Annotated in this window: 167 protein-coding genes, 2 pseudogenes and 3 riboswitches (1 of these 172 cut by a window edge); of the genes and pseudogenes, 100 read left to right on the top strand and 69 right to left on the bottom strand. The window is 50.8% G+C overall.

Annotation, left to right across the window (positions count from 1 at the left end):
• From BLQ88_RS21090 to BLQ88_RS21070, 5 genes are all read right to left on the bottom strand, one after another.
• Nucleotides 1–710: the 5' portion of a cbb3-type cytochrome c oxidase N-terminal domain-containing protein gene (locus BLQ88_RS21090; RefSeq protein ID WP_090154152.1), read on the bottom strand. Its footprint begins 313 nt before the window's first position; the window shows 710 of its 1,023 coding nt (coding positions 1–710); the start codon lies at nucleotides 708–710; its stop codon lies beyond the left edge, outside the window.
• 6 nt (nucleotides 711–716) lie between these two features.
• Nucleotides 717–2,861 carry a cytochrome-c oxidase, cbb3-type subunit I gene (gene ccoN / locus BLQ88_RS21085; RefSeq protein ID WP_090154150.1) on the bottom strand — a complete coding sequence of 715 codons (2,145 nt, stop codon included), beginning with the start codon at nucleotides 2,859–2,861 and terminating at the stop codon, nucleotides 717–719.
• Between the two features lie 45 nt (nucleotides 2,862–2,906).
• On the bottom strand, nucleotides 2,907–3,065 hold the full coding sequence (gene ccoS / locus BLQ88_RS21080) for a cbb3-type cytochrome oxidase assembly protein CcoS (protein ID WP_090154148.1): 159 nt from the start codon (nucleotides 3,063–3,065) through the stop codon (nucleotides 2,907–2,909).
• 71 nt (nucleotides 3,066–3,136) lie between these two features.
• Nucleotides 3,137–5,605, bottom strand: coding sequence for a heavy metal translocating P-type ATPase (locus BLQ88_RS21075; RefSeq protein WP_229212784.1), 2,469 nt, complete (start codon nucleotides 5,603–5,605; stop codon nucleotides 3,137–3,139).
• A gap of 214 nt (nucleotides 5,606–5,819) precedes the next feature.
• Complete coding sequence (locus tag BLQ88_RS21070) at nucleotides 5,820–6,413, bottom strand: OmpH/Skp family outer membrane protein (protein ID WP_090154144.1); 594 nt, start codon at nucleotides 6,411–6,413, stop codon at nucleotides 5,820–5,822.
• 142 nt (nucleotides 6,414–6,555) lie between these two features.
• On the opposite strand from BLQ88_RS21070, the gene BLQ88_RS21065 reads away from it, so the two are divergent.
• From BLQ88_RS21065 to BLQ88_RS21030, 8 genes are all read left to right on the top strand, one after another.
• Complete coding sequence (locus BLQ88_RS21065; RefSeq protein WP_090154142.1) at nucleotides 6,556–7,179, top strand: RNA polymerase sigma-70 factor; 624 nt, start codon at nucleotides 6,556–6,558, stop codon at nucleotides 7,177–7,179.
• Between the two features lie 74 nt (nucleotides 7,180–7,253).
• Nucleotides 7,254–8,222 carry a FecR family protein gene (locus tag BLQ88_RS21060; RefSeq protein ID WP_176885052.1) on the top strand — a complete coding sequence of 323 codons (969 nt, stop codon included), beginning with the start codon at nucleotides 7,254–7,256 and terminating at the stop codon, nucleotides 8,220–8,222.
• A gap of 410 nt (nucleotides 8,223–8,632) precedes the next feature.
• Nucleotides 8,633–12,244 (top strand): SusC/RagA family TonB-linked outer membrane protein, encoded by a 3,612-nt coding sequence (locus BLQ88_RS21055; RefSeq protein ID WP_090154138.1) that lies wholly within the window; start codon nucleotides 8,633–8,635, stop codon nucleotides 12,242–12,244.
• 10 nt (nucleotides 12,245–12,254) lie between these two features.
• The gene (locus tag BLQ88_RS21050) at nucleotides 12,255–13,859 is read left to right on the top strand and encodes a RagB/SusD family nutrient uptake outer membrane protein (protein ID WP_229212783.1); all 1,605 of its coding nucleotides are present in this window, start codon (nucleotides 12,255–12,257) and stop codon (nucleotides 13,857–13,859) included.
• 241 nt (nucleotides 13,860–14,100) lie between these two features.
• On the top strand, nucleotides 14,101–16,737 hold the full coding sequence (locus tag BLQ88_RS21045) for a PQQ-dependent sugar dehydrogenase (protein ID WP_229212782.1): 2,637 nt from the start codon (nucleotides 14,101–14,103) through the stop codon (nucleotides 16,735–16,737).
• Nucleotides 16,738–16,782: 45 nt separating this feature from the next.
• Nucleotides 16,783–18,030 carry an AGE family epimerase/isomerase gene (locus BLQ88_RS21040; protein WP_090154135.1) on the top strand — a complete coding sequence of 416 codons (1,248 nt, stop codon included), beginning with the start codon at nucleotides 16,783–16,785 and terminating at the stop codon, nucleotides 18,028–18,030.
• Nucleotides 18,031–18,032: 2 nt separating this feature from the next.
• Nucleotides 18,033–19,271, top strand: coding sequence for a sugar MFS transporter (locus BLQ88_RS21035; RefSeq protein ID WP_090154133.1), 1,239 nt, complete (start codon nucleotides 18,033–18,035; stop codon nucleotides 19,269–19,271).
• Complete coding sequence (locus BLQ88_RS21030; protein WP_090154131.1) at nucleotides 19,268–20,473, top strand: ROK family transcriptional regulator; 1,206 nt, start codon at nucleotides 19,268–19,270, stop codon at nucleotides 20,471–20,473. Before BLQ88_RS21035 ends, BLQ88_RS21030 begins: the two co-directional genes overlap by 4 nt.
• 137 nt (nucleotides 20,474–20,610) lie before the next feature.
• On the opposite strand, the gene BLQ88_RS21025 is transcribed toward BLQ88_RS21030, so the two are convergent.
• The gene (locus BLQ88_RS21025) at nucleotides 20,611–22,980 is read right to left on the bottom strand and encodes a hypothetical protein (protein WP_090154129.1); all 2,370 of its coding nucleotides are present in this window, start codon (nucleotides 22,978–22,980) and stop codon (nucleotides 20,611–20,613) included.
• A gap of 250 nt (nucleotides 22,981–23,230) precedes the next feature.
• On the opposite strand from BLQ88_RS21025, the gene BLQ88_RS21020 reads away from it, so the two are divergent.
• Nucleotides 23,231–24,037: a hypothetical protein gene (locus BLQ88_RS21020; protein ID WP_090154127.1), complete on the top strand. Its 807-nt coding sequence runs from the start codon at nucleotides 23,231–23,233 to the stop codon at nucleotides 24,035–24,037.
• Nucleotides 24,038–24,049: 12 nt separating this feature from the next.
• Nucleotides 24,050–25,579, top strand: coding sequence for an alkaline phosphatase family protein (locus BLQ88_RS21015; protein ID WP_090154125.1), 1,530 nt, complete (start codon nucleotides 24,050–24,052; stop codon nucleotides 25,577–25,579).
• Nucleotides 25,580–25,611: 32 nt separating this feature from the next.
• Here BLQ88_RS21015 and BLQ88_RS21010 read toward each other — a convergent pair whose 3' ends face one another.
• The 4 genes from BLQ88_RS21010 to BLQ88_RS20995 form a co-directional block, all read right to left on the bottom strand.
• Nucleotides 25,612–26,124 carry a molybdopterin-dependent oxidoreductase gene (locus BLQ88_RS21010; protein ID WP_090154123.1) on the bottom strand — a complete coding sequence of 171 codons (513 nt, stop codon included), beginning with the start codon at nucleotides 26,122–26,124 and terminating at the stop codon, nucleotides 25,612–25,614.
• Between the two features lies 1 nt (nucleotide 26,125).
• Nucleotides 26,126–27,259, bottom strand: a complete 1,134-nt coding sequence (locus BLQ88_RS21005; RefSeq protein WP_090154121.1) for a cytochrome-c peroxidase — start codon at nucleotides 27,257–27,259, stop codon at nucleotides 26,126–26,128.
• Nucleotides 27,260–27,262: 3 nt separating this feature from the next.
• Complete coding sequence (locus BLQ88_RS21000; RefSeq protein ID WP_090154119.1) at nucleotides 27,263–29,236, bottom strand: TonB-dependent receptor plug domain-containing protein; 1,974 nt, start codon at nucleotides 29,234–29,236, stop codon at nucleotides 27,263–27,265.
• 81 nt (nucleotides 29,237–29,317) lie between these two features.
• Nucleotides 29,318–29,662, bottom strand: a complete 345-nt coding sequence (locus tag BLQ88_RS20995; RefSeq protein ID WP_090154117.1) for a winged helix-turn-helix domain-containing protein — start codon at nucleotides 29,660–29,662, stop codon at nucleotides 29,318–29,320.
• Nucleotides 29,663–29,753: 91 nt separating this feature from the next.
• Nucleotides 29,754–30,021, top strand: a riboswitch (cobalamin riboswitch).
• A gap of 21 nt (nucleotides 30,022–30,042) precedes the next feature.
• Between BLQ88_RS20995 and BLQ88_RS20990 the strand changes: the two genes are divergently transcribed.
• Entirely contained in the window at nucleotides 30,043–32,214 is a 2,172-nt protein-coding gene (locus BLQ88_RS20990; protein WP_090154115.1) for a TonB-dependent receptor, read from the top strand.
• A gap of 144 nt (nucleotides 32,215–32,358) precedes the next feature.
• On the top strand, nucleotides 32,359–33,828 hold the full coding sequence (locus BLQ88_RS20985) for a PepSY domain-containing protein (RefSeq protein WP_090154114.1): 1,470 nt from the start codon (nucleotides 32,359–32,361) through the stop codon (nucleotides 33,826–33,828).
• Between the two features lie 172 nt (nucleotides 33,829–34,000).
• Here the strand turns inward: BLQ88_RS20985 and BLQ88_RS20980 are convergent, their stop codons facing one another.
• The 4 genes from BLQ88_RS20980 to BLQ88_RS20965 are packed head-to-tail and all read right to left on the bottom strand — an operon-like array spanning nucleotide 34,001 to nucleotide 39,017.
• Nucleotides 34,001–34,174, bottom strand: a complete 174-nt coding sequence (locus BLQ88_RS20980; RefSeq protein WP_218132937.1) for a hypothetical protein — start codon at nucleotides 34,172–34,174, stop codon at nucleotides 34,001–34,003.
• Between the two features lie 30 nt (nucleotides 34,175–34,204).
• On the bottom strand, nucleotides 34,205–35,380 hold the full coding sequence (locus BLQ88_RS20975; RefSeq protein WP_090154110.1) for a PepSY-associated TM helix domain-containing protein: 1,176 nt from the start codon (nucleotides 35,378–35,380) through the stop codon (nucleotides 34,205–34,207).
• A gap of 21 nt (nucleotides 35,381–35,401) precedes the next feature.
• Nucleotides 35,402–36,604, bottom strand: a complete 1,203-nt coding sequence (locus BLQ88_RS20970) for a DUF4374 domain-containing protein (protein ID WP_090154108.1) — start codon at nucleotides 36,602–36,604, stop codon at nucleotides 35,402–35,404.
• Between the two features lie 25 nt (nucleotides 36,605–36,629).
• Nucleotides 36,630–39,017, bottom strand: coding sequence for a TonB-dependent receptor (locus BLQ88_RS20965; protein WP_090154106.1), 2,388 nt, complete (start codon nucleotides 39,015–39,017; stop codon nucleotides 36,630–36,632).
• 116 nt (nucleotides 39,018–39,133) lie between these two features.
• Here BLQ88_RS20965 and BLQ88_RS20960 point away from each other — a divergent pair, with 116 nt between their 5' ends.
• Together BLQ88_RS20960 and BLQ88_RS20955 are read left to right on the top strand one after the other, a co-directional pair.
• A complete protein-coding gene (locus BLQ88_RS20960; RefSeq protein ID WP_090154104.1) occupies nucleotides 39,134–40,132 on the top strand; it encodes a helix-turn-helix transcriptional regulator in 999 nt (332 codons plus the stop codon).
• A gap of 328 nt (nucleotides 40,133–40,460) precedes the next feature.
• Nucleotides 40,461–41,684, top strand: a complete 1,224-nt coding sequence (locus BLQ88_RS20955) for a T9SS type A sorting domain-containing protein (protein WP_090154102.1) — start codon at nucleotides 40,461–40,463, stop codon at nucleotides 41,682–41,684.
• A 2-nt stretch (nucleotides 41,685–41,686) separates the two neighbouring features.
• On the opposite strand, the gene BLQ88_RS20950 is transcribed toward BLQ88_RS20955, so the two are convergent.
• Both BLQ88_RS20950 and BLQ88_RS20945 read right to left on the bottom strand, forming a co-directional pair.
• Complete coding sequence (locus BLQ88_RS20950; RefSeq protein ID WP_090154100.1) at nucleotides 41,687–44,455, bottom strand: TonB-dependent receptor; 2,769 nt, start codon at nucleotides 44,453–44,455, stop codon at nucleotides 41,687–41,689.
• Nucleotides 44,442–45,215, bottom strand: coding sequence for a GLPGLI family protein (locus BLQ88_RS20945; RefSeq protein WP_090154098.1), 774 nt, complete (start codon nucleotides 45,213–45,215; stop codon nucleotides 44,442–44,444). Before BLQ88_RS20945 ends, BLQ88_RS20950 begins: the two co-directional genes overlap by 14 nt.
• Before the next feature lie 231 nt (nucleotides 45,216–45,446).
• On the opposite strand from BLQ88_RS20945, the gene BLQ88_RS20940 reads away from it, so the two are divergent.
• The 5 genes from BLQ88_RS20940 (at nucleotide 45,447) to BLQ88_RS20915 (ending at nucleotide 51,472) form a co-directional block, all read left to right on the top strand.
• A complete protein-coding gene (locus tag BLQ88_RS20940) occupies nucleotides 45,447–47,090 on the top strand; it encodes a hypothetical protein (protein WP_229212781.1) in 1,644 nt (547 codons plus the stop codon).
• Nucleotides 47,091–47,174: 84 nt separating this feature from the next.
• Nucleotides 47,175–48,641, top strand: a complete 1,467-nt coding sequence (locus BLQ88_RS20935) for a sensor histidine kinase (protein WP_090154096.1) — start codon at nucleotides 47,175–47,177, stop codon at nucleotides 48,639–48,641.
• Between the two features lie 3 nt (nucleotides 48,642–48,644).
• Nucleotides 48,645–49,319 carry a response regulator transcription factor gene (locus tag BLQ88_RS20930; protein ID WP_090154094.1) on the top strand — a complete coding sequence of 225 codons (675 nt, stop codon included), beginning with the start codon at nucleotides 48,645–48,647 and terminating at the stop codon, nucleotides 49,317–49,319.
• A 39-nt stretch (nucleotides 49,320–49,358) separates the two neighbouring features.
• Nucleotides 49,359–49,562: a hypothetical protein gene (locus BLQ88_RS20925; protein ID WP_090154092.1), complete on the top strand. Its 204-nt coding sequence runs from the start codon at nucleotides 49,359–49,361 to the stop codon at nucleotides 49,560–49,562.
• Nucleotides 49,563–49,945: 383 nt separating this feature from the next.
• Entirely contained in the window at nucleotides 49,946–51,472 is a 1,527-nt protein-coding gene (locus BLQ88_RS20915; RefSeq protein WP_090154088.1) for a carbohydrate-binding domain-containing protein, read from the top strand.
• Between the two features lie 2 nt (nucleotides 51,473–51,474).
• Here the strand turns inward: BLQ88_RS20915 and BLQ88_RS20910 are convergent, their stop codons facing one another.
• The 3 genes from BLQ88_RS20910 to BLQ88_RS20900 all read right to left on the bottom strand — a co-directional run bounded on the left by BLQ88_RS20910 (nucleotide 51,475) and on the right by BLQ88_RS20900 (nucleotide 55,168).
• Complete coding sequence (locus BLQ88_RS20910) at nucleotides 51,475–53,184, bottom strand: arylsulfatase (RefSeq protein WP_090154086.1); 1,710 nt, start codon at nucleotides 53,182–53,184, stop codon at nucleotides 51,475–51,477.
• Between the two features lie 110 nt (nucleotides 53,185–53,294).
• On the bottom strand, nucleotides 53,295–54,047 hold the full coding sequence (locus tag BLQ88_RS20905; RefSeq protein WP_090154084.1) for a T9SS type A sorting domain-containing protein: 753 nt from the start codon (nucleotides 54,045–54,047) through the stop codon (nucleotides 53,295–53,297).
• 23 nt (nucleotides 54,048–54,070) lie between these two features.
• Nucleotides 54,071–55,168: a phage tail-like protein gene (locus tag BLQ88_RS20900; protein ID WP_090154083.1), complete on the bottom strand. Its 1,098-nt coding sequence runs from the start codon at nucleotides 55,166–55,168 to the stop codon at nucleotides 54,071–54,073.
• A gap of 165 nt (nucleotides 55,169–55,333) precedes the next feature.
• Here BLQ88_RS20900 and BLQ88_RS20895 point away from each other — a divergent pair, with 165 nt between their 5' ends.
• Nucleotides 55,334–55,705, top strand: a complete 372-nt coding sequence (locus BLQ88_RS20895) for an iron chaperone (RefSeq protein ID WP_090154081.1) — start codon at nucleotides 55,334–55,336, stop codon at nucleotides 55,703–55,705.
• 3 nt (nucleotides 55,706–55,708) lie between these two features.
• On the opposite strand, the gene BLQ88_RS20890 is transcribed toward BLQ88_RS20895, so the two are convergent.
• Complete coding sequence (locus tag BLQ88_RS20890; protein WP_090154079.1) at nucleotides 55,709–56,191, bottom strand: RES family NAD+ phosphorylase; 483 nt, start codon at nucleotides 56,189–56,191, stop codon at nucleotides 55,709–55,711.
• Between the two features lie 2 nt (nucleotides 56,192–56,193).
• Nucleotides 56,194–56,625, bottom strand: coding sequence for an Xre family toxin-antitoxin system antitoxin (locus tag BLQ88_RS20885; RefSeq protein WP_090154077.1), 432 nt, complete (start codon nucleotides 56,623–56,625; stop codon nucleotides 56,194–56,196).
• Between the two features lie 138 nt (nucleotides 56,626–56,763).
• Between BLQ88_RS20885 and BLQ88_RS20880 the strand changes: the two genes are divergently transcribed.
• Together BLQ88_RS20880 and BLQ88_RS20875 are read left to right on the top strand one after the other, a co-directional pair.
• Nucleotides 56,764–59,628 (top strand): PVC-type heme-binding CxxCH protein, encoded by a 2,865-nt coding sequence (locus tag BLQ88_RS20880; RefSeq protein WP_090154075.1) that lies wholly within the window; start codon nucleotides 56,764–56,766, stop codon nucleotides 59,626–59,628.
• Between the two features lie 174 nt (nucleotides 59,629–59,802).
• The gene (locus tag BLQ88_RS20875; protein ID WP_090154073.1) at nucleotides 59,803–60,978 is read left to right on the top strand and encodes an FG-GAP repeat domain-containing protein; all 1,176 of its coding nucleotides are present in this window, start codon (nucleotides 59,803–59,805) and stop codon (nucleotides 60,976–60,978) included.
• A 4-nt stretch (nucleotides 60,979–60,982) separates the two neighbouring features.
• On the opposite strand, the gene BLQ88_RS20870 is transcribed toward BLQ88_RS20875, so the two are convergent.
• The gene (locus tag BLQ88_RS20870) at nucleotides 60,983–62,155 is read right to left on the bottom strand and encodes a DUF748 domain-containing protein (RefSeq protein ID WP_090154071.1); all 1,173 of its coding nucleotides are present in this window, start codon (nucleotides 62,153–62,155) and stop codon (nucleotides 60,983–60,985) included.
• Nucleotides 62,156–62,337: 182 nt separating this feature from the next.
• On the opposite strand from BLQ88_RS20870, the gene BLQ88_RS20865 reads away from it, so the two are divergent.
• The 13 genes from BLQ88_RS20865 (at nucleotide 62,338) to BLQ88_RS20805 (ending at nucleotide 82,929) form a co-directional block, all read left to right on the top strand.
• A complete protein-coding gene (locus BLQ88_RS20865) occupies nucleotides 62,338–62,679 on the top strand; it encodes a YciI family protein (RefSeq protein ID WP_090154070.1) in 342 nt (113 codons plus the stop codon).
• A gap of 60 nt (nucleotides 62,680–62,739) precedes the next feature.
• Entirely contained in the window at nucleotides 62,740–63,969 is a 1,230-nt protein-coding gene (locus tag BLQ88_RS20860; protein WP_090154068.1) for an RNA polymerase sigma factor, read from the top strand.
• A gap of 158 nt (nucleotides 63,970–64,127) precedes the next feature.
• The gene (locus BLQ88_RS20855; RefSeq protein WP_090154066.1) at nucleotides 64,128–64,640 is read left to right on the top strand and encodes an ImmA/IrrE family metallo-endopeptidase; all 513 of its coding nucleotides are present in this window, start codon (nucleotides 64,128–64,130) and stop codon (nucleotides 64,638–64,640) included.
• Nucleotides 64,630–65,013, top strand: coding sequence for a hypothetical protein (locus tag BLQ88_RS20850; protein WP_143016896.1), 384 nt, complete (start codon nucleotides 64,630–64,632; stop codon nucleotides 65,011–65,013). The genes BLQ88_RS20855 and BLQ88_RS20850 overlap by 11 nt, the downstream gene beginning before the upstream one ends.
• Nucleotides 65,014–65,278: 265 nt before the next feature.
• On the top strand, nucleotides 65,279–67,801 hold the full coding sequence (locus BLQ88_RS20845) for a glycoside hydrolase family 95 protein (RefSeq protein ID WP_090154063.1): 2,523 nt from the start codon (nucleotides 65,279–65,281) through the stop codon (nucleotides 67,799–67,801).
• Between the two features lie 24 nt (nucleotides 67,802–67,825).
• The gene (locus BLQ88_RS20840; RefSeq protein WP_090154061.1) at nucleotides 67,826–70,057 is read left to right on the top strand and encodes a DUF7133 domain-containing protein; all 2,232 of its coding nucleotides are present in this window, start codon (nucleotides 67,826–67,828) and stop codon (nucleotides 70,055–70,057) included.
• A 30-nt stretch (nucleotides 70,058–70,087) separates the two neighbouring features.
• Complete coding sequence (locus BLQ88_RS20835; RefSeq protein WP_090154058.1) at nucleotides 70,088–72,322, top strand: outer membrane protein assembly factor BamB family protein; 2,235 nt, start codon at nucleotides 70,088–70,090, stop codon at nucleotides 72,320–72,322.
• Nucleotides 72,323–72,339: 17 nt separating this feature from the next.
• The gene (locus tag BLQ88_RS20830; protein WP_090154056.1) at nucleotides 72,340–73,704 is read left to right on the top strand and encodes an enolase C-terminal domain-like protein; all 1,365 of its coding nucleotides are present in this window, start codon (nucleotides 72,340–72,342) and stop codon (nucleotides 73,702–73,704) included.
• Between the two features lie 155 nt (nucleotides 73,705–73,859).
• On the top strand, nucleotides 73,860–74,444 hold the full coding sequence (locus BLQ88_RS20825; protein WP_090154054.1) for an RNA polymerase sigma factor: 585 nt from the start codon (nucleotides 73,860–73,862) through the stop codon (nucleotides 74,442–74,444).
• A 372-nt stretch (nucleotides 74,445–74,816) separates the two neighbouring features.
• The gene (locus tag BLQ88_RS20820) at nucleotides 74,817–75,827 is read left to right on the top strand and encodes a FecR family protein (RefSeq protein ID WP_176885051.1); all 1,011 of its coding nucleotides are present in this window, start codon (nucleotides 74,817–74,819) and stop codon (nucleotides 75,825–75,827) included.
• Nucleotides 75,828–75,863: 36 nt separating this feature from the next.
• Entirely contained in the window at nucleotides 75,864–79,277 is a 3,414-nt protein-coding gene (locus tag BLQ88_RS20815; protein ID WP_176885050.1) for a SusC/RagA family TonB-linked outer membrane protein, read from the top strand.
• A 28-nt stretch (nucleotides 79,278–79,305) separates the two neighbouring features.
• On the top strand, nucleotides 79,306–80,838 hold the full coding sequence (locus tag BLQ88_RS20810; RefSeq protein ID WP_176885049.1) for a RagB/SusD family nutrient uptake outer membrane protein: 1,533 nt from the start codon (nucleotides 79,306–79,308) through the stop codon (nucleotides 80,836–80,838).
• A gap of 111 nt (nucleotides 80,839–80,949) precedes the next feature.
• Nucleotides 80,950–82,929: an SGNH/GDSL hydrolase family protein gene (locus BLQ88_RS20805; protein WP_090154047.1), complete on the top strand. Its 1,980-nt coding sequence runs from the start codon at nucleotides 80,950–80,952 to the stop codon at nucleotides 82,927–82,929.
• Nucleotide 82,930: 1 nt separating this feature from the next.
• Here BLQ88_RS20805 and BLQ88_RS20800 read toward each other — a convergent pair whose 3' ends face one another.
• The 7 genes from BLQ88_RS20800 to BLQ88_RS20775 form a co-directional block, all read right to left on the bottom strand.
• On the bottom strand, nucleotides 82,931–85,390 hold the full coding sequence (locus tag BLQ88_RS20800) for an ABC transporter permease (protein ID WP_090154045.1): 2,460 nt from the start codon (nucleotides 85,388–85,390) through the stop codon (nucleotides 82,931–82,933).
• 145 nt (nucleotides 85,391–85,535) lie between these two features.
• Nucleotides 85,536–86,000 (bottom strand): DUF6169 family protein, encoded by a 465-nt coding sequence (locus tag BLQ88_RS37580; protein ID WP_090154043.1) that lies wholly within the window; start codon nucleotides 85,998–86,000, stop codon nucleotides 85,536–85,538.
• A complete protein-coding gene (locus BLQ88_RS36780; protein WP_176885048.1) occupies nucleotides 85,993–86,133 on the bottom strand; it encodes a hypothetical protein in 141 nt (46 codons plus the stop codon). Before BLQ88_RS36780 ends, BLQ88_RS37580 begins: the two co-directional genes overlap by 8 nt.
• A gap of 98 nt (nucleotides 86,134–86,231) precedes the next feature.
• Nucleotides 86,232–86,939, bottom strand: a complete 708-nt coding sequence (locus BLQ88_RS20790) for a LytR/AlgR family response regulator transcription factor (protein WP_090154041.1) — start codon at nucleotides 86,937–86,939, stop codon at nucleotides 86,232–86,234.
• Nucleotides 86,940–86,976: 37 nt separating this feature from the next.
• On the bottom strand, nucleotides 86,977–87,477 hold the full coding sequence (locus tag BLQ88_RS20785) for a hypothetical protein (RefSeq protein WP_090154038.1): 501 nt from the start codon (nucleotides 87,475–87,477) through the stop codon (nucleotides 86,977–86,979).
• 15 nt (nucleotides 87,478–87,492) lie between these two features.
• Nucleotides 87,493–87,984 carry a copper resistance protein NlpE N-terminal domain-containing protein gene (locus tag BLQ88_RS20780; protein ID WP_090154036.1) on the bottom strand — a complete coding sequence of 164 codons (492 nt, stop codon included), beginning with the start codon at nucleotides 87,982–87,984 and terminating at the stop codon, nucleotides 87,493–87,495.
• A 12-nt stretch (nucleotides 87,985–87,996) separates the two neighbouring features.
• Entirely contained in the window at nucleotides 87,997–89,073 is a 1,077-nt protein-coding gene (locus tag BLQ88_RS20775; protein ID WP_090154035.1) for a sensor histidine kinase, read from the bottom strand.
• Between the two features lie 218 nt (nucleotides 89,074–89,291).
• Here BLQ88_RS20775 and BLQ88_RS20770 point away from each other — a divergent pair, with 218 nt between their 5' ends.
• From BLQ88_RS20770 to BLQ88_RS20755, 4 genes are all read left to right on the top strand, one after another.
• Nucleotides 89,292–90,140 (top strand): CHRD domain-containing protein, encoded by an 849-nt coding sequence (locus BLQ88_RS20770; RefSeq protein ID WP_090154033.1) that lies wholly within the window; start codon nucleotides 89,292–89,294, stop codon nucleotides 90,138–90,140.
• A complete protein-coding gene (locus BLQ88_RS20765; RefSeq protein ID WP_090154031.1) occupies nucleotides 90,140–91,066 on the top strand; it encodes a nuclear transport factor 2 family protein in 927 nt (308 codons plus the stop codon). The genes BLQ88_RS20770 and BLQ88_RS20765 overlap by 1 nt, the downstream gene beginning before the upstream one ends.
• A gap of 90 nt (nucleotides 91,067–91,156) precedes the next feature.
• On the top strand, nucleotides 91,157–91,633 hold the full coding sequence (locus tag BLQ88_RS20760) for a hypothetical protein (protein WP_090154029.1): 477 nt from the start codon (nucleotides 91,157–91,159) through the stop codon (nucleotides 91,631–91,633).
• A gap of 17 nt (nucleotides 91,634–91,650) precedes the next feature.
• A complete protein-coding gene (locus BLQ88_RS20755) occupies nucleotides 91,651–91,848 on the top strand; it encodes a hypothetical protein (protein ID WP_090154027.1) in 198 nt (65 codons plus the stop codon).
• Between the two features lie 3 nt (nucleotides 91,849–91,851).
• Here BLQ88_RS20755 and BLQ88_RS20750 read toward each other — a convergent pair whose 3' ends face one another.
• Together BLQ88_RS20750 and BLQ88_RS20745 are read right to left on the bottom strand one after the other, a co-directional pair.
• The gene (locus BLQ88_RS20750; RefSeq protein WP_090154026.1) at nucleotides 91,852–94,056 is read right to left on the bottom strand and encodes a TonB-dependent receptor plug domain-containing protein; all 2,205 of its coding nucleotides are present in this window, start codon (nucleotides 94,054–94,056) and stop codon (nucleotides 91,852–91,854) included.
• 2 nt (nucleotides 94,057–94,058) lie between these two features.
• On the bottom strand, nucleotides 94,059–94,724 hold the full coding sequence (locus BLQ88_RS20745) for a HupE/UreJ family protein (RefSeq protein ID WP_090154322.1): 666 nt from the start codon (nucleotides 94,722–94,724) through the stop codon (nucleotides 94,059–94,061).
• A 103-nt stretch (nucleotides 94,725–94,827) separates the two neighbouring features.
• Nucleotides 94,828–95,120: riboswitch (cobalamin riboswitch) on the bottom strand.
• 305 nt (nucleotides 95,121–95,425) lie between these two features.
• Here BLQ88_RS20745 and BLQ88_RS20740 point away from each other — a divergent pair.
• The 6 genes from BLQ88_RS20740 to cbiB are packed head-to-tail and all read left to right on the top strand — an operon-like array spanning nucleotide 95,426 to nucleotide 106,609.
• Nucleotides 95,426–97,006 carry a cobyrinic acid a,c-diamide synthase CobB gene (locus BLQ88_RS20740; protein WP_229212779.1) on the top strand — a complete coding sequence of 527 codons (1,581 nt, stop codon included), beginning with the start codon at nucleotides 95,426–95,428 and terminating at the stop codon, nucleotides 97,004–97,006.
• Complete coding sequence (gene cobN / locus BLQ88_RS20735; protein ID WP_090154022.1) at nucleotides 97,003–101,283, top strand: cobaltochelatase subunit CobN; 4,281 nt, start codon at nucleotides 97,003–97,005, stop codon at nucleotides 101,281–101,283. The genes BLQ88_RS20740 and cobN overlap by 4 nt, the downstream gene beginning before the upstream one ends.
• Before the next feature lie 45 nt (nucleotides 101,284–101,328).
• Nucleotides 101,329–103,173, top strand: coding sequence for a magnesium chelatase subunit D family protein (locus BLQ88_RS20730; RefSeq protein WP_090154320.1), 1,845 nt, complete (start codon nucleotides 101,329–101,331; stop codon nucleotides 103,171–103,173).
• Between the two features lie 5 nt (nucleotides 103,174–103,178).
• On the top strand, nucleotides 103,179–104,654 hold the full coding sequence (locus BLQ88_RS20725) for a cobyric acid synthase (protein ID WP_090154020.1): 1,476 nt from the start codon (nucleotides 103,179–103,181) through the stop codon (nucleotides 104,652–104,654).
• Nucleotides 104,655–104,657: 3 nt separating this feature from the next.
• On the top strand, nucleotides 104,658–105,680 hold the full coding sequence (locus BLQ88_RS20720) for a pyridoxal phosphate-dependent aminotransferase (protein WP_090154018.1): 1,023 nt from the start codon (nucleotides 104,658–104,660) through the stop codon (nucleotides 105,678–105,680).
• Nucleotides 105,659–106,609 (top strand): adenosylcobinamide-phosphate synthase CbiB, encoded by a 951-nt coding sequence (cbiB, locus tag BLQ88_RS20715; RefSeq protein ID WP_090154016.1) that lies wholly within the window; start codon nucleotides 105,659–105,661, stop codon nucleotides 106,607–106,609. The genes BLQ88_RS20720 and cbiB overlap by 22 nt, the downstream gene beginning before the upstream one ends.
• Here cbiB and BLQ88_RS20710 read toward each other — a convergent pair.
• Nucleotides 106,566–107,279 carry an RpnC/YadD family protein gene (locus BLQ88_RS20710; RefSeq protein WP_090154014.1) on the bottom strand — a complete coding sequence of 238 codons (714 nt, stop codon included), beginning with the start codon at nucleotides 107,277–107,279 and terminating at the stop codon, nucleotides 106,566–106,568. The two genes, cbiB and BLQ88_RS20710, sit on opposite strands and share 44 nt — an antisense overlap.
• Before the next feature lie 50 nt (nucleotides 107,280–107,329).
• Nucleotides 107,330–107,612: riboswitch (cobalamin riboswitch) on the top strand.
• On the opposite strand from BLQ88_RS20710, the gene BLQ88_RS20705 reads away from it, so the two are divergent.
• The 7 genes from BLQ88_RS20705 (at nucleotide 107,612) to BLQ88_RS20675 (ending at nucleotide 112,856) form a co-directional block, all read left to right on the top strand.
• Nucleotides 107,612–108,814, top strand: a complete 1,203-nt coding sequence (locus BLQ88_RS20705; protein WP_229212778.1) for an ABC transporter substrate-binding protein — start codon at nucleotides 107,612–107,614, stop codon at nucleotides 108,812–108,814. (Overlaps the previous riboswitch by 1 nt.)
• Entirely contained in the window at nucleotides 108,815–109,399 is a 585-nt protein-coding gene (locus tag BLQ88_RS20700) for a cob(I)yrinic acid a,c-diamide adenosyltransferase (protein ID WP_090154012.1), read from the top strand.
• Nucleotides 109,396–109,905, top strand: coding sequence for a bifunctional adenosylcobinamide kinase/adenosylcobinamide-phosphate guanylyltransferase (locus BLQ88_RS20695; protein WP_090154010.1), 510 nt, complete (start codon nucleotides 109,396–109,398; stop codon nucleotides 109,903–109,905). Before BLQ88_RS20700 ends, BLQ88_RS20695 begins: the two co-directional genes overlap by 4 nt.
• 4 nt (nucleotides 109,906–109,909) lie before the next feature.
• The gene (cobT, locus tag BLQ88_RS20690; protein WP_090154008.1) at nucleotides 109,910–110,938 is read left to right on the top strand and encodes a nicotinate-nucleotide--dimethylbenzimidazole phosphoribosyltransferase; all 1,029 of its coding nucleotides are present in this window, start codon (nucleotides 109,910–109,912) and stop codon (nucleotides 110,936–110,938) included.
• Between the two features lie 17 nt (nucleotides 110,939–110,955).
• Nucleotides 110,956–111,741, top strand: a complete 786-nt coding sequence (locus BLQ88_RS20685) for an adenosylcobinamide-GDP ribazoletransferase (RefSeq protein ID WP_090154007.1) — start codon at nucleotides 110,956–110,958, stop codon at nucleotides 111,739–111,741.
• Complete coding sequence (gene cobC, locus BLQ88_RS20680; protein ID WP_090154005.1) at nucleotides 111,726–112,253, top strand: alpha-ribazole phosphatase; 528 nt, start codon at nucleotides 111,726–111,728, stop codon at nucleotides 112,251–112,253. The genes BLQ88_RS20685 and cobC overlap by 16 nt, the downstream gene beginning before the upstream one ends.
• 39 nt (nucleotides 112,254–112,292) lie before the next feature.
• Nucleotides 112,293–112,856 (top strand): DUF1572 domain-containing protein, encoded by a 564-nt coding sequence (locus BLQ88_RS20675; protein ID WP_090154004.1) that lies wholly within the window; start codon nucleotides 112,293–112,295, stop codon nucleotides 112,854–112,856.
• Between the two features lie 12 nt (nucleotides 112,857–112,868).
• Here the strand turns inward: BLQ88_RS20675 and BLQ88_RS20670 are convergent, their stop codons facing one another.
• Nucleotides 112,869–113,213, bottom strand: a complete 345-nt coding sequence (locus tag BLQ88_RS20670) for a hypothetical protein (protein ID WP_090154002.1) — start codon at nucleotides 113,211–113,213, stop codon at nucleotides 112,869–112,871.
• A 23-nt stretch (nucleotides 113,214–113,236) separates the two neighbouring features.
• On the bottom strand, nucleotides 113,237–113,539 hold the full coding sequence (locus BLQ88_RS20665; protein WP_090154000.1) for an RNA polymerase sigma factor: 303 nt from the start codon (nucleotides 113,537–113,539) through the stop codon (nucleotides 113,237–113,239).
• A gap of 245 nt (nucleotides 113,540–113,784) precedes the next feature.
• Between BLQ88_RS20665 and BLQ88_RS20660 the strand changes: the two genes are divergently transcribed.
• Nucleotides 113,785–114,189 (top strand): DoxX family protein, encoded by a 405-nt coding sequence (locus tag BLQ88_RS20660; protein ID WP_090153998.1) that lies wholly within the window; start codon nucleotides 113,785–113,787, stop codon nucleotides 114,187–114,189.
• A gap of 301 nt (nucleotides 114,190–114,490) precedes the next feature.
• On the opposite strand, the gene BLQ88_RS20650 is transcribed toward BLQ88_RS20660, so the two are convergent.
• Nucleotides 114,491–116,998: a phosphocholine-specific phospholipase C gene (locus BLQ88_RS20650; RefSeq protein ID WP_090153995.1), complete on the bottom strand. Its 2,508-nt coding sequence runs from the start codon at nucleotides 116,996–116,998 to the stop codon at nucleotides 114,491–114,493.
• 152 nt (nucleotides 116,999–117,150) lie between these two features.
• The gene (locus tag BLQ88_RS20645) at nucleotides 117,151–118,119 is read right to left on the bottom strand and encodes a 3-keto-disaccharide hydrolase (protein WP_090153993.1); all 969 of its coding nucleotides are present in this window, start codon (nucleotides 118,117–118,119) and stop codon (nucleotides 117,151–117,153) included.
• Nucleotides 118,120–118,269: 150 nt separating this feature from the next.
• Here BLQ88_RS20645 and BLQ88_RS20640 point away from each other — a divergent pair, with 150 nt between their 5' ends.
• From BLQ88_RS20640 to BLQ88_RS20615, 6 genes and pseudogenes are all read left to right on the top strand, one after another.
• Nucleotides 118,270–118,593 carry a PadR family transcriptional regulator gene (locus tag BLQ88_RS20640; RefSeq protein WP_090153991.1) on the top strand — a complete coding sequence of 108 codons (324 nt, stop codon included), beginning with the start codon at nucleotides 118,270–118,272 and terminating at the stop codon, nucleotides 118,591–118,593.
• Between the two features lies 1 nt (nucleotide 118,594).
• The gene (locus BLQ88_RS20635; protein ID WP_090153989.1) at nucleotides 118,595–119,680 is read left to right on the top strand and encodes a permease prefix domain 2-containing transporter; all 1,086 of its coding nucleotides are present in this window, start codon (nucleotides 118,595–118,597) and stop codon (nucleotides 119,678–119,680) included.
• 94 nt (nucleotides 119,681–119,774) lie between these two features.
• The gene (locus tag BLQ88_RS20630) at nucleotides 119,775–120,509 is read left to right on the top strand and encodes a metallophosphoesterase family protein (protein ID WP_090153988.1); all 735 of its coding nucleotides are present in this window, start codon (nucleotides 119,775–119,777) and stop codon (nucleotides 120,507–120,509) included.
• Between the two features lie 136 nt (nucleotides 120,510–120,645).
• Nucleotides 120,646–120,843: a hypothetical protein gene (locus BLQ88_RS20625; RefSeq protein WP_090153986.1), complete on the top strand. Its 198-nt coding sequence runs from the start codon at nucleotides 120,646–120,648 to the stop codon at nucleotides 120,841–120,843.
• 24 nt (nucleotides 120,844–120,867) lie between these two features.
• A pseudogene (locus BLQ88_RS20620) lies at nucleotides 120,868–121,095 on the top strand (type II toxin-antitoxin system RelE family toxin); the annotation flags it as partial.
• A gap of 185 nt (nucleotides 121,096–121,280) precedes the next feature.
• Nucleotides 121,281–121,895 (top strand): c-type cytochrome, encoded by a 615-nt coding sequence (locus BLQ88_RS20615; RefSeq protein ID WP_090153982.1) that lies wholly within the window; start codon nucleotides 121,281–121,283, stop codon nucleotides 121,893–121,895.
• 6 nt (nucleotides 121,896–121,901) lie between these two features.
• Here BLQ88_RS20615 and BLQ88_RS20610 read toward each other — a convergent pair whose 3' ends face one another.
• Nucleotides 121,902–122,195, bottom strand: a complete 294-nt coding sequence (locus BLQ88_RS20610) for a DUF1330 domain-containing protein (protein WP_090153980.1) — start codon at nucleotides 122,193–122,195, stop codon at nucleotides 121,902–121,904.
• A gap of 175 nt (nucleotides 122,196–122,370) precedes the next feature.
• Here BLQ88_RS20610 and BLQ88_RS20605 point away from each other — a divergent pair, with 175 nt between their 5' ends.
• The 4 genes from BLQ88_RS20605 (at nucleotide 122,371) to BLQ88_RS20590 (ending at nucleotide 125,738) form a co-directional block, all read left to right on the top strand.
• Nucleotides 122,371–123,030, top strand: coding sequence for a T9SS type A sorting domain-containing protein (locus BLQ88_RS20605; protein ID WP_090153978.1), 660 nt, complete (start codon nucleotides 122,371–122,373; stop codon nucleotides 123,028–123,030).
• Between the two features lie 143 nt (nucleotides 123,031–123,173).
• Complete coding sequence (locus BLQ88_RS20600) at nucleotides 123,174–124,601, top strand: B12-binding domain-containing radical SAM protein (protein ID WP_229212777.1); 1,428 nt, start codon at nucleotides 123,174–123,176, stop codon at nucleotides 124,599–124,601.
• A 1-nt stretch (nucleotide 124,602) separates the two neighbouring features.
• A complete protein-coding gene (locus BLQ88_RS20595) occupies nucleotides 124,603–124,977 on the top strand; it encodes a ribosomal maturation YjgA family protein (RefSeq protein ID WP_090153976.1) in 375 nt (124 codons plus the stop codon).
• Nucleotides 124,974–125,738 carry an oxygenase MpaB family protein gene (locus BLQ88_RS20590; protein ID WP_090153974.1) on the top strand — a complete coding sequence of 255 codons (765 nt, stop codon included), beginning with the start codon at nucleotides 124,974–124,976 and terminating at the stop codon, nucleotides 125,736–125,738. Before BLQ88_RS20595 ends, BLQ88_RS20590 begins: the two co-directional genes overlap by 4 nt.
• Here BLQ88_RS20590 and BLQ88_RS20585 read toward each other — a convergent pair whose 3' ends face one another.
• Both BLQ88_RS20585 and BLQ88_RS20580 read right to left on the bottom strand, forming a co-directional pair.
• Nucleotides 125,739–128,963, bottom strand: a complete 3,225-nt coding sequence (locus BLQ88_RS20585) for an error-prone DNA polymerase (protein WP_090154316.1) — start codon at nucleotides 128,961–128,963, stop codon at nucleotides 125,739–125,741.
• Nucleotides 128,964–128,995: 32 nt separating this feature from the next.
• Complete coding sequence (locus BLQ88_RS20580; RefSeq protein WP_090153972.1) at nucleotides 128,996–130,507, bottom strand: Y-family DNA polymerase; 1,512 nt, start codon at nucleotides 130,505–130,507, stop codon at nucleotides 128,996–128,998.
• 147 nt (nucleotides 130,508–130,654) lie between these two features.
• On the opposite strand from BLQ88_RS20580, the gene BLQ88_RS20575 reads away from it, so the two are divergent.
• The 7 genes from BLQ88_RS20575 (at nucleotide 130,655) to BLQ88_RS20545 (ending at nucleotide 134,658) form a co-directional block, all read left to right on the top strand.
• A complete protein-coding gene (locus BLQ88_RS20575; protein ID WP_090153970.1) occupies nucleotides 130,655–130,918 on the top strand; it encodes a BRO family protein in 264 nt (87 codons plus the stop codon).
• Between the two features lie 44 nt (nucleotides 130,919–130,962).
• Entirely contained in the window at nucleotides 130,963–131,304 is a 342-nt protein-coding gene (locus tag BLQ88_RS20570) for an ArsR/SmtB family transcription factor (protein ID WP_090153968.1), read from the top strand.
• Nucleotide 131,305: 1 nt separating this feature from the next.
• Entirely contained in the window at nucleotides 131,306–131,815 is a 510-nt protein-coding gene (locus tag BLQ88_RS20565; protein ID WP_090153966.1) for an SRPBCC family protein, read from the top strand.
• Between the two features lie 171 nt (nucleotides 131,816–131,986).
• Entirely contained in the window at nucleotides 131,987–132,598 is a 612-nt protein-coding gene (locus BLQ88_RS20560) for an HI_0983 family protein (RefSeq protein ID WP_229212776.1), read from the top strand.
• A 15-nt stretch (nucleotides 132,599–132,613) separates the two neighbouring features.
• Complete coding sequence (locus tag BLQ88_RS20555) at nucleotides 132,614–133,216, top strand: hypothetical protein (RefSeq protein ID WP_090153965.1); 603 nt, start codon at nucleotides 132,614–132,616, stop codon at nucleotides 133,214–133,216.
• Nucleotides 133,217–133,294: 78 nt separating this feature from the next.
• Complete coding sequence (locus tag BLQ88_RS20550) at nucleotides 133,295–133,687, top strand: VOC family protein (RefSeq protein WP_090153963.1); 393 nt, start codon at nucleotides 133,295–133,297, stop codon at nucleotides 133,685–133,687.
• Nucleotides 133,688–133,785: 98 nt separating this feature from the next.
• Nucleotides 133,786–134,658 (top strand): CE1 family esterase, encoded by an 873-nt coding sequence (locus tag BLQ88_RS20545; protein ID WP_090153961.1) that lies wholly within the window; start codon nucleotides 133,786–133,788, stop codon nucleotides 134,656–134,658.
• A gap of 7 nt (nucleotides 134,659–134,665) precedes the next feature.
• Here BLQ88_RS20545 and BLQ88_RS20540 read toward each other — a convergent pair whose 3' ends face one another.
• Nucleotides 134,666–136,393, bottom strand: a complete 1,728-nt coding sequence (locus BLQ88_RS20540) for a serine hydrolase domain-containing protein (protein ID WP_090153960.1) — start codon at nucleotides 136,391–136,393, stop codon at nucleotides 134,666–134,668.
• A gap of 169 nt (nucleotides 136,394–136,562) precedes the next feature.
• Nucleotides 136,563–137,327: an ImuA family protein gene (locus BLQ88_RS20535; RefSeq protein ID WP_229212775.1), complete on the bottom strand. Its 765-nt coding sequence runs from the start codon at nucleotides 137,325–137,327 to the stop codon at nucleotides 136,563–136,565.
• Nucleotides 137,328–137,529: 202 nt separating this feature from the next.
• On the opposite strand from BLQ88_RS20535, the gene BLQ88_RS20530 reads away from it, so the two are divergent.
• A complete protein-coding gene (locus BLQ88_RS20530; protein ID WP_090153958.1) occupies nucleotides 137,530–137,943 on the top strand; it encodes a hypothetical protein in 414 nt (137 codons plus the stop codon).
• A 48-nt stretch (nucleotides 137,944–137,991) separates the two neighbouring features.
• Here BLQ88_RS20530 and BLQ88_RS20525 read toward each other — a convergent pair whose 3' ends face one another.
• Complete coding sequence (locus BLQ88_RS20525; RefSeq protein WP_090153956.1) at nucleotides 137,992–138,402, bottom strand: VOC family protein; 411 nt, start codon at nucleotides 138,400–138,402, stop codon at nucleotides 137,992–137,994.
• A 120-nt stretch (nucleotides 138,403–138,522) separates the two neighbouring features.
• The gene (locus BLQ88_RS20520; protein ID WP_090154312.1) at nucleotides 138,523–139,245 is read right to left on the bottom strand and encodes a 3-keto-disaccharide hydrolase; all 723 of its coding nucleotides are present in this window, start codon (nucleotides 139,243–139,245) and stop codon (nucleotides 138,523–138,525) included.
• 103 nt (nucleotides 139,246–139,348) lie between these two features.
• Between BLQ88_RS20520 and BLQ88_RS20515 the strand changes: the two genes are divergently transcribed.
• The 5 genes from BLQ88_RS20515 (at nucleotide 139,349) to BLQ88_RS20495 (ending at nucleotide 145,673) form a co-directional block, all read left to right on the top strand.
• Nucleotides 139,349–140,437, top strand: a complete 1,089-nt coding sequence (locus tag BLQ88_RS20515) for a sensor histidine kinase (protein WP_090153954.1) — start codon at nucleotides 139,349–139,351, stop codon at nucleotides 140,435–140,437.
• Nucleotides 140,434–141,180: a LytR/AlgR family response regulator transcription factor gene (locus BLQ88_RS20510; RefSeq protein WP_090153952.1), complete on the top strand. Its 747-nt coding sequence runs from the start codon at nucleotides 140,434–140,436 to the stop codon at nucleotides 141,178–141,180. The genes BLQ88_RS20515 and BLQ88_RS20510 overlap by 4 nt, the downstream gene beginning before the upstream one ends.
• Nucleotides 141,181–141,305: 125 nt before the next feature.
• Entirely contained in the window at nucleotides 141,306–142,115 is an 810-nt protein-coding gene (locus BLQ88_RS20505; RefSeq protein ID WP_090154310.1) for a hypothetical protein, read from the top strand.
• Between the two features lie 105 nt (nucleotides 142,116–142,220).
• Entirely contained in the window at nucleotides 142,221–142,754 is a 534-nt protein-coding gene (locus BLQ88_RS20500; RefSeq protein WP_090153950.1) for a hypothetical protein, read from the top strand.
• Nucleotides 142,755–142,859: 105 nt separating this feature from the next.
• Entirely contained in the window at nucleotides 142,860–145,673 is a 2,814-nt protein-coding gene (locus BLQ88_RS20495; protein WP_090153948.1) for a vWA domain-containing protein, read from the top strand.
• 6 nt (nucleotides 145,674–145,679) lie between these two features.
• On the opposite strand, the gene BLQ88_RS20490 is transcribed toward BLQ88_RS20495, so the two are convergent.
• Complete coding sequence (locus BLQ88_RS20490) at nucleotides 145,680–146,768, bottom strand: TlpA family protein disulfide reductase (protein ID WP_176885047.1); 1,089 nt, start codon at nucleotides 146,766–146,768, stop codon at nucleotides 145,680–145,682.
• 556 nt (nucleotides 146,769–147,324) lie between these two features.
• Between BLQ88_RS20490 and BLQ88_RS20485 the strand changes: the two genes are divergently transcribed.
• Nucleotides 147,325–148,737, top strand: coding sequence for a carboxylesterase family protein (locus BLQ88_RS20485; protein ID WP_090153945.1), 1,413 nt, complete (start codon nucleotides 147,325–147,327; stop codon nucleotides 148,735–148,737).
• A gap of 80 nt (nucleotides 148,738–148,817) precedes the next feature.
• Here BLQ88_RS20485 and BLQ88_RS20480 read toward each other — a convergent pair whose 3' ends face one another.
• Both BLQ88_RS20480 and BLQ88_RS20475 read right to left on the bottom strand, forming a co-directional pair.
• Nucleotides 148,818–149,246, bottom strand: a complete 429-nt coding sequence (locus BLQ88_RS20480; RefSeq protein WP_090153943.1) for a VOC family protein — start codon at nucleotides 149,244–149,246, stop codon at nucleotides 148,818–148,820.
• 170 nt (nucleotides 149,247–149,416) lie between these two features.
• Nucleotides 149,417–150,322, bottom strand: a complete 906-nt coding sequence (locus BLQ88_RS20475) for an NmrA family NAD(P)-binding protein (RefSeq protein WP_090153941.1) — start codon at nucleotides 150,320–150,322, stop codon at nucleotides 149,417–149,419.
• Between the two features lie 226 nt (nucleotides 150,323–150,548).
• Between BLQ88_RS20475 and BLQ88_RS20470 the strand changes: the two genes are divergently transcribed.
• Entirely contained in the window at nucleotides 150,549–151,310 is a 762-nt protein-coding gene (locus BLQ88_RS20470; protein ID WP_229212774.1) for a carboxypeptidase-like regulatory domain-containing protein, read from the top strand.
• Here the strand turns inward: BLQ88_RS20470 and BLQ88_RS20465 are convergent, their stop codons facing one another.
• Complete coding sequence (locus BLQ88_RS20465; protein WP_090153937.1) at nucleotides 151,311–151,805, bottom strand: GNAT family N-acetyltransferase; 495 nt, start codon at nucleotides 151,803–151,805, stop codon at nucleotides 151,311–151,313.
• A gap of 294 nt (nucleotides 151,806–152,099) precedes the next feature.
• Here BLQ88_RS20465 and BLQ88_RS20460 point away from each other — a divergent pair, with 294 nt between their 5' ends.
• Nucleotides 152,100–152,981 carry a pirin family protein gene (locus BLQ88_RS20460; RefSeq protein WP_090154309.1) on the top strand — a complete coding sequence of 294 codons (882 nt, stop codon included), beginning with the start codon at nucleotides 152,100–152,102 and terminating at the stop codon, nucleotides 152,979–152,981.
• Between the two features lie 70 nt (nucleotides 152,982–153,051).
• On the top strand, nucleotides 153,052–154,092 hold the full coding sequence (locus BLQ88_RS20455; protein WP_090153935.1) for an alpha/beta hydrolase: 1,041 nt from the start codon (nucleotides 153,052–153,054) through the stop codon (nucleotides 154,090–154,092).
• Between the two features lie 24 nt (nucleotides 154,093–154,116).
• On the opposite strand, the gene BLQ88_RS20450 is transcribed toward BLQ88_RS20455, so the two are convergent.
• The 4 genes from BLQ88_RS20450 to BLQ88_RS20435 form a co-directional block, all read right to left on the bottom strand.
• Nucleotides 154,117–154,578, bottom strand: coding sequence for a PH domain-containing protein (locus BLQ88_RS20450; protein ID WP_176885046.1), 462 nt, complete (start codon nucleotides 154,576–154,578; stop codon nucleotides 154,117–154,119).
• A 137-nt stretch (nucleotides 154,579–154,715) separates the two neighbouring features.
• Entirely contained in the window at nucleotides 154,716–155,207 is a 492-nt protein-coding gene (locus BLQ88_RS20445; RefSeq protein WP_090153931.1) for a T9SS type A sorting domain-containing protein, read from the bottom strand.
• A gap of 25 nt (nucleotides 155,208–155,232) precedes the next feature.
• A complete protein-coding gene (locus tag BLQ88_RS20440) occupies nucleotides 155,233–158,415 on the bottom strand; it encodes a M4 family metallopeptidase (RefSeq protein WP_090153929.1) in 3,183 nt (1,060 codons plus the stop codon).
• A 25-nt stretch (nucleotides 158,416–158,440) separates the two neighbouring features.
• Entirely contained in the window at nucleotides 158,441–161,632 is a 3,192-nt protein-coding gene (locus BLQ88_RS20435) for a M4 family metallopeptidase (protein WP_090153927.1), read from the bottom strand.
• A gap of 236 nt (nucleotides 161,633–161,868) precedes the next feature.
• Between BLQ88_RS20435 and BLQ88_RS20430 the strand changes: the two genes are divergently transcribed.
• Complete coding sequence (locus BLQ88_RS20430) at nucleotides 161,869–162,198, top strand: helix-turn-helix domain-containing protein (protein ID WP_090153925.1); 330 nt, start codon at nucleotides 161,869–161,871, stop codon at nucleotides 162,196–162,198.
• Between the two features lie 14 nt (nucleotides 162,199–162,212).
• On the opposite strand, the gene BLQ88_RS20425 is transcribed toward BLQ88_RS20430, so the two are convergent.
• Together BLQ88_RS20425 and BLQ88_RS20420 are read right to left on the bottom strand one after the other, a co-directional pair.
• Complete coding sequence (locus tag BLQ88_RS20425; RefSeq protein ID WP_090153923.1) at nucleotides 162,213–164,567, bottom strand: ABC transporter permease; 2,355 nt, start codon at nucleotides 164,565–164,567, stop codon at nucleotides 162,213–162,215.
• Between the two features lie 161 nt (nucleotides 164,568–164,728).
• Entirely contained in the window at nucleotides 164,729–167,245 is a 2,517-nt protein-coding gene (locus BLQ88_RS20420) for an alpha-L-fucosidase (RefSeq protein WP_143016895.1), read from the bottom strand.
• A gap of 221 nt (nucleotides 167,246–167,466) precedes the next feature.
• Here BLQ88_RS20420 and BLQ88_RS20415 point away from each other — a divergent pair, with 221 nt between their 5' ends.
• The 11 genes from BLQ88_RS20415 to BLQ88_RS20365 all read left to right on the top strand — a co-directional run bounded on the left by BLQ88_RS20415 (nucleotide 167,467) and on the right by BLQ88_RS20365 (nucleotide 188,742).
• The gene (locus BLQ88_RS20415; RefSeq protein ID WP_090153919.1) at nucleotides 167,467–168,687 is read left to right on the top strand and encodes a DUF5005 domain-containing protein; all 1,221 of its coding nucleotides are present in this window, start codon (nucleotides 167,467–167,469) and stop codon (nucleotides 168,685–168,687) included.
• Between the two features lies 1 nt (nucleotide 168,688).
• Complete coding sequence (locus BLQ88_RS20410; protein WP_090153917.1) at nucleotides 168,689–170,443, top strand: class I mannose-6-phosphate isomerase; 1,755 nt, start codon at nucleotides 168,689–168,691, stop codon at nucleotides 170,441–170,443.
• Between the two features lie 119 nt (nucleotides 170,444–170,562).
• A complete protein-coding gene (locus BLQ88_RS20405; RefSeq protein ID WP_090153915.1) occupies nucleotides 170,563–171,294 on the top strand; it encodes a GntR family transcriptional regulator in 732 nt (243 codons plus the stop codon).
• Between the two features lie 424 nt (nucleotides 171,295–171,718).
• On the top strand, nucleotides 171,719–174,913 hold the full coding sequence (locus tag BLQ88_RS20400; RefSeq protein WP_090153913.1) for a SusC/RagA family TonB-linked outer membrane protein: 3,195 nt from the start codon (nucleotides 171,719–171,721) through the stop codon (nucleotides 174,911–174,913).
• 11 nt (nucleotides 174,914–174,924) lie between these two features.
• Complete coding sequence (locus BLQ88_RS20395; protein ID WP_090153911.1) at nucleotides 174,925–176,793, top strand: RagB/SusD family nutrient uptake outer membrane protein; 1,869 nt, start codon at nucleotides 174,925–174,927, stop codon at nucleotides 176,791–176,793.
• A gap of 821 nt (nucleotides 176,794–177,614) precedes the next feature.
• Nucleotides 177,615–178,535, top strand: a complete 921-nt coding sequence (locus tag BLQ88_RS20390) for an ROK family protein (RefSeq protein ID WP_090153909.1) — start codon at nucleotides 177,615–177,617, stop codon at nucleotides 178,533–178,535.
• 52 nt (nucleotides 178,536–178,587) lie between these two features.
• Complete coding sequence (locus BLQ88_RS20385; protein ID WP_090154307.1) at nucleotides 178,588–179,997, top strand: sugar porter family MFS transporter; 1,410 nt, start codon at nucleotides 178,588–178,590, stop codon at nucleotides 179,995–179,997.
• An 18-nt stretch (nucleotides 179,998–180,015) separates the two neighbouring features.
• The gene (locus tag BLQ88_RS20380) at nucleotides 180,016–182,337 is read left to right on the top strand and encodes a PSD1 and planctomycete cytochrome C domain-containing protein (protein ID WP_090153908.1); all 2,322 of its coding nucleotides are present in this window, start codon (nucleotides 180,016–180,018) and stop codon (nucleotides 182,335–182,337) included.
• 140 nt (nucleotides 182,338–182,477) lie between these two features.
• On the top strand, nucleotides 182,478–183,938 hold the full coding sequence (locus tag BLQ88_RS20375; protein ID WP_090153906.1) for a DUF1501 domain-containing protein: 1,461 nt from the start codon (nucleotides 182,478–182,480) through the stop codon (nucleotides 183,936–183,938).
• A 19-nt stretch (nucleotides 183,939–183,957) separates the two neighbouring features.
• Nucleotides 183,958–186,120: an FN3 associated domain-containing protein gene (locus tag BLQ88_RS20370; protein ID WP_143016894.1), complete on the top strand. Its 2,163-nt coding sequence runs from the start codon at nucleotides 183,958–183,960 to the stop codon at nucleotides 186,118–186,120.
• Between the two features lie 312 nt (nucleotides 186,121–186,432).
• Nucleotides 186,433–188,742 carry a T9SS type A sorting domain-containing protein gene (locus tag BLQ88_RS20365; protein ID WP_090153903.1) on the top strand — a complete coding sequence of 770 codons (2,310 nt, stop codon included), beginning with the start codon at nucleotides 186,433–186,435 and terminating at the stop codon, nucleotides 188,740–188,742.
• Between the two features lie 104 nt (nucleotides 188,743–188,846).
• Here the strand turns inward: BLQ88_RS20365 and BLQ88_RS20360 are convergent, their stop codons facing one another.
• A complete protein-coding gene (locus tag BLQ88_RS20360; RefSeq protein ID WP_229212773.1) occupies nucleotides 188,847–189,470 on the bottom strand; it encodes an ABC transporter permease in 624 nt (207 codons plus the stop codon).
• Between the two features lie 681 nt (nucleotides 189,471–190,151).
• Between BLQ88_RS20360 and BLQ88_RS20355 the strand changes: the two genes are divergently transcribed.
• Nucleotides 190,152–191,153 carry a hypothetical protein gene (locus BLQ88_RS20355; protein WP_143016893.1) on the top strand — a complete coding sequence of 334 codons (1,002 nt, stop codon included), beginning with the start codon at nucleotides 190,152–190,154 and terminating at the stop codon, nucleotides 191,151–191,153.
• A gap of 32 nt (nucleotides 191,154–191,185) precedes the next feature.
• Here BLQ88_RS20355 and BLQ88_RS20350 read toward each other — a convergent pair whose 3' ends face one another.
• Nucleotides 191,186–191,827: a hypothetical protein gene (locus tag BLQ88_RS20350; protein ID WP_090153899.1), complete on the bottom strand. Its 642-nt coding sequence runs from the start codon at nucleotides 191,825–191,827 to the stop codon at nucleotides 191,186–191,188.
• 101 nt (nucleotides 191,828–191,928) lie between these two features.
• Between BLQ88_RS20350 and BLQ88_RS20345 the strand changes: the two genes are divergently transcribed.
• A complete protein-coding gene (locus BLQ88_RS20345) occupies nucleotides 191,929–192,576 on the top strand; it encodes a DUF4369 domain-containing protein (protein WP_090153896.1) in 648 nt (215 codons plus the stop codon).
• Nucleotides 192,577–192,851: 275 nt separating this feature from the next.
• Here BLQ88_RS20345 and BLQ88_RS20340 read toward each other — a convergent pair whose 3' ends face one another.
• From BLQ88_RS20340 to BLQ88_RS20315, 6 genes are all read right to left on the bottom strand, one after another.
• The gene (locus BLQ88_RS20340; protein ID WP_176885043.1) at nucleotides 192,852–194,189 is read right to left on the bottom strand and encodes an amidohydrolase family protein; all 1,338 of its coding nucleotides are present in this window, start codon (nucleotides 194,187–194,189) and stop codon (nucleotides 192,852–192,854) included.
• Between the two features lie 142 nt (nucleotides 194,190–194,331).
• The gene (locus tag BLQ88_RS20335; protein WP_090153892.1) at nucleotides 194,332–197,604 is read right to left on the bottom strand and encodes a T9SS type A sorting domain-containing protein; all 3,273 of its coding nucleotides are present in this window, start codon (nucleotides 197,602–197,604) and stop codon (nucleotides 194,332–194,334) included.
• A gap of 440 nt (nucleotides 197,605–198,044) precedes the next feature.
• A complete protein-coding gene (locus BLQ88_RS20330; protein ID WP_090153890.1) occupies nucleotides 198,045–199,547 on the bottom strand; it encodes a RagB/SusD family nutrient uptake outer membrane protein in 1,503 nt (500 codons plus the stop codon).
• 13 nt (nucleotides 199,548–199,560) lie between these two features.
• Nucleotides 199,561–202,578, bottom strand: coding sequence for a SusC/RagA family TonB-linked outer membrane protein (locus BLQ88_RS20325; RefSeq protein WP_229212772.1), 3,018 nt, complete (start codon nucleotides 202,576–202,578; stop codon nucleotides 199,561–199,563).
• A 324-nt stretch (nucleotides 202,579–202,902) separates the two neighbouring features.
• Nucleotides 202,903–203,382 (bottom strand): hypothetical protein, encoded by a 480-nt coding sequence (locus tag BLQ88_RS20320; RefSeq protein WP_090153886.1) that lies wholly within the window; start codon nucleotides 203,380–203,382, stop codon nucleotides 202,903–202,905.
• Between the two features lie 102 nt (nucleotides 203,383–203,484).
• Complete coding sequence (locus tag BLQ88_RS20315) at nucleotides 203,485–206,469, bottom strand: sensor histidine kinase (protein ID WP_218132936.1); 2,985 nt, start codon at nucleotides 206,467–206,469, stop codon at nucleotides 203,485–203,487.
• 417 nt (nucleotides 206,470–206,886) lie between these two features.
• On the opposite strand from BLQ88_RS20315, the gene BLQ88_RS20310 reads away from it, so the two are divergent.
• Complete coding sequence (locus tag BLQ88_RS20310; RefSeq protein ID WP_090153882.1) at nucleotides 206,887–207,873, top strand: ScyD/ScyE family protein; 987 nt, start codon at nucleotides 206,887–206,889, stop codon at nucleotides 207,871–207,873.
• Between the two features lie 80 nt (nucleotides 207,874–207,953).
• On the opposite strand, the gene BLQ88_RS20305 is transcribed toward BLQ88_RS20310, so the two are convergent.
• On the bottom strand, nucleotides 207,954–208,595 hold the full coding sequence (locus tag BLQ88_RS20305) for a response regulator (protein ID WP_090153880.1): 642 nt from the start codon (nucleotides 208,593–208,595) through the stop codon (nucleotides 207,954–207,956).
• 214 nt (nucleotides 208,596–208,809) lie between these two features.
• On the opposite strand from BLQ88_RS20305, the gene BLQ88_RS20300 reads away from it, so the two are divergent.
• On the top strand, nucleotides 208,810–209,775 hold the full coding sequence (locus BLQ88_RS20300; protein ID WP_090153878.1) for a c-type cytochrome: 966 nt from the start codon (nucleotides 208,810–208,812) through the stop codon (nucleotides 209,773–209,775).
• A 64-nt stretch (nucleotides 209,776–209,839) separates the two neighbouring features.
• On the opposite strand, the gene BLQ88_RS20295 is transcribed toward BLQ88_RS20300, so the two are convergent.
• Both BLQ88_RS20295 and BLQ88_RS20290 read right to left on the bottom strand, forming a co-directional pair.
• Nucleotides 209,840–212,323, bottom strand: a complete 2,484-nt coding sequence (locus BLQ88_RS20295) for an ABC transporter permease (protein WP_090153876.1) — start codon at nucleotides 212,321–212,323, stop codon at nucleotides 209,840–209,842.
• Between the two features lie 513 nt (nucleotides 212,324–212,836).
• Entirely contained in the window at nucleotides 212,837–215,656 is a 2,820-nt protein-coding gene (locus BLQ88_RS20290) for a GEVED domain-containing protein (RefSeq protein WP_090153874.1), read from the bottom strand.
• Between the two features lie 734 nt (nucleotides 215,657–216,390).
• On the opposite strand from BLQ88_RS20290, the pseudogene BLQ88_RS37575 reads away from it, so the two are divergent.
• Nucleotides 216,391–216,558 (top strand): annotated as a pseudogene (locus tag BLQ88_RS37575) (two-component regulator propeller domain-containing protein); the annotation flags it as partial.
• Between the two features lie 990 nt (nucleotides 216,559–217,548).
• Nucleotides 217,549–219,525, top strand: a complete 1,977-nt coding sequence (locus BLQ88_RS37570) for a sensor histidine kinase (protein WP_374754766.1) — start codon at nucleotides 217,549–217,551, stop codon at nucleotides 219,523–219,525.
• 15 nt (nucleotides 219,526–219,540) lie between these two features.
• Here the strand turns inward: BLQ88_RS37570 and BLQ88_RS20280 are convergent, their stop codons facing one another.
• Nucleotides 219,541–220,245, bottom strand: coding sequence for a response regulator (locus tag BLQ88_RS20280; protein ID WP_090153870.1), 705 nt, complete (start codon nucleotides 220,243–220,245; stop codon nucleotides 219,541–219,543).
• 503 nt (nucleotides 220,246–220,748) lie between these two features.
• Here BLQ88_RS20280 and BLQ88_RS20275 point away from each other — a divergent pair.
• A complete protein-coding gene (locus BLQ88_RS20275; RefSeq protein WP_090153868.1) occupies nucleotides 220,749–226,724 on the top strand; it encodes an Ig-like domain-containing protein in 5,976 nt (1,991 codons plus the stop codon).
• Nucleotides 226,725–226,930: 206 nt separating this feature from the next.
• Entirely contained in the window at nucleotides 226,931–227,590 is a 660-nt protein-coding gene (locus BLQ88_RS20270; protein WP_090153867.1) for a response regulator transcription factor, read from the top strand.
• Here BLQ88_RS20270 and BLQ88_RS20265 read toward each other — a convergent pair.
• From BLQ88_RS20265 to BLQ88_RS37245, 4 genes are all read right to left on the bottom strand, one after another.
• Nucleotides 227,587–228,807 (bottom strand): sensor histidine kinase, encoded by a 1,221-nt coding sequence (locus tag BLQ88_RS20265; protein ID WP_090153865.1) that lies wholly within the window; start codon nucleotides 228,805–228,807, stop codon nucleotides 227,587–227,589. The two genes, BLQ88_RS20270 and BLQ88_RS20265, sit on opposite strands and share 4 nt — an antisense overlap.
• 278 nt (nucleotides 228,808–229,085) lie before the next feature.
• Entirely contained in the window at nucleotides 229,086–229,331 is a 246-nt protein-coding gene (locus tag BLQ88_RS20260) for a transmembrane-type terpene cyclase (protein WP_090153863.1), read from the bottom strand.
• Nucleotides 229,328–229,504 (bottom strand): hypothetical protein, encoded by a 177-nt coding sequence (locus tag BLQ88_RS36775; RefSeq protein WP_176885042.1) that lies wholly within the window; start codon nucleotides 229,502–229,504, stop codon nucleotides 229,328–229,330. Before BLQ88_RS36775 ends, BLQ88_RS20260 begins: the two co-directional genes overlap by 4 nt.
• A gap of 510 nt (nucleotides 229,505–230,014) precedes the next feature.
• Nucleotides 230,015–230,686, bottom strand: a 672-nt coding sequence (locus BLQ88_RS37245) for a transposase (protein ID WP_229212771.1), incomplete at its 5' end; no start/stop codon positions are given.

Raw genomic sequence — 230,686 nt, 5'->3', positions numbered from 1 at the left:
TTGTCTGTGAGGAGCGTTACGGAATTTTCGTCCATGCTGGCGCCCACTTTTTCCATGTAAGCCTTCTTATCTGCCTCGGCAGTGGCGATTTCCTTTTCGAGCTCCGCGATCTGCAAATCGCCCAGGCCGCTGAAATAGTAGGCCGAATAAACTACGGCGATGAAAATGGTGGTGTAAAACAGGAATTGCAGCCAGGGCGGCATCCGGTTGTCGAGCTCCTGGATGCCGTCGTAATCGTGACCATCGATCAGGATGTCTTTTTCGTTATGCACGGCCACGCTGATGCCCCTGAACTTGCGCCACCAATGCGTACTGAAAATGTGGTTAGGCTCCTCGTGGGAAGCATGGGCGGTTTTGTTGAGGATATTCATTGCCGACACCAGCAAAATGGCCAGCTGTATCATGATGAATACCAATGCACCAAGCAGTACGTAAAGGATCAGGTCCAGCTCGGTGATGGCGCGTACTTTTTCGGTCGTTTCCTGCGCCGATGCGGGCAATGCAACACATCCGAGCAGCAGAAGTGATAGCAGGGTCTTTTTTGCAACGCCGTCGTTGAGCGGAATGCTGCGCATTTTGTCGAGCTTCCTTTTATCCAGCCCCCACACATAAAAGAGCAGGCCGACGAAGAAAGCGAAGAATATCAGCAGGGATATGAGCGGGTAAATGCCCACACCGGCTATGGTTTCGAGGTAATTGCGGAATTTCATGAGGGGTCATTTTTTAATATCAGTTCCCATTCGTTGCATGTAAGCGATCAGTGCGATGATCTCTTTATTCGCCGCCGTTTTGATGCCGCTTTGTTTCAGGCGTTCCTGAATTTCCTTTTCCTGCTTCAAGAGATCGGCGTTGGCCTGGTGTTCGTAGCCTTTTTCGTAGGGCACGCCCAGCGTTTGCATGGCTTTGATTTTGGCCACCGTGGTGGTGGTATCGAGATCGTTTTCGAGCAGCCAACCGTAACGCGGCATGATGGAGCCGGGTGACATGCTGGTCGGATCTTCCATGTGGTTGTAATGCCAGGAATCGGGGTACTTGCCGCCTATGCGATGCAAATCCGGTCCTGTGCGTTTGGAGCCCCATTGGTGCGGGTGGTCGTATACGAATTCCCCCGATTTGGAATACTCCCCGAACCGCTCGATCTCGGAACGGAACGGACGGATCATCTGCGTGTGGCATACGTAGCAGCCTTCGCGGACGTAAATGTCGCGGCCCTGCAATTCCAGCGGCGTATAAGGCTTCACGCTCGCAATGGTTGGTACATTGGATTCGACCAGGAACGTCGGGATCATTTCGATCATCCCGCCGATCGCGACGGCTACCAGGGAGAAGATGGTTAATGCCAGGGGCTTGCGTTCCATGAGCCTGCGGTGCCAGTATTCGCTCTTCTCCGCATGCCAGATCGCATTCAGCGGCATGGCTTTGGCGGTTTCGGTGGCTACGAGCTTGCCTTTCAGCGCGGTCATCCACAGGTTATAGATCATCACCACAAAACCAACGAGGTACAACGAGCCGCCTACACCGCGGAGAAAATACAGTGGTTTGAGCGCCGTTACGGTTTCCAGGAAATTGGGGTATTTCAAAAGTCCTTCCTGTGTAAATTCCTTCCACATCGAGCTCTGTACCCAGCCGGCCCAATACATCGGGATGGTATAGAAGATAATGCCCAGCGTGCCGATCCAGAAATGGAAATTGGCGGCTTTGGGAGAATACAACGGCCGGTTATAGAGGCGCGGGAAAAGCCAGTACAGGATACCGAATGTGAGGAAGCCGTTCCACCCGAGTGCCCCCACGTGTACGTGTGCCACGATCCAGTCGGTGTAGTGGGCGATGGCGTTTACGTTTTTGAGCGAAAGCATCGGCCCTTCGAAAGTGGCCATGCCGTAAGCGGTAATGGCTACCACCATGAATTTCAGTACCACATCTTCACGTACTTTGTCCCAGGCACCGCGCAGGGTCATCAATCCGTTCATCATCCCGCCCCAGGACGGCGCAAGGAGCATGACGGAAAATACGGTGCCGAGCGTCTGCGCCCATTCGGGCAAAGCGGTGTAGAGCAAGTGGTGCGGCCCGGCCCAGATATACAGGAATATCAGCGCCCAGAAATGCACGATCGAAAGCCGGTAGGAGTAAATGGGCCGGTTAGCAGCTTTGGGCAGAAAGTAGTACATCAGCCCCAGGTAGGGCGTCGTAAGGAAAAATGCGACTGCGTTGTGCCCGTACCACCATTGCACGAGCGCGTCCTGCACGCCCGCATACACGGAGTAGCTTTTCATGAACGAGATCGGCAGCGCAATGCTGTTCACCACGTGCAGCATCGCTACTGTCACAAAAGAGGCGATGTAGAACCATACCGCGGCATAAATGTGCTCCACGCGACGGTTGATTGTCGTCATAATGATGTTGACCAATGCAGAAACCCAAACCACGGCTATGGCGATGTCCAGAGGCCATTCCAGCTCCGCATATTCTTTGGAAGTAGTAAAACCCATAGGCAGCGAAATGGCCGCGCCGAGGATAATGGCCTGCCAGGCCCAGAAATGGAAGCGGCTCAATGCCGGACTCCAGATGGGCGTCCGCAGTACGCGCGGAACGGAGTAGTAAAGTCCTGTGAAAAAGCCGTTTCCGACAAATGCGAAGATCACCGCATTGGTATGCAGTGGACGTATGCGGCTGAATGTAAGGAAAGGCAGGTCGAAATTCAGGTTCGGGAAAACCAGCTGCAAGGCGGCCAGTAAGCCCACGAGCATGCCTATAAGCCCGAACAGGATCGTGGCGATGGCGAAGTCCCGGACAATGCGGTTGTCGTATTGAAATTCATCCAACTCGACGGAGGCAAGACCGGGATGGGGAACGTTTGACATAATTCGGTGAGGATAAATGGTAAAATTCAGTTCAGATGAATGGCGTCAGTTAGTACTGCTTTTTTCGGTGTCGTCGAGCAGGATGCGTACGGAAGGCGTGTAGTCGTCGTCGTAATGCCCCTTCCGCACCGACCAGATGAATGCGCCGAGGAATCCCAGTGCCACCAGCAGACTGGCGAGAATCAGCAGATACAATGCGCTCATGATGAGGATCGGTTAGGTGAGTTTGATAATCCAAAACTACCGGCGGCACGACGGACAAAGCATGACAACCGCTACGCCCGTTTTATGACATTGGTCAGTTTTTTAAGGTGCCGCCGCGCAGCCGCATTGCTGGCGAGGGTTGTGAAAGCCACGATCGTAATGGAGCTGACGGGCATCAGTATCGCCGCAATCACGGGCGAAAGATGGCCTGTGACGGCAAACGAAAGTCCCAGTATGTTGTAGATCAATGAAATAGCAAAGCTCTGGCGGATAATGCGCTGGCCGCTGCGGGCTAATGCAATGTAGCCGGGGAGCAGGCTTAGCTGGTTTCCTTCCACAATCGCGTCGCAGGAAGGGGAGAAGTTGTTGATATCGTCCGACACCGCCAGCCCGACGTCGCTTTGGCGCAATGCACCGGCATCGTTCAGCCCATCGCCGACCATGAGTACGTGACGGCCTTCGCTTTGCAGCCCGCGTACGAAATCCAGTTTTTGCCCGGGTTTTTGGTCAAAGAGCAGCAATGCATGCTGCCCGAAAAGCGGTGCGAGTAAGTCGCGGTCGGTAGGGCGGTCGCCGGAGAGCAGGTATGTGCGGATGCCTGCCTGGTGTAATGCGGCCAGCGTTTCCGGCAGCTCCGGGCGGTATTTGCTCCGGATTGTGAAATAGCCTTTAACCACATCATCGACAGCCACATACACCCGGCTCGATTGCTGGTGACCTGCATTGTCGCGGGCCGCACCTACCCAGCCGGGAGAGCCGATTTTGACCATTCTCGCGCCCCATTGCGCAGCCATTCCCTTACCGCTGGTTTCGGAAAACCCCGTCAGCACGCGTCGGCTGGCAGGAATATCGGTCAAATGCTTCGCGATGAGCCGGCTCAGCGGGTGGGACGATTGCCCGACCAGCGTTTTGATCATCATCAGCTCTTCCCGCGTCAGGGACTCGCCGGTAAAATCGATTTCGGCGTCGTCGGGCAAGGTAATGGTACCTGTTTTGTCAAAAACGACGGCGTCGATCTGTGCCAGCCGTTCGATACTGTGGGCGTTTTTGGGATAAAAGCGGTTGCGGCTGAAAACGCTCAGCAGGTTGCCGTTCGTGAACGTAGAGGAAAGCAGCAATGCGCACGGGCAAGCGACCAGAAGGGTGGTAGTGAATGCGAGAAATGCGGTCTCAGGGTTTTTATTGACCCAAAACCATATTGCAAAAGTGATTACCGCAATGCCCAGTACTGTCAGTGAAAAGTAGCGGTTAATGCGCGAAGCCAGCGACTTGTTCGCATCGTCTTTCTCGCGTGTAAATGCTTCATTATTCCAGAGTTGCGTCAGGTAGCTTTGCGAAACCTCGCGCAGTACTTCCAGCTCGATAGCCGCCCCTTTTTGCTTGCCCCCGGCATAAATCGTATCGCCTTTGCGCCTCTCGACGGCCTGCGACTCGCCCGACACAAAACTGTAATCGATCATCGCAACGGCGCTTTGCAATACCGCATCGGCAGGGATCAGCTCTTCATTCCTGACCAGCATCCGGTCGTTTTTTCGGAGCTCGGTAATGGGTTTACGGGTTTCAGCGCCGTCGTTCAAAACGGAAATGGCGATCGGAAAGTAGGATTTATAATCGCGGTCGAATGAGACGCCGGCGTAGGTTTTGTCCTGAAAATACCTGCCCACGAGCATGAAGAACACCGCTCCGGCAAACGAATCGAGGTAGCCGGGGCCGGTTTGTGTAGCGAGCTGGTAAATGCTGATCAGGAAAACACAGCTCAATGCGAGGGCAATGGGCGCATCAATGTTCAGGTAACGCCCTTTCAGCGCCGACCAGGCCGATTTGTAAAAATCCCCAGCGCAGTACAGCAGTACCGGCATGCTCAATGCGAGGTTCAGGACACCGAAAAGCGTGCGGAGATTCTGGTCGGAAGTATTTTGTCCCAAATGGAAATACTCGGGAAAGCTCAGCATCATGATGTTCCCGAATGCAAAGCCCGCGATCCCGATTTTGTAAAGCCGCGTCCGGTTCCATTTGCCCGCTTTTTTGCCCGAAAGATCGTCCATGCTCAGGTAGGGCTCGTACCCGATGCGCGTGAGGAGCGCCGCGAGGTCGCTCAGCCGCAGCGCCCCCGCGTTGAACGTAATTCTCGCCTTTTTCTCCGGAAAGTTCACCACCGAGCTCCGTACCGCCGGGTTAAGGCGATAGAGATGTTCGAGCAGCCAGATGCACGAGCTGCAATGCATTTTCGGCAGGTACCAGTATACGGTAGTGAGGCGCCCATCCGTGAACTCGATCATTTTCCCGGAAACATCGGGTTGGTCGAGGTGATCGTACTTGCCCTTGTAGAATGTCGGGTCCGGCGAAATGCCCTGGGCGGCTTCGATGGCGTAATACTGACAAAGATCACTTTCTTTCAGCAGGCTGTAAACGGTCACGCAGCCGTCGCAGCAGAAATCATGGTCGTCGGCATGCAGTACCTCATCGCGGCAATCCTCGCCGCAATGGTAACAAACATGCTTTGTATCGGGAATGGCCTCCGGGGCCGTCAATATGCTCATGGTCATGGTCTGGATTAAACCTTGTCCAAAATTGGCGCATACGACGGCTGGAACGGCTGACGGAAAGGAGTGGGGAAAACTGACTTTGGTCAGGAATTGAGTAGCCGAGTCAATACTACTAGTGTACTCTCCGTCAGTTAAAACTGACGGTATCAGATAATAGCTGCAAATCCTTTACCGTCGGTTTCAACCGACGGTAAAGGAAATAGTTTTTCTACTTTTTTAGGAGTTGCGGCAGCCCCACTTTCCTGGTCGAAGCCGCCGCGGCATTGATGCCAAGGTTCTTCATAATGTCGGACGTGAGGTTCGAGGTGGTGTCGCGGGCGTAGAGGACCACGGGCCAGAGGTCACCGCCGTTGGGGTTGAGATCCATGCGGAGGAGGAATGCGTAGCCTTTCTGGCGGCCGGCGAAGATGATGGCCTCATTGACTTTTTGTTTGATGGGATCAAACTTTTTGGAATAATAGTCACGGAGCTGCGCCATGGAATTGGTCTCGAAATCTTCGTAGGATTTTTTCAGGTTTTCTAGCTCGATGGCTTTATCGCGCAAAATGGCCTGATCGGCCTTGCTGGCAACGAGTTTGTCGAAAGCGTCCGATTTCAGTTTGAACTCTTCGTATTTCCCTTTCAGAATTTTGTCGTACTGATCGCTTTTAATGACGATTTCCTCATTCAGCTTCTTGAATTCGGGCATGTTTTCCAGGATATGTTGCTGGTCGACGTAGCCGATCTTCTGGTCGGGGGATTGCGCAAAACTGGCCGAGGTGCAGCACAGTACCATCAGAAAAAGTACAGATAATGTTCTCATTTTGAAAGGTTTGTTTAAGATGCATAATGTCTCAACAACGGTTACATAAGAAATCTGTTGTCTTAAAAATTGTTAAAAAATGAGATCGCTTAAAACAACTCCCCAAAACTTACCGTCGGTTTTAACCGACGGATAACCGAACTTGCGGGCCTCTAAACCCGATCCGATCATCGTTCCCGAAAACCCAGATAGCGCCGACGCCACTTTACTCGCCCATATGCGAACGGGCGACAGCGACGCTTTTGCCGCATTGTACCGCAAATACTGGCGCCGGCTCTTCGACGCCGCATACCGCCGGCTCCTGTTACGGGAGGAATGTGAGGAGATTATCCAGGAGATTTTCACCGATCTCTGGACCAAACGCGAGACGTTGCTGATATCGGTTTCGCTGGAAGCCTACCTGTTCGGCGCGTCGCGGTATAGCATCTATAACCACATTCGTTCCCGCAAAATCAGGGAAGCTTACCTCGAACATTGGCTGAAAACACCCGGTGAAGAAGGTAATTACATCGAAGACCGCCTGCATTACGAGGAGCTCGCCAGTGCATTGGAAAAGAGCATTGAAAACCTGCCCGAAAAATTGCGGAAAGTATATGTGCTGAGCAGGAAGGAGCATCTTACTTATAAGGAAATCGCCGAGCAGGAGCAAATTCCGGTGGATACCGTCGAAAAGCAAATGGGAAGGGCGCTCAAAATCCTGCGCGACAACCTGAAAGAATTTGCCTGGGCGTGGCTTGTGCTGGCATTGTGGGATTTATATCGGTAGTAAAAAAACGCCTGAGAATGGCGGTAACCGCGCCGGAATGTTACTCTATTAAAAGCGAAGAAGCATATAGACGAATGGACAAAGATCGCTTGCAGTACTTATTGGAACAAGACAAAAACGGGCAGAACTCGCCCGAAGAGGCCGCTGAGCTTGAAGCGTGGTACCTTTCGGCCGAATCTCGGCCTGCTTTTACGGAAAGCCTTTCGGCCGACGGACTGTCTGCATTGGAGGGTAAAATCTTCGCGCGCATCGAAGCAGCGCAGCCGGTGCCGCAGGAATGGAATGTGCCGTCTGTCAATAGGTCTGGCTGGTTCAATTGGCGTGGCATCGCGGCGGCGGTGTTGCTGCTGGTCGTTGCCGGCATTGGGATGTATATGTTTCAGCGGCAAAATGGTCGCATTGTTGAAAGGACCGCTTTCGGCGAAACGCGTGTGCTGACATTGCCCGACGGCTCGGAAGTGACGCTCAACGGCAACTCGGTGCTTTCCTATGATAGGGAATGGCCGGAGTTGCGCGAGGTCAAGCTGGAAGGTGAGGGGTATTTCAAAGTGGTTCATACCAAAGATCACCGGAAGTTCCGTGTGCGCACGGGCGACGATTTCAGTCTGGATGTACTTGGTACTCAATTTAATATAAGCAAACGCGAAAGCGGAACGCGGATCGTCCTTGACGAGGGGAAGGTACGGTGTAACCTGGGCGATTCAGAAAGGGATACATTGGTGCTCAAACCGGGGGAAATGATTCGCTTCACTAAAAAACCTACCGACTACCAGCGCGAACGTGTTGAAACAGGGCGCTATTCCGCCTGGAAGGAGCATAAGCTGGTTTTCAAAAATACTTCACTCAGGGAGGTCGCGGCGATATTGCAGGACACTTATGGCCTGGAAACAGAAGCCGGTAACCCCGAATTGCTCGATCGCCAGATATCCGGCTCCGTACCGACAGACAATGTGGAGCTGCTCCTGGAAGGCATCGCCGAGGCATCGGCCGTCACCATTTCCCGGGATGGCAATCAAATCGTGATTGCGCCGAGAGCGGAATAGGACGGGAGTTGGGAGTTCAGAGTTTAGAGTTTAGAGTTGAAAGTTTGGAGTTCAGGGTTCAAAGTCCAGAGTTTAAAGTCCAGAGTTTAGGGTTGAAAGTTTGGAGGTCAGGGTTCAAAGTACGGCATTGATGAGTCGGTAAGTTGATTCTGGAAGCATTTCATAGCGTATGTTTAGTTTATAATTTAATTTATTAACTAACTAATAAATTAAATTTTATATATTAATAAATAGCAAATGAATAACGCCTGATCTCTTGAATAAGACTGTTTAAAGAATTTTAAAAAAAAGTTACGCCTTACATGGCGGTAGGCCGAATGAAACGGTACTCTATGTTCAGAATCGCGAAATAATGTGGTACGCGTTCGCATTTTGGCCATTTAAACTAAACCTGTTAAACGTTTTCGCCTATGAAACGACTGATCACTACCCTTAACCTGATCGCATTATGCTGCTGCGCCGTCCCGATCACGCAGGCGCAGACCGTCGCGTTGTCGAGCGCGGATGGAAGCACCCGCAATGGCCCGTCCCCGGGTCGGGTCACGCCGGATGGCATCGCTCCTGAGAAGGCCGCACCCGGCAGCCATGCAAACCCGCGCCAGGCGGTGACCCTGGAATCCAGGCTGCGTGAGCTGGAAAAACAGTTCAATGTTTCTTTTTTGTACAACTCCGGCTATGTCAATGGCAAAACCGTGAAGGAGTCCGGGAAGCTGGGCGCGCGTCAAACGGGTTCGTTGGAAAATTCGTTGCGTAAAATTCTGGAACCGAACAATCTGGCTTTCAAGAAACTACGGGACAATTTCTATGTGATCTATATTAAGGACGAAACGACCGAAAAAGAGAGCGAACGATCGGATGCGGAGCAGAAAACATCATCGCAACAGCAACCGACCGGCCAATTACAGTCGACTCAGCCGGTGAGCACGCTCGCTTCGCTATTGAAAGGGGTGTCGGAAAGGAAGGTAACCCAGGTAGCACTTACGGTTTCGGGCGTGGTGGCGGATGCTGTATCCGGCGAGCCGTTGCCCGGTGCGAGCGTGATTGTAAAAGGTTCTGGCACAGGCACTACTGCCAATGGTGAAGGGCGTTACGAGCTCCCGAATGTGCCCGAGAATGCCACGCTGGTCTTTTCGTTTATCGGCTACCTTTCGGCCGAAACGCTTGTCGAGAACCGCTCGGTGGTCGATATGAAGCTTTCGACGGATTCTAAATCGCTTTCGGAGGTGGTGGTGGTCGGGTATGGTACCGTCAATAAAAAGGATGTGACCGGCTCGGTAGCGTCGATCGGAGGTGACGAGATCCGGAATATGCCCGTACGCTCGGCGGCGGATGCATTGCAGGGTAAAGCCGCGGGCGTAATGGTGACACAGTCGAGCGGGAGCCCGGGTTCCGCGGGCGTTGTACGTATACGGGGCATCGGTTCGATCAACAACTCCAATGAGCCGCTTTACATCGTCGACGGCTTGCCGCAAACCGGCATCGGGTGGCTGAATCCGAACGATATTGAGACGATGGACATTCACAAAGATGCCTCTGCCGCAGCCATTTACGGTTCGCGGGCATCGAATGGCCTGGTGATCATCACCACTAAAAAAGGCTCCAAGTCGGAATCGATGAGCGTTTCATTCGATAGCTACTATGGCTTGCAGTCGCCCTGGAAGCGGTCGCATATGCTTAATGCAGAGGAATTTATCGATTACAAGAACCGCGCGGCGGAAGCGGTAGGCGTCACCCCGCCGATTTCGCCGGATATGAAAGCGCAGGCGCTCAATTTCGTGCGCACCAACACCGGTCCCGATGGTACGGACTGGTGGAAGCAGATCATCCACGAAAATGCACCCGTGCAGAGCTACAACATCACCGTTTCCGGCGGCAGCAAAAAGGTCGATTTTGCGTCGGCATTGGGTTATGTGGATCAGAAAGGCATTGTGCGCGGTTCGGACTATCGCCGGATTTCGTGGCGCAACAACGTCAATGCGGATATCAACGACCGCGTACGCCTGGGCAGCAATATCGCCGTGGTGTACGAAAGCCGCCGCAATATCGATGAGAACAATCCTTATTCCGGGACGATTTTCAGCGCCATGACCGCCGACCCGATCACGCCCGTTTACCGTGATAACCTGCGTGACATCCCTTCTTTTTACCAAACCATCATGCAGGGCTATGACGCCAGCAACCCGTTTTCGCGCTATGCGGGTGTGTTATATTCCAATAAGCCGAACCCGGTTGGGCAGATCGAGCGCATGCGCCAGAGCATTTGGGAAGGTATCAGTCTGAAAGGCGGTGCGAACCTGGAAGTCAAGATTTTTGAACCACTCAAATTCCGCAGCAACTTTGGTCTGGACGTTCACAGGGGCCTTTCCAAAGGTTTTACACCGCAATATTACCTCAATGGCTATGATTACGCGACCTACAACACGGTCAGCAACTATTCCTATTGGTCCAATTACTTCCTTTGGGAAAATACCCTGGCATTCGACCAGGTATGGGGCCAGCATCGCCTGAATGTGCTCGCGGGCACGTCGGCCGAGCTCACGAAAGGATTGGAGTATGGTGCTTCGAAGCAGGGAATCGTTAATAATGAAGAAGATATGCGCATTATCAACTCCGCTACGATCAATCCGGGCGCATCGGGTTATACTTATTCGAATGCATTGAATTCCTATTTTGGCCGGGTAAGCTACTCGTTCGGAGGGAAATATGTGTTGACGGCCAACGTGCGCCGCGACGGTACTTCGAGGTTTGCGAAGGATTACCGCTGGGGTACCTTCCCGTCGGTTTCGGCAGCCTGGAACTTTACAAACGAGGCGTTTTTCAAAGATTCGGGGCTGAAATGGCTCTCGGAAGGCAAGCTGCGGGCGAGTTATGGGCAAATCGGTAACCAGAATGTCGCGAACGGCGCGTATTTATCGACCTACGCCAATAACAACCGCTACCTTTTCGGCGACAACAAAACCTGGTACATGGGCGCCGGCCGCAATAGCATTGGCAACCCGATCCTGCAATGGGAGACTTCCAACCAGACCGATATCGGCGTAGACCTTGCGTTTTTGAATAACAAACTGACGCTCACTGCCGATTATTTCAAAAAGGCAGTCGACAATATGCTGCTTATCGTGCCGCTGCCGACCACCTTGGGTTATCCCAATTTCCCCTGGTCGAATGCCGGGAAAATGGTGAACAAAGGGTGGGATTTTGCTATCGGTTATGATGATGAAGTGGCTGGTTTTCAGTATGGTATCAAGACTACATTGTCGACATTTACCAATAAAGTAACCACGCTGGGCGGCGGAGAACCGATCTATTCGACTGCGCATTTGGGCGAAACTATCACCAAAACGGAGGAAGGAATGCCCGTGGGCTATTATTTCGGATGGCAAACCGACGGTATTTTCCAGACGGCGGACGAAGTCAACGCAAGCGCGCAGAAAGGCCTTTCGACACCCGGCGATATCCGCTTCAAAAACATCAATGGCGACCAGCTGATCAATGCAGACGACCGGACGAAAATTGGTAACCCATGGCCCGACTTCATTTACGGACTGACTGTCAATGCGGCCTACAAAGGGTTCGATATCAGTGCATTCGTGCAGGGCTCGCAGGGGAATGATGTGATGAATATTCTCCGCTACGACACCGAGGCCGGAACGGGCTGGTACAATGCGCCGAAGGGTTTCCTGGAAAGAGCATGGAACGGGCCGGGCAGTACCAACGAATACTACAAAATTTCGCAAAATGCCGGCCTGAACACCAATGTATCCCAATATTTCGTGGAGGACGGTTCGTACCTGCGTATGAAGAACTTGCAGCTCGGTTACAGCCTGCCAACAGGTTTGCTGCAAAAGGCGAAAATCAAACAGGTAAGGTTCTACGTCGGTGCGCAAAACATGTTCACGATCACCAAATACAGCGGCCTCGATCCGGAAATGGGTTCGACGGACCCGAAGCTGACCGGGATCGATCAGGGATACTTCCCGCAGGCGCGCACATGGATGTTTGGTATCAATGCAAAATTCTAAAATATTCACTATGAAAAAGTTATCGATATTAATGTTGGCGTCGTGCCTGCTGCTGCTCGGAACTTCCTGCTCCGACGATTTCCTCGATCGCACGCCGCCGGGCAACCTTACCGACGAGACATTCTATAAATCGCCCGATGCCGGCTTCAAGTCGCTGGTAACTTGCTATCGTGGTTTTGTGAGTAACTTCTGGGGCTATGAAGCCGCCCGCGCCGAGCTCGGCAATATGGCCACAGACGATGCCGACAAAGGCGGTTCCGACGCCGGAGACCGCCCTTTTGTGACCGACCTGGGTTTCGGCCGCACGATTTCTTCGAACGAAACGCTGGCTGGTTACTGGACAGCCCGGTACAGTGCGATCGGGAATTGTAATGTAGCATTGGAGCGGCTGCCCGAAGCCAGCCTCATCGATGCCGGCGGTGCGCCGCTGGACCCTGTGCAAAAGAGCCGCTACCTTGCTGAAATCCGCTTTCTAAGGGCATTTTTCTACTTCGAACTCGCGGAAGTTTTCGGTGGCGTGCCGCTGGTGACGAAAACGCTGACCGTCGAGGATCGTACCAAACTGAATCGTGCTACTGCGAAGGAAGTCTTCCAATTTATTGAAGCTGAGCTTACTGCGGCAGCCAATGACCCGGCAATGCTTTCGGCGAAGAGTTTGCAGGCCTCGGAAGTTGGTAGGGCTACGCGTGAGGCTACGTGGGCATTGCTGGCCAGGGTTTACCTGTTTTTTGCCAAAGACGATGCCGCGCTTTTTGAGAAGGCACGCGACGCCGCTAAAAAAGTGATCGATTCGGGTGCGTATGCATTACACCCTCAGTTTCAGGAGATTTTCCTAGAAAATGGGTATAAGACCAAAGAGGCGGTGTTTTCCATTATTATGGGCGACGATCCGGCCATTCCGATAGTGGGTAGTACCATTAATGTGTATTGTTCGCCACGTGGAGCAACCGGCGGCTGGGGTTTCGATCTGCCTACGCAAGACCTTGTGAATGAGTTCGAAGAGGGCGATTCACGCCAGCTGTACACGGTTTTGCAATCGGGTGACCAGTTTCCGAAGCTGAATGGAACAAAAGAGGTACTCGACTTTTCTACCTACCCGAATACCGGCTACCACAGCCGCAAAGTGTATTTGCCCGAGTCGCGCCGGGGGCAGGGATGGGGCAACGACGCCTGGACCTATCATCCGATCCGCTACGCCGATGTGCTGCTCATGTACGCGGAGGCATTGGTCGAAAGCGGCGGGGACAAGGCCGAAGCGGCAAACTACATTAACCAGGTGCGCAAACGGGCGTCCGGCTCGTCGAGGAAGGACGTCGAAGCGGCATCGAGGGTTTTGAAAGTAGCTGAAAAACAGCTGCCCGACGTCAAGGCGAGCGACGACCTGAGAAAGGCGGTGCGGCACGAAAGACGCGTGGAGCTGGCAATGGAATACCACCGACTGTTCGATCTGATGCGTTGGAATGCGTTGGTGCCGACGATGAAAGCTTACGCCGCAAAACCCGGCTCGAATGGCAAAGGCGGCAATTTCACAGCAGGAAAAAACGAAGTATTCCCGATCCCGCAAGTAGAGATCGATCGTTCAGGCGGCTCGATTGCGCAGAATGCGAATTATTGAGTTGAAAGTCGATGAGTCGATGAGTTGATGAGTTAATAAGTGAGTGAGTTAAGATCGAAAAATGCACTCTAAACTTTGAACTCATCAACTCATAAACTAATTAGAAAATTAATTTTTACATAACGCTACATTTCCTAAACCATTTTATTAAGTTTATCGAGTGGAAAAATTGAAATCTTTCTTGGGTCTTGTGCTTGCCGGGGGGCTTTGTCTGGCTTCGGTGAGTCGGCATGATAAACCTTTGTTTCGCGATGTCGACCATGCCGGAGCGGTCCGCGTTGGCAGTGTTTCGGATGGGCCGGATTCGAGCCGGTTTACGTATACGAAACTCGTATCAGGACTGGACGAGCCCATGGAAATGGCGATCCTGCCGAACTACGACCTCGTGATCGCCGAGCGGAAGGGGGCGGTGCGGTATTTTAACAACGCTACCAAAGAGCTCTCGACGATCGCGCAGTTCAATGTTTTCAGCGGCATCGAGGACGGCCTGCTCGGCGTGGCGGCTGACCCGGATTTCAAGAATAATAACTGGATTTACTTCTATTATGGTGTCGGCGGCGAGAAGAGCGTCAGTCACCTGGCGCGCTTCGAGCTGAAAGGGCAAAATCTGAATCAGGATTCGAGAAAAGTACTCCTGGAAGTGCCGACCCAACGCAAATATTGCTGCCATTCTGCCGGTTACCTTACATTTTCGGACGGGCTGCTGTACTTATCAATCGGTGATAATACCAATGCGGAGGAAATCGAGGGCCATACGCCCATCGACGAGCGTCCCGGCCGCGAACTTTCGGACGATCAGGCTGCGACGGCCAATAGTAATGATTACCGGGGCAAAATCCTGCGCATCAAGCCGGAAGCGGATGGTACTTACAGCATTCCGGAAGGCAACCTGTTTCCAAAAGACGGGTCGCAAGGCAAGCCGGAAATTTACGCCATGGGCGTGCGAAACCCGTTCCGCATTTCCGTCGATCCTAAAACCAAATATTTGTATTGGGGCGACGTAGGCCCGGATACAGAGGTGCCGGGGAGCGAAGGGAAAATGAGTTACGACGAAATTAACCAGGCCCGCAAACCCGGCTTCTTCGGCTATCCTTACTTTTTGGGTGATAATGAGGTGTTCCCGGATTACGATTTTGCCACTAAAAAAGAAGGTCCGGGAAAAGACCCGCAAAAGCCGGTCAACGACTCGCCGCATAACACGGGCATTCGCGAATTGCCGCCTGCGCAGCCTGCATTCATCTGGTACGGGAAAGGTCCTTCGAAGAAATACCCGCTGGTGGGCAAAGGCGGTGCCAGCGCCATGGCCGGGCCGGTGTATTACAGCGATTTGTACCCGAATGCACCGTACAAACTGCCCGAATATTACAATGGAAAGCTGTTCATTTTTGAATGGATCCGTAAATGGATCATGGCGGTAACGATGGATGCCAACGGCAACTATGTAAGTATGGAGCCATTTCTGCCGCAGCTGAAAGTGGTGGCGCCGATCGGTATGCAGATCGCGCCGGACGGGGCCATTTACCTGCTCGCTTATGGTACCAACTGGTTTGCCCGCAATACCGATTCAGGCATTATCCGCGTCGAATATGCCGAAGGTAACCGCAACCCGATCGCGGCTGTCACGACAGGGAAAACCATCGGCGCGGCGCCATTTACGACAACGCTTTCAGCCAAAGGTTCAAAGGATTACGATGCTTCCGACAAGCTGACTTACGAATGGAAGATCGGTTCAAAAAAGCTGACGGGCGAGGAGATTAAGCATACTTTTACAAAACCCGGCACTTACAATGTGGTACTCACCGTTTCCGATCAGAATGGCGGCAAGGGCACCGCTACCACTGAATTCAAGATCGGCAACACGCCGCCGGATGTGAAGATCGAGACGAAGGCGAACCGCAGCTTTTATTGGGATAATTCCCCATTTGATTACAACATTAAAGTGACCGACAAAGAAGACGGTAAGATCGATCGCGCCAAAATTCACACGGGTTTCAATTACCTGGCATTTGGAAAAGATCTGGCCGGGGCATTGTCGGGCTCGGAAGGAGAGAATGTCCGGTATGCCGCGACAGCCAAATTGTATGCTTCGCTGGACTGCAAGGCTTGCCACACGCTGGAAACCAAATCGATAGGGCCGGCATTGAAGGATATTTCCAAAAAATACACGGATGATGCGGGCGCGCAGGACATGCTCGCGCGCAAGATCATCAGCGGCGGGAGTGGCAACTGGGGCTCTTACCCGATGCCCCCACATGCCGATCTGCCCGAAAAAGATGCGAAGGAAATAGCAGGTTATATACTTTCATTAAGCAAAAATGCGGCGCAAACGCCGCTTTTTGCCCAGCTGAAATTGACGGAGCACATGGGTAAGGGTAATGAAGGTGCGTACGTTTTGCAGGCTTCGTATACCGACAAGGGGGCGAATGGCATTAGTCCGCAAAAGACGGCAAGCCACATCGTGCTGCGTAATCCGCTGGTACAAATGGAGGATTACCAGGAAGGAAATGTAGGCGTGGTGATCGCTACGCAAAACACGGGCTATGTGTCCTACATCGCCAACATTACCAACGGAAAATATACGCGATTCAACCAGATCGACCTTTCGCGTATCAGAAACATTCGGTTGCGTATTCAGGAGCATGGCGCCGGCGGGACGATCGAGTTGCGGCAGGGCGGGAGGGAAGGGCAGTTGCTGGGTAAAGTCGATGTTCCCGGCGGACGGCTGAATGACCTTAAAACCGGTTGGAAGGAAGTATTGTTGCCTGTGAATGGGGACAATGGCGTCCATGACCTCTATCTGGTTTTCAGGAATGAAAAGGTCAAAGCCCCGATGTTCCATATCGACTGGATGTATTTTGAAAATGATTTTAATCCCTGACCTTTTATAAATCAGGACTATTCCTGACCCTTAACCTAACCTTTCATGCAACCCGAAAAGTATATTGACCAGTACCGCCACGCACTGCTGAACGATGTGATCCCATTCTGGATGAAAAATTCGCCCGACCAGGAGTACGGCGGCTTTTTTACCTGCCTCGATCGCGATGGGAAGGTGTTTGATACCGATAAATTCGTGTGGCTTCAATGCCGGCAGGTATGGTGTTTTGCCATGCTGTACAACCAGGTAGAACAGCGGCAGGAATGGCTGGACATGGCGCTTTCCGGGGCGGAGTTTTTGCGGAAATACGGGCGCGAGCAGGTGAGCGGACGAGACGTCCGCGACATGAGCGGGCACGAGCCGGAGGCTCGCGCCAACCGCGCAGGTAACAACTGGTATTTTTCCTTAGATCGATACGGAAATCCGCTCACGCAGCCTCACAGCATTTTTTCGGATTGTTTTGCCACGATGGCGTTCGGGCAATTGTACAAGGCCACGGGCAATGAGGAGTTCAGGGCCATTGCGACGGACACCTTTTTCAATATTTTGAAAAGGCAGGATAATCCCAAAGGCATTTACAGCAAGGCCGTACCCGGTGCGCGGCCGCTGGAAAGTTTTGCGCTGCCGATGATCCTGTGTAACCTGGTGCTGGAAATCGAATCGCTGCTGGAACCTGCATTGGTGAACGAGGTGATCGAACGCGGGATCGATACCGTTATGAACAAGTTTTACAAGCCGGAACTGGGCGTGATCCTGGAAAATATCAGCCCGGATGGCTCCTTTTCGGATTCCTTCGAAGGCCGGCTGGTAAATCCCGGGCACGGATTGGAATCGATGTGGTTTATGATGGACCTTGCCGAGCGGACGTCCGATGAGAGGCTGGCGCAAAGGGCGGTGGACATCGCGATACAACTCATCGAGTATGGCTGGGACAAAGAATATGGCGGGATTTTCTATTTCATGGATATCAAAGGCAACCCGCCCCAGCAGCTCGAATGGGACCAGAAACTCTGGTGGGTGCATATGGAAACGCTTATCACGCTACTCAAAGGCTACCTGCACACGGGTGACGAGCGCTGTGCGCACTGGTTCGAGCGTGTGCATACGTACACATGGAGCCATTTTCCGGACCCGGAATTCGGGGAATGGTTTGGTTACCTCAACCGCCAGGGCGAGCCGCTGCTGACTTTGAAGGGCGGTAAATGGAAGGGCTGCTTCCACGTGCCGCGTGGGCTGTACCAATGCTGGAAAACATTGGAAGCTATTCAGGTAAAAGTATCCTTAAACGTCTGATTATGGCACAGATACCAGTTGCTGCCACCTCGCAAACCGGATTGGCCGAGGGGCAAAGTTACCGGCCTGCCCTTGTCACGCTTGCGGTTTTGTATTTCATGATGGGGCTCATTACCTGCCTCAACGATACGCTTGTGCCGTTTTTCAAAAACAGTTTTCAGCTCACCTACACCCAGTCGGCGCTGGTGCAGTTTTACTTCTTTTTTACTTACGGCGTCATGTCCATTCCCGCTGGGGTTTTAGTCAGTAAATTCGGTTTTAAACAAAGCATGGTGGCCGGTTTTGCGGTTGCGGCGGTGGGGACGTTCCTGTTTTTCCCGGCGTCGCTTATGCACCAGTATTACCTTTTTCTGGCGGCGCTTTTTATCCTCGCCGTTGGCATTGTAATCCTGCAAGTGGCTGCAAATCCATACATTACCCTGCTCGGGCCACCGGAAACGGCTTCTTCGCGGTTCAACCTCATTCAGGCATTGGGTTCGCTGGGAACTACCGTGGCGCCGCTGCTGGGGTTGTGGTACATTCTTTCCGAGACCAGCCACGTAGGGCAATCCAGCGAGGCGGTGCGGCTTCCTTACCTTTGCATTACGGCGCTGGTCATCCTGATTGCGTTCGTGATCAGCCAGTTGAAATTGCCAAACCCGGTTGCGCAGGTGCCGAATGCGGTCGAAGGGCAAGCGGGTATTTTCGCTTTTCGTAATCTCCGGTTCGGGCTGGTGGCGTTGTTTTGCTACGTTGGCGCGGAGGTTTCCATTGGATCTTTTCTGACCAATTACATTGCGGATACGGCGGGTATCGTCGAGAATGAGGCTGTTACTTACGTGGCATTTTACTGGGGCAGTATGCTCGTAGGGCGGTTTATCGGGGCCGGTGTCCTGAAAATCGTGCGGGCGCCATTGGTACTGAGCATTTGCGCGGTGGCTGCCGTCCTGTTGATCGCGGTGTCGGTTACCAGTACCGGAATGCTGGCTGCCTGGACGATGGTGGCGGTAGGTCTGTGCAACTCCATTATGTTCGCTACGATCTTTTCACTGTCCGTCGCGGGGCTCGAAGAACATGCTACAAGGGCGTCAGGCTGGTTGTCCACGGCCATTGTCGGCGGAGCGGTTATTTCCTTTTTGCAAGGCTGGCTGATCGACCATTTCAACTGGCAGGTCGCATTCATGCTGCCGTTGGTATGCTATGTTTTCATCCTGTTTTTTGGGCTAAATGGATATAAAGAGCGTAAATTTGACACCCCATGAGCAGACCACTCCGCGTTACCGCCAACTATAAAACCAAAGATCCCGCCGGCATTATCCTGGGGTATCTGGCCAATCATGGCAACATGACATTACCGGAGCTGGGCAAGCGGCTGAACATCAGTGTTCCGAAGGTGACGGTACTTGTGAATGAATTGCGGAACGAAGGCCTGGTGAGCGACTATGGAAAGGTAGATTCTTCCGGCGGCCGCAAACCGAATTTGTATGGCGTGGCTGCGGATGCCGCCTATTTCGTCGGGGTCGATGTCAAGCAAAGCCATTTGACGATCGGGTTGCTGGATCTGGACAATGCATTGGTGAAGAATTCCGGTAAAATGGACTACGAACTGACGAATACAGTGGAGTCGCGGGATAGGCTTTGCAAGCATATTCTTGATTTTATTAACGGATTGTCCATTCCCAAAGACCGTATCAAAGGTGTTGGAATCAACCTGTCGGGGCGGGTGAATTACCGTACGGGGCACAGTTACAGCTACTTCCATTTCGACGATCGCCCGCTGAGCGAAATTGTGGAGGAGAAAATAGGTTTTCCCGTGTTTCTTGAAAACGATTCACGGGCAATGGCTTACGGTGAATTTTGCCTCGGCGCAGTGGAAAGCGAGAAAGATGTACTTTTCCTGAACCTCGATTACGGCATCGCGGTGGGTATTTTGATGGGCGGGGAATTGTATTACGGCAAATCTGGCTACGCGGGCGAATTCGGGCATATGCCGGTTTTCAATAATGAATACATCTGCCGCTGCGGCAAAAAAGGTTGCCTGGAAACGGAAGCCGCCGGCTGGGCATTGGAAAGAATGTTCCGAGATAAAATCCGCGAAGGCTCGTCCTCGCTCATTACCACGAAAATCCCCGATCCCGAAAGCATCACCATGGACGACATCGTCGAAGCAGCCATTTCCGACGACGTCCTCGCCATCGAACTCATCGCGCAACTGGGCGACAACATCGGCCGCGGCATCGCTTCGCTGATCAATGTTTTCAATCCCGAGCTGGTTATCCTGGGCGGAAGCCTGCTCGCTACCGGTGATTACATTGGTTTACCCATTAAAACAGCCATTAACAAATACTCGCTAAGCCTTGTAAATAATGATACAAGGCTGGTGCATTCCAAGCTGGGCGAAGAAGCAGGACTGCTCGGGGCTTGCCTGCTGGTGCGGAACCGCTTTTTAGGCATTCACGACTAGGCCACAGCGTGGCCCCCTGTTTATAGCAGTGGTCCATTCCAGCGCATTTGCCGACTCCGGCAGGAGTCTCCTAGCGGAGACGAAACGTACGTTGCAACCATTCTTGCTATAAACAGAACGCTCCTCCGGAGCACTATCTAAGGCTGCTTCAACAACCAAACATCTGAAATCTTGGATTGTTTGCGCCAGTTGAGTTGTGATTCTTCGGGGCCGTCGAAGGTGACGGAAATCTTACCGTCCTGCGTAAGGCTCAATGGTACGATCCATTCTTTGAACGTTTCAGATTCTTTGTTGTACACGATAGGCGAGAGCCGGCGCCCGTCCACCCGGAGGAGCGCGTCGCCTTCGCCTGCTACGCGTATGATGTAGCGTGCGCGAGGGTCGAGGTTGTCGTAATCGAGCTCGGGCTCGCGCTGGAACAGCTGGGTGGAAAGGCGCTTGCGGCTTTTGCCATTATCCCACCAGGCGACGTCGGTGGCGTCGTCGGAAATCGTTTTTACCCGTGGGCCTTTGGCTACACTGGAAATATCATCATAATAGCTTCCCGGTCCCGGATTTTCCCAGAATGCAATGGTTTTCAGCCTCGCCAGCTGCTCGTCGGGACTGGTCATTTTTTTGATCTTTTCAAACTCGTCGGCCAGCCACCAGCGGTTGTTAAGGGGATAATCGACGAAATCCATTACCACACCGCGCTCCGGATTCCGGGGCTGGTGTTTTTCGGTGCTGGTTTGCAGGCCGATGGACGTGTATAATGCGTCGCTTAGTTCGGTCAGCTCTCTGCGTAAATCCCGTTGTGTTGGCTCCGTGTCGGCCTTGTTCACCATAACGAGCGCCTTGTCCATCGTCCCAGCCAGGTTAGTTTTGTCGCCGGCTGCGAGGATAGCATTGGCTTGTTTCTCCAATTCCTGTTCACGGATGAGGCGCATACGCGTGTACCGATCATAGAATGCCCTGAAAACCAGCATTTGCCACCGCCAGTTGTTTTCCAGGCGCTCTTCTTCCATTCTTCGATAAAAACTAGTATTCAGGTATGTCATTTCCACACCACCATTTTCGGCCAACGGCCCTTTCCAGTTCTGTTCCAGTCCCTCTATCATACCCGCAGCAGACGAAGCGATGACATGGTTGAAGAAAAAATTACAATACTCTTCCATAATCCCGTGCACATCGGCCTGCGGGTCCCAGCCGCGCATGCTCCACAATACTTTGTTCACGTCGTCATGGCTGCCGTCGGAATAGGAAACAAAACCATCGGTGAACGGCGCATATTTCGCATGGATTTTAGCAAATGCAAATGGCCGGGGATTGACAGACTCCCTGCCGAGCGTCAATGCGAATGCCTGATCGAACTTCTCGACCGGAAATTCGCAGCGTACGGAATGCGTAATGTCTGGGTATTGGCGGTGCTGGTATTGTTTCGGCAGGCGGTAGCGCGTTTCGGCCATCGGCGGACTGCCCGGGCCCGATACCACGCCTTGCAGCCAGGCAGGCTTTTCGGTTTCAAGGTATTTGTAAAAATAATCGATTTGCTCGGTGTCGAAGCCTTGCAGGGAAATCCACATTTTGGCTTTGGGATGATGCTTTACCAGCCTGCTTTGCAGTTCTTGGAGAAACGGCAGCACTTCCGACGGATGATTATCGCCCGGATCGCCACCCGGAAAGAAAATATGATCGAGGCGGGGGACTTCTTTATAAAACTGTTCATGCAAATCCAGTTCGGCCTGACGTTTGGTTTTGTCGGTCAGTTCGAATGTCGCGGGCGTCCATACCCAGTAATCCATGTCGTATTTCTGACATATCTCGCTCATTTTGATCCGCATTTCCCGCGCCGGAATTTTGAAATGCGGGCTTGGCTTATCGTCTTCGTGAAACGGGATACCTTCCACTGCATTGCTACCAAAAATAGCCAGCTCGCGGATGTACTGATCAAACTGCGCAACCGACCACGCATCGTAGGTATTGGCCGTCGAGCGGTAACCGAGCTGATGCCCGCGGATAGGGTAGGCGGGCGACGTGGCTAGGTCTACCGGTCCGTCCAGCTCCAATAATGGCCTTCCCACAAAGGATTTGCTCATTTTTAGATGCCTCAGCAAGTATCCCGTCCCGAATAAAATACCCCTAGTATCGGCGCCAATAATCCAGATGGTTTTATTTCCGCCTGCCGTTTCGGTTACGATCCGATAGCCTTCCGGCTTGAATTCCGGCCCGTTTCCGTCGCCGACGGGCACATTGCGGGATAGCAGTGTCTTGTCCGATGCCAGAACCAATGCGATCACCGGCGCATTACCCTTCGGCCACCCGGTTGCATTCTTCAACGTTATTCCTGTTCTTTTTGCGATCTCCTCGGTCAGCACCGCCGGGGCCGTTTCCTTCATGGGAGAAGGTACATTCGGGGAAATGACCCAGGTAGCAGTTCTCAGGTCGATAGGCTGCGCGGTGCTTGGGAAACAGATGATCAGGACAAGCAGCGTTGCAAGGAGTGGCTTCAAGCGGGTTGGGGAATGCATGATGAATACGAATCGATGTTATAGTTTGTCTACTGTGTTTTGTGTGTTTCGGGCTAATGAGGCGGGATGGTTTGAAGGTGCACCTTCAAACAGGCTATTCGCAGGCCTCTGGCCGGTCTGGTATGCAAGACCGGCCAGAGGCCTGCGAATAGTGCGTCCGAACGTGTACGTTCGAACGATTTGTAACATTGGCTTAAAGTAGAAAACCGAACCTTTCGCTACTTTTAAGATTTGAAACATTTGTAACACTATGGCTCGTCTTAAACCACTGTTATTCTGCACGTTTTTACTATTCCTGATAACACTCCAACCCGCATTCCCGCAAACGCTCACACCCGGCAAAACATTCGACGTGAAGGAAGCCAAGCAGGCCGTCGCCGTCGATGCACAGCATTTTTATGTAATCAATAACAGCACCATTACCAAGCATTTGAAATCCGACGGCAAGCTCGTGGCAAGCTGGGATGGGACGAAGGAGGGGATAGTCCATTTGAATAGCGGGGTCGTAATCAAAGGGAAATTGTATTGTGCCAATTCGAATTACCCCGAAATACCTATGACGAGCTCGGTGGAGATTTTTGACGTGAAATCCCTCACGCACGTGGATACGCACAGCTTCGGCATCGCGCAGCACGGGTCGCTAACCTGGCTCGACCAGCACGACGGCCATTGGTTCATCGGTTTCGCGCACTATGCGGGTAAGGAGGCGAGCGAGGGGCGGGATGTGCGGTGGACGTCGCTCGTGAAGTACGATCTGGAATGGCGGCAGGTGGAGGCGTGGGTATTTCCAAAAAACCTGGTCGATTTGTTTACGCCCAAAAGCAATTCCGGCGGCGCCTGGGGTGCGGACAGCTTGCTGTACTGCACCGGTCATGACCGTGCCGAAGTATATGTGTTAAAACTCCCGAAATCGGGCTACACGTTGCAGCATGTCGGCACATTGGCGGCGCCGATCGAAGGCCAGGGCATTGCCATCGATCGCTCGGTGCCGGGCAAAACTTCGCTGTACGGCATTCAGCGTAGCAAGCACACTGTAACTGTTTCAGAAATCCGATAATCTCCTGCATCAATGAAAGCACTTTTTTACTCACTGCTGTTTGGTATGTCGCTGATTTTGAATGGTATAGTAAATGCGCAACAGGAAAACCCGCGCTTCAAAACCAAGACGCTGATCGTTTTCTTCGACGGCCTGCGTCCCGACTATATCACCGAAGCGCAAATGCCGAACCTGTTTGCATTCAAAAAAACGGCAGCCTGGGGCAAGCACCATCACAGCGTGTTCCCGACGGTAACCCGCGTCAACTCGGCTTCGTATGCCACGGGTTCCTATCCGGGCACGCACGGGTTGCTGGGCAACGCCATTTACATTCCCGAAGTGGCCGCCAACAAGTCGATTGGCACTACTTATGGCGATTTGAATAAAATCCCAGCCGCAACATCCGGGCCATTGCTTACCGCCAAATCGCTCGGCGAGGTGCTCGCGGATGCAGGTCAGAAAATGATGGTTTTCAGCTCCGGAACGACCGGACAAGCCTTTTTGCAAAACCATACTGTGAATGGCGCCATCGTAAATCCTGATTTGATTTTACCCGAAGCATTTAAAAAGCAAGTACTGGATGAAATAGGATTGGTGAGTCAGGGAACCGATGAAGAACACGGCCGTCACAAATGGATTACAGATGCATTGTTAAAATATGGTTTAACTAAAAACGGCCCGCTGGTAAGCGCCATCTGGTTTTCCGACCCTGACGGCGCGGCGCATGAGCACGGTATCGGCTCGGAGCAGGCCGTGGAGGCGATCAAATACGTAGACGGGCAATTTGGCCGCATTATAGAAGCATTACAAGCGAAAGGCGCGGACGAGCGTTACAATGTGATCATTTCCACCGACCACGGCTTTGTAACCCACACCGGCAAGCAGGGACTTACCGATTTTTTGATTAAGGAAGGATTTAAAAAGGATAAGGAATCCGACGACGTCGTGGTAGCCGAGGGCGCGATTTATGTGAAAAACCATGACGAAAAGGTCATTGCCAATATTGTTAGTGCATTGCACAAGCAGGAATGGGTAGGAGCGGTGTTTACAAAAGGAGCTAAAAAGGGCGACGTCCAGGGTCAGGTGAAAGGAACGCTTTCCTTTGATCTGATCCATTATGATCACCCGAAACGCTCGGGCGACATTCTGTTAGCGCCGAACTGGAACGATGCGAAAAATGATAAGGGTTATGCCGGTACCGATTACTCGGGCGGCGTGGCGGGCCATGGTGGTTCGAGTCCTTATGAGATCAATATCGCATTGCTCGCTAACGGGCCGGATTTTCAGCAAGGCGTGACGACGGAGTTGCCGACTTCCAACGTTGATATTGTTCCTACTATCTTGAATATCTATAATTTGCCCAAACCGGTTGCAATGGATGGCAGAGCGGTTGCCGAGCTTCTCAAAAAGTCACCAAAGCAAAATAGCACCTCCAAAAAGCAACTCATCAAAACGGAGGCAAAATATTCCTGGGGAAGCTACCAATTGTCGGCTGAAATGTCTGTCCTGGGCGCTTACCGTTACTTCAATTACGCCAAAACAGAAAGAACGCCGGCCCGGTGACCGGCGTTCTGGAATGTGCATTCAAAAAAGGATCAGTTTTTGGCAAATGCGATTTTAATGCTCCTTACCTCGCGGATCCATCGCGCAGGTTTTTTGTCTTTCGGCGTGATAATGCGGAATGGCCCTTCGCCGGAAGGCAGCGGCTGTCCGTCTTTTTCGGTAGCCAGCAAAATCACCTGATCCGTAAATTCGGGATCGATCTCGGCCAATGCGTAAAGCACTTCGTAGCCGTCCGCAGCGGTGATTAATGCATATTTGGCCAGATTTTCGCCACGTAGTTTGGCACCGGTTGTCACGCCCGCCTTTTCCAGGATTTCAATCAGCGCGACGCCCTTGAATTCGTGCTCCTTGCCGTCGCGGTCTTTCACTTTATGGCTGATCTGCTTCATCGCAGCCAGGTCCTGCGCTTTCAGTTCGAGGGGCGTAGTTACTTCGCCGGAAACGGTAAGTGTGGCTGTGCTTTGCGCGTGTACCTGCGTTACGAGCGCGCAAGCGAGTATTGCGCACAAGAGGATTTTGTTTCTGAATGTCTTGATTCCTTGCATGTTACCGGGCTGTTGGAGTGGAATGCGGATTTGAAAATGCGGGATTGGTAATGAATGTCGAGTCGGTAAGCATGCCGAAGAATGCGATGATGTCCTGTTTTTCCTGCGTTTTGAGACTCAGGGTTTTACCGTTTTCTTCATTGGAAATATCCTGTAAAAAGCTGCTCAGCGTCTCGCTTTGGCGGATATGGTCACTGTAATGGTCGAGCACGGCTTCGATGGTTTTAAAACGGCCGTCGTGCATATACGGGGCGGTGAGGAGGATATTGCGCAGCGTCGGCACGCGAAACCGGCCTTTGTCCAGGGATTGACTTGTGATCTTTTCGCGGCCCAAATCAGTGAATGCGCTGTCGAGGCCGTTGTTGTGGAACAGCTCCTTGAACGTCTTCGGGCTGCCGTGGCAATGCCCGCAGTTGGCGCCGCGGATGCGGCGTTTAGGGTCCGGGCCGTTTTCGAAAAGCTGCATTCCGCGCAGTTCGGCGGCGGTGGGCTGGTATTGGCCGGCCAGGTAGCGGTCGTAGGGCGCGTCGGCGGAAATTAAGGTTCTTTCAAACTGTGCAAGCGCTTTCAGGATGTTTTGTTCCGTAACACCTGTTTCGCCAAATGCGCTGCCGAAAAGGGCGGGGTAGGGAGCCGTCTTACGCAGTTTTTCAGCGGAAACCGCCAGCGATTGCCCCATTTCGTGCGGATCGGTGAGCGGAAATGCGGCTTGTGCTTCCAAACCCTGCGAGCGCCCATCCCAGAAGAAATTCCGTACCCACAGCAGGTTCGAGAGCGACATGGAGCTACGGGGCGTAAAGCTGCCATCAACGCCCAGGCTCACAGGCCGGCCGTCGGTGAATGCCAGTTTTTGCTCGTGGCAGCTTTCGCAGGAAAATTTGTTGTTGGCCGAAAGCTTTTTTTCATAAAACAGCATTCGGCCCAGGTACACGCCCTCGTGCGTGGTCGGATTGTTGGCCGGGATTGTGAACCGCGAGCCGAAATTGGCGGGGTATTTCAGTTCGTAAGGCGCGGGAGTGTGGGACACGACCGATACCAGACTGGCGAAAACGCAGAAAGTGGCCGTCAGGATGGTAACAAACCACCCCGACACGCCCCCCGTGTATTTCGTCCATACCCTACGGTGTTCCGACATTGTTTAAAAATAATTGAAAACCAGGTTCACAAAGAAATTTCTGCCCGCTTCCGGGAAGCCTTCCACGAGGCTGTAATTCTTGTCGAAAATATTGTTGATACCAGCTTCGGCGGAAATGAATTTATACAATTTGACTGACGCCTTCGCATTCACGAGCGTATATGCCCCTGCTTTTGTACCATAGCTGGTGCTGTAACGGCTGCTGTTGTTCTCCACGCTGGCAAGCAGGTTGGCCACTTTCAGGAAAGAGAAGTCGGCATAGGCGAATACCTTATGCTCCGGCACGTTGGTGAAAAGGATTGCGGGGTTGGTTTTGTTTTTCCGTTTGATAAACGAATAGTTCGAGCCGAGTTTCAGACCGTGGATCATCTGGTAATCAAAACCTGCTTCTGCGCCATAGAAACGGGCCTTTCCGGCATTCTGTAACTGGAAGCGATTGGGCTGTACATTATCCACTTGCTGGATGATGTCGTCGATATTGCTTTGGAAAACGCTGGCCTGTAATGCGAGTTTTTCGGCTACTTTGCCGGAATAGCTGAGGTCGTAGTTCAATGCGACTTCGGCGTGCAGGTCGGGGTTGGGAATGGCCTGGCCCATGCGGTAGGAGTAGCGGTCTTTGATAGTCGCGAAACGGGTCTTGCGCGCAACGGTCCCGCGGAGCGAATGGTTGGCGGTAATATCCCAGAAAAGGCCGATTTGCGCATTCACGGCATTGTTCTTACTGTCGGCAAAATCGCTCAGCTCTTTGGTGGTCGCATTGTATTCCTGCGCCTTGCTGGCATTGCGTGCATTGAAACTGACGCCCGGTACAACGGCGAGCGACGGGATGATCTGGTAGGTATTTTCGATTCCGATCGAAATGGTATTGTCGATGTAGGATTGCACCGGCTCGCCCTTGTCGTTCTCGCGGTGGATGTCGCGCTTGTACTGCACATTGAATTTGAAAACATTATTATCCAATGCCCGCGATTCGAACTCCGCATTGCCGCCCAGCGTGTAGTCGTCATAGAAGCTCTGGAATGCGTAACCTTTGGTTTGGGCAGTGTAGGTCGTGTCGTCGTAGCTGAACAGCGAGTTCACGAAAGTATCGTAGTACAGCCGCGTTTTGACCTTATTTTTCTCCCCAACTGCGGTATTCGAAATAAAATACAGGCTCTGCTTGTTCCATTTCGGCCATTTCCAGAAGCGGGTAGTAATTTTGGAATCGTCACCCACGTAAGGAGGCGTACCTTTTTCGCCGTGCTGGTTGATATAACCGATCACATATTCGTCCGTTGCATTCGGGGTGAAACCGGCTTTGACGCTGAATTTCAGGTCGTCACGGTAAGCATTCTCGTGGTCGGAAGTTTGCTGGTATTTCCGGGGTTTGAAATCGTCGGAAAGCGGGTAGGTCTCCTGTTTCAACTGCGACGCGCCGACCTGGTAAAAGAATTTGCCCATTCTGGAACCCGCGTTCAAATTCCAGCGGTAACCATCACCGCTGAAAACCCCGGCCCGGCCATTGATCTCGAATTTGTTCACCGGCTTGCGCGAAACGAGGTTAATGGCCCCACCCATCGTGTTGGCGCCGTACAAAATCGAGGCGAACCCTTTGGAAACATTCACTTCGGCGAGGTCGAATGTCGTGAAGCGGCCCATATCCACATAGCCATCGTAAGGCACATACACGGGCACGCCGTCGATGTACACAGGCACCTGGCGCAGGTCGAATCCACGCACGTACACGACGGACTCGTTCCGCGGCCCCACGTTGGCGATACTTACGCCGGGGAGGATATTCAGTGCATTGGAAAGGTCGTTGCGGTTGAATTGCTCGATGGTCCGGTAGGAGAGGCGGGAGGCAATACTATCGCGGTTGCTGATGCCCGATACCCTCACTTCTCCGAGCTGGAAAGTGCGGTCGGTCGATGAGGGCGTTTCCTGTGCCAGGGCAGCGAATCCGAGATGAGAAAATAGTGCCAGGAGAGATTTTTTCATTAAAAAGCGATATGTATGAATGGATATATCGCAAATATAACGAGTCCCTGGCAATGGAGGGGAAAAAATTGACGAGTCGCGTCAGATGAGTGATAAAAGTTCCGGTTCTTCGGCCAGTGCGGCGTTCAGCTTGTCGTTGAGGCGTTTGTAGGCGGCCATTACATCGCGGGCGGTGTCGGTGAGCACAGTGCCTCCGCCTTTGGTACCGCCTTTTTGCGTGACCACATACGGCCCTTTGCCCAAAGTATTGAGCGCGTCCACCATTGCCCATGCTTTTTTATAGGATAATCCCATCTCCTTGGCGGCCTGTGCGATAGAGCCGGTTTCGGCAATGCGTTCGAGGAGTTCATAGCGCCCGGGACCGAAAAATTTGACCTCGTCCACAAATACCCAATGCCGGAGCCGTATCTCGACATGTCTTTCCATGCGGCAGTTTTTTAAGTGATTAATCTTTTCAATTCAATGCCGCAAACTATGATTAAATCATAACTTTGCGCCCCAAACAAGTTCTTTAATTTATTTTCCAACAGGAAAAGGTTTCACATTCAGTGAATTAATAGGGAATCGTGTGCAAATCACGAGCTGTCGCGCAACTGTAAGTAACGAGATAGTTTATGCCAAGGTGATGTCCACTGGGATTCAATTTTGAATGACCGAATGATTGAATGATTGAATAATACTATTCGGTCATTCAATCATTCAATCATTCAATCATTCAAAATTACCCCGGGAAGGACGGCATAAATGTTACAAGTCAGGAGACCTGCCTTTTTCCGGATCACTACTCACCTTAAACGGTTAAAAGTATGTTCAGTTTTACGACCCGCTGCCCGCGGTATGGCAGAATCGGGGAGGCTTCTCTGTGTGCCCTGCTGGCAGTGGCACTGGTATCTCCTTTGACAAGTGCATTGGCACAAACCGCATCTTCCAGCGCCACTGATTCAGTAGCGCGAACGCATCATTTATCGGAAGTGACCGTCTCGGGCGCTCATCGCAGCGCATTTTCGGGGATCAACAAAATCGATGTTCCATTGCGCGATATGCCGCTGACAACCTCGGCCGTTTCCGCCCGCACCATCGAGCAGCGCGGGATCGACGATTTGCAGGAAGCCATGAAAAACACGACCGGCGTGCGTGCGAACAATACGTACGGCGGCTTTCAGCATTTCACGATCCGTGGTTTTTCCAATTTCGTATTGATGGTCGACGGGGTCCGCGATGAGCGGCATAACATTTCGACCAGCGCGCCTAATACCAACCTCGCCAATGTCGAAAGCGTGGAGGTTTTGAAAGGTCCGGCGTCGGTGCTTTTCGGGCATTCGGCTTTGGGAGGGATCATTAACATTGCCCGTAAAAGGCCTTCCGCGGATTTCAAGGCCGATTTTTCGGCAGCTTATGGCACTTTCAATACGCGCCGCATCCGTGCGGGAGCAGGCGGGCCGATCAACGATAAGCTGCATTACCGCGTCGATTTCGGAATGTCGGACACCGATGGCTACCGGCATTCGGGCTCGAATACCAACAATGGTTACCTCGCATTGGAATACACTCCTACCGAGCGCGACCTGTTTTACCTGACCATCGGCGCGAATAAGGACATTTACGACACCGATACCGGCCTGCCAATGCTCGAAGGCAGCAAACTGGCCCCCGGAATGGACCGTGATACCCGCTACAACGATCCGGCCGATTTCCTGAAACATACGCGTTATGACTATCAGCTCAAATATGTGCACCGTTTCAACTCGGGCCTGACGCTTTCGGACCAGCTTTCGTATTATGACGACAATATCAACTACTTCTCGACCGAAGAGCTGTCGTTCAACGCCACGCTCGACTCGCTGAACAGGTCGTTCCCGTTCTATTTCAACCACCTCACCAAGCCATTGCAAAACCAGCTCGAACTGACTTACGAGTTTGATACAAAAGGCATTTCGCACAAGCTGCTGGCCGGTTACTCGCTCAGCATTCTTGATCGCAAAACTTACAACGGCGACGTTTTCGGACCGGGCAAGAATGCTTCCGTCTCCGTGCGTAATCCCGTTCTGAATCAGGGTTATATCGATTTCAAAGACACCTATTACCGCGCTACGATGGAGAATGTGCACGGTATTTATGTGCAGGACTGGATTAAAATCAGTGAAAAACTGAAAGGTCTGGTCGGCTTGCGTTACGATATTTTCCGCGGAACGTACTTCACAGATCAGGTCGATACGGACCGTCATGTGACGGAGGAAGGGCCGGAGTCTAAAATCTCGAAGTCTGCATTGACGTATCGTGCCGGACTGGTGTATCAGCCATTGGAAGCGCTCTCGGTTTACGGTTCGTATTCGACCTATTTCAAACCCGCCCGCCGTGTTGCGCCGAATGGCGAGACTTTCGACCCCGAAACCGGATACCAGGGCGAAGTGGGTTCGAGGCTGGAAATGAGTGCGAAATGGACGGCTAACCTGGCATTTTATTACATGCGCAAAAACAACCAGCTCGAAGCATTGCCGGGCGGTATCTACAAGCGCATTGGTTCGGCGGAGTCGAAAGGATTCGAGGCCGAGGTGAATGGGAATCTGCTGCCTGGGCTGGATGTCACGGCGGGGTATACTTTCTCAAAAGCCGAATACCTGGCCTTTGATGGACAGGAAATTAATCCGGTGGCTGGCAAGCGCGTAGCTTTTGCGCCTGAAAACATGGTGAACGTGTGGCTGAATTACGAAGCGCAGAATGGTACGCTGAAAGGTGCGAGCATTGGCGCGGGTGTGAATTATATGGACGAGACCTTTACCAACAGCGCCAACACATTCGTAATGCCGGCTTACACCGTGGCTGACCTTGCTTTGGGCTATCGCGTCGGGCGTGTAGGTGTCCGGCTGAATGTGAATAACCTGTTCAACGAGCGCTACTATGCCAATGCGATTTACGCGAACCAGTTCTCGCCGGGTGCTACGCGGAATTTTCTGGTTAGTTTGAGGTATAGTTTATAGGAATGGCACGAAGGTCTTCCTTCGTGCTAACTATTCGCAGGCCTCGGGCCGGTCTATATGGTAACGTCGCTTTTCCGTATCGACCGGCCGGAGGCCTGCGAATAGTGTGTACAAATCAGGAGATTTGCACCATCCCCCCAAACAATGAAAAAGCTCATTAAGCTAACGCTTCTCATTCACCGCTACCTCGGCTTCGCGCTCAGCCTGCTCTTCGTTATCTGGTTTCTCTCCGGCTTCGCGATGATGTACGTCAAATACCCCACGATGCGGTACCACGAACGCCTCCAACGTCTTCCGTTACCCGATTTCAGCCATGCAAATCTCACGATCGCGCAAGCACTCGACAGCGCCGGAATCAAGGATACCTTACGTTCCATCCGGTTAGGAATGCTCCTGAACCGCCCCATTTACCGCATTACCACGATTAAGGGCACCTACCAGGCCATTTTCGCAGATGACGGGACCCTATTCAAAGGCACAGATTCCGCATCAGCCGCTCGATTGGCCATTCAATTCACCAAAGGCGGAAAGATCAAAAGCACCGAGCTCCTGACCGAAATCGACCAGTGGATGGCCGCAGCGCGCTCGCAGGGGTACAGTACGCCCGTGTACCGCATACACATTGACGATCCCGCGCGTACGTATGTGTACGTAGCGGCGCAGACGGGTGAAGTGGTACAAATGGTGAATGCAAAGCAAAGGTTCCTGGCGTGGCTCGGCCCAATTCCGCATTGGATTTACCCAACGGTACTGCTCCGTAATCGTCCGCTTTGGAACGATATCATCGTCTGGTCGTCCACCATCGGCAGTGTGATGTGCATTGCGGGGATCGTGATGGGCTTTGTGCGGTATAAGCGCAACCGCGGCCTGGCATTCAGTCCCTACAAAAAGAAATGGTTCCGTTGGCACCATTACACGGGTTTTGCATTCGGCATATTCGTTTTTACCTGGGTATTCAGCGGATTGCTTTCCATGACGCCCTGGGATTGGGCGCCGTTTACAAGGCTGGAACCGGACGAGTCGGCACAATGGACGGGCGGTGTTTTGGATGTCGGGAAATTTAATGTTTCACCTGACGCCGCCGCCCGGAAGCTGAATCCGGAACCTGGTTTAAAGGAAGTCCAGCTCGTGCAATGGAATGGAAAGCCTTACTATATCGGGTATGCCGACGAGCGGCATTCGCATATGCTGGCTGCCGACCAGGAAGTTGCGCAAGCTGTTACGCAACTGGACCTTGCGCCTTTTGTTTCCAAATTAAAAGAAATGAATCCGGATGTGCCGGTGAAGGAGGCGGTAGTGCTTTCGGAGTATGATGATTACTATTATTCCAAACACCACGAGAAGCGGCTACCGGTATTGCGGGTCAAAATGGCTTCGGAGGATGAGCGGTGGTACTACGTCGACCCTGCAACGGCACAAGTCGTTTTAAAACACCAGGACCTGAGCCGCCTGGAACGCTGGCTTTACCACGGATTGCACAGTTTTGATTTTCGCTTCCTGGTGTACAAGCGGCCTTTGTGGGATATTGTAATGATTGTGCTGATGATCGGCGGGACGTTGGTGAGTGTTACCGGGGTGGTTTTGACCTGGAAGTGGGTTATTAGAAAGATTTAATGTCAAACGGCGCAGATGTATAAGTGTGCGCAATGGCGCGAAGGTCCACCTTCGTGCTAACTATTTGCAGGCCTCCGGCCGGTCAAAACGGAAAATCGACATTGCCGTAATGACCGGCCAGAGGCCTACAAATAGCCAGTGCAAATCAAGAGATTTGCACCAGCGTCTCACATTACGCCCAGCTCTTCCTCAAAAACCAGAAACCAACCACCACCGGAAACCCCAGCGCGAGCCAGGAAACCGCGTCCCAGAGGTCGTCGCCGGTGAGTGCTGAAATGAGGCCGATACCGGACAAGATGCCGATGATAAAGGGCATGCCCCATACTTTCCAGAAATTGCTTTTCATTGTCAGGATATTTTTGAATGATCGTTCCGGTTATGCGTTTTCCTTTTGGGCAATGACGGTCAGAATTTCCGTGTCGCTTTTGCTCAGGCGGTTGATATGCGCCTTCGTGGCCTTGTTTCGGGCAAACCACAGGTAAAGCCCGCTGCCGAGGATCACGATCGTGGCGATGTCGAAGAGTGCCCAAATGATTTTGAGCGGCAGCCCGCCATAATCACCGAAATGCAATGGCTGCGAAACGAAAAGCGTGTTCACATACCACGGCATATCGCGCATATCGGTGAGCGTTCCGGTTTTGGCGTCGATCAGCGCGGGTTTGATGATCCGTTTGGTGAGCGGTGTGTTGCCTTTCATGAATACGGCATAATGGTGCTTGCTAGTGAACGGCGTGCCCGGGTAGGCAATGATGGACGGTTCCATTTCCGGCGCCTTATCACGGGCGATTGCCACGGCCTGGTTGAGCGAGCTAAGCTTTCCGGTGAGCGGTTGCGCATTTTTATAAGGAGCCGTCATTTCCGAAAGCTGCCCTATTTGCCATAAGCCAAGCACGATTTCCGAAGCCGTATTGATCACACCGGTTAGCCCTACCACAGTTCCCCAAACGATTGTGACCACGCCGAGGAGGTTATGCAAATCGAGCCATTTAAGGCGCGTTGACCGCTGCGTGCGGATCATTCCAAAATCGAAACGCTTCATGATCGGCCCGTATAGCATAATGCCCGACACGATCGCCGCCACAAAAAGTAACCCCATGAGCCCCAGGAACAGCTTTCCGCCGATGCCCATAAACATGTCCACGTGCAATTGCAGCATTACATACATGAACCCTTCCTGGTAATTAGGCTCGTCGAGCAGTTCCGCGGTGTGGTCGTCCACGATTACCGTCGTGAAATTATCCGGCGGTGCGTCGATCGAGTCGGAAAGGCTGAATGCGGTCGTATTTGGCTCGTGCTCGTCCCAGTACACATACCGGATCACCTTTTTCGGGTATTTCGCCTGCGCGGTTTCCGCCAGCTTATCGAGCCCGGCGAGCGGCGTGCCGGCCGGTACCTGTTTGGCGAGGTGCGGCTTCCCTTCGAGTTCTTCGATTTCTTCATGGAAGATCAGCGGCAGGCCCGTAATGCAAAGCATCAGCAGGAAGGCCGTACAGATCAGGCTCGTCCATTTGTGGATCAGGAACCAGGTTTTGATTTGCTTGACGGAGCTCATGGGAGTTGAAGTTAAAAAGAATTAATTAGGAAGCTTTACAAAGCCCTGGATCGCGCCGTCCAGCACGACTTTGAATACTTGTGTGGCTTTATTGCCGTCCACGACATAGTAGCTTTCCAGTTTGTCGGTTGAGTTTTTTACCCACAAATACACCTTGCCGTCGATTTCCGTGATAGCCTGCTCATTGGCAAATGCAAACTCATGCTGAGGCATTCCCTCGATCTTGGTGACCTGTTTGGTAGTGAGGTCGTAGGTGTAGTAGTCGAATATGGGGGCGTTCTGAAGGTTTGAAAAGTCAGTCTTTAATGGCACAGACGGAGATTCAAAATAGAGCTTTCCGCCTTTCACAAGCGCGGTTACGATAGAGTTGTTGGCTTGCATGTCGTTGGTGGAGAATGACCAGGTTTTGTCAAAATCCGTCTCGCCTTTCTTAATGCGGATGATCGCCGTTTTGGCTAAGCCAACATTCAGCCCGGTGCTGTACAGGTACAATGCGCCATCGTCGCCGATTGTCCACATTTTATTGCCCGAGGAACCCCAACCGATACCTCTCAAACCATCGTATTTGATCGTCTTCTCATACTTATCCGTAGCGAGGTCGACTACCGCAAATTCAACGGAGTTAAAAACATCACCGCCGTAACCCGCCAGTGCGGTAGTGCTGTAAGTGATCCCTACGAACAATTTTCCTTCTTTGGCGGCGATGGTGTGCATTCCTACCACCTGAAATTCTACGCCTTGTTTCTGAACTACGGATAAATCCACTTCACCGGTACGCAACATGGTAGTCGGGTTGAATTTTTGGAGTTTTAAAAGGCTGCGGGTTCCGTCTAAATAATAGCCTGTCGTTTCATTTACAACCAGGTATTGCGTTGAACCGGCAATAAAACCTTCGTCTTTCAAACTGCCATCCGCATTGAGTGAATACTTTTGAAGACCCGTCTCGCCGGCTGCATTAGTCCGGTTGAAAAACCATTTCCCGAAAGTCCTGAAACCAAAAGCTTCTTTCACTTGCAGCGATTTTGAATTGGTAGCCTGGATCGTCCCCGACGGTAGGCCATCCAAAGCCGTAAAATAACCGGCTCCGAAACGTTCGATGGAGGTCATCAGTACAAATTTGTCCTTCTCGGTAGGTGTTGGTTCACTGCTATCGTCGGACGAGCATCCGAGAAATGCGGTGAATGCGAAGCCTAGCAGGAGTGATTTAAACAAAGGTGTTTTCATGAGTATGATTGTAAAATGGATAATACTATTTGAGGGTGTAGTTGACTTTCAAATGGAAGCTCCGGCCCGCGTTCTGTATCCGGAAGTTGTCGTAAACGTTGGTGTTGAAAATGTTTTTAGCCTGAAAACCGATGGCAAATTGGTCGTTTACAGGATTGTAGGTGAATCCTAATGAATGCAGCGCCTGGCTCGGGATAATGTTGGGTGCTTCGAATTTGGCCTTGCCCCAAAGCCCGAGGAAGCCATCGGGTTCGAGCGATTTGGGAATGTAGTCGAGATAGTATTCGCGGACGAAGGTGAAATAATAATAAAGCTGTAAACGCCCGTTGCCGGCAATACGGTCGAGGTTGGCGTTCAGGCCGAGGTTGGAGAAGAAATAAGGCGTGTTGCGTAGCCGCGCCTTTTCCGTGAGACGGTTGCCGGTGTCAAAAACGCGAAAATCCTGGTAAGTAAAATTCCCGTTCGCACGTAACCAGTGTGCGAAGTTTACACTCAGATCGGTTTCCAACCCAAGCCCTTTTACATTGCTCACATTCTGGTTTTGTGTAAACAGGAAATCGATCGGCATTTTGAGGATCAGATCCCTGGTAATCCGGTAAAATGCATTGACTTCCAAATTGTAAGCATTACGTTTCTCCGTGCGGAAACCCGCATTGATATTCACGCTCTTTTCAGGTTTGAGCAGAAAATTGGAACGGTGAAAATTACCATCGCCGAACATTTCGTCCTGCTCGGGCAGACGCGTAGCCGCCTCGGCTGACACGCGGAAAAAAGTGGCGGGCGTCAACGCGAACTTCAACGCCTCAGCGATCCCGAAACTGCTGTTGGACGCATACCTGTGCTCGCCCAGCGCGGTGCCGTACACATCTACATTGATTGTGGCAGTATTGTAGTAATAGTATTTGACAATGAAGTTGTTGGTCAGTTTTTCATTCCAAAAAACAGATTGCAGGCCTGCCGCGCCTACCAGTTTGTTGTATTTCGCGGGAAGCGACAGGATATCCTGGCCGGTTTCCGGCAGTTTCAATCCCCTCGGGTCGCGGCCATCACGGCCTATGATGGTCGATACGAAATTGATCTCCGCTTTGTGCGCATCGTTGATCTGGTAACCCACATGGGTACGCGAGGTAAAATAGGAAAATGTAATATCCGAAAGGCTTCCATTCGTCGTGATTTCCCCCAGCCGCGACGGGCTTGGAATGAAGTTTCCGTACCAGTCGTAGGTCCCTCGGGCCGTGTCCACTTGTTGCGTATGGATGTCGCTCACGGTCAGGAACTGGTCGAGGCTCAGGCGATTGAATGCCTTGCGGTAGCGGAGCGTCGGAATCACCGAGTACTGCCTGCTCAATGCCGCACCAAACGGCTGGGACATTGACGAGCCGTACTGGTTTTGCCGGTTAATGCGAAACCATGTTACGCCGACGCGCAATTCATCGGCCCAGCGCAGGCCCGTCAACCCGCCGTATGCTTCGGCATAGTAGTTGGTGAATTTGTTGTGAAAAAGCCGGACAGTTGCCTCGCTGCGGGCCGCGGTTTCATGGTCGGTAACCGTCACATCGACTTTGTAATCGTTGTCCGAACGGTTCACAAATGCATCCGCACCGATGAAGAAAAGCCGGGTAGTATCGGTGTAAAGCCCATTCAGCGACCCACGATGCGTGTTGAACGAGGCAATTTCGTAAGACGCTTCGGCATAGCGGTACAGCGATTTCTTCGTAACCAGGTTCACCGCCCCGCCCAGCGCGTCCGCGCCCAGACCCGTAGGCAGCACGCCCTTGTACACCTCCACGCGTTCGAGCATGTTTACAGGCACGAGCCCGATGTTGTAGCCCGCACCCAGGTAATCCATTGGAATACCATCCTTGAAATTTTTGATCGCGCGGTCCTGGAAGCCGTTCATCATCAGCCCTGCACTGGAACCGAGCCCGCCGGTTTGCCGGATACGGATACCCGCCGAGCGGTTCATGAGTTCCACGAGCGTAGAGGGCTGTTCCTGAACGGCTTTGGTATTGATGATCTCCGCTTTAATGGGTTGCAGCTTTGCCTGCTGGGTTTCGGTGCGGCCGGTTACCTGCACTTCCGAAAGCTGGGTCTGATCTTCCTGTAATGTAAAAGTGAGGGGATTGCCAATAATAGCGAAGGAAACCGACTGAGTTACACGCTTGAAACCGATGTGCTGAACGTTCACGGCATACCTGCTTTGGCGCGGCACGGTCAATGTGAATTGTCCTTTTTCATTGGTAATTTCATGAAGGCCCGTTCCGTCTACGCTCACCGATGCGCCGATGAGCGGTTCGCCGCGGTTGTCCTTTACAGTTCCTTGTATTTTGTAATTGTCTTGTGCATAGGTAGTTAATGGCAGTAAAAGCGCCGTGGTAACAAAAAATCGTAACAGGAGGAGGAAAGGTTTCAACGCTGTATTACTTTTACTTAATTAAGACTGTTTAAAAATAACGGCAAATGTACCGATCGTGCCCCGGGTGCGGTTAACGCCAAATGCAGTATTAATGCCGCCAAAAACAGAGTTTGATGAAAATCGTATTCAGATCGGAAGAATTTGCAGAACTCAACTTCGAGCGGGGATACTCCGAAGGCTTCGGCGTTGACGAGCGGTCGGGGATATGGGAGGAGAAATACGAGTATGATCACCTCGGGATCCATTCGCGCATTCACCGGATCTTCTGTCCGGGGATGATATTTTCACTGATCGAAGGGGCGCTGGACCACGACCTCGTGCAGATTATCGAGAGCGACTTCCCTTACCTGCAAATGCATTTCGAGCTTTCGACTACCGGCTGTCTGTACCTTCCGAACGCCCGGGCGGAGATCGACACGGTCATCTACGGCGGGTCGCATTCATTGCTTTTCTACCCTGCGCTGAAAGGGCATTTGCATTATCTAAAAAAGCCGCTGTCCCACAGCGTGGAAATAGAACTTTCGCTGGATTTTCTGCGGAGGCTTTTTCACAACGACCTCGAAGTGCTGCGCGATTTTGGCAGGAATATCGAGCGAAACCACCCCGCGGTAATGGGTAACCGCAGCTTCCCGGTCACGCCCGCCATGAACAGGGTTATCGCCGAAGTCCGTGACTGTCCGTACACCGGCTCGCTGAAAAAGCTTTTTGTGGAAGCAAAAGTTGTGGAGCTTCTTACGCTGCAAATCAGCCAGATCAATGCCAGTGACGCGGGTAAGACAAACCTGAAACAGTCGGATATCGACAAATTGTATGAAGTAAAAGACCTGGTCCTGCGCAACATCGACGATCCGTTTTCCATCGAAGAGCTCGCCCGACTTGCCGGGCTCAACCGCACGAAGTTGCAGGAAGGTTTCAAGGAGCTTTTCGGAACAACTATTTTCGGATACATTACCGACACCCGCCTGGAAGGAGCCCGCCGGCATATTGTCGAGCCAGGCTCGATACTTTCGATCGGCGAGATCGCCGCGCTTTCGGGCTACAAAAATCCCCAGCATTTCACGGCCGCATTCAAGAAAAAGTTTGGCTACCTCCCTCGTGACGCCCGCGGGTAGCGCTTACCTGCTTTTTTGCAAAAAAATAAGCAAGCGAAATATTTGTTATTTACATTATAGAACTAATTTTACGTCATGCGAATCGGGAAAATATTTACTTTCCTGATAGTGAGGATAGTTGTGGAATGGCGGTGCGTCGCAGTACAAATTTTTCACGCCAAGAAAGAATAATAAGCCGATAAACGAACAGTAATGTAGAAGCGTGTCACAGGTTGCTGTGACACGCTTTTTGTCTTTTTTAATGCAGGAAATTATACCGTTCACTCAATCTGTGCAAACCATTTACACGGCATTCGCGACATAATGTTTTCAACCACATTTGTTAGCCATGAAAATGCGATTCTTCATTCTCAGTTTATTTTCCTTTCAATGCGCATTTGCGCAAAGCCCCATTTGGCAAGTCGAAAAGCAGGTGCCGGCCACCGATATTTATGCCATCCGCAAGCTTGGCAGCAGACTCTATGCAGCCGGGGAGAGCCAGGTTTTTATCTCCGACCGTTGGGGAATATCATGGACCGCGTCGTCAAAATTCAACCCGACGCCCGACGGAATCGACGACATGATCAGTTTCAAGGACAAATTGTACGCCACGGGTTACGGCAAGGGCATTTACGAAAGCGCCGACAACGGTAAAACCTGGCACTTCGCTTCCCAGGGACTTTCCGGCATAGCCCCCGTGCGGTTTGCTGCGAGGAATGGTGCATTGTACGTCGCTACCGACGACCAGGGCGTGCAGCAGCTCAATGCGGCCGGTACCGCGTGGGGCGCGTTCAACAAAGGTCTCGATTTCAAAACCAGTTACAGTTTCAATGCAATTATCAACACCGAAAGCGCACTCATTGGCGGCATGGGGGCCAATGGCACGCTCGCCGTTTTGAACGACAGCACAGCCGAGTGGGACATCCGCTATCACGGCGGCCGCATTCTTCCCGGCCTCACGACCTACGATTTTTTGCAGACGGAGAAGCATATCTGGGCATTCACCAATTCCAAAGCCTACGCGAGTGCGGACAGGGGCGCTACCTGGGTGCAGGTGCCTGCAGGTATGCGTCACGGGAGCTTTTCGCGCGCTACGGCTACGCCTACGCACATTTACGCGGCCGTGAATTTCGGGAATAACCATACGATCCTTTACAATCGCCGGGTAGCCGCGCCGCTTTCGGAAGCATGGGCGACGGTGGATACGCTCGCCGGCTACTACACTTACAGCCTCGTTTATGCCAATGGCCGGTTGTACGTAGCCACGCAAAAAGGGTTGCTCAGTACCCCGCTTGTAACGCGGATCGACGTCCCGCGGCAAAGGATTCCGAAGGATTTTTATGTGTATCCCAATCCGTCGTTCGGTCAGGTAACGCTGGCCAATGGACTGGCGGCCGGCAGCGGAGAATTTCAGCTCAGCGACGCCAACGGAAAAGTAGCATTTACGAGCCCGGTAATTTCCGACAGCCAACCGCTCGATATTTCAAAACTCTCGCCCGGTACCTATTACTATACGCTCACCGGCAGCGACGAAGGCGAGATAAAAGGACGGCTCGTCGTCGGGAAGCCATAACCTTACACGCCGAACTTCCTCAGATTATACACCAGGGTGATCAGGAAATAGCGCTTTAAAACCCGGCTACGCACATCCTCAATATAGGCGTCGCCGGTGTTCCGGACGAGGCTGCGGTTCTGGTTGAGCAGATCGAATACCTGTAACCGCACCTCGGCCTGGCGCGTGCGCAGAAATTGTTTTGCAATGGACGCGTTCCAGAGCGTGAAACGCTGGTTGTATCCCTCAGCACGGCCGGTATTGCCATTATAAGTAAGGTCGGAGGTGAATACCAGGTTTCCGGGAAGTTGCCAATGAACATCCGCCGTGGCGTATTGCGACCAATACTGCATATTTTGCTCGGATAAAAGCGAATACCGCGCCTGCTGGTAGGTAATGCGCGCGCTCAGGCCATAATCGATCCGGCCGTTGTAATCGGATTGCAGCCGAATGCCCTGACCAATGGAAGTAGAAGTCGTGACATTGTCCGACCCATTGATCAGGTTCGTATTGCGCGCCAGGCTTCCCTGGGTACTGAGGTTGACGGACAGGTGCAAGGGCTCGATCTTTTTGCCTAATGAAACAAACCCGGTCCCCGACATAAACCCACGTGTGTTGATGGGCGTTGTAACCTGCACGCCCGAATCGTCGGTGCGTGTAGAAATTCCAATGCGGTTGTTGCTCTGATTGAAACTGCTGAAAACAAACAGGTTATCGGTGCCGCCCCGCGATGAAATGCCGAATGTGAGGGTAAGGTTATGGTAATACTCGGGCCGCAAGTCCGGGTTTCCGATGCTGATATTAAGGGGATTGGAATTATCCGCAATGGGTATAAGCTGGGTAATACCTGGTGACACAACGCGCGTCCGGTATTGCAGCCGCAGATTTTTGTTTCCTCTGAATGTGTAGGAAAAAAGTGCATTGGGCATAAAATACGCGTATCGGGAGCTATACCCGGCGTCGGTCGATCGGTCGACGGGCCGCAGCGATGCCAGCTGCGCATCACCGCCCAATGCGATGGTGTAGCGCAGGCGCCGGGTCTGGAAAGTGGCGCCGAGCCGGTTGGTTTCGAAAGTATTGGCAAAATTTCTGCTCAATGCGGTGTTAGGCTGGTCGTACTGATCCGTTTCTTCGCCTTTGTTGGCCACATTTCGCAGCAGCTTCCCGAAACTATTGCTGTATGCATACCTGAATTCCAGCTTTTTGGTGAAAGAGAGCGGTTCCGTAAACGAAACATTCACCGTATTCTGTAATGCAAACTGGTCTTGCGCATTGCGCTGGTCGATCTTTTGCTCCGTCGTTAATGTGTCGAAAAAGGTGTTGGCCGACCGGTAATAGGCCGTGGTGTTGCCGGTTGTCAGGACCGAGTTCAGGTTCGCCGACAGCGAACGGCCTTCTTTTTTGAACTTTCGCATAAACAGCAGATTGTTATAACCATTCCAGCCCGTTCCGTGCAGGTCGTTTTCGGTCAGGCCCTTATTCAGGGAATCCGTAGGGGAGCGGTACGAGAAGCTGCTGTTTTTACCCAACAGATCCTTCGTCTGGAAGCTGATATTAGGCGTAAAACGCAGGCTGGTCAGCGAATCGATCGGAAGGTCGAAGCGGCCGTTAATGCGGTGCGTGAGCATTGTATTTTTAGAATAATTGCTTTGATCGGTCAAAAACGACCGGCCGGGAAGGATGCTCTCGCGATGGCTTTGCTGGTCGGTAGTGGTGACGGCCCGGTTGGCAAAATAGCTGGCCGCCATTTCGGAGCGTTTGCCCCATTTCACGGCCTTGCTTTCGGTCCGGTAATTGGCCCCCAATGCTGCAACTTCCGTAATATTGGACGGTGCGGCAGGTCCGCCATCGCCCTCGCCGCCGGGTTGGCCTAGTAATTGCGGCCCTACGCCTCCCTGGCCTATCGCGAAGTTCTGCTGGTTGAGGTTATTGGCCTGCCCGATCACCGAAAGCTGCCGGTTGGGCCCGCCGTTATGGTTGTTGAAGCGGTTTACATTCAATTTGGCCTCATACCGCGCCGACTGGTCGCCGCCGCTCGGGCCGGCCCCCAATGCATTCTGCCCGAAATAGCCCTTGCCTTTGTCTTTTTTAATAGTAATGTTAATCGTCCGCTCACGATCGCCGTCATCCACACCCGAAAACTGCGACTGGTCCGATGACTGGTCATACATCTGAACCTTGTCCACAATGTCGGCGGGGAGGTTACGGGTCGCCATTTTAGGATCATTGCCAAAAAACGGTTTACCATCCACGAGCACCTTGTTCACGGCCTGGCCATTGGCTTTAATGGAGCCGTCGCGCGCCACCTCCACGCCCGGCAATTTGCGCAGCAGTTCCTCCACCTGCGCATTCGGCTGCGTTTTAAATGAACCCGCATTAAATTCGACGGTATCCTGTTTGATCGTCACCGGTGCAGCTTCCTGCCTGATCACCACCTCATTCAGCTGCGTGCCCTGCTCGGTCATGAGCAATGTGCCGAGGTTGGCGGGAGTATCGCGGGTAACGGTAACCGGTATGGATATGTTTTTGTAACCCATAAATGTAACCAGCAACCGGTAGGAGCCGGGTGTGACTTTTCGGAAATGGAAATCCCCGTCTCCGCCGGTGGTCGTCGCGGTTACGTATGCGGAATCCCGTGCGTGCAGGAGCGAAACGGACGCCATTCGCAGCGGCTTTCGTGTGACCGAGTCGAGCACGGCACCGCTGATTTCGCCCGTTGGGGTCACTTTTTGCGCGAGCAGGGGTGAGAGCGAAAGCAGAAGCAGGCAGCATAACAGTTTAAATACCTCCACCGCCCGGCCCCATTTTTTGGTGAAAATCGGCCATCGCACGCTGACGGATGTCGGTCATTTGTTCTTGGCTGACGCTTTCCGCATGCATATCCGGCATTACCGCTTTATCATCCACTTTACCCGTACTTACCTTCGTCGCTCTGAACTGCTCCCGGCTGCCTTCCACGAGCAGTACCACGCCTTTTTCGGGTGTGAGCGCGGGTACGGGCGAGTAGCGGAAGGGCAATTCGGTCGTAAACCACACGGAATAGGGTTCCTTGTGATAATTGACAATGGCCTTTTGGCAAGAGTAACCGGCGATTTTCTTCGTCTGCTGTGTGAGCTGCCACCCGGAGGTTGCCTCGATCGGCGCTTCGGTTTTGTAAGTGCGCGTTTCCTTGTCTTTGCTTACGGTCACGAAAGTGAGGACTTTCTGGCTGGCAATGTCGATCACCACATATTCCTCGAACGGCCGTCCCGCATTGGTAGTTTGTGGAATACCGCCCGGTTCCTGCCGGACCCTTAGCATCATATTCTCTTCATCGCGGCTTTCGCGCACGAAATTGCCCGCGAACAGGACTTTCTGGCCGATAGTGCGCGTGTCGGGCACGTCGGTAGGAAAATTTGGGTCGCCCTGTTTCACCTCCTCGCCGTTTACCATAAAGCGCAACCGTGACTGGTCGATCTTGCGAACGACTTCGTAGTTGATTTGCCCGGAAGTCTGTGCAAAAATGGGGGCTGCGGCAAACAGCAGCGCGATCATTGAAAGAAGCTTTTTCATAATGTCACCGTGGTTTTGATTGGATGCATCAAAGGTCAGGCGACGGTTTGTAAGGTTCTGCTATTTAATGTTAAGTAGTGTTAAAGGCAATCTCGTCAGAGTTCAATTAAAGCTTCCATGGATGCCAATTTGACTCCGAAAACTAAGAAAAATTACATTTAATGGTGGATTTTAAGGAGACGTGCCCTATATTGGTTTGACTAACTCAACTCAGCAATTCTCTGTATACTAATGGCTTATCATATTTACTTCAAACTCATTCTGTTTGTTGTCTTTCTTCTATCGACTTTGTGGGTTTACAAAGCATATGTCAAAGACCCCAACCGCAGAGTTTCCGTAAAAGACGCAACCATACTGATTACCGCCATGCTACTGCTGGTATGGGCCGTGCGAATGCCGTTTTTACGCCATACCGAATACGATATCGACACAAGTACCTGGCTCAGCGCCGTTATCGCCGTCAACCATTATCCCGACAAGCTCTGGACGTTGCTCAACTACACCGATGCCAGGCCATTAACCGTGCTTCCGTTACTCGCAGGCTCCTGGTTTGGGATGCCGGTCAATTACACCAGCGCGGAAATAATCGGATTGTTGCTATGGACGGGAACGGTGCTGCTGCTGTATCAGATATGTAAGTTGTTTGCCGGGAAAAACCTCAGTTTGGTAGTCACTTGGAGTCTTGCGCTTTTCCTGGGAACCATATGCCATATCTTCGCCGCCTATAATTCCGAGCATGGGAGCATTTTCATGATCACGGCGGGCATCACATTGTTCTTTTTGTACGTCTACGGCCGGTGGTCGAGCCCGGTTATTGCGGCGATTACCGGCATCCTGCTGGGCAGCGTCGTTTATGCCAAATTCCAGAATGCTCCCATGGGATTGCTCACGGGGGTATTTTTATTGCTCGCGATGGCACAGCGGAAAGACTGGCGCAACATAGCGGCGTTGATGATTGGTTGCCTATTTCCTACCATTTTGATCAATGTATTTTATGGTGCGAGGGGTAAGGTGGATGTTTTCTGGAACAACTACTTCTGGAACTACTTCTATTATTCGTTCACGACGCAGTTCTCGTCCATGCCCATGGTCGAGCGGTTCAGTCCGGTGCGTGTGATCCGCTTCATTTTCTATGCGACGAGTTCCGGGGTATATGTCCTCACACTCACTGCATTGGCCGTGACATTACCGGTTTTGTCTTTCAAAAAATGGCGTTCAGAGTTCAGGGTCAACTGGATACCTGTCGTTTTTACGTCCTTGCTTTTACTGCTGAGTGTTTATGCCGTGTTGCAGTCGGGTAACAATTTTGAGCATTACAAACTCTTCCTTTTTGTACCGCTGCTGATTTTCAATGCATTGTTTCTGTCGTTCAGCCAGCCGGTGGTTCGCAACTATGCAATCGGTTTTTTGCTGCTCGGGGGAGTCCTGCAAACGGCCGTAAGTCTCAAATACCTCGACGGCGAAGTGGCTTACGATAAAAGGTCCGATATTGACAGGAAAGTCGTGGGGCACATTGTCACGCACACAAGTTCGTCCGACCCGGTGGTCGTCTGGGGCTGGCGCGATGGGCTGCTGGTGAGCGCGCAGCGGCCTATGGGCTACCGCGACGTGCATACCTTCCATTTTTCAATGAAATCGCCGCTTATTCCCCACTGGACGCGTGATTTTGTGGAGGATATGGAGGAAAATAAACCTAAAATTTTCGTCGAGGCCATGATCCCGGAATACTCCGAGCGGGGCCACCTGTTCCTGCCGCACGATAAAGTGCCCGTCGTACGCGAGTATGTGCAGCGGCATTACCGGCTGGTCAAGGAGTTGGACGGCGTTAGAATCTTCCATCGCAGAGACGCACCGGAGATTTCGTTCCTGCGTTAGAATGGCCTATTAATCAATGCTATTTTGTGTTAAATAGTGTTAAGGTTCCGGAAATGATCCGGGCGGAAAGCTTAGCTTTGCGGTATGACGAACCGCCGCATCCGCTCCATTTTCTGGCTCATGAGCGTCTGCATTGTTGCCATCAATGCATTCCAGGCGTATTGGCTCCTCACGACTTACCGGCTCAACCGGGAGCAGTTCGGTAATACGGTTCAGGATGCATTGTTCCAGGTAATCGAAGGACATCAGGTTGATCATGCGCGCCAGCTTTTCGGAGGCGAGCCGTCCCGCGACGTGCCCGGCACACCTCCCGGCGGCACACCCGATACGCCCGGTGGTAGTATACCCAAAGCGCCCGGCGGTAATATTCCCAGGGAATCGCGTGTGGTGGTCCGGCGCCTGGGCAGCAGCAGCGGAGGATCACGGTTTTACTACAAATTCAACAACGACAGCGCGATTATCGCCCCCGCCGACACGCTCGCACGCCGCATTTCCAGGTTCGTGGTGCAGGAATGGGCGGAGGATGGCCGCATCGACATGCGGAAAGTCTATTCCGCTTACCGGGACGAACTGATGCGGAGAGGCATCGATGCAGCCTTCAAATTAGATACCCTAACCATTCTCCCGAATCCGGGGTCGAGCAATGTGATCATATTCAATGGGCTGGGTTTGAGAGTAGAAGAAGATGGCAGTTTCAAAACCTTCCCGTTGCCCGTCAACCCCGTGCGCCATACTTTCGTGCAAGCCACTTTCGATATGCCCGTTCCGTATCTGCTGAAACGGATGGGTTGGCTGCTGGGCGGCTCGGCGCTGCTTTTGCTGCTTACCACCGGCTGTTTCGTATTTATGCTGCGGACCATCCTGCGCCAGAAAAAGCTGTCGGATATCAAGAACGATTTTATCAATAACATGACCCACGAACTGAAAACGCCCATCGCGACCGTTACTGCGGCCGTCGATGCGTTGCTGCATTTCGGGGCGCTGAACGATCCCCGCAAAACGGAGGAATACCTTAATATTTCGCAAAACAACCTGCAAAGGCTGTCTGATCTCGTGGAAAAAGTATTGAACCTGGCCGTGGAGGAGAAGCAGGATTTCGAATTTCATACGGAGCCGGTCAGCCTGGCGGAAATCCTCTGCGAGCTGGCGGCCAGTCACCGGATTAAAGCCGCCAAAACGGTGGTATTCAATATGCATATCCCCTTCGGCACGATGGTGCAGGTGGACCGGATGCATTTTGGTAATGTGATCAACAACCTCATCGACAATGCAATCAAATACTCCTACGAGCGCGTGACCATTTCGTTCAACTACGAGCAGGAGCCGCACGGCTGGCAGCTTACCGTTTCCGACAATGGCATCGGCATTCCGAAAGCCTACCAGACGTCTGTTTTCGACCGTTTCTTCCGGGTACCGACGGGCGACCTGCACCAGGTGAAAGGTTTCGGTCTCGGATTGGCGTACGTCCGGCAGGTGGTGGAAAAGCATGGCGGCAGCATTAGTCTGGCGAGCGAACCGGGGAAGGGGAGTGCATTTGTTTTAAAATTCTGAAAAATGGCTACGGTACTATTCATCGAGGACGAGCCCGCGCTGGGGATGATTGTGAAGGATAGCCTTGCATACCGGGGTTTCAATGTGCTTTACGCCGCCAACGGGGCGGAAGGGCTCGAACAGTTCCGCCTGCACCAGCCCGATATCGTCGTTGCAGACATTATGATGCCCGATATGGACGGTTTCACCATGGCTGAGCACATCCGTCGCGACGACCCGCACACGCCCATTATGTTCCTGACGGCACGTTCGCAAACCGCCGACGTCGTGCGTGGTTTTGAATTGGGCGGTAATGATTATCTCAAAAAACCATTTAGTCTCGATGAGCTCGTCGCGCGCATCAATGCGCTCCTGCGCGTGGGAGCGGCACGTCCGCATGCGGGCGGGACGCTTAAAATCGGCCGCTACACCTTCGACCCTGCCAAGCAAAAGCTCTCCGTCGACGACCGTGAGGTGACATTATCGCACCGTGAAGCCGAATTGCTCCGTCGGCTTTATCAGCAACGCAACGAAGTCCTCGGCCGCAGCGAAGTCCTCACCGAACTCTGGGGCGACGATTCCTTCTTCAACGGCCGCAGCCTCGACGTTTTCATCACCAAACTCCGCCGCTACCTGCGCGAAGACCCCAAGATTCAGATTATCAATATCCGGGGGAGAGGGTATAAGCTGGTGCTTTGAGAATTCGGGTATTTTGTATTTTTGTAAAAATCGAAAAACATGGAAGGGGATATTCAATTTAAAATAGGACGCCGCACAAACGATCCGCGTTCAATCACACCTGAGGAACGTTCGAAATGGCAGAAGCAACTCGCAGTAAATGCGCGTGACTACCTTTTTTCGATTGGCCAGCCATTGGTTTATAAGCGTGACGGCCACATCATCGCCGAGCACAAAGACGGTCGGTTGCAAGTGATCCGATGACAATTCATCTGGTCGCAGGGCCTCCGGGTATCGGCAAAAGTACACACAGCCAATCATTCGTTCCAGCCGGGCTACCTATTATCGACCAGGATCTGGCGGCATATCAATACAAAAAGGTCGGTTTTGCTAACTATCAGGACATTGCATCCTTGACCAGCAATCAGCGAATCCGTGACTTTCTTTTCTCGTTGACGTCACTTATGATTCCGTTACGGAGTTAACAGAAGCCCACTATCCGTTGCCAGCCTGGATTGAGCGCAACAACCTTCACCACTACCTGTTGGCCAGGTAAATCATAAAAGTCATCGGACCGTGCGTCATCGATAACCGCACCGGCGTACTGAGCCGTAGTTGACAAATCTACGCACCAATTATCACTCAGTATGAACCTCCGATTTTCACAATTTACACGGGCCGCGTTTGCGGCACTGCTGGCGGCGGCTTGCCTGGCCTGCTCCAATGATGACGACACCACGGTAGATCCGGGCAATACCAATGGCTCGATTAATATCGATAGCGTCAGTTTTGTATCCGCTTCGCCCGAGGGCGACACCGGTACCGCGGCTAACGAGGATGATCTTTTGGCTAACTCTACCTTTTCAACGGTCGTTTCAATTCATTTTGGAAGTGTTGTAAGCATCGATAATCCGCTGGCGGGCAATGGGGTGACGGTGACCGAATCGAATGGGGACATTACCATCAATGCGACCGTCGCGGAAGTGGAATATGTTTTATCAGGAACTACCGCAAACGGGTCTGTCAAGATTTACAGCGACAAGAAGTTCAAGCTTACCCTGGACGGCGTCAGCATTACCAATGCCGACGGCCCGGCAATCAATATCCAGTCGGAGAAGCGTGCATTTATTGTTTTAAACGACAATACCACCAATTCGCTGACCGACGGGACGAGCTATACGGCTAGCGGTGAAGAGGATATGAAGGCGACGCTTTTCAGCGAAGGCCAGATGATTTTTAGTGGGACGGGCACGCTGAACCTCAAAAGCAATTACAAGCACGCCATTTGCAGCGATGATTACGTCCGCATTATCAACGGAAACATTACGGTTACAAGCGCGGTATCCGACGGCATTCATACCAACGACGCGTTTATAGCCGACGGTGGCACCATAAATATCACCGCGGCCGGCGACGGTATCCAGTGCGAAGAAGGATACATTGTGATTAACAATGGGAATTTCACTGTGAATGTGGCCGATAAAGCCATTACTGCCAGCTACGACACCGACACAAACATTGATCCGTTTGTAACGATCAACGGCGGAACGTTCAATATCAGGTCCTCCGCAGGGGAAGGCATTGAAAGCAAAAGCAAACTGACGATCAACAACGGCGATTTTAACATCCAGACTACCGACGACGGGCTGAATGCAGGAAGTTTCATTTATATCAATGGCGGGAACATCTACGTGTACAGCACTTCCAACGACGGTATCGACTCCAATGGCCCGATGACGATCACCGGCGGAAGGATTATTTCCATCGCGGCGGGCGGTCCCGAGGAAGGATTCGATTGCGACCGGAACACATTCAAAATAACCGGCGGCATACTCATTGGTACCGGCGGCGCAACCAGTTCGCCCACAGCGAATGTAAGCACGCAACCTTCGGTGATCCTCGGTTCGGGATCGGCAAACCAGCTGATGCATATCCGCTCGTCAGACGGCGAAGTAATGACGTTCACGATCCCCCGGGCGTACAGCACCATGCTGTTTTCGAGCCCGAAGTTGAAGCAAGGTACTACTTACCAGGTCTACACCGGCGGTACTACGGCAGCAACGACAGATTTTTACGGATTATATACGTCCGGCACTTACACGGCCGGGACCGCCGGCATTACTTTTACTACCAGTTCGATGGTAACCAATGCCGGCGGGAGCCAGGGACGCTGATCTTACTTTGCCGCCTTGCCCGGTTTCGGAAATACCTGGTGGGTATTGGCCCATTCTTGCCAAAGGCCTGCCAGGTGTTTTACTTTTTCAGGATGCGTGGCGGCGAGGTTTTGCGTTTCCGAACGGTCGGTTGAAAGGTCGAACAGTTGCCAGGTGGAGTCGGCGGCGGTCGAAACGAGCTTCCAATTACCTTGTCTTGCATAACGAGCCCCGAAATGCTCGTTGAACAGCTCGGAATTCCCTTTTGAGGATTTGCCGGAAAACGAGCCGACCAGGCTGGTGCCCGTAGTCGGTTTGATGTCGTTGTTTTTGAATTGTTTGGGGTATTTAGCGCCCGATAGCTCACAGAATGTCGCCATCAAATCCATCACATGGCCCGTATGATCGCTGAAACTGCCTTTTTTAGCCGTAATACCCTTGGGCCAGAACGCGATCATCGGCGAGTTCAGGCCACCTTCGAACGACTCAGCCTTCGCGTACCGGTAAGGCGTGTTGGCTACGCTCGCCCAGCGCGGGCCGATCGACGCATAACTTGTCTGAGGGCCGGGCATTACCTGTTTTTCGGTGGCGTAGACGATCTTTCGTCCATCGCGCGTCTCGCTCGGGCGGTCGAAACCGGGACCGTACTTCGCGCAGTTTTCCGGACTGGCGCCATTGTCGGTCAGAAATAGGATCAGTGTATTATCCAGCTCGCCGGTTTGTTTCAATGCATTCACGATCCGGCCGATACCCTGATCCATCCGGTCGATCATCGCCGCGTGCACAGCCATTGCCATCGCGTCCCATTCGCGGTCGGGGTTTTCCTCCCATTTCATCGCGCCGGCAGGTGTTTCGGGCAATTTAGTCACTTTCGGGTTAATCAGACCCATTTTGACCATTCTTTCATAACGTGCTTTGCGGATTGCCTCCCAGCCGACTTTGTACGTATCCTTGTATTTTTCGATGTCCTCGGGCTTGGCTTGTAAGGGCCAATGCGGCGCATTTTGGGCTACATAAAGGAAGAATGGCTTATCGGATTTCGCGAAGCCCTGAATGTAAGCGACGGTCGTATCGTTGATAGCGTCGGTGTGATAATAATCCTTTGGAACGCTCGTAACCGGCTCCTTTCCATTGACCAGACTGAACGGATCGAAGAAATCGATCACACCCCAGATCGTCCCGAAAAACTTGTCGAAGCCGCGGCTGGTCGGGTATTGTTCGATGGGGGAAAAGGGACCGGCATCTTTCTGATGGTTCAGCCAGGCAAGCTGTTCCTGAGGGTTCTTTTGTGTAAATGTGTTGGAAACGTGCCACTTACCGGTCATGCCCGTCTGGTAGCCTGCCGTTTTGAGTACTTCGGCGAGCGTCACTGTGTTTTCGGTGATGTGTCCCTGATAACCCGGCTGGTTTTCAGCTTCGGTCATCTTGCCGATCCCCGCCTGCTGGTTGTACAAGCCCGTGAGCAGCGACGCGCGCGTAGGACAGCAGCGTGAAGTGTTGTAAAATTGCCGGTAACGCAGGCCGTTTTGAGCAAGGAAATCGAGGTTCGGCGTATGCACCTCGCCGCCATAGCAACCCATATCCGAATAGCCCATATCATCCGCGAGGATCACGATTATGTTGGGATGTTTGTCGGCGGAAGGCGCTTCGGGCGTGTTTTTGGTTTTAAGGGCAACGAGGCCCAGGCCCGTTAGAAGTGCCAGGGAAATTAGGGATAGTTTGGTTTTAGTCATGAAAATTGGGGATTCCGGCCCCGGAGGGCATTTTTCCCCAAAGTAGAGATTTTTTCGCTTTTGGCCGATAAGGTTCGCAGAAGTGTCAACCGTTCGATAACCAAAATTCATTAAAGCTTGACAAACCTCGACGACCACAAAGGCACTGCGCCCGGCCCCGACACCTGAACAGCATAAGACCCCGGAGGCAGCGGCTTGATGTTTACACCGATATGATCCCCCGCATCGCATTTTTGCCGTAGTACAACATCTCCACTGGCCTTGAAAACAGCAATATGCAGCGGTCCCACATTTTGTTTGACCGATAAATAAAGCATATCAGCCGCCGGATTGGGATACAGTGCAAAACCGGAATGATCAGCCTGCCGAATGAAAATAATAGAAGAGAAGCTAAATGTTCCATCGTAATCGACTTGTTTAAGGCGGTAATAAGTGCGTGCGTAGGGTGTGTAGTCAATAACCTGATATGTTTTTTGCACATAAATAGTGCCCGATCCGGGAACACTCTCCATAAGTTGAAAATGAATGCCGTCGGGCGATTTTTGCATTTCAAAATGGCTGTTGTTGGTTTCTTCCGAAGTTGCCCAGTGCAGTTCATTGTTGCTATCGGTGGTTTTCCCATTAAAATAGATCAGCTTCACAGGAAAGGCATAGGCGGGGTCGGGCTGTAAAAAGCCTTGTGAAAGCAGATTCGGCCCCGACTGCAATGTAGCGATAGCCGGTTCCCCGATACTCCATTCCAGGTAAACTTCTCCGGCATTTCCTGCTCCATAGCCGTTCGCAACAACCGATGATCCGATACTTTGTGCTTCGGACAAGCGGCGGCACAGCAACATACTTGCAAGCAATAGCAGTTTTTTCATGATGTAGGTCAACTAAAGAACTGCTAGTAAACAAGTACACTGGTGTAACCCCATTCCCCGTTGACCCAGTGCGGACTGCTGGTAACCGCGGCCATTCCAAAGTTATACGTGCCGGCAGGAAGGTCTTTGAACACACCATGGACCGAAAATATGATCCTGGTATTTGCGGGTGTTTGAAGGCCAAACATTCCTAATGCGAGCGTTTGGACCGGGCTTCCGGGCACTACACTCTGGCATGCCGGATAAATGCCGAGTTCGTTCGCCGCTGTGTAGCCGCCTAGCGCTCTCGAAGACGTCAAAAATACTGTTTGACCTTCCTGAATCGTCACTTCAAGCGGTTTGGTAACGAGCGCAAGTGTGCTGGAAGGAAAAGGCGCAGTTCCCGCGTTATAGTAACTCTGAACAATCCCGGAAGGCCCCTGCTGGCCCTGTGGCCCTTGCGGACCGATGCCCCCCAGTAACAGCCAGTCAGGTGCGGCAGGTGTACCTTTATTATAGTAAAATCCTTCGGGTGATTCCGTTTGATAAACCAAAAGGCCCGTTGCAGGCTGGGAAAGCGCTGTACGCTGGCTGGCCGACATTCGGGGTAGTAGCAGTCCGCGCGAGTCGCTTTTCAGATCGAGTAGGGCACTGGGGTCGGGATTGCTAGTGCCGATCCCGACATTGCTGCTATTTTTATTGCTTATCCCCGAGCCATTTACCTGCCATTGATTATCCGCACTGCTCAATGCGAAGGGCACGCTTACCAATTGTGTGGAACCCAAATCCACAAGTCCGCTGCTGCCATCGGGGTCCATTTCTACTTTCAGGAATTTGGTGCCGTCGTGCCAGGGTACGGCGGTCATGGACCCGATTACATCCACCGCCCCTGGGGAGCCCACCGCCAGGCTGAACAGGCCAAGCGAATTGGTTGTGACTGTGCGCGTTTCGCTGTAATGGACGTTTCCGTCGGGGGCATCCTGCCGAATGCTGAGCCGCAGCCTGACCGATTTGTTTTTAAGCGGGATACCGGATGCGTCGCGTGCGGCACCTTGATAGTTGATCTCATGAGGTACCTGCGCATTCACAACGACCGCCGAAAGCCAGGCGATCATGGCCGAGAGTAGTAAAATCCATTTCATGGCATATAGATTGGTAAAATGATGTCCAAAACTATCGCCGGAAATGCATTCTTATTCAGATGATTGAGTAGTATGCAGGTTTATTGTGTGACTGACAGCAGGAGGGAGGTGTTAGAGAAAAATCCTAATTTTTACTAACTTATCAATTCACTAATTACGAAAACCATGGCTGCCACAAAACCCAGCTCGATTGACGAATACATTGCCAGCTTCCCGGAAGATGTGCAGCAGATATTGCAGGAAATTCGTGCTGTAATCAGGGATGCGGCCCCGGATGCCACCGAAACGATTTCATATGACATGCCCACATTCAATCTGAACGGCACATACCTGATCTATTTCGCCGGTTGGAAGAAGCATGTGGCGCTATACCCGGTTTCGGGGAGCATTGCCGAGGCGCTTTCGACAGAGCTTTCGGGCTATAAGGGTACCAAAGGCTCCGTGCATTTTCCTTTGAACAAACCTATGCCGCTGGATCTCATCAGGAAGATCACAAAATTACGGATCGCCGAAAATGAGGCAGCCGCTCGAAAATAGGTCCTAAGCGCCCGTTGTAAAGTTGTATTTCTTTAAAATATCATCAATACGGCTGTCTGGCACCAGATCGGTAACCTCCACCAGCTTCACACGCGCGTAGTCCGGGTGAAGGGTATTGATTACAAAATTGAATGCAAGCGGCATGACAGCCGAAGGTACCTTCAATGCCAGGGCTTTACCCGCATTGAACCATCCGTCGCCCAGCGGCTGGCATTGCGAATAGTCGTTCGGATCGCGCCATCCCGCTTCCAGTTCGCTCTCGGCGACGGCTTCGATCGCCGCGTCGTCGGGTATTTCGATGAACATCACCTTGAAATCTGCATTGAACCCGACGCCCTGCCTTCTTACCATGTTTTCAAGCAATGCCAGGGGAATTGTTTCGTATGCGTAAATCACTTTATTGCCTTCGCTGTTCCAGCGCCCTCTCATTTCGGAAGCAAATAACGTATTGGCGTATAGTTTGTGTACGATTCGGAATACTAGCATGTTTAACCTGGATAACCTTCTGCCATTTTATTAAGCTCTTCGCTCAGAAAATCCACACCACCGCCGGTAGTCAGCCAGTCAGAGGGCTTTTCCGTCGAATTCCAGAACGGCTTTTGCAGCCAGTAGTTAAACTCGTCGATGGTGCCAAAGAGCTCCTCGCCCTTTTCAAACAGGGAGATTAATTTCAAAAGGTGTTCGCCATAAAGCGGCTCCAACGTCTTTTGGGCCTCTTTATAGTTGCTGATCGTGCGTGCCGAGACATTCATGATCGCGGCCAATCTCCGTTCGGGCATTTTGATAGCCTCTGCAAAATCGTAGAAAACTTTCGTGTGCAAGCCTTTCCGGGCCGAAAGCACAATTGAAAAATTGCTGTCCATGTCAATGTGGTTGAATTTGGATTTCAAATTGGAACCGGGTTGAGCAACGGTTTTCATAACAAAGGAGATTGAGTTCCTAAATATACGAATTTTTTCAAAATTAGAAATGAATTTTTTCAATTTTGACCCAATAAGTATAAACATAGTGTCGCCTTCCTTTATTCCTCAACTTTCGAAACCGAAATTCCTAAACAAATGCAGATGATCAGGTTAACACACATGCTCGTCCCGCTGGCATTGGCCATGGTGGCAGTCCCGGCGCAGGATACGTTCGCGCAGCAAACAAAGACCACACAAACTACCGAGAAGTTCGACCGCGACTATGCGCTCGAAGCGACCATGCTAGGCTTTTTTGCCAAGGATGGCTCCCGGAACCCCACATTAAAGGCCAATAAAGGCGACCGTGTGAGAATCACCATTACCAATGGCGAGCTCATGACGCACGACATTGCCCTCGAAAAACTCGGTATCAAGAGTAAAGTGATCATCGAAAAAGGCACCAGCACGAGCATTACTTTCAAAGCCGAACAAAGCGATACCTATTTCTGCTCCGTGCCCGGGCACCGCGCGGCGGGTATGGTGGGAAGTTTCGAGGTGGTGGAAGGTGTTATCTCCAATGAAACCGTCGCCGGGCAACTGCCGGTGAAAGACGGACAGCCGTTGAACATGGGTTTCGAAACGGGCGACCTGAAAAACTGGACGGCCACAGGCGATGCATTTGCCAACGCACTTTTCAGCTCCGATCCTTCGCCGGTCCACGAAAAGGAAATGAATATTGGCTACGAAGGAAAATACTTCCTCAGCAGCGGCGGTACGCTCAACCACAAGCAGACCGGCACGCTGACTTCCGTGCCCTTCCAGGTTACGCAGCCATTCGCGGCATTCCGGGTCTCGGGCGGCGCGTTGCAGGACACGCGTGTGGAAATCGTGACGGCAGCCGATAATAAGGTTGTTTACCATATTACCGGCCAGGGCCGGGCAACTTTGCAGCCTGCGGTGGTGGACCTGCAACCTTACCTGAACAAGGAGATTTTCATTCGCATCGTCGATAATGAAACAGGTATCTCGCAAATCCCTTACATTCCGAACGACAAATGGGCCCATATCAATTTCGATGATTTTCGGTTCTACCCATCCCGGCCAGACTTCCCCAATGAGCTGAAACAGAAGGATATCATTATCCTGCCGCCTCTGGACCCTGTTTTGAATGCAGGTTTGTCGGGAACGGAAGCGGCCAAGGCTATGACGCCTCCGGCGGGCTTCAAAGTCACACTTGCCGCCGCTGAGCCGGACATTATCAGGCCTATCAGCTTCACCGTGGATTACCGGGGCAGGCTTTGGGTCGTAGAAGGCCATACTTACCCGATTCGTGCCGCGGAAGGCCAGGGTAGGGATAAAATCCTGATTTTTGAAGATACGAATGGCGACGGCACGCTCGATAAGCGTAAAGTTTTTGCTGAAAACCTCAACCTCATCTCCGGTATCGAAGTCGGAATGGGCGGGGTATGGCTCGGATCGGCGCCGCATTTGCTGTTTATTCCTGCCGATTTCAAAAATGACAAACCCGCCGGTCCGCCGCAAATATTGCTCGATGGCTGGGGACTGGAAGACACCCACGAAGTACTCAATAACCTGCGCTGGGGGCCCGACGGCTGGCTTTACGGTACCCACGGCGTATTTACGCATTCCAATGTAGGCAAGCCCGGCGCGCCGGATTCGGAACGGACGAAGATCAATGCGGGCGTGTGGCGCTATCATCCCACTACGCACAAGTTCGAGGTGTTCGCGGAGGGTTCAAGCAATCCCTGGGGCATCGATTTCAATGATTACGGGCACCCGTTCATCACCGTGTGCGTGATCCCGCATATGTACCACATTATCCAGGGCGCGCGCTACCAGCGGCAGGCGGGCAAGCATTTCAATCCGTATACTTACGACGATATCAAAACCATCGCCGACCACGTGCATTGGGTGGGCGAACGCGGGCCGCACGCAGGCAACTTCCGCTCGGCGTCCGCGGGTGGCGGGCACGCGCATGCGGGGGCGATGATTTACCTCGGCAACAGCTGGCCGAAGGAGTACCGCAACGATATTTTCATGAACAATATCAACGGCGCACGCCTCAACACGGACCATCTGACCCGCTCGGGCTCCGGCTATGAGGCAACGCACAAAAACGATTTCATGGCGATGAACGATTCCTGGTCGCAATGGCTGAATTTCAAATACGACGCCAGCGGCTCCGTTTGGGCAATCGACTGGTACGACAAAAACCAATGCCACAGTCCCAACCCGGATGTTCACAACAAAACCATGGGACGGATTTTCAAGATCACCCACGACAATGATAAATGGGTGCAGGTAGATTTGTCCAAAGCGTCGGACATGGAGCTGGTCAACTACCAATTGAATCCCAATGAATGGTATGTTCGCCAGGCACGCACCATTTTACAGGAGCGCAGGCCTAACAAAAAGGTACACAAAGCATTGAAAGAGATCCTCGCGAAAAACCCGGACGAAACCCGGAAGCTCCGTGCACTATGGACGCTCCACGTGACCAAAGGGCTTACCGAGAAAGAACTCGCCGACTTGCTTTCGAACGAAAGCGAATACATTCGCAGCTGGTCTGTTCAGCTTTTGACCGAAAACAAATCCGTTTCACCCGAAACCTTGAAAAAGTTTGCAGAAATGGCGCAAAAGGACAATTCCAAGCTGGTAAGGCTGTACCTCACCTCCGGAATGCTCCGGCTCGACCCTTCACAGCGCTGGGAGGTGCTCGACGCATTGGTGCAGAAGGCCGAAGACAAGGACGATCACAACCTGCCGCTGATGGAATGGTATGCCGCCGAGCCATTGGCGCCACTCGATGCGAAACGCGCATTGCAACTGGCTGAGAAGTCCAAATTCCCCAAAATGCTTCCTTACATGATCCAGCGGGTAGAGGCGATCGGGACGGAGGAGTCGAAAAAAGTATTGAAAGACTATAACAAGGTAGGTAAGGCAGATAACCTGCATGAACATCACGGGGAGCACGCAACCGGAACGGCGATGAATCACTAAGGAAAAAGGGCTTCATGTAGAAGCCCTTTTTAATAACGTTGAGTATAACTTTGAAATAGTACTACAAATATACGCGAAGTATTTTATTTCAAAACATGACGAATGTCATATTTGTTGTTTTTAAGTTAATTCGTGCGAAATGGTCATTTGTTTTTATCTAACTAACAGATAATCATGTGTATAAAAGGGTTTCAAGTTTGGGTAACACTGGTTTTTGTGCTTGGTGCCGCACCGATTTACGCACAACCTGATGGCAGTTTCAAGAAAACAAAGCTCACCGGCGACTTCATTTCGGAAGGTGTTGCCGTGGCAGACTTGAACAAGGATGGTAAAACGGATATCGTTGCCGGCTATTATTGGTTTGAAGCACCGGCCTGGACGAAGCATGAGCTCGCGCCGTCCCGCGTGTTCGATCCGCGGAAAGAATACAGCAATTCATTCCTGAATCTCGGCATGGACGTTAACCTGGATGGCTGGGATGATGTCGTGATCGTCGATTTCCCCGGTAAAGCGGCATTCTGGTTCGAAAATCCGCATAACAAACCCGGAGCCTGGCAAAAGCATTACATCGCCGATTCGGTGGGTGTTTCGAATGAGTCGCCGGGTTTCATTGATATGGACGGCGACGGGCGCCTCGACATTCTTTGCGGTGACCCGGCCAAAAAGCAGGTTATCTGGCTCAAGGCACCAGTTAAAAAGGGCGAAACGCAGTGGCAGCGCTTCCCGTTGAGCAAGGAGAATGTGGCGGGTACGGAGAATTTCTCCCACGGCATTGGGTATGGTGATGTAGATAAAGACGGGATCGGTGATGTGGTGGTGAGGGAAGGCTGGTTTAAAGGTAAAAAGGATAATAAATCGGGCAACTGGGACTTTTACCCGGCTAATCTCGGCGAACCGTGTTCGCATATGCAGGTGCTTGACATCAATGGAGATGGTAGAAATGACGTCGTGAGCGCGTCGGCGCACGCATTAGGCATCTGGTGGCATGAGCAGCTTAAAACATCGGACGGCAAGATCGATTTCAAGACGCATTTGATCAGCAACACCACCGCGCAGACGCATTCGTCCATCATGGCCGACCTTAATGGCGACGGCAAAAAGGAATACATTACCGGCAAGCGCTTCCTCGCGCATCACGGCCGCGACCCGGGCGACAGCGACCCGGCCATTTTACTTTATTTCGAAATTACACCGGGAAAAGAGCCGTACTTCAAGGAGCATATGATCGACAACGATTCAGGTGCGGGATTGAACATTACCGTTCATGATATGAATGGCGACCGCTGGCCGGACATCGTCATAGCGAACAAAAACGGGGTGTTTTTGTTTGAAAACCAGTTGAAAAAATAGCTTCTCAGTCCTTCTTCTTTTCTTTTTTACCCTTCTTTCCTTTGTCATCATCCTTGGAGAAGATCTTCTGAAAAAAGGTCTTCTTCTCTTTTTTGTCCTCTTTCACCGACGCGATGCTGATCTCATTATCGATTGAGGGCTGAATGGCGTGGATGAACGCATTTTGCAGAATATTCGTGATGGCCACCCATACATTCGTTTTAGGATCGTCGAGCCGGCCCTGGAACGGTACTTTGGTCGCAACCTGGTCTTTATTTTTGTTCTCAAACAACTTACCTGCACCGCCTGCAACGGCCTCCCAAAGTTTACGCAGCAGGTTGTCGTCCCGGTCTTCTTTTCCCAAAACATCCAGATCTTTGATCACGGGTTTCACGTACCCCTTAAATTCTTCATCCTTCGCCGCCACTTCCGTGTAAAGCCCGAAACGGCCTTTGTTGACGTCCACTTTGGCATACGCCTGGAAAAAGTCGTTCAACTTTACGAGATTGGTGTTGGTCAGTTCCGCGCTCATATCGAAAGTAGGGGCATCGGCCAGCGGATTGAGCTTGGCATCGAAGCGAAGCTTGCCCTCATACACCTCAGCGGTGGCATGTATGTTGGCAGGAAGCACGGCGGCCGAATCGTAACTGTTGCGCAGGTTTTGGGCAAGGAGGTTCAGGTTGGTCAGGGCAATGTCGACGTTCGGTTTGGTGCTGAAATCCTTGTACTGGATCGCTCCGCCCCGCAGTTCGCAGCGGTTGATGCTCAGTGGCATGAATTTATCGAGAATCTTGCGGAAATCGGCGGAGTCCTTCACCACCTCTTTTGGCTCGACTTTGTCCTTGGTAAAAAGCAGGTAAGGCCGCTGGAAAACCAGTTCGCCCACGATCGAGCCTTTGAACAATGCCTTCCATTCCACGGAAAGGTCGATTTCCTTCGAGGCAAAAAACGGCGTTTGCTTTTGGGTAACACTGTCCTCCTTATTAATGTAAATGCTGTCGATTTTGTAGGCCCCGCGGATTATGGCTAGGTCGATGTCGTCGATATGGCCGTAGTAGCCATTCATATTCGCCAGGCTTTTGTTGGCAAGATGAAGGACAACGTAAGGCAGTACCAGCCTGATCACCACGATGGCGATCAATATCCCGATGAGGATTTTTAAGGTACGTCTTTTCCTAGGATGCGTGCGTGTGGCCATTTCAGCGCTGTTTTGCAATGTTATCTGATTAAAATTTCAAAGCCGCTCTTTTAAACAATCGTACCAATGCAAATGCAGGCTTCGACAGGAAATGTAATTTTTCCGAAAAAAAATCTAAACTTTTGTCCAGACCGCCGCCGGCTGTTCGTCAACAGGCTTTAAAACTTAAACCTTATATCAAAATGAAAGACTTCATGTTTGTTTTCAGAAACGATCCTTCCACGCTGACCGACCGCTCACCTGAGGAAATGCAGGCGAGTATGCAAAAATGGATGGATTGGATCGGGGGAATCGCCGCACAAGGCAAGCTGGTCGAGCGCGGTAACAGGCTGAACCCCGCCGGGAAAGTGGTAAAACCTTCGCAGGTCGTCACCGACGGACCGTATATCGAAACGAAAGAATCGGTAGGCGGCTACACGATGGTGCGGGCCGAATCGCTGGACGAAGCAACCGAAATGGCGAAGGGGTGCCCGATCCTGCTATTTGGCGGAAATGTAGAAGTGAGAGAAATCGACCGGATGTAACTGGCAATCCGGATGTTACCAAGCCTTTGTAACCAGCAAAGGCTTTTTTAATTTGAGGCCATGAAAAACCAGGAATTGATACCCCATTTGTTCAGGACCGAATACCGGAAAATCACGGCGGTATTGGGCAAGACGTTTGGTTTGGAACACATAGAAATAGCCCAGGACATTGCCAGCGACACTTTTTTGCTTGCATCCGAAATGTGGGCAATGAAGGGTGCGCCCGACAATCCTGTTGCTTGGCTATACACCGTGGCGCGCAACAAAACACTCGACTACCTGCGCCGCGACAAGCTGTTCAAGGAAAAAATCAGCGGTAAGGTGGTCAGAGACAGCCAGATGAGCGATGAAATCGATATTGATTTGTCCACGCAAAACATTACCGACAGCCAGCTGCAAATGATGTTCGCCATTTGTCATCCGTCGCTGCCCGTGGAGTCGCAGATCGGCCTGGCGTTGAACGTGCTATGTGGCTTCGGGATCGGCGAGATCGCGAGCGCATTCCTGACCAACAAGGAAACTATCAACAAACGACTTTACCGGGCCCGTGAAAAACTGCGTACCGAGCAGGTGAAAATGGAGTTTCCCGCCGAAAGCGACATTGAAGCCAGGCTGGACGCGGTGTTAAAAACCTTGTACCTGCTCTTCAACGAAGGCTTCTACTCGGCCGGAAAGGATGTAACGCTGCGAAAGGACGTCTGCATCGAAGCCATGTGGCTTACCAAAATGCTCCTCGAAAACCCCTGCACCGACAGGCCGCCCGCCAATGCATTGCTTGCGCTAATGTGTTTCCACGCCTCCCGCTTCGAGGCACGGACCAACCCCGAGGGCGAAACCGTGCTCTACCAGGACCAGGACGATAGCCTCTGGGACGCAGCGCTCATCAGCCGCGGCGAATATTACCTTAACCGGGCCTCCGTGGGGCGGCAGCTTTCCCGCTACCACCTCGAAGCCGCGATCGGCTACTGGCATACCATCAAAGCCGACACACCGGAAAAATGGGAGCACATTCTCCAATACTATAATGAATTGCTCATCCTCGAATATTCCCCGATCGCCGCCCTGAACCGCACCTACGCCCTCGCCAAAGCCCGCTCAAAACCCGAAGCCATCCGCGAAGCCGAGAAGCTTAACCTGGCCGATAACCATTTATACCATTCGCTGCTGGGGGAGTTGTATCTGGGGATTGACGATGTGAAGGCATTGGAATGTTTCAATACGGCACTTGCGCTCGCCAGGTCGCGGGCGGACAGGCGGTTGTTGGCGGAGAAGATTGGGCGGTTGGGGTGAGGAGCGCAGAAAAAAATGTTACCTGATAATTCAAATCCGCGGATGGGAGGAAAAGGCCTACCGTTTGAAAATTGGTGGCTTTTTGACTGTAAAATCCCGGATCAAATGTGATAACTTAGGTGTGGATAAGGCAATTTAGGTACTAATTATTTATAACCATGGTTAGTTCAATCTGTAATATTTCGTCGAGGCCTGACTACTTTAAAGCCAAAGGAGAAGCTGCCCGAATTCTGAATGAGTTTGGACTGTTGGAGCCACCGGTCAATCCGGCGGATATCGCGCAGCAACTCGGGGTAAGAGTCATGTTTGTGGGATTTACCCCGGAGTATGACTCGATTTCCGGTTTCTATGATTTCGATGATGAAACGATTTACGTGAACAAGAATGAGTTTCCTCTCAGGCAGACATTCACAATTGCTCACGAGCTCGGGCATAAGTTGTTACACACCGAATGGGCGAAATCTTCCGATTACCAGGTGCTGCTGCGGGGAGATAACAATGGCGACGATCCCATTGAAATGGAGGCTAACTCTTTTGCTGCTAACTTGCTGGTGCCCCGCTTCATGCTTGACAAATATTGGAAGGAGCTCTCGCCCGAACACCTTTCGGCGCTTTTTGCCGTCTCCGTTCCTGTAATCCGGTACCGCATATCGTTTGAGTATGGCGCTTGATCGACGCAGGGCGAAGCGGGAAGGGATTGTCGAAATAGAGATGGACGACCCTGATTTTGACGATACATTAAAAAGCGCCCACAATCTGCAACTCGAACTCACGCGGGAGCGGTACCACCATGAGCAGGTGATGAAAGAGAAGGACATGGGAACGCTCGGCAAATTCTTCGGCGATGGGCGGAATACCCAAACATTCATCGCACTTCTATCCGTACTATTAGGTTTGGGCATATACGTGGCTTGCCTCATTACAGCGAAAGCAAATCCCGATGCTGTGCATTTCTTGTCAGAAAGCGGCTCGAAAGCACTCGCTTTCGCAGGTACTGCGCTCGGTTACATTTTTGGCAGAGCGACCAGCAGTTCGAAAAGATAGCTGTTGCAGTTTCCAGATTAGGGTCGATTTTTTATCTTCCAAAGATCCTTTTTCACAATTCCCCACCCCGTTAAGCTTTTATTAATACCCCTGTTAATCCCAACCGCCTAATTTGCCCATCCGTTAGCCTGACGACCAGTAGCGGTGCAAGCCAAAGCCGTGTTTGTGCAGCGGTCATTTCCCGGTTAACCAAACTTTAATAACCCAAAGCATTAAAAATCCCGGTTTGTGTCCTCTTAACGCAAAGGACAACAACACATTTTTCATGAAACGCCTATTCCTAAGCCTGACCCTCTTTGTTTTTACCAATCAATCTTTTGCACAGACGCCGGGCATCGCTACGCCGGGCGTCGCTACGCCGGGCGTCTCCACGCGGGGCGCATTAAAGCTCTGGTACCAAAAGCCAGCCGGAAATACCTGGACCGACGCATTGCCTGTCGGGAATGGCCGGTTGGGTGCAATGGTGTATGGTAATCCCGAAAGAGAGGTTCTCAAACTCAACGAATCGACCGTGTGGGCTGGTGGCCCCAACCGGAACGATAACCCCAATGCCCTCGCCGCATTGCCCGAGGTGCGCAAGCTCATCTTCGAAGGTAAGCACAACGAAGCCGCTAAACTCGCCGCCGAAAAAATCGAGTCGAAAACGACAAACGGGATGATGTACCAGCCCGTCGGTAATCTGAATATCGACTTCCCGGGCCATGAGAAATTCACGGACTATTATCGTGAACTGGATATAGAGAGGGCTGTAATTACAACCTCATACACGGTTGATGGTGTAAAATATACCCGGCAGGTGATTGCTTCGGTACCTGATGAGGTCATCGCAATACGACTGACGGCCGATAAGCCTGGGAAATTGACATTTACCTCTTTTTTGAACAGCCCTCAGAAGGGAGAAAGGACGATGGAGAAAGGAGGGAAGTTGGTTTTCGCGGGTGTGACCGGGGATAAGGAGGGTATCAAAGGGCAGGTTGCGTTTCGAGCGCATGTGCTGGTGGCGCCCGAGGGCGGGCAGTTGAGCGCGGGTGACACCTCGCTGACGGTAAGTAAGGCCAATGCGGCGACGATCTACATTTCCATCGCTACCAACTTTGTGGATTATAAAACGCTGACGGCCGACGCGCGTGCCAAAGCGGACCAATATCTGAGTAAAGCGGCGGCGAAGCCATTTGCCACCATTCTCAAGAGCCACATTGTTGCTTATCAACATTATTTCAATCGCGTAAAACTCGATTTAGGGACGTCGGAGGCTGCAAAATGGCCTACCGACGAGCGGATTGTAAAGTTTGCTTCGGGTGATGACCCCCAACTGGTGGCATTGTATTTCCAGTTCGGAAGGTATTTGCTGATATCTTCTTCGCAGCCGGGCGGTAACGGAATGCCCGTCGGGCAACCAGCCAACTTGCAGGGCATCTGGAACCAGGAAATGAACCCGCCCTGGGGTAGCAAGTATACGATCAACATTAATACCGAAATGAATTACTGGCCGGCAGAAGTCACTAATCTGACGGAGCTGCATGAGCCATTGGTACAAATGGTGAAGGAATTGTCGGTGACCGGGCAGGAAACGGCGCGGGTAATGTACGGGGCAAAAGGCTGGCTGGCACATCATAATACCGATTTGTGGCGCATTACCGGCCCGGTAGACCCGATTTTCTACGCCATGTGGCCGATGGGCGGCGCCTGGCTGAGCACGCATTTGTGGGAGAAATATTCCTACTCGGGTGACAAGGAGTATCTCAAATCGGTGTACCCGGCTTTGAAAGGTTCGGCGCAGTTTTTTGTCGATTTCCTCGTGCCGGAGCCGACGCACAAATGGCTGGTAGTCGTGCCCGGCATGTCGCCGGAAAATGCACCGGCAATTCGTTCGAAAACGACGATCGGAGCGGGGAACACGATGGATAACCAGATCGTGTACGATATTTTTACAGCTACGATCCGTGCCGCGGAAACTCTCGGAACGGATGCGGATTTTGTAAAAACATTGAAAACCAAGCGCGCGCAGCTGCCTCCGATGCAGGTAGGGAAGTTCGGGCAGTTGCAGGAATGGCTCGAAGACCTCGACAGTCCCGAGGACAAGCACCGTCACATTTCGCATTTGTATGGGTTGTATCCTTCACATCAGCTTTCTGCCTACCGCACGCCGGAATTGTTTAGTGCTGCAAGAACCTCGCTCGAACACCGCGGCGATGTTTCTACCGGCTGGTCGATGGGCTGGAAAGTGAACTGGTGGGCGCGCCTGCTCGACGGAAATCGCGCATATAAACTCATTACCGACCAACTATCACCCGTCAATGCACCTGATAAAAAAGGCGGCGGCGGAACATACACCAACCTTTTCGACGCGCACCCGCCATTCCAGATCGACGGTAACTTCGGCTGCACCGCGGGCATTGCCGAAATGCTCATGCAAAGCCACGACGGTGCCATTCATCTCCTCCCGGCCCTTCCCGACAGTTGGAAAAACGGCTCGATCAGCGGCTTGCGGGCACGCGGAGGATTTGAAATAGTGACATTGGAATGGAAAGAAGGGGAAGTTTCCAAATTGGTGATCAAATCAAATCTGGGTGGAAATTGCCGGTTGCGACTCCCTAATGCCTTGAAAGGTAATGCATTAGCGCTCGCCGCCGATGGTAGCCAGAACAGCAATCCATTCTACCAAATGCTCGATATTCCCAAACCGATCGTTTCTCCGGCCGCAAAAATGGCCCCTTCGAAATTGCCAGAAACAGCATTGTACGATTTCAAAACCGAGCAGGGAAAGACGTATACATTTACCCGCTAATCCTAACCCTTTAAACCTATCACCATGAACAAGAAAATATGGATCGCCGGGATACTGGCCGCTACGCTGGTTACCTGCCAGGTATCGAGGCAGAACGGTTCCAAAAGCGACATGCTGCGCACCACCGACGCATCAGTGAGCGCTATTCCCGCATTCACCGACAATCCGTCGCCCACGCACCTTACGCCGGAGCAGAGCATTAAAACTTTCAAATTGCCCAAAGGTTACCACCTCGAACTGGTCGCCAGCGAGCCGATGATCCACGAACCGGTGGCCATCGCCTGGGACGGTAACGCGCGCATGTACGTAGCCGAGCTCAACACGTACATGCAGGACGTGGAGGGTACGGACGAGCACGCGCCTACAAGCCGGGTAATGCTGCTCGAAGACACCAACAACGACGGCAAAATGGATAAGAGCTCGGTGTTTATCGATAAAATGCTCCTACCCAGAATGTTGCTGTGTGTCGGCAATGAATTGCTTGTCAATGAGACGGATACCTACAATGTTTACAGCTACAAGGACAACAACAAAGACGGTGTAGCCGATGAAAAACGCCCGGTTTACACACCGGACAAAAAGGCACCCGGAAACCTGGAACACCAGCGCAGCGGCCTCGATTGGAACGTCGATAACTGGATTTATATGGCCGTAGACGCCGTGCGTTTCCGGTATACCAATGGTGTTTTGAAACCCGACTCCATTCCAAGCGGTTCGAGCGGGCAGTGGGGGCTTACCCATGATAATTACGGGCGCTTGTACTTTTCTTCGGCGGGTGGTGAAACGCCTGCATTAGGCTTCCAGATTAACCCGATTTATGGTCGAATGGAGTTTGCAGACCAGTACAAAGAGGAGTTCAATGAAGTTTGGCCGATTATCAAGACGCCGGATGTGGAAGGTGGCCTGAAACGTCTGCGCCCCGACACCACGCTGAACCATTTCACTGCCAGCTGCGGGCAGGTAGTATTCCGTGGGGATAAACTTCCGGTGGATCTGCAAGGCGATCTGCTCATCAGCGAGCCGGTTGGACGGCTTATTCGCCGTGCGAAAGTGACCAACAAGAATGGCAAGATTACCCTCGAAAACGCTTATCAAAAGGAAGAGTTCATCGCGTCTACGGATATGAATTTCCGGGCGGTGAATATGTACACCGGGCCGGATGGCTGCCTTTACATTGTCGATATGAACCGCGGGATCATTCAGGAAGGCAACTGGACAGGTCCAAAAAGCTACCTGCGCCCGCAGATCAAGCGATTGGGTTTGGATAAAAACATTCAGCACGGCCGCATTTACCGCCTTGTACACGACGGTATGGCGCCGGGGCCAAAGCCCAAAATGCTGGACGAGAGTTCGCAACGGTTGGTAGCATACCTGGGCCATCCGAATGGCTGGTGGCGGGATAATGCGCAGAAAGAACTGGTAGTCCGCAATGATCAATCGGTAGTACCGTTACTGAAAGCGATCGCGACGGGTGAAAGTAACGAGGCGATCAAATCGCCGTCGGCACTCGCACGGCTGCACGCATTATGGACGCTCGAAGGGTTGAATGCATTGGACCAAAGTACCATTGCTCGTGCATTGAAAGACAGCGATTTTGAGATACGTAAAGCGGCCGTTCGCATGACGGAGCCTTATCTGAAAAAGAACGATGCGATGATCGAAACACTGGCGGCATTGAAAGCCGATCCGGTAGCCGATGTGCGGATGCAGCTGATATTCTCGTTGGGCACAAGCGAATCGCCGAAAGCGAGGGCATTGGCAGGTGATATTGTAAAACATGCAAACGGTGCGGAAGTGCTCGCCCGCGCGCAACGGAGCGTGGAAAAGAATGAGGATGCCAAGAAATTCGGGATGAAGCTAGGGCGGCTCGACGGGCCGGATCGTACATTGGTCATGAATGGCTCGGTGATCTACAAATCGCTTTGCGCTACCTGCCACGGCGCGGATGGGAAAGGCCTGACGAGCAAGACCGCGCCACCGCTCAACGGTTCGCGCAGGTTGAACCGGAATAACACGCAGGCGTCGGTGCGCATTCTGCTGCATGGTTTGTCGGGGCCGATTGAAGGTAACAGTTATCCAACGGAAATGCCTTCGATGAAGGACAACGACGATGAATGGATCGCTTCGGTGCTTAGCTACGTGCGGCACGAATTCACTAATTCACCGCCGGTTCGCCCCGCTGACGTGAAGACGATCCGCGAACAAACGGCGTCGCGCGACAAGGCATATACCCTGGATGAACTGTCGATTCAGTAACTGAAACCTTAAACCGAAACTCTGAGATTAATGGGAAGTGAGCAGTTTTTGCGGTCGGCGCTTTGGAAAAAGGGCATTGGCTTGTCGGTGGGTACATTGTGCGTGGCGATAATGTTGGGCAGCGGTTTGGGGCCCGGCAAAGCAGGGCAGATACCGTCTGGCCCAGGAGCTGCGGCCGGAGCAGACTGGCCTAACTATGGTGGTAACAAAGCCGGAAACCGATATTCGCCGCTGGATCAGGTGAATACAGGTAATGTACAAAACTTGCAGGTAGCCTGGATGTACGACGCTTCCGAAAAGCCGGACCCGGCCAATCCCGGCCGACAACGCAACCGGGCCATTCAATGTCAGCCGATTGTGGTAAACGGCGTGCTCTACGGCACGACGCCGGAGCTGAAACTCTTCGCATTGAAAGCCGGAACCGGCGAGCAGATCTGGAAATTCGAGCCATTCAAGGACGATCGCCTTAATTCGAACCGGGGCGTTGTGTACTGGGAGAACGGGGATGATAAACGTATACTGTATACGGTCGGGTCGAGTTTGTATGCCGTGAATGCGGTTACGGGAGAGATTGTGAAGCGCTTTGGCAAAGAGGGTAGGGTGGATATTCATGCGGGCTTGCAGACAGGCTTGGATCACGACGTGAGCAAACTTTCCGTGAATGCGACGAGTCCGGGCATTGTTTTTAAAAATACATTCATACTGGGCTCGGCGGTTTCGGAATCCGGAGACGCCGCGCCTGGGCATATCCGCGCATTCGACGTCGTTACCGGTGATTTGAAATGGGTTTTTCACACCATACCACAGCCCGGAGAATATGGGTACGACACCTGGCCGAAGGATGCGTACAAGAAGATCGGCGCTACCAACAATTGGAGCGGCATGAGTCTCGATGAAAAACGGGGCATCGTGTATTTTGGGACAGGATCGCCGGCCTCCGATTTCTACGGCGGCGCGCGGAAAGGGAGTAATCTCTTCGCCAACTGCATTATGGCGCTCGACGCCGAAACCGGCAAGCGGAAGTGGCATTACCAGACGATCCACCACGATCTCTGGGACCGCGACCACCCTAGTCCGCCGAACCTGACGACCATTACCCGCAACGGGAAACGTGTCGACGTTGTCGTTCAAAGTACCAAGGACGGCCTCGTTTACGTGCTCGACCGCGACAATGGAACGTCCATTTTCCCGGTTGAAGAAAGGAAAGTGCCGGTTAATGGTCTCCCGGGCGAGCATCCTTATCCGACCCAGAAGTTTCCATTGAAACCCGCGCCGCTCTCGAGGCAGGTTTTTACGGAAGCGGACATTACAGACATTTCTCCCGAGGCGCACGCTTACGTGCAGGAGCGTTTTCTCAAAATTAAAACAGACCACAAATTCGCGCCGCCTAGCACGACGGGTACATTGCTGTTCGGTTACAGCGGCGGAGCCGAATGGGGCGGTAATGCGGTCGATCCGGAAGGGGTTTTCTATCAGAATGTGAATGAGGAACCCTGGGAGCTGATAATGGTGGACGCTGCACAGAAGAAATCGGAGGCGCCGCGGACACTGGGTAACTCGCTTTACCTGGCAAACTGCGCGGCTTGCCACGGCCAGGATCGTAAAGGAAGTGGCCCGGAACTGCCTGCATTGGTGGATATCGGCAAGAAATTAAGTCCGGTTCAGATCAAGGGCATTCTTAAAACCGGCAGCGGTCGTATGCCATCGTTCGGGCACCTGTCGGACAAGGAGCATGATGCATTGATTGATTTTCTTTTAAACCGGGAAAAACAAGGCGCGGCGAATGTGCAAACCGCTAATGCAGCCGCTAAACCGGCCTCCAAAGACGGCTTCCCGTATATGCCTGCGTACGTGAGTAAAACCTGGCAGCGCTTCACCGATCAGAATGGCTATCCGGGTGTGAAGCCACCGTGGGGTACATTAAATGCGATAGATTTGAATACCGGCGAATACCTCTGGCGCGTGCCGCTCGGCGAGTATCCCGAACTGACCAAAAAAGGCATCCCGATCACCGGTACCGACAGTTATGGCGGTCCGCTCGTGACGGCGGGAGGGTTAGTTTTCATAGCTGGTACCAAAGACGAGAAGATCCGTGCATTCGATAAGAAAACGGGCAAAACCGTTTGGGAATACCAATTGCCGGCCGGCGGCTTCGCTACGCCGATCAGCTACGAGGTCGACGGCAAGCAGTACATTGTCATCGCAGCCGGTGGCGGTCGCGGGCAGAAAATCGGCGGGAATTACATTGCATTTGCATTGAAGTAACACTAAACCTGTACATAATGAACAAAAAAGAAAACCCCACGGAAACCAGCCGCCGGAACGCGATGAAGCTGCTCGCGGCAGGCTCCACAGCCGGACTGCTATCGCTCTTCGAGAGCCCCAAGGCACGCGCCGAACGCTACGAAACGCCACAATATGCCAAGGGTATGGCGCCTGTGACCATTACCAAAGTGAGCGCTATCACCACGGCGCCCGGTGGTTCCAACCTGGTGATCGTGAAGGTAGAAACGTCCGAACCGGGACTGTACGGACTGGGCTGCGCCACATTCACGCAACGTGCCATGGTGGTGATTCCGGCCGTGAATATTTATCTGAACGAGTTTTGCGTCGGGAAGGATGTCGACAATATCGAGGATATGTGGCAGTCGGCGTACGTGAGTTCGTACTGGCGCAATGGTCCCGTGCTGAACAATGCATTGTCGGGCCTCGATCAGGCACTTTGGGATATCAAGGGTAAGCGTGCCAAAATGCCGGTGTATCAGCTGTTGGGCGGCAAGGCGCGCATCGCGGTGGATACCTACACGCACGCAAGCGGCCCCACGCCCGAGGCCATCGCCGACAAGGTACAGCAATATATGTCGGAAGGTTTTCGTCACATCCGCATTCAGCAGGGCGGCTACGGCGGGGTAGGGGCTATGGACGAGGTGAAGCCGGATTTCAAAACGGCAGGTTTCGGCAGGGCTTCCGACGACTTCTCCGACCAGCGCACCTACCTGAAACGGGTTCCGAAGATGTTCGAAGCCGTGCGGAAACGGTGTGGTGAAGACATTGAACTGCTGCACGATATGCACGAGCTCGTGGAGCCGATGGACGCCATCAACATGATCAAAGGCCTGGAAGAATACCGTCCGTATTTCATCGAAGATCCATTCTCGCCCGAGAACATGGGCTGGTTCAAACAGCTGCGCCAGAGCACCACGGTACCGATCGCGATGGGTGAGCTTTTTAATAATATCAACGAATTCCGCGACCCGATGGCGCACCAGCTATTCGACTATATCCGTTGCCACATTTCGCAACTCGGCGGCATTACCCCGGCTATGAAAGTGGCGCGACTGGGCGAGTGGTTCAATGTAAAAACTGCCTGGCACGGACCGGGTGATACCTCGCCGGTAGGGCACGCCGCCAACAACAATATAGATATCGCGGTATGGAACTTCGGTATCCAGGAGTCGCAGCGGTTCAGCGAGAAGGTGCAGGAAGTTTTTCCGGGCTGCCCGACGATTAAGAACGGCTATTATTATGTGAACGAAACGCCGGGCCTAGGTATCGACATTAATGAGAAGGAAGCGGCTAAATATCCGATTGGTTCGAAGTCTCGGTGGACGGTGCGAAAGAGCGATGGTACGCTTTTAAAGCCTTGATAGTCAGTAGTAAAAAGGCTATTGAACAATTTTTTATTGAAATTGTTTAAAAAATTGGCTTGAAACGGGGCTTGTTAATGCTTTGTTAAGCTTTTTTTAAGGGTAGGATTTTAGGTTTGCCGGACTTACAGACCATTTTTCCGGCACCATTTCCTATGAATGACTCAGACTTGTGGAGAAGTTTCCGAAGCGGGGATGAAACGGCCTTTTCAATGCTTTACAAATCCCATATCGACATGCTTTACCGGTATGGCCATAAACTTACCGTGGACACGCAGCTTGTCGAAGACTCGATCCAAGACATGTTCATCGAACTCTGGAACAGCCGCAAAAGGCTTTCGGACACCGATAGCATCAAATATTATCTTTTCCGGGTGTTGCGCCGCAAGATCACGCAGCATCCGTTAAACCGAAACGCAGCCGGTGCCGGGGCGGAGCTTTCCGCTTTCGAGCACCGGTTTTTCTCCGTCTCCACCGAAAGCGAGCTCATCGACACCGAGAAAGAGCAGGGCCGCTCCCGCGCGCTCGGCCGCGCACTCACGCAACTGCCCCCGCGCCAGCAGGAGGTGGTGAACCTGCGCTACTTTCACGAGTTCAACCACCAGCAAATCGCCGAAATCATGAACATCTCGCTGCAATCGGTGCACAACACCCTGCAAAAATCCATGAAAGGGCTGAGAGAGCTGTTATCAGGCTATTCTGAGATTATCCTATCTCTATTGATCATCCTAACTCTTTAACCGTCATTTAAAAATGACGGCATTGGATTTGCTGTTGCATTGATTTGAAAGAGCTTTATTGGATTTTCTGTTGCATTGATTTGAAAACAGTAACAAAAGATCAATCCATTGCCGTCATTTTAAATGACGGAAGGAAGTATGGCATTGGATTTTCTGTTGCATTGATTTGAAAACAGTAACAAAAAGATCAATCCATTGCCGTCATTTTTAAATGACGGAAGGAAGTATCAGAAGCTTTGTTTCAAGCTTTTCAGCTGTTTGAAAGCTCTGTTCTCAGCTATTTAAAATTTTTGTAAAAAAAACCCCATTCTCTGGGGTAATCTGCACTGCAATCCTCCATTTGTTTTTTGGAGGATGAAACCAGACTTTCCAATGTACTATTTGTCATTTGAGCCGGAGGATTTTGCAACCGATGCATTTTTTTGCAGCTGGGTGCTTCATCCTACGCCCGAAGCGGAGCACTTCTGGCTCGATTGGCTGAAAAACAATCCCACCAAAGCCCGCGACATCGAACTGGCACGCCAAATGGTGTTGCTCGCCGCTTCTGATGAAGTTCCGGCACCGGGCTCGGAGACCGTCGACCGCATTTGGCAGGGCATTGAAGAAGGGAAAAATCGGAAAGTAATCAATTTCAGAAACCGGGTGATTTGGCTGAAAGCCGCTGCGGCGGTGGTGTTGCTCCTCGTCGCATTCGGCGGGTATTTTTACCGGACGGGCCAGAAGCATACCTACCACACCGCATTCGGCGAATCGCGGCGGGTATTGCTGCCCGATGGTACCTTGGTGACGCTGAATGCGAATTCCAGCATGCGTGTGGCCGATCGCTGGGGCAGGCGTACCGAGCGTGAGGTGTGGCTGGAAGGCGAGGCGTTTTTTAGTGTAAGTAAACTGAAAAAAGCGGGGCACGCGGTGAAATTTACCGTTCACACACACGACTTGAATGTGGAGGTGCGCGGGACGGAATTCAATGTCAATACCCGGCAGGATCAGACGCAGGTAGTACTGAGCGAAGGCCTGGTGCATTTGCAGCTGCATGACCGGTCCGAAAAGGAGATCCGGATGAAGCCCGGCGACCTGGTCGATTTCTCCCGTAGTAAACAGCGCCTGCACGTACGCCACCTGCCCGACGCAAGCCCGATGTATTCCTGGAAAAATAACCGTTGGACGTTGAACGATGCGTCGCTGGCCGAAATCGCCGTGCTTATTCAGGAAACGTATGGAGTGACCGTTACCATCGAAAATGATTCATTGAAAAGGCAAATTGTGAATGGCATCGTCCCGACCGACAACATGGGCGATCTGCTCAGCGCACTTGAAAGCATCCTTCCCATAACCATTACACACGAGGAGCACCGGGTGACGATCCGGGGCCGACCTGACTAGCAGCTAAAATTTTATCGAAACCTTCAACCAATGCTCATGAAAAAGATCGACTTACTCATGATGGGATTGCTATGCGTAGGCGGTTCTGTGGCGAATGCCCAGACGTTCGCCCGCGGGCAGGTCCCGCAACCCCAACGCAGCGAGCAGCCATCCTACCGAAGCCTCGACCAGGTCCTGCGCGACCTCGAAAAGCGGCATTCCGTATATTTTATGTACCACAATGACAAAATCAAGTCGTTGCAGGTGCAGTACCAGAGCCGTAACGGAGAAGCGATAGAGGAAACACTTGACCGTGTCCTGAAAGCGAACGGTTTGGAATACAAAAAGCATGGCAAGATCTACGCCATCTTTCCCAAAGACGCCGACGCGGGCTCGGTACGCGAACTGAAACAAAGCCTGCGCCAAACTCAGCTGCCACCGGCCCAAACAGTGCCGGCCGGTGCAGAGTCATCGCTGGATAACCAGCCCGGTGCAAGCACTGTCAGCCCGGATGCGGCTCCGAAAGTGATCAATATCCGCGGTAAGGTCACCGATGAGAAGAACGACGCATTACCCGGCGTGAGCATTGTACTCAAAGGCACCCAGCGCGGTACTACCACCGATGCGGAAGGCCAGTATGAGCTCGAAATCCCGGACGAATCGGCATCCGGTGCGGTGCTGGTGTATAGTTTCGTGGGGTATGCGAGCCAGGAAGTGGTCGTAGGCGGGCGCACGAGCATTGACGTGAGCATGCAGGTAAGCGAGCGCGGGCTGGACGAAATCGTGGTTGTAGGCTACGGCGAGCAGCGCAAGAGCGACGTCACCGGTGCTTCCAGCAGTGTTTCGGCACGTGAAATCGCCAAACGTCCGCTGGTGCGCGTGGAGCAGGCATTGCAGGGAACCACCTCGGGCGTCACCGTTTCGAGTTCGAGCGGGCAGCCCGGGCGTGGATTGAACGTCCGCATTCGCGGGGCGAACTCCATTACCGGTAACAACGAGCCGTTGTATGTGATCGACGGTTTTGTGGGCGGTAATATCGAGTCCATTAATCCCAATGATATCGAGTCGCTCGAAATCCTGAAAGATGCTTCCTCGGCAGCTATTTACGGTTCGCGAGGTTCGAACGGGGTGGTTTTGATCACTACCAAAACGGGCAAGGAGGGTAAGGCAAGGGTTAATTTCAGCACCTGGTTCAGCAAGGCGAGCATTCCGCGTAAGCTGGATCTGATGAATGCATATGATTTTGCCAGAACCGTGAATGCGCAGTTTGCTTCAACCGGAAATGCGCCTGCATTCTCCGACCAGCGGCTCGCCGAACTGAAAGCCAATGGCGGTACCGACTGGCAGGACGAGCTGCACCAGGAGCCGTGGATACAGAATTACCAGCTCGATGTGTCGGGCGGTTCTTCCAATATCCGCTATCTGTTTTCAGCCAACTACCTCGATCAGCCGGGTTTGATTTTGAACCAATATTATAAAAGAACTACCCTGCGCGCGAACATCGACGCGAAGCTGAACGATAAAATCGATTTGAAATTCAATGTAGCGGCAATGCTGCCCCAAAGCCGTAACAATGGCTATTCAGGGGATTTGGTCGATCCGTTTACGCAAGCTACCGAATGGGACCCGACTTCGCCCGTACGCGACCCGGCGACCGGCCAGTTCATTTACACCGCGCCTTATGGTTCGATCCAGTACAATCCCATTTCAAGGGCCACCAACCAGCAGTTCGATAACCGCCAGGCGAATGTGACCGGTACGGCGATTTTGACCTACCGCATTCTGAAAGGGCTTTCGTTTACAACAATAAATACTTACGAAATCCGCACAGGCTTCACACAAAACCTGTTCGGGCCGGGTACGACCAATGGCGTTTTGTACGCGGAAGGCAATGCGTCACGCGGCGGGTTTTTCCAGAACAGTAATTTTTTGACTTACAAAAACACCTTCGGCGACCACTCGATCACGGTTACGGCTTTGTACGAGCAGCAAAATGGCAATAATACTTCCCTGAATGCGCGTGCTAATAACCTGTCGTCCTACGCTTTGGGATACTATAACCTGAGCCTCGGTGCTACGCAGCTAACCAGCTCGGGCTATTCGCAGGATGCATTGCAATCGTACATGGGACGGGTTAATTATTCCTACAAAGACAAATACCTGCTCACTGCGGCAGTCCGTACCGATGGTTCTTCCCACCTGACTCAGAAATACAGCACTTTTCCATCGCTGGCATTGGGCTGGAATGTGGCCAATGAGAACTTTATGAAAGATTCCCGCGTGTTTTCCGACCTGAAACTGCGCGCGAGCTATGGACAAACCGGTAACCAGGCTGTGGGCGCCTACGCAACCATCGCGCAGATCAGCACAGGAGGCCCGCAACCGGCATATTACTACGACGGTTCTACGCCGAGCGTCGCCACACCACTGGGCGCGCCGGTTTCCAAAAACCTGAAATGGGAGCGTACCGAGCAGTTTGACGTCGGTTTGGATGCGTCCTTCCTCCGTGGCCGGTTGACATTCACGGCGGATGCCTACAAAAAGAACATTTCCGACCTGCTTTATAACTATCAGGCGCCATTTTACATGGGTGGCGGCGATTACCTGCGCAACATCGGAAGCGTGGAGAACCGCGGGATCGAGTTTTCGGTAGGCGGCACGCCGGTAGTTTCGGGCAAACTGCGCTGGACGACCAATTTCAATATTTCATTCAACCGGAACAAGGTAACCGACCTGGGCGGGCTTGACAATGTGATCGTAAATGGTATCGGTTCGGCGGGTAACAGCGCTTCCATTCTGCGTGTGGGACGGCCTTTGGGCGAATTTTACGGTTACCAGTTCCTCGGTACCTGGAAATCCAGCGAAGCCGAAGAGGCTACCAAATACGGCATGAAACCCGGCGACGCCAAATACACCGACATTGACGGCGACCACGCCTACACCGCCGCCGACCGCATGCCGATCGGAAACGGTACGCCCAAGTATTCCTTCGGGTTTATCAATGACGTGAGCTATGGCGATTTCTCGCTGAGCTTCATGTTCCAGGGCACGCACGGCAACCAGATTTATTCGCAAACCCTCGCTTATCTCTGGGGCGGATTGGGTGATCAGCGGAATGCTACCACGCAGGACGCGCTCAACATCTGGACGCCGCAGAATGAGACCGACAACCCGGCATTCAGCAATACCAGCAAGAACTTTAATAACAGCAGCCGGTATGTGTACAATGCGAGTTATATCAAGCTGAAAAACGTATCGCTGACTTACAAGCTGCCTGCCGTGATCTTGAATAAAATCAGGGTCCGTAACCTGGAAGTGTACGTGAGCAGCCAGAACCTGTTCATGATCACAAAATACCCGGGCTACGATCCCGAGGTTTCGAATGGCTTCAATGCCATTACCCAGGGTTTGGAAATGGGTGTGATCCCGAATGCCAAGACTTACACGGCCGGTTTGCGGCTGGGATTGTAATGGTTTCATGACATTTAAAAAGCGCATTATGAAAATCAAATATTCAATACTATCGATCCTGTTGGGTGCGGCGGCATTCTCGGGGTGCCAGAACCTGACCGAGGACCCTAAGGCCAACCTCACGCCGGGCACTTATTTCAAAACCCAGTCCGATCTGGATGGAGCCGTGTCGGCGATTTACGTCCAGTTTGCCCGTGACGGCGCCTGGGGCTTTACCAACCGGAGTACTTCCTATTTCGGCTCCGACGATTTTACGACCGACCCCGGTTTGAACAAGGAAGATTTCCGCCTTTTCGACCGGCTGAGTGGCGGTAGCGGCAACCTCAGCATGGTGGCGCAATGGCAGGGGCCGTGGCAGGGCATTTACCAGGCCAACAATGTGATTGCGAATTATGCCAAAGTGAATTCGACCGACGAGCAGAAGAACCAATCGGCTGGGCAGGCTTACTTCCTGCGCGCATTGGGTTACTACTATCTTGTGCGCACGTTCGGTCCGGTACCGGTGATCCTGACGCCCATCGATGTCGACGATCGTCCCGACCGCGACCCGATAGAGAAAGTGTACGAAGCCATTATCGCCGATTTGCAGAAAGCGAAGGAAATGCTACCGGTCAAATTCGACGGTGCACCGGGCAAAGCCGATCAGATGGCCGCCCGCTCGCTACTCGCCGATGTGTACCTGACCATGACAGGCTGGCCATTGAACCAAACCGCCAACTACGCACAGGCCGCCGCCGAAGCCGACGCCGTGATGAAATCGGCGCAGTTCAATCTGAGTACACCTTACGCGCAGGTTTTCACAACCAACAATGGTCCTGAATCTATTTTCGGGTTGCAATACAATGTGAATGGCGGCTTGCCATTGCGCAGCGCGGGTTCTTCCTGCGTTCCTCTGGACGAGGTGGCTACCAACGGTTCGAGCGGATGGGACGATTATTATCCCGAAATCAACTTTTACAAAAAGGCCCCGAAATGCAAACGTACCGACGATACCTTTTACACGACTCTGAAACTGCGCCAGCCTGACGGCAAGACTTTTAAACTCGTGTCCTGGGATTCGCCCGAAACGCATGCGCGGCATCCTTACTACAAGAAATTCCGCGCAGGGTTGAATGGCGACGGCGTTTCGGAAACGGAGACGGCCATTAATTCGATCAACCCGAGTACCAATAAGGTGTATGATATTATCCGCTATCCGCTCGTATTGCTGGCTTATGCCGAGGCTTCTGCGATGTCGGGAGGCGGCCCTACGGCAGCGAGTTACGCGGCGATCAACGAGGTGCGGAAACGCGCAGGCTTGCCGAACCTCACGCCTGGACTTTCGGCTACCGCATTCCGCGATTCGGTCGTGTACGAGCGTGCGTACGAGTTCGCGGGCGAGTTTGGCGTGCGCTGGTTCGACATTGTGCGGTTGCAGTTGTTGCCCAAAATCGTGGCCGAGCGCAGTGCGGAAGAGAACCCGATTCCTGCCAATACCAATTTTGCCCAGAAGTACCTGGCGCCGATTCCGGTGAACGAAATGGCCCGGAACCCGAAGTGGCAGCAGAACGAGGGGTACTAGGCTGCGCGTAGCACATAGTAGGCGCCCAGTGTGTCCCAGGGCTGAGGCCCCACATCCCAGGGCAGAGGCCCCCCACATCCCAGGGCTTAAGCCCTGGGTTAAGTGTGACTTATGAGAGATATGCAAGTATATGTGCCGTCGGCGGCAACTATGAGCGGGAAGCGGACGTGGCTGTTCAGGATTATCAGCATGGCATTGCCGTTGCTGTTGATACTGTTGCTGGAATGCGGCCTGCGATGGTTCCACTATGGCAACGATCTCAGCCTCTTCATCGAGTACCCGCAAAACAAAAATTACCTATTCCTAAACCCTGACGCGTCCAAACGATACTTCATCAACCAGAAGAATGCGACGACCGGCAATGTGGAGCCTTTTCTGAAAGCGAAGCCAGCCGGTACCCGTCGCATTTTCGTTTTGGGCGAGTCGACCACCATTGGGTACCCTTATTTTCACAATGGCTCGTTTCATCGCTGGCTGCAATATCGCCTGGCCAATACATTCCCGGACCAGCATTTCGAGATCGTTAACCTTGCCCTGACGGCCGTAAATTCCTACACCGTGCTCGGCTTCGCGCGCGAGTTGGTGGATTATCAGCCCGACGCGGTTTTAATTTACGCCGGGCACAATGAGTATTATGGTGCCATGGGTGTGGGTTCCACTGAAAAATTTGGCGGTAATCCGGCGTTGGTGAATGCGGTGTTGCGGGTGCGTTCGCTAAAAATCATGCAACTGGCGGCGAATTTGTATCAGAAAGTAACGGTGCTGGACGCTTCCGGTAAATCCGAAAACGACGGTACACGCATGCAGCGCATGGTGGCCGAGCAGCAGATCCCTTTTCAATCGGATTTGTATAAGAGGGGCGTGGAGCAGTTCAGGGCCAATATGGACGAAATACTGGACATTTTGGCTGAACACAATGTGCCGGTTTTTATCAGTAACCTGGTGAGTAACGAGGCTGATTTAAAGCCGTTTTTTAGCTTTCCTTTAAAAAACAACCAGTTTCCGGAGGATTTTGAGGCCAATGCGGTTTCAACCTATAATTTAGGAAAACAGGAGTATGCCCGCGGAAATATGAACTCCGCACGCCAGTATTTTTCGAAGGCGCGCGATCTGGACGGACTGCGTTTCAGGGCACCGGGAGCATTCAATGAAATAATCGGTCAGCTTGTTAAAAGCCATTCCAACGCACATCTGGTGGATACGCATGATGTTTTTGAAGCCAATTCACCCGGCGGTATCATCGGGAAGGACTTGATATTGGAACATGTGCATCCCGATTTGAAAGGGTATGCATTGATGTCGGATGCATTTTACGAGGCATTGAAAAAGGCGAAATTCATCTCCCCGGCACCGGGCGCGGAAATGTCTTTTGCGCAGCTCAGCAGGGACATGCCGGTTCCGGTCATCGACTCGCTGGCGGGTGTTTATAAGGTAGCTAATTTGAAAAACAGCTGGCCGTTCAATGCCGCTTTGGATCGGGATTCTGTAAAAACCGGGACTTTTGAAGAACGAGTTGCGTTTGACCTGGCGTACCGGCGCATTTCGTGGGAAAATGCGATGGATCAGGCTTATAATCACTATATCGAAAGCAGAAATTATAAGGAAGCGAGGGAAATCGTGGAGGCACTGATTTTGGAGCAGCCTAATGACGCTGCATTATATTCCCGATCCGCAATGCTCAGCGGGCAGCTAGGGGATGAGCGAAGTGCATTATTCAGTTTTCAAAAGGCATTCAGTGTTGCCCCATCGTTCGAGTCGGCCCGGTATCTCTTTGTATTATTCCTGAAAAAAGACGAGCCCGAAAAAGCGATTCCTTACCTGGACTACGCGATTAGTAACAATACCTCCGGCCTGAACCTCGCACCCGTGCGTACGCTGGTGCAGGAGGTGGTTTCGCTGCGGTCGCAGCTGCCCATCGATTCCGCGGACATTTCCGTGCTGAGCCGCATTGCGTCCGCCTACTATCGGATGGATAACCGCGACGGGGCGTTGCTGTACGCACGGAAGGTGTTGGCACTGAATGCGCACGACAAGGATGCATTGCAACTGGTAAATGCGCTTGGTCATTCGCAAGATCCGGCAACCCGATAGGCTAGTCCGTTTTCAATGAGCGAACGGGGTTCATAAGTGCCGCTTTGAGGCTTTGGATACTTACCGTAAGCAATGCAATCCCGACAGCCAATATCCCCGCGACAGCGAAGATCCACCACCGCATTTCAATACGATACGCGAAATCTTCCAGCCAGTTTTCCATTGCATACCACGCGATGGGGGAAGCTATTACGATCGCGATCAGGACGAGGCGTAGAAAGTCGCTGAAAAGCAGCGATATAATACTTGCTACCGAAGCGCCCAGTACTTTGCGAACACCGATTTCCTTCGTACGCTGCTGCGCGGCGAATGTCGCCAAACCGAACAACCCGAGACAGGAAATAAATATCGAAATAGCGGCAAAGATGCGGAATGCGTCGAAAACCAGGCTTTCTACCATGTAGCCTTTCGCCAGCGATTCATTGAGGAACGTGTACTGGTAAACATCCTGCGGGAATATGCTTTTCCAGGTTTGCTCGATGTTTTTAAGCGTACCTCCGACTTGTAGCCACGAGCCGCCCGCCACATTCAACGCCACATGTATTTGTTCGTAAAAATCACTGTTCCAGCACATAATCACGCAGGGGACGATCGTTTGCTGCAACGATACATTGTGGAAATCCTTCACGACACCGATAATGGGCGCCTCGCCTTCGCTGATGGTCAGCATTTTTCCCAAGGCTGTTTCCGGCGTAAGTCCGAGCATTCTGACCATCGTTTCGTTGACGACAAAACCGTTGAATGCCGAGCCGTTTGGGACGATATTACCGTTGTTAAACCAGCGGCCTGCTACCGTTTTCAGATCGAAAAGCGAATTATAATGCAAGTCTACCACTTTCATTTCCGCCTGACGGTCCATGGCCTGATCTTCCGATTTTAGCCTGAAATTCGTGCCGTAGTAGTTTTTGGTGATCGGCGCCCCGGATGAAAAGCTCACCGCATTCACCGACGGATTTTGCAATAGCTGCTGCCGGAATGTCTCCATTTTGCCCATTACCTGGTTCCGCGGGCCATTGATGGTGATCACGGCATCTTTGACGAAACCCAGGTCCTTATTTTTGAACAGATTCATCTGTCCGGATGCGACAAACGTGCCCACCAGCAGCCCATAGGTAATACAAAACTGCCCCACGATCAGCGCCTGTCTTAGCGAGAACCTGCTGCGTTCGGTGCTCACAGCATTTTTGAGTGCCTGAACCGGCCGGAACCGGGATAGGATCATTGCCGGGTAAAAACCGGCTAACACGGCTACTATTACAACGAGGAATACGCAAAAGAGCCAAACGGTGGTATCGGGGCGCAGGTCGAGGTGGATGACACTGAGTGAGTGATTGAGCCAATTGAGCAGCAAACCCATCGCAAGCAACGAGATAGCGCCAGCGAGCGATGTCACGATGAATGTCTCGCCCACGAATTGTAAAAACAACTGTCCCTGCGTGCTGCCAACCGCCTTGCGCACACCTACTTCTTTGCGCCTGCGTAATGCACGGGCGGTGGTGAGGTTGATGAAGTTGAAAGAAGCGATCAGGATCAGGAAAACGCCGAGGCTGGCAAGGCCCCACAGCACATCCCGCCCTACGAGATATCCGCCGAGGAAATCTTCATAAAGCGGTTCGGTATGGATCTCGGCGAGCGGTTGCAGCAGGTAGGCAATGCGGCTGTCGTCCTCCTTGCTCATGTATTTTTTCTTCATCGCCGCGAGCTGCGTCTCGAATGCAGCAGGGGTTACGCCGTCGTGAAGTGTCACAAAAGTGGTTCCCTGATAATTTCCCGACCAGTTGCCTGCCTGGTAGGGGTTGTTAGCTTTGAAAAACTGGTAATTGACCAGCATATCGAAAAGCAGGTTCGTATTGCCCGGCGGGTTACGGATCACGCCCGACACCACCAGCGGATCGGTGTTGTTGAGCATAAGGGTCTTACCGATAATCTGTGTCGGATTTCCGGCATATTCCGCAAAATAGCGCTCGGCCAGTTTTTGCGTCAGTACCACCGCATTTACCTGCGCGAATGCAGTTTCAGCATTCCCTGCAAGCCAGATGCCCTTCGGATGAAGCTTTTGAAAATCGAATGTTTGAAGGTATTGTGCATCGGCAAACATCAATCTGTTTTCCTGGAACCGGTGCACAGTGCCGCGGCTGTCTGTGGAACTGATGGTCCTGTCGAGCGGCCCTGCCGTTTGCGTAACCGTTGCGCCAGCTACATTTTCGCGTATCGCAGCCGCCAGCGGGTATGACGTAGTAGGCCAATGCTGGATGCCATCGGCCTTTTTGCTGTGCTCAACAATCCGAAACGTCCGTTCCGACCCGGAATGGAAGCTATCAAAACCGAGCTCGTACCGGACAAATACAAAGATGACCAGGCAGCAGGTCATGCCCAAAGCCAGGCCAAGGATATTGATCGTAGAGCTGGTCTTGTCCGTCCACAACCGGCGGAAAGAGATTTTGAGGTAATTGAGCAGCATGAGGCAGTCGGGTTTGTCAGCGTTTCCTGACGTGCGGGCTCAACAATTGTACCAAGGGGGTAAAAGGCTACTGCTACGCTGTGGATGCAGTTTTAGGCCTGATTATCTGTTCGGTTTCGGACGCGAGTTGTCCGTATACAAACTGTCAAAATATTTCTAAAAAGTTAAAGTAATCGTCGGCGGACAGGTCCCAGTCAAATGTGATGATTCCGACAATTTGTGTATAGTGTTCGAACTCGATGATAGTGGATTCGAGCCTGAATTCGTCTAATCTCAACTCCTGGAACCAACGATTAAAAAGCCGTTGGCGACCGCGCTCCTTGTTATCTAAATTGTCACAAACATATACAACAGGGCCGCGGTGTTCGCTTATGAACTTCAAAATTAGGTGTATGATCGTCTGTTTAATCCGCGGGTCCGACTCGGCGTTTTCCCCCTCGTGATGGAAAGATACTTCGAAGACATTTTTGCAAGGAATGCACCTCGTTTGAAATAGGTAATGTGCAGGCGTGAACCTGACAAAATACCGATGACCGTGTGTGGTGTCAAAAAAGAATTGGTATGAACCGGAATTCTCCTGACTTGAAAAAATTGGATATTGATCAGGCAAAGTCTTTGGGTTTATTTTTAGTGGAATCAGGCAATTCTCCTGCCTGAACCTTTCGCGCCCATTCCCTCTTTTCGGCGAGCGCCTTTTTCCATGTTTCAGGCATTGGTTTATTAATTTTAATGTGCTTTTCCATTTTCTAAGGATCGTTGGTTGTTGTTAGAACATTAATAAATATAGCTTAATTCGCGCACACTCACTCAATACAATGTCCGAAGTCGCGGTCTCATTGATTCACCGGCCCACAACCCGCATTACCTCCTCCCGATAACTCCTCCCGATCGGAATCTGATGCGTTCCCCAGATGATCCGGTTCCTTTCGATGCGGCGGATTTTATCGGTAGCAACAATGAACGACTTGTGTACGCGCAGGAAGCGGGCGGGTGGGAAAATGTCGAGCATGGCTTTAACCGAGCCTTTGATCACGACTTTGCCGGTAGCGGTGTGGATGATGGCGTAGTCTTTCAGGCCCTGGATGTGGGAAATGTCCTCGAATGCGAGGCGGACGCGCTGGACGCCGCTTTTGACGAAAATGAAGTCGGGTTTTTCCTCCGAAAGGTTCTGTTCGAGGTTTGTGTTCTGCTCTTTGAGTTGTAGAAAGTCGCGGACCTTTTCGAGGGCATGTTGGAAGCGGGCGTACGAAATCGGTTTGAGCAGGAAATCAATCACACCGAGCTCGTAACCTTCGAATGCATAATCGCGGTAGGCGGTGGTGAAAACGGTGACGGGGGGCTGCGAAAGGGATTTCAGGAAATCGATACCGTTCATTTCCGGCATTTCAATATCCAGGAACAGTGTATCCGGCTCGTGCGCTTGCAGGTACGCGAGCGCGTCACGCGCATTGCTGAATTGCACGGCACCGGTAATCCCCGATTTTTGCAGATATTCTTCCAGAATCTCCCTTGCGAGAGGTTCGTCGTCGATGATCACGCATTGCAGCATACGTTGTGGTTTTTGCCCGGCAGAATCAGGTGGAAAATCAGTTGGATACGCGGTTGAAAGTGTAGCTCAGGTATTCTCCGCCGACCATGAGTTTTTTCGAACCGTCGAGTATAAATAATACATTTTCGTCGCCTTTCAGCAGAAAGACCGATTTTTCAGGCTGGTCGGGGTCCAGCTGGATGACGGTCGCGTCGGGATCGTCGGCCGTACCCTGGATGAGCGCCCATTTGCCGGTCCGGGGCTTGTTACGGAAAAGGGAGCCGTCCCATGTATAGGTCGTCGGTTTTTTGCTCTGCGGGTCCTGGTAGAATGTGAAGCCCCATTTCAACTTGGTGCAATTGGGCTCAACGGAAATGTGAATCACCGTCGCCATTGTCTGGCAAGGCACGCGACCGTGAAAGACACCCCACACATTCGCACCTTCGGCGATGGGCTGGCGTGTAGTGGTTTTGGAAGGTATATTCAAAGGTGTCGCGGACTGTGCGGTCGCTTCATGCATTATCAAAAGGCAGGCAGCGATGAATAATAGCGTTTTCATGGCTAACAGATGGTTTTACAAATTGGCGTTTTGCCTGTTGAAAGTATAACTGAAACCCGAATTGCCGATCATCAGATTTCCCTGCGTATCCAGTAAGTGCAGTATACGATCGCTCATTTGCAGCAGCGTGATATTGCTTTGGGAATTAGTGGGTTGTAATGTAAAAACCTGTTTGCCAGGCAGCTTGCTTGTGTTTTTGGCAATAACCCATTTTCCCGAAAGCTCCTTGCTGAAACCGTCGTTCATAAATCCCTCCGTGCCGGGTTTGGTCATGCCGTAGGTGTATTGCAATTTGAAATCATCGCGACCGAGGTTGCGCGGATCGCGGCGGAGGGTGAGGCGCCATTTGATCATTTCGCAATCGAGATTGGCAGGTACGGCGAGCAAATGCCTCGGTACGGCATCGCAGGGGGTAGCCGCGACGTATATTTCGGGTTCGGGCGATACTGTTTCGGGTGCGATCGCCGCTGTCAGTAACAATAGCGGTAGCAGGATGTACTTTTTCATGACTGGTTCTGATTAAGCATTGGCAAAATTGATTTCCATAAATACACTGAAACGTTCCTGTTGATCATCGATCCGCAGGCTGTGGCGCGACGGGTACAGCAGTTCCAAGCGCTTTCGGAGGTTGGCCAGCCCAATGCCCCCTTTGCTATCCCTTGCAGTTGCATTCGATTTGCTGTTTTCGATCGTTATTTCCAGCGCCGACGCGCCCACGCGTATCTTCCCGTGCAGCCAGCCTTTGTCGGATTTACGGCTGACACCGTGTTTGAAGGCATTTTCGACCAATGGCAGCAGCAGTAGCGGGGCTATTTCCTTGCCATCGGGATTACCGGCTACTTCCAGTGAAATGTCGGGATTGTTGTCGTAACGGATCCTTTCGAGTTCAATGTAATTGTGCAAATAGCTGATCTCCTTATCGAGCGAAACCGTGCTGTCGTCGCTGTCGTAGAGCATGTATTCCATCATTTCGGACAGTTTCAGCACCACTTCCGGTGCGAGGTCCGATTTCTTCAAGGTCAATGCATACAGGTTATTGAGAATATTAAAAAGAAAATGCGGGTTCACCTGCGAGCGTAGGAAATTGACCTCTGCATTGAGCTTTTCGACCACTATCTTTTGCAGAATGCGCTGTTGCTCGTACCAGTCGATGCTCAGTTTGAGGGCCACCATTAATGCGAGGTACCAGAGCGTGCTGAAAAAATTATAGGAAAGCGCCTCCACGATATTGCTGTTCCGCATCGGGCCGATCACATATCCATACAGGTAGTAGTCAAAGAAGGATTGGATGAACAGGTAACCGAGAATGGAAAGCAGCACCAGCCCGAAATATTGACCATACTTCTTCCTTAACAGGTATTTGGGTAAAAAATAATGCAGGTTCAGGTACGCGATCACGATCAGCAGCGCCACCCGGGCCACCACACAGATCGCGAAGAAATTGAGACTTGCCTTGTAAATCAGGTACCGTTTTTCGTACAGGAAAAAGCCCGTAACCAGCAGCCAGTAGCACGCGTGCACCAGCGCATATTTGAAGGAAACCGTCCGGTTTGAAAACGGAAGCCGTACTTGTTTTTCCAGGAAGGACGTTTCCATAGGCGCGTTTTGAAATGATGAAGTAAATGAATGGAAAAGATAGGTACCGATGAAATTATATCGACCAACGCCGGAAAAAGTAGAGGAAATACCCGGGGTTTACAAATTCCTGTTTCTTAACGTTTTATTGATCTGTGTTACCTGCAACTGTTCCTAAATAATTGTAATTTTAGAGGAATGCTTTAAATAATTCTTTCAAACTCAACCCAACAAACCAAATGATGAAAGTTCTACGCAAGTTTGGACTGGTATGGTTGCTCCTCGCGCTGTTCTCGGCATGCGATGACCACGATACCCCGCAGGATGTTGTGACACAGAAAGGTTTACCGCTGAGCGGTTCGCAGGAGACAGCGGCCAAGATTACGCCGGCGACAGGCTGGGCCGACGTTTCGTATAACAAAACCACGCACATGCTCACGTTTACGCTCAACTGGGCCAACCTCACGGGTCCTCCCACGGGCGCGCACATACACGGGACGGCTGCGCGCGGCACGAATGCGACAATCAAGTATGATTTCTTTAACGACATTCCGAAGACTACGACCGGTTCGTACTCGGGTTCGGTAATGGTAGACGGCACGTTGATCAACGAAACCGACCTGCTGAACGGGCTGTACTATTTCAACATTCACACACCCACAAACGGAGGTGGTGAAATCCGCGGGCAGATCGAATTCTACGACCAACCGCACATTGTCGTTGCCAAAGGTTTGCCGCTGGAAGGATCGCAGCAGGTGCCGGGCGTCTCCACGGTAGCAACGGGAACAGTGGATGTGATGTACAACAAATCGACGCATTTGCTAAGTTATTTCATCAAATGGAAGGACCTGAAAGCCACACCGACCGGCTCACACATTCATGGAACAGCTCCCCGCGGGGCGAATGCACCTATTCAACACGATTTTTTTGCCAATTTCCCCCAAACCTTATCGGGTGAATATTCCAACTCGGTGATGGTGGATGGCGTGAAGATCAAAGAAGCAGAGCTGCTGAACGGGCTGTATTATTTCAATATCCACAACATTATTCATGCGGGAGGAGAAATCCGCGCTCAAATTGAATTCTGATGTTCTTTCCTCTGCAAATCAAACATTGCACGGCCGGCCAGTTTGGTCGGTCATGCGCGCTTTGCGCCGCATTGGTCCTGTGCTTCGTATATAGCGGAAAGTCACAGCAGATCGACCCCGACCTCGCATTGCTGATCCGTGAAGAAAAGGCATTTGCGGCAAAGGCGGTAGATACCGATGTGCCCACTGCCTTTCTCGCCTATCTGGACAGCGCAGGCGTGATATTCAACGGCGAGGGTGCGGTGAACGGCATTGCGCAATATAGCCAGGCACCCAAGGGAGGAAAGGATCTTTTGAAATGGTACCCGCTGATCGGTCACGTTTCTCAGGGCGGCGATATGGGGTTTACTTCCGGGCCATTCCAGTTTCTGGCCGACAGGTCACAGGCAGCGGTAGGCTCGGGATACTTTTTTTCGGTTTGGAAAAAGAATGCGACCGGGCAGTTCAAGGTAATGCTGGATGGCGGTGTGATCCATTCTCAAAAAGACGCTACCCAAGCATTCCGCGACAATCCCGAGCCGCAAAGCAACACGGCGTATGCATTCGTCGCGCCGGTGGCAAAAGTGAATGGTGGCGATACGCAAGTTTGGGCATTGGAGCAGGCATTTTCGGCGGCAGCTGCAAAAGATGCGGGTCAAGCCTACAAGCAATACCTGGCCGACGAGGTAGTGTTGCTGCGCAGCGACCGGCCATTCGGCAAAACAAAGTCCGAGGCGCTTGGTACGCTGGCTGGACTGAAAATCATCTCTTACGAATTTGTCAAATCAGGACAGGGAATCTCCAAATCAGGCGATCTCGCATACTGTTTCGGCAATGCCAAAGCCGGTAAAGGCGGCCAGGCCGTCAGTGGATTTTTCACCCGCGTCTGGCAGCTCCGCCCCGAAGGCTGGAAGATCATCGCGGAGCAGGTGAGTTTGTTTCGGTAGTGATATAAATTGGAATTAATCGTCTAATGCTAATTATCAGACGGTTGGAATACGACCGTTCGTTGCTATTGCGTGTGTTATTTTTGTCTTATGAAAAAAATATACACACTATCCTCTGCTTTTACATTTAATGCAACCGGCGCGAAAGTAGGTGCGATTGCTTCGCCTGCGACGTTAAAGGAATTGGCTGACACCAGGCGATCTTTTGATTTTGATTTTCTGATGCTCACTACGAATTTCCTGGTCTATAAGTTGCAGGCAGCAAACGATCCAACAATTCAGGGTCTTGTAGCATTCAGGCCGACTCACGGTGCACTTGAATGTACTAATATGGAAATCAGTGAAACCAACAAACATGGTAAGCCGGTTTACAATGGGGTAGGAAAAGCCATGGTTGCATTGTGCTGCAAGGTGTCGTCTGATTGCGGAACGGATGGATGTATTTACTTCGATGCAAAGAACAGACTAATCCCTTACTACGAAAGATTTGGCGCCCGGCATATCTTCGGCTTGCGCATGATTATGGACGCAGTCAACGCGAAGAAACTTATTGATTCATATTTCTAATTTGCTTATATTTAACTATGGAATCTATATCGAAAAAGAGAAACAAACAGGCTGACTTATGGGAGGACGAAGACCCAAAGGGCCCGATGATGGTGTGGAATGGCGAAAGATCAGAGGAGGACAGGCAATGGATGAGCAATTGGTTTCTTGCGCGAAAGGCGGAGCTGGAAAGGGAAAAAGCCCGATCGGCCGGTGAAGGCGATCAGGCTTTGTAATCCTTAGAAATTTTTCAAATACCGCACAGATAACGCTCGGCCGGGCAGGTTATAGCCGCGTTTTTCGTAATAATTTTCGTCGGTAACATTGTTTAGCTTCAATGCAATGGTATGTCCGCCTGAGATTTTGAACTGTGCTACGAAATCGAGTACCATGTATTGCGGGTACTCGATTTCTGGGTTAATGGGGTCTGTATAGTCGATATCCTTCCTTCTGCCGACGGCCCTGCCCGAAAGCCTCAGTTGAAGCCATTTCAAATTGTCATAAGCCAATCCAAAATTAAAGGTATTGCGTGCGACGTTCTGGATGTCGCGGCGTACTGCGGACTCGTCTGTTCCTACGATTAGTTCTTTTGCCTTAATTATAGAATTGCCGTTCCAAAATGCTTTCAGTGAATACCTGTAATCGCTCCTTGCCCCGAAATCGTACGATACCTCGGTTTCCAGGCCGGTGATTTCAGCATTGGCTGCATTCACAAATGTGGCCCTTGAAGTAATCACGTCGCCATTTTCCAGCGGCTCGTTCACCACTTTGATGATCTTGGCAATGCGGTTCTCGACTTTTGTGCTGAAAAAAGTCACATTGGCTGCGAATCCGGACTGCGGCTTGTTGAAATCGAGGCCAAGATCCCAGCTCAGGCTGCTTTCGTTTTTTAGATCGGGGTTGCCCGCTGTGACAGCAATGCGGCCCTTCGAGTCGCGGATTTCATTATAGCCGGCCACGCTGTATGCATCGGTGGTGACGAATGCACGGCCGATGTTGGCTTTCGCGCGAAGTGATGGCAGCAAGGAGTAGGTAATGCCGAGGCTGGGGCTGGTAAATGGGGTCGTTTTCTTGCCGGATTTATAGGTAGGCAATAGCGGCGTTTCGCGGACATCGAAGGTGATGTGGTCGAGGCGGATGCCGGGTTGCAGGGTGAATTTTCCGACATTCAGTAGTGCCTGTGCGAAGAACGCGCTTGATATCAATGCATATTCCGGCTGGGTAGGGGCGCGCTCTGTGGTGTCGTTGGTCCAGCGGCGGCTGGTGGTGGAAGCATTGAGATAATCGTAACCCAGTATCAGCGAATGGCGGCCAAGCTTCCAGAGGTCTTTCACTTGAATGCCTTTCCACGCATTATGCCCCTGCGCCGAACGGAAGGGTATAACCGGCTTGCCGGATACATTTTGCGTGTAGTTTTTGGTGTTTTCTTCCGAAGCGTACACTTTCACACTAGGGTTGTGTTGCCCGATTTGGCCTGTTAGCGAGATGTCGATCGCCTGCCGGTCCACGTCTTTGGTGCTTGCTTCGGTACTTCCGGACGACAGCTCCCCCGGCGATTCCACATCTTTCGCCTGGAACTGCTCCCCGCGCACATCCACGCGCCAACGATCGCTGATCTGGTAGCCCAGCCTCAATGCACCCGAGAAATAATGCAGCTTGGTGAAAGGTCTCCGGTCACCGTCACCCGTCGTTTCGTCGGTTTCAACCGTTGGGCGGCCGGTGTAATTTTTCTGTGCATGTTTATAGCCGAATGCATTACGGAGCCAATTGTCTTCTCCGATTTTGTAATCTTTTGACCTTTCCAGATAGCTGAACGACAGGTCGTAATTCAGTTTTGAAGTGATATTTCCGCCGGTATTTAAACCCGCTTGCAATGTTTTGAAACTACCATATTCCAAAAACGCATTACCACCCGGCGTGCCTTTGGAACGTTGCGTAATGACGTTGATCACCCCGCCCATAGCTTGCGAGCCGTAAAGCGAAGAAGCCGGTCCTTTCAGTACTTCAATCCGCTCGATACCGTTCAAGTTGATCTGCGACAGGTTGGTAGCTCCGGCAGGGCGCCCGTCGATCAGCAGCAATGTCCGTTGATTTAATCCGGAAAACTGCGGACGAAAGCCCCTGATACCGATGCCCGACGATAAATTAGGATACTGGATCACATCCACCGCGGCCGTTTTCCTGACAATGTCGGTCAGGTCGGCGGACGGCGTCATTTGAATATCCTCTTTGGAAATAATGTCCAGCTTTTGTGCGACCTTTTCTTTTTTGGTCTCGAACCGTGTAGCCGTCACGACGACCGGATCGAGCAGTTTTCTGCCGGAAGAATCGGTATTGGCTTCCTGCGCAAATGCTGCCGATGTGTATAGGCCCGAAATGGCTAGAATGGAAAGCATTAATCCGCCAACGGAAACACGGGCGGGCTGGTAGAATTGGGTATGCATTGTTAAGATTGAAATGATTCAAAGAGAGTTATCGCGCCGATGATGATCGAAAACGCGCCGACGAGGTAGTTGACGATCATCAGAAAACGTTCGCGCTTTCCCGCAAAACGACCTATCGAAAATGCGAAAAAATAGCCATATGCCGACATGGAGAGGATAATGCCCACGCTTTGCAGAATGATGATCCATACGGCCGTCATCGCGTCGCGTGCCGCTAATGTGAGCGCCACCGCACATGCGCCGCCGGTACCCGCGAGGCCATGCACCATTCCCACCCAGAACGAACGGCTCACCTTACGTTGCGCGGGAGCCGGTGATTCTGTTTTGAAATTCCGCCGGATCGCTTGTACGCCAAGCCAGATCATCAGCGGGCCAACGAGCATTTCCACGCGGTCGGCAATGTGCAGCGACATCGTGGATTTGAGCAAAAGCACGAGGATAGCGAACAAAATCAGCGTGAGCGAATGCCCGAGCGCCCAATGCGACGACCGCCAAATGAGTTTCCAGCGCATCGCACCCCGTTGGTCGCGGCCGGGTTCGGCAGCATCTGGCTGGGTAGTAGTTTGTTTTTCTTCTGTTGCCAGGACTGAAACCGCCGCCATATGGTCGGGTTCGAAGGAATGCTGCACGCCGAGGAGCAGGGAGTCGATAAGCAGATACTGAATCATTTGGATTTCCGCATAAATTAGAAAATAACTTATGGGAGAATGCAGGGAGTAGCGCAGCCGCAATGCAGCCTGCCGTGTCCTCTTGCCTTTCTTCCCGAAAGCAAAACCGGATTGTTCAACGGCAGGTCTTCTGGCTCGTTCAAATCGCTGGCGCCTTCCCGGGAGAATGAGTGAATGTGCGAATGAGTGACCGGGTCGCCGGTGCGATGAGTGAATATTAGATTGTTGTAAAAATATTCACTCATTCACTCATTGAGGCATTCACTCATTCCAACCCCAGTGGCATCATACCAGGACATCGTTATTGAACTTACAGCAGCGGGTACTGCTCCGGATTTGCACCGGATTCCCTTTTAATCACGCCCGGAGGCGCGAACCAATGAATGTGCAAAGCTAGGTCTTTTTGTCGGAGATAAACCAGAAAAATACCCGAATACCGCTAACTTTGCGGCATTAAAAGTTCTTTAACATACTTCTCCAACAGGAAAAGGTATTGCGTACCAACGCATTCCAGGGGAATCGTGGCCGTTTATGCGGCGAAAATCACGAGCTGTCGCGCAACTGTGAGGTGTTAATGATTGAATGACCGAATGACCGAATGACTGAATATTTACTATTCAATCATTCAATCATTCGGTCATTCAATCATTGAACTGAGCCAGAGCACCTGACCCTTTCTTTGTTGACGATGCTTTCGCGGTATGAAGCAGAGTCTGGTTTGGATATTCGTCTGGTTTCCGCCTGTATGGGCATTCCGACGATCGCCGGGGCGCATTGTTGCCTGGCGGTGCCTTTCTTATACTTTGCTGTCGAATGCGTTTGAAGTTTTCAGGACTTTTCAACTCACCGATGGTTTAAAGATGTCTGTTCCAAAATCCAGTTTCCTAATCTCCGCTCCGTCGAGCAATTCGGGTAAGACTACGCTGACCCTGGGGCTGCTGCGTGCGTTGCGGGACCGGGGGCTTGGGGTGCAGGCGTTCAAATGCGGGCCGGATTATATCGATACGATCCACCATACCACTGCCGCTGGTTGGCCTGGGCTGAACCTGGATACTTTCATGGCGTCGGAGGCGCATATGCGTGAGGTGTATGCGCATTATGCCTCGCGGGCGGATGTGTGTGTGACCGAGGGCGTGATGGGGCTTTTCGATGGGGCCGATAAAATGAAAGGCAGCAGTGCGGAGATCGCGGCGTTGCTGGATATTCCGGTGGTGTTGGTGATCAATGCGCAGTCGATGGCATATTCGGCGGCTCCGCTGATTTATGGTTTGAAAAACTTTTACCCCGGAATCCGCGTGGTAGGAGCGATCTTTAACTTTGTGAACACAGAATCGCATTACCGTTTTTTACAGGATGCCTGTGCGGATGCGGGCGTGGAGGCGCTAGGGTATTTACCTAAAAATGAAGCGCTGCATATTCCTTCCCGGCATTTGGGATTGCATATATCAGCTGAAACAGATTATGAAGAAATTATCCAAAGGCTGGCAGAAATTATTCCCCGAACTGTCAACCTGGAACGGTTACTGGAAATTACTGCTGTAAATGATGGTGTTGAAAATGAGGTCTCTGTTTGGGGAGGCAGCAGTGTTGGTGACGATAATTCTGGTTTTTCGAACCCCTCAACATCTATAAATACAAAATCGCCAAACTGCCGCATAACCATCGCGCGGGACGAGGCATTTTCCTTTTTATACCACCAAAATATCGAATGCCTGCGTGCATTCGGGGAAATCCAATGGTTTAGTCCTTTGCATGACAAGACTTTGCCCGAAACCGACTTGCTATATCTGCCAGGCGGTTATCCTGAATTATTTGCGAATCAACTGGCTGAAAATCAGTCGATGATAGCAAGCATTCGGCAATACTGCGAAAACGGCGGGCTGGCCTACGCGGAATGCGGTGGGTTGATGTACCTCGGCAGGGAACTTGTGGACAGCAAGGGGAATGCATTCGACATGGCCGGTGTGCTCGATTTGTCGACGACGATGCAGCATCCGAAAATGACGCTGGGTTACAGGGTAATGCATTGGGACGGTTTGGAGATCAAAGGCCATGAATTCCATTACTCTTCATTAAAAGAGCCATTTGTGCAAGTGCCGCTTGCACAAATGGCCAATGCGAGAGGTATATCGGTTGATACACAGTTTTTTAGAGTGCAAAATACATTTGCTTCCTACACCCATTTCTACTGGGCCGACAAGCCCGAATTCATCCAACACCTCATCAACATAACCATAAAAAGAGCCGAAAGCCAAGTGCCGACAGCCGATAGTACATTATGAAACGCCAGCGCATCACCCGGTCCGACGGGAAGTCCATCAACCTCGTGCAGCGGCGCGGGCATTTGTCATATTGCTATAATGCATGCTGCTGCGGGCGCGTCGATCGCGGGTATGCGCCTATTCCCGTGGAGTTGTACAAAAATGAGTGGCTGCGGCGTAAGCTGCGGAACGTTGTACACATGACCAAAGGTGGCTGCCTGGGCCCGTGCACGCTTGCGAACGTGGTGACACTGCTCTTCGACGGGCATTCGGTATGGTTCCATTCCATCAATTATGAATGGCAGATCATCGCGATTTTTGATTATATCGAAAGCATGGTCAAGGCCGATCGCTACCTCGTGCCGCCCTCGGACCTGGCCGAATATGTATTTCAATTTTATACCTGGAAAGGCTCGGAAACTTCGACAGAGCTGGGCCAAACGGCCGTTCCGACAGACGGTATCGTGTTCCTCACGCATGCGGATACGGACCTGCTCACGCTCGATCGCGCGATGCAGCTCCTGCCCGAAGATTTCCCGAAAACGACGGGCATCGGCCTGATGGCGATCAAAAGCGAGGAGCAAATGCAGCAGCTTTTGCAAAGGGAAATAGCAGAGGCAAAGATCATTATCATTCGCATTCACGGCCGTTTGAGCAGTATTCCAGGGTTTAACGAGCTTGTAAAACTGGCCGGGCAGCGCGGACAGCATCTGATCGTAGTAAGCGGAACAGGGGAGATGAACCCCGAGTTTGCCGCGGTATCGACGGTTTCGCCTGCGATTTTGCACGATACGCTGGCCTATTTGCAGGCCGGCGGTTACAGCAACCTGATTTCGCTCCTCAGTTACCTTTCCGATCACCTGCTCATGACCGGCTTCGGTGCCGATGCACCCATGCATTTGCCCGAACACGGTATTTACCATCCCGATCTACCCGAATTCGCCGATAAAACCGACTGGCTGAAATACCGAGATCCTGCGTTGCCGACCATAGGCATTAGCTTTTACCGGGCGCATTGGCTGAGCGGGAACACTCAGTTTGTGGATGCAATGATCCGCTCGCTGGAAGAGCATGGCGTGAATGTACTACCCATTTTTACTTCGTCCCTCAAATCAGTCAATGCCGACACAGGTAAGCCACTGGCATTCGAATACTTCGAAACGAATGGGGGAATGGGTATCGATGTGCTGATAAATACTATTTCGTTTGCAATGACCGACATTCAGCCGGTGGGGCAGGGTAGCGATCCTTCCAGGGCGTTGCTGGATTTAAATGTGCCTGTTTTGCAAGCCATTACGAGCGGTATGGGTCGCGGGCCGTGGGAATCGTCGGCGCGGGGGCTCAACCCGTTGGATACCGCGATGAATGTCGCAATCCCGGAGTTCGACGGGCGCATTATCACGGTACCGGTTTCGTTCAAGGAAAAAGGGAAAGACACGCGCGGGTATGAACCGTTGGATAACCGGATCGATCGCGTTGCTGGTTTAGCTATTCGCTTCGCCCGTTTAAGATATTTGAAAAATGCCGATAAAAAAGTTGCATTCATTTTTACCAATTCCAATACAAAAGCTTCCCAGATCGGGAATGCCGTCGGGCTGGACGCACCGGCGTCGCTGATGAATATCCTGCGGGCTATGCAGGCCGAAGGTTACCGGATCGACGATCTTCCAGCAACCGGAACGGAGCTGATCCACGCATTGATCGACCGTTGCGCATACGATCAAGATTTTCTGACGCCCGGCCAGCTGGCACAAGCCGCCGCTCGTGTGCCTGCCGCGCAATATGCGGGCTGGTTTGACGAATTACCGGAGGCCGCCCGTCAGAAAATGGTGAAACAATGGGGCCCGCCGCCCGGCGAAACTTACGTGCACGAAGGGCATATTGCATTGGCCGGACTCGATTTGGGCAATGCATTTGTGGCGTTGCAGCCGCCGCGCGGGTATGGTATGGACCCCGACGCGATCTATCACCAGCCAGATCTGCCGCCGACACATCATTATTACGCATTGTATCGCTGGCTGCGCGATGGCTGGGGCGCCGACGCGTTCGTACACGTGGGCAAGCACGGAACACTGGAATGGCTGCCGGGGAAAGGCATAGGGTTGTCAGAAAATTGCTTTCCTGATGCTTTTCTGGCCGATTTGCCATTGTTTTACCCATTTATTATCAATGACCCCGGAGAAGGCTCGCAGGCGAAACGCCGCGCGCATGCGGTGGTGGTCGATCATTTGACGCCTCCGATGACCTCTGCCGACACTTACGGCGAACTGGCGCAGCTCACGCAGCTGGTGGATGAGTATTACCAGCTCGAAAGCCTGGATCCTTCCAAATTACCGCTCTTGCAGCGCCAGATCTGGGATTTGATTAAACAAACTAACCTCGACGCGGACCTTTCGGCTATGCTAAGCCGCGACCACGGCGATCATAAGCATGACTGGGACGATGACATGACACCCGAGGGCGTGCCCGTGAGCCTCGCGGAAATGGATGGAAAGGATATCGCGCATTTGATCGAGGATATCGACGGATATTTATGCGAACTCGGCGCGGCGCAAATCCGCAACGGCCTGCACACGCTGGGCGAAATGCCGGAGAACGAGGCGTTGACGGATATGCTCCAATCGCTGACGCGTCTTCCGAATGGCCCTGTGCCTGGTATGCAGGCAGTTTTGGCCTATTTGTATGGTTTTGAAATTGAAACACTTCATCAGCAAAAAGGCCGGAAGTTGCCGGTGACGGCAGAAAATCTCTCGGACTGGGCCGGGCGACCGGTGGTAACAGCTGCCGACGCCCTGGAAGTGGTCGATGAAATGGCGGCGCATATCGTGGCGCTTTTTGAATATTATAGATTTGATAGTGAGGCGATTGGCAAGGTTGTTTTCGAGGCAATAAATCGAAACCCGAATTTGCCCGAACTGGCAGGTCTTCGCAAAATATTAACTTTCATTTCGGAAGAACTCGTCCCTAACCTGGCCCGCACCGACGAGGAAATTACCAATCTCCTGCACGGGCTCTCGGGTGGATACGTGCCTGCGGGGCCGAGCGGCGCGCCTACGCGCGGGATGGCGCACATCCTGCCCACGGGACGGAATTTTTACGCCGTCGATCCGCGGGTATTACCTTCCAAAGCGGCCTGGGAAGTAGGACAGCAGTTGGCCAAAGAGGTACTGGATCGCCATTGGAAGGAGACGGGCAGGTATCCCGAAAGCGTCGGGATCAGCATCTGGGGCACGAGCGCCATGCGTACCCACGGCGACGATGTGGCCGAAGTGCTCGCATTGCTGGGTGTTCGGCCGGTTTGGCAGGCGGAAAGCAGGCGGATTAATGGGTTGGAAATCATCTCATTACAGGAGCTTGGGCGGCCCCGTATCGACGTTACCACGCGGATCAGCGGGTTTTTCAGGGATGCATTTCCGCACCTGATCGAGCTGATGGACGAAGCCGTACACATGGTGATTGCCGCCGATGAGCCGTTGGAAGAAAATTTTGTCAAAAAGCATTACCTGAAAGAACTGACTGAGCTGCAAAAAGATGACGCATTATCCATTGAACAGGCCGAGGAACGAGCCGCCTACCGCATTTTCGGAGCGGCGCCGGGGAGTTACGGGGCCGGTATTCTGCCTTTGATCAATGAAAAAAACTGGCAGACCGACGGCGATTTTGCCCAGGCATACATCAATTGGGGTGGTTATGCTTACTCGCGCAATGCGCAGGGCGTGGATGCACGGAAGGAGTTCACGCAGCGGCTTGCAGGTGTGGAAGTAGCGTTGCATAACCAGGATAACCGCGAGCACGACCTGTTCGATAGCGACGATTACCTGCAATTTCACGGTGGAATGATCGCCACGATCCGCAACCTCACCGGCCAGCAGCCGAAGCATTATTTTGGTGATTCCCAGGACCCTGCACGGCCCGTCGTGAGGGATTTGAAAGAGGAAACGTTGCGCGTTTTTCGATCGCGCGTGGTGAATCCCAAATGGATCGAAAGCATTAAAAAGCACGGTTATAAAGGTGGTCTGGAACTCACGGCCACGGTCGACTACCTGTTTGGTTACGATGCGACGGCGGGTGTGGTGGATGACTGGATGTATGAAAAAGTGGCCGAAACTTATGCGCTGGATGTCGCCATGCAGCAGTTTTTCGAAGAAAACAGTCCGTGGGCGCTGCATGCCATCGCGGAACGTCTGCTCGAAGCGGCGCAGCGCGGGCTTTGGGAAAAGCCGTCGGAAGAGGCGTTGGAAGGTTTGAAGAATTTGTATCTCAAAAGTGAGGCCTTGCTCGAATCACGGGCTGAGTGACATAGCGTTCCTCGTTACAAAATGCTTGCTTAAATGAATGTTGAAATGAATTTATACCCGTTTTCCGCGATCGTCGGGCAGGACAGGCTCAAAAAAGCGTTGCTGCTTTGCGCGATCAACCCAGGCATTGGTGGTGTGCTGATCAAAGGCGAAAAAGGCACGGCTAAAAGCACCGCGGTACGCGGACTGGCGGAGGTTATGCCTGCGCTGGAACATTCGGGAGAGCCGGTACCATTTGTCGATTTGCCCTTGGGCGCCTCCGAGGACCGGGTTCTCGGCAGCCTGGATATCGAGGCGATCCTTTCCAGCAAGACCAAGAAACTCCTGCCCGGCTTGCTTGCGAGCGCGCATGAGGGAATTTTATACATCGATGAAGTAAATCTCCTGGCCGATCACCTCGTGGATGTGCTGCTGGACGTGGCGGCATCGGGCGTGAATACGATCCAGCGGGAGGGATTATCCATTAGCCATCCGGCGCGGTTTGTGCTGATCGGTACGATGAATCCCGAAGAAGGAAATCTGCGTCCGCAGTTTCTGGATCGCTTCGGGTTAATGGTGGAAGTGGAGGCGCAAACCAATGTGCAGGATAGAACAGAAGTCGTACGCAGGCGGATTGCGTTTGAAAATGACCCGGTTGCATTTCAAAGTTATTGGACTAATGGACAGGAAATTGTCAGGACGCAAATCGGTAAGGCGCGACAATTGCTGCGGCTTGTGCAAATGCCGGACGGGTTGCTCAAAATGATCAGCCAGCTATGTATCGAATGGGGCGTGAGCAGCCTACGGGCCGATATTGTGTTATATAAAACGGCGATTACCATTGCTGCATTGAACGGGCGGACAACCGTAACGCCGGATGACATACGCGAAGGTGCCGAACTGGTGCTTCTACACCGAAAGGGCAAAAAGACATTGCCTCCGCAAAAGGACCGGCAATCTGACGATCAACAGGATAATCCGGGCGAAAGTAATGCTTCAAACGGTAAATCAGAGCCATCCAATTCAGAACAGCATACGGAAAGTAATCAGCAGAATGGTGAATGTGGGGAGGGAAATTGCGATGATGATGTGAATGAAAAAGTCGCTGTTGCTGATTTTAGAATGGATGTTCCAGAAATAGTGCATTCAGAGCCGATAACGCTACCTGACGCTTTGAATGGACGAGGAGTAAAAGCCAAACAAACCGGGAAAGGCTTTCAGGTAAGGAGTATTAAAAGCGATACTCCGAATGATGTAGCATTGACCGACACGGTTTTGCACGCATTGGCACGTGATCCGGAGCAAACGACCATTGGCAGCCAGGATTTGCACCAAAAAGTCAGAAACGGCAAAGCGGGCCACCTTGTCCTCTTTGTGGTAGACGCATCGGGCTCGATGGCTGCCGGGAAGCGGATGGAAGCGGTGAAAGGCAGTGTGATGAATTTATTGCAAGATGCTTATCAAAAGCGCAATAAGGTGGCGGTAATAGCTTTCCGCGGCGTGGAAGCTACTGTTTTACTCGAACCCACGCGAAGCACCGAACTGGCTGAACAGGCGTTGGAACAACTTCCGACAGGCGGCCGGACACCGCTGCCACACGCATTGCAGTTGACGGGAGATTTGCTTACGCTATTCGCGAAAACGGATCGTATCCAGCCATTTCTCGTGATACTGAGCGATGGAAAAGCCAATGTGCCGCTGCCGGGTGCCGGTGGGGATGCATGGGGGCAATCGCTGCAACTGGCTGAAAATCTGAAATATCCGGCATTAGTCCTCGATACGGAGAGCGGCTACATTCGCTATGGAAAGGCGCGGGAACTGGCGATTGCGCTGGGCGCGGAGTATTTGTCGCTGCAAGCGCTTTCAGCGAATGAGATTACTGAAACAATTTCGGAGCGTATCGATATCTGATTAAAATGAATACTAGGAAATTGCGCCCGATCATGTTCGTAGGGACCGGCTCGGATGTCGGCAAAAGTGTGATTACAGCCGGTTTTTGCAGGATATTTAAGCAGGACGGCTACCAGCCTGCGCCTTTCAAGGCGCAAAATATGTCGCTCAACAGCTATGTCACAGCCGACGGACTCGAACTCGGTCGTGCACAGGCAGTTCAGGCGGAAGCGGCGAAAGTTCCGTGCGAGTCGGACATGAACCCTGTGTTGCTTAAACCAACCAATGACAAAACCTCGCAGGTAGTTTTAAACGGCAAGCCGGTAGGAAACCAGTCGGCCTACGAATATTTCATGGCTAACGACCGGCGGGAGCTGTTTTCGGCCGTGAAGGATGCATTCGACCGGCTCGCTTCCAGGTATTCTCCAATTGTGATGGAAGGAGCGGGCAGCATTTCGGAGCTTAATTTGAAACACCGGGATATTACTAATCTAAGAATGGCGGCGCACGCCGGCGCAGCTGCCTATCTGATCGCTGACATTGATAAGGGAGGTGTTTTTGGCAGCGTTTACGGCACCATTGCATTACTCACGCCTGAGGAGCGTGCGTGCATGAAAGGCATTATTATCAACAAATTCCGGGGAGACGGGCGGCTGTTTGAAGACGGAAAAAGAATGCTGGAAGAGTTGACCGGTCTGCCGGTGGTGGGTGTTTTGCCTTATTTCAGCGATATCTATATCGAACAGGAAGATTCTGTTTCATTAGAGCTCAAATACCGGTCGGCAGTGGAAGGGAAAGTGAATGTGGCGGTGATCCTGCTGAAAAGGCTCTCCAACTTTACAGACTTCGACCGTTTGGAAAAGGATCCGCGAGTGAATTTGTATTATACCAATGACCCATCCGAGATCGAAAAGGCTTCGGTAATCATTATCCCTGGGAGTAAAAATACAATCGGGGATATGCTGGCTATCAAAAATAACGGCGTTGCCAAGGCCATTTATGATGTACATAAGGCAGGCAAAACCGTGATAGGCATTTGCGGCGGCTACCAGATGCTCGGCGAAAATATTCTCGATCCGCAGCGTATTGAAAGTGAGATAGAGGAATTGCCCGGGCTGGGATTATTGCCGGTAAAAACTATTTTGCAACCCGAAAAAACGACATTGCAATGTACATTCCGGTTCAGGCAGAGCGAAGAAGAATGTACCGGTTATGAAATTCACATGGGCGAAACCACCGCATTGCAGCCGGGGGAGCCTGTGGCCACGTTGTCGGACGGGCGCCGAGACGGCTACTTCCGCGACGCGCGTACATGGGGCACGTACCTGCACGGGATTCTGGACAATCAGGGTGTGGTCGACAGTATTTTAGCGCCCTACACCAATGAAGGTGCCGTACCATACGACTACCAGGAATTTAAAGAGCAACAATACGATAAGCTGGCTGATTTGCTGCGTGCGCATATTGATATGGAATTGATTTACAATAGTATAGCAGAGTAATATATGTTACACGGACATGGCGACGATGGCTACCGGTACGGAAAAAAGATTATTGCAGATTTCAGTACGAATGTCTGGTATGGTGGGGAGCCGGCTGGTTTAAAGGAGTATGTTTTTGAGAAGTGGGGCGAGATCAATCGTTATCCTGAGGTGCTTGCGGAGAGTTTACGGGAGAAGATTGCCGGGCACCACTTATTGCCTAAGGAGCAGGTACTGGTATGCAGCGGTACCACCGAGAGCATTTATCTGATCGCCCACCTGCATTCGGGGAAGCGGACTACGATCGTTACACCTGCATTCGCGGAATATGAAGATGCTTGCCTCTCGTACGATCATGAAATCAGCAGTATAAGCTGGCAGGATGCATTGGAATTGCCGAGATTAAAGAGTGATCTGGTATTTATTTGTAATCCGAATAATCCTACGGGTCTTGTTTACAGTGATTTACAGTATTGGATGAAACTGAATTCGCAATGCTTGTTTGTCGTCGACGAGGCATTCATTGATTTCACGGAAGGAGTGGAATCGGCTATTTCGTTGATGACGAGATTTCCGAATTTGCTGATCATGCGTTCGTTGACGAAGACTTACGCCATCCCGGGACTTCGGTTAGGCCATTTGCTTGGGCGCGAAGAGGTAATTGAATCATTGACGAACATCAAACAGCCATGGACGGTCAACACGCTGGCCATGGCAGCCGGGCATTACATTTTCGATCATTTCCACCAGATTCAGCCACCTATTTCCCAACTTTTGCAAGATAAAAGAACGTTCGTTCAAGAATTGCAGAAATTGGAATGCCTGGAAGTGCTGCAAAGCGATACCCATTTCTTCCTGGCCCGAACGCTGGTGCGGAATGCCGCTCAACTGAAAGAATTTCTACTCGAAAACCACGGCCTGCTTATTCGCGACGCGGGCAACTTCCGCGGCCTCACTCGGCAGCATTTCCGGCTCGCAACCCAACGGCCGGATGATAATCGGAAAATGATCAACGCACTGAAAGAATGGCAGACGCTGTACTACTGATCGTCCCGTTGCTCGCGGGTTACCTGCTCGATTTGTGGGTCGGAGACCCTGATAACTGGCCGCATCCTGTCCGGGTGTTCGGCAACGCTATTGCAAAGGGTGAGAAGTGGTTGAATCAAGGTCGTTTTCGGTTTTTGAAAGGGGCAATACTGAGCAGCGTATTAGTTGCGTCGGTGTTTGCATTCTTTTACTGGCTCAATATTGTGCTGGTGCGCGTGCCTGTCTTGTATTTGATATTGAATAGTATTTGGGTGTACTACGGCCTGGCGAACCATTCACTTATTGCAGAAGGTAGGAAGGTGTTTTCTGTGCTCGAAAAGGAGGGTTTGGAAGCGGGGAGAAAACAACTATCGAGGATTGTAGGCAGGGATACATCAAGGCTCAATGCACAGCAAATCCGCATTGCCGTATTAGAAACGATGTCTGAAAACCTGAGCGACGGCGTGGTTGCGCCGCTTTTCTATTACGCAATCGCAGGCGTTCCGGGTATGATGGCTTACAAAATGGTGAACACGATGGATTCCATGCTTGGCTATCGCAGCGAGCGGTATGAATGGTTCGGAAAATTCGCGGCAAGACTGGACGACGTGGCCAACTTCATTCCGGCACGGCTGACGGCATTACTAATGGTAGTGGTGACCGGAAGCGGGCGCGGGTTGCAATTTGTTTTCAAATTTGGCAATAGGCATAAAAGCCCTAATGCCGGCTATCCTGAGGCCGCCTTGGCCGGAATACTGGATTGCCGCTTTGGAGGGGCGAATGTGTATCACGGAAAGGTGGTGGAGAAGCCGTTTATTGGAGAAAGCGACCGGATAATTGAACCATGTGAAATCGAAAGAACGTCAAGTGTGAATCATCGAACCTGCCTGGTAATGGTGCTGATTGTTAGTGTAATGTGTCTGATCTCCGGCGACGCATATCGTCTTTAAGCTTTTGAACAAATTCGGGCGATACACCAACCAACCGGGCAATTTTCTCGATAGAAAAGGACGTTTCCTTCAATAAATTTTCGGTGGTCTCAATAGCCACCTCTTCTTTAATTGCGCTCTTAAGAAGTTCCTCGATACCCATAAACTTATTTTCTTGTATTAGATGATCGACTGCTTCTTCAAATTTAACACCACTTTCACGGTTTTCAAAGCGAATGTACAATCGCAGAAAGCCAAGCAAATTTCTGATTTTAGTTTTCGAAAGTTGCCTCTCCAGAAGATTTTTAGCTATCTCGATTTTTAGATTAAGTAGTTCATTTTCAGAAAAGTGGTTGCGTTGTAAAGCCGCTTTTACGGTCAAAACTACTATCGCAAACGGATTGTCGCTTTTACGCAACGCTTGCTCGTTCTGTTCTAAAATCTTAAATGCATTGTACTTGTACGAAACACTCGTGCCCATAAACTCCCGGTAGTATTCACAAGGCTTGAATGCAGCGTTACCTTCCGTAAAAATTGCGAATGCGGTAATGGGCTTGTCGTAGTTGTCCAGTATCCGCGAGTAGTAGGTGAACATCCGACGTCCGAAGTCGGCGTCGGGATAGAAGAAGAGCAGGAAGTCTTCGAAAATATCTTCCAGAATCGATTTCCAGAGGGTGTCGTCTCGTTTCATGCAAGGTGTGTGTAAATGAAACTTTACAATGATAAGCAATAAAATATTGCTAGTTTTGCGGCCATCCAGGTACACGTGTCATGCGTGATTAAAAGGGAATCCGGTGCGAATCCGGAACAGTCTCCGCTGCTGTAAGTTCATAACGAGGCTCTTGTAAGATGTCACTGAGTACAATGAGTGAATGAGTCAATGAGTGACCGGGTCGCCGGCGCGATGAGTGAATGAGTGATTAGAAAACATTCACTCATTCACTCATTCAAAATTCAATCATTAACCCGGGAAGGCACAAGAGTTTGAACGAGTCAGAAGACCTGCCTGCAAACGCTGTTAATATGGCTTTCGGAAGAAAGGCCGGTGACTACATGATTATCAGACAATTACTTACAGCCCTGCTGCTGTGCGGCTTGCTGGCCGGTTGCAGCACTTCTTCGTCGCTTTACGAAAAAGGCGATTCCCATTACGCAGGCCCCGACCTGTTTTCCGAAAAGGTAAGAGTAGCACATGCCAGAGGCTTTAAAATTACCTATCACAAGCATTATAAAGTCGTAAAGATCATGAGCCCGTTCGAGAAATCGACGGATACGCTCACGTACGTGCTCGTGCAACGGGGCACGCCGCGGCCGATCGGGTTTCGCGACAGCCAGGTGATCGAAATTCCCGTGCGGAGCATGGTGGCGATGTCGTCGCTGCATATCGGACTGATCGGTTTCCTGGGTTGCGAGGATATTCTCACAGGCCTGGGAAACCTGAAATATGTTTCTTCCCCCAAAGTACTGGAACGTATCAAAGCAGGGAAGATCGCAGAAGTAGGAAAGGACCAGGGGCTCAATGAGGAGCTTTTGGTGAGCATGCGTCCGGATCTGATCATGGCTACCGGCAGCCCGGTTTCGAAGGTCAGCCGGTATGAATCGTTGCATCAGGCTGGGATCCCGGTAATGGTCAATTCCGAATGGGTGGAAACGACGCCACTCGGCCGGGCGGAATGGGTGAAGTTACTGGCGGCGCTGATTAATAAGGAAGGCGAGGTGAACGGGAAATTCGCCCATGTCGAGCAAGAATATGCGCGGCTGGCCCGTATGACCCGAAATGTGAAGTCACGCCCGAGCCTGATCACCGGGATGAATTCCAAAGACGCCTGGAATGTCCCGAACGGCGACAGTTATGTGAGCCGGTTCTTCCAGGATGCCGGCGCTTCGTACCATTGGTCGGGCACGAAGGCGACGGGAAGCCTGCCATTAAGTTTTGAAACCGTTTATCCTATCGCATTGCAGGCCGATTTCTGGCTGAATGTAAGCATCGGAAACGTGCAGACAAAAAAAGATGTGCTCGCGCGCGACGTTCGCTACGCCGATTTCAAGGCATTCAAAACCAATCATATTTACAGCTACAACAACCGCATGAATGCCCAGGGCGCGAACGATTACTGGGAGTCCGGGGCAGTAAACCCGCATTTGGTCCTTTGCGACCTGATCCGAATTATTCACCCCGAATTGTTGCCGAAATATGAGTTGATCTACTATAAATCAATTAATTAAATGAAAATATATACTAAAAAGGGCGATAAAGGCACGACAGGGCTATTTGGCGGAAGTCGCGTCGATAAAGACGATGTCCGCATTGAATGCATTGGGACGCTCGACGAAGCGAATTCGACTATTGGATTGTTGCGTGTGAAGTTGGGCACAGGACACGAGTGGCAACCTAATCTGCATAAAATACAAAAGGACCTGATGGACATGATGTCGCATCTGGCGCGGCCGTCCGATGCCAAAAAGGAGAACAAAAACCCGATGCCGGTAGATGGCTCCACTTTTTGTGAGGAGTGGATCGATGCGCTGGAAGCGGCTATGACTTCGCCATCGGACTATTTCCTGCTGCCCGGCGGGAATGAAGTTTCGGCGCTTTGCCACATTGCGCGTACGCAAATGCGCCGGGGAGAACGGCGGCTGGTATCGCTGACCAAAACGGACGAGGTTCACGAAGCGATTCCGGCTTACATTAACCGCCTTTCCGACTTGTTTTTCACCCTTGCACGTGCCGAAATGGATAAGGCAGGCGTGGCAGAGGAAAAGTGGCAGCTCTTTTTGTACAAACGCTTCAAAAGCGCCGAGCCGTCGTGATCATTTACGTGACGGGCGGCGTCCGCAGCGGCAAAAGCAGGTTCGCGATGGATCTGGCATTGCAAAAAAGTGCTAATCCGGTGTATGTGGCTACGTCGCGGATTTGGGATGAGGATTTTGCGAAGCGCGTAAAACGGCACCAGGACGAACGCGGGCCCGAATGGACGTCGCTGGAAAGCGAGCGGGATATTCATTTGCTGCCACTTGCAGGTAGCGTGGCGGTGATCGATTGCGTCACATTGTGGCTGACCAACCTATTCTTTGCCTTGGAATATGATGTCGAAAAGTCGCTCGCTGCATTCAAAGGGGAAATCGATGCACTGGCGCAGATTGACGCTACTTTGATCATCATTTCCAATGAAATCGGCATGGGTGTCCATGCGGAAACGGATGCCGGACGGAAGTTTACAGACTTGCAAGGCTGGGCCAATCAATATGTGGCCGCAGCGGCACAGGAAGCGATTATGATGGTCTCAGGGCTTCCATTAACATTAAAATCAACCTAAAACAATGCATACAGCCACCATTACCAGCCAGGAAATACAGGCGAAAATTGATTTGAAAACCAAGCCGTTAGGCGCATTGGGCAGCCTCGAAAAACTGGCATTTCAGATTGCTTCGGTACAGGATACCCTGTCGCCACAGCTTGCGAACCCGCATGTCATTGTTTTTGCGGCCAGTCATGGTATTGCTTCGGAAGGTGTGAGCGCTTACCCGTCGGAGGTAACGCCGCAGATGGTGCTCAATTTTATCGGCGGCGGTGCGGCGATCAACGTTTTCACACGGCAGCACGGCATTAGCCTCTTGCTGGTAGATGCAGGTGTGGATTATGATTTTGGCCAAAATGAAAAGCTGATCGACGCGAAGGTCAACTTTGGTACTAAAAGCTTTGCGAAACAGCCAGCGATGACCAACGCCCAATGCCGGCTATGCCTGGAAAAAGGCGCGGAGCTCGTAAGGCAAGTACAGGAAGCCGGTTGCAACGTGATCGGTTTCGGGGAAATGGGCATTGGTAACACCTCGTCTGCGTCGGCGATCATGAGCCGGTTGCTGAATATCCCCATTGCCGAATGCGTAGGCAAAGGTACCGGGCTGGATGATGCGCAGCTTACCCGGAAAGTAGCCGTACTCGCCGATGCATTGGATTTTCATCAAAACGCAGCCAATAATCCCGAATCGGTGCTTGCGACATTCGGCGGCTTTGAAATTGCCATGATGTGCGGTGCTATGCTGGAAGCGGCGCGGCTGGGAATGCTGGTGCTGGTCGATGGGTTTATTGCTTCCGTAAGTTACCTGTGCGCATTTAAAATGGACCCGGCGATCCGGCGGAATGCTGTTTTTTGTCACCAATCCAATGAAAAAGGGCATCGTCTGCTGCTTCAATCGCTGGAAGCGGATGCGTTACTGAAACTCGACATGCGCCTGGGCGAGGGTACAGGTTGCGCGCTCGCGTACCCGCTCATGCAAAGCGCTGTCGCATTCCTGAATGAAATGGCGAGCTTTGAAAGTGCGGGTGTAAGTCAGAAAACGGAGAACTAACCGAAAGAAGATTGCCGATGTCGCACATTCGCCACCAATTCGACCTGTTTTTCACGGCATTGCAGTTCTATACGCGCCTGCCGGCACCAAAATGGGTTGTGTATAAGCCTGAAAACCTCAGTTTAGCGACGAGCTATCTGCCATTCGTGGGCTGGATCGTCGGTCTGGTAGCGGGCAGCACCTATTTAACAGCGGATTATCTCACCAACCCTTCGATAGCCGTACTGTGCTCGATGATCATTTCAATACTGCTCACGGGTGCATTTCACGAGGATGGTTTTGCCGATGTTTGCGATGGTTTCGGAGGCGGGTGGACGAAGGAGAAAATACTCGAAATCATGAAAGACAGCCGGGTAGGTACTTACGCTTCCGTGGGACTGATATTGATATTGGCATTGAAATTCAGCTTGTTGCAGGCTATTGCAGGTTGGGAATACAGCATGGTCGCTGTACTTGTGGCCGGGCATTCATTGAGCAGGCTCATGCCGGTGTTTGTCATTTATATGCTTCCCTATTCTCGTGATACGGACAGCAAAGCCAAACCGGTTGCGGAGAAGCCGCCTTTTTGGGTGCTGGTAATGGCGATTATCTTTGGCGTTCTACCATTATTCGGGCTGGCTATGATTTTGGAGCAGCCGGTGGCGCTCGCGTCCATCCTGATTTTAGGACTGATCGCGCTATTGCTGGCGCGCTATTTCAAAAAATGGATCGGTGGTTATACCGGCGACTGCCTGGGGGCTATTCAGCAGGTTTGCGAAGTTGCATTTTACTTTTTTATAGTCGTGTTATGGAAGTTTATCTGATCCGTCACACGACGCCGGTCTTCGAACCCGGCCTGATTTACGGCAGGACCGAGCTTTTACTGCACGATGATTTTCCTTCCGAACTAAAAGTTGTTCAGTCACAGCTGGATATGGATTTTGACATAACCTATTCCAGCCCCGCATTGCGCTGTACCGAGCTGGCGAGAGCGCTGTCGCCTGTATTTTCGACCGATGATCGTTTGCAGGAGCTGAATTTCGGGGAATGGGAAGGCAAAACCTGGGATACCGTCGATCAGCAGGCTTTGCGTGCGTGGACGGACGATTACGTGAACGTGTGCACGCCCGGGGGCGAGAGCCTGATGCAAATGCACGCGCGTGTGAACGAATTTTGGGAGGAACTGGTGAAAACGGATTATCAAAGGGTGGCTATTGTGACACACGCGGGCGTGATCCGGCTCATCCTTTCGATCGTTAATCAAATCGTGCTTACGAGTGTGTTCGATATTAAAGTCGCTTATGGAGAGGTGGTTCCCGTTCGCATTAATGGCTAACTATTTGTAATTTGGATAATTAACCCAAATCACAAAGCCATGAACCAGGAGTATATCGAGAGCGTCAGAAAGCAATTTGAATACTATAAAATGCTGGGCGAAAAGACCATCGCTCAACTCAGCGACGAGCAGCTTTTCTGGAAATACAACGAGGAAAGTAACAGCATTGCTACCATTGTAAAGCATTTATGGGGTAATATGCTCTCGCGCTGGACCGATTTCCTGACAACCGACGGAGAAAAGGAAACGCGCAACCGCGAGGCTGAATTTGAGAATGATATCGCTGGTCGCGACGAGTTGCTTGCGAAATGGAATGAGGGCTGGAATTGCCTTTTCAATGCGCTTGACTCCCTGAATGCGTCGAATTGGGACACCATTGTTTATATCCGAAATCAGGGACATTCGGTGATGGAGGCCATTAACCGGCAGTTGGCGCATTACCCTTATCACGTGGGGCAGATCGTATTTGTCGGGAAAATGGCGCTGGACGAAAAATGGTCGTCGTTATCGATCCCGAGGGGCAGATCTCAAAACTATAACAACGAGAAATTTGCCCAGCCCAAAGCCAGGACGCATTTTACGGATGAATACATTAAGAAGTAGGGGAAGCGCCGCTCAGGCCGTGAACCAATAAATGGCCAATACGGCGAGGAGTAACAATGTAGCTACGGCTATTTGAATAAAACTTCTTTTGCGATAAAAAGGAAGCGGCTGTTCATGCAGGGCTTCTTCGGCCACCATACTTTGCTTCAACCGCCCTAGCAACCGGTTGGAGACGGCTGGTTCGATTTCTTCGCTTTTTGTAAATATTTTACCCGCTTCCGAAGTCATTACTTCATCAAAAACCCATTTGCCTGCCGGCGTTTGCAGGTGGCGGAGCAGTTCGTCCTGCTCGTGACCGTCGCATTGGTTCGAGATGTATTTGTAAACGAGGTTCCTGATATGAATTTCCTTATCCATTGATCTGACCCGGTTCGGAATGGTCAAAGTTGCAGCACGGCCTGCTCTTTGCCTGCGCGCGTGAGCGTGTGGAAAATGTGGCTTTTGCAGATTTTAAGCAGGTAGCATTTGAGTGAAGACTCGTTATTCAGGCCATCGCGGTTTTCCCACAATTTCAGGAATACATCGTGTACAGCTTCTTCGGCATGTTCTGTGGACTTCAAAAACCGTAGTGCAAAGCGGAACAAATAGGCGTGGTAGGTTTCGTAAACCCTTGTGAATGAGGGTATGTCGCCATTGCTGATACTTGCTGCAAGGATATGATCCTGCATGATCGGTTCTTTCATATTTCAGTTTCTGCGGGCTACGTTGGGAATTTCAGTTATAAGCAAGTTACTAATAATTTCTACTTTTTGTAACCTAAAACGCAATAGAAACGCATCCATTGTATCGAATAACATATAGAACGTTCTGTTGCTGGCGCAAACGCCCCCTAATACTGCCGTTTTCACACAGCGCCTGTCCTTTTGGTACCCATTAGTTTTGTATCGATCAATCAATCAAACAAAACCTTTATAAACCAAAAGAAACCATGGAAGCTACATTTGTTGCCCCAATCGCGAAACCCCGTACCGACAAAGTTGCCCTTATCGGCAAGATCATCAGCATATTGTGTGTTCTGTTCCTGCTTGTGGATGCGATCATGAAGGTGATCGCGCACCCTATTTCCATCGAAGGTTCTGTGGCGCTGGGCTGGCCGGCGGACCAGGTGCAGAGCATCGGTACCGCATTGCTCGTATCGACGATCCTCTACATTATCCCGCGCACAGCCATCCTGGGGGCGATTCTGATCACCGGTTACCTGGGCGGAGCCATCGCCGTCATGGTGCGTGCAGAGCAGCCATTGTATTTCGCAGCTACGTTCGGTGTGCTCGTATGGGCGGGCCTGTACCTGCGCGACGAGCGCGTGCGGGCGATGATTCCGTTTACAAAATAGGGGTCAGATTACATTTCATCGACAGTTTTTTACCAGGCCGGGAGCTTTTCTCATCCCGGCCTTTGTTGTTGCATGCCTACGGCATTTTAGAATGCGGTTCGCGCGTTGTTTCTACCAATATTACATCGCTAACGCGATTTTGTACGGCCCGATCACATCACTACGCAAGTTATCGGGGCTGATTACGGCCAATGCTCAGCGAGCTGGCGACCGGCTAAGTGCCGCTAGGTACGTAATATTGGTAGCAGACGAATTTGTTATACGTTATCTAAATGCCGTAGGCATGTAACAACAATGCAAATCAAACAACACCGCCCATTAATGGATCGGTTTTCGTAACGGCTCCGGTTTCCACATGTCCCGCGAAACGTTCTTCATAACCATCATACCCTTTCACTTTCACGCTGAAATCGTACCATTGGAACGATTTGCCCAGTTCCAGCACAAGGGACGCTTTGCCACCCACGGCGAATGTCTTGTTTTTAGCAGCGGCTTTATAACTGTTGTCCTCAATCACAACTTCATGCGCTTTGGAGTCTGAATTTTCGATCGTTACCACCACGTTACCCGTCGGTTTCGATGATTTTACCTCGTACTCGCAGCTCACTTTCAGCTTGGGGTTTGCTGCATTGCCCATGAATTCGCGGTAGAAGCCATTGGGGCCGTATACACGTAGGTGGTAGGCATTGTTTTCAAAATCAGCGAGTTGCCATTCGTCGGTAAGCTTGTCGCCGGCGGCGACGCTGTAATCCCAGGAGCGGAGCGCTTCGTTATGGTAGGGTTTCATCGCGTACATGCGGTACGGAATGCCGGACGATTTTGTGCCAAAAACCTGATTGCCAGCTTTGAACGACAGCTGCAAGGCATCCCCGGTTTTGCTAAGCTGTGCATTCACAAATGGCTCGTACGGCAATGCGCAGGCAGGCCGCACGCCTTTTTCCTGCACCGGAAATAACGGCGATTTGCGTGCGTCTTTATTGAGTTCGGCCAATTCAGCCGCGCCGAGTTTTTTGAAATTTTCGGGAGCCTGTTTGAATTGCGCCTGGTGAATGCCTTCGATGAATGTTTTTTGTTCCAAAAAGACCGGTTTCTCGACCTTCTCGCCATTATAAGGCCGGAAAACCGACGTCAGGTCGCCGCAGATCGTCCGGCGCCATTTTGTGATATTCTCTTCGTGTACCTTTTTGTTAAATTTCTTTTCCAGGAAATTTTCAAGGAATTGAAGCGAAGACGTATGGTCGAATACTTCGGAATTGACATAACCTCCTCTCGACCAGGGTGAAGCGATGATCATCGGCACGCGGTAGCCTAAGCCAATGGAACCTTCGCGAACGCTGGCCGGGTTGGCCGAGGGATTGGTTTGCTGGTCAGCCAATGCGAAATCCAGTTTCGGATCGATGCCCGCTGACACTTTTCCGGTGCCTTCTTTGTAAGGGTTAGGGACGGTGAATGGCGGCAAATGGTCGAAATAGCCGTCGTTTTCATCATAAGTCACGATGAAAATGGTCTTTTTCCAAACCTCGGGGTTTTGAAGCAAAATCTCCATGGCCTCGCTCACGTACCAGGGGCCGAACCACGGCTCTCCCGGGTGGTCGGAGAAATGCGCAGGCGGCATCAGCCACGACACCGTTGGTAACGTGCCATTTTTCACATCCTCGCGGAACTGGTGGAAAACATCGCCTTTCGGCACATTCAATGTCCTTTCGGTACCATTATCGGAATACTGCATCGATGCCAGTTCATGGAAATGCGGATCGTTGATATTGGTACTGAAAGCCTTGTCGTTCAGTTTTTTATCTTTATCTGAAAGACTGGCGTAAGTGTCTTTATTGAATTTCGTCTGCGCGGTTTCGATGTTTTTCAGCAACCTTTTAGCCGCAGCTACTCTTGTCGCGGCGCGGGAATCGGTGGCAGCTTCCTTTTCCAGGTCGGCGATCGTCTGGATTACAGTTTTCCGTTTACTTTCAAGATTGGCGATCCCGCCCTCGTGGAACCGCACGTTGTAAGCTTTGAAATACTCCAAAACATTGGTACCAAAGTTGCTGAGCCACGCGCTTTCCTCGCCTTTGAGCCCGTAGCCCATCGTCAGCTCATTCTGGTACACCTTCCAGTTGATACCGTGCTCTTCGAGGCGCTCGGGGTAGGTTTTCCATTCGAGCTCGGGGTATTCGTAGTTGCTGATATTCCACAAATGGGCCAGGCCCGCAGGCTCGTTTTTCTCGCGCACGGTGCCGGTCATCCAGTAGTAACGGTTCGGGTGCGTGCCGGTGATGCTCGAACAGAAGTTGTGGTCGCAAACGGTGAATGCGTCGGCGAGGGAGTAGTAGAACGGGAAATCGGAACGGTCGCAGTAGCCCATTGTGAGCGGGATATGTGCGTATTGCTTGTTCCGTGGAGCCTTTACATCGAGCCAGCGGTCATATTTACCATTGTTCATGGCGTCGGTCTGGTCCGACCAGCCGTGGGGAATCGAACCCATCCAGGCCACTTTGGTATCTTTCACATTCAGCCGGAACGGCCCGTACGTATCGCCCGCTTTGTTGGTCTGGAACCATACTTTGTTTTTATCGGCCAGGTCGATCGCCCGCGGGTCGTTGAAGCCGCGGACGCCTTGCAACATGCCCAATTGGTGATCGAAAGACCGGTTTTCCTGCATCAGGAACACAATGTGCTCGGCATCGTAAAACGTGCTACCGGGCGCGGGATCGATGGCCAGCGCCTTTTGTATCACGGGGGGAAGCGTATTCGCCATGGCGCCCGTACCTGCGAGCAAGGCGGCTTTTTTAAGGAAATCTCTTCTCGAATCCATTAATATTGGTGAGTTTAGGACTTCAAAATTATTCCCGGGATCGTTACCGGCTGTTACGCTAGGGTTATGTTTTAGTCTTCTTTGGGCAAAAAAAGCCGCTACCATGTTCCGGGCATTGCTGCACGGCTGTGATAGCGGCTTTTGGAAAGAAATTACTTCGCCGGGGTAATGACAATGTTGCGGTACTCTACCGGACCGTGGTCGCCCTGGATGTAAAGCGGGCCTGGCTCGCCTTCGTTGCTATCCAATGCGCCGCCGGTAATGCCGGGGATCTCCTGGTTGCTGATCACCGTTTTGCCGTTTGCCACAAGCGTGAGCATGCGACCCACCAATGTGATGTCGAACGTATTCCATTCGCCGGCTTCTTTGGCCACCATCTCGCTTGGGACGATGAAACCGTAGATAGCGCCCATCTGGTCAAGCGAGGGCTCCATGCCTTTGCCGTCGGTAATTTGCACTTCGTAACGGCCGCGCAGGTACACGCCGCTGTTACTGCCCTTTGGGATACGGAACTCGATATGCAGTTTGAAATCGTTGAATTTCTGGTCGGTAACCAGGTTAGCACCCGATTTCGGGCTGCGCAGAATGCCGTTTTCGGCGATCCACTGGTTTTCGCCCGTTGCATGCCAGCCTTTGATTTCATTACCCGCCGTCAATTTGATCGGCGCTCCCCAGGCAGGTGCCGCCTTGCCGCGCAACGACGGGGCACGCACGCCTTTGTAGCTGTAAGTTTTGCCGTCAGGCGTAGTCAGCGAGCCGGTAATAGCGTCGCCGGATACCGTTCCTTCCACTTTCAGATCGGTGTCGCCGCGTTCCCATTGGGGCGGAATCGCGAAATCGAACTTGCCATCCTTGAAATGCACAACAGAAATCGGCCGCGCGCTGCCCGAAAAACCGGTAAACTGGCCTACAAGCGTTGCATTGCCCGAGTGGCGTACTTCCAGCCACGACGGTAATACTTTGCCGTTCGCATCCACAGAAATGTCCCAGCGACCTTCGATAGGAGAGGCTAGCGGGGCATTGTCGGCTTTTGTTGAAAAGGTTGCCATCAGCAGCGTACCCGCCGAAAGCATCAAGCGCCGGGAAGCCCGGTACAGGTTGGTTTGGAATACTTTCTTCATAAATTTTTTAGGTATTAAAGGATGTGAAAGTTAGAGATAAAAATCAATTGTTGCTCCTGTGAACGAAATGCAATCGCTTGAAAATATTTTAACTACAATTGAGGTAAATATTGAAAATATAATTACTACATTTAAGGTAAATATAAAAATATGAATCAGTACCTGGGTGAATTTGAGGAAGTTGTACTGCTTACCGTCGCCGTTTTACATCCGGAAGCGTATGGCATCGCTATCGTGGACGAGATCGAGCAAAGGCTGAACCGGAAGGTGAGCATGGGCGCGTTGCAAACCGTGCTCAAAAGGCTCGAACAGAAAGGTCTGCTGACGTCTGTTTTGGGTGAGGCCACGAAAGTGCGCGGAGGCAAGCGGAAGCGGTATTTCACCGTCACACCCGCCGGGCAGAATATGCTCAGCGAAGTCAAAATGCAGCGAATGGCACTTTGGGAAGCTATTCCCGAAATGGCTTTTAAATAATATGGCAACACCTAATTCCGTCGGGCCTCCGGGCATTTTCCTGGCATTGTTCCGCTGGTTCTGCGATCCAGCCATTGTCGAGGACATCGAGGGCGATTTAATGGAGGATTTTCACCGCAACCTGGAAAAATCGGGTCGCTGGGAAGCGCAGCGCTTGTTCATTTGGGAGGTAATGCAGCTTGCCAGGCCGTCGCTGGTCAGAAACCCGTTTCGTAGCATTCACTTTAATATGCATTATATGAAAAAGTCGGATTGGATGTGGATCGGAGTCATCCACTTGTTACTGCTTGCTATGATCGTTTCCCCGTTTTTGCCCGGGCCGTCCAATCGGCTGGTAGTCGGCCTGTCGGCATTGGGACAGTCGGCCACATTTCTGGGCCTGGTATTAGCGCCGGTGGGGGCACTTTGGCTGTTACTGGATTTCAGGAGCGGTTCCCCAAGTACGGGTAAGCATAGGCGTGTGCTGGCTTCGATAGCCGCTGTTGTGGTGATGGTTCCGGCGCTGCTGAGCGTGGTTTACGCTTTTTTGCTGATGGGAATGGCAGCTGGAATCGCTGCTTCGGCGCTTTTGGCGCTGTGTGGTTTTTACGTATGGCATAATGTCCGCAAGCTGGGAGTGCAATCGCGTCCTTTCGGTTTTGTACCGGTGTGCCTGCTGACAGTACCGGGTTTGTCGCTCTTCGCGCATATGTGTGTGATCGGGCCTGTGAGCGCGTACAGCCGCGGGCTCGCGATGGATCGTAGCGAGGAGTTGATCGGGCTGGTCGAACAATTCAAAACGGAGAAGAAGCGCTACCCGCTGAGTTTGCAAGAATTGGAGAACAGTTTGTCGGTAAAGCTGCCCGGTTCGCCTGTAATGGGTATTTCTGAATTAAAATATCATGCTGACGATCAGGGTTTTAATGTTTCGTTCAGCCAGTGGCAGCATATGGCGGTTGATGAAGAAATAGTGCTTTTTTCAAAGGCAAATCTTACAACCCAAAAAGCACTGGGTTTTGATTATAAACTGGATAAACACCGCGTGAAAGGCGCCTATGCCAGTTTCGATGCGGATCGTGCGCATTGGCGGTATTATTGGTGTGATTAGGAGAGTGTGACATTGGCACCCTGTGAATCGCCCAATTGGATCAGTTATTGCAGCAACGTTGTAACGAAATTGAAGGCAAACAAACTGATTGACTATGAAACGGATTGCGCAGATAACGGATATTCATTTAATGGAGGAATGGTCGGCGAAGCATGGCTCGGATACCGACACGAACCTGAAACTGATTTTGCAGGACGTTGGTGCGCGCGGGATCAGGGAGGTGATTTTTACGGGAGATATTGGCCATAGCGACGCGTATCAACGCTTTTTTGCATTACTGAAAGATTTCGATTTTACTGTCATACCGGGCAATCACGACCGGTTTGCCGACATTAAACCGCATTATCTTCCCGAATACCTGAAAACGAAGAGTGAAATGTTCCATTCGACGGAGGATGAGCATTTTAAATACATTTTCCTCGATTCATCATCCGATTCGATCAGTGAAATTCAGCTGCAATGGTTGGAAAATGAATTGGTTACGACTAAGCATGTACTGCTTTTTGTCCATCACCCGATTTTGCAGGTCCTTACCGCCGTTGATTTTAAATATCCATTGCTAAACCGCGATGCCGTGAAAGACGTGCTCGTACGCAGCGGACGCGAGATCACGGTTTTCAGCGGGCATTATCATACGGATGATTTTACGAAGGAAGAAAACATCATGCAATTCGTCACGCCGGCGGCTTCGGTGCAGATGGAGAAGAATCCGTTGGAAATTGTGATTCACAGCCGTTACTATGGCTATCGCATTATTGAGCTGGAAGGCAGGATGGTGAGCACGCATGTGGTGCTCAATCATGGGAATGGGTTTGATGTCGTGGATTAATGCAGAAGACCATGGCAATGCACAACTTTAAGTACTACAAATATCTAATGGCTGGTAGCAATGAGCCTAAGTCAGCAAATGCGCTTCGAGGGCTGGAAAAGAATGCGTAACTTGCTCTTACAAATCAGGGAATCTCATGAAACTGCAAGGCATCAAAAGTGAATACACGCCGAAAGGCAAGCTTAAAAAAGTAACGATCAATGCGGCCTCGAAATCTGAGTTCGTAGAGGATTTACTTGACGTGATTGCGGTGGAAGCAACTAAAAACGATTCAACAAAACCGTTCGATGAAGTAGTGGAAAGGCTTGATAAAAAACACGGAATAAAACGTTGAAATACAAAATCATTATCACACACCGCCGAAAAATGTTTGAATAAGCTAGTTAAGAGGAACTATGATCTGGTGGTCAAGGTCATCTACTCGCTAGCGGATAACCCCTACCAATCCGGCACAAAAAAGCTTCAAGGTATCGAAGGTGTTTACAGAATCAGGGCCGGAAACTACCGCATTTTATATAAGGTGAGCAATGGGGAATTGACGGTCACCGTCATTAAAATCGGCGATCGGAAGGACATTTATAATTGATTGCTGAACACTTCGATGCATTCTCCTGCCATACTTCATTATTTATATTCAGCAACCCGGCGCGGCTTTTCTATACCGCTTAATAATTGCCTTGCCCAATACTCCACTGCCTTTTAGGTAATTCACGTTCCGATGCCGCTTTTTTGCAATACACGCTTTCGGATTAAACCTAAAATCTATTCACCATGAAACTCGTTTACCTGGCTGCTTCGGTGGCTGTATGGTCTGTTTGTGCATTCACAACAAAGCCCGAAACTTCCAAAAGGGTTGTGCTTAACTCCACGGAAATTGCTCCTAAACACCCAAAGACGCTTGTTGCTTCGAAAGAGGATGCCGTGAAGCGGGGCGAATACCTCGTTACCATCATGGGTTGCGCGGATTGTCATGCGCCCAAGAAAATGACGCCAAAGGGCCCTGCGCCGGATATGGACCGCTTTTTGTCAGGCCATAACAGCTCGCAGCCGCTGGGCACGTTTGATAAAAGTATCCTCAAAACCGGCGAATGGGTGGTGTTTAATGGCCAAAGTACGGCTTTTGCAGGCCAGTGGGGCATGTCGTTCGCAGCTAACCTGACGCCCGATGAGACGGGGATCGGTAACTGGTCGTTCGAGCAATTCAATACGGCCATGCGCAAAGGGAAATTCAAGGGGCTCGAAAACAGCCGTCCGCTCATGCCGCCGATGCCGTGGTTCAACTACGTCAATCTGGCCGATGAAGATATGCGCGCGATTTTTGCATACCTCAAATCCATTAAACCAGTTTCCAACGTGGTGCCTTCATACATTCCGCCGGCGCCCTGAGCCGCGTTACTGTTTGACAGTCATTACTTTCAGGATCGATTCTTCTTTCAAATAGAGATTTTGCTCGCGGGTCTGGTCGCTCATGTAGGCAGCCAGGTCCGCCTCCGATTCGAAACTGACCAGATGTACTTCATAAGGCGCTTCCAGCTCGCCTTGGATCAACTGCTCCGGGCTCGTACGCAGCCTCAGGAGCAGTTTTCCGTTATATTGGGGTATCAACGGCAGTACCAGCGATTCGAATTGCTGGAAAATTTCCTCCTTACCGGGCGTTACATAGACGAATTGTGTGATCGTTACCATAGCTTTTTAGGTTTTGTTACCCAATCTCGAAAAGAATTTACATTAGCTGCAACTTTCATATTTAAAACATCCTCTTTGAACCAAATTGATGGCCATCAATATAAGGAATGGGGAAGCACTTCCCATCGAGTAATTTTTGTGTTTTTATTCAAAAATATTCCACCCCTTGATAGCCATGAAAACGAAAAGAATCCATTTTGCCCTTCTGCTGGCGCCTGCCCTCTGGCTGGCCAGCTTTATTCCCGTAACCGCGCAGCAAACCGCGTATGTTGAATCCGATAAAGGTTACTGGCAAGTCCACACCGACCCGAACTCCCGCAGTACCGTGGTGCAATTTTTCGATGGCGGCAACCATTTGTTGTACCAGGAATCGATGGCGCGCAAGTATGTGAAGCTCTCAAAACGGAATGTGCGGGTGTTTGACGAGCTGCTGTCGAAGCTGATGGCCCGCGAGTTGCTGTCCGAAAAAGTGAAAGCTTATGACATTGTCGCAGATAGCCGGACGGACTACCGGAGCATGTCGGAACCGGAATGGGCGGCGCCGAGCGTGAATATGAAAACGGCCACTTCGAATGTGTATGTGGTTCAAAAAGGTAAAATGAAGGTCATTCTCAAAAATCCTGCGCAGGAAAACTATGACATCCGCATTGTCGACGCCGACCTTCGCACGATTTACCACGAGCAGGTGAAAGAACCGACTTACGGACGGTGGTTCGATATGTCCAAGCTGGGGCAGGGGACTTACAGCGTGCATATCGCCAGCCCGAGAAAGAAATTGAATTACAAGCTCGTCATCGACGATTACCTCGGGTACCGGCTTGAAGATTTGAAATGATGTTGTAGTCAGATTTGTGAGTCGCTAAACGGCCTCTGGTTTTCGGAGGCCGTTTTTTATTTATCCAGAATGAGGTGGAGCATATTGTTTTATTCAAAATCATCATTTTACTTTGCAAGACAAAGTACTTTTAAATATGTGCTATGAAAGTGAAAATGATCCTGCCGGCATTGACAGAAGCGGAGAGCCCGCTGTGGAGGCCCATCAAGTATTCGCTGTTTCCGCCGCTGGGGCTGGCCACGCTGGCTGCCTACCTTTCGCCGGAGGACGAGATCGATCTGCAAGACCAGCATGTGGAAACGCTGCGGTTGGACGATGCGCCCGATCTGGTCGTGATCCAGGTGTACATTACCAATGCTTTCAGGGCATATCACATCGCGGATGCGTACCGGAAGAAAGGCAGTTACGTCATTTTGGGCGGCTTGCATGTGACTTCGCTTCCGTACGAGGCCATGCCGCACGCCGACAGCATTTTCATCGGTCCGGGCGAGGATACATTCCCGCGGTTTTTGGTGGATTTTAAAAGCCGCAATCCGCAGAAAATTTATACTTCAACCGTCAGGACCCTCGCCGGCATACCGCCCATCCGCCGTGACCTCATCAAGCGCAATTTGTACCTCGTACCCAATTCTATTGTCGTGACCCGGGGTTGTCCGCACCATTGCAGTTTTTGTTATAAAGATGCATTTTTTGAAGGAGGGAAAACTTTTTACACACAGCTCGTCGACGACGCGCTCGCAGAAATCGATCGGTTGCCCGGACGGCATTTGTATTTCCTGGATGATCATTTGCTGGGCAATGCGAAGTTCGCCGAATCGCTTTTTGAAGGAATGAGGGGAATGAAGCGCGTATTCCAGGGCGCTTCCACCGTGGACGCCATTTTACGGGGAAACCTGATTGAAAAGGCGGCTGATGCGGGTTTGCGGAGCCTTTTTGTGGGTTTCGAAACCTTCTCACCTGAAAATTTGAAGCAGAGTAACAAAAAGCAGAACCTGGAAAAGGATTATGCAAAAGCGGTAAACCGGCTGCATTCGCTGGGTATTATGATCAACGGCAGTTTTGTATTTGGGTTGGATGACGATGATAGCGATGTGTTCAAACGTACCGTCGACTGGGGCGTAAACCACGGCATTACCACTTCTACCTACCATGTTCTGACGCCTTACCCGGGTACGGAATTGTACAAAAACATGGAGTCGGCCGGGCGCATCCTAACCCGGAACTGGGACTTGTACGATACCCGGCATGTGGTGTATAAAACAATGGGACTGAGTGCCGAAGCATTGGAAAAAGGCTATTGGTGGGCTTATGACGCATTTTATAGTTGGAAAAACATCATCAAATCAAGCCTGCATCACGACTCGGTGAGGCATATTGCCAAGCATTTTTTATACACAGGCGGTTGGAAAAAATTTGAACCGCTTTGGAATTTTATCATTAAAACGGAAGGGCTGAATGCGATGCTCCCGCTCCTGGAATCGATATTGTCGAAAGTGAAAACGCGGTCTACCCGTCAAGGGGCGTCGAACCGCACTGAGTTAACAAGGCCCGAAACGCTAATGCTGAATTGAAATGCTTAAAACCAATTATTTGATAGCCGCGCTGGTGATTTTTATTACAGAAGTATGGATAGCCATGTACGTTCACGACGACTTTGTGCGGCCCTGGGGCGGTGATGTACTGGTGGTCGTGTTGCTGTATTGCTTTGTGCGGGGTATTTCCCGGTTGAATGTACTTTCAGCGGCGTTGTCGGTTCTGCTGTTTTCTTGGTTTATAGAGGCATTACAGTATTTGCAAATCGTCAGAATACTGGGTTTGGAAGGTAATGCCGTTGCCCGGACGATCATCGGGACGACCTTTTCGTGGTCGGATATCGTTGCTTATACATTGGGCATTGTGTTGGTGGTGGGAGTTGAAATTGGGAGGGTGAAAAAACATGCGTTATGAAATGGTTTGTGAATGAAGGTTCGATCGTGCGGGAAATCTGGGGAAAGGCGGATACGATCCTGTTCATTTTTGCAGGAGCGTCGGCAGAATTTGCCTTGAACAAATCTGTCGATTGGCTTTATTATACCGGAAAATTGCCTGCTGATCCGCTGGGAAGATTGTTTTCGACGGTCGGGTATGCCAGACAAATTGTGTTTTCAGAATACGACGACGCTATGCGGGCCATCCGCCAGATCGCTTCGATCCACCAGGGCGTCGAGCGAAGCCGCAATGCCCGCATCCCCGACAGCGCCTATCGCGACGTGCTTTTTATGCTCATCGATTACTCCATCCGATCATTCGAATTGCTCGAACGAAAACTAACAACGGCCGAAAAGGAAGAGCTTTTCAAAGTTTTTCACGCCGTAGGCGAGGGTATGGGCGTACCCGGGCTGCCTGCGGACCTGCGTGCGTGGGAGCGGATGCGTGCAGAGCATTTGCAGGAAAACCTGATCAAAAGCCATTTCACCATCGATCTTTACAAACAGTACCGGAAACATCTGGGTTGGTACAGGTATCATTTGCTGAGGAACGTGCAAATGCAGCTCGTCCCCGAACGCGTGAATGCATTGCTCGGCATGGGACACGGATGGCTTTTGGATTTAATACTTCCAGTGTACAAAGTCAGCCTGCGCGTAGGTGTGGGTGAATTCCTTCGTAACATGCTCCTGCCCGAAAACTACAAAATGCAGGTGATCGACCTCGACATGGCCGTGCATTGATCACCGGAAATCCCTGGACGACGGGAAAATCTCTGCTTGTAGGTTTTTGCGGGGCTGTAACTTACGGCCTTTGGCCAGGGAATCATATTCGTCCTTTTCATCGGCGCGCGATAATGTGAGCACATCCGGTTCCTTCTCCTCGTTTGCCGCCAGGTTTCGGAGCAAGCCGGAAGCGTTAATGCATTTGCTCACCACCACATGTATCACCGATCCTTCCTTTTGTACCTTACCTTCGACCATCAGCAATTTGGAACGCAACACTTCCTTACGATAAGTGTCAAATAGATTTTGGAAAACAACCAGGTTAGCCGTGCCGGTTTCGTCCTCGATGGTGATAAAGCAAATGCCGCTGGCAGTACCCGGTCGCTGCCGGACGAGCACGAGGCCTGCTACCTTCACGATTTTGCCGTCATTAATATGTTCAAGCTCCTTGCTGGATACGGCGCCGAGTGTATTCAACTGCTCACGTACAAAGCTTACCGGGTGCTGCTTCAATGAAAGTGACGTTGCCGCATAATCATGGATAACATGCTCGGAGAGCGTCATTTGCGGCAATTCTACATCCGCCTCCCTAGCCGACGGCTGCCCTTCGAAAAGGCCGATCGGCCGGTCGGCCAACGCGGAAGCTTCCCAGAATGCCTGCCGGCGGTCGAAGCCGATCGACCGGAATGCGTCGGCATCCGCCAGTTTTTCTAATGCAGTATGCGAGATGCCGGCTTCGAGTAATTGATGAATGTGGGTAAATGGCTGTGTACGGGCAGCGATCAGAATCTGCACTTCTTCTTCCCGCAACCCTTTCACCTGCCGGAAGCCAAGCCTTAATGCGCAGCGTTTGCCCGGAATATTTTCCAACGTATTATCCCAAAAAGAATGGTTAATGTCGATCTCCCTCACTTCTACCTCATGATTCCGCGCATCGATCACGATCTGCGCCGGGCGGTAAAAACCCATCGGCTGGCTATTAAGCAATGCCGCCGCAAATACATCGGGATGGTGGCATTTGATCCACGAGGAAACATATACCAGCAATGCAAAACTCGCCGCGTGACTTTCCGGGAAACCGTAGCTGCCGAAGCCTTCGAGTTGTTTGAAAATGCGCTCGGCGAAGTCTTTTTCATAGCCCTTTTTAATCATACCCGACACCAGCTTGTCACGTAACCTGGATACGACTCCCTTCGCTTTAAAAGTTGCCATACTTCTCCTCAGTTCGTCGGCTTCCGTTGGTGTGAAATCGGCCGCTACAATAGCAATATTCATCGCTTGTTCCTGGAAAAGAGGCACTCCTTTGGTCTTTTTCAGAATCTTTCTCAATTCTTCACTGGGGTATTCTTCTTTTTCAATTTCATCTCGTCTTCTCAAATACGGATGCACCATATCGCCCTGGATCGGCCCGGGACGCACAATCGCGACTTCAATAACAAGGTCATAAAACTCGCGTGGTTTCAATCTCGGCAGCATCGACTGCTGGGCCCGGCTTTCAATTTGAAAAACGCCAATTGTGTCGGCTTTGCAAATCATATCGTATACGGCCTTGTCATCTGGTGGAATACTCGCAAGATCATGAACAATGCCATAATGCTGCCGCAGCAAATCAAAAGCCTTGCGAATGCAGGTAAGCATGCCCAATGCAAGCACATCTATTTTCAGAAAGCCCAATGTGTCGATATCGTCTTTGTTCCATTCAATGCAGGTACGGTCTTCCATTCGGGCATTCAGGATCGGGCAGAGGTCGGAAAGTTTGCCTTGTGTGATGACAAAACCTCCGGTATGCTGGCCAAGTTGGCGCGGGAAACCCATGTATTGCTTTGTCAGATCAAGGATTTTGATCAAATGCGGGTCATTGGGATTGAAGCCATGCTCTGTAATGAGCTTACCGTCAAACCATTCATCAGTAAATTCCCATAACGAGCTGGAAAGCCTATTGACAGCGTCCATAGACATTCCCATAGCCTTTGCCACATCCCGGACAGCACCTTTTTGATGCACTTGTGTTACAGTCGCAACAATGCCTGCCCGGTCTCTTCCATATTTATTATAAATGTATTGCATCACCTCTTCCCGCCGTTCATGCTCGAAATCGACATCGATATCGGGCGGTTCATTTCTGGAAGAAGAAATAAAGCGTTCGAAAAGCAGATCAATTTCAACCGGATCTACGGAAGTAATGCCAAGGCAATAGCATATGGTCGAATTGGCTGCTGAGCCTCTTCCCTGGCAAAGGATATTTTGCGATTTTGCGAACCTGACAATGTCGTATACAGTAAGAAAATACGGGGCATAATCCATTTCCTCTATGAAGGTCAATTCATGTTCAATCGCATCTTCTACTTTTTGAGGAATGCACGGTCCAAATCGCTCCAACGCTCCGTGCCAAGCCAGAATTTCAAGCTCCCTTAATGGCGTCCGCCCTTCCGTCGTCAGCTCCTCAGGATAAACATATTTCAAACTATTCAGCGAAAACTGGCAGGCATCCACGATTTCCTGTGCGCGCCCGAAGGCTTCCGGGAATTTAAGGAAGAGCCGCTGCATTTCTTTGGCGGGTTTCAGGTATCGCTCGGCATTTTCGTGCAGGCGAAAACCGGCATTGTAAATGGTGCATTTCTCGCGTACGCACGTGAGCACATCCTGCAATTCGCGCCTTTGGAAATTGTGGTAATGCACGTCGTTGGTCGCCACGAGCGGGATATTGAAGCGTTGCGAAAGTTGGTCGAGCCGGTAGAGCTTTTTCATGTCATCGCCCTGGTAGGAGCGTATGGCGCCGAGGTAGAGGTTGCTGCCCAGCGCTTCGTGGTATTCTATCAGGTTCCGGGCAAAGGAAGGGTCAAAATCAAAGGACTCATTCAGGGCTGGCGGCGGCACGGCAATGAACTTGATGCCCTTTGCATAGCGGTACACGTCCGTCTTGTAGAGGTCGCATTTGCCTTTTTCGGTACGCAGGTTTCCCTCGGTAAGCAATGCGGAAAGACGGCTGTAAGCTTCCCTGTCGGTAGGATAGGCAAGCAGGCTGGGCCCATCGAGCAGATCGAGGCGGCAGGCGGGGATAATGCGGAAATCGTTGCCCTTCGCGGCCGCATGTGCGCGTACGATGCCCGCGAGCGTGTTGCGATCGGTAATAGCGATGGCTTTGTAACCCAGTTCGATCGCATGCGCCACCAGTTCCTCCGGGTGCGATCCGCCGCGGAGGAAGCTGAAATTCGTAGTGACTTGTAATTCAGTATATTTCATGATGATGAAGTGTAATTCCTGCTCGTCTGTTTTCAGGCAAAAAAGCCATGAATAAACCATTCTGGTTGCTCGTCCTCTTTTTCTTCGGAATAGGGCCCCAGCCTGAAAACCCAGTAACGCCGCCCGTCCTGATCTTCCAATGTATAATAGTCGCGATGGAGGCCTTGTTGCAGCCACCATTCCTGTTCGATGCGCTCGGGACCCTCGGATTTTGGGATATAATGTACTTTTCCCTTGTACCGGAAAACGGTAGGAGGGTAATCGGGTACGGGCGCGGTCACTTCGATTTTTTCGGGTTTCGAGAGCAGGAAAACGGGCCTTTGCCGGTCGGTCCGCCAGCTCGTGCCCGGCTTTTCGTGCAGAGAGGCTACCGCTTTTACAGATCTTTCCGGCCAGTGATGCTCATCCGGCAGATACCGGTGAACGGTTTCTGAACCTGTACGTCCGGTAACGGCATCGAGCAATTCGGCAATGGAGGCATTTTCGAAACCGCCGGTGATGTCCCACATCGTTTCCTGCGTGGCGGTCATATCCTCTGTTTCCGGTGCTTCGAGCAGGAATAGTTCGATCCCAAAACCGGGTGCAATGGTCTTGATTTTGAGCTCAAAAAGCCTGAAAAGGTGCTTTACATGATGGGAGGCCCGGTTAGTCACAATATCGATTTGCTGTATTTTTCCATCGACGCGGAAGCAACTTAAAATGCCTTTACGAAGCCCTTTGCCCTCTTTCATAAGGCGCGCGCAAAGCATTTCCAATAGTTTTTGCAATGCTATTTCAATACCTGTGGCTGTTACAATGGGTTCCAGGCAGGGGAGCCGCTCCTGGTAAGGGACGGCCTGCCGGATAGGTTCGATGAATTCCTGTGCGTAACCGAGCGCCTTGCTTAGTTTATCCAACAAATCCTCCCCGAACCGCCGGCGCAGCATTCGAGCGGGTATCTGAATAAAACTGCTGATATGGTAAAAGCCCAGTTTCTGCATTTTTTCCAGGGTTTCAGGCGGAAGACGCAGCGCGGCGGGAGGCAGTTTCAGCAATGCGTTGTGCTGTTCACCAGGAGGTATAATCGCTCCTGAGCGCCCGAAATGTGCATAAGCCCATGCAGTTCCGATGGTGTCGGCCAGGGCCGCACGTACATTATAACCGGCGTGGGCGAGTCGGGAAGTAAGGTCATGCATATATGCGCGCTCGCCGCCCCACAGGTACGTACACCCGGTAACGTCGAGGGTAAGGCCATCGGGCCCATCCAGCGCGACCGTCGGGGTGAAACGGAGGCACCATTCCGCTAATTCCCGCAGCGCCTGACCCGTAATTTCCACATCATCGTCCATTACAATAAGGGAAGGCAAAATAGCCCGTGCGTCCGCAACCACCATGCCGGTTTCAATACCTAATGCCCCGGCTTCTGCACTCACGGCGTTCACAAACATCCGCCCGCGCTCGGGTGTTGCAAGAGCGAATTCGAGCCCGTAAAGTTCCGGTCTAACGCGGATCTGATGATCCGTTGCCAGATTTGGAAACCATATCGAGATGAAGCGAGACGGCATTATAATGTGATGTTAATGAAGTGTTTATTATTTATTGATATTTTGAATATCTCAAAATAGATTACAATAATATCAAAAAGCTTTGAAAAGTGCCAGCAATTTTTTTGCTTTGTTGAAATCATTTTGCACACTTAAACTTTGAATAATATGACTTCACAACAAGGTCCATCGCTCTTCGAGCAAATCAAAAAATCAGACGACCACGGTAACGAGTTCTGGAGTGCCAGAGATCTGGCAAAAGTACTGGAATACACGGAGTACCGTCACTTCAAACCTGCCATTGAACGTGCAAAGGAGGCATGTGCGAACAGCGGGCAGGATGTTCCGGATCATTTCGAGGATTTGCTCGGAATGATCGAACCTGGATCGAGCAAAAATTTTCGAAAAATTCTGCTTCGAAAATTTGTGTAAGTATTTGCTTACATATAATATTGCGTAAGCAAATACTTACATATATGTCCGTTGAAGCAAGAAGAGATGTCTTTCAGGCGATTGCAGATCCTACGCGCAGGCAGATCATCAATCTGATCGCTTACCAATCCATGAATCTGAATGCCATTGCTGAGAATTTTTCGATCAGCAGACCGGCTGTTTCCCAGCACATTAAGATTTTAATGGAATGTGGGATCGTGATGGTAAGGCAGGAAGGGCGGGAGCGGTATTGCGAGGCCAAGCTGGATACTTTAAAGGAAGTTTCTACTTGGGTCGATCAGTACCGGCAGTTCTGGAACACGCAGTTGGATTCTCTCGATCATTATTTGAACCGTATTCAAACCAACAATCAATCCGATCAATAACATGGAAAACCAGGTAACCAACAAAGCAGAACTCAAAATCGTACGCCAGTTTAAAGCGCCGCAATCACTCGTTTTCAATGCATATGCTTCCAGGGAAGCCTTTGCCGAATGGTGGGGCCCGGCAGGGTCGAAGCTCACGCTGCTCAGTTTTGACTTTCGTGAAGGCGGAAGGACGCATTACAAGCTGGATAACGGCGGTATGAGTATGTGGGCACTTTTCCGTTATCAGAAAATTCGGCAAGATGATGCTATCGAGTTTCTGAGCTCTTTCACTGATCCGGAAGGCAATATTACTTCCTCGCCGTTCCCGTTTGACTTTCCACTGGAGGTGCATAACAGCATCACGTTAAGCGAAAAAGACGGTATCACCACGCTAACACTTTATGCGGAGCCGGTGAATGCGACGCCGGAACAGGAAAAAACTTTCGCAGACCTGAATGCCAGCATGAATCAGGGTTATGAAGGTACATGGGGCCAGTTGGATGCTTACCTTGCCAAGGTTCAGGGTTAATGCATTTTAATGCGCCGTTAACTCAAAATATTGTGGCTCAGGCGAATTGAAAAGTGGTTGCGCGTCTTTGTGCTTTGTGTTTGGGGTGATGACGTGATAAGTTTGCGGTCCGGTTCAACAGTGAGCCGGACATTGCATTCCTGTTTCGCACATCTATCCATTCATACACGCATGAAAATGATATTTCAATTCCTCCCGCTGGTTGCAATTTCGACGCTGCTGGCGTCGGTTCAGTGTTTTGGACAAAACAACAAGCCGGTTATCAATTACCTTGGCATTCCGGGGTCTATGGTATTTCAAAAGAAAAGTTACCAGCTGCACTGGTCGGCGCATCCGGATGCTTCGCTTTATAAACAGGAATACCTGGTACCCGGCGATGGCTTTCCGAATTACAAGTCGATGATCACTATTGACTATGTGGTCGCTACTACGACCGTTGACGATGCGGTTCGGACGAAACTTCGCGAGTTGGACCAGTTGAAAAAGACGCTGGATGTGAACTATGAAGTGATCGCGAATGCCGCTACCGGTGAAAAGATTATCGATTGCCTGCTCGGGCAGACTGCCAGCGATGATGCCAAAAGCATTTATGAGCACGATGTGTACCGTTTCAAAGCGGTAACAGCCAAGTCTGGGCAGAAGGGCATTCTACTGTACGCGCTCAGTAACCGCGCTTACGGCAAAGATATTCAGTCATTTCTGGCGCGACTGAAAGCGGAGCGGAAGGTATTGATCTCCGAGGTTGCCAAAGCGCCGATTCCAGGTATTACCATTAAAAAGTAAACCCGGAAGAGCGACATGGAGAGCGAAATGGAGCGTTACGTAGGCCCACCCACGACGCGTTACGCGTACGCAAAGGAATTTTGGGTAGAATGTCCGAAATGTGCAAAAGCAGCACGGGTCATTAAAAAAGATTTAATGGGGATCAGCGACGATAAGCTGGTCTGCCAACATTGCAACTATTCCGAAACAGCCGAGGACCGTGTGCGCTATACGGCTACCGTGAGCCGGGCTTGCCGTAACTGCGGCGAGTCCATCGAGGTAAGTATCCCGAACAACAGGGTGAAGGTGGCAGAGCTGAAATACTCATGCCCGCATTGCCACGTACCGGAGGTCTACAAGCCTGCAAATACACCTTACAGGTTGAAATACAGTATTGCAAGGCTTGCTGATCCCGTTTTTAGCCTGCCGCTCTGGTTTCAGGAAAATGTAAAAGGCGACACATTCTGGGCCAGTAACAAAGAACATTTACTGGAAATCCGTAGCTACGTGACAGCAAAATTGCGTGAAAGGCAAACCATGCGAATCACGACGATGGTCGAGAAACTTCCGCAATTCATCAAAGCCGCGAAAAACCGGGAGGTTGTTTTGAAGGCGATTGAACGGATGTTGAGGAAGTAGGGGGAAGGGAGGAATGGGAGGAAGGAGGAAAGGGAAGCTTTTGGTGACTATATTTATGATGTATTAAATAAGCTAATTATGGAATCGTTAACCCCCACTTTCGCGCCGGAGCTCTACATTCCCAATGGTGTCAGGGATGTGGATTTTTACATAAATGGGCTGGGTGCCGTTGAGCTTCGCCGTTTCAGTAACGACGATGGTACCATTCATGTTTCAGAGCTTTCCATCAACGGCGCGATCTTTCATTTGCATGAAGAGACGCGAAACCGGGCGTCGTACAGTCCGTTACGTCATCAGGGATCCACGGTAACGATCGGGTTATTTGTGAAGGATGTAGATGCGTACGTGGAGAGTGCCGTAGCGGCAGGCGCAAAAGTCGTTTCCCCAGCGCAGGATTACGATTACGGCTACCGACAAGGTGAGGTAGTAGATCCGTTCGGGCATGTGTGGATGTTTGAGAGCCGGATTTGAGGGTTTGTTACCATAAGCAGTCATTTTACAGCCCCCTTTAACTCCGAATTTCCCGCACACCATGTAACTTGCAAGAACAAAATCCAACCTTACGATCCATGTTCAAGCAGTTTCTTTCCGCCGTTCTTGTCCTTTCTTCGTTTGCAGCCAATGCCCAGCATGTTCTCGATTCGTTGCTGATCGATGGGCATTATCGGGTGTACGCTTATAATCCTTCTGTCAAAGTGAAGCCGGGGGCTAGTCTGGTGTTTGTGATGCATGGGTCGGGTGGGGAGCCGATGGGTTTGGTGCGCCGTGGGGCGAAGCTGGAATCGCATTCGGAGTCGGATAATGTGGTAGTGGTGTACCCGGGTGGGTATAAAAGATATTGGAATGAGTGCCGTAAGGCTTCCACGGCGATTGCCAACACGCAAAATCTGAACGAGGAAGCGTTTTTTGAGGCGCTGATCGGCCTTTTTGCTTCAAAATATAAAATCAATAAAAAGCAGGTTTTTGCCACAGGTTTTTCAGGGGGAGGGCATATGTCGTACAAACTGGCACTCACGATGCCTGGGAAAATCCGGGCGGTTTCGGCGGTAGTAGCGAATTTGCCGACTGATGAAAACATGGATTGTACGCCGATGAATACGCCGATTCCGGTCATGATCACGAATGGAACAGCAGATCAGACCAATCCATACAATGGTGGCGAGGTAAAAACAACCGGCGTCACGCTGGGAACAGTCCGGTCGACCGACCAGTCATTCCAATATTGGGCAAAACTGGATGGCTACACCGGCGAGCCGGCCAAATCTATCATGCCGGATGGGGATACCTCCAACGACATCACGGTTGAAAAATACACCTATCAAAAGAAAGGCAAGCCGGAAGTGACGCTGCTGAAAGTGGTCAACGGCAAGCACGAGTTTGTGACGGATTTCGATATGTTCGAAGAATCTTGGAAGTTTTTTAAGAGACAAATAAGGAAATAGTAACCGGCTATTGGCCGGTCGCTGCAAAGTCGGCCGGCAGTTTTTTGAACCACAAGTTCATCACCCGTCCATTCGATACCTTGATACCGCTCACCGCGCCGGCCGGATTACGTATCACCGCAATATTCTGTATAAACCACCAGGGTGCATTCAGCTTGTCCTTCCCGGCAATTTTCAGGTCGACCTCGCCGTGGTGGACATGGACGAGTTTCAACGTATCACCCTTTTTAGCAATCGTGTAAATGGTTTCGAGCTCAGGGCTGTAATATTGGCCGATGAGCTGGGAGGGGTCGGTATCCGTTTTTTCCTGTGCATCGACTCTCGTACCGGGATGGTCACCGTTTTGTTTCAAAGTAATGCGGTTCACTTTGCCGTCTTTGGCTTTGTGGAATACCACGGACGCGTCCACAACTTTAAGGAAAAACGTCGAGTCCGAGGAGGGGAAAATGGCTGCCGATGGTTGGCCTGTCCCCTGGGTGTAGTAGTTGTTGCCATCGCGCCAGAATTTCAGTATGAAACCGGGAGCTTCATCCAGCGAGTAAGAGCCCGCATAGGCGCGGAACAGCGTCGAGTCGAATGCGTAATTGCCGGTTGAAGCCGGTGTTTGAGTTGTAGCGGCTGGTTTATCTTCTTTTATAAAATTGGATAAATACAAATCCGCCATTTCGAGATTCTTTTTGGGTGGGTTGAATTCTGCCTGGTTGCTGAGTACAATGAAACCGTAATCTTCTTTCGGAAAATAGAGCAAAGATGACCGGAAACCGGCATCTGCGCCGTCGTGGCCGTAGTAAGCGAGGCCTTTGTATTTGCCGTGAATAAGCCCCGATGCATATGGAAGCGTGTCGCCTTTGGTAAGCCGGCCGCGTTCGAGCATTTGTTTCATTATATTCGGGCTGCCCACTTGAGGGTTGCGGAAATTGGTGATCCACAATGCCAGGTCGTTGATTGTCGTGAAAAGGCTCGTAGCGCCGACGTTGCCATAGCTCAGTATGCTTTTGCTGAACATCGTTGGCCCCATAGCGCCGGGCGTACGGTGAAACGAATAGGCGCGACCTTTTACCACACCTTCCTGGTTATCAAAGAACTGCGTATTTTTCATGCCCAACGGCTTAAACACATTGCGTTCCATCCAGTATGCAAAAGGCTGTTTGGTGACGCGGCTGGCGACTTCTGCCAGTAATGTATAGCCCGTATTGCAATAGGTAAAAGTGCTACCGGGTTCGAAATTCAGTTCTTTTTGCCGGGTAACGAGGTTAATCACGTGCTGTTTGGTGATCACGTCGTCGAGCTGCCAGCCGGCCATCACCAGCAGGTTCCATTGGTCGCGGAGGCCGCTGGTATGGTTGAGGAGGTGCCGTATTGTAATGGTTTTTCCAAAATCGGGTACCTCCGGAATGTGTTTACGGATATCGTCGTCGAGTGAAAGCTTGCCCTGCTCGGCCAAGAGTACAATGGCGTATGCAGTGAACTGCTTGGATACAGACGCTACGTGAAAAATAGTCTCAGGGCCTATTTTCGCGCCCGTTTCTACATCTGCTTCGCCAAATCCTTTGGCATACACCAGCTTGCCACCGTGTACCACGCCCACAGCCGCACCGGGCATTCCCGGCTTGTTCCATTCCGCAAATAGGGAATCTGCTTTCGTAGTGATGCGAGGGGATGGCTGACATTGAGCGGATTGAATGCTCACGGCAATTAATAAAACAGGGATAAGGAGGCGTAGTGATGCTTTCATAGCAGCGAATTATGCGTTAGGAAACCGAATGTGCCCTAATATAAAGCTTGCGGGCACAACAATGCGAATCGTTCTGGATGAAGGCCGCGATAAAGTGATAAGTGGTAATGCCAATGGTCGGCTAATCGAAAGGTATTCCAGGGTAATGTCGCGAAAGTCCGTGTCGCATTTAAGCCCTTTGAGCAATGTAAACGGAAGGGCTGTGCTCCGCCACTTCATTGGCATTGTCCGAAACTTCCTTCGGAAGGTATTCGAACCGGCCGGATAGCCATTGCATTTCCCATTCTCCGGGCTCGCCGTTCCGGATTTTCTGCAATTGCACACGCCAGCACGGATGTCCCACGCCCGGCATACCTTCTTCCAGCCGGCTAGCCACAGGCGTTATCTGCCAGCGTGACACGCATGCGAGGGTATTCACCGCACGCGGCTTCACCCGGTGCAGAAACCCGGTAACACGGCTCTGCTCCACAGCCAGTTGCAGTCGCCGCGATTCCGTAAAAGTAATTTCACGCACTTCACCGACCACCGCTGCCAAAGATTCACACTTCAAAGCTTCCTCCACTGCCCAGATCACATCTTTCTCTTTGGCCAGATCGATAAAAATAACCCTGTGCGGTTCCACGCCAAATGCTTTCAATGCTGCCGCAAATACAATAGGCCGTATGCCGATCCACAGGCATATTCCATATTCTCCCATGAGCTTACCTAGCAATCCTGCCATAAACCCCGTGGTAGCCGCAGCACTTTCGGGATCATTACTGATAAACTCATGCACCACCCCTGTCGGAAAGGTGTGATTTGGAAACGAGGCATCCATCATGCCCAATCCGAAATCGATTCTCCGCGTCCCAACGGGCGTTCGAAACCCCTGCAATGCAAGAATATCTTCTTGCAACCTGTTAAACACGCCGTTTTTCAGGAGGGAAAGAGCCATAAGGAACGTTTGAGTTATCTATTGGTATTTTGTGTACCAATAATTTGATTTCAAAAATAACTTAATGAAAAGCTGAAAGCAAGAAATGAAATGACTTTTCGGGTGATATTAGTAAGTGAATGGTATTGCTGGCTTATTATAAGGGAGCATTCTCCAACCGCATCACACACCATCGTGTCCACATTAAAAATTCCATTTTCCCATGAAAAAATACCTAGCCCTGGCCGTCATTGCATTGGCCTGTTCCGAAAAGAAAGTTGATAAACGCGATGACTGCGTGCCGGTGGAGCGGGTGACGGTTTCGGCGGATTGCTATAAAGGTACGAGCGGGCTGTTGCTTACCGCGGATTCGCCATCCACAATTGCCCTCGACTGGGTTCTTGCACCTTTGAAGGATACTTCGGGCGCGCAGACATACACACCGGTGTACATGACCACGACGTCAAACCAACTTATTGTGCCGGATAGCCTCGTCCGGAAATACCCCAAAATCGGGATTATGTTCGTGGGAGCTTACGGATGTCCTTCCGATATGTATTTCAGCTTTGTGAGAAGGCCGGATGGCGATTCATGTGCCCGCTGGTATTTGCAGGAGCGTTTTTTGAAAGGTGATTAGCACAAAAAGCCGGAGCGCTACCCCGGCTTTCCAAATGTTTTGCATTGGCTATTGCGCCCGCACGTCGATCATCCAGTCGATGCCGTACTTGTCTTTGAATGCGCCGAAAATGTCGCCCCATACCTGTTTGTCCATGGGTACAGTAATGGTAATGGCGCCTTCGCTGAGCTGATCGAACTTTTTGCGGAGGCTGGCCTCGTCGAAACCGCTGAGCGAAAGCTGGATCTTGTCGCCAGCCAGCGGGCCCGGTTGCGGGCTGTCACAGCCCATGAAATCGACCTCTCCGCCCATGAGCGACGCGTGCATGATCTGGTCGCGCAGGGCTGCCGGGCAGCTGTCGTCTACCTGCCCGAAGGTCATCATGTTGAGCTCGCCGCCGAAAATGCCTTTGTAAAAATCCATCGCTTCGCGGCAGTTGCCTTCGAACATCAGGTAAGGGTGCAATGCAGGCTTTTCCATTGTGTTTTCAATAATTATGGTGGCTGAATAGTGTTACAACACAAAGTTAAACGCGCTCAGAGAATCGCTGCGGGTGCTAACAGGACAACCAAAGGGGGACAATGCGACATCACCCGATTCTTAAAGTTTCCTTAACTTGATATTACGGTACCAGACCGTGCTGCCCCAATCCTGCAAACCAATGCGGCCCTTAAAATTGCCCTTGGCGATGGGTGCGGCTTTGAGCCCGCTGTTGGCGACGCGCTGTTTCCAGTCGGCTCCGTTGAGGTCGTGTTCCTGCACCATAAACTCGTTCTGGTACACGGTCAGCTTGCCTTTTTTAACGATGAAATGGATCTTGTTCCATTCTCCCTGCGGGTTCCCCTCGCGCAGGCGGGCATTCGCGATGCCGAAGAAGTCGCTTGCGCGGTGCGTATTTTCCTTCGCGCCTTCATAGATTTTATCGTCGATTACCTGCAATTCCAGCCCGGTATCGTGCATGTTTTTGTAGTTGGGAGCTTCCTGCACAAAGAAGAAAATGCCGCTGTTGGCATATTTGCTCACTTTCCATTCCGCCTTGAATTCGAAATCGCCGTTCACGAGTTCGTCGATCACAATATCGCCGCCGTTTTTGGCCTTGTTACCGGCCCTTTCGGGTACATTCAGTTTGATGGCGCTGTCCTCGATCAGCCACGCCGAACCGGGCGTTTTGCCATTGTAGGCATGCCAGCCTTTCAGGTCCTTGCCGTCGAACAACAATTTCCAGCCTTCTTTCTTCTCGGTGGCAGTGAGGGTATTGAGTGCCTGGGAATATGCGTTTAAGGAAAGCAATGCAGCAACGGCAGTAACGAAAAAACGGCTCATAGGGGGCAGGTTTAGGTGTTTTTGATGATTTGAGTCCTGCAAAATACTGATAAATTTTCATGAAATTACCTTATTTTTGGGCATCCTAACTGATCTCTTAAATATGCGGCCTTATCTTTTCGGGCAAAAATGGCTGCTCGGTTTTGCCCTTGCGCTGGTTTACATTCCGCTCCGAACGTACATAAACGTCCCCCAGCAAAATTGGTACACCATCCCGCGCAACCTGCCGCTTTTCGGGCTGGAAGTCGTTATCAGCACCGTTTTTTATACAGCCTGGATTTACCTGATGGACTGGTTCCTGAGAAAGCAGGCCGCGCTCACCGGCGCCGACAAATCGCCCGCATTCAGCATCCGCGACCAGCTCATTACCCTCGTTCCCGCCGTATTGCTCGCATTTTTGTTCAATATGATCCTCGCACGCACCTGGGGCCTGATGAGCCAATGGTGGAACCCGCTACCCCGGCCGTCGATGTCGGATCTCCGCGTCCGCGACCTCATGTATACGCGCTGGCGGGCAGGGCAGGCACTCACGATCCTCGCGCTCATCGCGGCCTATTACCTTTGCGTGAGCAACCAGGTGCAGGAAAAGATGAAAAAGCTGCTCGTCGATTCCGAACGGCTGGAAAAGGAGAACATGCACGCGCGTTTCCTGGCATTGAAAAATCAGGTCAGCCCGCATTTTTTGTTCAATAACCTTAGCGTGCTGTCATCGCTGGTGGAGTCGCGGCCGGAGCAGTCGGGGGAGTTTATTCAGGAGATGTCGTCGGCCTACCGTTACATTCTGGAACAGTCGGAGCTGGATAAGACCAGTTTAAAGGAAGAAATGAAGTTTCTGGATACTTATATGTACTTGCTGCGGACGCGTTTCAAAGAGAAGGTCATGCTCGACTCGGCGCTTACGCCTATGGACGAGGAGCGGTACTCCATTATCCCGCTTACCTTGCAGTTATTGGTAGAAAATGCCGTGAAGCATAATACGATGTCGGTGGTTAATCCTTTGGTTATCAGTATAAAAATTGTGGAAGAAATGCTGGTGGTTAGCAATCCTTTGCAGCTGAGGCAACAAGACCAGCCTACGACGCGTCTTGGGTTAAAAAACATTATCAGCCGCTATAAACTGTTGCAGGACAAGGATGTGGTGATCGATAAAACGGGCACCCATTTTACCGTGAAAATACCATTACTATCATGAATGTACTGATTGTCGAGGACGAGGAACTGAGTGCGGAGCGTTTACAGAACCTGATCCGCAATATCGATCCGAGCATTCGCGTCCTGGGCATTATCCCTTCTGTTTTTGAAACCATTGCCTGGCTGCAAAACAAGTCGAACACGCAGCCCGACCTTATTTTCCTCGATATTCACCTCGAAGATGATAATGGTTTCAAAATCATCGAAAGCCTGGACCTGCTTATCCCGGTCATTTTCACGACCGCATTCGACGATTACCTCCTCCGCGCATTCAAAGTGCACAGCATCGATTACCTGCTCAAACCCATTAACCCGCTGGAATTGCAGGCATCGCTGAACAAATTCCGGAAGATCAGCGCCAACGGCGGCCCGCAACCGGAGAAAAGCGCGCATTCGCCGGAGAAATACAAAGACCGCTTCCTGGTAACCGCCGGCCCGCGGATATTTACCTTTAAAACTTCCGAAATCGCCTATTTCACGATCGAAGAACGGGCCACTTTCCTGCGGCTGTTCGATGGGCGGCATTTCGCGGTGGAGTACAGCCTCGAAAAGCTCTCGCAAATGCTCGACCCGGCGGAGTTTTTCCGCATTAACCGAAACATGCTGCTATCGCTCCACGCGATCCGCGAAATGCATGCGATGTCGGCCGGAAAGCTGAAAATCGACCTGAACCCGGCTGCTACCCAGGAAATTTATGTGAGTTCGGAGCGCATGACCGAGTTTAAAAACTGGTTGGGCAAATAACCCCTTGTTGACTTCTGCATTTAAAATTGGCGTTTCAGCCCCCGAAAACCGGCGTTCCGCGATTTGCATTTTCATTCCAAAGACCGCTTGCCCAAATTAGGGCCAAACAGCAGGAGGTTCGTGTTATGTCAGTGATTCAATTCAATGCCCACAAGAAGTACCATGTGCTTCAAAGTAAAACCCGCGTTTGGGAAACCCACAATGATCTGACCCCGCATTACCGCATTATCTTCATCCGCAGCGGCGAGGGGCATTTTAGTCTGGATGGAAAACTATGGGATTATGCCGAGCAAGGTGTCATTTTGCTCTGCCCCGGCCAGCATCCGATTTTCCAGGAAGACAGCAGCGCCGAGATCTTCATCATCGCATTCGATACCTGGCTCTCCGATGATTTTTTGCAGAAAAAGGAGTTCAGTCCCGACTTTGCCGACATTTACAAACAAGCCGAACACCTCTGCGACGGCGTACGCCTTACCCAGGGCAAACCGCTGCAAAACGAGCGCGACGCCCAAACCATCACTTACCTGATCAACCAGATCCTTTTTGAAATAACCCAGCAACCGACGTCGCATAACAAGCTGATCCGAGGTAGTATCGATCTGATTGTGACGATTTTAGCAAGGAATAATTTCGAGAGTAAAAAAGTGGAAGAAACCACTTCGCGGCAACGCCTGGCCGGGGCTATCATCGATTACCTGCGGCAGGAACTGCACCAGAACAAGAACATCCGCGTGCCTGAACTGCTCATGCGTTTCAATATTTCTGAGGACGTCGCCAATCTCTGTGTGCTCAACCAGACCGGCATGTCTTTGCGCAACTTCATTTTCAAATACAAAGCCGACCTTTTCAAAAGCCGGATGTTGAAAGTCGATATTTCGGAAATTACCAGTTACCTGCAACCGGGCGGTCAGCAAACGCCTCATTTGTCTATTTAAAACGTCGCTCGTCGATTGCTGGTTGAAACCGGCCGTTTGCACATTTAGCTTTGAATTCGTCGGGTCAATGCCCGGGGTATTTCAAATGTCTAAATGTGTTTTGCTATGAAAAAGCTGGTATTTTATGTAGTAATGACGTTTTGCGGCTTGCTGAATGTGAGCGCGGGATGCAGTGAAGAGAAAGAAAAAGCCCCCGAGTCCAATAATGCGGCCCTGATGGGTTACTGGAAACTCAAAGGAGGCGCTACCGAATGGAAAAAGCGCGGTGACGGCAATTGGATTAAAAAGGGTACGATCAACCCGGGGACGATTGCTTACGAGTTTTTCGCCGATAAAACTTTTATCAGTTACGACCTGACGAACCACTTTCCGGCTGTTAAGGGAACCTGGAAACTGGACATACTATCGCTTGACGGCAAGGATGTCAGTCTGGCGGATATTTATTTTTACAGCGACACGTTTAAAGAGACTGATATTTCCAATGCGCTTGAAAAAGATGGCTCAATGAAATTTCGTATTTCGATCGAAAACTTCAACGGAGTGCAACAGCTGGACATGACTTCCAAAGAAATCGAACTCGCTGCCGACGAACGTCATAGCCATGTTCGCAATTACTTTATCTTTACCAAAGAGAAATAGCGCTGCACCTGACTTATTTTTCGGAAGTATGTACAGCGACGGATTACGCGCAAAAATCCCGACCTTCGCACATCTGTTAACACACATACTTCCAGAAGTTTACGTATGAGGCAATTTTTCATCCTGCTCGTTTTTTTAGCATTCATCATTAGCCCGGTCGCCGCGCAGCAGGAAGCGCCGCAGACTTCATTGAACCATTACATTGAATTTTTGAGCCAATCGTCGGAGCAAGTTATCCGGCGGTTCAAGATGCTGCAAACCTACCAGGACGATGTGAGCCGTTACCGTAAAAAAGCAGACTATGGTTTGCGTTTGCCGTCGTCGGGGCCTTTGGAAGAATATTATTACAAAAAGGCATTGCCTGGCTTGGGTATCGAGGCGGGTAAGCGAAAGCAGTTAAATGCAGGTCTGGAAAACGTCTGGAACGTGCTCAATAAGCTGGATGAAACCTGCAAATCGCTTGAAACTTATGTGCGTTTAAAGGATTACGAACGCAACAATCTGAAAAAATCCGACGCGCTCGTCACGGAAATGCAGTCGCTTTTCGAACGTTATGCGCATGATAAAAATGCATTGTATACGCAAATCAGGCAGGTTTATGCGGGCGTTCAGAACCGCCCGGCTACTGATCCTTACATTGTGACGGAAAAGGCAATGGGCGAGGTCATTGCCGCCCAGCAGCGTTTGCTGGACGCATTGCCCTATTATTTGAATGCGGAGACAAAAGCGGAGTGGCCGACGGCGCTCGTGCGGCAGAGCATGCTGGACGACGAAAAGGCGCTGGCGACCATTGGAAATACGGCTTCGCAACTACAATACCCCGCCTCGGATATGGTAGGTACTTTCAAATCGGCGCTGGCGTCGATGCAGGATATCAAACGGCGGGCGCTGGACGATCATAACTTCGCCGCGCAGCAGTCTGCGGAACATGGTAACGCGGTGTATCTGTCGCTGGTAGAGCAGTTTAACCATGATATGCTCGAATTTTACAAGGCATTTGTCGGGTATAGCAAGCCGGGGCATTTGCTGCTGAATTATCCTTTTTTCAGCCCGGTTATGAGAGTCGCGGACGCTTCTGATGTTGCTGCTGCAAGCAAAGGCACGCCGCCATTTCAGGACAAGTCTTTTCAACCATTGAATGTGAAAAAGGCGGCTGCCCCTGCCAGTGCGGCGGTGATCAAAACCTTGAATCAATATGTGGACTGGATCAACCAGTCGCTGCGGCAAATGCATTTGCTGCAAATGATCGTGCGCAATTATCAGAGCTCTGCGGAATACTACCGCGACCCGGCCAAAGCACAGAAAAGGGCGAATCTCAGCTATTCGCACGAAGATTTCAAACTGCCCTCTTCCGAATATACCTTGCTCCTGAATGCCAGCACGGCGATTCCGGAGCCTTACCGCAAGTCGGTGACCGGCCAGGCGGAGGTGTTGATGAATATTTTAAAGGAAATGGACGGCCTGAGCATCGAATTGATCCGCTATACTTCCGAAAAACAATACCTGCAAGATCAGCTGAAACGCTCCGACGCCATCCTCGATCGCTACCTCGTTCTTTTCGACATACTGGACCAAAAGAAAGAGCTGCTTTACAACGACATCCGCCGCATTCACGAAAGCTACCCGAATGCCACACCGACGAGCTCCTGGTACATCGCCGGCAATGCCATGCTGAGAACCATGGACAATGGCCACGACGTGATGTTCGGCATGCGCGATTACCTGAAAGGCGAAACATCCAAGCTCCCCGAAACGGCCAATCTCGAAGCCGACAGCCGCCAGCTGATCGCCGACGAATACAAAAACATGAAAGGGCTCCAACGCTACGGCCGCAACAACGGGCTTTGTCCGTATACGCCTTATGAAGACCTGGGTGCCAATGCGGGCCGGTTTGCGGAAAAAGTGCAGCAATACAAGCCCGCGACTTCGGGTTACGCGGCGCATCCCTACGAATCGTTTTATTATTTCTATAACAATGAGCTGGTTTATGAATACAACAATTTCATAGAGCTCTCCAAGGCCGGCCTTTTGAAAACCATTAACCAACCTGATGTTTTCGCATTCCGGCGCACATCGCCTCAGAAACCTGCCGCACCGCCGGCAAAAGTGGACGAGCCGAAGGTTGAAAAGCCTGTCGAAAAGCCGCGCGAAAATCGGGTAGAGGATATTGCACAAGTCAAAACGAACAATGCGGAAGTGCCTGCAACCCAGCAGCCTCCCGCACGCGAGGATGTGCGCCCGCTCACGAACGAGGCCGAGCCCGTTGCACAGGTGACGCGCGATACCGTGTACGTGGAGCGCTTACGCGTGGATACCGTGTATGTGGACCGTAATGCGCAGTTGCAAAACGTTACCCGCTCGCTGGACGGCTTTGCGCCTAATAATATGGTGCTTTTGCTGGATGTGTCGTCGTCGATGAATTCGCCTTACAAGTTGCCGCTGCTGAAACGCTCCATTAAATCGCTGCTCACGCTCGTGCGGCCGGAGGATATGATTTCGATCGTCCTTTATTCGGGTAAGGCGAGGGTGGTACTCAAACCGACCTCGGGTGCAAAGGCTTCGGAAATCTCACGGATGATCGACCTGCTGCAATCCGACGGCGATACGGACGGCAACGAAGGCATTAAACTCGCCTACAAAACGGCGAATAAACAATACATCCGTGCCGGTAACAACCGCATTGTACTCGCCACCGACGGCGAATTTCCGGTCAGCGCCGAGGTGATGGATATGATCCGCCAGAATGCACGGCAGGATGTATACCTGAGCGTTTTCACCTTCGGGCGCAACGAACACACCGGCCAGAAACTCAAAAAACTGAGCGAACTGGGCATGGGTTCCTACGCACACGTAACCGACGCCAGCGCCGATTTGCAACTGATCCTGGAAGCCCAGGCCAAGAAGCTGGCCGGAAGATAATGCCCGTTAAAGGTCGGCGTAATGCTTCACGAAACTGATCCAATCCGCACCGAAAGGCACGATCAAGTATTTTCCCTCCGGTGTCACGAGCAGTTTAATAGGATAACCGGCCACTTTGTAAGTCTTTTCAATCTGGTTGTCTGACATCGCTACCGGGAAGGAAAATTGCTTTTCCGTCATGTAGCTTGTCACTTTCTCCTCGGTATCGCGGCAGGCTATGGTCAGAAACGTGATTTTGTCGGTATTGGTTTTAATGGTCGAATCGTAGAATTTCTGCATATCGGGATGTTCGGCGCGGCACGGTCCGCACCATGTTCCCCAAAAATCGACCAAGAGCCATTTACCGGTGCCGGCTTTGCTCGAAAACTTCGATTTGTCCAGCATCGATAGCGAAATAGGAGGGGCCATTTTAGCATTTCGGTTTACATTTTCCATCCAGTATTTACCAAAACTGGCCTCATTCCCTTTTGCATTAACATATGCCGATTTGAGCTTTGACTTGTACTCAGGTTGCTGTAATGTGATTTGCAACAAAATAGAAAGCAGATCATCGTGGCCCGAAGCGTGGTCGGTCAGAAATGCGAGGTAATCTTCCTGGAACGAATCTTTTTCTTTTTCCAGCATTAAATGCATATCATAGAAATAGGCCGACTTTCGATTAATATCGGCGAGATCCGGGCTGTAATCGAATGCTTTTTTTAGGTAAGCCTTCTTTTTATTCGAATCACTTTCCTTTTCCGATTGAATATAATTTGCATAAGCAAACAAATACCTGAACCATGCACGCTCCTCGGCCTTGAAACGATCGGACGTTTCCAAAGCGGGTATTTGCCCTTTTTCAAGGTGGTTATATAAATTTTGAAACAGCTTTCCGGATAGCGGTTTCAAATCAGGAATTGAATTGATTTTTCCGTAAATCATCAACCCATATCGCCCTGCACGGTTCGAATAAATATCAGCATCGGACAATTCTTCCTGGATAAATTGCTCGGTCAGACTGGCCAGTTTCGCATTGTCGTTTGCCGCATCTTCCGTTTTTGAATAGAGAAAAAGCGGGTTTATAGTGTGCGTCAATACCTTGCTGGTATCCTCCATAATCTTGATTAACAGGTTTTTATTGAAATTTCGAACCTGCATGCGCTCCCTGATTACCGCGCTGTCGGTCCCGGGAGAAAAAGACCGGTTTATTACAACTTGCGCGTAGGAGTTGTGTATGAGAGATCGCAATGATTGGATCGCTTTTTCGTTCGAAGCCAATTTTTGAAGGCACACTAATGCGGAAGCTTCGTTGAGATTCCTTTGCGTGAAGGTATTGAATCGATTGAAATAATCACTCGGCGTATCGGCTGGGGCTGATTGCGACATTGCTTTGGGTGCCAGCGTATAAGTTACGACTAATATCAGTACAGCTATTATTAAACCGGTATTTCGCATATCAACCAATATATTTTGAAATGAGGAATTGATGAGGAAGTGCATTTGGCCAAATTACTTAATAGATTCAATATTTGTTGATCTTTTTGGATTATTTGCATGAATCCGATTGCCATCCAAATACCGACGCAGCCGGTCGTGTAACAGGAAGAGCAATCGTAGCGGATGTTTTCTTTATTGATATACCAAAAAGATCCTTCACTAAACGCCTTCACTCATGACTATCAAGCCGCTCAGTAAGGAATTTTATTCCTTTATGATTTTCTTCTTGTCGATTTCATGCATTATGTCGGTAATTCAGTCGACCGCGCTGGTGATTATCGGCTCTCAAATGATGGGTTTGCAATCGTTTGATACCTGGATGTGGCTTGTTCTTTTTGTGATTGCGGTTACCGATGGGACATTGATCCGCTACCTGTGGCACAACGATTACCGGCTGGCTGCCGTGGCGTGCCTGATGTCGACCTCGGCTGTGCTAACCCAACATGTGCTGATCCTGAACCGTGAGCTGCGGGTATTTTATCAGGAGCATTACCATGTGGTAGCGTCTGTTCTTTTCGCGACAGCCGTGCTCTGTGGGCTGAGCCTGGTATTCACAAAAGCCGGGAAAAAACGGTGGTTGCGACTTGGAGGCACCATTACGGTGTTGGTCACGCTTTTACTGGCGATTACTTTCGTGCTCTATTTTCAAACCGGTGAGGGCGGTACAAAACTGCTGATCGATAAGACCAGCAGGTGGATTTCGCTCTTTGGAATCCTTCCGGTGGTTTGTTTTGTCATCCATTTTCGACTGGAAAACAAGCGGCTGGCGGTTACCGACAATGCACCTGCACAAACTGCACCCGCACTCATAAAATTGGCGGCCTTTCTCGGGTTGCTGTTTCTGGGGTTCAACTTTTCGGTGGAAGCGCTGCGGTACAGCAGGCCGTTCAAACCCTCAGCGGCCGATTTGCGCCGTTCGAAGGCCATGGAGGATTATCATTTTGTAGACAAAAGCGGTGATTCGCTGCCTTATCGCCTGCTCAACCCGCTCGACTACGATTCGACCCAGCAATATCCGCTGATCGTGTGCCTGCATCACGGAGGTGCGCACGGGAAGGACAATATGCAGCAGCTGTCGGCCGATCCCGCGCCATTCCTCATGGAACTACCTACGCGGACGAAGTATCCCGCATTCGTTTTCATGCCGCAATGCCCGAAAGGGCTGGGTTTCAGTGGTGCATATGGTAATGCAAGTGTCGATTCACTCGTTTTCAGAACGATGCGCGAACTGCTGGGCCGCCTGCCGATCGACCGTAAACGCATCTATGTGCTGGGAATTTCCGGTGGCGGTTATGGCTCGTGGCACTTTGCCAGCGTGCACCCCGAACTTTTCGCCGCGGCGATTCCCATTTGCGGCGGCGGTGATCCTCAATACGGCCCGAAACTAGTAAATGTGCCGATTTGGGCATTCCACGGTGCCCGCGACAAGATGGCACCGGTGTCGCATTCACGCGATATGATTGCGGCCATTCGCAAAGCCGGTGGAAAGCCCAAATATACCGAATACGAATTTGCAGGACATGGAATCTGGGATAAGGTTGGGAACGAGGATATCATGGAATGGATGTTTGCACAGCATAAGGAATAGCGCTGCATGTCCATATTTATAAATGTAAAAAGGCCGGTCCGCATCTTCGGAACCGGCCTTTCGACATTACAACTGTACAATTATGCGCCTTGTTGCGCAGGGAAGTTGATCATCCAGTTTACACCGAACTTGTCGCGGAAAGCGCCAAAGTAGTCGCCCCAGAACTGGTCTTCCATCGGCATTTCGATGGCGCCGCCAACTGAAAGGCCATTGAAATACTGATCGGCCTGCTCGCGGCTGTCGGTGAAAATGGAAATGTAGTTGTTATTACCCACGGTAAGCGACTGGCCCATGGAAGGCATGATGTCCGAAGCCATCAGTAACTCGTCGCCTACCTGCAAAGAAATGTGCATGAGCCGGTTCTTTTCATTTTCGGGCAAATTTTCAGTTCCAGGCGCACCGTCCATTTTGTGAACGCTCGTGAATTCTCCGCCGAACACGGATTTGTAGAAATCGAAAGCCTGTTGGGCGTCGCCGTCGAAGTTGAGGTAAGGATTGATTTTGGGCATAGCTAAAAGATTTTAAAGGTGATGGGACTTGATTTTAGATTGTTGACTGATGCAAATGTATAGCCTTGCACCGTCATGCATACGCCCTAAAACGAACATTCACAGGGGGCGGTCGCGACAAATTGAAGCTCTTTTTTCCAGACTTCAAAATTAACAAATTGCATTCGGCATCAGCCCAATACCTCTCTGACGGTTGTCCATTTAATTTCCGGATAGCGCGCATTATCCAGCGGTTCCAATTTCGGTAGACCGCTGAGCATATTGTGCAGGTATTGCATCCCCTGCCAGGGTGGAAAGACCTCTTCCCGGGCAGGGGCAATGGTGCGCATAATGCGGATCATAGTGGCCAGAAATCCCAGGCCGCCAATTCTCCACAAACCGAACTCCTTTCCATAGGCCCTGCTTGCAGCCCGTTGCAAATCACGTATCGTGGCGACCTCACCGGCAATGCGTAAAAACCGCGGAGCCTGCGAATCGAGCGCGGCGGCGGCAGTGAATGCTGCGGTGTTGGCGATGGTAGTGAAATCCATCGGCTGGTCGGCGTCGCCCCAGTAGATCACGCGTTTCAACTTCGGGAGAATCAATGGCGCCTGGTCTTTGAGCAGGTCGGTGAACATGCCATTGAGAATGGATGTGGTATGGATAGGTGTGTTGTCGATGATCACCGCGAACTCCCGGCGCAGGTCGAGGTTGCGGTTTGATCCATTGGGAAGTTTTTGATAATCAATGCAATAGTCCGATGGAATAAAGCGGGGTACGCCCGCATTCAGCGCCGCTTTCAGCAGGTCGGATTGCATGTCTACGATCACCTCCCGCAAGCCCGACAATGCCGAAATGACACATTGGGCATCGCGGAGTGCCTCGGTAAGCGTAACGGTATTCTGGTAATCGACCGGAATTACCATTGCACCCGCTTTTTCAAGCGGGGCGGTCTTGGATAGGGGTGTGTCCTTACGCACGAGCGCCTTCACATGCGCATGTCGCGCGAGGAGTTCTTTTACAATCAAAGTCCCGAGGTGCCCGGTCGCTCCTGCTACTACGATGGTTTGGTGTGTAATATATTGTGATTCAGTCATTTGGTGTCAATTTCTCTGCATGTGTGGTATGGCTTGGAACTGATCAGGTATGCAGAAACAATTATGCCAACCAGCAACTCAGGCCGCGCTTGCAATAATCAACACCCACAATTGACCGGGCATTTGTGGCAGTTAAACACATTAAAACCGCAGCGCATGCAGGGTCGGCTGGTCAGTTGAAGGCTTGTAGATGAATTTTGCATTGTCAAAATCATATAATCAAGCCATGAAACATCAATTACTATTCTTCTTTATTGCTATTTCTACGTTTTTTTCGTGCACAGATCCCGGTGAGAATGGAGCTCCGGGCGGAGACTCCGGTAAGGGCGGCTACCTCGTGGGCAAGGTCGTTGACCAGCAGGGTAAAGGCGTAGCAGGTGCCACTGTTTTTACAGAAAATACTGTTTTTAAAGGCCGTGGGGCCGAAGTGACTACCAAAGCGGACGGTTCCTATCAAATGGCGGTTGTCGAGGGGCTCGGTCAATGGATTGTCGATGCTTACACGTTGGTCGAGTACAACGGCAGGGTTTACAAAATGCGGCTCCATCCCGAAAACACCGAGTCTTTCAGCGTCGAGGAGAAGCCGGTTCGTAATTTCGAATGGAAAATTCAGGGACGCCTTCCCGATAAGAGCCTCAATTTGTACTATGGCGGCTCAGCCGAGTTGTACGCCGATCCCAATTCAGAGATTCGGTCGGAAGATGTAGAATTTACCTTCCGCCCGGACGGGCCGTTGATTGACGGGGCTAGCGGTAAGGTGCTGAAATTGAGCGGCGGAAAAAGTGGTTCCAACAACCATAACCGCATCGACGATATCCCCATTGGTCGCTACCGGGTAACGGCCGTTCATAAGCTATCGGGCCAGCCGTTGCGGGTAGGCGACGCATGGGACGGCGACGATTACTACGAAAGTGTGACGATGGAATTCAAAGGTACGGAGGCATCCTACCGGGCAAATCAGATGGGCCTGGCATTCACCGACCGGTAGCTACAAATCCAGAATGTAATCATGCCGCACCACATCGCCTTCCGGCACTTCCCTGAAAAAGCGGAATTGCTGTTTGGTAAGGACGTTGATAGAGGCTTGGTTTTCGGGATCTACCAGCGCTACGATCGACTCTACGCTGCCGCATTTGCGGGCGTATGCGATGAGCGTGCCGGTGATTTCGGATGCGTAGCCCTTTCCCCAGAATTCGGGGAGCAATGCGTAACCGATTTCGGTGAAACCATCTTCGAAAGGTACAATTTTGCCCAAACCTACATATGAATCGCTGGCCCGCTCGTATACGGCGACAAAGCCCATGTCGGCCTGCTGCCCGTCGGCGTGAAGCGACCTTTCGAATCTTTTGCGGGCACCGTCCAGGTCGAGCCCGGTGCCGCTGATGTGTACCATCACGTCCTGATGTGATACTAGCCGGAAATAGTCTTCGAAATGGCTGGGCGTGAATTTTTCGTAGCGTAAACGTTCTGAATAAAATTGCATTGTGAAGTGTAAAATGGGATTCTTAAATGGGTACATGGCATGGGGCTGCCGGGTTGGGTACCACAGCCCCATCTGTTTTAACAAAAAATTGACGGAAACAATTTGTCTATTTGCCTGATTTTTGCAATTGGTGACATTTTTTTGTCATTTTTTGATCCTGGACGGAAGGTGGATGCCCATTTCGCGATCCTCGCTAACCTAATGTATAGTGAATCGAATGGATGACTGATCGGCTGTTTTTGTTTATTGAATGGGGCCGCATTCAGGCCCATCCAATTGAAAACGAAACAGATCATGGAAAATCAAGGCATTATCAGGAATATAATCAGCATTAAAACGCCGCCTGCGCAACCCGGCTTTCTTGGCCCCGACCACACGGCACGAGCGGTGATTTACCGTGAATTCGAGCATAGCGACCCGTTCATCGCACTGATGGACGATTTTTTGGATAAAAAAGACGACGCGCCGGTGGGAGGCCCGCACCCGCATGCCGGGTTTGAAACCGTTTCACTGCTGCTGGAAGGCGAAATTGGCGACGAAACGCATACCATGAAACAGGGTGATTTTCAAATGATGACCGCCGGTAGCGGCATTGTTCACTCGGAAACCATCGAGGGCAGATCGCGGATGCGGTTGCTGCAAATGTGGCTCAACTTGCCCAAAGCGGACCGTTGGGCTGATCCCAGGGTGCAGGATCTGGCATTTGAGAATGCGCCGGCGGCTGAAAGGAATGGTGTGAAAACGGTTTTGTATAGCGGTGCGTTTGCCGGCTTGCATTCGCCGGTTAAGAATTATGTGCCGCTCATCGTCGCCGATATCCAATTGAAACCCGGCGCGAGGCTTTCAGAATTGCTGCCCGCGTCTTACAATGCATTTTTGTATGTGATTGATGGGGATGTGAGGGTAAGAGACGAGGAGCAGGTACTGGAAATTAATCAAATAGGATGGCTGAGTCGGGGCGATGCCGGCGAGTCGAGTGAGCTTACTGTCGTCGCAGGCGCAGGAGGCGCTCGCGTGGTGTTGTATGCGGGCGAGCCGCAGCACGATCCTATCGTATCGCACGGACCGTTCATTTCAGACCATCAGGAAGAAATCAAGGAGCTTTACAGTGATTTCCGGCATGGGAAAATGCGGCATGTTTCGACCTTGTCGGAGGGCCAGCGATTTAATTATTGATCAAATTTCAATGCGCTTTAACGGGCGGTTAATCTTTCTTAATTTGGGGCAGATTCAAACCTGACCTGTAATGAAAAGAAAAAGATTAACCGCCTTCCTGTTTGCTATCCTGCTTGCACCCGTTTTCACCTTTGCACAATCGCCGCTGAATGGGTCGGTGGAGCGCATTAAAGTCCACGGCAAGTCGCTGGAAGGTAATCTGGAAGGCAACCCTGCCGATCCGGATGTATCGGTATACTTGCCGCCGAGCTACAAAAAAGAATCGAAACGCCGCTTTCCGGTGGTTTATTTGCTGCACGGATTTACGGATACCGATGCCCAGTGGTATGGGTTTGTGAAGCATTGGATCAACTTGCCGGTGATTGTCGACAAGGTATTCGCGTCGGGTCAGGCGCAGGAGATGATCATCGTCACGCCGAATGCATTGACCCGGAGTGGCGGTAGCTATTATTCCAATTCGATCACGGCCGGAAACTGGGAAGATTTTGTGTCGAAAGAACTCGTCGCATATATCGATCAGCATTACCGTACAATCGCTAAACCCGCAAGTCGCGGCCTGGCCGGGCATTCGATGGGGGGCTACGGCACGATCCGGATCGGCGAACGGCATCCCGAAATCTTTTCGAGCATTTACCTGCTGAGCCCTTGCTGCCTGGCGCCGGGGAACGCCCGCTCCGCCGATGCGCTCGCGAAAATCGAAGCCGTGAAAACGCCTGACGACATTGCAAAAGCCGATTTTATGACCAAAGCCGCCCTCGCTTATGCCGCTGCGTGGTCGCCTAATCCGCTGCGCCCTCCGTTCTATACCGATGCGATCGTCGAAAACGGGAAGGTGAATCCTGCCGCCGAACTTAAATGGAATGCCAACATGCCGTTGACGAGCATTGATCAGTACATTACCAATTTAAAACAAATGAAGGGCATCGGTTTCGACGCCGGCGACCGCGACCAACCTATTGCTGCCAACATCAAAATCCTGCATCAGGTACTGGATAACTACAAGATCGAGCACACCTACGAAGAGTACCAGGGCGATCACATCAACAAGATCGGCGAACGGATCGAGACAAAGATGCTTCCATTTTTTTCGAAGAATCTGGTAAGCAAATAATGGCACAGTTCACGTTTGTCGCGCTTAGCTGAGAACGTGGGTGTCTTTTTCCAGATCTCTGGTAAATGAATCGATATTGTCCGGAGAAACAAGTATGATCTTATCGGCTGTCTTGATTAGCACCATTTGATCGCGGCGGGTGACATACCAGGTCATTTTGCCGAAGGACGAATTGTAAAACTTGCCATAATACCCCCAGAAACCACCCACACCGAAAGTACGGATCGTAAATTTGAGTTGCTCTTTCGTGACAATCCGCACAGAGTCGATGGTCTGTCTGGAATAGGTAACATCGCTGATAGGACGGTGAATGGTCAATTCATCGCCTGTCAGTGTGTAGCCTGTTGTCCGAAAGACGTAAGCAGCACCGTAAACAGCTAGCAGAATTCCGATTGAAACAAATGCCCCGATTTTTGCCTCCTCAGAAAAGGTCGAAAGCTCTAAAACACCAATGCCGACGAACAAGACCGTCAGTCCCGCTGTCATAATTTTAGTAGATTTATCAAGGGAAGCAGTGTATTTCATGGCAGTTTGGATAGAATCAGGAATGGCTAAATATAAGCAATTTGTGCTTTAAAAATGGCCATTCCGTCACTTACCGCAGATCAAAACAGGAGCCGGCGCTACTCGACAACCAACTTCTCCACCGCCCTGGATTCGCCCGACTCTGCTTTCAGAATATAAACACCCTGCCGAAGCGAAGCAATGTTCAACGTGTGCTCGGTAGATTGGAGGCTGTTACTCAGCAGGGCATTCCCATTGCGATCGAGTATTTGTATATCCACCGGAAATTTCCAGTTTCCCTTCAAATTGAGCTGAACCTGCTTGGAAGCCGGGTTCGGGAAAAGCGTCAGGCTATTAACAGGCTCGTTAGCTTCATCGCTGATTTCCTTCTTTTTGCTGGAATAGGCGAATGCTACCACCTTGCCCTTTAACGCAGGTTTTGTCAAATCCACATTGGCCACATGCTTGCCTGAGGCATCGATGGCTGTAAGGATGTCGCCGTTGAGCTTAACAGTCAACGATTTTGTGGCATAACGGACTTGCTGGGCGCGGGATGTGAGTGCGCACATGGAAAGGATGCAGGTTGCGAGCAATAGTTTGGGAATTTTCATAGCATGTTTAAATTAAATTTTGAGACTATTTGATATCCAGAATGATGTCTGCGAACTGAAATCCGACCTGCCATTCGTTGAAAGCGGAGGCTGGATTTACAAAATCCACTGTAATAACATGAGGATTTATTTCTGGTTGTCCATTGAGAAACACAGAAAACCGTGGCTGGTCGAAGGGATAATAGAGAAGAGGATCGGTAATGTCCTTCATTGTAACCCTTAACTTATAAGTGCCCTGAGGTTTATTAGAAGCGTGCATGATTATACCAGAGTTTTCGGAATCTACGTCGAGTTCTGTAACTATGTTTCCATTTGGATCGACAAGTTCCAACGGGTTTTCATCGGGATCGATTAATTTAAAGCCCAGGACAAAATTGGAGGTGCCATATTCTGGTGGGAAGACACTGCCATCCGGATCGTTGCGAAAACCATTGAAACCAATGGTAAAATTAACGAGTTTAGGCGGCTGGGGCTGGTTGGAACCCGAGCTCGCTGCCGAGAATACATTCACCGGCAACAGTATTCCCGCACAGGAGAATGCGTTTTTCACCGATACCGCATATTTTTTACCATTGGTGAGCGTACCTGCGGGTACAAGCATTGAGGTGGCTGTTGTGGGTTTGTCACTAAACCCAGGCATCGCTATACCTGTTGTAGCATCTTTGAGCGTGACCCTGTACTCTGTAATCGGGTCAAAGAAACTGTCGTTCCAGTCGATGTTAAAGTCCTGCATAGCATCTACCACGCCGGTTTGGTCGCCTGGAAAAAGCACCACGGGATGATCAGCGCAAATATTGTAGTGGAATGGCGCTGATAACGCTGACTTCGCTCCGAAAGGACCCACTCCCCTCACGCTTACCGTAACCCCGAGTTTATCGTCGAACAGGAATTCATCCAAGACGGCAAGGTCTAAATCTTTCCCTTTCGTGGCCAAAATGGTGGTCAAACCGAACGTGTTCTCTGTAACAAACAATTCAAAATGGTCGACTATTGGCATACTAAGAGTGCCTCCGTTCCAGCTAAAAACAGCCAAAAAGTTCTTGAACGGGAAATTAGAGCCATCAGTCGGGCTTTTCATCTTGGGAATCGTCGCACTCTCATTTGTTATGACGCTAAAAGTATTGTTACACAGTCCAACAGCTGACCCTTTTTGCGGTAGAACCCGAAAGAAAAGCTCTGTTTTGTCTGGTACTTGGGGTATGGCAAATTCAATTGTAGTAATGTTGGCGGCGGCGGTTTCTGAGCGTATGACATCCGTAAACGATGGGTCTTTCGCCACCTGAACAACATAGGAGGTAGCCCCAGAATAAGCATACCAGGTAATCCAGCATCCAAGACTGGGTATTACTTTGGGAGGATCATTCGGGCCCTGGTTCAACGCCTGAGTAATGGAAGTCTGAGGGGTGGCACCATGAACTTGGATTACATCAGACCATGCTCCGTAATTTTTATTGATTTTTACGAAATCCAGCCGCTCTGCTCTGATTCGCAAATAGTAGTCGTGTCCTGCTTCTAAAATTGTGTTGATCTCCCCCTTTTCGGTGAAGTTGCCGGTATGCAACACAACCTCATCATAGATTATGCCCTTGAACGCATTGTCGGTAGCGACCTGTATTCTGTAACGATCTGAACCTGGAACTGACTTCCATATAAATTTAGGTTTGTTCCATGGGTTAACAACCTGGGGCAGACTGTTACCGGGCCAGAATTCGACTTTTTGATCTTTAAGCGTGAATGCATGTGCGGGCCCAAATTGTTGGTAGTATGCGCAAAGTGGGTTGAGCCCTTTACAAAAATTCGGATCCGCTTCGATGATTTGGGCGCGGGCGTAAACCTTTTCACCCGGATGGTAATAAGCATCCACGCTTGCGGAATAGGTCAACAAGCCATTTGGATCAATAACCATCGTGGTATTGTCAGTATCGACCTCTTGCAAATTCTCCGAAAAATCGAATTTGGTGGATGTCTGTACCCTCCATTTAGTCGCCAGGGCGTTTTGCCAGGTAAGATTGATCTTTGTCGTTGGCCATGGATTGATGGAGACAGCACCATTGGCCGGATACATCGTAAAACTCACGGAATTGTTATCGCAGACGCCAACAGCACACCACGCGTTCTGAACGGCTAGATATTCAGTTGAATGTAGACCATATAGTTTTTCCGCAGCCTTGAGTGTAAACGCCTTTAGTGCAGGATAGTCAGAATAGGCTTTTAAGGAAGCAAGGGCTTCCCAAACTATCTGAATAGCTTTTTCGGGTCCTATGCCCGACAGATTGGAATATCCGTAACCTAGGTCGTTATACGCACTGCCTTGAAAGCCATCACTCAATAATACAAACCATTTTTCTGCGACGCCTGCGCCAGGATGTGGATTGTAATAGTCCGAACAGACATTGACATAAAATTGTCCATTATAGGTGTCGGCGAATTGATGATTTTTTGGGGACGAAAAGTCTTCAGCTGCTTTAAATTGTTCGGAAAATAGCCAGTTGAAATTCTGAGGATCAGATTTTTCAATGCGGTTTTCAAGATAAATGCCAAAGATATCTGCAATGCCTTCATGCAAAGTGTTGAATTCAGAACATGTCAGATCGTCAGAATATACTACACCTGTTTTATGGAGAAGTACTGCATGGGTAAATTCATGTCCGATTATCTCGAGAACGTTATTAAAGGACCCGGGTTGGGAAAGACTTCTGAAAAAAATGAAGTGTTCATTACTAGTATCCTCGACGAATCCTGCATTGTTTGGAACTGGAAACGGTTCATCTTCTCCGTCTTTCATGAATATTTTTATGGGAAGTGTCCCCGTGCCATCAATGCCTTTCCAACCAAACCGCTGACCAAAGGCCTTCATAACTTCTTGAAACCCGTAGAAAGTTTGCACTGCTTCGGAACTGAGGTGAGGAGTCTGATTATTATCAAACAGATTGTCAAAAGGTGTTTGGTCTTCAAAAAATACTTCGGTGCCATTATCAACACCTTTCAGGATGATCTCAGGATACCCGTTTTCAGGTAGCGTTTGTAATCGGTAAATTTTATCACTTGCCGGGTCATTGTTTACAGTATGTTCTAATGCGCGAAAGGTCTTTTGACCATCGAAAAAGCTCATCGCCGTGCGATCGACGTTCTTAGCATTGTGCAGGGTTTGGGAAAAAGAGGCACGGCAAAATAGCAAAAGCAATAGTATGGCTTGTAAATGCTTCATAATAAATAGTGTTGTGTTTGTACTTCTATTTCACATTGAGAATGATATCCTGAAATTGTTCGCCAATCTCCCACTCATGAAAAATCGAGGTGGGGTCGAGGAAGTTCGCCGTAATTACATGAGGATTTACCTCTGGTTTTCCATTCAGAAATACAGAAAATCGTGGCTGGTCAAAAGGATAGTACAGAAGTGGGTTGAAAATGTTCTTCATTTTGAGCCTCAATGTGTACTGCCCCTGCTGTTTGTTAAATGCCTGCATGATCACGCCGGAGTTTTCGGAGTCTACCAAAAGCTCAGTAACCTGATTGCCGTTTGGATCTACGAGAGCCAGTACATTGTCATCCGGGTCTCTCAGCTCTATGCCGAGCACGTAATCGGAGGTCGCCCAGGAGAAAGCATCGACATTCTTGCGGAACCCTGTCAATTCAACAGTAAAATTGACCAGCTTAGGCGGCTGAGGCTGGTTGGAGCCTGAACTTATGGCCGAGAAAACATTCTCGGTCAATAGGATCCCCGCACATGAGGCTGCGTTTTTGACCGACACCGCGAATTTCTTACTGTTGGTCAACGTTCCTGCTGGTACTAGCATCGAGGTAGCTGCTGTGGGTTTGTTATTGAAATTGGGTATGGGTATTCCTGTCATGGCGTCTTTGAGGGTAACCAGATAGGTAGTATTTGGATCGAACAGGCTATTCTTCCATTGAATATTGAAGTCTGATTGGGCATCGACCACGCCGGTCAGGTCGCCAGGGAAAAGCACCTCGGGGTGATCGGCGCAAATTTGATAGCTGAACGGAGAAGACAACGCTGATTTGGCACCCAGTGGTCCGACAGCCAGGACAGCTACTTCAAAGCCAGGTTTGTTAGTAAAGAGCGATGGATCCTTGAGGGTCATGCTAAAACTAATACCTGGTGTTGAGAAGATCGAAACGACGTTGGACGGTTTTTTCTTGAAATGGAGCTCGAAGTGATGCACTAGGTTCATATTGAGCGAATTGGCTTTCCATTCAAATGTTTCCTGGAAGGCGTTGAAGGGGAACGACGTGCCGTCTGCAGGGCTTTTCATTAACGGGGTTGCAGTGGCTGCCTTGGTTTTAACACGCCAGATCTTATCGCAAATGCCGAACTCCGGGCCGTTCTGCGGGAGCACACGAACGTACAGGTAAGAATCGGGCAATGATGGTAATTCTATCAACTCCGTGGTCAGATTGCCAGCCACTGTTTTAGTACGGATGACATTCTGAAAGGCATCGTCCGTAGCAATTTGAATAATGTAATGCGTTGCGCCGGCATAAGAATACCAGCCTACCCAAAAGCCCATATTGCCCACCTCGGTAGCAGGGTCACCGGGCTTTTGATTCAATGCTTGCAGGATGGAAGTTTTGGGGACGGACACTTGAATGGCCTCTGTTTTAGACCAGGCGCCATAATTATTGATCAGGTAAGGGGTATTAAACCTTTTAGCTCTTACGCGGGTAAAGTAAGTCTTTCCAGCTCCTAATGTCGTGTTGATGACGCCCGTTTCGCTGAAATTACCTGAGTGCGGAGTGGTTCCGGTAAATACGATCTTCGAAAATGCTTCATCTTCACCGACCTCATATACGTATTGCTCTGCGTTTCCGACGGACTTCCATGAAATCGACGGATCGTTCCATGGATTGACGATCCAGTGATCAATGGGTATTGCGTGCCAGAATTTTACGTCATTGTCATCCAATGTAAATGCATGGGCCGGGCCATATTGCTGGTATAATACGCACAGAGGATTGTACCCTTTGCAAAAGTTTGGACCGGCTTTCGTAATACGTGCACGTGCGTACACACGCTCGCCAGGAAGGTAGTAGCCCGTAGCGAAACCCGAATACGCGCTTCCGCCTCCCGGTTTTAGAATAGTGGCAAAGTTTTTAATCAGATGAGTCTGTACCTTTTCGGTAAAGGCGGCATTGGTCGCCATCTGAACTTCCCATTCATCCACAGGCAAGCCTTCCCAGACGACATTGACGTTCACTCCGGGCCAGGGTTCCACACCCGTTTCACCGTGAGCAGGCGACATATAAAATGGACCCAGGTTGTTTTCACAAATCCCTACTGCGCACCAGGCGTCCATTACGGAAAGGTATTCGGTGGAATGAAGGCCGTAGAGCTGCTCGGTTACTTTGAGGGTTATTTGTTTGAGATCCTCGAAGTCGGTCTTTGGAGTGAGGTGGTCAAGGCACTTCCATACGATCTGGATCGCCTTATTGATTCCTATTCCGTTGAGGTGGTAGGAATAGCCGAGGTCGTTGGTTTCCGTTCCGGTCGTGCCTACTGCCAGCAGATAGTACCAGTGATCGATAACTGTCGCATTCTTGTGCACTGGAAAATCGCCAGCTATTGGGCATATGTTCTCGTAAAAGTCTCCATAGTAAGTATCTGGCTGCCCTAAGGAATTAGGATTGTCGAATGACCTTCCTGGAACGGCGAGGCCCTTGCCATGCCTCCATTGGTAGAATGCTGGCGAGTTTTGCTCATATTCGTTTAAAATGTATAATCCGATAATGTCCCCAAGAGCCTCTTCAAGTACTCTTCTTTCGCTACAAGGGCTAATATCCGGCGTGATGGCGGCTCCAATTTTGAGATCGATAATACCATGAACAAGCTCATGCCCCACAACATCAATATGATTAATGTTTTCTGGTTCTGATCCATCTGATTTGAAGAGAAACTCCTTGAGAATAGGACTATATGCCGGCGAGGCTATAAAAGAGGGCTTTCCCGTCGCTACAATATTCCAAATGATTGGTTTGCCATTCACAGCCTGATTGTCAAGTCCGATCCAGCCGAACTTATCCTTAATCACTTTCAAGGCGACTTCTGTTCCGAACAGGAGTGTTGCGGCTTCCACACAGTTCGTTAACCCAAAAAGACCATCCTCGAACAGGCCGTTAAAGGGTGGTTGATTGACAAATGGAATTTCTTCGAAGAGATCATTGATGGTCCTGACGCGAACCGCGGGTAGGTCACTCTCTGGCAATACTTCCAATCGCCTTTCGATAATAGTGCCCGCTTGGTCGGTTGAATATTCCATTACGCGCGTTGGGACTGAGTTGCCATAGTGATTGGTCAGCACGTCCTGCGTAACATTTTTCTGATTATAAATCGGCTGTGCGTTGAGGAGCGGGGATACGGTCAAAAGGCAGATAAGGCAGCCAAAAAACAATAGTAGTTTTTTCTTCATAATGCGTGTAGTTTTTGTACCAAATACATATTGCAAATAGCCCGAAAAAACGCCGTATCAGGTGAATTTTTTCGGTGGTTAAGAACCAGTCTGGTAGTACTTTTAACTAGTTGTGCAGGCGAGTAGAAATAAAGGAATACGCAGGGTAAATAATCGGTTGCCGATTGAAAAGTTGGAGTAGGAATGTCGGGTAACAAACGGCCTTTTTAGTGCAAACAACTATCAGTGGCATCCCTATGAAAGGACATAAAATACCTATCGGAGATAATATACGTCTGATGCGCAACCGGCTGGGTTATTCACAGGAATATGTGGCCGGGCGGCTGGGGATTTCGAAGCAGCGGTACCGGCAGCTCGAAAATGAAGAACAGGATTCGATCACAATGGGCCGGCTCTCAGAAATCGCCGTCGTTCTCGAAACGGACATTGAAACACTGGTAAGCCTGCATAAGGTGAAGTTCTCAACGCCCGAATTTCAGCAGGGCGACAATCAGGTATTGCATCAATTGATCCAAACACAACAGGAGCTGATCATCGCCCTGAAAGGCAAGACCAGCTCCGAATAGCATTTTAAACGTCCTTATTCGCTGCGCAGGCTTTTGACCGGATTGAGCAGCGCGGCGCGGATCGCCTGGTAACTCACGGTAGCCAGCGAGACGACGATGGCCAGGAAACCCGATACCGCAAATACCCACCATTGAATGCCAATGCGGTATTCAAAGTCATTGAGCCACAGATTCATTACATACCATGCCACAGGCACCGCTATAACGATGGAGATAATGACCAGCGCCATAAATTCGCCCGAAAGCAATGCGGCGATGCTCACCACGGAAGCGCCCAGCACCTTGCGCACACCGATTTCTTTCACACGGTTTTCGGCCATGTAAGCTGCCAGGCCGAACAACCCTAAGCAGGATATGAAAATAGTCAAGCCTGCGAAAATGCCGGTCAGTTTGGCAATCCTGCGGGTGTCTTCAAATTTCAGGGCGTAGTCGTCATCCACAAAATGATACTCAAACGGATATTCCGGATTGTAACGGCGGAAAATGGCCTCCACCGCAGGCAACACTTCGTCCGCGGTCTTGTCGGCGCTGAGTTTCATATGGATTACATTGAAATAGCTTTGCGCACCTTCGATAATGAGAGGGCTCTGACTGTCGTACGGTGACCGGATGACGAAATCCTTCACTACGCCGACAATGTGGTAAGAAGCGCCATTGTCCTTGATCGTTTGCCCGATCGGGTCTTTGAAACCCATGATTTTGGCTGCGGTTTCATTGAGCAGTACCGCGGAGGAGTCGGATGGAAATTGCGTAAGGTTCATGTCACGGCCCTGGATAAGTTGCAGTCCCGCGGTTTTTACAAGTCCCTCGTCCTCGGTGAAAATATCGAAATCGATCTTTTCCGCTGTGTTCTTGCCCTGCCATTCAATGCCCCAGGTGTCGCTGTTGACGCTGCTGAGCGGAGAGGCGGTTTTGGTGACGGACGTGGCAATACCTGTGCTTAACAGCTCGCGTTTGATCTGCGAGTAATTTTTGTGCAAATCGCCGGTTAACCAATGGTAAACTACCTGCCCGCGGTCGTAACCCGGGTCGCGGTTCTGGGCGTGGCGGATTTGCTGTACTACGATGAGCGTGGAAATAATCAGTACAATGGCGAAGCTGAATTGCACGACCACCAACACTTTGCGGGGACTAAATGTGGAATGCGTCCTTTTGAATGCGCCTTTCAACACACTGATCGGTTTGAAAGAAGACAGGTAAAAAGCAGGATAGCTTCCGGCGATGATGCCTGTAAACAGAATGAACGCCAGTGCCGCGACCCAGAATTTGGGATTGCTCACGGGTACTTCGAGTTCCTTCCCGATAAGCGTATTGAATGCAGGCAGAATGAGGTAAACTGCCAGTAATGCGATCGTGCCGGCGATCATCGAAATGAGGATCGATTCGCCGATGAACTGGCCTATCAGCAGGCCTTTGTTGGCGCCGGCGGTTTTGCGGATACCCACCTCTTTCGCCCTTTTTTCGCTGCGAGCAGTGCTGAGGTTCATGAAATTGATACAGGCGATCAGCAGGATGAATGCCGCGATAATGCCGAACAGCCGCACAATCGCGATCCGCCCGCCGACGACCTGGCCGTTCTCAAAATTGGAATACAAATGCCACAGCCGGATAGGGTGGAGGAAGACTTCGTGCTCTTCGGTTTTATTGGAATGCCGGATCGTGATGTCACGAATCTTCGCGTCCAATGCTTCGGGATTGGCGCCCGGTTGCAGCTGAACGTATGTCCTGACACTATTGAACACCCAGCCATCGTCGGCGGAACCAATCTTTTTCAGGTATTCAATGGGAAGAATGTATTCAAACCGGAATTCGGTGTTGGGCGGCAGGTTCCGCATGACCCCGGTAATTGTGAAGTTGTCCTTATCGATGGCTATCACTTTGCCCAGCACATCCTCGGTACCGAACATTTTGATCGCCATTTTCTGCGTAACCACCATTGAGCTGACCGAATTGAGTGCTGTCCGTACATTTCCTTGCAGAAGCGGGAAGTCGAACATGGTCAGGAAGGCAGGGTCGGTAATAATGGCCTCACTGGAAATCTTTTTATCACCCACGCGTGTGACAAACCAGCGTGAGTAGTTCCGAGAAATGTCGCTCACTTCCGGGTATTCCGCTTTTAATGCGGGGCCAAGAACCTGCGGGGTAGAATTCCAGCATTGCAGCTTACCATCGAACTTGCCGCGGTTCCAGGCTTCGTACAAATTGTCTCCGTTCTTATGGAAGCGATCGTAGCTGATTTCATTATGCATCCAGAAAAGGATAAGCAGCGCGCTCGCCATACCTACGGATAGTCCCAGGATATTGATCGCCGAAAAAGCCTTGTTCCGGAGCAGGTTCCTGAATGCGATTTTGAGATAGTTTTTTAGCATCTTCTTGTTGTTGCTGACAAATCTGAATTTGGTAACTCAAATAGCCTGCCAAAATATTAACTATTTGATAGTCAATATTTTAAAAACAATAGGTGCCTAAGCATTGTCCGGTAGCGAACAGTACACGTTCGCCCCGGGACGTTCTGCATATGTAGCTTAACTTACTGATATAATTCGAATTCCGAAATTCCCATTGCACCACCCGGGTCACCTTTTTTCTCGGGTTTAAGCGACCTGACCCTGAAATAACGCGCGTTGATCGGATCGAAATTCAAATCGATGACTTTGTCTGAATTGTTCGTTTTGTGCGTGAGTGTAGTCCACGTTTTGTTATCCGCGGACGCCATTACCAGGAATTCCGTCGAATGACCTGTTGGAGAAAACACGATTTTGGCGCGCTTGATCTTTTCTACTTTCGTAAGATCTACCAACAACGTCCAGGGGTATTTGCCACCGGCCATAGCCACGGTTGAAGGATCGCCGTCAACACTGTTTTCCGCAAAGTAAATCTGACCGGACGGGCCAAGTGGGGTATCATTATTGGCCCGTAAAAAGGCGGCTTTGCCCAGGGCAAGATCAACTTGTCCTGCCTTTTTCGAATCCTTATCGTATTTCAGGCTAAGTAACTGACCAATCTTGTCGTCAACAACAGGTCGCTTCGTACCATGAATGCTCAGGATATTGTATTCGATGATCCGATAGCCGTCCGTTGCGGGAATGTCTTTAAAATCATCCGGTACGAATTTATCACTCTTATTCTCCTGAACACTAATGATATACGACTTTCCGGCTTCCAGCGTAATGGGTGGAATGGGCGCATATTGGAAGCCATCGTCGGCAACCGGCAATGCCCCGGCATTAAGCGAAGCAGTCAGCAAGGGATAATCGTCCGAATACCGTCTTATGATGATGGAATGTCGGCTGTTGTTGCCTTCAATGAACCTTCGGCCTACGTCTGTGAGTCGGATCGGGGTGGCTCCCACTGTGATTCGCATTCCCCGGTAAAAGTCTTTCGGTTCGGTTTTTCCCTCGGTTGCGGCCTCGGGCGCAGGCGCTGCCGAGCGGGCATTTGCCGCCGTCCTGTTTGCCGGGCTTTTGGCTGCTTCTGTTTTATTGGAATTGTTCAGAATGGTGAATGTCTGGCTAAATACCTTGCTGGCAGGCTTACCCGGCTGCACCGATATCGCCTGAACCAGGCTGGTGTTATTGATTGCAATCGGCGCTTTGTACAATTTAGACGTCTTGGTGGGCCGGTTTCCGTCAAGGGTGTAGTAAATTTTAGAACCGGCTGGTGCACTCAGCTTTAATTTTTGCCCTGAATCATACTCGACCGTGTCCGAGAGCGAGGCCCGCGGCGTTTGGCTCCACCCCTGGTTTTTCTTAACAAAACTTGCGATCTGTTTCAGTTTTTCCTGATAAATTTCAGGGAAAATATCACCATTGGCCGGTACGGGATAGCTCAAAATGTAGGTAGCACCCGCAGCCCAGTTCTTTTTGATGTTCCTGATCATCATATCCACGGGTTTCGAAAACCTCAGTTTAGGATCTTCCCGCCACGACCAGGTGTTGTCCAGCAGGTTGACAACCTCAATGGCCAGTTTTTTCTTGACAGTAGTCGGTTTTGCCACTTCCAGCGCCGTTTCGTGTTGTGATGTGCCGCCTTCGTACACGATCACGTCGGTATTCGGATATTGGAGTACCGTGCCTCCATTGTACGTTCCCGTGTTGTTGGCGAAGATGACCTTGGGATTGTTAGCCCGCATAATAGGGATCATCTTCTTCCACGGAAACCAGTTGTAGTCGAAATTGTAAAGTTCAGTGGCAGAGGTCATATCGATCCACAGGCCATCTACGCCCATGAGTACCAGTTCCTTGATCAGCCCCAGGTTCAGCGTGCCGTAGGTACCATCCATGCCGGTGTCCACCACATCCTTATTCCAGGCCTTGTCCGGAGCGAAATAAGCAATAAACTTGATGCCCTTCTTATGGCAGGCATCGATCAGTTCCTTCACGATGTTGCGCTTTGTTTTTAATTCGAGCTTGCTAGGGGTTGTGGAAGGCCACAAGCGCACACCATCGCCCGCATTAATGGTCACTGTGAGCGACTTGCCTCCCAGATCCACCACCTGTTGCGCCCATTTGTCGGCATTGAATTTGGTAATGCGTTTTTCAAACTGTTCAATGCCGTCCTTGCCTTTGAGGGACGGTTGGGTGAACACACCCCACTGTATGAAAAAGCCGAATTTGGCGTCGGAGTACCATTGTGAACGGGATGGTGCAGCTTCAAAAACAAGGGATTTTGTCACGGTACCACCTTTGGCGTCCGTCACTTTCGCGGTAAACGGATAGTTGCCCTCCTTATTCGCCATGCCGCGAATTTTCCCGGTTTTGTCGAGCTGTAATCCTCCCGGCAATGTCCCGTCTGCAACTGACCAGTTGTAAGGCGGAGTTCCCCCATCGGCTGTGAGCTGGAAAAACGGCTTTGGTCCGGCTTCCGTCCACGACTGGTATATGATGTTGTCGACAAATGCGGGATAGATCGACGTTTGGGGAGATTTTTGATATTCGCTTGAAGATGTAGTGGTGATCCGGAGCTTGCCATCCTGGCCAAAACCGGGTAAACAAGTCGTAAAAAATACGAACAAAACACCACCAACCAGTTCAGAAATTCTTTTCATAGCAGCAAGGTTGTTTTCGCAAATATGGTAGAAATACTGTGCCAATGGGTTAATTTAGGTTACTAAAATTATCCCCAGGCTGGTATCAGCTGTTTTATGGAATCGTTAACCGATAGGTCTCTTTATAACGAGCGCTGTTTGCTTGTTCGGGCTACACCTTATTCATTGATGCGAAAATCTAACACATAATGTACATACATATATACATATAAACTATATTTATGTCAAAATTGAACAACGCGATGAAGAACACCATTCTGATGCTGGGAGTAGTTGCCTTTTTCTGCACGGGAAGGGCGTTCGGACAGAAGAAGATGGCTGGCCGCGATCCTGAAATAAACGGATTTACAGCTACGCCTGCGCCGGAATGGTCGAACCTCTTTTTGAGGAAATCGGGTTGGCTGGGCGGCGATGGTATCTTCGCGATCCCTTTTTCCGGCCGTGATGCACAGAAGGAGGACAGCGTTTTGATCCTTTTCAGCGATACGATCCTCGGAGAAATCGAGGAAGGAAAACTGAACCCAGGATTTTCTATGGTAAACAATTCAGTCGCATTGTTGAAGGGAAAAGCTCCCGACCCGGCAAGTATCACATTCCGCATTGCGGGAACAGGGGAGGAGCGTCAGGCGGTGTTCAGCCCCAAAGCCGACACGTCCGACAAGGATACCTATTTCTGGCTGGGTGATGGATTTGTGAATACGGATGTCGGCAAGGACCTGTTTATTTTTGCCTACAAAATCACGAACACACACGACGGCTCTCCGTTTCCTTTCAAGGAAACCGGCAACTCGCTGGTCAAGATACTGGCAGGCAGCCAGTTCCCATACACCGCGCAGCAGCAGTTCGAACTGCCATTTAATACTTACAAACCCGGCGAGGAAACGATCTCGTTCGGCGCGGGCGTGTACAACAGCAGCAAAGCGGCGGGGGAGTTGTCGCCTGACGGGTTTGTTTACATTTATGGAGTGAAAAGGCCTTCGAAAAAGCTCGTTGCGGCAAGAGTGAAACCGTCGCAGCTCACCTCCTTTAAGCAATGGGAGTTCTGGGGTAGCGAGGGTTGGTCCGGAAACCGGCAGGCAATCGCCGCATTGGCCGATTCGGTTTCCAATGAATTGAGTGTGAGTATGCTGGCTCCGGGTAAGTATGCATTGGTGTACCAGCTGAGTAGCATTTTTCCGGAAATATGCATGCAAGTAGGGCCTACGCCGTACGGGCCGTTCGGGCCGAGAATTGTGTTGTACAAAACGTCCTCCGACATTCAGGACCCGGAACTGTTTACCTACAATGCCAAAGCCCATCCCGCATTGTCGGCGCCGGGTGAATTATTGATTTCTTATAATGTCAACTCTTTCAAATTTCTGGAAGTTTTGCCGAAGCAGCCCAACCTCTATCGCCCACGTTTTGTGCGGGTCAAATTTAGCCAAAGCTCCAAATCAAAATAAAATGTCTTCGAATTACGACAAATTTCCTTTTATAGAAGTAAGCAAATCATCCGACATGTGCTTTGTGGGCTGGGACAGCATTTTCCAGGAGATCGCACGCGTCGCGCAGGCCAAAAACCAGCCGAAAGCCGTGATCTGTATCGATCTGTACCACGGCGTAGAGGCAGAACCGGTACGCGAAGCGATTCGGCGACACCTGGGTACGGCCACCATTATACACACCAATGATATGCTCAAAAGTGTGAGTGATATCAGCACGATGGTGTTTCCGTTCGTGACCGACGACCAGGTTTTCGGGAAAATGAATGACCTGGAAATGGCCGATTTCTTTGAGCAAGATCGCCTGGAAAGCGTTCGCGCGCAAATCCTTGACATCGAATCGGGGACTGTCATTATATATGGTGAAGGCGCTGCGCTGTTCGCGGACGCGGACCTGCTCATTTATGCCGATGTGGCCCGTTGGGAAATCCAGAAAAGGATGAAGCGTGGCATTGTCAGCAATTTTGGTATGGACAACGCCGACGAGAACTTTGCATTGAAATACAAACAGGGCTACTTTCTCGATTGGCGTGTTTTTGATCGCCATAAGCTCCGTTTTTTCGATCAAATCGACTTTTTTATGGACGCCTGCGTGCCTGATGAACCGAAAATGGTGGGCGCAGAACTTTATCATCAGGGACTGAACGAAGCGATAAAGCGGCCTTTCCGGGTTGTTCCGTTCTTCGATCCGGGGCCATGGGGTGGGCAATGGCTGAAAGAAGTGGCCGATCTGGACCGTGGGGAGGTCAATTATGCCTGGGGTTTCGATTGTGTTCCGGAAGAAAACAGCCTGCTTTTCAAGTTTGGCGAATGCATTTTCGAACTGCCATCCATTAACCTCGTTCTGACCCGCCCGCAGCAATTACTTGGCGAGCATATTTACAACCTGTTCGGAGCGGAATTTCCGATCCGTTTCGACTTCCTCGATACGATGGACGGTGGTAACCTCAGCTTGCAGGTGCACCCTACACGTGCCTACATCAAGGAGCATTTCGGGATGGATTATACCCAGGACGAAAGCTACTACTTCCTCGAAGCGGGCGACGACGCCTGCGTATACCTGGGTACGCGCAGGAACGTGCAGGCAGCCGAGATGATCGCCGATCTTGAAAAAGCACAAAGCGGGTCCGGGGATTTCGATGCGGAAAAATATGTCAATAAGCTGCCTGTCCGCAAGCACGACCATATTCTGATCCCGGCCGGTACGATCCATTGTTCAGGGAAAAATGCAGTTGTACTCGAAATCTCGGCCACGCCTTACATTTTTACCTTCAAATTATGGGATTGGGGCAGGCTCGGACTGGACGGAAAGCCACGGCCGATCAACATCGAGCACGGTAAAAAAGTAATCGACTGGAACCGCGACGAGGATTGGGTGAAGGAAAACCTGTTCAATAATGTGGCGGAAATTTCGGTGAACGGCCATTCGCGGGAAGAATCGACGGGTTTGTACAACACACAATTCATCGAAACCAGAAGGCATTGGTTCGACCGCAAAGTAACGCATTATACCCACGGTAACCTGAATGTAGTCAACCTGGTAGAAGGCGGCGAGGTGGTTGTCGAGAGCCCGGACGGCCTTTTCGAGCCGTATGTGATCCATTACGCCGAAACGTTCATTGTACCTGCCAATGTGCCGTCGTACACCATAACCCCTACCGGTAGAAGCGAAGGTGCAAAATGTGCTACGCTAAAAGCCTACGTAAGAAAACCCTGAATGCATTCGGCGGACGGGTTTTCCTTGTTTTCGGGACTTTGAAGGATCGTTGGTGCTAATTATTTCGGTGCGTGGCCAAAATTGCTATTTTTGCTTTTGTCTATCTGCAATCCGTCTATATGAAATTTAGTATCGATCACAAGAGTCCCGTTCCATTGCATATCCAGGCAGAGAACCTACTGCGTACCATGATCAGCTCGCCGGAGCATCTGGACGGGAAGTTTCTGCCCAACGAGGTGGAGCTCGCAAAGCGGTTGGCCATTTCCCGGTCGACATTACGCCAGGCGCTCAACAAGTTGGTTTATGAAGGCCTGCTTGTCCGGAAAAAAGGGGTCGGGACGAAGGTAACGGAGCCGGTAATCAGCTCAAAATCAAAAAACTGGCTGAGTTTCACGCAGGAAATGAATGCACGCGGCATCATTGTGAAGAACTTCGAGCTGCACGTGACCTGGGTTACGCCGGACGAGAAGATCGCTAACTTTTTTGACATCGGTACCGACAAAAAAGTGCTGAAATTGGAGCGGCTGAGGGGCAAGGCGGAAGGGCCGTTCGTCTATTTCATTTCCTATTTCCACCCCAGGGTAGGGCTTACAGGCGAGGAAGATTTTAAGCGACCTTTATACGACATTCTCGAAAAAGACCACATGGTGATCGCTACATTATCCAAAGAGGAGGTAAGCGCCATCGCAGCCGACAAGTTTACGGCGGCCAAGCTGGAAGTCGAGCCGGGAAGCCCCATACTTTTCAGGAAACGTTTCGTGTTCGACCAGGGAGAGCGACCTATCGAATACAACATAGGCTACTATCGTGCCGACAGCTTCGTTTATACCGTCGAAAGCGTAAGGGACTAGCACTTCCGGTTACTTACATACATTCTCAGGCCCGGCAATGTCCGGGCCTTTTTTGTCCGCTTAAATTCATAAAATTTCCACGAATTATTATTTCCGCGAATACTTGTATGTTCGATTATATGTTAATATGTTTGTACATATTAAAGTGTGATTAAAATTAACGACCTGACTAATAACGCGAGCTCTGCTCCGAAGGCTACTGTATTGTTTCGGTTTGAAGAAATGCAGGTCAGAAGGTGGGATAGCTTACACAAATTGAGCAAAATGTAGCACAGCCGTCGCATGGCGTGGTGCGGGAAATTTGAACGTTTAGCTAATACCGTTACTCTTTCATCAGCAAACCCCGGTGTGTTTATCATGAATAACCTCGCAGGCTAATGGCCGGCAGGGAAGGGCTTTATATTTTAACTATTCCTTTTCCTTTATGAAACCAAAACTACTGACTGAAATTAGGTATGGCGCGTCGTTTACCTTGTTGGGGATCGCGTTGATGGGGTTTCCCACTCCCGCCACCTGGGCGAACGCCGGTCCGCTCAGTCTGCCTGCGCGAGCCGTAGTCATGTCGGGAGCATCAGTTCCGGGACCGTCTGCTCCCCGGGCTACCACACTTCGTTCCCGTGCCGACCAACCCGTTTCCGGAAAAATTACCGATGAAAACAATGCCGGGATACCGGGCGTCAATGTCCTTGAAAAAGGGACGAATAACGGTGTTGTCTCCGATCAGGACGGGAACTATTCGATCAGGGTTAAAGACGAAAACAGCGTACTGGTCTTTTCTTATATCGGTTATACGAGTCAGGAAGTGAAAGTTGGCTCGCAGTCGACCATACCGGTGAAAATGGACGTTTCGCCCCAGGAGCTGAGTGACGTGGTGGTGGTAGGTTACGGCACACAGAAACGGTCGGAACTGACCAACGCCGTGGTACAAACCACCGGCGCGGAGATCAAAAAATCTAATGCCGTGTCGCTGTCCAACTCGCTCGCGGGGCGCATGGCGGGCGTGTACGTCACGCAAAGAAGCGCCGCGCCGGGTTTTGATGACGCGCAAATCCTGGTCAGGGGTGCAAATACGTACCGGAATACCTCGGCGCTGATCGTAATCGACGGGGTCGCCAATGCTGATCCCGATGGTCTCAACCGCCTCGACCCCAACGATATCGAATCGATTTCTGTGCTGAAAGACGCTTCAGCGGCCATTTACGGTGCTCAATCGGCGGGAGGGGTGATTCTGGTCACTACCAAAAGAGGTACCACCGGCAAGCCTGCATTCGATTTTTCCACTACGCAATCGTGGCAATCGCCGACGATGAAAGTGAAATCCGCAGACGCATTCGAATACATGAAAGTGCTGAACGATAGGAGGGCGTTGGAAGGCACGCCGCCCGACTTCCCCGACGCGTTGGTAGAAGCATTTCGTACAGGCCAGCGCCGGCCCGAAAACTGGTGGAACGCGCTGATCGGCCCGCCCGTGCGCCAGACGCGCTACTCGCTCACAATGCGCGGCGGCTCGGACAGGGTACGGTATTTCGTGTCGCTCGGGACAGCTTCCCAGGGCGGCATTCTCCGTGGTGACAACAAGTCGAAACTGAGACAATATAATGTAAGAAGCAATATCGATGTGACGGTAACGAAGGACTTCGAGGTAGGGCTCGACCTTTCGATCCGCGAAAAATCGACGCAAACGCCTCAGGGTGGTCCGGGTGGCGAGGTAGGTTCGCTGGCGAGCACCAGTCCATTGCAGGAGGCCTACATCGGGGGCGATTACCGTTATCCTGGTGAAGGTTGGTCGCACCTGAACCCGGCTGCGCGTTTGCTCAGCCCCGGCTACCGTAAGTACAAGGCCGACGTGGCCAGCGGAACACTCCGGGCGAAGTATAACATTCCTTTTGTGAGCGGGCTGGCGGTGGACGGGTTTCTGTCGATCGTCAAAACGGTTAATTATGACAAGGCATTCAACTACGTGTGGCCGTACTTCGAGCGGGCTCCGGACGGCTCGATCGTGCAAAAGCAATCCCGGTCGGTAGAGGACATCGGTTTACGCGAGGATTTCAGACAAAGCCTCCGCACGACCGGAAACGTGAAACTGTCATACAGCCGCACAATTGCTACCGACCATAAAGTGAATGCATTCGTGGCTTACGAGCAGATGACTTACGATGACAACAATTTCTGGGCACAGCGCCTGGGCTACGATTCGCCCCTCATCGACCAGCTTTTTGCAGGCAGCACCAACCGGTTGAACTGGAACACCGACGGTACCGCCACGGAATCGGCCCGGCAGAACTTTTTCGGGCGGGTTAGCTACGATTTCAAGGAGAAATACCTTTTCGGTTTCAGTGCCCGGTACGACGGTTCGCCGATCTTCCCGAAGGAAACCCGTTTTGGATTTTTCCCGCAGGTTTCAGCGGGCTGGGTGATCAGCAACGAGGCATTTATTCCCAAAAATATAGTCAGTAATTTGAAACTGAGGGCTTCGTGGGGGCGCCTTGGGAACGACCGGGTAAATCCTTTCCAGTACATCGCGGCGTATGGCTACGATGCGGGATGGGTGGTGAACGGCGTGGATGCGCGCGGAATTTCAGTGAAGTCGACGCCCAACCCTAATATTACCTGGGAAGTGAGTGAAAAGACCGATCTGGGTTTGGAAGCAGCATTTCTGGACAACCGGCTCACTTTCGAAGCGGATCTTTTCAAAACTAAAACCTCTAATATCCTCGGTAGAAGGCAAGCTTCGATCCCCGGTTACACGGGGTTAATCCTGCCTGATGAGAACATTGGTAAAATGGACAGTAAGGGTATCGAGTTTCAGGCCGGCTACCGTCACAACTTTTCGCGCCTGACGCTGCGCGTGAACGGCAATATATCTTATAACAAAAACAAGATCATTTATTTCGACGAAACACCACAGGCAGAGCCTTATCAAAAGCTCGAAGGCATGCCGTTCGGTTCGCGGCTCGTGTACAAGGCCCTCGGTATTTACCGGACCCAGGCGGATCTCGACAATAGCGTGAAATACCCGGGGGCATCACTGGGCGGCCTGATCTTTGCCGACCTGAACAGCGACGGCGTCATCGATAGCAACGACCGCTATATGTTCAATACCACCAATAATACGGACCCGGCAACGAACATTACCACCATTTTCCCGAGTACCCAATATGGCCTTAGTGTAGGGCTGAACTACCGCGATTTTGACCTGACCGTGCTCCTGCAAGGACAGAGCGGTGCGAAACTGCGCCTGAATACCGGCTTCAACTCGGGCGCGGGCGGTAACGGGTTGCGCTACGTAGCCCTGAACAGCTATTCGTTGGAGAACGTAAATGCCGAGCTCCCGATGATCGCCCCGACCGGCCTTGCAAATTCGGACAGTGACTTTTATTACCACACCGCTACCTGGATGCGCATGAAAAACATGCAGCTGGGTTATACGCTTCCCAAAACCCTCGTTTCGAAAGCAAGGATTACCGCCTTGCGGGTTTATGTTTCCGGTGACAATGCATTCATGATTTTCAATTCGCTTAAAAAGTTTGGTAACGGCGACCCTGAGTTCCTGAGCGGAAACGGCGGCGCGTATCCCAATATGAAGACCCTGAGCTGCGGACTCAACCTTACTTTCTAATCAGCTAACCTATGAAATATTTAGTCATAAAAAATCACGTAATGAAGCGGGCGTTCACGATGTCGGTGATAGGTATCATTGCTACGGCCACTTCGTGTAACGTGCTCGATAAGAAGCCGCTGGACGCGATTTCGGATGAGGCGGTGTTTAATGACGCGGTTTTTCTTCAGAACTATGTGTACAATGTATATAATGGTATAAAGCCTCCCTGGGCACCCGGCACCGGCGGGTACGATGCACTTACCGACATTGCCGTGAACCAGCCCGAAACGCATGAACGCTCGGCGGGTATCCGCAACTACATAGAAGGAAATTTGAGCGCCGACAATGTAAACGACCTGGCTTCCATCGTGAACGGGTTGCCTGCCGCGACGCCGCTCTGGGATTACGAGTATGGCTTTATCCGAAAGGCCAATGTATTTTTTGAAAATATCGAAAGTTCGACCATTGCCGCAGACAAACTCGATCCTATGAAAGGCGAGGTGCATTTCCTGCGGGCGTGGATGTATTTTGAACTCATGCGCACGTTTGGTGGCGTGCCCATTATTACCAACAGTTTTCAGCTCAATTCCGAGAGCTTCGATGTGCCCAGGAACACCTTTGATGAATGCGCGCAGTTTGTCCTGGGCGAGCTGGATAAGGCCGCGGGCTTCCTGGATGGTGTACCCGTGAGTACGGGCAAGATCAGCAAGGCTGCGGCGCAGGCATTCAAGGCGAGGGTTTTGCTGTATTTGGCAAGTCCGCTGAATAACCCGTCCAACGACCTGGCTAAATGGAGAGCGGCCGAAACGGCGACCAAGGCGGTATTCGACATGGGCTTTACGCTGCACCCGCAATACGCCGAGCTGTTCAGAAAACCACTGAAAACTGACGAAACCATTTTTGGAAAGTCATTCACACCGGCTACCCGCATTCCGGGCTGGGGTTACAATTACGACTACTGGCCCAGCGGCTTCGATGCCCAGTACCGCATCGCCCCGACGCAGACTTTTGTGAATATGTTTCAGATGGCGAACGGCGAATATCCTTACCAGGCCGACGGTGTGACCGTCAATGCCGCATCGGGTTATGATCCTCAGAAACCGGAGAAAAACCGCGATCCTCGGTTCTACGAAGCGGTGATCTATCCGGGAGCGGGCCCGCTTAACATCATCGATGGTTCGAAAAGTACCCAGCGCCTCTATGAATACTGGGAGGACGCCAACCCGAACGCCGACAATGCGCCGCCGTACATCAATCCTAATAAGGTTGACCCCAAAAACGGCCAGAACCTGTTCGATTTCGGGCGCGATTCGAAAACCTATTGGGTAAAAGGATTGACGCCGTTCCACTGGCGGGTGCAGACGGGCTATACATTTAAAAAAGCCACCGACTTCGCCGGCCCGCGCGCGAGCTTCGATAACGACTATAATCAAGTGGTCGTATTCATGCGATTGACCGAGTTTTTCCTCAATTACGCCGAAATCCAAATGGCATTGGGCAATGAGGCTGTTGCAAGGGAGTATATTAATAAAGTGAGAAAACGTGGATCGGTGAATATGCCCGACCTCAAAAGCACCGGCGCGGCACTTGTGCGTGACTACCGCAACGAAAGGGCGATCGAGCTGCATTTGGAAGACTCCCGATTCTTCGACCTCATGCGGTGGAAAGCGGCTCCCGGCAATGTAGATATCCCAATCCGGGGCCTTTCGAAGGTAACAATGGACTGGTCGGGTGCCAAGCCCGGCGATGCCCTGGGGAAACTTAGCTACACCTACGGCGTCATTCCCGAAGCCGAAGTACGGAAACCCTGGAAAGGCGATCATTATTACCTCTTCCCGATCCCGAATACCGAGATTCGGAGAAGCAATGGCGTGCTTAAACAGAATCCCGGCTACTGACCGGGCCGATAAAATCTCATAGTGAATTAGTAAATAGTTGAGGTATTTTGGATCAATGGCGGGAACTCCCCGCCATTTGTTTTTTGTGCGGGGATTGGTAGAAGGGGGAGAATGGAGGAAAGGGATGATGGAGGAAAGCCGATAGGTGCAAGACGTTGGGCGTAGTTTCTAACTAAGTCCGAGCGAAAGCTGGTCTCCGACCGGCTTGTGCATCGTTGCTTAATGTTGTGTACTGGTCAGAGACCAGTTGTCGCTCTGACGTAGTCGGAGACTACGCCTAACTGTGAGCATTGTTGTTCCATGCCTGACGGCATTTGCGAAAATCTTTGTTCAATATCCTTGCTACCAATATTACATCGCTATGCGATTGGTGGAATAGGACCTGGAACCATCTCATTTTGAATATTACCAGGTGTAACAGGGTCGCGAAAGGCTGCAACCCACCTTGTCCCGAATGCCGTCAGGCATATAACATCGGTAGTAAATGGTAGTAACGCATTTCATCGCAAATGCCGTCAGGCATGCAACAATAACGCATTAGCAATAATCAACCGCTGGTAGCCGGGCCTTTCATGTTTCAATAGAGTTTCAATATGTATGTACATTGTATACATAATAGCTCAAATTCGTCGAATTTTAGCCACGTTTGAAATGGTTGAGAGACAAGGAAAATCTAGGAATGTTGCATTGGAATATTTTTAAATAATTGATTATCAATAAAATAAATATTTTGCTGATAATTTTACCGCATTGATTTAATGCAACTTTTTTGACTGTTAGTGATATGTTTGTATATTTGAACATATGTTACAAAGTGCATCATGAACAGACCAAATGTCAGTCTCGGGTTAGATGTTGGAGGGAGCCACGTTACGGCTGCTGTTGTCGACGCGTCTTTCGCTGGCGGGCAACCTTTGCGTTTGGTGAGGAAGGAGATCGATAGTTTTGCTGAGGCCTCCGTGATCATCGGGGGTATTGCTGCATGCATACATGATGCGGCTTCGGATGCAGGGCCAGTGTCTGAGATCGGGATTGCATTTCCGGGACCGTTCGATTATGAGCGAGGCATTTGCAAGGTTTTGAATGTGGGCGGTAAGTTCGAGCGGATGTTTGGGCTGGATGTGGGGCAGGCTTTGAGAGACGCGACGGGCATGCATGATACTTCGTTCAGATTTTTTAATGACGCGCATTGCTTTGCCGTCGGCGCTTATATGCGGAACGGCCTGAAAAGCAAGCGGACCGTTTTCCTCACACTCGGCTCCGGCTTCGGGTCGTCATTTATGGAAAACGGGAGGTTGATTACCGATCATGGTGCATTACCTATGTTGGGTGCATTCTATAACGAGCCGTTTCGCGAAGCTATCGCTGACGACTATTTTTCAACGCGCTGGTTTCATCGTGCATACGAGCGCGCCACCGGGCAGGCACTCGCGGGTGTGCGTGAGCTCGCGGAAATGCATTCGGAAGCGGCAGGTTGTATTTTCAAAGAATTTGGTGCCAACCTGGGCCAGTTCCTGCTGCCCTGGCTGGAAAGGTTTGAATGCAACGAGCTGGTGATCGGCGGGAATATCGCCAGGGCGCATCATTTGTTTTTCAATGCATTAGAAAACCAACTGAAACCGCTTGTTAGTGGGGTGAATGTGGTATTTTGTGATGATACAGAAGCTTGTATCCTGACAGGGGCAGCTCGTCTCGCGCAACAGGAACGAGCGCTCCACGAACCTGTGGTCTCCTTAAAATAAAGCCCGTTCTCTGATCGAAAGCGGTAAAACTATTCCTAAACCCTTGAAGGCTTTGCAAACACAACAAGTAAAACATTTTACCTCTCTCATTACGCTCATTGCGGCGTTGGGCGGTTTTCTGTTCGGGTTCGACATGGCGGTGGTGAGCGGGATCATCGAGCCTGTCAGGACGCAGTATGGCCTTTCCGCCGCGGAAGAGGGCTTATTTGTCTCGTTTGCATTGGTCGGCTGCATTATCGGCGTGGGATTTTCGGGATACCTGGCCGACAAAATCGGGCGGAAGAAAGTCCTGTTTGTAGCGGCGTTACTGTTTTTAGTAAGTGCGGTAGGGTTTTCACTTTCAAATACTTACACTATACTGATCATGTTCCGCATTCTCGCGGGCGCCGGGGTAGGCGTGGCATCCAATGTATCGCCACTCTACATTTCGGAAATAGCGCCCGCACCGAAACGGGGCGGTCTGGTCACATTCTACCAGCTGGCGATCACGATCGGTGTGCTGGCGGCTTACATCAGCAACTTGTTCCTGCATAAATACTCGCTCGCGCATGCGGGTGTGGGAAGCGGTGTATTGCATTGGTTGTTTGTGGAAGAAGTTTGGCGAGGGATGTTTTTCGTGAGCGTCATCCCCGCCGCGGTGTTCTGCGTGTTGCTGGTGACGGTACCGGAAAGCCCCCGCTGGCTGGCCAAGCTAGGGCGCGACGTAGAAGCACGGGCGATACTGGTCAAAATTAACGGCGAGGAAGATGCCGGCACCGAGTTCGGGGCGATTAAGGAAGCATTTGTGCAAAAAGAAGGAGGTGTCAAAGAATTAATGCAATATCCATTGCGCGGCCTGCTCGTGATGACGATGATACTCACGGCCCTGTCGCAATTCAGCGGGATCAACGGCGTGATTTTCTACGGTCCAACCATTCTGCGATCAGCCGGTATCGTGATCGGCGACGTGCTGTTGTACCAGGTAATGCTCGGACTGGCGAGTATGGTATTCACGCTCATTGCCATCTGGAAGGTCGATACGCTGGGGCGCAGGTCGCTGTACCTGGCCGGATCGGCGGGAGCGGCCGTGTCGCTGGCATTGACGGGCCTTTGCTTTGCATTAGGTGTTACCGGCTGGGCGATGCTGGTGTGCATTATGCTTTTCCTGCTGTTTTTCGCCTTCTCGCTGGGGCCATTGAAGTTTGTAATTGCCACGGAAGTATTTCCAAACCATATCCGGGGAACCGCATTGTCGATCTGCATCATGACCATGTGGGTATCCGACTGGATCGTAAACCTGCTGTTCCCGCTCATGCGGGATGGATTGGGCGTTGCCAACACGTTTTTCGTTTTTGCCTTCTTCTGCGTGTGCTCATATGTGTACGCGAAGAAGAATTTGTTTGAAACCAAAGGAAAGCGGCTGGAAGAAATAGAGCAGTTCCTGAATTCGGAGTCTGTTAATGGAGAATTAAAGATTGAGTGATTGCGTAACGAATTACAAATGAAAAAGAAGTTCTTGTACCTGGGGTTATTATCCGGCGCTGTTGCATTTCTGGCAGTTTCCTGTTTCAAAAAGAACGGGGTATTGCAATCGCAGTCGGGTAATGAGGCGGTAAGCTACAATTTTGACATCCGGCCTATCTTATCGGACAAATGCTTTGCCTGCCACGGGCCCGATGCCAAAAAACGCGAGGCAGGGCTCAGGCTCGACCTGGCCGAAAGCGCCTATGCCAAACTGAAAGACGGAAAAGGCGTAGCGATTTTCCCGGGTAAACCGGAGCAGTCGGAGGTGTACCGGAGAATTACTTCCGCAGACCCTTCCTACCAGATGCCGACGCCCGAGTCGCACCTGGGGTTGCTCAATGAAACCGAAATAGGGCTGGTAAAGAAATGGATCGACGAAGGTGCTAAATACGAGCGGCACTGGGCATTCACTACCCCGGTGTTGCCGGCGGTCCCGGAAGTTTCGAAGGAAGACTGGCCTAAAAACGAAATCGACAATTTCGTACTGCGTAAAATGGAAGGTGCCGGCCTGGCGCCCAACGAAGAGGCAGATAAAAGCCATTTGCTCAAAAGGGTAGCATTGGACCTCACCGGCCTGCCGCCGACCGTGGAAATGCAGAAGCAGTTTGAGGCCGACAATAGCGACAAGGCCTACGAAAAGATTGTGGACCAACTGCTCGCCCAGAAAACCTACGGCGAAAAAATGGCCGTTCACTGGCTGGACGTGGCGCGGTACGCGGATTCATATGGTTACCAGGACGACGAGGTGCGCACGCAATGGCCATGGCGCGACTGGCTGATCAATGCATTCAACAAGAACATGAAATACGACCAGTTCCTGATGTGGCAGATTGCCGGCGATATGCTGCCCAATGCCAACAAGGAGCAGATACTGGCCACCGCATTTTTCAGAAACCATAAATACACCGAGGAAGGCGGCGTGATCCCGGAAGAGTACCGGATCGAATACAATATCGATAAAACAAAGACTTTCAGTACTGGCGTGCTGGGCCTTACCGTGGAATGCGCGCAATGCCACGACCACAAGTATGACCCTATTTCGCAGGAGGATTATTACCGGATGTTTGCGTTTTTCAACAATTCGAAAGAGTCGGGTTTTGAAGGGGATATTTCGCAGACAAAACCCGCCAAGAACCCGATCATGACCATTTCGGACGATGAAGCGAAGTCATTGCTCTCGTTTATCAACCGGCCCGACACCAGCAAGCTAATGGTATCGGTACTTGGCGACCTGGATACGCTGCGCCCGACGCACATTCTCAACCGCGGCTCGTACGACGCGCCGGGTAGGGTAGTTACCGCCTCGGCATTGCCTGCAGTAATGGGATTTGACACTACAAAACTTCCGCAAAACCGCCTGGGATTGGCCAAATGGACGACCAGCAAAAGCAATCCACTCACGGCCAGGGTTTTTATCAACCAAATCTGGCAGGAATTCTTCGGCAGGGGAATCGTGAAAAGTACGGGCGATTTCGGAATGCAGGGCGATCTTCCGACCAACCCCGCATTGCTCGACTGGCTTGCCGTCGACTTTATGAACCACGGCTGGGACGTCAAAAGGCTCGTGAAGCAAGTCGTGACGTCGGCTACTTACCGGCAGTCAGCCAAAGTGACCGAGGAAAAGCTGAAAATCGATCCCGAAAACATTTACCTCTCGCGCGGCGCGCGTTACCGCCTGCCTGCGGAATTAGTGCGGGATATGGTATTGTCGACAAGCGGGTTGCTCAATCCTAAAATCGGCGGACCGAGCGTGAAACCTTACCAGCCCAAAGGCCTGTGGGAGGCCGCAACGTCGGGCCGCGGCACCTTGCGCACGTACCAGCAGGATAAGGGCGATGCATTGTACCGGCGAGGCATGTACACATTCATCAAACTCACCGTACCGCCGCCGTCGATGATCATTTTCGATGCCAGCAACCGCGACCATTGCGAGGTGAAACGCTCGAAAACCAATACACCACTGCAAGCGCTGGTAATGCTCAACGACCCCGCCGTACTGGAAGCGTCGAGGGTAATGGCGGAGCGTCTGGTGGTGAAGTCGGCCGATGTTGAAACCAATATCCGCGCGTCGTTCCAGGCGATCGTCTGCCGCCAGCCGACTGATAAGGAAATGCAATTGCTCAAAAAGTATTACAGCGAAGAAGCATCGACTTTCTCGAAACAGCAGGAGAATGCGACCAAAGTCCTGAATGTAGGCGAGTACCCGCACGACGCGAAGGCTGACAAGGTGCGCGCAGCAGCACTGATGCGGGTGATCAACACGCTGTACAATATGGAAGAGACGATTACGAAGAGCTAATGGGGCTGTAAGCGATAGGCTATAAGCTTTAAGCTTAGACAAATCAAAAGCATATGGCTTAACGCTTACAGCTTGAAGCCCAAATAAACATCAAACCAAAAGCATAAAGCCTAAGGCTTACAGCTTAAAGCTACAAAAACATGGAAAAGCCAATATTTGATTTTGGAATGAACACCACCCGCCGGCATTTCTTGTCGAAACTGAGCCTTGGCGTTGGTAGTGCGGCCCTGGGGTCGCTGCTCATTCCGGACCTTTTTAAAGGGGGAGGCGGGGAGCCGGATGTGAACGAGCTTATGGCCGGGCTGCCGCATTTCGCTCCGAAGGCCAAGCGGGTAATTTATTTGTTCCAAAACGGTGCACCGTCGCAGCTGGATTTGTTTGATTACAAGCCGATGCTCAATAAAATGCACGGCCAGGACCTGCCCGAATCCATCCGGGGTGGCCAGCGCCTGACGGGTATGACGGCCAACCAGGCCAAATTTCCCTTGGCGGGTTCTATTTTCAATTTCAAACAGTACGGCAAAAGCGGCGCCTGGATGAGTGAGTTGCTGCCGCATACTGCCAGCATCGTAGATGATCTTTGCATTATTAAAACCCTTAATACCGAGGCCATTAACCACGACCCGGCGCTTACCTTCTTCCAGACAGGCGCGCAGGTGGGGAACCGCCCGAGCTTCGGTGCGTGGCTGAGCTACGGCCTCGGTAGCGAAAACCAGAACCTGCCGGGTTTCTGCGTGCTGCTTTCGCGGGGGAAAGGCAATGGACAGGGGGTTTACTCCAAATTATGGACCAATGGCTTTCTCGATTCGGTGCACCAGGGCGTGCAATTCAGCAGCGGTGAAAACCCGGTGTTGTACCTCAATGATCCCGACGGTATGGACCGCACCCAGCGCCGCAAAATGCTCGATAACCTGGCCGAACTGAACCAGGGTACATTCAACGACTTCGGCGACCCGGAAATCACGGCCAAGGTACAGCAATACGAAATGGCATTCCGCATGCAGACCGCCGTTCCTGAAATCACCGATATGAGCAAAGAGCCCGAATCGATTGTGAAAATGTATGGCCCGGAATGCCTTGTGCCGGGTACTTATGCAGCCAACTGCCTGCTCGCCCGGAAGCTTTCCGAGCAGGGCGTGCGGTTCGTGCAGCTTTACCACCAGGGATGGGATAGCCACGGCGGGCTGCCGACGGAAATCAAGGGGCAATGCATGGATGTCGATCAGGCGTCGGCTGCATTGGTTACCGATCTCAAACAACGCGGGTTGCTGGACGAGACGCTCGTAATCTGGGGCGGGGAGTTCGGGCGTACAAACTACTGCCAGGGAACGCTTACCAAGGATAACTACGGCCGCGACCACCACCCAAGGGCATTTACCGTGTGGATGGCCGGCGGAGGCGTGAAGCCCGGCATTGTTTACGGCGAAACTGACGAATTTGGCTACAACATCGCGAAAGACCCTGTCCACGTCCACGATTTCCACGCAACAATACTCAACCAACTGGGATTGGATCACGAAAAACTGGTGTATAAGCATCAGGGACGCCGCTACCGGCTCACCGACGTGGCCGGCAAGCTGGTGAAAGGAATTATTGCATAAAGTACTAACCTCTGATACAGTGAGTAGAATTTTGTCTGATTGGAAAGGGCTCATTTACAACATCGCCTTTTTCCTGAATGGGTTACTCGTATTTCTGCTACTCTTCGAAAACCGGTTCGCTGTTCCCCAGTGGATGCAGGCGATTGGAAGAATGCACCCGCTTGTGCTGCACTTTCCGCTGGTGGTACTCATCCTTTACAGCCTTTGGGTAATCATCGAGCGCAAGCCCGAATCGCACACATGGAATGAAGGCCTGGCCGATAGCCTGCTTGTGATAGGCACGGTTACAGCCGCTGTGGCCGCATTCTCGGGGTTTGTTTTGTCTCATGAGGAAGGGTACGAGTCGGATACATTGCTTTGGCACAAATGGCTGGGCATTGCCATTTCCATTGCCGCGGTTGCCTGGTATGGCGTTAGAAAGTCGTTGTCGCCGTGGAAGTTGCCTGCGAAGCTGGTTGCGGGTGCGTTCCTGGTGCTGCTTTTCGTAGGCGGGCACCTTGGCGGTAACCTTACGCACGGGGAGGATTTTCTGATCTCGCCATTGGGGCCTTCGGCGGAACCAGCGGAGCAAGTTGCTTTCGAAGAGGCCAAAGTATATGAGCATTTGGTAAAACCGGTGCTCGAACAGAAATGCCTTTCCTGCCATAATGAGGAAAAATCGAAAGGCGGACTACAAATGCAAACCCAGGCTTTGCTCGTGAAAGGGGGTAAAGGGGGAGTTTTGTGGGATACCACCAAAGCGGATCTCGGGTTGCTGATCAGCCGGCTGCATTTGCCCTTGGAAGATAAAAAGCATATGCCGCCACGTGGTAAGGTGCAATTGACGGAAGAGGAAGTGGTGCTGCTCGCGGCCTGGGTAAAAGGCGGCTCGCGGTTTGACCAACTGGTAAGCTCGTTGCCCCCACAAAACCCCGTGTATGCGTACGCCCAGAACGTGCTCGGCGGCGACCGTACCGAGGAGCAGTACACATTCAGTGCGGCGTCTGCGGATGAAGTACAGAAGCTGAATACCAATTACCGGCTCATTAAGCCATTGTCGGCAGGCTCGCCGGCATTGTTCGTCAATTTTTACAACAGGGCCAATTTCAAAAGCCAGGATATCGAAGGCCTGATCCCTTTGAAGGACCAGATCGTTTCGATGGATTTGAGTAAAATGCCTGTCAAGGACGAGGATATCAAAGCATTAGCCAAATTCCCCGAGCTTCGCAGATTGATATTGAACTTTACAGACATTACCGGTAATAACCTCGCGGAGCTTAAAAAACTACCGAATCTGCGCGAGCTTTCATTGAGCGGCACGGCCATTACGATGGCGCAGGTTAAATCGCTCGATGGCTTCCCGGCGCTGAAAAGGGTGTATTTGTGGAGTACCGGCATTGCTCCCAAAGATTTGGAAAATTTGAAAAAGGGGCAAAAAATTGCATTCGAAACGGGTTTCCGGAGCGATACGCTCGTTATGGCGCTCAACCCGCCGGTGATCCTGAACGAAAAGCAGCTGATAGGCAAGGGCGAATCGGTGACCATGAAGCACCAGATTGCCGGTACCGTCATCCGGTACACGCTGGACGGCACCGAGCCGGATAGCACCCAGTCGCCCATTTACGACAAGCCTATTCCCATTACCGCCAACATCAACCTCAAAGCGAAGGCATTCCGGAACGGATGGTATGGCAGCCCGATGGTGAGCAAGCTGTTTTTCAAGGAAGGTTTCCATGTCGACAGCGCGCAGCTCATTACGCCAGTCGACCAGCGATACCATGCCAAAGGCGCCTCCTCGATCTCCGACGGCAAGGTGGGCGATACCGAACGGGTGAGCGGAACGTGGCTGGGTTACGTCGAAAATGATTTCCAGAGCTATCTGTTCTTTAAAAATCCGGTAAGGGCCAGCAATGTGACATTGAGCACATTGCGAAGTTTCGGAAGTTTTATTTTCGAACCTACCCGAATAGAAGTTTGGGGCGGCGCCGATCCGAAAACTTTAAAGCTATTGAAAGTGATTACGCCGGGCGTTCCGGCGAAAGATATTCCGGGTGCGGAGAATGTAGTCTACGAAGCGGGTTTCGAGCCTCAGCAGCTGAGCTGTATCAAGCTCGTCGCTAAACCGCTGGCCAAAATACCCGCATGGCATTCAGGCAAGGGAAATAAAGGATGGCTGTTTGTGGATGAGGTGATTGTAAATTAAAGGCTAAGCCGTGCGCACTGAACCATAAGTCCATTAGGTTAATCGGTGTTGCATAAGCCCGCAGATCTCTGATTTGCGGGCTTTTATTTTGGAAAAAATCAATAAAACTCGAAGAAGATGTCGAGATTTTTTTCAAGGAAATAGTAACTGTAAACGCTCGAATAGGAGAATAACTACTACGAATTGGAAGTATTTTTAGTATTTAAGTTGAATGAATATTGAATTAATTAGACAAAGTGCGTGGTTAAATGTAACTTTCAGACAGTTTTGGCATAACCGCCGAGCAGTAAACCTCAAAACAACCGCGTTTCTATGCAAAAAATGTTGCCCACTTTTCAAGCTGGCAGAAGCAATTCTGTATCATTCAAAAAGGTCATTCTGACAATCATCATCAACGTTATTGGTTTTTCCACCATCACTTTCGGCCAGCAACGTTACCTGGGACTCAGTCTCGTAAACGAAGGAAATTGGAGCGATTTGGAACTCATTGAACAGGCACACGATGTGGGTTGCAATGCGGTTTTTCTCAGTATCCAATGGGGCGCGATTGAAGGCTACATTTCCCGGGCCAACAAAGCGCAGTACGGGCAGGGCTACAATGTATGGAAAATGTACGACGAGCAGATCGCAAAGGCACGGTCGCTGGGAATGAAAATCGGGATCAACGTCGCCGTGAGCTCGGTCGACAACGCTACGCAGAGCTATTCCGACAGGTACGGCATCGACACGGGCGACGGCTGGCTTCGGGACGAACGGATACTGAATGCCGGATTTGACGGAACGGAAGCTGTTTTCCAGAAATACGGCGGAGCGATCAACGGGGTTCACGTACAATTCGTGATGACATCCCTCGCAGCTCAGTCGACCCGCGACAGGGTATCCGATTTTGCCCGGAAAGTAGCGCAGCGGTATGGCTATCTTCAGAATACGAACGAGCTGCTTTACATGGACCTCATTTACACCCGACAGGGGGAGGCAGAATTCGAGGTTGGAACGGACAAATACCATTTCGAGGAGCCTACTAACCTACGGGATGGCAACAGCATGGCGGATTACTCGCAGCCGATGCAAAATGGCTATAAAACCTGGCTGGCAGCGAAATACGAGAAGATCCAGTCGCTTAATTTCGTGTGGGGGACCAACTACACCTCTTTCGATCAGATATCTCCCAAAAGACCGTCATACTCCATGTTCGCCCAGGCCGACGGGGCGGATTGGTACCTTTACCGGACACAGGTTTTGAAGGAAATCAATAATATCTTCAAAAATACGGTCAAGTCCGTCGATAGTCGCATCAATGTCATCGCGCATCACGGGTCGGTGTTTGACAAATTGTCGCTGGGAAGGACCACTTTTGCATTTAACGACGTAGCAGCCGAGCTGGACGGGATCAAAATCAACGATGATAACAACTACGACCACCGGTTTGCCATCGATCTGCTCCGTGCCAATCTTCCCGGAAAACTGTACATCAACGAGGCCGGTTACAGTCCGAATCACGGGATTTCCAATTTTATTTCCTACGCCACCGAGAGCTACCTCCACGGTGCACAGGCGGTGAGTTGTATGTTTTTTGAAAATTTGCTGCGTGACGGCGGAGGCCCTGCCGTTCGGGAACTGGCCGATACCTGGGTCAATCAGCCCGTTGCTACACCGACCCCTTCAAACCAGGATAGTTTTACATTGTCGGGCATTATCCAGCAGAATGGATGCGTGACCAACCGGAACAGCTATTCTTCGGATTGCGACGCTTATAAAACCTGGATGAATGCACGTAACACCGCCGGTGGGACACCCGTCAATATTTTGCTCAGCAACGACCTGCAAAAGAACTGCCAGATCTCGATTACGGGTGCGACGAGCGCCTCGAACCCGACAATAGGGAGCTCCATTAACCTGTCGTCTTCCTGCAACGGCGATTGTTCGGGACTCGGCTACGTATGGGAAATGAACGGCACACAGATCGGCAACACGGGAACGCTTAACAACATCGTCGTTCCCTCCAAGGCCGGCAGGTACACGTATTTTGTAACTGCGGGCGCAAATGGATGCGCGAAAACATCCGAAGTGGTGGTAAACGTCACCGATCCGCTGCCGGTAACCCTTATCGACTTTAAAGCTGCCGCCAGGGAAAACCATGTGGCGCTCACCTGGGCCACTGCCGACGAGGTCAATTCCAGCCATTTCGAAATACAGCGCAGCGCGAACGGTACCAGCTGGAACGCAATCGGAACCGTTAAAGCGGCGGATGTCAGCAAGGCGAGACTCGACTACGATACGGTCGACGAAGCGCCGCTTGCCGGAGGAAACCTTTACCGCCTGAAAATGGTGGACCGTGACAGTACATTTTCGTACAGTAAAATATCAAGCGTCGTTTTCGACGGCGTTCAAATGGCCGCATTTTATCCAAATCCGGTTGCTGACCGGTTGCAGCTGAGCACGACTGCTCTCAAAAATGCGGTGTCAGTACAATTGCTGGATCAGGCCGGTAAAACCGTCCTCCAAACCGCCAAGCCTTCTTCGGTTATCAGCGTAGGCCATTTACGTGCCGGGCTGTATATTCTTCAGATCACCGGGCGAGACGGCGTTGTCACAAGCAAGCAGGTTGCAGTAGGGAGGTAAGTAAGTGATTAAAGAAAAAAAGTCCTGTAAATGCATTGTTTACAGGACTTTTTTAATGTCTTACTGCGCTCTGAAATATTCGACGGGATTCTGCATCGCCGCTTTCATGGCATGTCCGAGGACGGTCCTGCACAAACCCTGCCAGCAATCGTTCCGTATCCAGAAACGACCCGAGCAGATCGTCCAGATGATCGGCCTTGTACACCTGGTATGGCATGGCCTCGTCCCAAATTTGTTCTACGGCTTTTAATGTGGTTGTCCAGCCGCAATGTACGGCCGATCGGATCGGCGTTATCGAAGTATTTTTGGGCATAGCGCTCACTAATTACGATCGTATTGGGCGCTGAAAGCGCTGTTGCCGGATTACCCGAAATCCATTCGACGAAGAAGTGGTTGAAGTATTGTGGTTCGGCGAAACACACGTTCCGGGCTTCATTGAATTTCTTGGCCACACCCTGTTTTCCGTCCGGGATGCTGATGGTACGCCCGAAAACCGTTTCCAACCGGGTAGCACTTTCGACAAACGGGTAGGTGCGACGTAGCACTTCCGCCAATGGGCGCGGAGCTGCATCGGTAGGCATAATGCTTTCTCTTTTGATGTCCGTTACCACCCAGTACGAGCGGTCCATATGCGGGTGGTGGCGATCGAAGCTGAACATGTAGTTGACGACCAAAAAGATCACCAGCCCGCTTGCAAGCCCCAAGGCGAGGCTGACAACGCGTATCATGTTGACCTGGCGTTGCCGCCACATCCGGCGCAAGGCGAGTGTTAAGTAATGTGCTAGCATGATCCTAAGGTGCTGTTTTTAGATTTTATATATAGTTTTTTTATATATAAAACAAAATTTTCGGTTTTCTACTTATGCCCATGCGCGAGTTGAATGGATACCTGTAAACCCCTGCTGGTTTTGTGGCAATGTGTGAAAACGCTTTTTTTCTCAGTAGAGAAATAACGGAGGCTTCTTCTATCAGACAAATGATCGATTACATCACAATCTTCTACACACCACGCAGGCCGGTGGAACGTCGCTGAACAAGCTTGCAAAATCGTTTGAAATATTTCTTGGGCTGTGCAACGGTTTAAAACTTAAAATATGTCTGTATTTTAACCCAGGATATCAGATATTGAACTATTGTTTATGCAGTTTTTCCCGTTTCGTTCGGCCTCGGAATCATTACCGGATCCAGTCCATTCACGCCTTATGCAGAAACCTGATGATACGGCCAAAGATTTTTTCAAAGGAAGTTATCTGACCCAATGTCTGAGCTCGGACCGGAGAATATTCGCAACATCTGTTATTATATCATTTCTGGTATTGCTGTTTACCTACCCGAGGTATTTGGAGCTCATTTTTGATGGTAACCTCACAACCAACTATGCCTACTTTTTCGATAAGGTAAAGGCTCCTTTGGAAACGGTTCGGGGAGATCAGGAGACGCATGGTGGTAAAATTGATTTCAGGTTTACGGTACCGCTGCTAAGTAAACTGCTCGGAATTGGTGATAGTGGAAGCGGGCGGAATGTCATTCTGATCTACCTGATCCAGTCCGCATTGCTTGTGCCCTTTTTATTCTTCCTGATGAAATTGTTGCTGAGGAGGCTGGCTTCCGGAACGGTGTTGTATTTTGTGATGGGAATTTCTTCCATTTATCTTGGCAAGGCCTTTTTCTGGGATTATGATTTCTGGTTTGATGCCTTCGCCTATTTTTTCCTTCTCCTGGGAATGTACCTGAAAAATCGCATCGGGATTTTTCTCACCCTTACGCTGGCATGCTGGACGGACGAGCGGGCCGTCATTGCATTGGCAGCCGTTTATCTTTTTCACCTGCTTTCTGAAACGGATTTCGAATTGCAATCATTCTGGCAATTTCGCGACATTAAGGATTGGCTTTCGAGGAGATCCTCAATTGTATTGGTGGTTGGGGCTGGTTATCTGGTTGTAAGATTATTCCTGTCCAATCGGTACGGTCTTCGTACCCCTGTGGGACATGGATCGGGCGCAGAACTGGCACTGATTCCATACCAGTTGAAACACAGGCTTTCGGGTATCTATTTGACTTTTGAAGGACTATGGCTATTGTTTATTGCGGCAATTGGTTTATTGGCTAAACGGGGCAATCTAGTTTTAATCGTCTCAATGGTTTCGATAATCGTTGTGCAAACGCTGGTCTCTTATGCGGTGTATGATATTTCCAGAAGCCTGACTTACGCATTTCCGTTAATGATTACCGCTGTATTGATCATTAATAAATATAAAACTGCAGATCTGAAATACCTTTATATGGGCGTGATGGCACTTTGTATATTAATGCCGACGCAATATGTTATTTTTTATCCACGGCAAATTCCCTGGACCATTCTCAGCTATGAGGAACTTAAACCGGTGATCAGCTTCCTGTTGCTGCGATAACCGTCAACGCCGCCACTAGCAATGCGCAAACTTCAATGAGCAAATTGATATTTCAGGGATAAAACACCCTGGAAATATCCGATCCATGGATCCGATTGCGGCGAACCTGCGCCGGGTTGGTAATTGCGCATCCTGCTTCCAAGGTAATTGCCCTCACGGATAACAAAAGACTTTTGCACGCCCCAATCCAGTAGTAAGGACTTGCCTAATCTGTTTTGAAATCCGATAGTTGCGGCAGGAAACAGCACAACACCCTTTGCTGAAATAGGTGTATAGCTGTCCCCAAAAACCAAATCTTCCGATAACTCTCGTTTTAATGCGGTTTGGCGGTATTGCGATAGTACAAGGAATGCACCGATGAAAAAATGATTCCTTCTCTGTTTGCCTGAAAATGATATCGGGTAAATTCTTGCCCCGGCTTTAAGAAATGTGCCGGAAGTTTTTCTCTCGCTAACGCCATCGTAAACATTGTAGTTTATCAAACCCGTATGGCCGGTTTTGAAAGTATGGCCCAGATTGAAGTTGAGTGAGTATCCAGGATGCCGGGTAAATTCCGAACTGATTTCGGCGGGGCTGCCAATAACCGGAGGAATATTGACGCCTAAATTAGCTTTCCATTGCGCATGGCCCGTTGCGGATGCGAGGACGAATATTAATAAATAGAAAATTTTCATGAAATAAGTTAATTTTTTCTATTATGACGCAAGAGCGTTTAAATTCGTTGTGTTCAAAGGTTACTATTTGTGTATTCCGGATTCGCTATTAATATAAAAATATGAAAGTACTTTCCCTGGCTGTATGCCTGTTATTTTGCTTCCATAGCAATGCTCAAAACCGGTTCGTTTTAAATGGAATGCTTTCGGGCACCGCGTCCAAATGGATATACCTGCAATACGAAAATGAAGTGGCAGAGGAAGTGCGGGATAGTACAATTGTTCAGAACGGATTTTTTTCATTTTCAGGGAGGATAGACCAGCCAACCAGGGCGATACTTAAATTGAACAGACAGGTCATTCCGGACGACGAGAACCTAAATATCCTGCAAATCATACTTGCGCCCGGCGAAGTAGGTATCAAAGTCAAATACAATGATTTTCAACATGGAATCGTGACAGGCTCAAAGCCTCACGACGAATTCAAACAATTACGTAAAAGCGCCCAGCCGTTTGTTGATAAATACTTGTTGCTCAGGGATAGTCTGTCGAAAATGGAGCGACCCAAACCGGAATCGACTACGAATAAGGTTGCAATAGCCGACCTGAACCAACGCATTAATAATGCGATCGCTGGCATGAGAAAAACCAGTTTTAATTTTATTCAAGACCATCCTGGATCATGGGTCAGTGCTTTCGAGCTGAATAATTTAAAGACTACAAGCTTTACAACAAGTTCGGGCGCGATAACCTCGAATTTATTGGAATAGCTTGCCAGGACCGGCCCGACGCATGGCGAAAGGCCGTTGAAAAAGATGGAATTGGTATTTGGAAGCATATCCTCGATTTCGATCCAAAAGAAACGAAGCAAACGGGCCAACAGAAGACGATCGCAGAATTGTTCGCGGTCAATTCATTCCCCACGAAAATTCTGATCGATCGTTCCGGAAAAATCGTGGCCCGTTTTTATGGCAGTGATGACGACAAACTGGATGCGAAACTCCAAGAGCTGTTGAACTGATCACGCCAGAATTGCCGCTCGGCCTCAGTGCTTAGCAGCTGAACCTTTCGCAGGGTTTTGGGCGGGTTTTTGGTATTCCAGCACCCCGTTTTTCATGACCATTTTGACGTCGAAAAGCGATTGCTTGAAGTCTTTTTGTATATCCCCTTCGAAAACGGAAATGTCTGCCATGGCATTTTCTTTAATTACGCCGATCTGGTTTTCCATTCCCAGGGCGATTGCCGCATTATAAGTGGCTGTTTTCAGCACATCAGCCGCCGACAAGCCAGCGTCGAAATAACCGGAAACTGTATGCTTTGCCGTTTCGCCCCTGGGCAAATTCAGGTCCACGTAGGCGTCCGAACCGGCCACGATTAGCACGCCGGCCTTATGCGCAGCCATGATTCTGTCGTATAGCGGTTTGAAATTGCTTTTTACTTCCTGCTCGTTGAACGGAATGTTCTGCGATTTCAGGTAGCTGATCCGAAGGTCCGCGGAGCCGTCTGTGGGGACCAGGTAAATCTTACGCTTAGCCATGGTATCGAGGGTGGATTGTTTGAAACCGTAACCATGTTCGAGTCCGTCGACGCCGGCTTCGATCGCCGCGTGTACCGCCCAATCGCGGTCGCAATGCGCGGTTACCTTCACGCGTTCGCTGTGGGCGGCCTGCACGATGGCCTTCATTTCTTCGAGGGTCAATACCAGCCGGTTGCCGAACACCGTGATTTTGATCACGTCCACACCCCGGGCGATGTGCTGTTTGACGGCTTTTCTCGCTTCTTCGACCCCACTGACCATTGCATATTCTTTGTTCGAGTATTTATCAAATTCCTTCACAGGCATACCATACAACTGACCATCCATTGCACTGATGATCGGGCCTGAGACCGCCATTCTCGGCCCCGGAAAGTCACCGCGTTCGATGGCATTCCTTACTTCCAGATCAAGGTATTGTTCTGAATTTCCCAGGTCGCGAATGGTCGTAAATCCTGCATTCAAATAGCTTTTGGCATATCCGACTGCCCGCAATACCCTCGTTTCGGGAGAATTCATCATGCCGTCGTAGGCGAGATTATCGGTGGGGCCCTGGCGGAACAACAAGTGCGTATGCGCATCGATCAAACCCGGCGTCACCGTGGCATTTCCGTAATCCAGGACCGTCGTACCTTGGGGAGCATCAATTTTATCACCCACTTTTTGAATGACATTTCCCTTGATCAGGATTTGTTTATTTTTTAGAAATACATTCTTTTCCGAGTCATACAGTTGCCCGGCCTTGATCAGATAGTACCGGTCGGCGGTTTGCGCACATAGCGTGCGCGGGAACGTTATTAGTGTGAGAAGGTAAAATAAAGTGAATGCAGTGAATAGAAATTTGGACATAGGGATCGAAGCTGGTTTGTTATGGATGGTTGACTGGTAGTTACAACGAATATCCCCAAATTCCTGAAAAATCCCATACATAAAAATGCCGCCCTCCATTCGAATAGATAGAGGGCGGCATTTTAAGGTGACAGCGCAAAGATTATTTGTTAATTAAAATCTTTCTGACGGTTTGCGAACCATCCTTCGCGACGATTTTGACGAGGTACATTCCACCGGGGAACCGACCGAGTTCAATACCTTTTTCCGGTATCCTGTCAAATGTCGCAACGGTTACGCCGCTGGTATTGGTCAGTGACACTCGACTTACCGCATTCGCTTCGAGCCCTTTGATATGAAGTGTGCTTGATGCGGGGTTGGGGTAAATGCTCACCAGCAATCCGGCCAGGTTAATGCTCACCGCGCGTGAGTAGGCGAAGGTATTGTCCCTGTCAACCGTTTTGAGCCGGTAGTAACTTTTCCCGGATAACGGAGCTTCATCGAAAGCCGTGTAAGTGTTCAACGCGCGACTATCACCGGCTGCGGCGGTTTCTTTTATTTTGTTCCAGTTCTTGGCGTTGGTGCTGCGCTCCACGTCAAAGTGGGACGCATTGATTTCCTCGCTGGTTTTCCAGGACAAAAGAACCTGACCTTCTTCCACAACTGCATCGAAGCTGACAAGCGTCACAGGCAATGCACCTTCCCAGGTGAGCTTGTAGGTGGCAGGGGTCGGATCTGTCAGCCCGTCCGCATCGACGTAAGCATATTCAAACGACGTGTTGGAATAGCCTATGCCAGTCATTTTGACACTGAACAATGCAGGATCTGTAAATAATCTCGCGGTAGTGACTTCATTCAATGTCACCAGGGAGCCGTCGTAGTACAGGTCTCCATTGGTAGGAAGCGAAGTAATGATCACACCTTGTGGGTGGGCATCGGTACCTGTGTTGCCAAAATAGGTGCCATCTTCCTCATCGATACCCGACATCAGCGGGGGATTACCGCTTGTTCCGTTTAAAGGGATCACCTGATCGATCACCGGGCGGGCGATCGGAGCCAGCACGTTATAGGAATCGGGTACGTTCAGGTATGTGATGGTAATGGTAGCCTGGTCGGAGAGGCTTGTCGCTATTTCCGTAAGCGTGTAAACAATCGGGGTTGGATTACCTGTAAAGCCGGATTCAGGTGCAAAAGTAACCTCGCCGGTCGCGGGAGCGTACGTCCACACACCTTCGCCGGTGACAATGCGTGAATTTTGAACACCGCTTTCCGAAGGGTCCAGGTCCACTTTAACGGCTGCCGCTGCCGGTACACTTCCGCCGCTAAGCTTGTCATTACTGATAATGTTGAGGGTAACATTGGTTCCGGGCGCATTGCGCAGGTCCTGATCGTCCTCGGCAGTCGGCGGGGTTACCACTACTGCGTCATCCTTGTTGTTATCCTGGTTGTCGTCGTTTTCGTTACCCTGTACGATTGCCGTGTTCAGATACGGCCCTGTTGCATTCACTTTTGCCGTTACGGTCATCGTTACAACTTCGTTTTCGTCCAGCGTACCGATCAGCCAAGTGTCGGTTGCCGCATTCCACGAGCCTTTGGACACGCTTACATTCTCGACGGTATAGCCGTCCGGAATCTCGTCGGTCACGATCACGCCGGTAGCGGTAATTGGATTACCCGCATTCTCGGGCAGCGGAATGTTTGTCGCTTCGATCGTGAAAGTTACCGTTTGTCCTACGCTTGGCGTAGCAGCAGACACCGATTTAGTCACTGCCAGGTCTACGTCGGAGGTGTAGTTGAAAAGCAGTTCGCGGACAATTTCATCGTTGTAAGCACCTGTCCAGGTATTGATCGTATTGTTTTGGCTAAAACCGTTGTCTCCGTTAGCCCACCATTTGTGGTCGGGACCTAAAACGCCGGTCACATTCACGGGGACGCTCCTCGGGCTCAGCGTACCGTTTATGTTGTTCCTTGCTATATCGCTGTCATCCCAATACAACTTGTCGTCGATTGGCTCGGTACCGGACCGGAGCGGACGCACGTGTTTGATCGAAATGCCCAGACTCTGCTCCATGTCGTAGATCGGAAAGTGTACCGGGTAGAACAGGAGCGAGGAAACGAAGTGGATGGCTGTGCCGGCGGGGACATCGGCACCGGTGTTATCCCTGCCGTCCCAGTTGATGTAGTACGTTCCGGCGGCACCGTATTCGTTGGAAATGATCACATCTTTTCCGTCGTAAAACCCATTGCCGTTCAGGTCAATCAGAATGTCGACAATCGACGGGTTATCAATTTCAACCTTGAATGAGGCCTGGCCTGCGGCTGGGCTGGACCCCGGCCTTCTGGAAAAAACGGCTTCGAACGTGGCGATAGGCAATGGCGGTGAAGGCCACACACTGGCGTCCGGATTGCGCAGGAACAGCGGGAAATGCGCATTCGAGGACGAACCATTCATGGAACGGCGGTTTTGTTCGAATGTCAGATTGCTGTTCGGACCATCCAGGTTTGCAAAAAATATCGCGTAACCGGAGTTGCTGCCGCCGAAGTTGGCGTATTTGACGTAAAAATCCTGGGCAGGCGTAAGGGTGTTGTCGATGGGAATGTAGAACCCAAAGCTGGAAGGGGAAGATGTGGCGTTGGCAGTGCCCAGCGAGGTAGGCAGGTCGTTCACCACACTCCAGTATTTGCAATACAAACGACCGTTCTGCCGTGTGTAGTTGCCGGATGAGCCCGACGCAACGGTAACGTCCCAGTAGTTGAATTCCAGGTTATTAGATCCGATTTCAACCCAGTAGGCCCTGTCCGCGCCGGTAGTGTTTTTAAATGAATAGGCAGTGTACCCGGAGTTTGTTACCTGATTTGGGCCGTTGGTAGCGGCTGCTGCGTTGGACGGCCTGCCGGTGGCACCGCCGTTGCCCTGCGTAATGGTCTGATTGTCTGCCAGTACCCGGTTCGGAGCGGAAGTTGCAGTGGGGTAAAATCCGGTGGAAGAATTGTCGTAATACCAGTTGAAGGTAACCGACGAGCTGCCGGAGGAAGTTCTGAAACCATAAAAAACGGTTTCGTTCGCTTTAACCCATACGTACATGCGGTGCGCGGGATTGTAGGGAGTGCTTGCCGATCCGGTGTTGGACGCGAGCATCATAAAGCCCCTGGTTACGTACCCCGTATTGCCGCCTCCCGGAACACTGTTCGATACGGCTGTGGTGGGTACAAACAGGTTGACTTGCCGGTTGTCGGTCACACCCCATACGCCCGAACCTTCGGCGGAAGCCTGGTGTACCTGGCAAAACAGTGCGATAACGAGCATTGCGACGCCCGTCAAAAGGTGGTTGACTTTCCGCATGGCGGAATGCAGGGGAATAGTCGAGGAGCGGAGAGGCGCCTCCGGCCTGGGAAGCTCCGTTGAGGAGCATCTACTGGTAGATTCTGAATGCATAACTGATATGAGGGTGTTTACTATGGGAAATACAAAGCAATGCCGCCCGCGAGCGGAGTCGCAGAGGTCTTTTTTACTATTTTACCGAGATTTTCAGGCGATACTTCCCACACCCTTCGGCCGATTCGATTCAAAAGTATCCCGCCGATTACATCGCAAGTATATACGTTTTCCGTACGTTAATTTTTGATTTTGGGGTGACAATGCCCAACTTCAGGGGTGAAGCTGTTGGTTCCTGGGGGCATATTTTTAGCCCATCAAACGCCTTCGGTAGCGTGTGAATTTTAGCTACAAACCTTCGTCGGGATCGCGCTATCGGGCTTTTGTATGGTTTACGACGAAGGTAACCGAGAATGTTCTAACCGGCACAAAAAAGCACCCCTGCCATCGGCAAGGGTGCTACATTGTTGCTTCTTACAGTGCCAACCCGGCAGGGCAGGCTAGTACCCGTCGTTCTGGGTCAGGTTAGTGTTGGAAACCAACGCTGCGGAAGGAATCGGGAATACGGCCCTCTTGGGGTCCTTGTTTACGACGCCCGTTCCGGTAGCGAACTTCGAAAACCGAACCTCGTTGGTCCTTGCGATACCTTCCCAGTATGACTCCCTGCTCGTTTCATCGAACATGATGTCGTTCGTCAGTGATGCCAATGGCGACGCCTTGCGGATTGCCCTTAGCGCATTCACCTCTTTAAGTGCTTCGCCGGCATTTCCGCTGCGCAGCAATGCCTCGGCCTTCATGACGGCGGCTTGCCCGTATCTCATAAAAACGAACTTGTGAGCAGTAGCGGGATGGTATTTAATGACGCGGATGCCCTTATCCGTCGCTGCGCCGGTGAGGGGGACGTCGCGGGTGAATGCAAGCAGTTTCTGCGTCCGCGTATCCGTAATAGGCTCTCCCTTCTCTGTGTACTGCTGGCCGATCAGGAAGCCGTAACCTACGCCCGAGAACGTGGAGCCGTCCTTTTTAGGAGCAATACCCTTACGAATGTCGGAGTTTTCAAATTTGTCATAAAACTCCGAAAGGGTAGCAAAGCCGTTCCATCCGCTTGGATTCATATTATAATGCAGCGTGCAGTTCCACAGGTTGGACGGCACACCTTCGGTACTTGCCCAAATCACTTCCGGGCCGGGGTTTGCCGAGAACGCATTATAATAGTTAGGATCGAGACCGTATCCCGATGTTTTGAGCGAGTTCACATATCCTATTACTTTGTCCATATCCGCTTTCTCAAAGTTGTAGGGGCCCTCGGGAGCGGTCGATTTGTACACTGCTTTGTTCAAGTACAACCGGGCCAGAAGGAAGTAGGCGGCTTCTTTGGACGCTTCTCCGTTTTGCGGGGCAGGAGGGAGCGATACCAGGTCCGGAATCGCTTCTTCGAGGTCTTTCACGATGAAATCAAATGCTTCCGACCGGGTCATGACGCGCGGTAGTTCTTTGGGGCCCTGCGTGACCTCCCGGAATGGAACTTTACCGAAGAAGTCCATCACCTGGTACATGTTGAATGCCCGCAGAAACTTCGCCTGGGCCGCCTGCCTGGCCGACGGGTTTGAAGCGATGATTTCATTGCACTTGTAAGCGCGGCGGTTGAGCTGGTTCCACGTCGCGATCAGCTGCGGGTGCGTAAATGTCCAGTTATGGGTGTCGTATGCGCGCCACACGCCATTATCGCCCCAGTCCACGCTTCGGGTAGGCGGTATGCATTCCGCGGTGGTGTTTTCCTGCATGGCCCACATATTGCCCTGATCGTTGTAAGCGCCAAGATCCTTATAGGCCGAGGCCAGCATTTCGGTAGGGTTGCCGGGTGCAAAAGAGGAGCCTTCCACGGGCGGTCGCACCACCGAATCCTGCTCGTCGTTAACAAGGTCTGTACAGCCGGCCATTGCGAACATGAAAAGGGCGAATGCGACTAATTTATGTTTGTGATATGTTTTGGTCTTTTTCATCGTCGTATTGTTCTTAGTTAAAGGAGATGTTCGCGCCGATTGTCCAGGTTCTCGCCCTCGGGTAGGAGGTGTAATCGATACCGAACGACGGGATGCCGTTCAGGCTCTTGTTGGTGTTCACTTCCGGGTCCTGGCCGCTGTATTTGGTGAAGGTCAGCAGGTTTTGTCCGGTAATGTATAGCCGGATCGACGAAAACAGCTTGTTGGAACTGGTAGGTACGCGGTAGCCGATGGACAAGTTCTGTAACCGCACAAAATCGCCTTTTTCAAGAAAACGCGTCGAAACTTCGGGTGTATTCAGAGCACCCTCGCCGTTGGTTACTACATCCTTGGTCACATTGCGTCCGTTCAGGAAGGATCCTTTCGTGAAGAATGCGTTAGCCGTGTTGGAATAGATATAATTTCCAAAAACTCCGTTGAAGAACAAGCTCATATCGAAGTTTCCGTAGCGGAAATTGTTTGTTAACCCGCCTGTCACCTTCGGCAGAGGCCCCTTGCCGACAAACTCCTGAACGTCGCCATTCGGATAAATGGAGTTTCCTTCCTCGTCGAAGCCTTCGAATTTTCTCAGGTAATAGGCAAAAAGCGGCTGCCCGGCGGCGAGGCTTTGGGCAAATGCGCCCGTCAGTCCCTGTCCGTTGATCCCGCCCGTATTGTACGCGCCCTGCAAGTCTTTCACGATGTTGCTGTTATAGGCAATGTTGAACATCGTTTCCCATGTGAATGACTTCTTTTCGATGATCGCAGCATTCAGCGAAAGCTCGATTCCACGGTTCTGAATGTTGGTGTTGAGGTTGGTGTAGAGAAAATCGGTCGGGGCCGGTTGTGCCGCAAATACCTGGAACAGCAAATCCCTCGTGTTTTTCTGATACAAATCGAGGCTTCCCGACAGACGACCTTTCAAAATCCCGAAGTCCAAACCGATATTGACCGCACTGGTGGATTCCCATTTCAGATCGGGATTATTGAATGATACCGGGTTGTATCCGCCGCCTGTGATAGTCGTTCCCACGTCATTGATCGACCAGTCGCTGTATCTGTCGCGGGAATCGTAAACATTATGCGGGATAGCCTGGTTGCCCGTCAAACCATATCCCAACCGGAGCGACAGGTCCGTGAATACGTCTTTTGGAATGAAGTTTTCCTCCGCTACTTTCCACCTGAATGCACCCGACGGGAAATAGCCGTATTTGTTGTTGCCCCCGAATTTGGAAGACCCGTCCACACGCAACGTACCCGTGAAAAGGTATTTGTCCCGGATACTCACATTCACACGTCCAAAGTAGGACTGGAGTTCATCTTTCACCGATGAAGAGTTCTGGATAATCGACCCTTTGGCCCCCGTGTTGGCCGATGCGAGGTTGTTGATCATCAGGTCGAGATCGGAAGTCTGAAAATTGGTGGCGGTCACATTCTTGCTGGCAATTTCGAAGCTCTGGTAGGAATACCCGGCCAATGCATTGAGCGTTACGCTACCGAACTCTTTATCATAAGTAAAGTAGTTTTCCCACAACCGGTTATTGGTTTCAATATCCCTCACATAAGCACGTCCGAGATTGAACACCCCCCGCACATTAAGGTCTCTCGAAGTGGCCTGTTTCCGGGTCGACATGGATTGATCCAGTCCCAGCACAGTTTTGAATTTGAGCCCCTTCACTATTTCCAGTTCTGCATTGATATTACCAACCGCTCTCAGGGAATTGGTAAAATCCTTCGAATATTCGAGCATGGCTATCGGATTAGGCTCCGTATTCGCGAATTGTGTAAATGTCCCGTCGGCATTCCGGATAGACCTCGTCGGATTTGCTTTGAGGATATTGCCCATCAGATCTCCCTCGAAGCCGGACGTTTCCGAGATAGGAATGCCGTTATCGATGTTGTTGGAAAAATTGAGATTGCTTCCGATGCTGAGCTTGTTGTTCAGAAATTTCTTGCCGCCGCTGAACCCGATGCTGTAACGCTTGATATTCGACTTTTCGATGATACCGTTCTGGTCCATGTAACCCAGTGAAAAACGGTAATTACTGTTTTGATCGCCGCCCCCGTAAGACAGGTTATGCTGGTGGGTAAGCGCGGTTCTGAACAGTTCCTTTTGCCAGTCGGTATTGCTGCCCATGTCCTGGCCGCCGGCGGCCACGTATTCGGCAGCATTCAGCAAATCATATTTTTTGGTGATAGAACTTACACCCAGGGAGTAGCCGTAATCCAGAACGCCTTTCCCTTTGCCTTTTTTAGTTGTGATCAATACTACGCCATTGGCACCGCGGGAGCCGTAGATGGCCGTTGCGGAGGCGTCCTTCAATATATCCATGCTGGCGATATCGTCCGGATTGAGGAAGTTGAGCGGGTTTTTGGCAGGCTGGCGGCCAATTCCCTGCTGGTCGGCCCCCGCGGAAGTATTGTCCCCGCTCAGAGGCACGCCGTCCACTACAAACAACGGGTTGTTTCCACCCATCACCGAGGACGTTCCCCGGATCCGCACCGTAATACCGCCGCCCGGTTCCCCATTGGATTGCGAAATCTGCACCCCGGCGACACGCCCCTGCATGAGCTGCTCAGGGGAAGTGACGACCCCTTTGTTGAAGTCTTTGGAGCCCAGGGCCGAAACCGCTCCCGTCGCATCCTTTTTCTTCACGGTCCCGTAGCCCACAACCACCACCTCTTCCAGGGCCTTGATGTCCTCGGTCAGAGTGATGTCGATGACGGATTTGTTACCCACCTCCACGTCCTGACTAACGTAACCTATGGCACTAAACGTCAGCACCGCATTGCCCGGGACGCTTAGCTGGTAATTGCCCTCCGCATCCGATGTAGTTCCCACCGTCCCTGTCTTCTGGGCGATGGTCACGCCGGGGATACCCACCGATTTAGAATCCGTTACCTTTCCCGAAACCGACACATTCTGCGCAAAACAGACAAAGGAAACATTCAACAGCGCCATATAGAACAGGATCGCCGACCGGAAAAGCCGGTGTAGTCTGAGATTATAATCGTCATTTCGACAATTATTTTTAAGGCAAAACTTCTTCATGCATTTTGAGTTAGGCGTTAATGATAAGATTGAATGAATGCAACGGTTCGGGCGGCCGTCAAATGCCCCCAAACCACTTCCCTGAATTGATTTGACACATTGAACTATATCGAGCTGGATTTTACATATAGCAAGATGTCATCCGTAAATCAATAGAAATACATTTAATAATCCAACAGAATTGGAATAAATGTTTCGATGACATTTTTTAGGGGGGGGCAATAATATTTGAGATGCCAATGTAGAATTTCTTCCTTTCAGGGATTGCTACAAGGGCCGGGAACGATTGCGGAAGTCGTCCGCTGGGTGGGAATGGAAGGGCAATTATTGCTTTTGCGCAACGATTTTGATAGTACCTCCGGTCGGATCAGAAACTTCATTCGGCTGATAACCCTTGGGGAGCAAAACAAATCCCGCACCCGCCAGCGATGTGCGCTCGGTGTAGACGTTTCCGGAGATTGTCCCTTCGTGGAAAAGTGGGGCTTTCAATGCCATTGTCAGTTGGTACTGGCCGTCGTGGCCCGAAAGTTGTAGTTGTCTGACAAATAAGGAGCCAGATTTCGGTCCCTGTGCCCAAAAATATCCTATGCTCAGCGTATCAGCGGTTTTCCTGCTAATAGCCACTTTGAACTCACTCACACCAATTTTATTGATTTTGCCTGCCGAATAAAGCGTATCGTCATTGATAATGTAAGTCTGGACAGGATAGTCTCCGCGAAGGCGGGCTGCTTCGTCGTCGATAATGTGTGTCTTATCACAGGCGGCGAGGGCTAAAATCAGTATCGGGGTCAGTAGTCGAGTCATGGCTGCAATACTTTTGAAACTAAAAGTATCCTAAATTACACTATTCGACTGAATAACCATTTAACCCTCACATTTAAAATTTCCCGGCGACCTTTTTTCCGCTTAAAAAACGAGGGTAATGACTGTACCTTCACCTGGCGCGGATTCGATCGTGAGCTGACCTTTCATCTGCGCCGCACGCTGCCGCATATTGGTCAGGCCGTTGCCCTGCCGGGCGGATTGATGGTCGAAACCTTTGCCATTGTCCCGGATTACCATTTTTACTTTACCTGCCGCGTACGCAATATGCGCGTGAACGGCGGTGCATTCGGCGTATTTGGCAGCGTTGTTCATGGCTTCCTTAAATATCAGGTAGAAATTCTTGCGGGTTTGCATATCCAGTTTCAGGCTTTTAAGCTGCGGGTCTGTTTCAAAATGAAAGGTAAAGCCTTTGGACTCCGCCAGTCCGCCCCCGAAATGCAGCATGCGGGCAAACACATCATTGATCTGGTCACCGCCCGCTTTAACACTCCATATAATGTCACTGAGCCCCTCCTGCACCTGCTGAGCATTGTCCCTGATCTTCCGGACGACCTGCTGCTGTTCCGTTTTCTCCATTTGCATCAGCAGGGCCTGGCTATAAAACGAAATACTGCTCAGCGTCCCGCCGATTTCATCATGCATATCGGCGCTGATGCCGTTCCTGATCCGCTGAATGCGCAATATCTGGCTTAAACGATACCGGTAAAAAGCGTAGAACAGCAGGGCAAGGGCGATAATGCTCAATGCAAAAAACCAGATTGACCTGTACCACGGGGCCAGCACGGTGAGCGGGGTTTTCCATTCATAAGTACCCCAATCCGCACCTGCCACCGACACCTGTACGCAAAGCCCGTACTCGCCCGGCGGCAAGCTGTTGAAAAGCAATTTGTTGCCGTTTTCAAACATATGCCAGCTATCGTCGTTCCAGCCTTCCAATTTATAGCGGAACCGGTTGAGCGTGGTATTGTGGTAATCCGTGCTCATGAACGAGAATGTAAAAAGGCGGTCGCCAGGTTCGAAAACGACTTCCTGGCCGGGCAAATGGCTGGTTACCGTGTCGGTCCGGTTGAGGTCGGAGGCGTATTTGGTGTAGGATATCAATTGGAGTTCGTGCTCTCTTTTGGTACTGGTCTCGATCTGCGCGGGGTCGAAAGAGACAATGCCATTCAACCCCCCAAAATAGAGCGTGCCGTCCCGCGATTTCAGGTACGATCCATGGTTGAACTCCAAATGCGGCAAGCCGTCGAGCATACCGTAATTGCGAAACTTCTGCGCGCGCGTGTCGAAGCATGACAATCCCTTATTGGTGCTCAGCCAGAGATTGCCCCGCTCATCGGGCAAGGCGGCGTAGATATTGTTGTCGGGCAGGCCGTCCTCCGTCGTGAAAAGCCGTGCCTTTTTCTGAACGGTGTCAATGCGAACCAGCCCTTGTCCTGATCCGGTCCACAATGCATGCTCGTACCAAACCGAGTGAAAGAGCTGCAAGGCGGGAAGTTCGATCTTGTCGCCGGCGGATTGTCCGTAATGTTCGTGAATGGTGGCGTCGGGGTTCAGGACATACAGGCCGTTGGTAGTACTCACCAGCACACGGTTGCCCGACCACGGCATGAAGTGGTTGATCCGCTCATTTTTGATATACTTGCCCGCTTTTTCATTCAGCAGCACCGGTTTCATATCCCGCGTATCGATCATCGTCATGCCACCCCAGGTACCCATCCAGAACGTGTGCGCATTCAGTTTGTAAAAGGACGTAAAACCCCGGCCGCTGATGAACGGGAACTTCACCGGGAAGTAGTCCTCGGTTTCGGGGTTGATTTTGATAAACTGGGGGCCGTCGGTAATCGCATACACCTCGTCGCCGGAGAACAGCACCTTGTAGGGAATGACGGCGTCGCCGGGAATGTTCTTCGGGCGTTTGAGCGCCATATGCCTCGTTCTGTTGCTGGGAGGATCTATCTGGTGGAGCATATTGGGAAATCCATAAGCCATAAAACCGTAAGAACATGCCCAGATCATCCCCGTTGCGTCCTCGGTGATGCCGCGTATGCTGCTGCCGATGTCGCCCGGCTTTTCCAGCGGAACGCTCAGGTATTTCCGGAAAATTTCGTCCGTCAATGTGATCTTGAAAAGGCCGTCCACGCAGGATATCCAGTAGCTGCCGTCGGAACTGACAAGGGAAGTAAACAGGAAGGTGTGAGCTCCCGATTTCTGTTTCAACCGGGCGGACAGATCCGTGAACTCGCCGGTTTTCTGATTTAAAAACCCGATTTGCTCTCCGGATTTATACCATACATTCCCTTTCTGATCAGGGGTTACCCACTCCGGGGCGATCGGCGTATCGATGTCGGTCAGTGGGCCGAACGTATGATTTGCAAGGGAATATTGGCGCATCTGAAAACGGTTCCCGCCGGCTTGCCGGTAGTAAATGCGTAATATCTCCCGTTCTGGCTGCACCAGGCTCCATACGGCAAATCGTTGGTTTTTAAGTTCTTCTGATAGCAGGCTGACCCGGCTGGTAAATTTTGCATTCGCATCTATTTCATCCAGAAAAGCACCGGCGCTATACACGTACCTCTTATTTTGACGGTCATTGAAGAAGCGGGTAACCTGGGTTTCGGCTGAAATGACCTGGGATGCATTGGCCGGTGGAATGTAAACAGCCACGGGAATGCATTCTTTGCTGACCTTAATCAGCCTGCCCCGCGGGATGGCCAGCCAAGCATTACCGTCTTTATCGAAAAAAATATTCAGGTTTTGGCGGGCGTCGGGATCTTGGATTTTACGGGAGGGATCGACGGTTTTGCAGGTAAGATGGACGGGGTCTACCACGCTGAAACCATTGTTGTGCGCTACCCAAATTTTACCGTCCGGCGCTGTCCGTACCTGGTTGATGAGCGTGCTGCCGCCGATCGAGCGGGTCAGGGTTTCTGTAAAATTCTGAAAAGTGTAGCCATCGTAACGCCAGAGCTCCTGCCCGGTGGCTACCCATATAAAACCCCGGCCATCCTGCGCAAGGCAGCGAATATTTCTGCTGGGAAGCCCTTGCTCGGGGCCGAGCAGCTGCATGTTCACGCGCGTTTGCGGAACCTGCGCAATGCCGTGGAGAAATCTGTTTTGACATACCAAGAAAAACAGCGAGCAAAGAAAGATTTTTCCGGACGCCCCTAAAAGCTTAAAAGTCGAGAATTCGCGTGGCATGAGGAAGATTAGCGGGTAGGATAGCGGGTTCAGGCTGAACAAGTCAGAAGTATACTACAAAAAGTGGCACGGTAATCAAATCGCGGTTACTTTTTATTAACCGTAAGGCTTCAAACGAAAAGCTAGTAAGAATTTACTATTGCGCCACGGGCGATGCTTGCCTTGTTTTGCGCTGTCAAATTTACCCTGCAAAAGCACGCCCGTTCCCGCGTGATCCCTTCCGACGCTGTACACACATCACGCCAGTCAACTACACGCTTAACTGTTCCATCTAATCTCAAAAACATGAAAAAAGTATTCCTTTCCCTTACCTTCCTTGTGCTTGCACTTTTCGCACAAAATTGCGTTACGGACCACATCGTACCGATTCCGGAGCCTACAAATCTCACTTCCAATCCGTTTGTGAGCAATTTGAAAGCACCTATCGGCATTGCGCTCGACGACAATGGAAATATCTGGGTGACCGAGGTCGGAACCGGGACCAACAGCAATGACGGCAGCATTTCGATGATTACGCCATCCGGGCAAAAAACGTTGTTCGTGACGGGCCTGCAATCCATTACAAGCATGGGTTCCATCGAAGGTTTAACCAAGTTGCTTTACAAGGATGGAAAACTCTATTTCCTGCATGGCGTGAGCGGAAAATTGTACATTGCCGACGTGTCATCGTTCCATGCCGGCGACTCACCGGTGAGCCTTGCGGGCATCCCCGTGCATGATATCGGCGATTTCGTGCGAGGAAAGAACTACACCGATCCCGTTAATTCCAACCCGTTTGAAATGGTTTTCGGACCGGACAATAACCTGTACATTGCAGATGCCGGCGGAAACGTGATCATCAAGCGGGAGCAGGGCACCGGCGCACTGAGTGAATTCGCGCTCATTCCTAAGACAGACGAGGGCAATGAAGCCGTTCCGACGGGCATTGTTTTCGATGGTAGCAAGTTCATTGTGACTACATTAACCGGATTTCCTTTTACGCCTGGCGCCGCAAAAATTTTCCAGATAACCACCGCTGGCTTTGTGAGCGAGTATAAAACCAACCTCACGACATTGTCCGGCATTGCGCTTTCCGTGAACAACAAACCGATCGTATTGCAACACGGCACGTTCGACCTGGGATTCGAAGTGGGAACCGGCAAAGTTGTGGACGAAAACGGTAACACCTTGCTCGACGGCCTTTCGCAGCCTACCGACATCGTCCGCTCGGGAGAGAGAACCTACTACCTGGTAAGTTATAAGGACGGAACAATCAGCAAGCTGAGCTACTGATAAGCGTCGGTTTCCGGAAACATTCCGATTTCGCTCTCAGGCAATATTGTTTGGGAGCGAAATCAATGATAGGGTGTATGTCAAACCAGTCGCTCCCTGATAGCAAGGCCGATCGCCTCGGCGACACTGTTGACGTAAAGCTTGTCGTAGATGTTGCTGATGTGGTTGTTCACGGTGTTATAGGAGATATTACACTCGGCCGCGATCAGTTTATAGCTGTAACCCTGCGTTAGCAGTCCGAGAATCTGCTTTTCCCGTTCTGTGAGGTGGTAATCCTTTTTTGCGACCTTGGCGACCGGTTCGGAAGCGAAGTAGCGCAGCACCTTGGTAGCAATGCTGCCGGTCATAGGTGCCCCGCCTTCCAGGGCTTCCTTTAAACTTTCCAGAAACTTTACAGGGGATGTTTGTTTCAGCAAATACCCGTTGGCCCCTGCCCGAAGGCTGTCGAAAACACGCTCGTCGTCCTCAAAGTTGGTTTGTATCAAAACGGGCAGCGCGCCGAAATGACGTCGGATCAGCTTTGTCGCTTCAATACCATTGGTTCCCGGCATATCGATGTCCATCAGAACGAGGTCCGGCTTGGAATCGGCAATGTCCGTCACCAGGTTATTTGCATTGATAAAAGTACCGGTGCAAGTAAACTCGGGCGACAGGTTCAATAGCATGGCCACGCTGCTTAGCCTTTCCTGGTTGTCGTCGAAAATAATGATCCTTGATGTCATGGGGTAAAATTAGCGAATCAGAATGTCGAAGTATATAGTAAGATTTTGCTATTGTGCCCGGCAGTGTCATTCGCGTCCTTTGTCACCCGAAAAATACTTCATCTGCGCAAATCCGGCGAATCCGCCTTAGTTATACCGATTATACTCAACGTTATTTTTTTCAATTCAAAATTCAAGAAACCAGTAATCTGAAACCCAAATCCCTATAACTCTCTTGAAAGCGCTCAAACTCATCGGCAAAATTCTTGCCGGCCTCCTTGTTATCGTTGCCGCAGGCATCATTTATGTAAAAGCTGCTTTGCCCGACACCGGTCCTGCGCCGGATCTTAAAATCGAGCGGACCCCAGCCCGAGTTGAACGTGGAAAATACCTGGCCAATCACGTAACCGTATGTATGGACTGCCACAGCACCCGCGACTGGTCGCAATATGCCGGCCCGCTGGTGGGCGCCTTAGGCGGTGGCGGTGAAGAATTCACGCAGGAAATGGGTTTTCCGGGAAAGTTTTATGCACCCAACATCACACCCTACGCACTCGCCGGCTGGACGGACGGAGAAATTTTCCGTGCCGTTACCACCGGCGTCAATAAAAGCGGAAAGGCATTGTTCCCCGTCATGGGCTACCACCGCTTCGGCCAGCTCGACAAGGAGGATATTTATTCGGTGATTGCCTACATCCGCGGGTTGCCGCCGGTCGAGAAAACCAACCCGCAGTCGGAGCCGGATTTCCCTGTCAGCATTCTGATCAACACAATGCCTCATGAAGCATCTTTCACAACACGGCCTGCCGAGACAGATCAGGTTGCTTACGGCAAATACCTCATCACCGCAACGGGTTGTGTGGAATGTCATAGCAAAACAGACAAAGGCAGCGTCATCCCGGGAACTGAATTCGGTGGAGGAATGGAATTCCGCAGCCCGAACGGCGTTGTACGCTCGCCCAACATTACCCTGCACAAGGAAACCGGCATCGGTAACTGGACGAAAGAAGCATTCGTAGCCCGCTTCAAAGCCTACACCGACAGCAATTATGTCTCTCCGAAAGTGGCTCCCGGCGACCTGAACACGCCCATGCCCTGGGTTATGTACGCAGGCATGAAGGAACAAGACCTCGCCGCGATCTTTACCTATTTGGCGACCGTCAAACCGATTGAACATCAGGTGGTGAGGTTTGAGAAGTAATGGGCAGGCATAGGTTTATTAATAGCGTGGAGTGTAATGGCTAGTTAAAGTGCTCAGTTGCAATTCAATCTTCAATCCTCAGACTTTCAACCGGATTTTGAATTGCAGCCTGGTACGAGCGATAACCTACCGTCAGCATGCATACGAGCAGCGATACCAATAAACCAGTTATAAAGATGCCAATCCCGGGCGTCACGCGTTCGGGTAACTCCATCAGCATGGCGATCCCTAAAAAGTGGGCGAGGGGCGCCGCAATTAGAAAAGCAATGACGATTAAGATTACGGACTCCTTGGTAAAGATCATCACCACACTCGTCACCGTAGCACCGAATACTTTCCGAATCCCGATTTCTTTTGTTCGCTGGATAGCCATAAACGAGACTAAGCCATACAGGCCCAAGCACCCAATGAAGATAGCCAGAAAAGATGCCAGACGTAATATTGAGAAGATCATGTTGTACTCACCATACGACTGATTTATGGAATCATCCATAAATTGATACTTACAAAGATAAGTGGGGTAAGCGTTTTTCCAGGCTTTTTCGATTCCACCTAAGGTTTTTGAAACATCCTTTTTAGAGATCGACAGAGCCAGGCTGCTAAATTTTTCCGGAATATTTAAGATCGTGATTGGATCAACCCTATTACTCATTGGTTGCGTAAACGAGTCTTTTACTACACCAACAATAGTCACCAGTTGCCCTTTCAGAGTATAAGTCATCCCGATTGCTGCTGCCGGACTAGCTAGGCCCAAAGATTTGACCAGTGACTCGTTGACTAAAACTTGCTGGTTAGGACCGCCAGTTGAGTACGAGAGGTTCTTTCCAGCCAGCAACCGCATCCGGAAGGTGTGGATGTAAGCGGTATCCGCATAGCTAATGATCCCTGATTGCTTCTGTTGTTCTCTGGTAAAGAATTCACCCATTTCGTTTCCAACATTGCCAAAACTATAATTAAGAATGCCGGGAACGTTTTGAAGCTCATGCCGCAACTTTTCATATTGCCCGGTATCGTTGCCGTGCAATGCAGGAATTAAGACAATCGATTTGGGATCGTAATCCATGGGACGCTCCTTAAAAGCGTTAACTTGGTTGGTCATGATCATTGTCACGATTATCAATATCTGAGCTCCGATAAATTGCGAAATGACGAGTGTGCGGCGAATCGAAAGTCCGTTCGATGAATTCTTATAATTTTGAGATTTTAAAGCCAGAACTGGTTTGTAGCCAGACAATACGAAAGCTGGGTAAAAGCCAGCTAGTAGTGTGATTACTAATAAAAATCCTGCAATAAGCAGAAGGGAAAGTGGTTCAACCAGTACTTCAAACCGAAGGTAATTTTTACCGTAAATCCTGTTTAATGCATCAATACCAAATTTTGACAATATCATTCCGGTGACGGCTGCTAGCCCTGTTATTACAAAGGCTTCACTTAGATATTGTACGACGAGTTGAAAACGACTGCTGCCCATTGTTTTCCGGACGCCAACTTCCTTCGCTCGTTTCAGTGACTGAGCGGTGGCTAAATTGACAAAATTGATACAGGCAATAAATGCAACTAAACCAGCAATAATGGATAATATGATCATTACCGGCACAGGAAAATCGTAGGTAAAACTGGTATAATCGTAGTTGCGGTCATGATTATCATTCAGCGCCATTAAATAGAAAGCAGTCTTATCGGCGATATCTTTCGAGAGATGTTTTTGAATGAGCTGGTTAAGTTGGGCATCAATGCGATCCTTGCGCGTATCTCTGTTAAAGACCACATAGGTAGCGCCAGCCCCTACTTTCTCCCAATTGTCGACGATATCAGGCATAAAATTGCCTAATGACGAATACGAGATCAAGATGCTGTAACGATGATCGGTATTCGTGGGCGGGGTTGCAACAATTCCGTTAACCGTAAGTGTCAACTTGTTTTCGAGTACGAATGTAGTGCCCAAAGCCTTGTTGCTTCCACCAAGAAATTTTCTGGCAAAGGAATCCGTGACGACGACGGAATTGGGCAAGGTTAATGCCGTGGCCTTGTCACCCGATAACCAGGTTCCATCAAACACATCAAAGTAATGAGGATCAGCAAAAAATGCATATTGGTCTTCAAAGAGATTATTGTCTTTCGAGAACTGGTAGCGCTGCAAGCAATAAACGCCGGTTACCTGTTCCAATCCGGTCACCTCGCTTCGAATCGCATCAGTAAGTGGAGAGTAGTTACACCCATTAAATTGTTGCCCTACCCCGGTCTGTTGGTTTAAGTTCACCCGGTAGATCCGGCTTGCCTTGCTGTGATAATCGTCGAAGGAAGTTTCATAGCTGACAATAACAAAAATGACCAAGCAACAAGCTATTCCAATGGCCAGTCCCCCAATGTTAATGGCGGCATATAGCCGGTTCTTTTTAAGATTTCTTAGCGCAGTGAGTAAGAAGCTTCTAATCATTGTGACTAATAGGAATTTTGGCTTGAACGGGCACCTGTAAATAGCCATCAAGAGCGTTGCAAGTTTCATACCAGCATCGTTAACAGGGCCAGAATCGACTTCAAAGATCATTCATTACCGTTGCGCTGTCCGGTTTCGGACAAATGATGGCCATTTTCGCAATACATCAGGAACACTATCGCCGCCAGGGAAACTGACGCAGCGTGCCGCGACCTTCGCCAGGGGAGAGCGGCAATGGATACGAAGGTGACACTCCATTCAAAAGCAATTGTACGATTTTGCCGATACAAGGGCCGTCTCGTTTGTTATGAGTTCGAGCGTGACCTGATCCGGTACAAACAAGGCCGAGCTCTCAGCTGCCCGTGTCAGGAGTAGGATGGGAGGGAAGCCCAAAGGACTGCGCAAGGCGGCAATGTCAAAAGCACATGCTGCCTAGGTACTTTATAACAAAAAGGACAAATCTGGTGAAGAGATAGGAAAATGACCCAAAACTCATTTTGCAGGGCGATATTCAAACTTGTAACCGTAGGCTGCGGCCCTACTGACTATGGCCTGCGATTGGAACGTAACGGCACAAAAAAGCCCTTGGAAGATCCAAAGGGCTTTTTTCACAATATCAGCGGTTTATTTAGCAATCACGATTTTGTGTGTGTGCTGTGTTCCGTCCAGCAGGACGATGTTTAATATGTAGGTTCCCGCAGCCAGTTTCTGTACGTCGATGCCTTCTGCGGAGATTTTTTCTGATTGCAACACTTTAACGCCAGCTGCATTCACAACTGTGACTTGCTTGACCTTCTCAACGTTTGCGATCCTGATCCTCTCAGTAGCAGGGTTTGGAAAGGCTATTGCAGCCGTGCCCGATCCGAAAATGATGCTCCTAATGCGACTATATGAATAGGTATCGTCGTTGTCCACCATTTTCAGACGATACAGGTTTTCTGCATGTATGGGGGCGCTGTCGGTGAAAATATATTCTCTGGCAACGCTGCTTTCGCGATGCGAATCTACCGATCCGATTTTCGCCCAGATTTTTCCGTCTGCACTACGTTCGATTTCAAAGCGGTTGCTGTTGGTTTCCGAGGTCGTTGACCACTTCAATACCGATGCCTGCTCTTGTTTCTCAACGGTGAACGTCGATAGTGTTACGGGAAGCGGTGATGCAAAGGGTATAAAATAGTCTTCCACTTCGCCATCTTTGGCAGAGCTACCTGCCGTGCTGACTGTCAGCACATCGGTCGTAGTGCGGAAGCGGGCATGTGTACCGGCGCGACCGGTCTCCCCTTCGAGCGTCGCCGTCGGCCAGGTTAGCACAGCAGAAGTGGCTCCGTCCGGCACGGTAGTGCAGACACCTTCGCTCGTATCAAAAATGCCATTTCCGTTCCAGTCGATCCAACCGCAAAGGTTGGCCGTCGTACCAATTACGTTGGTAAGCGCAACCTGAACGGAATAATTGGTGATAGCCCTGCTGGAACCGCCCAGAATAGCCGGGAAGCTGGCGATGCCGTCCTCGTCGGCAAGCCCGCTGATGTCATCGCCTTTCGAGTCGGCAGAAGGCATTCCGTCCACATCCGCGTCGGACAGAGCGCCCAATTTAAGAAAATCGGTTACCTTATGAGACGGGCCGTTAGATGCCATGCTGGTCTGATATGATTCGGGCGCATCACCGTAGTCACAGCCTGTGCCCAGCGTGATGTCGTCAATAGAGAAGTCGTTTCCAATAACACCAGGTACTTGCTGATTGTTTCTGATGATAAAATCGGCAATACCGGATTGATCGGCCTGAAACTGCAATTTAAACTCCTGCCAGGCCAACTGGCCGTTGATAAGCCGGATATCACCTGTTGACGTCACACCCAATTCAGCCCCGCCGGTAGTACGGGCTTCGAGCAATAGATTAGGAAGGATTTGGGCATCGGAGTTATTTCCTCTTACCCATATTGAGAGAAAGTAAGTAGCTCCCGGCACCAATCCTGAAAAGCGACGTCTGAAAAGTTCGTCTTTTGAAAAGCCACCGTTAATGAACATATAATATCCACCCACATCACCTGGGGTGTGGTCCTCATAGTTGCCGTTAAAGAAAAGGTTCGTGTTGTTATTCACAATGGAATACCATCCTGCACCCACGGCAGCGCTATTTCCTGCTCCGTCGTAATGATAGGATGTCCAGCCATTTTCCAACGGGCCGCCAAATCGTGGCTGGGTGGTACCTGCTGAGCCAAAATCCTCCGTATAATTCTCTCCGCACACGTTAGAAATTACCTCGCTGATAATATGGGAATTGTTAAATTCCACGAGCGCAGTTTGATTTGCTGCAACAGTAATAACTGCCGAACGCGCTGCCAGGTTGGTGCTGATGGCACTGGACGAAGTCGTGATGTTGGTTAATTCCCATGGACTCGCAGGCGAATTCTGGGTAATGGTATAGGTGCCCGGAGCGACATTGTATAGGACCGTATTGCCGTTAGTCGTGTTTACAGTGTGGTCATCAAGCCAGGTTCCGTCTTCGACGCGCTGCAACAGTCGGCCAGCTTGGGAACTTTGTGTTGGACCTAACGTAGAATAATAGGTTACAAACGGCGTGTCGCCGTCAGACCCGGCAGAAATCCCTCCATGGCCTCCATAAAGTCCTGTTCCAAAACCACCGCTGTTTTGGTCGAGCACAAACGTGGTGCCATCGAATTTGAATGTATTAAGCGTGCCTGCCGCCCAAACGCTGCCGTCTGCCGAAACAGTGATGTCTTTGTAGGGGCCAGGGTAGAAATCTGCTTCAGAATAGGTGTCGCCGGTTACCGTAACGTGGTAAATACCATTGCCGTTCAGGCCGACAATCCAAAGAGTGCCATCCGGGGCGACATCCAGACGAGTGCCCCTGAGATTGCTGATCTGAGTTAAATTGCCGTTATTCAAATTAAAACGATATACTGCCTGCTCGGTTCCCGCAATCACATACAATGGCTGTAAATTACCGGCAGAAGCACCTACATCTTCAATCATTGTGCCCCCCAGTAGGGTAGGTGATGAACCGTTCGAAGAGTAGAGCTGCTTTAAGCCACCCCCTCCGCCAATCATGTAGGCCAGCCCATTGCGGTCAACATCCAGCCTGCTGGCACTGGCGGTAGGCACCTGCGTCCACGTGGTGCTTCCAGCCGACCGGAAATATACAGCGCCTAAGCCGTTTCCATTGGTTGTTTTTGCCGTTACCCAGACCCGGTTGTTTTGCCCAACTGCTACATCCTGCGCACCTATAAAAGCCTCATTGTCAGTGAGACTGAACGTCGCAGCGCCCGGAAGATTCGAAGTGAATCCAAATGTTTGTCCTGTCTCCGATTGTGATTTTGCCGCGACCACGATAGTTGCCTGCCCGTGAACCTGGTTCCATCCCGTCATCACCACCAGGCCAATCGACACAGCTTTGATGAACGGTGTAAGTAGTTCGTTTTTCATAATTACAAAGTTTAGTAAAGTTTAAGCGCGCGAAAGAAGGCCGACTCTTGCACCGGCTGCATTTGCTGCTTGTGAATGGTAGGCAGTAGAGATTTGATAATACGGATGAAAGATTTACTTAGTCATAAATTAGATGCGAATTATTTCGAACAAAGATATTTGCGTGGCCTGGAAAATTTACTAGCTATTGTTCGAGAAATAGCTAGAAATGTTAACGGGATTTTACTTATTAAAAATCGAACTTTTTCTAGTGCATAATTTGATGATAACATCGAGAAGAATATTCAAAAAGTTCAATAAAACTATCTTTAAAGTGGGCTGTTTGTTATTCTGCTGTTGGATTTTCTCAATTTCTGGTACAAGCACTTTTGGCAGTGAATTGTGCCAGATTTAGGCTTTCTGGGTCGTTTTATCTGTTATGGGAGCTTATGTTTAAAAATCAATCCTCGCGTTTTGTAATGCCATTTCTTTGATAGCTCTTGTGATGTATTCTCGATTTCATTCTACTTCGAGCTTCTTATAACCATTGAAAAACTGATGCGGCATTTGGACCCCTCTGTGCGCTTCTTGCAAACCCTACATCGTAGCCTTATTTAGCTTCGGAGACACGAGGCCAGATCGATAAATGGTATTCTATCAAGCAATAAACATCACTCATATTCGTCGAATTTTTTCTACCTTCGCAAATTTGAGAATTGGAGCTTTATAGCTTGGTGGATGAGAATAAACAGAGAATGGGAAAACGGTTACTTATCTTTTGGCTTTCAATATTTCTTGGCGCCCTATATTTACCAACTATTGCAGGGAACTACTCGATAGCACATTACAATGATGAAAATGGCCTGCCGCAAAACTCAATTAAGGCGATCCTGGAAGACCCTAACGGTTTTGTATGGTTTACCACAGAAAGTGGATTAGTCCGGTTTGATGGCCGGACATTTAAAGCGTACGACAAATCAAATACCATAGTCCATTCTTCGCGATTTTCATTTATGCAGCCCGCGCCGAATGGAAAACGGGGAGGCTTCTATGCGGTCACTGACGAATTGGAAAGTCTACTCATTGAGAATGGCCGGGCACGATCTGACGCAGTACTACCCCTGACCGATATATTTGGCGCCCCCTACATGAGCTCGCTCATCAAAACAGCCAACTTCCAATCTGCAACCGACATTATTTATGCAGGTTTACCATTTTCCGGCTTTCATTGGGCACGTCAATACATTGTTATCTCCCGGAAAACCAATGCGGTGTCGTTTGTCATGCAGGCAAACCAGGTTTGCTTCTATGAGAAGGGGAAGTTCAAAAAGCTGATCATATATCCGAAATATGAGCTTAAAGAAATGTTTTCATTGAATGATGAGCTTTACCATTGCCCGTCAAACGGCACTTTCTTACGCCTGACGACAGCTGGGGCCAAACCATGCAAGCTTCTGGGCGACCTTTTGCAAAACAAGCGGTTTAGGTCGGGCATCAAGAACTTTAAAATCTATTCTAATCACCTCTCGGACCAGTCATTTATTGTCCTGGACAAAAGCCTTTATTCACTCATCCCGGATACCAATGGCAATTTAAAAACCAGGCTTTTACTGGATGACTTTGATTTTGAAGGACAACAAATTATAAACGTTCTTCAAGTCACTTCTACTGGCCGCCTTTTTTTTGGGAGCTTATCAAAGGGGCTTTTCGTTTTGTCTCCTAAAAAATTTGCCCCGGTCCGCATCAAATCGGGAAACCAAGAAAATATCACATATGCCCAAGTTGCGACCAGCGGTGGACTTGCACTTGTCACCGGTGAGCGTATATTAAAATTATCTTCGGATACACTCTTGGCTGCCTCCTCCAGGAATGAATGGCTTAACAAAAAAAAACAGAATCTGAACCAAATTTCGATGGCAATAGATTCGTTGGGGCGTTTTTGGACCAGTTCCGGGAGCTACGTAATCTGTTATGACCAAACGGGTAAAACCGTCATCGGATCGTGGAATATATCGAATCTGATCACCACGATGCGGCTCGGTCCAGATGGGACTTTATGGATGGGCACTCGCGAAAAGGGAGTGTGGTACAAGAATGTGTATGAAACAAGCGCATATCCCCGCCTGTTTCTAAACAAGGGATTTGCAAAAATCACAAATATTCTGAGCCGTGGTCGCCAGGTTTATATAGGTACGGATCGCGGCCTGTACATAGCAGACGCGTACTCCCGAAGCTATAAGATTATGCCAGGCACTGAGCAGTTGACAATCCGGGGTCTTCATGATTCTCCGGATGAGAAGGAGCAATACCTATTTATTTCAACCTATGGCGACGGCATCTTTTTGTATCACAATGGGCGGTTAACAAACTTTCCGATCGATGCCAAAAAGAGCTTGCAATTTGCACATTGCTTCATTGAAGACCGGGCTGGGTTCATGTGGATAACAACCAACACAGGGCTTGTACAGGCTTCCAAAGCAGACCTGATTGCATATGCCCGTAAAAGCGGTAGAATTAACCCCTATTATTTGCATTACAACAAACGTGATGGCTTTGGAAGCAATGAATTTAACGGCGGTTGCGTCCCCTGCGCAGTTACGCTTTCTGACAAAACGGTATCGATGCCCTCCATGGATGGCTTGGTGTGGTTTAAACCAGAGTCAGTTAAAGCCGAAGTCCCCGATAAGGGTCTGTTTCTGGATGAAGTGAAAGTATTCAACAAAAATGTTACGGTCAATGCAGATACAGTCAATCTTCCCAACGAGCCACAGCAGGTCACCATCGCCATAAACACGCCATACTTTGGCGATGCTATTAACCTAAATATGTCGTATGCGCTGACACGTCCGGGTGAAAACCCATTGGATTCCGCCTGGATCAGTATCAATCCGGAAAATCCGACGATCACATTCTCCGAGCTGCGTTCGGGAAGCCATACACTACATGTTAAAAAGGTTAATGGATACGATAGCAATAATTTCATGGTTAGAAAAATAGTTGTTAACGTTCCTCCAAAATGGCATGAAACGACCTGGTTTTATTTGGGATGCGCACTTATGGGAATCGGAGTGGGCGGTTCTTATGGTAAAATGAGAAGTGCATTCCTTCGAAGGGAGAACGTGGTATTAGAGCGAAAGGTAAATTTGAGAACATCTAATTTAAAAGGCGCATTGGTCGCCTTGCAACGCTCGCAGGAAAAAATGAGCCGTCAGGCTATCATTCAAACCAGATTGATCGCCTCGATCAGTCATGACATTCGTAACCCCCTTCACTACCTGGGAATGCTCGTTTCTACCATCGAACGATTGGCGAATGCAAAAAACACGGATAAAATCATCGAGATAAGCAGGGATCTGGGCACCTCTACCGAGCGAATATCCAAGCTACTAGATAACCACCTGCAATATGCCAAATCGCTGGTTTACCAAAACTTTGACATGGACGCAACTCCTGTTCTTCCCTTGGTAAAAGAGAAAATTGATTTGTTTTTGCCCTATCTAAAACAGCGTGGCAACCGCATTCTTGAGCAAGTGCCGGAAGATTTCACCGTCTACTCGGACATCGATCTTCTGAAAGTAATTCTCCATAATCTAATTGATAACGCTAATAAATATACGTCAGATGGGATCATTCTCGTTTTTGCGGAAAAATCGCCGGCAGGTATGCAGATATCCGTACAGGATGATGGCCAAGGCCTACCGGACGACATCTTAAATTGGATCAATGAAGACGATTCGGGCCTTGGCGATGAGATTATCCGTCAGAAAACCGAATTCAATGGCTTGGGAATGGTCATCATCAAAGATCTCGCCAGGATATTGCATATAAAACTGAGCGCTTCCAATGAACACGGTGCGCGCATTACACTATCATTCAGAAATACGGTTTGAAACGAATGAAATGGCCTAGACCCCTCTCAAAAATTCTGGCATCTCTTTTTGTACCTTCCTGTACAGGTCAACTACATTTCCTACCTGCATTTTGTCAAAAATAGCTAGTTTGTGGGTGCTTACCGTGCTTAACCGGATCCCTAGCTCATCGGAGATCTCCTTAGTCCACTTACCTTTCAACAGCAATTTCGCGATCTGGCGTTCACGTTTGGAAAACAGCAGCTCCGGATCATACCTTTTCTTATCAAAATCATTCAGAAAACTCTCTGCGAGGACCTGCTTGGTCGCTTCACTCACATATTTTCTACCTTCCAATGTCATTTGCAAAGCCGAAGGGAGCGCACCTAGCGGGGCACTTTTTGAAATAAACCCGTCGGCACCGGCAGAAAGATATCGTAGCGCATAATCTTCCTCCGGCATGGCGGTGTGAATCAATATCCTGGCACTTGGCCTGATAGCGCGAATCTGTTCAATCATTTTCGGACTGTTTCCTCCTGGTACATCGATGTCAAGAACCACAAAACTAATTCGCTGCTTATCCAGTATCGCAAGTCCTGCCTCGAAGGTTGGTGCGGTAAATACCGAAATCTGAGGGAATGAGTCTTCGATCAATGTCCGCAAAGCCCAAACTATAATTTCATGATCTTCAACGATTAGTAACTTTTTCTGCCTTTCCATTAATGGGTATTCGTAAGAAATAAAAAACTCAAAATTAGTCATTGCTACGTCCGGTTACAATCGAAATGTTTCGGTTTTTAAGTGGGTAAAAAGCGTTAACATTTCTAGTCAAAACCTCGAACAGTAGCCAGTAATTGTTCTAAAAAGGCTTTTTACCTTTGTGTCAGTCGTAATAGTTCGACCGAACAGATGCGTTAGTATTTAAACAACTCATATGGAACAGCGCTACATCCTCATATTTCTCACTTGCATCGTTGCAACCGGCTCCTGATTATAAATCTTAGGTAAGCCAGACGACTCGTCTAACAGCCTCCTACGTCATACACATCAAGCTCTCGCGTATATAGATATGCGAACGGGAAATTATTGCCGATAATTCACGCTATGCATGCACGACCGCTTCATCCCTTTCGAAGAAAATAGCACCCGCCTGTTAATTAAAATCAATGTCAATTAAACAATTAATGTATGCAAAACAGAAGTAACCAGCTCGGGCGGTGGGTATCAGTCCACCGCTCTCATGTATCACCTAACATGCTTATGCTATGAGAAGAATTCGACTATTAAAGTTTCTACTATCGGCTTGTATGCTGCTAGTAGCATTTACTGCGCAATCGCAGGACGTAGTGCTGGATTGGGCGAAAGCTTTTCAATCAACCGCTCCCGGAGCAAACAGTAATGGAGCTATCAGAAGCCTTGGATATGGTGTTGCCACTGACGGCGCCGGCAATGTGTATATCAGCGGTTATTGGGATGGCACGATTGATCTTGATCCTGGTGCCGGCACTTCGATCCAGCAGTCCTTAAACGGAAATGGTGCGTTTATCGTGAAGTTGTCCCCCTCAGGAAACTTGATATGGCAAAAGACATTTTCGCCTGGTATTACATCGTATGGACTTCATGCGGACGGAGCCGGTAACGTCTATTCAGTAGGCTATTTTTTCAATACAGTAGACTTCAACCCTAGCCCTACCGTTACCGCAAATCTAACTTCGGCGGGAGGCGGAGATCCATACATTTTAAAACTAAATGCCAACGGGGATTATGTTTGGGCACAACGCATGGGTGGTACGGGGACAGAATATAGCCATGATGTGGATGTAGATGCCAGTGGAAATGTGTACGTAGCCGGGTATCTAAGTTCACCCTCATCTTCATTCCCAGGTTTACCTAATGTGGCTTCTGCGGGAGGAACAGATGGATTTGTAGCCAAACTCAACTCCGCAGGTACATTTCAATGGGTAAAGACCCTGGGTGGTCCTAACAATGACAATATTAATGGGATTGATGTTGATGCCTCTGGCAATGTGTACGCGTCTGGAAACGTTGGTGGTGCCGCGACCGGCATGGGAAATATTCCCGATGCTGGCGCAGCTGTTGTTAAGCTGAATGGTGTAAATGGTAATACAGTTTGGGCAACAGGGACACCAGGATCATCCAGGGGCGTCGAAGCCGATCCGTCAGGCAATGTTTACATAACTGGTAATTTAAATACCAGCGGAAACCTTGTGAAACTAAACAGTGCAGGAGCGGTACAGTGGACCAAGGCGATAGGTAGCGGGACTGCTAAGCTTAGCCTTGGGCCCGACAACAATGTTTACGTCACGGGAACATACTTACAAGCTACTTCCCAGATTGGAAGCTTCACATTGCCATCATCGAGTAATCAGAGCACATTTGCCAGTAAAATTGACGCAAGCGGAGAAGTACTATGGGCAAAGGGATTCACAGGTTCGGGTGCGGCAACCCCCTTGTTTGTGAATACCGACGCCTCCGGCGCTGTGTATGTGTCTGGAGCATTTGCCCAGACCGTGGATTTCGATCCGAGTGATTGCGTCGCCAACTTGACCAATACTACGGCTCAAAATACTGCATTTGTCGTAAAACTTCGCCCTGGCGGGTTGCCAGCAGGCTTTGCAGTCTCTGCCACAAGTCTTTCTCCGTTAAGTCAGAGCGCATGTAGTCTGGGTGTCCCCAACCTTGTCAATGGAAATGCAGTAGGCGTTACTTTTCCAAGCGGCTTCTCGACCACGCTTTCATATCAATGGCAAAAAGCCACATCTACGTCGGGGCCCTGGGAGGACATGCCCGGTGAAGTATTCAAAGATATGCAACCCCTCGCATCCAGCGAAACGCTCTATTATCGCCGCATTGTGAAAGCTGCATTGAACACTTGTGGAGATACTCAGGGAGTCGATACATCGGCGGTGGCCACGGTCAATGTGGGAACAGCGGTTGCTCCGACTGCAAATGCCGACGGCCCGCAATGGTATGTTTGCGGACCTGGTAACAATACCGTATCGCTAGCGGGTAGTGCCACTGGCGGCGCTGGTGGTTTCAGCTATGCCTGGTATGCAGGCAATACTTCCGGAACACCTGTTTCGACAGCTGCCAATTACACCACAGGTGCAGTAACACAAGCAACTACTTATACACTGAAAGTGACCGATGGGGCTGGGTGTGTGGATACAGACCAGGTTACAGTGGTACCGGCAGTTGCCAATGCAGGAGCAGACGCATCATTCTGTCAGGGTGCTGCCGGGGTGCAAATCGGTACAGCCCCGGTGGCAAGCCCCTCGGTAAAATATGCATGGACACTTTCCTCGGGAGCCACTGCAACCACGCTGAGCTGTACCAATTGCGCACAGCCAATTGCAAATCCTACCGCTGCGACTACCTATCGCTTGACCGTAACCACCACTAAAAAGGACGGAACTACATGCTCTACCTTTGATAATGTGGTCGTAGCGCCGGTGACAGCGCCAGGTGGCGTGCTTGCATTCGCAGGCCCCGATCAAACGATCTGTACCAATTCGACAGTGCAGCTCGGTGTAGCGACGGACGCATCCTATACCTATACCTGGGGTAATGGTGCCTACTTGAGCGCTACCAATATCGCACGACCAACATTCACAGCCGGATCGTCCGGCTTGCCAAACTGTGCGGAAAATTACATTCTGACAGCGGTTAAAAATGGCTGCGCATTTGAGGATGAAGTGAAGGTTTCAGTCATCAATGCCCAGACAAGTGACTCTGGTGACACCGAATGCGGGCCTCGCTGGGTATATCATGAGGGCTTTCCTAACTGCCCGCAAGCCGTATACACCTGGACCGTAGTAAGTGGGGACGGGGATATTCTGCAAACCCGTAACAATGGCGAAGAAGCTTACCTGAGGACAAACGGGGCTATCGGTGACTCCGCTATTTTTCGCCGGACCGTTACGCTAAACGGTGTGTCTTGTTCCACCGACATGACAATCAAAGTTTGCGACGGTGGTTGCGATGTGGAAATCAAAACCATATCATCCCAGGGATGCCCGAAAGTATTCCCGGGAGAGGAGCTTCGTCTTGCCCCTATCTATCCGGTTTCAGATGATTGGAATTACCGTTGGAGTCCTGCCAATCTGGTGGATAATCCCTCCGCGCGAGAAGTAAGAGTACTAAGCAGCAGCCCTGCAACCATCACATTGACAATCGTCAATAAATACGACGCTTCCATCACTTGTTCAGATTCGATCGAAATCAATCCTGCCGGCGCAACACAGCCTGTGGTGACTTTGACCGATAAAGCAATCTGCTACGATAGCCCAACGCAGATTGGCAGCCTTGTCAGCGGTGGCCTCAAATACAAATGGCTTCCGGCCATAGGACTTGACAATGACTCAATTGCCAACCCTACCGCCAAGCTCACGGCTGATCAGCAGTACATTGTAAGAATTGAGGATTCAACCTTTGGTTGTGTCACCACCGATACTGTCAATGTAACTGTAGCGCAGGTAATTGCCAATGCAGGGATCGACCGGACGATTTGTAACGGTGCAACTGTAACGCTTGGCTCGCCAGCACCGGAAGGCACTAACTGGACTTACAGCTGGGAGCCATCAGGTGCAGCCTGGACCAACGGTACGAACGGTACCATGCCACAACCGCAGGTAGAATTTTCTGCCACCGGCAGCCAAACCTTTATTCTAACGGTTTCAGACCCCGCATCCGGCTGTGTGGATGTTGATTCGGTGACGCTCAAAAACGAGTTGACACCGGGCGAATACACCGGTAGCGGCGTGACGATCTGTGAAGGAGAAGAAATCCAGCTAGGCAAAGAGCCAATCCCTGGTGCTATTTATTCCTGGACAGGCGCGGGCCTGAGCTGTACCAATTGCAGCAACCCTATTGCCACACCAACAGCTTCCACGACTTACACCTTGCAAGTGAGCTATCCAGGATGTTCAGCTCCGATGATAGATCAAGTGACTGTGACGGTGAACCCAATTGGAAACCTGGCGTTGATCGACAAAACGGTTTGTCCCGCCGGACCCATCGCGATCGGTTACGGCTCTACCGGAAACCCTGCTGCGCCTGCCGGCGCAACCTATGCATGGTCTCCTTCGGCCGGATTGAGCAGCGCCACGGTGGCCAACCCGACGGCAACCGTTACGACAGAAACAACATACTCGGTGACTGTAACCCTGCCGGGTGGATGTACTTTTACTGACGAAGTTAAAGTGAGCCCGTCGGCCAATGCAGGCAGCGACGCTGTTATTTGTGCGGGAGAATCGACTGTGATCGGAACGCCAGCCATCGCAGGCGCTACTTACGCATGGACAGGCGCAGGGATCGTTGGAGCGGCAAACATTGCCCAACCATCCGTTCGTCCTACTACGACAACCACTTACACAGTGAGTGTAACTCTGAACGGCTGTACTACTACTGATCAGGTTGTTGTAACGGTTAACACGCCAGCGAATTTCAACATCACTGGTAATACCGCAATTTGCGTTGGTGGAAACACGACATTAAGCCTGGTGGGTGCTCCTGCTGCTAACACAAGATGGCAATGGAGCCCAACAACAGGTGTTACCTCCCCGAATGCGACTTCGACAACCATTGTTGCCAACAGCACGCAGACTTACCGTTTGACACAGACCAACCTGCAAACCGGTTGCAGCAACTTCAAGGAAGTAGTAGTAGTGGTTAGTCCTAACACCATTGCAGCCACCACCACGCCATTGGCAGTATGCGAAGGTACCAGCACGCCGCTTCCGTTGAGCGTGACTTCGACCGGCAACTACCAGTATGTTTGGAGTCCCGCAACAGGTCTTTCCAATGCGTTCGTGGCCAGCCCGACAGTGACGGCTTCGACAAACAGGACTTACAATGTGGTGATCACCGATACGCAATCCGGCTGCCAGCTGGCATTGTCAGTTCCGGTAACTGTGAAACCAGCCCTGGAATGCTTGCCTCCAGTGGCATTGAGCGGAAACGTGTACCACGATGCGAACGCCCTGGTTGATGTGACAGTGAACAGTACAGCGACTGCCGCGATCCCTGCACTTTATGTATCTCTGATTGACAGTACAGGAGCTATCCTGAACACAATCCCCGTCAACTCGAACGGTAGTTATGATTTCGGTCTGGTTAACCCGGCTACTTACAGCATTGTACTGCACCAGAACCCGGCGGGTTCTACTACGTCAGGCTTGCCTTCTGGCTGGATGAATACCGGTGAAAACCTGGGCACCGGTCCTGGTAGCGATGCGGCCGTAAATGGTATCCTTACCGGAGTGATCGTCCGCAACCAGAATGTAACCAATGCAAACTTTGGTATCCAGCAGCCACCACTGGCTGAGCCCAAGATCTATGTCATCGACCAGCCTGCTGTTGACCAGGAAATCACCCTGAACGGAACGCACGTATCCACTGGGCCAGGCACTTCTTCCCCAGCGCAGATGACCGGTTCTGACCCGGAAGATGGTGTTCTCAACGGCGATGGTAAAAACCGCACTGTGGTAATCACTACCCTGGCCGACCATGGCGAGCTGTGGTACAACGGCGTATTGGTGAAAACAGGACAGGTGATCCCTAACTATGATCCAGCGCTGATGACAATCAAACTGACAGGCACGAACTACACAAGCATTATTTACCAATATGCTTACGTAGACCAGGCTGGCGTGCAATCGCCACCGACAACCTACCAGATCAGCTGGGGCAAACCGCTGCCAGTAACCTTGATCAGCTTCGATGCAAAAGCTGTCGAGCAGACTGCGGTGCTTACATGGGCAACGACCGAGGAGACCAACAGCGACCGCTTCGAGATCCAGCGCAGCTTCAACGGCAAGAAATGGGAGACGATCGGTTCCGTGGATGCGCAGGGTGAAAGCGCGGCAACTGTCCAGTACAGCTTCAAGGATACCAAGCCGGCCAATGGTGATAACTACTACCGCCTGAAAATGATCGATCACGACCTGACTTTCACTTACAGCGGTATCCGTTCAGCAACCTTTGATGGCAAACTGTCCCTGGTAGTATACCCGAACCCAGCCCACGAAGCAATCTCGGTCAACACCGATCACGGATTGGTGAAACTCGTTTCGATCTTCGATAAAAACGGGGTGAAAGTACACTCGGGTAACCAGGCACGTAGTATCAACGTGAAGGGCCTGCAAAGCGGCGCTTACGTGCTGACAGTAACCTTTACCGACGGCTCATCAAAAAGCCAGAATCTGGTGATCGTTAAGTAAAAGTTTAGTTAGCAGGGGCTGTGAATGCAGCTTCTGCTAACCATGAGAAACAGCGTCCGGGCGCAGCCCGGGCTTTCACGCACTAGTATCCCATAACGCTAACAAATGCCTGCACACATTAGTTGAACATTGATGCCGGTTTGACGGCCTGACCATGATTCGGGCCGTCAAATTTTTATCCAGCAGAAATTTAAACATCTACACGTATGAATATCCTCATCATCGACTGCTTCCCATTTATCCGCACAGGTTTTAGAGCGCTTCTAGATGAAAATTTTCCCGGCCACACTTTGTATGAAGCTGCGACATTAGAAGATGCCTTGCAGCTGATGAGTCCCGCCAAATTCAAGCTTGTCATTAGTGATATTAGTGGAAGCGGGGGGCTTTGCGCCGGGTTAATAGATTCGATCAGAAATAAGCAAAAGGATGTCCCCATCCTTATTTATTCCAATGTTTCCGAACACCTCTATGCAGTCCCATTGATGCGGTCGGGGGCGAATGGTTTTATTTGTAAGCGCGCGCCGCTGGATGAGTTGACCAGAGCGGTACATGCCGTGCTTTCGGGAAGTAAGTACCTGAATGTTGGTTTACAAGCGCAGCTTTTAGCGGCGTCAGATAATTCAATTTTTAACCCTATTGAAAAGCTCTCGCCTCGCGAATCAATGATCATGAACCTGATTATCGAAGGGAAATCTACCAAAACGATCGCAACGATCCTTGACCTGAAATGCAATACGATTAGTACCTATAAAAAACGGCTGTTTGGAAAAATGGACGTCGATGGCCAAATTCAACTTGCACAAAAGGCCCTCATGTTAACAAAAATAGGCAATTCTGAAACACATGCTGTAAAGTATGCGAGCTAAAAGAGAATTGATAGGCGTGTCCCTTGTCCGTAAGTTTCCATTTCTACCTTCAAATTCAGGATCTTCGCAATTTCCTTTACCAAAATAAGCCCAATCCCAGGGCTAATCCCACTGTCTTCAAGACGCTCAATCCCAATCGAGTTCACATCAGCATTGAACCACTCTATTACGGCACCCGACGCGGCATTACCTGTGTTTTCAATAACCACGCGTACATGGGCATCCACTATTTTTGTGGTTAAGCGGATTTCGCCGCTCCGGGTATGTTTGTTGGCATTATCAATCAAATTATGCAGCACAATCCCGAGCAAGTTCGGGTTGCTTAGTACGTTGATCGCCGGGTCGGTTTCCAAACTTAGCTTATTATTGTTGGTTTGGATGAGTCCTTGAAATAGCTTCGCTTTTTGGCTGATTAACTCGCCCAGGTTAACCTTTTCAAACTGTCCAAGTTTTTGCTGAACTGGCAACCTCGCAAAGTCCAATAGGTTTTTGACAAAGCCAAACATCGTTTCAAGCTGTTTATGCAGCTGCTCGCTATGCGGACCAATTTCATCAAAACGCGCTTGCTGCGACAACTGCCGGATTTTATCAGAAACAACGACCAGGTAATTGAAAGGCCCCCGAACGTCATGCGTGATGGATGCCACCAACCGCGACTGGATGTACAATTGATGCTCCAATTCTTCCTGTGAGCGCTGCAGGGAACCAAGCGCCTGATGCAGTGCATCTGTACGTTCAGCCACTGCTGCTTCCAGAACCTGGTTTTCGATTTTGATCCTTTCCATGACCAGCCGCTCATTTTCTTTACGCTGACGACGGGCCTCGTTGTCCCTTTTTAAAAAGTATGCAGCCGGCACCAGAATAATGCTCATCAAAACTCCACGGCTGGATAGCATCAGAATCCTTATTCCTATTGGGTTCGTTGCCGTCCGGAAGGGAAAATCCTTGAAAATCGGATTAAACGTAAAGTAAAAGACATTTGAAAGCACACAGCAGCATAAGACCGAAAGGCACAAGCCCTTCCAGCCTCCTACCTGTGCCTGGATAAAATTAATGCAGTACCAGCAAGTCAACGACATCAAAAAAATGACAGTTTCCGACCCTACCAGATTAATGGGATCACTGAGCTGGCCCTCAGATATACGTGCAGGTAAAATAAAGAGAGGTATCGAAGCCGCAACGACCAATCCCGCTCTATGAATATTAAGATTACTCATTAGCGTTTTCAATAGAATTGCGAAAGTAAGCCGAAAATAGCCGTGTTCACCGATCTTGCGCTACAAAAACATGGATGAAGAAAATGCCGAGAACCATCAATACCGAAATATTCTAGTGATGTTCTCGAATCATAGCGGAAAGGGTCGAGATTGAAATCCCGGCCGAAAGCCGCTAATTCAACCAAGTGATTGTGCTGTCGGGGTAAAGTTCTTTCCAGCAATCGGTGAAGACGTCTGCCAGTTTTCTGCTATGAGACTGAGCCCCACGGGCACTCGAATTAAAATACATTATAAATAATCCCTAAATCGCAGACCATCCAGATCGCGTTAATAACGCCCCCCGCAAGACCGGTTGCAACGGGCGGATAGATCATAGAGAAAACAGTTTCCCAGGCAAAATTAAGCGCAAGCGGCACCAGTGGCATTCCGTAAGAATTGTCTTTGATGCCCCTGTAAACGAGGACAAAATAAACAATTGTCCATGCGATCCCGCTGGCCGTAGTTGCCATCAACTCATTGTTCATAATTGTCTTGCAAAATGATTACAAGCAAGTACGTAACCTTTGTTTAAATACAGCCGGTGCGCGTCGTGGAGATCATAGCCGCTATCCAGGCGGATCGTTTGGATACCTGCCTCTCCCGTTTGCAACCCTTTGAAGTCCACACGCCCGTGTACGATATGTGCATACTCATGCATGGTAAAGTGGTAGAGCGCGAAACTAGTCAACAAATTTGCGAGTAGAATTCTGCTTTTGCTTCTCGGAGCAGGCAATTGCTCGTCTGGATCGGTTTGCAGAATCAAAAGGTCTGTATTCGAAATTACTGGGTTATTTATCTTAACAGTGTCCAGCTCGGCATCGGCCTCGCCGAATTCTGTTAGTATCTTATTACTTGCGCATATCCTGTTAAACAAAGATCTTAGTAAGGTGACTGTGCCCCGGTTAATCCCTATAAAATAATCTTCATTGAAAACGTCTGCCGACGCACCTACGTTTAATTTTACGCTCCGCAGGTCTCCGAATATATTACTACCAATGGTAATTTTTTAAATTTGGATCAGTACGCAATCGTAGCGACTTCAAATAAATATCTGTAATCTGAATTGAAGAGTGTCGCAACATACTTTGTAACTATTTAATACCGACGCATGCCCGGTAGGCATTCACGACTCCCGTGTGTTTCCAGCTATACAAGGTGTAACCCTTATTTAGCAGTCCCAATTGCTCCAAAGCCTTTTCATGACGCCTGAATGGTTCCTGCTTCGAAAGTGGATACTTGCCGGTTGTATCCCGGTTGAAAATAAATAGTATTCTGGTTTTTGGAACACTAGGCGGCCTTCCAGTTCATTAGCCAATGCCGGTATGATCTGAGCGGTTGCAGTCTTGCCGTTCTTCGAAATTAGGCCGTGAACAGTAATGTATGCCTCGCGCAAATGGATGTGGCTGAATTGCAGGTTAAGAATTTCGCCAGGCCGTATGAAAGCGAAGTACATTAACCGTGTAAACAGGTATACACCCGGTTCATGCTGTTCGATGGCATCGTTTTCCTGGTCTAATGCTTCCCAGCGGTGTTTGATGCGGATTTCTTGCAAGGCTTCGACAGCCAGTCTTTGCACATGAAACCGATCAGTGACGCGTACTGCCCGCGGAAAACATCGCTTGGCAATCATTGTCATGCTGCCAGCCATATCCAGGGTGATTTCAGCAACCTTCTTGCGAAGTGATTCAGGGATTTTGCGAAGAACCTCAATAACCGTTTCTGCCTTAGTGCCCGCGACAATGGCTACTATGCACCCCTTTCCGCCTTTCGCTGACTTATTGGTGAGGATAGTGTATAACTCTCCATGTGAAAGGCTAGTCTCGTCAATCGATAAATGAGA

Source organism: Dyadobacter soli, from assembly GCF_900101885.1.
Taxonomy (GTDB): Bacteria; Bacteroidota; Bacteroidia; order Cytophagales; family Spirosomataceae; genus Dyadobacter; species Dyadobacter soli.
This window is presented reverse-complemented; position numbering and strand designations above follow the sequence as displayed.

Bases quoted from the DNA above. Each gene is read 5' to 3' on its own strand.
- ccoN (WP_090154150.1), bottom strand. From the start codon at position 2,861: ATGTCAAACGTTCCCCATCCCGGTCTTGCCTCCGTCGAGTTGGATGAA.
- ccoS (WP_090154148.1), bottom strand. From the start codon at position 3,065: ATGAGCGCATTGTATCTGCTGATTCTCGCCAGTCTGCTGGTGGCACTG.
- BLQ88_RS21075 (WP_229212784.1), bottom strand. From the start codon at position 5,605: ATGAGCATATTGACGGCCCCGGAGGCCATTCCCGATACAAAGCATGTT.
- BLQ88_RS21070 (WP_090154144.1), bottom strand. From the start codon at position 6,413: ATGAGAACATTATCTGTACTTTTTCTGATGGTACTGTGCTGCACCTCG.
- BLQ88_RS21060 (WP_176885052.1), top strand. From the start codon at position 7,254: ATGGACAAAGATCGCTTGCAGTACTTATTGGAACAAGACAAAAACGGG.
- BLQ88_RS21055 (WP_090154138.1), top strand. From the start codon at position 8,633: ATGAAACGACTGATCACTACCCTTAACCTGATCGCATTATGCTGCTGC.
- BLQ88_RS21050 (WP_229212783.1), top strand. From the start codon at position 12,255: ATGAAAAAGTTATCGATATTAATGTTGGCGTCGTGCCTGCTGCTGCTC.
- BLQ88_RS21040 (WP_090154135.1), top strand. From the start codon at position 16,783: ATGCAACCCGAAAAGTATATTGACCAGTACCGCCACGCACTGCTGAAC.
- BLQ88_RS21035 (WP_090154133.1), top strand. From the start codon at position 18,033: ATGGCACAGATACCAGTTGCTGCCACCTCGCAAACCGGATTGGCCGAG.
- BLQ88_RS21030 (WP_090154131.1), top strand. From the start codon at position 19,268: ATGAGCAGACCACTCCGCGTTACCGCCAACTATAAAACCAAAGATCCC.
- BLQ88_RS21025 (WP_090154129.1), bottom strand. From the start codon at position 22,980: ATGCATTCCCCAACCCGCTTGAAGCCACTCCTTGCAACGCTGCTTGTC.
- BLQ88_RS21020 (WP_090154127.1), top strand. From the start codon at position 23,231: ATGGCTCGTCTTAAACCACTGTTATTCTGCACGTTTTTACTATTCCTG.
- BLQ88_RS21015 (WP_090154125.1), top strand. From the start codon at position 24,050: ATGAAAGCACTTTTTTACTCACTGCTGTTTGGTATGTCGCTGATTTTG.
- BLQ88_RS21010 (WP_090154123.1), bottom strand. From the start codon at position 26,124: ATGCAAGGAATCAAGACATTCAGAAACAAAATCCTCTTGTGCGCAATA.
- BLQ88_RS21005 (WP_090154121.1), bottom strand. From the start codon at position 27,259: ATGTCGGAACACCGTAGGGTATGGACGAAATACACGGGGGGCGTGTCG.
- BLQ88_RS21000 (WP_090154119.1), bottom strand. From the start codon at position 29,236: ATGAAAAAATCTCTCCTGGCACTATTTTCTCATCTCGGATTCGCTGCC.
- BLQ88_RS20995 (WP_090154117.1), bottom strand. From the start codon at position 29,662: ATGGAAAGACATGTCGAGATACGGCTCCGGCATTGGGTATTTGTGGAC.
- BLQ88_RS20990 (WP_090154115.1), top strand. From the start codon at position 30,043: ATGTTCAGTTTTACGACCCGCTGCCCGCGGTATGGCAGAATCGGGGAG.
- BLQ88_RS20985 (WP_090154114.1), top strand. From the start codon at position 32,359: ATGAAAAAGCTCATTAAGCTAACGCTTCTCATTCACCGCTACCTCGGC.
- BLQ88_RS20980 (WP_218132937.1), bottom strand. From the start codon at position 34,174: ATGAAAAGCAATTTCTGGAAAGTATGGGGCATGCCCTTTATCATCGGC.
- BLQ88_RS20975 (WP_090154110.1), bottom strand. From the start codon at position 35,380: ATGAGCTCCGTCAAGCAAATCAAAACCTGGTTCCTGATCCACAAATGG.
- BLQ88_RS20970 (WP_090154108.1), bottom strand. From the start codon at position 36,604: ATGAAAACACCTTTGTTTAAATCACTCCTGCTAGGCTTCGCATTCACC.
- BLQ88_RS20960 (WP_090154104.1), top strand. From the start codon at position 39,134: ATGAAAATCGTATTCAGATCGGAAGAATTTGCAGAACTCAACTTCGAG.
- BLQ88_RS20955 (WP_090154102.1), top strand. From the start codon at position 40,461: ATGAAAATGCGATTCTTCATTCTCAGTTTATTTTCCTTTCAATGCGCA.
- BLQ88_RS20945 (WP_090154098.1), bottom strand. From the start codon at position 45,215: ATGAAAAAGCTTCTTTCAATGATCGCGCTGCTGTTTGCCGCAGCCCCC.
- BLQ88_RS20940 (WP_229212781.1), top strand. From the start codon at position 45,447: ATGGCTTATCATATTTACTTCAAACTCATTCTGTTTGTTGTCTTTCTT.
- BLQ88_RS20935 (WP_090154096.1), top strand. From the start codon at position 47,175: ATGACGAACCGCCGCATCCGCTCCATTTTCTGGCTCATGAGCGTCTGC.
- BLQ88_RS20930 (WP_090154094.1), top strand. From the start codon at position 48,645: ATGGCTACGGTACTATTCATCGAGGACGAGCCCGCGCTGGGGATGATT.
- BLQ88_RS20925 (WP_090154092.1), top strand. From the start codon at position 49,359: ATGGAAGGGGATATTCAATTTAAAATAGGACGCCGCACAAACGATCCG.
- BLQ88_RS20915 (WP_090154088.1), top strand. From the start codon at position 49,946: ATGAACCTCCGATTTTCACAATTTACACGGGCCGCGTTTGCGGCACTG.
- BLQ88_RS20910 (WP_090154086.1), bottom strand. From the start codon at position 53,184: ATGACTAAAACCAAACTATCCCTAATTTCCCTGGCACTTCTAACGGGC.
- BLQ88_RS20905 (WP_090154084.1), bottom strand. From the start codon at position 54,047: ATGAAAAAACTGCTATTGCTTGCAAGTATGTTGCTGTGCCGCCGCTTG.
- BLQ88_RS20900 (WP_090154083.1), bottom strand. From the start codon at position 55,168: ATGAAATGGATTTTACTACTCTCGGCCATGATCGCCTGGCTTTCGGCG.
- BLQ88_RS20895 (WP_090154081.1), top strand. From the start codon at position 55,334: ATGGCTGCCACAAAACCCAGCTCGATTGACGAATACATTGCCAGCTTC.
- BLQ88_RS20890 (WP_090154079.1), bottom strand. From the start codon at position 56,191: ATGCTAGTATTCCGAATCGTACACAAACTATACGCCAATACGTTATTT.
- BLQ88_RS20885 (WP_090154077.1), bottom strand. From the start codon at position 56,625: ATGAAAACCGTTGCTCAACCCGGTTCCAATTTGAAATCCAAATTCAAC.
- BLQ88_RS20880 (WP_090154075.1), top strand. From the start codon at position 56,764: ATGCAGATGATCAGGTTAACACACATGCTCGTCCCGCTGGCATTGGCC.
- BLQ88_RS20875 (WP_090154073.1), top strand. From the start codon at position 59,803: ATGTGTATAAAAGGGTTTCAAGTTTGGGTAACACTGGTTTTTGTGCTT.
- BLQ88_RS20870 (WP_090154071.1), bottom strand. From the start codon at position 62,155: ATGGCCACACGCACGCATCCTAGGAAAAGACGTACCTTAAAAATCCTC.
- BLQ88_RS20865 (WP_090154070.1), top strand. From the start codon at position 62,338: ATGAAAGACTTCATGTTTGTTTTCAGAAACGATCCTTCCACGCTGACC.
- BLQ88_RS20860 (WP_090154068.1), top strand. From the start codon at position 62,740: ATGAAAAACCAGGAATTGATACCCCATTTGTTCAGGACCGAATACCGG.
- BLQ88_RS20855 (WP_090154066.1), top strand. From the start codon at position 64,128: ATGGTTAGTTCAATCTGTAATATTTCGTCGAGGCCTGACTACTTTAAA.
- BLQ88_RS20850 (WP_143016896.1), top strand. From the start codon at position 64,630: ATGGCGCTTGATCGACGCAGGGCGAAGCGGGAAGGGATTGTCGAAATA.
- BLQ88_RS20845 (WP_090154063.1), top strand. From the start codon at position 65,279: ATGAAACGCCTATTCCTAAGCCTGACCCTCTTTGTTTTTACCAATCAA.
- BLQ88_RS20840 (WP_090154061.1), top strand. From the start codon at position 67,826: ATGAACAAGAAAATATGGATCGCCGGGATACTGGCCGCTACGCTGGTT.
- BLQ88_RS20835 (WP_090154058.1), top strand. From the start codon at position 70,088: ATGGGAAGTGAGCAGTTTTTGCGGTCGGCGCTTTGGAAAAAGGGCATT.
- BLQ88_RS20830 (WP_090154056.1), top strand. From the start codon at position 72,340: ATGAACAAAAAAGAAAACCCCACGGAAACCAGCCGCCGGAACGCGATG.
- BLQ88_RS20825 (WP_090154054.1), top strand. From the start codon at position 73,860: ATGAATGACTCAGACTTGTGGAGAAGTTTCCGAAGCGGGGATGAAACG.
- BLQ88_RS20820 (WP_176885051.1), top strand. From the start codon at position 74,817: ATGTACTATTTGTCATTTGAGCCGGAGGATTTTGCAACCGATGCATTT.
- BLQ88_RS20815 (WP_176885050.1), top strand. From the start codon at position 75,864: ATGAAAAAGATCGACTTACTCATGATGGGATTGCTATGCGTAGGCGGT.
- BLQ88_RS20810 (WP_176885049.1), top strand. From the start codon at position 79,306: ATGAAAATCAAATATTCAATACTATCGATCCTGTTGGGTGCGGCGGCA.
- BLQ88_RS20805 (WP_090154047.1), top strand. From the start codon at position 80,950: ATGAGAGATATGCAAGTATATGTGCCGTCGGCGGCAACTATGAGCGGG.
- BLQ88_RS20800 (WP_090154045.1), bottom strand. From the start codon at position 85,390: ATGCTGCTCAATTACCTCAAAATCTCTTTCCGCCGGTTGTGGACGGAC.
- BLQ88_RS36780 (WP_176885048.1), bottom strand. From the start codon at position 86,133: ATGGAAAAGCACATTAAAATTAATAAACCAATGCCTGAAACATGGAAA.
- BLQ88_RS20790 (WP_090154041.1), bottom strand. From the start codon at position 86,939: ATGCTGCAATGCGTGATCATCGACGACGAACCTCTCGCAAGGGAGATT.
- BLQ88_RS20785 (WP_090154038.1), bottom strand. From the start codon at position 87,477: ATGAAAACGCTATTATTCATCGCTGCCTGCCTTTTGATAATGCATGAA.
- BLQ88_RS20780 (WP_090154036.1), bottom strand. From the start codon at position 87,984: ATGAAAAAGTACATCCTGCTACCGCTATTGTTACTGACAGCGGCGATC.
- BLQ88_RS20775 (WP_090154035.1), bottom strand. From the start codon at position 89,073: ATGGAAACGTCCTTCCTGGAAAAACAAGTACGGCTTCCGTTTTCAAAC.
- BLQ88_RS20770 (WP_090154033.1), top strand. From the start codon at position 89,292: ATGATGAAAGTTCTACGCAAGTTTGGACTGGTATGGTTGCTCCTCGCG.
- BLQ88_RS20765 (WP_090154031.1), top strand. From the start codon at position 90,140: ATGTTCTTTCCTCTGCAAATCAAACATTGCACGGCCGGCCAGTTTGGT.
- BLQ88_RS20760 (WP_090154029.1), top strand. From the start codon at position 91,157: ATGAAAAAAATATACACACTATCCTCTGCTTTTACATTTAATGCAACC.
- BLQ88_RS20755 (WP_090154027.1), top strand. From the start codon at position 91,651: ATGGAATCTATATCGAAAAAGAGAAACAAACAGGCTGACTTATGGGAG.
- BLQ88_RS20750 (WP_090154026.1), bottom strand. From the start codon at position 94,056: ATGCATACCCAATTCTACCAGCCCGCCCGTGTTTCCGTTGGCGGATTA.
- BLQ88_RS20745 (WP_090154322.1), bottom strand. From the start codon at position 94,724: ATGATTCAGTATCTGCTTATCGACTCCCTGCTCCTCGGCGTGCAGCAT.
- BLQ88_RS20740 (WP_229212779.1), top strand. From the start codon at position 95,426: ATGAAGCAGAGTCTGGTTTGGATATTCGTCTGGTTTCCGCCTGTATGG.
- cobN (WP_090154022.1), top strand. From the start codon at position 97,003: ATGAAACGCCAGCGCATCACCCGGTCCGACGGGAAGTCCATCAACCTC.
- BLQ88_RS20730 (WP_090154320.1), top strand. From the start codon at position 101,329: ATGAATTTATACCCGTTTTCCGCGATCGTCGGGCAGGACAGGCTCAAA.
- BLQ88_RS20725 (WP_090154020.1), top strand. From the start codon at position 103,179: ATGAATACTAGGAAATTGCGCCCGATCATGTTCGTAGGGACCGGCTCG.
- BLQ88_RS20720 (WP_090154018.1), top strand. From the start codon at position 104,658: ATGTTACACGGACATGGCGACGATGGCTACCGGTACGGAAAAAAGATT.
- cbiB (WP_090154016.1), top strand. From the start codon at position 105,659: ATGGCAGACGCTGTACTACTGATCGTCCCGTTGCTCGCGGGTTACCTG.
- BLQ88_RS20710 (WP_090154014.1), bottom strand. From the start codon at position 107,279: ATGAAACGAGACGACACCCTCTGGAAATCGATTCTGGAAGATATTTTC.
- BLQ88_RS20705 (WP_229212778.1), top strand. From the start codon at position 107,612: ATGGCTTTCGGAAGAAAGGCCGGTGACTACATGATTATCAGACAATTA.
- BLQ88_RS20700 (WP_090154012.1), top strand. From the start codon at position 108,815: ATGAAAATATATACTAAAAAGGGCGATAAAGGCACGACAGGGCTATTT.
- cobT (WP_090154008.1), top strand. From the start codon at position 109,910: ATGCATACAGCCACCATTACCAGCCAGGAAATACAGGCGAAAATTGAT.
- BLQ88_RS20685 (WP_090154007.1), top strand. From the start codon at position 110,956: ATGTCGCACATTCGCCACCAATTCGACCTGTTTTTCACGGCATTGCAG.
- cobC (WP_090154005.1), top strand. From the start codon at position 111,726: ATGGAAGTTTATCTGATCCGTCACACGACGCCGGTCTTCGAACCCGGC.
- BLQ88_RS20675 (WP_090154004.1), top strand. From the start codon at position 112,293: ATGAACCAGGAGTATATCGAGAGCGTCAGAAAGCAATTTGAATACTAT.
- BLQ88_RS20670 (WP_090154002.1), bottom strand. From the start codon at position 113,213: ATGGATAAGGAAATTCATATCAGGAACCTCGTTTACAAATACATCTCG.
- BLQ88_RS20665 (WP_090154000.1), bottom strand. From the start codon at position 113,539: ATGAAAGAACCGATCATGCAGGATCATATCCTTGCAGCAAGTATCAGC.
- BLQ88_RS20660 (WP_090153998.1), top strand. From the start codon at position 113,785: ATGGAAGCTACATTTGTTGCCCCAATCGCGAAACCCCGTACCGACAAA.
- BLQ88_RS20650 (WP_090153995.1), bottom strand. From the start codon at position 116,998: ATGGATTCGAGAAGAGATTTCCTTAAAAAAGCCGCCTTGCTCGCAGGT.
- BLQ88_RS20645 (WP_090153993.1), bottom strand. From the start codon at position 118,119: ATGAAGAAAGTATTCCAAACCAACCTGTACCGGGCTTCCCGGCGCTTG.
- BLQ88_RS20640 (WP_090153991.1), top strand. From the start codon at position 118,270: ATGAATCAGTACCTGGGTGAATTTGAGGAAGTTGTACTGCTTACCGTC.
- BLQ88_RS20635 (WP_090153989.1), top strand. From the start codon at position 118,595: ATGGCAACACCTAATTCCGTCGGGCCTCCGGGCATTTTCCTGGCATTG.
- BLQ88_RS20630 (WP_090153988.1), top strand. From the start codon at position 119,775: ATGAAACGGATTGCGCAGATAACGGATATTCATTTAATGGAGGAATGG.
- BLQ88_RS20625 (WP_090153986.1), top strand. From the start codon at position 120,646: ATGAAACTGCAAGGCATCAAAAGTGAATACACGCCGAAAGGCAAGCTT.
- BLQ88_RS20615 (WP_090153982.1), top strand. From the start codon at position 121,281: ATGAAACTCGTTTACCTGGCTGCTTCGGTGGCTGTATGGTCTGTTTGT.
- BLQ88_RS20610 (WP_090153980.1), bottom strand. From the start codon at position 122,195: ATGGTAACGATCACACAATTCGTCTATGTAACGCCCGGTAAGGAGGAA.
- BLQ88_RS20605 (WP_090153978.1), top strand. From the start codon at position 122,371: ATGAAAACGAAAAGAATCCATTTTGCCCTTCTGCTGGCGCCTGCCCTC.
- BLQ88_RS20600 (WP_229212777.1), top strand. From the start codon at position 123,174: ATGAAAGTGAAAATGATCCTGCCGGCATTGACAGAAGCGGAGAGCCCG.
- BLQ88_RS20595 (WP_090153976.1), top strand. From the start codon at position 124,603: ATGCTTAAAACCAATTATTTGATAGCCGCGCTGGTGATTTTTATTACA.
- BLQ88_RS20590 (WP_090153974.1), top strand. From the start codon at position 124,974: ATGAAATGGTTTGTGAATGAAGGTTCGATCGTGCGGGAAATCTGGGGA.
- BLQ88_RS20585 (WP_090154316.1), bottom strand. From the start codon at position 128,963: ATGAAATATACTGAATTACAAGTCACTACGAATTTCAGCTTCCTCCGC.
- BLQ88_RS20580 (WP_090153972.1), bottom strand. From the start codon at position 130,507: ATGCCGTCTCGCTTCATCTCGATATGGTTTCCAAATCTGGCAACGGAT.
- BLQ88_RS20575 (WP_090153970.1), top strand. From the start codon at position 130,655: ATGACTTCACAACAAGGTCCATCGCTCTTCGAGCAAATCAAAAAATCA.
- BLQ88_RS20570 (WP_090153968.1), top strand. From the start codon at position 130,963: ATGTCCGTTGAAGCAAGAAGAGATGTCTTTCAGGCGATTGCAGATCCT.
- BLQ88_RS20565 (WP_090153966.1), top strand. From the start codon at position 131,306: ATGGAAAACCAGGTAACCAACAAAGCAGAACTCAAAATCGTACGCCAG.
- BLQ88_RS20560 (WP_229212776.1), top strand. From the start codon at position 131,987: ATGAAAATGATATTTCAATTCCTCCCGCTGGTTGCAATTTCGACGCTG.
- BLQ88_RS20555 (WP_090153965.1), top strand. From the start codon at position 132,614: ATGGAGAGCGAAATGGAGCGTTACGTAGGCCCACCCACGACGCGTTAC.
- BLQ88_RS20550 (WP_090153963.1), top strand. From the start codon at position 133,295: ATGGAATCGTTAACCCCCACTTTCGCGCCGGAGCTCTACATTCCCAAT.
- BLQ88_RS20545 (WP_090153961.1), top strand. From the start codon at position 133,786: ATGTTCAAGCAGTTTCTTTCCGCCGTTCTTGTCCTTTCTTCGTTTGCA.
- BLQ88_RS20540 (WP_090153960.1), bottom strand. From the start codon at position 136,393: ATGAAAGCATCACTACGCCTCCTTATCCCTGTTTTATTAATTGCCGTG.
- BLQ88_RS20535 (WP_229212775.1), bottom strand. From the start codon at position 137,327: ATGGCTCTTTCCCTCCTGAAAAACGGCGTGTTTAACAGGTTGCAAGAA.
- BLQ88_RS20530 (WP_090153958.1), top strand. From the start codon at position 137,530: ATGAAAAAATACCTAGCCCTGGCCGTCATTGCATTGGCCTGTTCCGAA.
- BLQ88_RS20525 (WP_090153956.1), bottom strand. From the start codon at position 138,402: ATGGAAAAGCCTGCATTGCACCCTTACCTGATGTTCGAAGGCAACTGC.
- BLQ88_RS20520 (WP_090154312.1), bottom strand. From the start codon at position 139,245: ATGAGCCGTTTTTTCGTTACTGCCGTTGCTGCATTGCTTTCCTTAAAC.
- BLQ88_RS20515 (WP_090153954.1), top strand. From the start codon at position 139,349: ATGCGGCCTTATCTTTTCGGGCAAAAATGGCTGCTCGGTTTTGCCCTT.
- BLQ88_RS20510 (WP_090153952.1), top strand. From the start codon at position 140,434: ATGAATGTACTGATTGTCGAGGACGAGGAACTGAGTGCGGAGCGTTTA.
- BLQ88_RS20505 (WP_090154310.1), top strand. From the start codon at position 141,306: ATGTCAGTGATTCAATTCAATGCCCACAAGAAGTACCATGTGCTTCAA.
- BLQ88_RS20500 (WP_090153950.1), top strand. From the start codon at position 142,221: ATGAAAAAGCTGGTATTTTATGTAGTAATGACGTTTTGCGGCTTGCTG.
- BLQ88_RS20495 (WP_090153948.1), top strand. From the start codon at position 142,860: ATGAGGCAATTTTTCATCCTGCTCGTTTTTTTAGCATTCATCATTAGC.
- BLQ88_RS20490 (WP_176885047.1), bottom strand. From the start codon at position 146,768: ATGGAGGATACCAGCAAGGTATTGACGCACACTATAAACCCGCTTTTT.
- BLQ88_RS20485 (WP_090153945.1), top strand. From the start codon at position 147,325: ATGACTATCAAGCCGCTCAGTAAGGAATTTTATTCCTTTATGATTTTC.
- BLQ88_RS20480 (WP_090153943.1), bottom strand. From the start codon at position 149,246: ATGCCCAAAATCAATCCTTACCTCAACTTCGACGGCGACGCCCAACAG.
- BLQ88_RS20475 (WP_090153941.1), bottom strand. From the start codon at position 150,322: ATGACTGAATCACAATATATTACACACCAAACCATCGTAGTAGCAGGA.
- BLQ88_RS20470 (WP_229212774.1), top strand. From the start codon at position 150,549: ATGAAACATCAATTACTATTCTTCTTTATTGCTATTTCTACGTTTTTT.
- BLQ88_RS20465 (WP_090153937.1), bottom strand. From the start codon at position 151,805: ATGCAATTTTATTCAGAACGTTTACGCTACGAAAAATTCACGCCCAGC.
- BLQ88_RS20460 (WP_090154309.1), top strand. From the start codon at position 152,100: ATGGAAAATCAAGGCATTATCAGGAATATAATCAGCATTAAAACGCCG.
- BLQ88_RS20455 (WP_090153935.1), top strand. From the start codon at position 153,052: ATGAAAAGAAAAAGATTAACCGCCTTCCTGTTTGCTATCCTGCTTGCA.
- BLQ88_RS20450 (WP_176885046.1), bottom strand. From the start codon at position 154,578: ATGACAGCGGGACTGACGGTCTTGTTCGTCGGCATTGGTGTTTTAGAG.
- BLQ88_RS20445 (WP_090153931.1), bottom strand. From the start codon at position 155,207: ATGAAAATTCCCAAACTATTGCTCGCAACCTGCATCCTTTCCATGTGC.
- BLQ88_RS20440 (WP_090153929.1), bottom strand. From the start codon at position 158,415: ATGAAGCATTTACAAGCCATACTATTGCTTTTGCTATTTTGCCGTGCC.
- BLQ88_RS20435 (WP_090153927.1), bottom strand. From the start codon at position 161,632: ATGAAGAAAAAACTACTATTGTTTTTTGGCTGCCTTATCTGCCTTTTG.
- BLQ88_RS20430 (WP_090153925.1), top strand. From the start codon at position 161,869: ATGAAAGGACATAAAATACCTATCGGAGATAATATACGTCTGATGCGC.
- BLQ88_RS20425 (WP_090153923.1), bottom strand. From the start codon at position 164,567: ATGCTAAAAAACTATCTCAAAATCGCATTCAGGAACCTGCTCCGGAAC.
- BLQ88_RS20420 (WP_143016895.1), bottom strand. From the start codon at position 167,245: ATGAAAAGAATTTCTGAACTGGTTGGTGGTGTTTTGTTCGTATTTTTT.
- BLQ88_RS20415 (WP_090153919.1), top strand. From the start codon at position 167,467: ATGTCAAAATTGAACAACGCGATGAAGAACACCATTCTGATGCTGGGA.
- BLQ88_RS20410 (WP_090153917.1), top strand. From the start codon at position 168,689: ATGTCTTCGAATTACGACAAATTTCCTTTTATAGAAGTAAGCAAATCA.
- BLQ88_RS20405 (WP_090153915.1), top strand. From the start codon at position 170,563: ATGAAATTTAGTATCGATCACAAGAGTCCCGTTCCATTGCATATCCAG.
- BLQ88_RS20400 (WP_090153913.1), top strand. From the start codon at position 171,719: ATGAAACCAAAACTACTGACTGAAATTAGGTATGGCGCGTCGTTTACC.
- BLQ88_RS20395 (WP_090153911.1), top strand. From the start codon at position 174,925: ATGAAATATTTAGTCATAAAAAATCACGTAATGAAGCGGGCGTTCACG.
- BLQ88_RS20390 (WP_090153909.1), top strand. From the start codon at position 177,615: ATGAACAGACCAAATGTCAGTCTCGGGTTAGATGTTGGAGGGAGCCAC.
- BLQ88_RS20380 (WP_090153908.1), top strand. From the start codon at position 180,016: ATGAAAAAGAAGTTCTTGTACCTGGGGTTATTATCCGGCGCTGTTGCA.
- BLQ88_RS20375 (WP_090153906.1), top strand. From the start codon at position 182,478: ATGGAAAAGCCAATATTTGATTTTGGAATGAACACCACCCGCCGGCAT.
- BLQ88_RS20365 (WP_090153903.1), top strand. From the start codon at position 186,433: ATGCAAAAAATGTTGCCCACTTTTCAAGCTGGCAGAAGCAATTCTGTA.
- BLQ88_RS20360 (WP_229212773.1), bottom strand. From the start codon at position 189,470: ATGATACGCGTTGTCAGCCTCGCCTTGGGGCTTGCAAGCGGGCTGGTG.
- BLQ88_RS20350 (WP_090153899.1), bottom strand. From the start codon at position 191,827: ATGAAAATTTTCTATTTATTAATATTCGTCCTCGCATCCGCAACGGGC.
- BLQ88_RS20345 (WP_090153896.1), top strand. From the start codon at position 191,929: ATGAAAGTACTTTCCCTGGCTGTATGCCTGTTATTTTGCTTCCATAGC.
- BLQ88_RS20340 (WP_176885043.1), bottom strand. From the start codon at position 194,189: ATGTCCAAATTTCTATTCACTGCATTCACTTTATTTTACCTTCTCACA.
- BLQ88_RS20335 (WP_090153892.1), bottom strand. From the start codon at position 197,604: ATGCATTCAGAATCTACCAGTAGATGCTCCTCAACGGAGCTTCCCAGG.
- BLQ88_RS20330 (WP_090153890.1), bottom strand. From the start codon at position 199,547: ATGAAAAAGACCAAAACATATCACAAACATAAATTAGTCGCATTCGCC.
- BLQ88_RS20325 (WP_229212772.1), bottom strand. From the start codon at position 202,578: ATGAAGAAGTTTTGCCTTAAAAATAATTGTCGAAATGACGATTATAAT.
- BLQ88_RS20320 (WP_090153886.1), bottom strand. From the start codon at position 203,382: ATGACTCGACTACTGACCCCGATACTGATTTTAGCCCTCGCCGCCTGT.
- BLQ88_RS20315 (WP_218132936.1), bottom strand. From the start codon at position 206,469: ATGCAGCTGCTCGGCCCCGAGCAAGGGCTTCCCAGCAGAAATATTCGC.
- BLQ88_RS20310 (WP_090153882.1), top strand. From the start codon at position 206,887: ATGAAAAAAGTATTCCTTTCCCTTACCTTCCTTGTGCTTGCACTTTTC.
- BLQ88_RS20305 (WP_090153880.1), bottom strand. From the start codon at position 208,595: ATGACATCAAGGATCATTATTTTCGACGACAACCAGGAAAGGCTAAGC.
- BLQ88_RS20295 (WP_090153876.1), bottom strand. From the start codon at position 212,323: ATGATCTTTGAAGTCGATTCTGGCCCTGTTAACGATGCTGGTATGAAA.
- BLQ88_RS20290 (WP_090153874.1), bottom strand. From the start codon at position 215,656: ATGAAAAACGAACTACTTACACCGTTCATCAAAGCTGTGTCGATTGGC.
- BLQ88_RS37570 (WP_374754766.1), top strand. From the start codon at position 217,549: ATGGCAATAGATTCGTTGGGGCGTTTTTGGACCAGTTCCGGGAGCTAC.
- BLQ88_RS20280 (WP_090153870.1), bottom strand. From the start codon at position 220,245: ATGACTAATTTTGAGTTTTTTATTTCTTACGAATACCCATTAATGGAA.
- BLQ88_RS20275 (WP_090153868.1), top strand. From the start codon at position 220,749: ATGAGAAGAATTCGACTATTAAAGTTTCTACTATCGGCTTGTATGCTG.
- BLQ88_RS20270 (WP_090153867.1), top strand. From the start codon at position 226,931: ATGAATATCCTCATCATCGACTGCTTCCCATTTATCCGCACAGGTTTT.
- BLQ88_RS20265 (WP_090153865.1), bottom strand. From the start codon at position 228,807: ATGAGTAATCTTAATATTCATAGAGCGGGATTGGTCGTTGCGGCTTCG.
- BLQ88_RS20260 (WP_090153863.1), bottom strand. From the start codon at position 229,331: ATGAACAATGAGTTGATGGCAACTACGGCCAGCGGGATCGCATGGACA.
- BLQ88_RS36775 (WP_176885042.1), bottom strand. From the start codon at position 229,504: ATGCATGAGTATGCACATATCGTACACGGGCGTGTGGACTTCAAAGGG.